The sequence below is a fragment of the Bradyrhizobium sp. U531 genome (assembly GCF_051710265.1).
Lineage (GTDB): Bacteria > Pseudomonadota > Alphaproteobacteria > Rhizobiales > Xanthobacteraceae > Bradyrhizobium.
The window spans coordinates 1-230,686 of sequence record NZ_JASVEN010000002.1; the positions used below are offsets into that span (position 1 = coordinate 1).

Below are 230,686 nucleotides of genomic sequence, written 5' to 3' on the forward strand. Positions count from 1 at the left end.
CCCCCCCCCCGTGTGGGATTGGGGGGCTCGCCGCGACGCGGCGAGACGGGTGAGGGGTCTCTCTCCGCGAACTCGATGGAGATCTCTTCGCGGAGAGAGACCCCTCACCCGGCGCTTCGCGCCACCTTCTCCCACAAGGGGAGAAGGAAGAACGCCCCCTCCACGTCGTCATTGCGAGGAGCCCTTGCGACGAAGCAATCCAGACTGCCTCCGCGGAGGGATTCTGGATTGCTTCGCTGCGCTCGCAATGACGGTGCGGGGGATGATCGAGGACTTCAACGCGCCCCGTCCCCGCGGAGGCTCCCCCTCACCCCAACCCTCTCCCCGCGAGCGGGGAGAGGGAGAAGCGAGACCTCACTTCATCGCGCACTTGTCGTGGAAGCGGTCCTGGTCGTTCTCCACGATGGTCGCGACGGTCTTCAGCGAGAGCTGGCCGTCGCCGTCCTTGACCACGTCCTGCAGATAGAAGCTCTGCACCGGGATGTGGTTCTTGCCGTATTTGAACGGGCCGCGCAGCGACTTGAAGTTGGCCTTCTCCATCTCGGCCTTCATCGCGTCCTTCTTGCTGGTGTCGCCCTTCACCGCGACGATGGCGCTGTTGATGAGCTGGGCGGCGTCATAGGCTTGTGCGCCGTAATAGGTCGGGCGGAGACCCGTGTACTTCTTGCGGTAGTCGGCGACGAAGCGCTTGTTCTGCTCGTTGGGGAGGTCGTTGACCCATTCCTGCGCGCCGGGAACGCCAAGCGCGTTGTCCTTCTGCAGCGGCAGCGACAGCTCGTCCACCGTGAACGCCGTATAGAGCGGCATGGTGCTCTTCAGGCCCGCTTGCGCATATTGGTTGAGGAACTGCACGCCGGCGGCGCCGGGATAGAACACGAAGATGGACTCGGCGCCCGAGGCGCGCGCCTTGGAGAGCTCGGCGGAGAAATCGAGCTGGCTCGGCCAGACCGTATATTCCTCGCCCTTGACCTCGCCCTTGAAGGTGCTCTTGACGCCCGCGAGCATGTCCTTGCCGGCGGCATAGTTCGGGCCGATCAGGAACACGCTCTTGACGCCCTTCTGGTTCATGTAGAGGCCCATTGCGGCGGGCGTCTGGTCGTTCTGCCAGGATGTCGAGAACACGTAAGGCGAACACAGCTCGCCCGCGAGCTGCGACGGACCGGCATTGGCCGAGATCAGGAAGGTCTGGGAATCCACCGCAGTCTTGAGCGAGGCCAGCAGCACGTTCGACCAGATGTAGCCGACGATGAAATCGACCTTGTCCGACTGCACCAGCTTCTCGGTCTTCTGCTTGCCGACATCGGGCTTCTGGCCGTCATCCTCGTAGATGACCTCGACCGGCTTGCCGTCCATCTTGCGGCCCATGTGGTCGAGCGCCAGCTCGAAGGAATTGCGCATGTCGTTGCCGATCACGGCGGTCGGGCCGCTGAAGGTCGAAACGAAACCGATCTTGATGGTGTCGCCGGCGAAAGCCGGGCTCGCCAGCACCAGCGCCGCCGCGCCCGCCAGCCAGAATGCCGTTTTCATAATCACTCCCCTCCCATTGATTGAGCCCGCAAGCGGGGTGATTGCCGCCCCGGGCCTTCTCTATTGAACGCAAAATCTGTCGAGCCGCCAATGGCTCAGCGCCTGCCCCTGCACCATATTTCGCCCCCGTCGGGGATGGCAAGAAATATAATGCTACTCCCTTCGGCCAAGGCCCTCTCGGGCCTGCGACGCTTTTTCACGCCGGATCGATACACTCCGCCTATGCCGCGATTGATCACCTCTATTGGACCGCGGCACCCGATCCGCACTTAAATGAGGACGAAGCAGCAGAGAGATTCGAGGGCGTATCATGGCCGCACATCCCCATCGCGTCGTCATCGTCGGCGCCGGCTTCGGCGGGCTGGAAACCACCCACCGGCTTGCGGGCGCCGCGGTCGAGATCACGCTGATCGACCGCCGCAATCATCATCTGTTTCAGCCGCTGCTCTACCAGGTCGCGACCGCCTCGCTCGCCACCAGCGAGATCGCCTGGCCGATCCGACATCTCATGCGCGACCGGCGCGAGGTGACGACGCTGTTCGCGACCGTGAGCGGCGTCGATGCCGAAAGGCGCTGCGTGCTGATCGACGACGGCAGCGAGGTGCCCTACGACACGCTCGTGCTCGCCACCGGCGCGCGCCACGCCTATTTCGGCCACGACGAATGGGAGGCCTGGGCGCCCGGCCTGAAGACACTGGAAGACGCGACCACCCTGCGCCGGCACATTCTGGTGGCGTTCGAGCGCGCCGAGCGCGAGACCGATCCAGCCAAGCGCGCGGCGCGGCTGACCTTCGTCATCGTCGGTGCCGGCCCGACCGGCGTCGAGCTCGCCGGCACCATCGCCGAGATGGCGCATCACACCCTGCCGGCCGACTTCCGCAACATCGACACCAACAAGGCGCGCGTGGTGCTGATCGAGGCCGGCTCGCGCGTGCTGGCAGGCTTTCCCGACGATCTCTCGGCTTACGCGCAGGCCTCGCTGGAGCGGATCGGCGTCGAGGTCGTGCTGGGGCAGGCGGTCACCGAGATCAATCGCGAGGGCGTGGTGTTCGGCGGCAAGCTGCTCGAGGCCAAGACGCGGATCTGGGCCGCCGGCGTGCGCGCCTCGCCCGCTGCGGAATGGCTGGGCGCATCCGCCGATCGCGCCGGGCGCGTGCAGGTCGAGGCTGACCTCACCATATCGGGTCATCCCGAGATCTTCGCGATCGGCGACACCACCAGCATCAACGCCTGGGACGGCAAGCCGGTGCCCGGCATCGCCCCGGCGGCCAAGCAGCAGGGCCGTCACGTCGCCGAGACCATCAAGGCGCGGCTGCGCGGCGCTGCGACCGGCCCGTTCCGCTACAAGCATTCCGGCAACCTTGCACAGATCGGCAAGCGGCTCGCGATCATCGATTTCGGCAAGGTGAAACTGCGCGGCACGATCGCTTGGTGGATCTGGGGCATCGCCCACATCTACTTCCTGATCGGCCTGCGCCACCGCCTCAGCGTCGCACTGAGCTGGCTCTGGATCTACGCACGCGATCAGCGCGCGGCGCGGCTGATCACGCAGGGGAGCAGCAAGGTGGTGTGACGATGCTCTCGTGTCCCGGACGCGGCGCGGCATGAAATGACGCGACGCAGAGCCGGGACCCAGAGGCTGTAGGCCCCGGCTCTGCGGCGCAACGCTTCGCGCTGCACCGCGTCCGGGGCACGAGACCTACTTCACCAGCTCACACCCGCCCTCGGCCAGCGGGCGGAACGCCTGCTCTGCCGGAATGGTCGAGACCAGCTTGTAATAATCGTAGGGATATTTCGACTCTTCCGGCTTCTTCACCTCGAACAGATACATCGGGTGCACGACGCGGCCGTCCTGGCGGATGACGGTGTCGCCGAACAGCTTGTCCTTGCCCTTGAACTTCTTCATCTCGGGCACGGCCTCCTTGGCGTTGTCGCTGCCGGTCGCCGCGACCGCGTCGAGGTAAGCGAGCGTCGAGGCATAGACACCGGCCTGGTTGCCGCTCGGCATCTTGCCGTTCATGCCGGGCCGTGCGGCGAAGCGCTTGGCAAAGGCGCGGGTGTCCTCGTTCATGTCCCAGTAAAACGCTTCCATGAGCTGCAGGCCCTGCGCGACCTTGATGCCCATGCCGTGGACGTCGTTGATGAAGAGCAGGAAGGCGACGAGCTTCTGGCCGTTCTGCTGGATGCCGAACTCGGCGGCCTGCTTCACCGCGTTGATGGTGTCGCCGCCGGCATTGGCGAGCCCGATCACCTGCGCCTTCGAGCTCTGCGCCTGCAGCAGGAAGGAGGCGAAATCGGAGGTGCCGAGCGGATGCTTGGACGAGCCGATCACCTTGCCGCCATGCGCCTCGATGTATTTCTGCGCCTCCGCTTCGATGCCCTTGCCGAGCGCGAAGTCGACCGTGAGGAAATACCACTCCTTGCCGCCGCGCGACACCATCGCGGCCGCCGTCGTGTTGCCGGTCGCCCAGGTATCGTTGACCCATTGGATGGTGTTGGGCGAGCAGGCCTTGCCGGTCAGATCCGAGCTTGCGGTCGACGAGGCCAGAAACGTCATGCGGCTGTCGCGCAGCAGCGTGTTGATGGAGAGGCCGACCGCCGAATTCGGCACGTCGACGATGGCATCGACGCCTTCGACGTCGAGCCATTTGCGCGCGATGGCGTTGCCGACATCGGCCTTGTTCTGATGGTCGGCGTAGACGATCTCGACCTTGATGCCCTTGCCGCCACCATTGAAGTCCTCCGCCGCCATCCGCGCGGCTTCCACCGAGCCCATGCCGTTGGTGTCCTGGAAGATTCCGGAGATGTCGTTGAGCACGCCGACGCGCACGACATTGTCCGAGATCTCGGCACTTGCCGCGCCGCCGATCAGGCTCGCGGCCAGCGCGAGCGTCCATTTCAGATGTTTCATCGTTCCCTCCCCTGTGTGATCGCTTTGAGCACCGGTCGTTGCCGGCCTGTCGAAAATCGGACGTCTTCGGATCAGACCTGCCGTGCCGGCAGCTTCACGACGAGCCCGTCGAGCTCGGGCGTCATCATGATCTGGCAGGACAGCCGGCTCGCCGGCCGCCGCTCGGCCGCGGTGCCGTCGAGCAGCGCATCCTCGTCGTCGGCCATCCCGGGCAACCGCGCGAGCCAGCTTTCGTCGACATAGACGTGGCAGGTTGCGCACATGGCGTTGCCGCCGCACTCGGCCAAAATGCCGTCGAGCCCGTGCCGGGTCGCAGCCTGCATGACGCTTTCGCCGCCTGAGGTCTCGACGCGGTCGGACTTGCCGTCGGGATGAATGAAGGTGATGGCGGGCATCGAGGCTCCTCGTCAGGCCGGGGTGATGGTCACGGGCAGGCTGTCGAGCCCGCGCAGCGTGTTGTTGAAGCGACGCTTCGGCTCGCCCGTGATCTCGATCTTCGCGATGCGCCGGGCCAGCGCGGTCAGCATCACCTCGCCCTCGAGGCGCGCGACGAGCTGGCCGACGCACATGTGGATGCCGGAGCCGAAGCCGACATGACCGGAGGTCCGGCGCGTGATGTCGTAACTGTCGGGCTGATCCCAGCGCCTGGGATCGCGGTTGGCGGCGGCGAGGAACATCAGCACCTTCTCGCCCTCGCCGATCGTGGCGCCGGACAATTCGACCTCGCGCGTGGTGGTGCGGAAGAACGTCTGCACCGGACTTTCGAAGCGCACGGCCTCCTCGAAGGCGTTGCGCGCGAGCGAGTGATCGCCGCGCAGGCGCTGCCACTGGTCGGGAAAGCGCGCCAGGCAGTAGATGGCAGCACCGATGCCGTTGACGGTGGTGTCGAGGCCGGCCGACAGCAGCGAGCGCACCAGCAGCGGCGCCTCGGCCGAAGTGATGGCGCCTTCGTCGGCTTGCGCATGAATGCAGGCGCCGAAGCCGCCGGGTGCAAGGTTGTCGCGCTGGCATTGTTCGGCGACATAGGCCTGGTGCGGCGCCGAGCGCGCGATCGCCTGCTGGCGCAGCTCGTTCGGCGGCCCGAACGCGTTGAACACCACGCTGGCATAGGGGATGAGGTGCTCGCGCCCCTCCGCCTTCAGGCCCAGCGCATCCGGAAAGATCGAGAGCGGATAGGCTTCGGCGAGATCGGTGATCGCATCAAAGCTGCGCTTGTCCAGTAGCTCCTCCACCCGCTCCTCCGCCGCCGCCGCGAAGCGGTCGCGAACCTGCTTCATCACGGTCGGCGACAGCACCTTCGACAGCACGGCGCGGGTGCGGGTGTGCGCGGGCGGATCGGCCTCCAGGATCAGGCTCGGCGGCCGCCATGGCGTTTCCTTCTTGAAGTCGGACAGGCCGACGCCGCGGCTGGAGCAGAAGGTGGCGGGATCGTTCAGGACCGCATGGACCTCGGCATAGCGCGCCACGCCGTAGACGTTCCACTTGTCGAGATAGACAACCGGCCCCGCCTCCCGCAGCCGCTCATGGGTCGGATAGGGATCGGCAAAAAAACTCATATCGAAGGGATCGACGTCGAGATGCGGGACGGACGCGGAGCCCGCCGCAGGGGTGCCGGATGCGGTCATGGAAGACCTCCCTCATTTTGATCTTGTGAAAGGGCGGCGCATGCCCTTAGGTCTGCGGGCCCGCCGCGAGTCAGAACCCCGCCATGCCGCCGTCTTCGACCAGAGCCCGCCAAAAGCCCGCGCCCCATGACGCGGGGCCGACGCTCGATCTCGACCGTTACGTTCCGGCGTTCGTCACCTTCATCGCCAACAAGCTCTCGAACAGCGCGACCGCATTCTATCAGCGGGAATTCGGCGTCAACGTCACGGAATGGCGGATCATGTCGCTGCTGGCGATCGAGCCGGGCATTCCGGCCTCGCGCATCTGCCACGTCATCGGCTTCGACAAGGGACCGGTGAGCCGGACGCTGGCGGGCCTCGAGAAGCGCGGGCTGATCTCGATCCGCACCGACCCCAATGACGGCCGCACCCATTCGATCGCGCTGACGGCGAAGGGCCGCACCACCCATGACAAGGTGATCGTTGCCGCACTCGAGCGCGAGCGACGGCTGTTGTCCTGCCTCGACAAGAACGAGCGCGAGATGCTGATCAACCTGTTGCGGCGGTTGCACGAGAATCTCGGCGCGGTGACCGACAGCAGCTATACCTGACGCACCGCACCGCGGCCGCGTCCTGTCGCCAACTCCAGGCATGCGCCGGCGCATGCCCGCGGCACGCTTCCTGCCGAGCATCGTTTCCTCCGAGATCGAACGCAGCGGTTTCCCCGCCGTCGCTTGGTCCGGAACGGTTCGCACAGATTAGTTGCTTAGGCAACAAAATAATCAGAAATATATTGCGGCAGGTTGGTTGGCGTATTGGGGGAGTGTCTCGCTTGCTTCCTTCTCCCCTTGTGGGAGAAGGTGGCGCGAAGCGCCGGATGAGGGGTTCTCTCCGCGCCTCACATTGTTAGCGTTGGTCGCGGTGATACCCCCCCACCCGTCTCGCCGCTACGCGGCGCGCCACCCTCTCCCACAAGGGGAGAGGGGAAAGACCACAGTCAGCTACAGCCTAACCCACTCCCCCGACGCATCGTCATTCAGCCGCGCCACCGCTTCCGCTCGCCGCGTCAGCACGGCGCGCTGGTTGATGTAGCCCTTATCGGTGATCTCGCCGCCATCGACCGACGGCGGTTCGGCGAGCAGCAGCGCGCGGGTGGCGTGGCCGGAGGAGTTGGGACCCTGCTGCTTCAGCTTTGCGAGGCCATGCGCAATGGCAGCCCTGACCGTGTCGTGGGCGAGGACCTCGTTCACCTCGGCCGTTTCGCCCAAGCCGGCATGGGCGCGGCAAGCCGCGATGTTGGGGATGACCAGGAAGCGCACCTCGTCGCCGCCATGGCCCGCGACGACGATGTCCTGCGCCAGCGGCGCCATCGCGGCGATCGCGGCAACGCGCAGCGTGCCGACATTGACCCAGGTGCCGGAGTTGAGCTTGAAATCCTCTGCGACGCGGCCGTCGAAGAACAGGCCGCGCTCCGGTCGCGCACTATCAGCAAGCTTGACGGCATCGCCGATCAGATAGAAGCCCTCGTCATCAAACGCCTGCTTCGTCTGCTCCGGCGCCTTCCAATAGCCCGGCGTGACGTTGGGGCCGCGCACGCGCACCTCGAGCTTGTCGCCTGACGTGACGAGCTTCAGCTCGGTGCCGGGAATCGGCACGCCGATATTGCCGGACCGCTCGGCGAGGAAATGGCAGTCGGTCGCGAGCGGCGAGGTCTCCGTCGAGCCCCAGGCCGAGACCATCGGCAGCGCACGGCCGACGGTCTCGATCGAGAGCTCTTCGAGCGCATCCCAGAGATTCTGCGGCAGCGCGGCGCCGGCATAGAAGGCGAACTTCACCTCGCTGAAGAAACGGCGGCGCAGCTCCTCGTCGCCGCGCAGCGCCGCGATCAGCATGTCGAAGCCGCGCGGCACGTTGAAATAGACCGTCGGCATCACGCTTCTGAGGTTGGCGAGCGAGGTCGCGAACAGTCCGGGCGCGGGCTTGCCGCCGTCGATATAGAGCGAGCCGCCGTTGCGCAGCACGAGATTGAAATTGTGGTTGGCGCCGAAAGTGTGGCTCCAGGGCAGCCAGTCGAGGATGACGAGATCGCCGCGGCCGGGCTGCAGGAAGGTCCAGGTCTGCGCCTTGGCCTGCTGGCTCGACGTCAGCATGCGCTGGGTGTTGATGACGGCCTTCGGCGTGCCGGTCGAGCCCGAGGTGAACAGGAACTTTGCGATCGTATCCGGCGTCACCGCGGCGAAGGCCGCCGCAACCTCGGGGCTCTCCCGCGTCGCAGCGACCGTGCTGAAGGCGAGCGCGCCGGCATCGTCCTCCTTGCCGCTGATGAGCTGCGCCCGGTGCAGCGGCGCGATGGCCGCCAGCGCGGCCGCGAACGGCGCGCTCGCGGAGACGTAGATCGCGCCGGGATCAAGCAGCGTGATCATGCTTCTGAGCTTCTCGAAATCTCTCGATATCAGCGAATAGGCCGGCGAGATCGCAGCCGAGGGCGCGCCGACATGCTGCGCGGCCAGCGCCAGCAGCGCGTGATCGACGCTGTTGTCGGAGAGGATCGCGAGCGGACGCTCCGCGCTGAGGCCCTGCGCCAGGATCCAGGACGCCGCCGCGCGCACCTGGCGCAGCGCCTGCGCATAGGTGACGGTGGTCCAGGGCAACTCGGTATTGGCGCGCTCGGCCAGGAAGATCGCATCCGGCGTCTGCCGCGCAAAATGCTCCAGCCAGTCGCCGACGCAGCGCGCGCCCTCGTGCAAACGTTCGGCCGAGCGCAGCACGATGCTGCCGTCGGTGCGATGCTCCGCGACGGTCTTTGGCGTTGCGAACAGGCCTGCGACGTCTCCGCGTGGGGCGACTGTCATCTGCTTCCTCCCTCCGCCCGGATCCGGGACCGGCCGCAGCCTCGTTGCGGGCTGCTTTGGTCATAATGTTGGGCAGGACAATTGTTGTCGTCAACAACAATCTTCCGCTCAGGGCCGGCGAGCGCTAAGGTTGCCCTGCGGGAGACACGATGTGACAGCTAGCGCAACCCAGACTGCCCCACGCAAACGCCCCGGCAACGGCGCGGCGCCTCGCGATGCCGCCGACGAGATCGGCCTCGACGCGCTGGTCGGCCACGCCGGCTATGCGGTGCGGCGCTTCCAGATCTGGATCTTCCAGGACTTCATCAAGACGCTCGGCGCGGTCGACATCCGGCCGACGCAATATTCGGTGCTGACGGTGATCGGCGCCAATCCCGGCCTGTCGCAGATGGCGGTGGCCAAACGCCTCGGCATCGAGCGCGCCCGGCTGGTGCATCTGCTCGACAGCCTCGAGCAGCGCAAATACGTCAAGCGCATCAAGTCGAAGGCCGACCGGCGCTCCCACGCGCTGCATCTCACCGCGCAGGGCGAAACGGCGCTGGCGAAATTCAAGGGCCTCGCCGCCGAGCACGAGCGGCATGTCGAGGAGAAGATCGGCAAGGAGAACCGGGCGCAGCTGCTCCGGATCCTCGCCGGCTTCACCTGATCCAACCTGCCCATGATTTGAGCAGATGCCCGTCACAGGGCGTTGCAGCGACCGACCCTCGGCCTGCCGAAATGCCACCCAAGCCACTGATTACGCGATAACATCCGGGGCATTCGTCCTGCCCGGCCATTGTACACAATGGCACATCGCTTGCTTCGCTCCGGGCGAAGACAGTTTGCCGGAGTATTGTCGCCATGAGGGCTGAAATGGGGGCTGAGCAGCCTGAAACGATCGCCGCGATTGTGGCCGCGCATCGCGCGGGGACGCTGACGCCGGCCGACACGATCGCGCGGACCTATCAGCGCATCCGCGACCGCAATGATCCCGCCATCTTCATCAGCCTGCGCGAGGAGAAGGACGCGGTCGCGGAGGCCGAGCGGCTCGCCGCGCGCGCGGATGCCGCAGGCCTGCCGCTCTATGGCGTGCCGGTCGCGGTGAAGGACAATATCGACGCGCTGGGCTTTGCGACCACCGCGGCCTGCCCGGCTTTCTCCACCACGCCGGCGCGCGATTCGACCGCGGTGGCGCGCCTGCGGGCTGCCGGCGCCATCATCATCGGCAAGACCAATCTCGACCAGTTCGCGACCGGCCTCGTCGGCGTGCGCTCGCCCTACGGCATCCCCAGGAATTCGATCCGCGACGACCTCATCCCCGGCGGCTCCAGCTCCGGCTCCGCGGTCGCCGTCGGTGCCGGCCTCGTGCCGCTGTCGCTCGGCACCGACACGGCCGGCTCGGGCCGCGTGCCGGCCATGCTCAACAACATCGTCGGGCTGAAGCCGAGCCTTGGCATGATCTCGAATGCGGGCCTGGTGCCGGCCTGCCGCACGCTCGATTGCATCTCGGTCTTCGCCTTGACGGCGGACGATGCCGCGCTCGCTCTGTCGGTGATGGCGGGGCCGGACCCGACGGACCCATTCTCGCGCGACCGGCCGCTGGGTGCGATCACGCCGCTGCCTGCCAAGCTGCGCCTCGGCGTGCCGCGCAACGGACAACTGATTTTCTTCGGCGACAAGAAAGCGGAAGCCGCTTACGCCGATGCACTGAAGCGCTGGACCGCGCTCGGTGCGACGCTGGTCGAGTTCGACCTCGAGCCGTTCTACGAGACGGCGCGGCTGCTCTATGAGGGACCGTGGGTCGCCGAGCGCTATCTCGTGATCAAGGACCTGCTCGCCTCCGCGCCCGATGCGATCCATCCTGTGACGCGCGAGATCACCGCGGCCGGCGCGCGGCTGACGGCGGCCGACACCTTCTCCGCGCTCTACCGCCTGCAGGGCCTGCGCAAGATCGCCGAGCGCACCTTTGCCGAGATCGACGCGCTGGTGCTGCCGACCGCGCCGACGGCCTACACCACCGCGCAAGTGCTCGCCAATCCGATCGAGCTCAACAGCCGGCTCGGCACCTATACCAATTTCGTCAACCTGCTCGACCTCTGCGGCCTCGCACTGCCGGCCTCGATGCGCACCGATGGCATTCCGTCAGGCATCACGCTGCTGGCGCCGGCGGGACGCGATGCGATGCTGGCCAGCATCGGCCGCGTCTTCCATGCGGATACCGGGCTGACGGTTGGCGCGCTTGGTGTGGCGCAAGCCCCGCTCGCGCAATTGCCGGCAAACAGCGGCGACGACATCCCCATCGCCGTGGTCGGCGCGCATCTGTCCGGCATGGTGCTGAACCGCGAGTTGACTGCGCTGGATGCAAAGCTGGTCGAGGCGACGAGGACCGCGCCGGACTACAAGCTCTATGCGCTGAAGACCACGCCGCCGAAGCCCGGCATGCTGCGCGTTGCGGCCGGCACGGGTGCCTCGATCGAGCTGGAGATCTGGTCGCTGTCGTCGTCGGCCTTCGGCAAGTTCGTCAATGCGATTCCGGCACCGATGGCGATCGGCACGGTGCGGCTTGTGGATGGACGCAGCGTGAAGGGATTTTTGGTCGAGCCGGAAGTGCTGGGCAATGCGCGGGATATCTCGGCGTTTGGGGGATGGCGCGCGTATATGAAGGAAGCCGCGAAAGCATAACCGGTCTTTTGTCCCGGGCGCAGCGCATCACGCAGTGTTGCGCTGCTGAACCGGGACCCACAGGCTGCTGTGCAAGATGATAGATGGGTCCCGGCCCTGCGGAGCAGCGCTACGCGCTGCACCGCGTCCGGGACACGCTTGTGCCTACACCGACACCGCGTAAATCTCGTACTCCCCGCGCACCAATTCGATATGCGCGCGCATCGCGGCAGCAGCGCCCTGCTTGTCGCCGCGCATGATGGCGACGACGACGCGGTCGTGCTCGGCCTGCGACTTTGCCAAACGGCCGAGATTGCGGAACTGGGCACGGCGGAACGGCTGCACGCGGACGCGGGTCGCGAGCGTGATCTCGGCGATGTAGCCGTTCTGCGAGCCCGCATAGATCGCGTTGTGGAAGCGTTCGTTGACCTCGTGGAAGCGATCGGGATTGCCGGTGTAGCTCAGCACCCGCAGCTCCTCGTGGATGGCTTCGAGGGCGTGGCGCTCGCTCGCTGCCATGCGCTCGGCGGCAAGGCCTGCGCACAGCGCCTCCAGCTCCGCCATCGCCTCGAACATGCTCTTGAGACGATCGACCGAAGGCTGCGCCACAACCGCACCGCGATGGGCACGCGCCTCGACGAGGCCGCTGGCCACGAGTTGACGAAGCGCCTCGCGCACCGGCGTCCGCGAGACATTGAAGCGTCGCGCGATGTCGGTCTCGTCCAGCGGCGCGCCGGGCGCCAGGGCGCCGCGAACGATCTCGTCGGCGAGTTGCAGGCGGAGCTCCTCCGCGCGCGTGATCTTCTGCACCGACGACGATGGACGGTCGACGCGCGGCACAACCGGATCGGCCGGCAGCGTGCCTTGCGGGAAATCGTCGAGCGTCATGCGATCACGCCTCTTTCGGCTCGTCGATGATGCTGACATGGGCGGCGACCACGCGCCAGCCCTCGGGAAAGCGAATCCAGGTCTGCATCTGCCGGCCGACCTTGCCGGGCGCCGTGTCGCGATAGAACAAGGTGGAGGCCACGGCGGTGTCGCGGCCATAGCTCGAGATCACCGTCTTCGCGGTGCGGCGGTTCAATCCGACCGGCGAGCGCGCGGCGCGGAAGCCGCTGATCGCCTCATAGCCGTAGAGGTTCTCGCCGATGCCGTAACGCAGCGTGCGGGGGTCTTTGCGGAACAGCTCGCCGAGCACGGCGACGTCGTTGCTGACGAGGGCCTGCTCATAACGATCGAACGCGGCTTTCACTTCCGCGATCACGTCGGGGAGATCGATCTCCATCTCAAATTCCTCTCAAAGGCCGCTTAAAGTCCCCTTGGAGCAGGCGCGGCGGCCACGCCCATTTTTTCCAGGGCGTACGCGACGCGGAGCGCAATGTCCTCGCGCCAGGGCGCCGCGATGATCTGCACGCCGATCGGCAGCGGCTCGAGCGGCACGGGAACCGCGACCACGGGCAAACCGATGAATGAGATCGGCTGGGTGTGGATGCCGATATTGGCGCGCACCGGCAGCTCGACGCCGTCGAGATTGAAATTGACCTGGCCGAGCTTCGGCGCAGTGCACGGGGTTGCGGGTGCAAGGAGCACGTCGACCGATTTGAAGATCTCGGCAAGCTGCGCGCGGTACCAGCGGCGGAATTTCTGCGCGCGGTCGACCAGCGGCGCCGGCACCATGGCGCCGGCGATCAGGCGGTCGCGCACGGCCGGATCGAAATCATTGGGGCGCTTGCGTAAGCGATCGAGATGCAGCGAGGCACCTTCGGTGGTGCTGATGACATAGGCGGCGGCGCGGGCGCGCGCGGCCTCGGGAACCTCGACCACCTTCGTCGCGCCCAGCGCCTTGGCGACGCGGCTGACGGCCTCGACGGCTTCCGGAAACACGTTCTTCTGAAAATAGCCGCCGGCGATCGCGATGCGCAAATCAGAAACCGGATTGGCGATGAGCGGCAGCGTCGGCTCCAGCCCGCGCGTCGTGCAGGCGCTGTCGTCCGCATCCTCGCCCTGCATCACGTCATAGGCGAGCGCGAGGTCGGTAGCCGAGCGCGCGAACGGGCCGAGATGGTCGAGGCTTGCGACGAACGGGAACGAGCGCGCGCGCGACAGCCTTCCATAGGTCGGCTTCAGGCCAAAGATGCCGCAGAACGACGACGGCACGCGGATCGAGCCATTGGTGTCCGAGCCCAGCGCGAGCGGCACCAGCGCGCCGCCGACGGCACTGCCCGAGCCGCCCGACGAGCCGCCGGTCATCCGCGTCGGATCATGCGGATTGCGCGAGGGGCCGTCATGGATGTTCTCGCCGGTGAAGTCGTATGCGTACTCGCCCATGTTGAGCGCGCCGACCAGCACGGCGCCGGCGGCTTCCATGCGCTCGATCAGCGTCGCATCGCGCGCTGCCGGCGCGCGATCGCGGTTGATCTTCGAGCCGGCGCGCGTCGGCAGGCCCGCAACGTCGAACAGGTTCTTCACCGCGAAGGGCACGCCGGCGAGCGGACCGACCTCCTTGCCGGCGGCGATGTCGGCATCGACGGCGCGCGCCTTGGCGCGGGCGCGCTCGGCGGTGACGTCGGTAAAGGAATTGAGGACACCGTCGTGCTGCTTGATGCGCGACAGCGCGGCTTCGGTGGCGTCGAGCGCGGACATCTTGCGGCTCGCGACCGCACTCGCGATCTCGGCGGCCGTCATCTCGGGCTTTGCGATCATGGCAGCATCACGCCGTGAAGATCGGCGCCGGCTCGGTCTCGTCCGGCAGCGCGAATTCGTCGACCAGGCGGGCGAGCCGCAGCGAGACTTCGAGGTTGGCGCGCACCGCGGGCCTCCAGGCCTCCTCCACCGGCAGCGCCAGCGCTTTCGATACGGCGTCGATATAATCGTCCAGCGGTTCGGCCATCATTCTCTCAAGCTGATCTCAATGCACTCTCAGTGGACCGGCAACGGCGGATGCGGGATCGCCGTCAGCAGCTCCTTGGTGTAGTCGTCCTGGGGATCGCTGAGAACCTGCTCGGACGAGCCCTCTTCGACGATCCGCCCCGTTCGCATCACAATGACACGATCGCACAGCAAGCGCACCACATTCAAATCATGCGAGACGAACAAATAGCTCATACCTAGCCGCGCCTTGAGGTCCTGCAGCAGGTTCAGCACCACCGCCTGCACCGACACGTCCAGCGCCGCCGTCGGCTCGTCGAGGATGACGAGCTTCGGGTGCAGAGCGATGGCGCGGGCGATGCCGACGCGGGCCTTCTGGCCGCCGGAGAGCTGGTGCGGAAAACGATCCAGCAGATTGTGCGGCAGGCCGACCATGGTGGCGAGTTCCTCGCAGCGGGCGCGCAGCGCGTCGCGCCCCCTGATGTCCCCCAATTGCATGATGGGATCGGCGATGGCGCGGGCGGCAGTGAAGCGCGGATTGAGGCTGTCGGTCGGATCCTGGAACACCATCTGGATCCGGCTGCGTTGCGGCATCCGGGCGAAGGCAGCAGGCGCGATGCCGGAGATATCCTCGCCGTCGAACCGGATCAGGCCGGAGGTCTGGTCGAGGAGACGCATCACCATCATCGACGTGGTCGATTTGCCGCAGCCGGACTCGCCGACGAGGCCAACGCTCTCGCCATGGCCGATCGAGAAACTGATGCCGTCGACGGCACGGAACACGTCCGGCTCGACGGGCGGCTTGCGGCCGAACAGCTTTCCGAGCGTGGCCGTGGCGCCCTGGCGCGGGTATTCCTTGACGAGCTTTTCGATGAGGAGAAGGGGTGTCTTCGAAGTCTCGTCACCCCCGGGCTTGACCCGGGCGTCCATCGACTGAGACGAGTCTTGCGAAGCGTGATGGATGGCCGGGTCAGGCCCGGCCATGACGGCTGAACTCTCTTCCTCAGGCAGCAAATCCCGTAAGCTCACCCCGAGCCGCGGCGTCGCGCGCATCAGCTTCTTGGTGTAGGGGTGCTGCGGGTTGGCGAAGATGTCGGCGGCCTTCGCGGTCTCGACCACCCGGCCCTTCTCCATCACCACGACGCGGTCGCAATAGGCGGCGGCGAGGCCGAGATCGTGGGTGATCAGGATGGTCGACATCGCCTTGCGCTTTGTCAGCTCGACGATCAGGTCCATCACCGCCTTCTGCGTGGTGACGTCGAGACCGGTGGTCGGCTCGTCCGCGATCAAGAGCTGTGGATTGCAGGCGAGCGCGAGCGCGATGACGACGCGCTGGCACATGCCGCCCGACAGCTCGAACGGATAGGCGTGGTAGCGCTCGCGCGGGCGGGCGATCTTGACCTGCTCCAGCGCCTCGATCGCCTTCTCGCCGTGATCGGCGACCTGAGCCTGCTGCACATGGGTGCGCAGCACGTCCTCGATCTGGTCGCCAACTTTGCGGATCGGGTTGAGCGCGGCGCGCGGGTTCTGGAAGATCATCGAGACTTCGCGGCCGCGCAGATCGCGCATCTGGTCTTCGCTCGCGGCCTTCACGTCGATGCCGGAGAACATCACCGAGCCCTCGGCGATCTTGCCGGCGCGGTCGAGGATGCGCATCACCGCGTAGGACGTCACCGACTTGCCCGACCCGGACTCGCCGACGATCGCGAGCGTCTCGCCCTTGGCGACGGAGATGCTGACGTGCTGCACCGCCTTGACGATACCGCGGCGGGTGGAGAATTCGACGGTGAGGTCCTGGACGTCGAGCAGGGGCTGGGCGGTCATGCGGGCCTCCCGTCACCTAAAAAGTGCGAAAACAACCCCATGCACAGTAGAACGGCATTGGAATCACTGGAGAATTTTCGACGAAAATTGGCCATCACGTCCTCCGCTGGGGATCGACGATGTCGCGCAGGCCGTCGCCGAGGAGATTGAAGCAGAACACGGCGATCATCAGCGCGAGGCCGGGGAACAGCGCGATCCACCATTCGCCTGACACCATGAATCCTGCGCCTTCCGCGACCATGATGCCCCATTCCGCCGTCGGCGGGCGGACGCCGAGACCGATGAACGACAGGCCCGCGGCGTTGAGGATGGCGTAGCCCATGGTCAGCGACATCTGCACGATCATGATCGGCATGATGTTCGGCAGGATGTGCACCAGCAGGATGCGGAATTCGCCATTGCCGGACAGGCGCGCGGCCTGCACGAAGCCCACATTGCGGCGGACATTGGCTTCGGCGCGCGCCACACGGGCGTAGAGCGGGAAGTTGACGATGGCGGTGGCCAGGATGATGTTCTGCACGGTGTTGCCGAGCGCGGCGACGATGCCCATCGCGAGCACGAATAGCGGAAAGGCCATGATGGTGTCGGCGATGCGGCCGACGATGCGATCGGTCCAGCCGCCGAAATAGCCGGCGGCGATGCCGGCGAGCCCGCCCATCAGGAACACCAGCACGACGGAGGCGACCGCGATGAACGCATCGAGCCGCGTTGCCACGATGACCCGGCTGAAGATGTCGCGGCCGAGCTGGTCCGTGCCGAACCAGTGCGCCGCCGACGGCGGTTTAAGCGCTGCGGCGGTATCCGAGGCGAGGGGATCGTAGGGCACGACGTAGGGGCCGAAGATCGCGGCGAGGAGAATGACGATCAGCAGGGCGAAGGAAAAGCCCGTGACCTTGTTCTCGCTGAGAACGTAGCGAGTCTGTTCGATGACGGCTGATAGTCCCGACGTCCGCGCGGGACCGACGGGTTCAACAGCAGGCGCAACGGAGCTCATGGCTCTCTCCTTTGGCGCATGATCTGATCGGAAAACCGGCCTCCACTTTTCCGGATCATGCGCTAACCCTCCAACCTGACGCGCGGATCGATCACGCCGTAGAGAATGTCGATCACGAGATTGAGCAGCACGTACATGACCGCCATGGTCAGCACGAAGCCCTGCACAGGCGCGAAGTCCGAGGAGATCAGCGCTTCGACCGCGTACGAGCCGATGCCGGGCCACGCGAACACTTTTTCGACCAGCACGTTGGCGCCGAGCAGGAAGGAGAACACCATGCTGAGCGTGGTGATGACGGGCAGCATCGCGTTGCGGAACGCATAGGTGACGATCACGGTCGACGGCGACAGGCCGCTGGCGCGTGCGGTGCGGACGAATTCGCTCGCGAGCACCGCGAGCATCGAGGCGCGCGTCATGCGCGCGATCGGCGCCAGCGAGAAGATCGCGAGCGTCGTCGCGGGCAGGATGAGCTGGCTCAGGGCCGAGCGGAACGCCTCGAAATCGCGCGCGATCAGCGTGTCGATCAGATAGAAGCCCGTCACGGTCGGCGGCGCGCTGTAGAACACGTCGAGACGGCCGAGCGGTGCGGGTGACCAGCCCAGGCGGAAATAGAAGACGTAGACCAGCACGAGGCCGGTGAAGAACACCGGCAGCGAGACGCCCGCTGTCGTCGTCACGCGACATAAATGGTCAACCCATGATCCCGGGCGCGTCGCCGCGAGCACGCCGAGCGGGATGGCGATGACGACGGAGACGATCAGGCCGAGCAGCGTCAACTCGGCGGAGGCCGGCAGGCGATTGCGGATCTCGGCCGCGACCGGCTGGCCTGTCGTCAACGAGTTGCCGAAATCGCCGTGGGCGAGATCGTTGGTGTAGCGGAAGAACTGTTCGATCAGCGGTTTGTCGAGGCCGAGCTTCTTGCGGATCTGCTCGACGGCTTCCTTGGTCGCGGCGGGACCGGCGAAGTAGGCAGCGGGATCGCCCGGCAGCGCACGCGTCAGCAGGAAGGTGACGATGACGACGCCGATCAGCGAGGGAATCGCGAACATCAGGCGCTTGCCGATCATGGTCAGCATGTGACGGCACTCCTGAGGTGAAATTGAAGTACAGCCGCGTACTCCACTGCGCCCCCTCTCCCCTTGTGGGAGAGGGTTGGGGTGAGGGGTGGCCGCAAGCGAGGGCGGAGTTCGTGGCTCCCCCTCACCCGTCTCGCCGCTCCGCGGCGAGCCACCCTCTCCCACAAGGGGAGAGGGTCAAGGAGAGTTGCGCTCACTCCACCCATAACAACTCACCCCTTCACCAGCGCGCGATAATCCAGCCGCCGGTGGAACCAGTATTGGTAGCCGCTGATGTTCTTCTGCATCGCGACGTTGACGAAGGGCTGGTACAGTGGGATGCGCGGGATGTCGGTGTAGGCGAGATCGACGAAGCCCTTCACGTCCTTGTCGTAGGTCGCTGTGTCGCCGCTCGCGGCGGCGGTGCGTGCGCCGTCGATCAGCTTGTCCATCTCCGCCGACTTGTAGCTCATGGTGTTGAAGACGGAATTGTTGCCGTGATAGCACCAGTAGAAGAAGTATTCGGGATAATCGAGCCAGCCCGAGAACACGTTGGTGAAGAGCGGCATCTCCTTCTTGTTCAGCTCGGTGCGCCAGTTGGCGCCGGGCACCTTGTTGATGGTGGTCTTGATTCCGATCTGCGCGAGGCTCTCCTGCACAAGCACGCAGAGCGGCTCGTTGACGCCGGCGAAGTTCAGGTCGAACGAGATTGTGGTCTCGAAGCCGCCGGCCATGCCGGCCTCCGCCATCAGCGCCTTCGCCTTCTCGATGTCGGTGTTGTATTTGTGCGGCTGCGGCCAGGCGACTTCGGTGGGCTTGTCCTTCGCCGCGCCGAACATCGGGTTGGCGAGGCCGAACATCACGGCGTCCATGATCTTCTGGTAGGGCAGCGCGTAGGCGACGGCCTGACGCACCTTCGGATTGTCGAAGGGCGGCTTGGTGACGTTCATGCCGATATACTGGATGCCGTTGGAGAACGGCAGCGACACCACGTTGAGCTTGCCGTTGGCCTTCATCTCCTGGAAGTCCTTGTTCGGCAGCTCGTAGGAGATGTCGGCATCACCGCGCTCCAGCAGCGCGCGGCGGTTACCGGCCTGCGGCACCATGCGCCAGATCACGCGCTTGATCTTCGGCAGCGGACCGCAGACCCAGTCGTCGTTGCGCTCCATGATGACTTCGGTGCCAGCGGTCCACTTCGTCACCTTGTAGGCGCCGGAGCCCGCGGTCTGCTGCTTGGTGAACTCGAGGCCCCAGGGATCCTTCTCGCTGGCGTTCTTCTTCACCAGCTCGGAGTTGACGATGCAGGGCACGATCACGGCGAGATCGGGGATCGTCAGCCTGTCCTTCTTCAGGAAGTCGACGCGCACGGTGTGGTCGTCGATCACGACGAACTGCTCCGGCTTGGTCAGCGAGCCCGCGCTCATCTGGAAGGTGGGGAAGCCGCCGACGCTGACGGCGCGGTCGAGCGACCACTTCACGTCCTTCGCCGTCACCGGCGTGCCGTCGTGGAATTTGGCGTTCTTGCGCAGCTTGAAGGTGACCGACATGTCGTCGATCCTAAAGTCCTCGGCAAGCTCGCCCTTGAACTTGTCGCGGTCGTAATAGGGCACACCGCCGGGGCCGCTCTTCATCTCGTGGCTGATCAGCCGGTCGTAGCAATTCCAGGACACCTCATAGCCGGGCACGTTGGTGCCGACGCCGTGGATGTCGAGATTGTTGGGGCCTCCTTCGGAGACGATCAGCAGCGTCTCGGAGCGGGCGTCGGCATAGGCGGTGGAGATCACCTGCGGCATCGCCGGAAGCGCCGCTCCGGCGGCCAACCCGGACACGGACTTGAGGAAATCGCGACGCTTCATTGAAATGCTCCAACGCAATGTTTTCGTTGGAACCGGATTCGCAAGGTTCGTGCCAAGGCTTAAGGGAAGCTTAAGGCGCGCGTAAGCGATTGATAAAGCGAGAAATACAGATGTTTTTGATCGCGGGCCACCGACGAACGAGACCAATCTGTGCATACAAAGAAGGGATAATGATTATAAATTAGGCAATAAAATTTGGAAGCCTGATTTGTCACCAAGTGCGCTGGGCGCCTCATCCCGCGGGCTGCGGCCTCAAGGGAATCAGGATTCGTGCAGCAAGCTCGTCATTGCGAGCGCAGCGAAGCAATCCAGACTTTCTCCGCGGCGGCAGCCTGGATTGCTTCGTCGCGAGGGCTCCTCGCAATGACGGCGGTGATGGAGCGCTCAGCCCGCCCAGATCAGCTCCTGCAGTTCGACCAGATCCGCCGCCTTGTCCTGCCAGCCCTCGATGCAGATGTGGGCGTTGAGGTCGCTGGCGCGGTGCAGCAGCATCAGGGCCATCAGGCGGCGCTTGAGCGCGAAGTCCGGCTTCGCGTAACCAAAACCTCCAAGCAGGCTCTTCACCCGGCCAGGCCGGCCCGCGGCCATGAAGGCGCTGGGGCCGAGCAAATCGTAATCGCGCCATCCCGCCAGGACATCGCCGAAGTCGAACAGCCCTTTGAGCGACCATTCGCCGTCGTCGCAAGCGAGCAGAAAATTCTCCGGGATGTATTCGCCGATCAGGATCACCGGCGGCGCATCCATCGGAATGAGCGTTTTCGCATCGCGCAGGAGATCGTCGAGGCCTGCGAGGAATTTTGGCGCGAGGCCGAGACGCGTGTGTCGCGCGCGGCAGCCCTGCATCTGCTTGCGCATGAACTCATCCCAGCGCGGCTCGATGGCAGCGAGCGGGCCGAGCGGGGCGCGCTGGACGCTCGCGATGGTCTCGCCGATCTGGCGCAGCACGCGCTCCTTCTGGTCTTCCGGCAATTGCGGCCAGACCTCCGAGCCGAGCGTGCCTGATAGCCGCGTGATGACCAGATAAGACCAGCCGTCGCGCGCGCCTTCCGCGACGATCTCCGGGATCGGCAGATGAAGACGGCCCGCAAGCTGTGTCAGCGAGCCGCGCTCGGAGACGAACTGAGCATGCAAGAGCGGCGGGAAGATCTTCAGGATCAGATTTTCGCCGAGACCGACCACCAGATTGGTGCCGGTCGCAAACACATGCGGCGCGCTGGTGTCGAGGCCATGGCCGCGCGCGATGTCGAGCGCGACCGGCAGCCAGCGCGGCGCATCGGAGCGGAAGGCGCGGAAGTTTTCGGCATCGGTGAGGTGAGGGAGTGTCATCGGCATTGCAAACTCAATCAGAGCAAATCCCGTCGCGGCCATCCTTCGAGACGCCCGCTTTGCGGGCTCCTCAGGATGAGGCGCTGAGTGCGCGGCAGCATGATCGACATGCACCAGCGCTGCTTAGCCTCATCCTGAGGAGCCCGCCCGAAGGCGGGCGTCTCGAAGGACGAGGCGCGCGCTCAGACCCCTACCTGTCCGGACTTGCGCGCTCGAACTGCCGCAGCAGCTTGTTGCCGCGCTCGACGGCGGAATCGAGTGCTGCCTGCGCGCTCTTCTGGCCGGCGAAGGCCTGCTCCAGCTCGTCCTCGATCGCGCCGCGGATCAGCACGAAGGAGCCGAGCCTTATGCCCTTTGAATTTTCCGTCGGCGGATGCAGCGTGATCTCCTCGAACGAGATCGCCGAGCCGGGATTGCGCTCGTAGAAACCTTGCGCGCGCGTCAGCTCGGACGCGGCGCGGGTGATCGGCAGATAGCCGGTGTTCTGGTGCCAGGCGGCCTGCACGCCGGGCTGCGACAGATAGGCGAAGAACCGTGCCACGCCTTTGTACTCCTCGCGCGGCCGGTCGCGCAGCACCCACAGCGTGGCGCCGCCGATGATCGAGTTCTGCGGCGCGTCCTTCACGTCGGGCCAGTACGGCATCATGCCGTAGCCGATCTCGAATTTCGAGTTCGCCCTGATGTCGGCGCGCGTCGCCGAGGAGCCGATGAAGATGCCGCATTCGCCTCGCTGGAAGCGCGGCTCGGCCGCCTGCCCGCGGCCGCCATAGTCGAACAGCTTGGTCTTCTGCCATTCGGCGAGCTGGGCGACGTGCTTGACGACGAGCGGATTGTTGATGGTCAATTCCGCGTCGAGGCCGCCAAAGCCATTCGTGCGCGTGGCCAGCGGCAGATTGTGGAACGCCGAAAAATTCTCGACATGGATCCAGGACGGCCATGACGTGGTGAAGCCGCACGCCGCGCCGCGATCACGCAGGCGCTTTGCAGCCGCGCCGAGCTCGGGCCAGGTCTTCGGCGGCGTCTCCGGATCGAGCCCGGCGTCGCGGAACATGGTCTTGTTGTAATAGAGGATCGGCGTCGAGGAGTTGAACGGGAACGACAGGAGATTGCCGGCCGCGTCGGTGTAATAGCCGGAGACCGCGGGCAAATAGTCCGTCAGCGAGAACGGCTCGCGCTGGTCCCGCATCAGGCTGTACACCGGATAGATCGCGCCCTTGGCCGCGGTCATGGTGGCGGTGGCGACCTCGTTGACCTGGACGATCGCGGGCTGGCTGCGCGAGCGGAAGGCGAAGATCGCAGCCGTCACGGTCTCGGTGTAATTGCCCTTGTAGGCAGGCACGATGCGGTAATCGGACTGTGAGGCGTTGAAATCGGACGCGAGCTTCTCGAGCTGCTTGCCGAGCTCGCCGGACATGGCGTGCCACCAGGCGATGTCGGTGGCGGCTTGCGCCTTCGAAACGAACGCGAGGGCCGTGAGGACGGCAACGACCGGCAAAAGGCGCAATGCTGAAATCACGATGGCTCTTCCATCTGGAGCGGCAAGCGGCGACCGCCCCTGCTTAAGGCGCGGCATATCCGGTTTCAACCGGGAATGAAGGGCAGCCGCGCCGCACAATCATCCGGGGGCCGAAGCGGGATGGCCTTCCCTCAACCATCTGCTAAAGCCCCGTTCCGACCGGAACGGGGCTTTAGTTTCTTAATTTAACGCGTTTTCTTCACGCGAACCGGTATCCACTTCGCTTGAAAACGCTTTAGATTGCATTGAACCTTTTGCTCCCGCCATAGACTCCACCACTGAGGGGTTGAGTGTGCCAGTGCTGAGCCGTGCCGAACTCTCGCGGACCGGGGTCTTCTTCGTCGCGCTTCTGCTCGCCGCAGTCTCGTTGAGCATGCGCGCGACGGGCGCGGTCGCGCGCGAGTTTCGCGCCGCCGATACCCAGACCGAGAATTACCCGACCGTCCAGGCGTTGCGCTACATGGGCGCCCTGATCGCCGAGCGCAGCGGCGGCCGCCACGAAATCAAGGTGTTCCACTCCCGCCAGCTCGGCGAGGAAAAGGAGACCATCGAGCAGACCCGGGCCGGCGCGATCGACCTCAACCGAACCAATGTCGCCCTGATCGGCAATTTCGTTCCGGCGATGAACGTGCTCGCCATGCCGTTCCTGTTCCGGTCCATCGAGCACATGCAGAAGGTGCTGGACGGGCCTGTCGGCAGCGAGATCCTGAACAGTTTCGAGCCGTACGGCTTCGTCGGGCTCGCCTTCTACGATTCCGGCGCGCGGTCGATCTACAACGGTGTCCGCCCCGTGAGGAGCATCGCCGATCTCAAGGGATTGCGGATCCGGGTGCAGCAGTCGGAGTTGATGAGCCAGATGATCCGCGCGCTCGGTGCCGAGCCGGTCGAGCTTCCTTACGGGCAGGTCCTCACCGGGCTCGCCAACCATTTGATCGACGGCGCCGAAAACAACTGGCCATCCTTCGTGACGACAGACCATTACAAGCACGCCGGCCACTACACCCTCACCGAGCACACGATGAGCCCCGAGGTGCTGGTGATCTCCTTGAAGGCCTGGCAGAGCCTGTCGGCGGACGACCAGAAGATCTTCCGCGAGGCCGCGCAGCGCTCCAGCCGGTTCATGCGCGAGAAATGGCGCGACCTCGAGGAGCAGTCGCAGCGCCAGGCGCAGGAAGCCGGCGTCACCATCGTCAGGGACATCGACCGCAAGCCGTTCGAGGATGCGATGGCCCCGATCTACGCCAGGGCCGCGCGCGATCCCGCCGCGGCCGCGCTGATCGAACGTATTCGCAAGGTGGAGTGAGCCGCGTTGGCTGCACTTGGACATCACGAGCACGCGGACAGGCCGGCCGGCCCGATCGGGCGGCTGCGCGCGCGCCTCGTCGGTGTGCTGCGGGCGGTGCCGATCCGCTGGCGCATCCTGTCGATCGCCGCGCTGAACTCCGCCGTGGTGGTGGTGCTGGTGGCGATGATCTGGAACGGCGCGCAGGTGCTGGGCTCGGCCTGGGACGACGTCCGCCAGGTCCGCGAGTCCGACCGGATCCTGGCGCTGCTCGAAAGCGAGACCGGGCGCCTGCACAATCTGATCCACCGCTACATCAACCAGCCGAGCCCGGACCTGTTCGCCGAGATCCTGCTGCTGCGCGAGGCGGTGCTGGGCACACTGACCAACCGCGCCGCCAAGGACCCGATGCTGTCGGGCTCGGTCGAGGAGCTCGAGCGCACCACCGACCGCTTCCTCAACGGCTTCGGCGAGCTACGCAGCGTGCAGGCCACCATCGCCAGGACTTATGAGGACCAGGTGCAGGGCCCGGCCCGGGACATGGCGGGCCTCTACTCCATCATCGAAGGCGCCACCGGCCATCGCGACGCGCTGATCTGGCCCTCGCTCGGAAAATCCCGCGAGGCCTTCACCGCGATGCTGGTGGCGGCCAATTCCTATTATCTGTCGCTGCAGACGGGCGCGGCCGACGACGCCCGCCGCAACACCGAGACGATCGAGAAGACCATCCCGGTCATGATCGACCTTGCCGACAACGATCTGCAGCGCATGGCGCTGCAGCGGCTCGGGGCCCGCACCGCCGCGCTGCGCGAGGGCTTTGCAAAGCTCTCCGAGCAACTCGCGAGCCGCACCGAGCTCTTGCGCAACACCATCGACGCCAGCCAGGCCGAGGCGATCGGCGCCATCGACGACCTCTCCACCAAGATGCGCCAGCGCGAGCAGAAGGCGCAGGAGACCTTCGACCGCACGCTGGCGGATATTTCCCGGCGGGTGCTCTCGATCGCGGTGATCTTCCTCGGCATCATCCTCACCGCCGGCGTGATGATCGCGCTGTCGATCCGGCTGCCGCTGCAGCAGATCATGACCGCGATGCGCGCGATCACGCTCGGCGACCTCGACCGCGAGGTGCAAGGCACCAAGGCCCGCGACGAGGTCGGAGCCATGGCGCGCGCCGTGGAGGTGTTCCGCGAGAACGCGATCGCCAAGCGCGAGACCGAGGACGAGCTGCGCGCATCGAAGGAGAAAGCCGAAAGCGCGCTGCTCGAGCTCAACGCCGCGCAGCAGAACCTGATCGACGCCGAGCGGCTGGCGGCGCTCGGCGGCCTCGTCGCCGGCGTCGCGCACGAGGTCAACAATCCCATCGGCATCAGCCTCACGGTCGCCTCCAGCTTTGCCCGGCGCACCGAGATCTTCGAGGCCCAGCTCAAGGGCGACGGCGGCCTGCGCCGCTCGCAGCTGGAGGAATTCGTGCAGTCCTCGCGCGACGCCTCGCAGCAGCTCGTCGCCAACCTTCAGCGCGCCGGCGAGCTGATCCAGTCGTTCAAGCAGGTCGCGGTCGACCGCTCCCATGCCGAGCGGCGGCAATTCTCGCTCAGCGAGGCCACCGACCAGATCATCGCCAGCCTCCGCCCGGTCCTGAAGCGCTCGCCGATCACGCTGCAGGTCGACGTGCCCGAGGGGCTGCTGCTCGACGGCTATCCCGGCTCCTATGGCCAGATCCTGACCAATCTCTTCCTCAACGCCGCCAACCACGCCTTCGCCGACGGGCGGGCCGGCACCATCACGGTTTCGGCGCGGCCGCGCGGGACCGAGGACATCGAGATCATCTTCACCGACGACGGGGCCGGCATGACCCCCGACGTGCAGCGCCAGGCCTTTGACCCTTTCTTTACCACCCGGCGCAATGAAGGCGGCACGGGCCTCGGCCTGCATATCGTCTATAACCTCGTCTCCCAGCAGCTCGGGGGCCGCATGATGCTGGAATCCAAGCTGGGACAAGGCACTACTTTTCGCATTATCATGCCCCGGGTCGCCAAGGGCGGCGCGCAGAGCACAGAAAGTGACGGGACTTCTCAATGGCCGAACAGGACGATGTCCTCCACCTGATCGACGATACCGGTACCGCGTCGGAGGATAGCAATGCCCGGAAGTGGAAAATCGCCGTCATCGACGACGATCCGGCGGTGCATGACGGCACCCGTTTCGCCCTCTCGGACTACAGCCTGAACGGCCAGGGCCTCGAGATCCTGTCGGCCTATTCCGCGGCGGAAGGCCGCAAGCTGATGGCCGAGCACGGCGACATCGCCGCCGTGCTGCTCGACGTCATCATGGAGACCGACGTCGCCGGCCTCGAGCTGGTCGAGTTCATCCGCAACGAGATCCGCAACGAGACCGTGCGCATCATCCTGCGCACCGGCCAGCCCGGCCAGGCGCCGGAGCGGCGCGTGATCGTGCAGTACGACATCAACGACTACAAGGCCAAGACCGAGCTCACCGCGGACAAGCTGTTCACCTCGCTGACCGCGGCGCTGCGCTCCTATCAACAGCTCGAGCGCATGGTGCAGACGCGCCGCGGCCTCGAGATCATCATCGACGCGGCCTCGACGCTGTACGACTTCAAGTCGATGCAGCGCCTCGCCGAGGGCGTGCTGACCCAGCTCGCCTCGCTGCTTAACGCCGATTGTGCCGGTATACTGGTTTTGCGCGACAATGGCGGCATCGACCCCGAGCTTTCGGTGCTCGCCGGCAGCGGCTGCTACAGCCGTTTCATCGGCACCACGTCGTCCAGGGCACTCGACCCCGAACTTCGAACGATGGTGGAAGCCGCCTTCCAGGGCCGCAAGAACGAATTCGCCGACCATCGCAGCGTGATTTACTTGCGCACGGGATCTGGCCGCGAGGTCGTGGTGCTGCTGCAGGCCGAGCGCGAATTGTCCGAGACCGACCGCTCGCTGGTCGAGATCTTCTCCTCAAGGCTTTCGATCGCCTTCGACAACGTCATCCTCTATCAGCAGCTCCAGGACGCCAACACCCAGTTGGAAGACCGCGTCGCCCAGCGCACCCGCGCCCTGATGCAGGCCAACCGCCGCCTCTCCGCGCAATGGCTGCGGCTGCAGCGCGCCAACGGCTTCAAGAACGAGATTTTGGGCACCGTCGCGCACGATCTGAAGAACCCGCTCGGGGTCATTCTCGGCCGCACCGAGATGCTGAAGGAGTTGATCTCCACCGGCGCTTCGGAAGCCGGCGTGGTCGCCCAGGTCGACCACATCCGCGACGCCACCAAGCGCCTGACCACGATGGTCGACCATCTGATCTCGGATGCGATGGCCGATGCCTTCGACATCACCATCCGCCGCGAGCCGGTCGACGTCGCCGCTTTGGTCAAGGAGGTTGCCGAGGCCAACCAGCCGCTCGCCGTCAACAAGCAGCAGGCGATCAGCGTCACCGCGCCACCCAACATCGTCACCATGTGCGACACCGACCGCATCCGCGAGGCGATCGACAACCTCATCAGCAACGCCATCAAATATTCCCCCATCGGCGGCAGGATCGACGTCGCCGTCAGCCACGAGGCCAGCGACACCATCATCCGCGTCAGCGACGAGGGCGCCGGCCTGTCGCCGGAGGATCTCGGCCGTCTGTTCGGCCGCTTCCAGCGGCTGTCGGCCAAGCCGACCGCCGGCGAGAGCTCGACCGGGCTCGGGCTGTCGATCGTCAAGCGCATCGTCGACATGCATGGCGGCGAGGTGACCGCCGACAGCGGCGGGCCCGGCAAGGGCTCGACCTTCACCATCACCCTCCCCGCGACCGAACTGCCGTGATCCGGAGACCATGACCCAAAGCCAGCACATCATGATCGTCGACGACGAGGCCCCGGCCAGGGAAATGGTCGGCGATTATCTCAAGATGCACGGCTTCACCGTGACGCTGTGCGACGGCGGCAAGTCGCTCCGCGCGGCGATCCAGGGCAGCATGCCCGATCTCGTCGTGCTCGACCTCAACATGCCCGAGGAAGACGGGCTGTCGATCATCCGCGACCTCAAGAGCCGCATCAACGTGCCCGTGATCATGCTGACGGCGACGGCGAGCCCGATCGACCGCGTCGTCGGCCTCGAGCTCGGCGCCGACGATTACGTGGCGAAACCCTGCGAGCTGCGCGAGCTGATGGCTCGCATCCGCTCGGTGCTGCGCAGGAGCGCGCCGGCCAGGACGGCGGCACCGGAAGCTGCAGCGGCGAAATCGGACAAGGAGCAATTGGTACGCTTCGGCACCAAATGGCTCGATCTCGAAGCCCAGGCCTTGCGCGACGACGAGGGCAACGAGCATCCGCTGACCGCGTCCGAGTTCGGGCTCTTGAAGGTGTTCGCGGCCAATCCGAAGCGCGTGCTGTCGCGCGAACGCTTGCTTGAACTCGCCAATGCGCGCGACGCCGAAGCCTTCGACCGCGCCGTGGACCTGCGCATCATGCGCATCCGCCGCAAGATCGAGCCCGATCCGGCCAAGCCGGCCGTGATCCGCACCATCCGCGGCGGCGGCTATCTGTTCTCGCCACAGGGCGAGAAGGCGTAGGGGCCCCACACTCCGCTGTCGTCCCGGGTTCGCTTCGCGCCCCGGGACGACAGCGGTGGGTGCGGCGCGACCGAACGCAATCCCCCCAAATACGTTCCCGGCGTCGCTGGCCGCGTCAAAACACCCACCCCCGTATTTTCCGTATATTGAAATTACTCGCTTTTTTGCCTCGAATGTTTCGTCGCGGCTCCTCCGACGAAACAATTTGGCGGCGCACGAAACCATTTTCCCCTTTTCGTGCAGACGTCCCGAAACGTTGGCTCATTAACACTTTGGTCCAAGGAAACGCCGCTCGGTTGCGGCGCACCGAGGAGCCAAGTCAATGCCGAACGTCATCGCCATCAACGCCCAGGCCAGCCAGAGCATCATCGCCGCTCAGGCGACTTCGGACGACATGCTCCTCGAGAGCATTGCCGACGGCAACCGGACGGCCATGCACATCCTTTATTGCCGTCACAATGTGCGCGTGTACCGCTTCATCCTGCGCATCGTGCGTGACGCCACCGCCGCCGAAGACCTCGTCAGCCAGGTGTTTCTGGATGTCTGGCGCACCGCCGGCCAGTTCCAGGGCCGCTCGCAGGTCTCGACCTGGCTGCTTTCGATCGCCCGTTTCAAGGCGCTGACCGCGATGCGCCAGCGCCGCTTCGAGGACATCGACCAGGAAGACGTGCGCCAGATTCCCGACGATTGCGATACGCCGGAGACATCGCTCGACCGCAGCGACACCAGCGCCATCCTGCGCGCCTGCGTGCAGAAGCTGTCGCCCGCGCATCGCGAGATCATCAACCTCGTCTACTACCACGAGAAGTCGGTGGAAGAGGTCGGCCAGATCATCGGCATTCCCCAGAGCACGGTGAAGACCCGGATGTTCTACGCCCGCAAGCAGCTGGCCGAATTGCTTAAGGGCGCCGGCGTCGAGCGTTTCGCCGCCTGAGGCCAAGGATTTCAAGGGGATAGAGCCCGATAGCGGCCCTTTCCCCGGACACGGAAGTGTTACCGCCCACGAAACAATTGAAACAAAGCACAACATCAGGCGGAAAAACTTCCCCCCTATAAAGCTCACATACGGTTTCGTTAAACCTCCCAAGACCTCCAGCGACCCGGACGATGCCCCCGTCCGGGTCGTTTTGTATTTGGGGGATGGTTGCCGCAGGCTCCGGCCTCTTCCGCCTGCGGGAGAGGCCGACGCGCCCCGGGCGATGCGAAGCATCGTCCCGCGTGCGGCGGGTGAGGGTTCTCACCGCGCGGGGACATCCTCCGCAATTCCTGGCAATCCCAATGCGGAGACAGCCCCCACCCCAGCCCTCCCCCGCAAGCGGGAAGGGGGCGCACCGCCCGTGCAATCGGCAGCGTCTCCCCCGTCACGAAGGCGTGACGCCGCGTAACGCGCCGCGCATCCCATCCGAACTGCTCTCGTGACCTCCACCACGAGTGCGCCATGCTCGAACTGCTGTTCGCTCTCCTCGCCGGCATCCTCACCATCGCCGCGCCCTGCACGCTGCCGATGCTGCCGATCCTGCTCGGCGCCTCGATCGGGCGCGCGGGGCATCTGCGCCCCCTCATGATCGCGCTCGGCTTCGTCGTGTCCTTCTCGGCGGTCGCGCTGCTGCTCGGCGCGCTGACGCGGCTGTTCGATTTCGACCCGAATGTGCTGCGCGAGGCGGCGTCGATCCTGCTGATCGGCTTCGGCCTGTTGATGCTGTGGCCGGCGCCGTTCGAATGGCTGTCGATCCGGCTCAATGGCTGGCTCGATCTCGGCAACGCAGGCGGCGCGCAGCGCGAGGGCGCGCTCGGCGGGCTGATCCTCGGCACCACGCTCGGCCTGGTCTGGACGCCCTGCGCCGGCCCGGTGCTCGGCTCGATCCTGACGCTGGTTGCGACCCAGAAGAACGCCGCCTGGGCCGGCACGCTGCTGATCGCCTACGCGTTCGGCGCGGCGATCCCGATGCTGGCGATCGCCTATGGCGGACAGGCCGCGACCACGCGCGTGCGCAGCCTCGCCCGCATCTCGCCGCGGCTGCAGCAGGGCTTTGGTGTCGTCGTGATCGCCTTCGCGGTCGCCGCCTATTTCCAATACGACACGCTGATCGTGGCGTGGCTCACCGGCTTCTACCCCACCGGCCAGATCGGCCTGTGAACAATCTGCAACTCGAACCGGAGGACTCGTTCATGACTTTCAAACTGCTCGCCGTCTCAGCCGCACTTGTTGGCCTCGCCGTCACCGGCGCCGTCATCCCCGGCTTCTGCGATGAGGCCACGCCCGCCGCACCGATCCAGGTCGCCGCCGCCAGTCAGCAGACGGCGCCCGACTTCGCCGGCATCAACAACTGGTTCAATTCCAAGCCGCTCAGCATGGCCGACCTCCGCGGCAAGGTCGTGCTGGTCGATTTCTGGACCTATGGCTGCGTCAACTGCGTCAACACGCTGCCGCACGTCACCGAGCTCTACGCCAAATACCGCGACAAGGGCCTGGTCGTGGTCGGCGTGCACACGCCGGAATTCCCGTTCGAGCGCTCCGCCTCCAACGTGCAGGCCGCGCTGAAGCGCCACGGCATCACCTATCCGGTGGCGCAGGACAATGATTCCAGGACCTGGAACGCCTACAGCAACCAGTATTGGCCGGCGCAATACATCATCGACCAGACCGGCAAGATCGTGTTCCAGCACGCCGGCGAGGGCCGCTATGACGAGATCGACCGCACCGTGGCCAAGCTGCTGAACGCGAGCAGCTGAGCACGACAACAATCCTGAGGTTGCTGCAGGGATCAGACACTCTTCCTGCTTGACTCCCCCGGCCCGTTCGCGGAGCTTCCGCCGCGACGGGGGAGTTCGACGCACGCAATGACCGACGTAACGACCGGAAACGAAATTCGTCTCCGCAAGAGTACATCTTCCGAAGGTCGCCTTGTTGGGGCCGGCTTTGCGACCTTCGTATTGTTTATTTCTGTCTGCAACCTCGCGACCTGGAACGGATACGGAGAGTTCGTTGCAGCGTTGGTCGGTCTGGTGATCGGCGTTGCAATGCTCTACGAAGCAGCCTTCGGCGCCGATGAGCTTTGGACCATCGCCCTAGACATGATCGTCGTCGAAAAGACGCGACCATTCGGCGAGCCTAACACCCGATTCATCCGGAGAGAGGAGATATCTGGAATTCGGATCAATCGCGACAAGGCCGACCCAACCTGCTTCCGCCTCGCTTTGCAACTGACGTCAGGTGAGCGCCTGATCTCGCCGCAGCTTCCGGAGGTCACGCACGTCCGTGAGACCACAGCGCGGATCGCCGAACAGCTAAGCTTCGTCGATATCGACCCTCCGGTGAACCCGCTTGACGCCACCAATTTGGAGATGCGGATCGGCGAACCTGTCCGAAAGGCCGCCGGCACAGAGCGGCGAATCGTCGCCCTGATCATCGCCGGCCTCTGCGCCATTCGCTATGCGTACAGATTCTGGAATGGCGCGCCTCTCACGACTGCCGAAATCATATTCGGGGCGGCCGTCGCCGTCATTACCCTCCTCTCCTTTCGATATGCGCACACGTCCGCCGGCGCATTCTGGATTGTCCGCCACGGCGAACTGCGCGTCGAACGGCTGACGCGTGACGGCAAGCCAATTGTTGATACGATCACAGGCGGCGACGTTGCCACGATTGGGCCGGAGCGTGACAGCAGGGCCGAGGAGGCGCGCTACGTCGTCAGGATCGACCTGTTGAGCGGGCAGAAGTTCCTCAGCCAGGGCATCGGGACGAAGGAAGAGACGCAGGCGGTGAGCGACGAGATTGCCGAACGGCTGGGGATCGCTCCTGAAGGGGTGCGCCGCTGAGTCCCGTGACCGGCGCGAGTCTCGCCCTTGTTGCTTGACTCCACGGACCCGTCCGTGGAGTTTCGCGCCACCACAATCAGCCGCCCGCGATGGACGATACAACGACCGCTCCCGACATCCGCCTTCGTGAAGGCTCCTCGATCGCGCAGCGGCTGGTGATGTCCGCTTTTGCGGCGGCCGTTGCGCTGTGCTTCACGCCCGGCCTTTTCACCCACGACACGCTGGAGATCGTCATCTCGGTGGTCGCGCTGCTGGTGGGAGCGGGATTCGTCGTCGGCATCATGATGGCGCCGGCGGTGGTGTGGATCATCACGGCGAACGAGATCCTGATCGGGCGGCAGAGTCCGTTCGGCAAGCTGCGGACGCGGATCGTCGCGAAGGACGACATCACGGCGCTGCAGGTTCCCGGCAGCAAGCGGGTGAAGGCCCGCTTTCAGCTCGTCTTCACGCTGACCTCCGGGGAGCGCCTGACGTCGCCGCCGATCTCGGACGTCACCCATGTTCATGACACCGTGGCGCGGATCGCCGCGCAGTTCGAGGTTCCCAATGTCGAGGAGCCCGTCAATCCGCTCGATGCCAGCAATCCCGAGATGCAGCTCGGCGAGCCGCTCGAGGCGTTTCCCGCACGGGACATCCGCATCGTCGCGCTGATCGCGATCGCGTTGTCGGCCGTGCCCTATGCCTACAAGCTCTGGCGCGGATGGCCGCCGAGCCATGTCGATATCCTGCTGCTGCCGCTCGGCGCGCTCGCGGCGTTCGCGGTCTACCGATACGCCAACCTCCTGACCGGCGCGTTCTGGGTGATCCGGCAGAGCGACATCCGGGTGGAACGGCTGTGGGGCGACGGCACTCCGCGTACGGACCATATCGAGGGGCAGGATGTGAAGACCATCACCGTGGACCGTCGCGGCCGCTCCGAGGACGAGCATTGCATCGTCACGATCAGGACGCGCGCGGGACGCAGGTTTCGCAGCCCGCGGATCGGCTCGCGGGTGGAGGCGCGCGCGGTGGGGACGGAGATCGTGCGGCGGCTGGGGATCGCGGCGGAGAGCAACAAGATCTGACTTTGCCAGTGGGGTCGGATGATTTGCCTCGGGCTCGGCCTGCGCCTCTCCCGCTTGCGGGAGAGGTCGCGCCGAAAGCGCGGGTGAGGGTTTTCTCCTCTTGGGGCGTCTCCCTGGAGGAGACACCCTCTCCCCGCCCCTCCCCCGCAAGCGGGGGAGGGAGCGCACCACCGCTGTGCGCCCAATCTAGGCTTTTTGCGCCATCCCCTGTTTGTGGCATTGCCCGCTCCCGTCAAAAAACCATAGGCATTCTCGTGACATACCAGGGCGGCGCGCCATCAACTTGCCATGAACTTGCCCCTCAGGTTTGATGGTTCCGAATGATTTGCGCTGTGGCAGCGGGGAGAGCATTCACATGACCGATTTTCGTCGCCTGACCGGGCTGTTCGTTGCGGCCTCCGTCGCAGCCTTGAGCCTCGTCCTGTCCACTCCCTTCGCCTCCGCGCAGCAGCCCGACCGCGGTGACGAGCCGGGCCTGGTCGCCGACGACGGCTACCAGCTCGAGCCGGAATGGCAGAAGCAGGTGGTCTACTTCCGCACCACCGAGGCGCCCGGCACGATCATCGTCTCGACCGCCGAGCGGCATCTGTACCTGGTGCAGCCCGGCGGGCGCGCGATCCGCTACGGCATCGGCGTTGGCCGCGACGGCTTTCAGTGGCAAGGCCTCGTGACCATCACCAACAAGAAGGAATGGCCGGACTGGACGCCGCCGCCGGAGATGATCCAGCGCCAGCCCTATCTGCCGCGCTTCATGGCCGGCGGCCCCGGCAATCCGCTCGGCGCCCGCGCCATGTATCTGGGCACCACGGTCTACCGCATCCACGGCACCAACCGTCCCGACACCATCGGCACCAAGGTGTCCTCGGGCTGCTTCCGCCTCGTCAACAACGACGTCGCCGACCTCTACGAGCGCGTCCCTGTCGGCACCAAGGTCGTGATCCGGCAGAAGCCCGAGCTGTAATTCCATCGTCGGAGCACGATCCCCGGGGATCGTGCTCCGCGCCCTCCCTCCCCATTCCCAGTCCCGATTTTTCGAGAGCACAACATGATGCGCACTTTTCGTGGCGGCCTGCTGATCGGGCTCGCTGTCGCCGTGCTGGTCGCCGTTCTGGCCATCATCTATGAATTCTACGACACCCGCACGCTGAAGCGCACGGTGCGCCGCGGCGAGGTGCTGTGCGGCGTCAACAAGGGCCTGCCGGGCTTCTCGTCCTCGGAGGACAACAAGAACTGGACCGGCTTCGACGTCGATTTCTGCCGCGCTGTGGCCGCGGCGATCTTCAACGACCCCGGCAAGGCGAAGTTCATCCCGCTCGACGCCGGCGAGCGCTTCAAGGAATTGCAGAGCCGGAAGGTGGATATCCTCTCGCGCAACTCGACCTGGAGCATGGCGCGCGAGCTCGACTACGACCTCTACTTCCCCGCGGTCGCCTATTACGACGGCGCTGGCTTCATGCTGCCGCGCGCGCGCAACAAGGAGACCTCGCTGGACCTGAACGGCAGCAAGGTCTGCGTCCAGTCCGGCACCACGACCGCGCTCAACGTCGCCGACTACTTCAAGGCCAACAACATGAAGTATGACGAGGTGAAGTTCGACAAGCTCGACGACGTCGTGAAGGCCTACGACACCGGCAAGTGCGACACATTCTCCGCCGACGTTTCGCAGCTCTACGCGCTCCGGCTGAACCTGACCAAGCCCGCCGACCACATGATCCTGCCGGACATGATCTCCAAGGAGCCGCTCGCCCCGGTCGTGCGCCAGCGCGACGACGACTGGATGATGATCGTGAAGTGGACGCTCTACGCGATGATCAACGCCGAGGAGCTCGGCGTCTCCTCGGAGAACATCGACGAGGCCCTGAAGTCGAAGAAGCCGGAAGTGATGCGGCTCGTCGGAACCGAAGGCAATTACGGCGAGCAGCTCGGCCTCACCAAGGACTGGGTCGTCCGCATCATCCGTCACGTCGGCAATTACGGCGAGATGTACGAGCGCAACATCGGCGAGAAGTCCAAGCTGAAGATCCCGCGCGGCATGAACCAGCTGTGGAACGCCGGCGGCGTGCAGTACGCGCCGCCGATGAGGTAAGGGGTCTATCGGCCGTCTTTGCGAGGAGCGCAGCGACGAAGCAATCCAGACTGCCTCGGCGGAAAGATTCTGGATTGCTTCGCTGCGCTCGCAATGACGAGGTTGAGGCCGGCGCTTTCCAAACATCTACTGTCATCGGCCGGCTTGACCGGGCGATCCAGTATTCCGAGACGTTAATCGTATACCGAGAGGCCGCGGCGTACTGGATCGCCCGCCTGCGCGGGCGATGACACCCAGCGCGACGCGACGATGCGCCTCAATATCCCCGCGCGCGGGCCAGTTGCTCGGTGTGGTAATTGGCATCGCCGAACAATTCCTCGCACACGCGCGCGCGCTTCATGAAGAAGCCGATGTCGAACTGGTCGGTCATGCCCATGCCGCCATGCATCTGCACGCCTTCCTGCACGGCGCGCGTCGCGGTGGTGCCGGCGCGGGCCTTTGCCACGGCGACGGCTGAGGCGGCCTTGGCGACATCCGTGTCGAGCGCCTGCAGCGCCTTCATGGTGGCGGCGCGGGTGATCTCGATGTCGACATAGAGCTCGGCGGCGCGATGCTGCAGCGCCTGGAATTCGCCGATCAGCTTGCCGAACTGCTTGCGGTTCTTCAGATACTCGACGGTGCGGTTGAAGACTTCCTCGCTGAGGCCGACCATCTCGGCGGCGACCGCGCCGCGGCCGATGTCGAGCACGCCTTCGAGCAGGCTTGCTGCCTGATCGACCTCTCCGAGCACGCTGTCGGCATTGACCTCGACGTTTGCGAACTCGATCCGCGCCGCATTATGCGCATCGACCATCACCGTGCGCTCGATCGCAACGCCCTTGGCTTTGGGATTGACCAGGAACAGCGTCAGGCCGTCACGCTCGCCGGCGGAGCCAGCCGTACGCGCGGCGACGATGAGGAGATCGGCGACGTGGCCATCGACCACCAGCGCCTTGGCGCCGGAGAGCTTGAAGCCATTGCCGGCACGCACGGCCTGCAGGCCGGTCTGCAGCGGGCGATGCTTTGCGCCCTCGTCGATCGCCAGCGTCGCCAGCAGCGAGCCGTTTGAGATCTTCGGCAGATATTCCGATTTCTGCGCGGCATTGCCGCCGCGGGTCAGCGCCGAGGCCGAGACCACCGAGGTCGCCAGGAACGGCGACGGCATCAAGGTGCGGCCGATCTCCTCCATCACGACACCGGCCTCCATGAAGCCGAGACCGCTGCCGCCAAACTCTTCCGGCACCAGCAGGCCGGCAAAGCCCATCTCGGCGAAGGAATGCCACAACTCCTTGGAGAAGCCGGTGGGATCCTTGCTGTCGCGCAAGGAGCGCAGATGCGACACCGGCGCCTTGTCGCTGATCAGTCCGCGCGCGCTGTCGCGGAGCATCGATTGTTCTTCGGTGAGGACGAGGGCCATGGGCGTGTTTCCGATTCGATAATCTATTTTGGTTCGTCATTCCGGGATGGCCCGTAGGGCCAGACCCGGAATCCATAACCACGATCGGGAGTATGGATTCCGGGCTCGCGCTGCGCGCGCCCCGGAATGACGGAGGGTGAGAGCGAGCGTCCTACGCCCCCGGCAGATCCAGGATGCGCTTGGCGACGATGCCGAGCATCACCTCCGTGGTGCCGCCCTCGATCGAGTTGGCCTTGGTGCGCAGCCAGGCGCGCGGGCGGGCGCCCTGCCTGGAGCGCTCGCTCTCCCATTCCAGCGCATCGACGCCGCCGGCCGACATCAGGATCTCGTAGCGGCGCTTGTTGAGCTCGGTGCCGTAATATTTCATCGCCGACGAGAACGCCGGATGCGCCTGGCCCGCCTTGGCCAGATCGACCGCGCGCTCGGCGCAGGCCGCAAGCGCGGCCTCGTCGACGTCGAAGGTCGCAATCTCTGCACGCAGCATGGAATCATCGAGCTTGCCTTGCGCGTCGGTGCCGACGGAATCGGCCGCGATCTGGCCGAGCGGACGGCCGACGCCGCGCTCGCCCATGCCCGAGATCATCGCCCGCTCGTGCTGCAGCAGATATTTCGCCACGTCCCAGCCGCGATTGACGGTGCCGACCACGTGCGATTTCGGCACGCGGACGCCGTCGAAGAAGGTTTCGCAGAACGGCGAATAGCCGGAGATGAGAAGGATCGGCTTGGTCGTCACGCCCTTCGAGGTCATGTCGAACAGGATGAAGCTGATGCCGTCGTGCTTCTTCGCGCTCGCATCGGTGCGGACGAGGCAGAAGATCCAGTCGGCGTAATTGGCGTAGGACGTCCAGATCTTCGAGCCCGTGATGACGAAATCATCACCGTCGCTCTCGGCGCGGGTCTGCAGCGAAGCAAGATCAGAGCCGGCGTTCGGCTCGGAATATCCCTGGCACCAGCGAATCTCGCCCGCCGCGATCTTCGGCAGATGCTCCTTTTTCTGCGCCTCATTGCCATACTTGAGCAAAGCCGGCCCTAGCATCCAGATGCCGAAGCTCGACAGCGGCGGGCGCGCGCCGATTTTTCCCATCTCGGCGCGCAGAACCTTGTGCTCGGCCGCGCTGAGGCCGCCGCCGCCATATTCCCTTGGCCAGTCCGGCACGGTCCAGCCCTTGTCGCGCATGCGCTCGAACCAGAGACGCTGCGGCTCGGACGAAAATTTCGTGTTGCGCCCGCCCCAGAACACGTCGGCATCCGACGTCGCGGGCTTGCGCATCTCGGGCGGGCAATTGGCTTCGAGCCAGGCGCGCGTCTCGTTGCGGAATGTTTCGAGCTCGGCGGTCTCGGTGTCGCTCATGGTCGTTTCCATCAATCAAAATCGACTTGTTGGGCGCGACTCTGGGCCATCGCACCGTGGAATTCAACCACTTCCGTGCCGTCGCGTTCGGCTATAGTCGCGCCAGTGGCGAGCTTGAAAACAAAGAGGAAACGACAATGCGCCTGAAACTTCTTTCGCCTGGCGAAATGAACGAGAGCCAGCGGCAGACCTATGACGAGTCGATTGCCGGCAAGCGCGGTAAGCCGCCGGCGCCGATGATGGCCTGGCTCAACAGCCCCGACATGGCCCGCCACGCCACGCGGCTCGGCGAGGTGCTGCGCTACGACACGATGTTTCCGGCAAAGCTTTCGGAGATCGCGATCCTGGTGACGGCGCGGCACTGGACCGCGCATTACGAATGGTATGCGCATAAGCGCCTCGCGCTCGCCGGCGGCATGGACCCAAAAATCATCGACGCGATCCGCGATCGTCGCACGCCCGACTTCGACGATCCCAAGGGCAGGATGATCTACGACCTCGCAAAATCGCTGCATGAAGGTCACGGCGTCGAGAAGGGGCTCTACGATCAGGCGGTCGCGCTGCTCGGCGAGCGTGGCGTCGTCGAGGTGATCGGGCTGTGCGGCTATTACACTATGGTGTCAATGACGCTGAACACGTTCGAGTTCGAGCTGCCCGAGGGCGAAGTGAAGGAGCTGGCCTAGTCTCGCAGCCTAAGGCGCAATTGCGCATCAGGAAACGATGGGTTTCGGGATCGGCCATGGCGTCATCGCGAAGCCCACCCTATGTGGATGTTTTCGAGGGAGCAGTCACATGTCGCAGAGTTCCGTTGATGCCGGCACCAGGATCGGCCACGTCCATCTCAAGGTCGCCGATCTCGATCGCGCGCTCGGATTCTATTGCGGCGTGCTCGGCTTCGAGCTGATGCAGAAGATGGGCTCGGGCGCGGCCTTCATCTCGGCCGGCGGCTATCATCACCACATCGGGCTCAACACCTGGGAGAGCAAAGGCGGCTCGCCGCCGCCGCCGGGCACCACCGGGCTCTATCACACCGCGATCCTCTATCCGACGCGCCCCGCCCTGGCGGACGCGCTGCACCGCGTGCTCACGGCTGGCATTACGCTCGATGGGGCGAGCGACCACGGCGTATCCGAGGCGCTTTACTTGCGCGATCCCGATGAGAACGGCGTGGAGCTGTATTGGGACAAGCCGCGGGAGCAATGGCCGTTCGGACCGGACGGCAAGCTGGCGATGTTCACCAAGCGGCTGGATGTGGAGGCGCTGCTGAAAGAGCGCGAGGGGTGAACTCCGATCTCTCCCCGTCATTGCGAGGAGCGTAGCGACGAAGCAATCCAGACTGCTTCCGCGGAGACATTCTGGATTGCTTCGCTACGCTCGCGATGACGGAATGTGTGGAGGCGGGCTCGTGCGTTTACGCAGGTCCCGTAGGGCGGATTAGCGAAGCGTAATCCACCACGCTTCAGCACATGCGGAGCCAGGTTGGCGGATTACGCCTTCGGCTAATCCGCCCTACGCGAGCTTCTCTCTTGGCTTTCCGCGCACCATGATCAGCGCGGCCGCCGCCACCTCCAGCGCGATGCAGAGATAGAACGGCAACGAATAGCCGCCGGACCAGTCGCGCAGGGCCCCGACCACGCCCGGGCCGAACGCATAGGTCACCTGGTTGATCGCGGTGTTGAGGCTGATCAGCACGCCGAACGCGGCTGAGTCGAACTCCTGCTGCACGATCAGCGACGGCAGCGTGATGAGGTTGCCGACCGAGAAGCCGAACACCGCGCAGGCCGCGATCAGCGCGTAGTCGTTGTGAACATTGATGACGACGAGCAGCGCGGTGGCCTGGCTGAGGAACGACAGCGCGGATGCCAGCCGCTGGTTGAGGCGGTCGATCACCAGCGAGAACAGCACCCGGCCGACCACCGCCATCGCGGTCAGAATCGCCACCGCGACGGCGGCGCGCTCGCGACCGATCACGGGATCGAGGAACGAGATCAGGTGCACGATGAAGCCGACCTGGGCGAACAGTACCAGCGCGAACGCAATGGTCACCGTGAGGAAGCCGACGTCGCGCAGCGCCCAGGCACGGATCTCCGTCGACGATTGCGGCCTGGCCTTCGCGGCCGCGTGCCGGCCATGGTGCGCGGGCGGGTGGCCGACCACGAGCAGGATCACCGGCAGGAGCAGCACCAGCATGGCACCGGCCGCGGCGTACATCGCATTGGCAAAGCCGATATATCCGATCAGCGTCACCAGCAGCGGCACGCCGACGATGCCGCCGAAGCTGGCACCGTTGAGCGCGAGGCTGATCGCCATGCCGCGCTTTCGGTCGAACCACAGGCTGATCGTGTTGGTGATCATGGCAAGACTGGTGCCGGCCCAGCCGAAGGCGAGCACGGCGTCGGCGAGATAAAGCTGCCAGGGCTCGCGCACCGCGCCGATCGCAACGGACGCGGCCGCCATCGCCAGTGTGCCGGCGATCAAGGAGAGGCGCGGGCCATAGGTCCGCACGGCTTCGCCGACGAACACGACGAGCAGCGCGCCGAACAGATAGAAGAACGTGGTGCCTGCGGAGATCAGCGTGGTCGGCCAGCCCCGCGCGCGCTGCAGCTCGGCGACATAGACGCTCTGGCCGTAGAAGCCGAGCCCCCAGCCGAAGGTCGCGAGCAGGAAGCAGACCGCGACGATGCGCCAGCCTTCGTAGCGGTATGAGGATTCGTCGATAGGGGCTGCCTGTTGGGGATTGTCGAGCATTTGCGCTTGTCCTTCGTTCCCCCGCGAGCGCTTCGCTTCACGCTCGTCTGTTCATGACGAGCATCATGTAACAACCCGGCTCCCGAAAATCACTTCGACCTGGATCGAAGTATCAACGTTGCTGACAGCCTCCTGCCAAGCTAGATCGCATCCGGGAACTCGCCCATCGCAGCCTCCAGCCGCGCCTTGCGGCGACGGGCCCAGGACACGAGCGAGAGCACGACGAGACCGAGGACCACCGGCGGGAACACCACGAGGTTCACCGCCGACCAGCCATAGCTGGCGAGCAATTGCCCGGAGGAGAACGAGCCCACCGCCATCATGCCGAACACCAGGAAGTCGTTGAAGGCCTGCACCTTGTTGCGCTCCTGCGGCCGGTGTGTCTCCAGCACCAGCGCGGAAGCGCCGACGAAGGAGAAATTCCAGCCCACGCCGAGCACGATCAGCGTGGCCCAGAAATGCATCGCGGTGAGGCCGGAGAGGCCGATGCCGGCGGCACCCGCTTCCAGCAGCAGGCCGGCGGCCACGACCTTCGGCGCGCCGAAGCGGGCGATCAGCGCGCCCGTGAAGAAGCTCGGCCCGTACATCGCGACGATGTGCCATTGAATGCCGAAATTGGAATCCGAGACTGACAGGCCGCACATCTTCATGGCGAGCGGCGCCGAGGTCATTACCAGATTCATCATGGGATAGGAGATGACCCCGCACAGCGCCGCGGCCATGAAGCGCGGCTGCGTCACCACGGTGAGCAGCGGCCGGCCGCCATGCAGGTCCGCCGGCGCGGGCTTCGGGATATCGACGCCGGCGACGATGCCCATCGCCACAAGCGCGACCGCGGCCTGCACCAGGAAGCTGAAGGCGAACAGATAGGGCGACCAAACGTCCATGGTCCATTGCACGAGTTGCGGACCGAGCACGCCGGCGAACACGCCGCCCGCCATCACCCAGGACACCGCCTTGGGCCGGTAAGCCGCGCTGGCGCCGTCGGCGGCGGCGAAGCGATAGGACTGCGCAACGGAGCCGTAGAGGCCGCCGAGGAAGGTCGCAAGGCAGAACAGCACGAACGAGCCGTGCAGGATCGCGAACGAGCCGAGCAAACCGGTGAGCGCGCCGAGGCCGGTGCCGATGACGAAAGCCACGCGGCGGCCGAAGCGGCGCGAGATCGCGCCGGTCGGCAGCGTGCCGGCCGCGAGCCCCAGCACGTACATCGACAGCGGCACGGTCGCGAGCGACATGTCGGGCGCAAGCGTCGCGCCGACGATCGAGCCGGTGGCGAAGATCACCGCCGAGTTGGCGCCGGTCAGCGCCTGCGCGGCGGCGAGGCGCACCACGTTGGCGCGCGCGCGGACGTCGTCGGCGATCTCATGGGTCGAAGTCACGTCAAGCATCGGCTTTTCCGCCCCGGGGATTTCAAGGGGCTCACTGGGGTTGGCTGATTCCCGGCACTATGGAGGGGTGCGGGTGGGCCGGCAACCGGCGCAAACGGGCGCAGGCCATGCCTCTGACGCAATCGGCGACATGATAGCGGGCCGCGCCCTTGACGGCTTGCGCTCGATCAAATCCTATCCGGCGCGATTCCTGGGAGTTTTTGCTCATGTCCGTCGACGACCGGCCCACGCTTCAAGCTCCCGACGACGATCCGTTTCTGTGGCTGGAGGAGATCGAGGGCAAGCAGGCGCTCGATTTCGTCGAGCGGCAGAACGAGCTGACGCTGCAGGCGTTCGGCGGCAAGGCCTGGGAGCACGACCGCGACGTGCTCGCTTCGATCTACGATCGCCCCGACAACATTCCCTATGTCAGCCGGCGCGGCAACGATCTGCACAATCTCTGGAAGGACGCCGCCAACCCGCGCGGCCTGTGGCGGCGGACCAATCTGGACGAATTTCGTAAAGCGAGTCCGGCGTGGGAGACCATGCTCGATCTCGACAAGCTCGCCGCGCGCGAAGGCGAGGACTGGCTGCTCAGCGCGATCGTCACGATGCCCGGCAGCTCGCGCGCGATGCTGAGCCTCTCGCGCGGCGGCAGCGACGCCGTGACGCTGCGCGAGTTCGACATGGCTACGAAGAGCTTCGTGGCGGATGGCTTCACGCTGCCCGAGGCAAAGGGCGGCGCCGATTGGCTCGATGCCGACACGCTGCTGCTGTCGAGCGCTCATGGCGAGGGCATGGCGACGACATCGGGCTACGCGCGGACCGTGCGACTGTGGCGGCGCGGCCAACCGGTGGAGCAGGCTTCCGTGCTGTTCGAGGCTCCCGTGAACGACATGGCGGCGTATGGCCATATCGATCGCATGACGCCGGATCGCAAGATCTGGTTCGGCCGGATGCTGGACTTCTTCAACTATAGCGTCTCGATCGGAGACCGGACCGGCCCCGTCTCGAAGCTGGACCTGCCCACTGCCATCGAGCTGCAAGCCCATGGCGACTGGCTCGCGATCAAGCCGCGTGCGGATTGGTCCGTGGAAGGACGGACACACAAGGCGGACACCGTGCTCGGCATCGCGCTTGCGGATCTGCTGGCGGGCCGCCGCGACTTCGCCGTGCTGTTCGAGCCTTCGCCGCGCCGGGCCGTCCAGGGCTTCTTCTGGAGCGCCGGCAAGCTCGTGCTGTCGATCCTCGATGAGCTCCGCCCGCGCTTCGAGATCTGCACGCCGTCCGCCACCGGCTGGAGCCGCGCGACGCTTCCCGGCCTGCCGCAAATCGGCGTCGTCGATGTCTGGCCGCTCGATCGCGATCCCAGCGAGAGCAATGGCGATCTGCTCGCCAATGTGCAGGATCCGCTCACGCCGCCCTCGCTGCTGCTGCTCGCGCGCGGCGTCGCAAGCCCGACCGTGCTGAAGCAGGCGCCGAAGACGTTCACCGCTGACGGGCTCGTAGTGACCCAGCACGAGGCGATTTCGATCGACGGCGAGCGCATTCCCTATGTCCAGACCGGCCCGGCAACAGAGACCGGCGATGCACCGGTCTATATGAGCGCCTATGGCGGCTTCGCGCTTGCGGTGAAGCCGTATTACAATTCCTCGCTCGGCAAGCTGTGGCTGGAGCGGGGCGGCACCATTGTGCAGGCAAACTTGCGCGGCGGCGGCGAGTTCGGCACGCGCTGGCACGACGCCGGACGTCTCGCCGGCAAGAAGCTGTCGCATGACGACTTCGCCGCGGTCGCGGCCGATCTCGTGCGGCGCGGCGTGACGAGCGCGAAGCGCATCGCCGCGCAAGGCGGCTCGAACGGCGGCATCCTCATCACCAACATGCTGGTGCGCTATCCCGAGCGTTTCGGCGCGCTGTTCTGCACCATCCCGCTGGTCGACATGCGCCGCTACACCAAGCTGCTCGCGGGCGCGAGCTGGATCGCGGAATATGGCGATCCCGACAAGCCCGAGGAGTGGGAATGGCTGAAGACCTACTCGGCCTATCACAATGTGAAGGCCGGCCAGTCCTATCCGCCGATCCTGATCGCCACCACGCGGCGCGACGACCGCGTCCATCCCGGCCACGCGCGCAAGATGGCGGCGAAGCTCCAGGCGATGGGCTATGAGGCCTGGTTCTACGAGCCGGCCGCCGGCGGTCACGGCTACGGCAAGGACAACCGGGAGCGCGCGGGCTTCGAGGTGCTCGGCTATCGATTCCTAAAGGAGAAGATCGGCTGGAGGGATGAAGGCTAGCGCCGTCATGGCCGGGCTTGACCCGGCCATCCACGCCTTGCCTTTCGCACGAAGAACGTGGATGCCCGGGACAAGCCCGGGCATGACGCGTCCTACCGCGAAAACACCAGCGTCAGATTGTTCGCGGGCATGTCGATGGAATCGACGAGGCGCAGGCCCACTCCCTTCGCGAGCAGCTCGACATCGCTGATGTCGCGCACGCCCCATTCCGGATTGCCCTCGCGCAAGGAGGTGTCGAACACCGCATTGCTGAGCGCGGTGTGCTTGCCGTCGCGCTTGAAGGGGCCGTAGAGGAACAGCTTGCCGTCGGGGCGCAAATAGCGGCCGGCGCCGGCGAACAGGCCCTCGGCCACGGCCCACGGCGCGATGTGGATGACATTGGCGCAGAACACGGCGGCAAGGCTCGTCGGCGCCTGCCCGCCCTTCATCTCCACGCACCAATCGGGATCGGTCAGGTCGATCCGCAGCGGGCTACGGACGTTGCCGAGGCCGGCATGCACGCGCCAGGCCTCGATGCTCCTGAGATGGCGCTGGTTGAGGTCGCTCGGCCACCAGACGAGGCCGGGCGTGTGGCGGGCGAAATGGACCACATGCTGGCCGGTTCCGCTGCCGAGCTCGACGACATTGCCGGTCAGGCCGGTGAGGTGATGTTCCAGCGCCGACCAGATCGGCGCGTGATTACGGTGAAAGGCCGGTGCATCGAGCCGCCCATCCGACTCGACTCGCCCGCCGTCCCTGCCAAATTCGACAACATATTCAGCCAAGTGACGTCCCCAGAAAACGTGAAACAGAAAACACGACTACGAGAGCCAAACGCCCCAGAATAATTTGCTAGTTCCGGCCCACCGGATGAACGAACTATCTCATCAGTTGCAATGCGGAAGATATTAACTCCATTTTGCCCCGTGCATAGTCTTGATTGTCAGGCGATGCCCTTTGTGCTTTTGAACAATTCCGCAAACGAGATCATCGACATACCGCTTGGGACGATGCCTTGACCGCCTTTCCCTGCAAGCCTGCCTTTCTGGTGGCGCTGACCCTCTCCGTCGGCGCAGCCGTGACCCCGGCGCAGGCGCAATCCGCCGTCGAGGACGGCCGAAAGCTCGCCTTCGACCGCGGCAAGGGCAATTGCCTGACCTGTCATGTCATCAAGGGCGGTGACCTGCCGGGATCGATCGGTCCGGAGCTGAAGGACCTCAAGACCAAATATCCCGATCGCAGCGAGCTCACCGCGATCATCTTCGACGAGACCAAGCGCAATCCGCAGACCATGATGCCGCCGTTCGGCAGGAACCGGATTTTGACCGAACAGGAGATCAGCGCGATCGTTGATTTCCTGCAAACCCTGTAACGGCCGGCTGCCCAGGAGACCCGAGATGACCACCACGACCGGCCCCCTTGCGACGAGGCGCCTGATCCTGCAAGGCGCAGCCTGCGTCGCCGTGCTGGGCCTTGGCAATCTGCCGTTCGCCGCCGCGCCGGCGCGCGCCGCAGCCAACGACAAATATCCGGAAGAGGCCTTCAAGCAGAAGAACGAGGCCGACGCGATCAAGGCGCTCTATGGCAAGACCGCCGAGCCCTCCGACAAGGTCAAGCTGGATGCGCCCGAGATCGCCGAGAATGGCGGCGTCGTGCCGGTCTCGGTGAGCACGACGCTCGACAAGGTCAGCTCGATTTCTTTCTTCGTCGCCGAGAACCCTTTCGCTCTCGCGGCGTCCTACAGAATCGCCGACGGCACGATCCCCGGTGTCGCGCACCGGCTGAAGATGGCCAAGACCACCAAATTGACCGCGATCGTGGAAGCCGACGGCAAGCTCTACAGCGCGACCAAGGAAGTGAAAGTCACCGTCGGCGGTTGCGGCGGCTAAGCGAGGCAATTCGACATGGCATCCAGCATTCGCGTGCGCGCAACGTCCAACGGCGACATCACCGAGGTGCAGGCGCTGATCCAACACCCGATGGATACGGGCCTCGTCAAGAATCCCGCCGGCGAGCTGATCCCGGCGCACTACATCCAGCAGCTGAAGTTCGAATGTAACGGCAAGGACGTGTTCGTCGCCGACTGGGGCACCGCGATCTCCAAGGACCCCTACGTCAAGTTCGCCTTCAAGGGCGCCAAGAAGGGCGACGACCTCAAGATCACCTGGACCGACAACAAGGGTGGATCGGACACGACCACCGCGAAGATCGCGTGATGAAGACGCGCAGCTCCATTCTGCTCGGCTCGCTCAGCGCCGCACTCGTTGCGTTCGCCCTCACCTCTCCGCGCGTCGTCGCTGCGGACAAGGTCGATCCCGTTGCCGACGCCAAGGCCTTCCAGAACTTCTTCTTCCAGAAGTTTCCCGACGTGAAGCACGAGGACTTCGTCAACGGTCCGTATTCCATGAACGCGGACATGAAGCGGCAGTGGCAGGAGAAGGAAGAATTCCCGCCTTACGAGTTCGCGCTCGACGCCGGCAAGGAGATGTTCGCGGCCCCGTTCAAGAACGGCAAGACCTATGCCGACTGCTTCCCGAACGGCGGCATCGGCGTGCGCCAGAACTATCCCTATTTCGACGAGAAGGAAGGCAAGGTCGTCACGCTGGAGCTCGCGCTCAACCGCTGCCGCGAGGCCAATGGCGAACAGCCCTACTCCTATGTCAAGGACGAGATGGCCTCGCTGACCGCCTACATGGCGTTCACCTCGCGCGGCAAGCCGATGGACATCAAGATCCCCGACGATCCGCGCGCTCTCGCGGCGTTCGAGAACGGCAAGCGCTATTTCTACACCCGTCGCGGCCAGATGAACTTCTCTTGCGCCAGCTGCCATGTGCAGAGCCCGGGCGAGCGCATCCGCGCCGAGATCCTGGCGCCGGCGCTCGGCATCCTGAACGCGATGCCGATCTACCGCTCCGAATGGAGCGGCATGGGCACGACCAGCCGCCGCTTCGTCACCTGCAACAGCCAGACCCGCGCGGTTCCGCTGGAGCCGCAGTCGGACGAGTATCGCGACGTCGAATATTTCCTCTCCTACGTCGCCAACGGCCTGCCGATTTCGGGCCCGGGAGCGCGGCCATGAAGCGGTCACTTACCCTGGCCATGCTGCTCGCGCTCGGCCTCGCGCCATCCGCGCGCGCGGCGACCGAGGCGGATTACAAGGCGGCCTATGCCACCGCGGAAGCCGCATCCAAGGAGGCTGCTGGCTTGCGCAATCAGTGGACCGTGACCGTCTCGACGCTCGCCGCGGCCAAGAAGGCGGCGGATGGCGGCGATTTCGACCGCGCCACCGCCGCAGCCAAGGAGGCCGAGGCGCTCGCCAAGGCCTCGATCTTCCAGGCGGCGTCCGAAAAAGAAGCCTGGAAGGCGATGGAAATCCGCTAGACTGGCCGCTACTGAAACAGTCTTGCGACATTGAGGGCGCGGAGAATTCTGGTATGGCGATCCGCCGCCGTGATTTCCTGAAGAGTGCGGGCCTTGCCGCCGCAACGTTGGGTCTGCCGCGGCTTGCGCGAGGCAGCGAGGGAGCCGGCATTTACGACCTCGAACGGTTCGGCAATGCGCGCATCCTGCACATCACCGACACGCATGCGCAGCTCAATCCGGTCTATTTCCGCGAGCCGAGCGTCAATATCGGCGTCGGCGAGATGGCCGGACGGCCGCCGCATCTGGTCGGGCGCGCCTTTCTCGACCGGTTCGGCATCCGCGCCGACAGCGCCGATGCCTATGCTTTCAGCTGCATCGAGTTCGAGAAGTCCGCCGGGCGCTTCGGCAAGCTCGGCGGCTTTGCCCATCTGAAGACGCTGGTCGACCGCTTGCGCAGCGACGTCGGCGAGAAGCGTTCACTGCTCCTCGACGGCGGCGATCTCTGGCAGGGCACCGGCCTTGCCAATGTCATGCAGGGCCGCGACATGGTCGAGGTCGCCAATCTGCTCGGTATCGAGGCGATGACCGGCCATTGGGAATTCACCTATGGCGAGCAGGTGCTGCGCGACAATCTCGAGCGCTTCAAGGGCGAGTTCCTGGCGCAGAACGTCTTCCTGACCGAGGAAGCCGCGTTCAACGACGCCGCCGCCTTCGACAAGGCCACCGGACGCGTCTTCAAGCCTTCCGTCATCAAGGAGATGGGCAACCATCGGGTCGCGATCATCGGTCAGGCCTTTCCTTACGTGCCGATCGCGCATCCCAAGCGCTTCACGCCGGACTGGACCTTCGGCATCCGCGAGGAGGAATTGCAGAGGCACGTCGATGCCTTGCGCGGCACCGACAAGGTCGACGCTGTCGTCCTGCTGTCGCACAACGGCATGGATGTCGACCTCAAGCTCGCCAGCCGCGTCACCGGCATCGACGTCATCCTCGGCGGCCACACCCATGACGCCGTGCCGCAGCCTATCCCAGTGAAGAATGCTGGCGGCACCACGCTCGTCACCAATGCCGGCTCCAACGGAAAATTCCTCGCCGTGCTCGATCTCGCGATCGACAAGGGCAAGGTCAGCGACGTTCATTATCATCTGCTGCCCGTCTATTCCGAGCTGCTGAAGCCCGACCCTGCCATGGCCGAGCTGATCGGCCGGCTGCGCGAGCCGCATGTGGCCGACTGGTCGGCGAAGATAGCAACGCCTGACCGCCTGCTCTATCGGCGCGGCAATTTCTCCGGACCGGTCGACGAGCTGATCTGCACGGCGCTCCGCACCGAGCTCAATGCCGAGATCGCGCTGTCACCGGGATTCCGCTGGGGCGTCACCGCACTGCCAGGCCAGGCGCTGACCATGGAGGATGTGCTCGCGGAAACGGCGATCACCTATCCCGAGACCTATGTGCAGGAGATGACGGGCGCCCAGATCAAGGACGTGCTCGAAGACGTCTGCGACAACCTCTTCAACACCGATCCCTACTACCAGCAGGGCGGCGACATGGTGCGTGCCGGCGGGCTCAGCTACGCCTGCGCGCCGGCGGCTGCGATCGGCAGCCGCATCTCCGAGCTGAAGCTCCACAACGGCAAGGCGATCAGCGCCGGCCACCGTTACAAGGTCGCGGGCTGGGCCTCGGTCAACGGCCAGCAGGGCGCACCGGTGTGGGACGTCGTCGGCAAATATCTGCGCTCGGGCCGGATGTTCCAGGAGCGCCTCGGCTCCGGCGTCACGCTGCAGGGTGTCGAGAACAATCCGGGAATCGCGGGACAGGGATGAGGCGGGCGCAGATCCTCTCCGCGCTGATGCTGACGCTGCTTGTCTGGAGCACGATGCCGCCGGCCCCGGCGCAACAGGTGCCGCTCCAGGACAAGCCGTTCGCCGAGCACAAGATCGTGCTGCAGCTCTCCGACGCCGATGCGAAGAAGCAGGCGCTGGTGCTGAGCGTCGCCAACAACCTCTTGAAAGCCTACGACCCCGACAAGATCGCGGTCGAGGTGGTGACGTTCGGTCCGGGCATCGACCTGCTGCTGTCAGGCAGCGAGCGCCGCAAGCAGGTCGAAAGCCTGATCGCGCAGGGCGTGCGCTTCGACATCTGCCTCAACACGGTGGACACGATCGAGCGGGAGACCGGCAAGCGGCCGGAGTTCATCCCCGCAGCGACGCCGGTGCAGGTGGGCGTCGGGCAGATCCTGTTTCTGGCGGAGAATGGGTACACGGTGGTGAGGCCGTAGGCTCTTAGCGCACAGCGCTCACGACACAGTCGGTGTCATTCCCCGCGAAGGCGGGGAATCCAGTACGCCGCGGCCTCTCTGTTCACCTCGACAGCTCTGGAATACTGGATCGCCCGCCCCTGTGCGCAATTGCGCACTAGGCGGACGATGACAGCTGTGGGTGGGACGACCAGCGGCCAAATCGCCCCGCGAAATAAAAATCTTCCAAATTCTTGTTCAGATGTAGTGAATTACTTCTCTTTCCTGCCCTTCCCGTAGTAGAATCCTCGAAACGAGTTCCACTGCCGGACTTCCCTGCCATGATCTTCCGCCAGCTCTTCGACAGCGTTTCGGGCACCTATAGCTACGTCCTCGCCAGCCGCCCCGGCGGCGAGGCGCTGATTCTCGATCCCGTGCTGGAGAAGGTCGATCGCTATTGCCAATTGCTGCGCGAGCTCGACCTCAAGCTGGTCAAGGCGGTCGACACGCATCTGCATGCCGATCACGTCACCGGCCTCGGCGAGCTACGCGACCGCACCCATTGCATGACCGTGATGGGCGACCAGACCAAGGCAGACGTGGTGGCGATGCGGGTCGCCGACGGCGACAAGGTGACGATCGAGGGCCTGTCGCTCGACGTGATGTACACGCCCGGCCACACCGACGATTCCTATTCCTATCTGATGGGCGACCGCGTCTTCACCGGCGACACGCTGCTGATCCGCGGCACCGGCCGCACCGATTTCCAGAACGGCTCGTCGCGCGCGCAATACGAATCGATCTTCAACCGGCTGCTGAAGCTGCCGGACGAGACGATGGTGTTCCCGGCGCACGACTACAAGGGCGACACCGTCTCCACCATCGGCGAGGAGAAGCGCTACAATCCGCGGCTGCAGGTGCGCTCGGTCGACGAATATATCGAGCTGATGGCGAACCTGAAGCTGCCCAATCCGAAGATGATGGACGTCGCGGTGCCCGCCAACATGCGCGTCGGCCTGCACCAGGAGGAGTTGGAGAAGGAGGGCCGCGCGCTCAGCGCCAATGAGGCGATCCGTGCGCTCGGCCGGCCCGACGTCCTCCTGGTCGACCTGCGCGAGGCCAACGAACGCGCCAAGCACGGCATGCTCGAAGGCGCGCTGCACACGCCCTATCCATCGGTCGAGGAAAGCCTGAAACCGGGCGGCATGCTGCGCGAGGTAGCGGCCGCGACGGGGCGCCGCGTCGTCTTCTTCTGCGCCTTCGGCGAGCGTTCGGCGATGGCGGTGGCGGCCGCCAAGGAGGCCGGCCTCTCCAACACGGCGCATATCGCCGGCGGCATCGATGCCTGGAAGAAGGCCGGCGGGCCGCTGGTGCACTGACGGCTGCGGACCATCCTCGGGGGCGGATATTGCGCTAGGTCAGGGAGCGCTCATATTTTCGGGATAGGATCGGGTGCAGCATCACCATCCGGGACCAGCCATGACCAAGCTCTGCAAACCGGGCGAACCGCCCAAAATCACTGAGAACAAGGCCGCCGGGAAGAAGCCGGCGGAAGGCACCGCGAAAGCTCCGCCGCCGCCGCTCGATGACGACGACTACGAGGACGGCGACATCGCAACGCCCAAACGCGACCGCTATGGCGTGGACGACGAGCCGTTGTGAGGTTCGCGCCTGATTTTGATCCCCGCTAGCGCCTCAAATTCCGCTGTCGTCCCTGCTTTCGCAGTTACGACAGATGGGCCGCACTACCTGCCATGCGCCTGCGTTCATGGACAAATAACCGCTCTCCCCGATAGTTTCCGCGCTCCGAGGGAGTGAAACGGAACTGCAATGGTCGACGTTCTCGCCGCACCGCAACAAGGCAAGGCGGACAGCGCGCTGCGCACGCTGACGGGAATCTCGATCGCGCATTGGGTCAGCCATTTTCATCTGCTGGTCCTGCCGATGCTGTTCCCGTTCCTCAAGGCGCAGCTCGGCGTCGGCTATATCGAGCTCGGCTTCGCGCTCACCGTGTTCGCGGTGGTGTCCGGGCTGACGCAGGCGCCGACCGGCTATCTCGTCGACCATTTTGGCGCGCGCAGGATCCTGCTGATCGGGCTTGCGCTCGGCGGTCTCGCGCTGATCCTGCTTGGCCTGCACCTCAGCTACGCCTCGCTGATCGCCTGCGCCGTGCTGCTCGGCCTTGCCAACAGCGTCTATCACCCCGCGGACTACGCGATCCTGGCCGAGCACATGGACGAGGCGCGGATGGGCCGCGCCTTCTCCATCCACACCTTCGCCGGATTTCTCGGCGGCGCGGTGGCGCCGGCGATCGTGGCGGCGCTCGTCACCGTGTCCGGCGGCGTCGGCGCGCTGATCGCATCGGGAGCGATCGGCATTCTGGTGGCACTGCTGCTGCTCGCCATGAACATTCCCGACGCCGGCGCCAGCCGGAAGAAGCCGGGCGCTGAGAACGCGCCGAAGCAGGCCGTCATCACGCCGGCGCTGATCACGCTGACGGCGCTGTTCATGCTGCTCAGCCTGTCGGTCGCCGGCATCAACAATTTCGGCGTCGTCGCGCTGATGAGCGGGTATGGAACGTCCTATTCGGCGGCCAACGTCATGCTGACCGCGTTCCTCGGCGCCAGCGCCGCGGGCGTGCTCGCCGGTGGCTTCCTCGCCGACCACACCGAACGCCACGGCTACGTCGCCGCGGCCTGTTTTGCCGTCAACGCGGCGATCGTGCTGCTGATCGCGCTGGTGACGCTGCCCGGTTGGCTCCTGACTGCCGCGATGACCGTGGCGGGCTTTCTCTCCGGCGTGATCGCGCCCTCGCGTGACATGCTGGTGCGCAATGCCGCGCCCGCGGGCGCCGCGGGACGCGCCTTCGGCATCGTCTCCACCGGCTTCAACCTCGGCGGCATCGTCTCGCCGCTGCTGTTCGGCTGGATCATGGACCAGAACGCGCCGCACTGGGTGTTCGGCGCGTCCGTCGTGTTCATGGTCGCGACAGTGGTGCTGTCGCCGTTCACGGAGCGGAAGCGGGAAGCCAAGGCTGCCACGCAACCCTGAGCGCACTTCCCCGCGGTTGACACTGCGCAGGCGCGCCCGAAGATGCGCCCAAGCAAAACAACCATTCGGGAAGCAACATCATGAGCACCCCTGATCTCGTCATCCGCGGCGGCACTGTCGCGGATGGACATGGCGGCGAGCTGTTCGAGGCCGACGTCGCCATCACCGGCGGCAGGATCAGCGAGGTCGGCAAGGTTGCCGCGAAGGGCCGCGAAGAGATCGACGCGCGCGGCAAGCTGGTGACGCCGGGCTTCGTCGACGTGCACACCCATTACGACGGCCAGGTGACCTGGAGCCAGGACATCACGCCGTCCTCGCAGAACGGCGTCACCACCGCGATCATGGGCAATTGCGGCGTCGGCTTCGCGCCGTGCAAGCCGGCCGATCACACGAGGCTGATCCAGCTCATGGAAGGCGTCGAGGACATTCCCGAGCCTGTGCTGAGCGCCGGCATTCCCTGGGCTTGGGAAAGCTTTCCGGACTACATGGAATGGCTGTCGAAGCGGGATTTCGACATCGATGTCGGCGCTCAACTGCCGCATGCGGCGCTGCGGGTCTATGTCATGGGCGAGCGCGGCGCGCGCCGCGATCCCTCGACCGCCGAGGACAATGCGGCGATGGCGAAGCTCGCGGGCGAAGCGGTGCGCTCCGGCGCGCTCGGCTTCTCGACCTCGCGCACGCTCAATCACCGCACCTCGACCGGCGATTACACGCCGACGCTGAAGGCCGGCGAGGACGAGCTCACCGCGATCGCGGGCGCGATGCACAGCCAGGGTCGCAGCGTGCTGCAATTCGTGCTCGACCTCTCCACCATCCACGAAGATCTGCCGATGATGCTGCGGGTGGCGGATGCCACCAAATGTCCGATCTCGTTCTCGATCACGCAGAACGACAAATCGCCGAATCGCTGGCGCCAAACGCTGGACGAGATCAACGCCGCGGCCAAACGCGGCCTCTCGATCACCGCGCAGATCGCGGCGCGCCCGGTCGGCCTGCTGCTCGGGCTCGAGCTGTCACGCAATCCGTTCCAGACCCATCCGAGCTACAAGGCGATCGCGCATCTGCCGCTTGGAGAGAGGCTGGCGCGGCTGCACCAGAGCGAGGTCCGCAAGGCGATCCTCAGCGAGACGGCGACCGCGACCGACGATCCGCTGTTCTTCCGGCCCAATTACGACAAGATGTTCCTGCTCGGCGACCCCCCCGATTACGAGCAGCCGCCGGAGAATGCGCTGGGACCGCAGGCGCGCCGGCAGGGCCGGCAGCCGGAGGAGCTCGCCTATGATGCGATGCTCTCGGACGACGGCAAGGGCATGCTCTACGTGCCGTTCCTCAACTATGCCGACGGCAATCTCGACGCGACGCGCGAGATGCTGATCGATCCGCAATCGGTGCCGGGCCTGTCCGACGGCGGCGCGCATTGCGGCATCATCTGCGATGCCAGCTTCCCGACCTATCTGTTGACGCACTGGACGCGCGACCGCACCCGCGGCGAGAAGCTGTCGATCCCGTTCGTGGTCGCGGCGCAGTCACGCAAGACCGCGCTGTCGGTGGGATTGACCGACCGTGGGCTGATCGCGCCGGGCTACAAGGCCGACGTCAACGTGATCGACTATGACCGGCTGCATCTGCATCCGCCGAAGGTGCATTACGACCTGCCCGTGGGCGGGCGGCGGCTGCTGCAGGATGTCGACGGTTATGACGCGACGATCGTCTCGGGCGTGGTGACGCGGCGGCAGGGCGAGGCGACAGGCCAGCGGCCGGGAAAGCTGATCCGCGGCGCGCAGGGAGTGAATTAGGCAAGGGCGCAGGTGAGAGGCGAAGGCGTATCGACAATCTAGGTGTCGTCCCCGCGAACGCGCGGGACCCATAACCACAGGAAGAAGTGTGGTGGAGGATCGCAGCTCGGTACTGCGATCTATCATAACCGAGAGATCACGCGGTATGGGTCCCTGCGCCCGTGCGCAATTGCGCACTAGGCAGGGACGACAGCGGAATTTGAGGCGAACAGCCCCTTACGTCGGCGACACCGCGCCCTTCAGCGTAGCTGGCTGCGCCGCTGCACCGCGGGTCAGCCTGGCCTTTTCCGTGTTCGGCCAGAGCAGCAGCAGGCCGAGCAGGCCGGAGCCGACCATGATCACGGCATTGATGGTGAAGCCGGTCATATAGCCGTCGATCGTGCTGCCGGCGCGCTGGATCGTCGCCCCCATCACGGCCGGCGCGATCACGCCCGCCAGCGTGTAGAGCGCGCCGTAGATCGCGAGAATGGCGCCGCGCTGCGAGGTCGGCGTGAACTCGCCGAGCATCGGCGGGCATACCACGTAGATCGCTCCGCACAGGCCCGAGCCGACCACGAGCAGCGCGATCTGCAAGCCCGCACCCTGAACATGCGGCATCGTCGACAGGATCAGCCCGCCGATCACCAGCGGCACCGAGCCGAGCACGCCGCGCGCCGTGCGGGTGTTGTAGCCGCGCGCCATCATCACCTGCGAAACCCAGCCCGTAAGGATGACGGTGGTGGCACCGAACACCCAGGGCAAGATCGAGATGAAGCCGGCCTGGCTCTGCGAGAAGCCGAGTCCCTTGACGATGAACGGCGTGAACCAGGTCAGGCCGAGCGACAGCGCCCAATAGGCGCCGAAGGTCGCCGCGACGCAGCCGATGAAGGTGCGCGAGGTGAGAAGCTGCAGGTAGGGGATCTTCTGCTCGGACGCGGCCAGGACCTGCGTATCCTCCAGCGGCCCTTCCTTGCCGAGCGCGAGCCAGGCGCAGACCCAGATCAGACCGACGACACCGAGCGCGCCGAAGGCATAATGCCAGGAATGATTGACGATGACCCAGTTCAGCGCCGGCACCGCGAGGATCACGCCGAAGGCGGAGCCCTGCGACAGGATCGCGGTCGGCAGCGTGCGCTTCTCGTCGGGGAACCATTTGTAGATCGCATGCGCGGCGACCGAGAAGGCCGGGCCTTCGCCGGCGCCCAGCACGATGCGGCAGATCAACAGCGTGGTGAAGGAGACGGCGCCGACCATCGGAAACTGCGCCAGCGCCCAGATCACCGCGAGCACCAGCAGCACCCAGCGCGTCGGCACCTTGTTGACGATGAAGCCGACCACGATGGCGGCGATCGAGAACAGGAAAAAGAACGAGGAGCCGAGCAGGCCGAACTGCTCCGGTGAGAGCTTCAGGTCCGTCATGATCGGCACGCCGGCGAGACCGACGACGATCTTGTCGGCGAAGTTCACAACCATGAAGAGAAACAGGAGAAAGGTGACGGTCCAGGCGCCCTTCGGTGTCGGCTTTGCCGAATCCCCTGACACCCCTGCCGTCCTGCCCGCCGTATCAGGCGTTCCCTGAGCGCTCATCGTTCTCCCCGCATGTCTTTTTTGGCACTTTTTTGATTTGGCCGTTTTGGAAGCTAACAACGGCTTCGACAGCAACGCAACCCGGCATTTCCGCGGCAAGTGTGCTACGCAACAATTCCGCTAATTCCGTCCGGCGCCATTCATTTGCTCAGCATCCGAAACCTGTCCAAGACCTTCTCCTCGGCCGGCGAACCGGTCCACGTGCTGCGCGGCGTCGATCTCGACCTCAAGGCCGGCGAGCGCGTTGCGCTGACCGGCGAGTCCGGCAGCGGCAAGAGCACGCTGCTGCACCTGATCGCAGGGCTGGACGCCGCCGATGGCGGCACGATCCGGCTGGAGGATACCGAAATCACCGGGCTCTCCGACGCGGGGCGCGCGGCTTTGCGGCGCGACCGGATCGGCCTGGTGTTTCAGCAGTTCAACCTGATCCCGAGCCTGTCGGTCGCCGATAATCTCGCCTTTCAGGCACGGATCGCCGGCCGTCACGATGCCGCCTGGACCAAGGAGTTGACCGAGCGGCTCGGGCTCGGCGCGCTGCTGAAGCGCTATCCCGAGCAATTGTCGGGCGGCCAGCAGCAACGCGTCGCGATCGGCCGGGCGCTGGCGACGAAGCCCTTACTGCTGCTGGCGGACGAGCCGACCGGCAATCTCGATGAATCCACCGCCGAGGACGTGCTGGCGCTGACGCGCGATCTCGTCGCGCGCACCGGCTGCGGCTTCCTGATGGTGACGCACAGCCTGCATCTGGCCGGCACGCTCGACCGTCACCTCACTTTGCATGCGGGGCGGATCGCATGAGGCGCGCGCTCTGGATCCTCGCGGTGCTGCTCAGCCATTGGCGCCGTCACAAGATGCAGTTCGCGACGCTTCTGGTCGGATTGATCGCGGCGACCGCGCTGTGGAGCGGCGTGCAGGCCATCAACCAGCAGGCCCGCAACGCCTATGACCGCGCCGCCGCGACGTTCGGTGGCACCCGCACCGCGATGCTGGTCGCGCCGAACGCAGCGACCTTCTCGCAGGATCTGTTCGTCAGGCTGCGCCGTGCCGGCTGGCCGGTGTCGCCGGCGCTGGAAGGGCGGGTCCAGGTCAACGGCCGCTCGGTGCGGCTGCTCGGCATCGAGCCGGTGACGCTGCCGGTCGATGTCGGCAACGCGCCGCGCCTCGGCGCCGCGGACCTCGGCAGCTTCGTGGCGCCGCCGGGCCAGACCTTGGTGGCGCGGGAAACGCTGAGGGACCTGCAGGAAGCGGAAGGCGCGGCACCGCCGATCAGCAGCGGCGCAACGCTGCCGCCGCTGCGCGTGCTGCCGCAGCTCGTGCCCGACGTGCTGGTGGTCGATATCGGCGTGGCGCAGCGCCTGCTGAACAAGCCGGATCAAGTGTCGCGGCTTCTGGTCGGCAAGCCCAGAAGCAAGCCCGCGCCGCTGGCGAGCGTCGTCGGCGACCAGTTGCAGCTGGTCGAGCCGAATGCGGAGACGGAGCTCGAGCGCCTCACCGACAGCTTTCATCTCAATCTCACGGCGTTCGGCCTGCTGTCGTTCTTCGTCGGCCTCTTCATCGTCAACTCCGCCATCGGGCTCGCCTTCGAGCAGCGGCTGCCGATGCTGCGCACCTTGCGGGCCTGCGGCGCCTCGGCGCGGCTGGTCAACACGGTGCTGGTGATCGAGCTCGTGGCGCTGGCGCTGGTCGCAGGCCTGATCGGGCTGGTCTGCGGCTACTTCATCGCCGCCGCCCTGCTGCCTGACGTCGCGGCGTCGCTGCGCGGGCTCTACGGCGCGCAGATTCCGGGGCAGCTCAGCTTGCGCCCTGAATGGTGGCTCGCCGGAATCGGCATCAGCATTGCGGGTGCGCTCGTCGCGGCCACGACCAGCCTGATCAAGGCGATCCGGATGCCGGTGCTGGCGACCGCGCAGCCGCGCGCCTGGCAGCAGAGGCAGCGCCGCTGGCTGATCCTGCAGAGCCTGGCCGCCTGCGCCGTGTTCGCGGTCGCGCTGCTGCTGCTCCAGTTCGGACAATCGCTGATCGCAGGATTTGGCGTGCTGGCCGCCTTGATGTTTGGCGCGGCGCTGATCCTGCCCGCTTTTCTCGAACTCCTCCTGCTCGCGGGCCAACGCATTGCGCGACAACCGCTCGAGCTGTGGTTCTGGGCGGACAGCCGGCAGCAGCTCTCAGGCTTGTCACTGGCGCTGATGGCGCTGCTGCTCGCGCTTGCCGTCAATGTCGGGGTCTCCACCATGGTGGAGACGTTCAGCCGCACCTTCATCGGCTGGCTCAACGGCCGGCTCGCCGCCGACGTCTACATCAGCGCCTCCGACAATGCGCATGGCGTCGCGATCCGGAGCTGGCTGAAGCAGCGCAGCGACGTGCAGGCGATCCTCTCGGGCGGGCGCGCCGAGACGCAGCTTCAGGGCCAGCCGGTGGAGTTGCTCGGCCTGCCCGATCACGCGCTTTATCACGAACGCTGGCCGCTGCTGGAGACCGCGCCGCGCGCCTGGACACGGCTCGTACCCGGGAATGCCGCCTTCATCAGCGAGCAGCTGAGCCGCCGCCTCAACATTCGCATCGGCGACGTCGTCGAGGTGCCGGCGCCCGGCGGGACCTGGGAGCTCGACATCGTGGGCATCTATGCGGACTACGGCAATCCCCGCGGACAGCTCACCGTGAATGTCGGGGCGCTGATCCGGCAGTTTCCGCAGACGCCGCAGACGAGAATCGGCCTGATCGTCGCCAGGGAGAACATCCCGGGCCTGATCTCCGCGTTGCAGAAACAGTTTGCGCTCGACGACCGCAGCGTCGCCGACCAGGCGACGGTGAAAGCGGAATCGATCCGCATCTTCAACCGCACCTTCGCTGTGACATCCGCGCTGAACGCGTTCACGCTCGGCGTCGCCGGGATCGCGCTCTTCACCAGCCTGCTGACGCTGGCGAATTCCCGACTGCCGCAACTCGCACCGCTCTGGGCGATCGGCATCACGCGGCCGCGCCTTGCCGCGATCGAGCTGACCAAGACGCTGTCGGTGGCGCTGTTCACGGCGCTGCTGGCGGTGCCGCTCGGCCTTGTGGTGGCGTGGTGCCTGATCGCGATCGTGAACGTGAAGGCGTTCGGCTGGCGGCTGCCGTTCCATGTGTTTCCGCTGCAACTGGTCGAACTGGTCGCGGTGGCGCTGCTGGCCTCGCTGCTTGCTGCCCTGCTGCCGGTCGTGCGGCTGGCGCGGATGCAGCCGGCCAGCCTCGTCAAGGTGTTCGCCAATGAGCGCTGACAGGATCTCGCGCCGCGGCTTCGCAGGCGGCATCGCGGCACTGGCGCTGGCCCGCCGTGCGGGCGCGCAAGGCTATGCCGGGCTGGGCGAGACCGCGGACGGCTTTGCGAAGGTGACGCCGGGCAAGACGTTCGCTTTTCCCGGAGATCACGGCCCCCATCCGGAATTTCGCATCGAGTGGTGGTATCTGACGGCCAGCCTCGTCGACGGCAGCGGTGCGGCGTGCGGCCTGCAATGGACGCTGTTCCGGCAGGCATCGCAGGCAGGCCCGCAAGGCGAAGGCTGGGCCAATCAACAGGTGTGGATGGCCCATGCCGCGGTGACGCGCGCCGACACCCACCGCTTCAATGAAGTGTTTTCACGCGGCGGCATCGGGCAGGCCGGTGTCACGGCAAGGCCCTTTGCGGCCTGGATCGACGATTGGGAGATGAAGAGTCTCGAGCGTACCGACGACCGCACCTTGGCGCCGCTAGCGCTGAAGGCGTCCAGCACCGATTTCAGCTACGCGCTGACGCTCGAAGCCGACCGTCCGGCGGTACTGCAGGGCGACCACGGCTACAGCCGCAAGTCGGAGCGCGGCCAGGCCTCCTTTTATTACAGCCAGCCGTTCTACCGCGCCCGCGGCACGCTCACCATCGACGACAAGCCGGTTAACGTTTCCGGACAGGCCTGGATGGACCGCGAATGGAGCAGCCAGCCGCTCGACACCGACCAGACCGGCTGGGACTGGCTGTCGCTGCATCTGTCGTCGGGTGACAAGCTGATGCTGTACCGGCTGCGACAGAAGGACGGCAAAGACTATCCATTCGGCAACTGGATCAGCGCCGCCGGCGAGACACAGATGATCGCGGGCGGCGACATCAAGATGATTCCGAAGGCGACGGCGGAGGTCGCCGGACGCAAGCTCCCGGTGGAATGGCAGATTGCGATCCCGTCACGGTCGTTCTCGATCCTCTGCAAGCCGCTCAATCCGAACGCCTGGATGGGGACCGGCTTCTCCTATTGGGAGGGGCCGATCACCTTTGCCGGCACGCATGACGGCGTTGGCTATCTCGAACTGACCGGCTATTGAAGCGGCGACCTCTTCAAAGGATTCCGCGATGTATCATTTCACCGCCCTCGTCACGCTGCTGGCGATCGCATTTTATCTCTTCGTCACGATCAACGTCTCGCGCGTGCGGTCGAGGACCGGCATCAAGGTGCCGGCGACATCGGGCCATCCGGATTTCGAGCGCGCCTTCCGCATCCAGGCGAACACGCTGGAATGGATGCCGATCTTTTTGCCGGCGCTGTGGCTGTTCGCGGTCTATATCGGCGATGCCGCCGCGGCCGGCCTCGGCGCGGTCTGGGTCATCGGGCGCGTGATCTACTTCGTGGGCTATTCGAAGGCGGCCGCCAAGCGCGGCCCGGGCTTCATGATCCAGGGCGTCGCAGCCATCGCACTGTGGGCGGGAGCGTTAGGGGCGGTGGTGTTGCGGCTGGTGTGAGGCGATCTGCCGCCACATATTCCGCCGTCGTCCCGGACGAGCGCAGCGAAGATCCGGGACCCATAGCCACAGGGAGAAGTTGTAGCGCGAGCAGGCAACTCCGAGTCCCCGTAACCACGTCTGCCTGTGATTATGGGTCCCGGATCTGCGCTCCGCCCTCGACAACGCTACGCGTTGCCAAGGGCTGCGCTTGTCCGGGACGACACCGGATTTGTGGCGCTCGCTGTGCCTCTTCCCGCTATTTCGTCAGCGGGCAGCCGCTGTCCTTGGCGGCGAAGAAGGCCTTGTCGCCGGGGACGGTGGCGAGCAGCTTGTAGTAATCCCAGGGCTTCTTCGACTCCGAGGGCTTCTTGACCTCGAACAGATACATGTCGTGGACCATGCGGCCGTTCTCGAGCACTTTGCCGCCCTGCGCGAAATCGTCGTCGACCGGCAGCTCCTTCAGCTTCTTGGCGACGGCATCGGGATCCTTGGTGCCGGCGGCCTTGACCGCTTTCAGATAGCTCAGCGTCGCCGAATAGGTGCCGGCCTGGATCATGTTCGGCATCCGCCCAGTGCGCTTGAGGAAGCGTTCGCCGAGATTGCGGCTCTTGTCGTTGACGTCCCAGTAATAGCCTTCCGTCAGCACCAAGCCTTGCGCCGCCTGCAGCCCGAGGCCGTTCACTTCGGCGAGCGTCATCAGGAGGCCGGCGAGCTTCTGGCCGCCGGAGACGATGCCGAACTCCGAAGCCTGCTTGATCGAGTTGGTGGTGTCGAGGCCGGCATTGGCGAGGCCGACGATCTTGGCCTTGGAGCTCTGCGCCTGCAGCAGGAAGGAGGAGAAGTCCGAGGAGTTGAGCGGCACGCGCACCGAGCCGACCACCTTGCCGCCATTGGCGGTGACGATCTCGCTGGTGTCCTTCTCCAGCGCATAGCCGAAGGCGTAGTCCGCGGTGAGGAAAAACCAGGTGTCGCCGCCGGCCTTGGTCAGCGCACCGCCGGTACCGACGCCGAGCGCGCGGGTGTCGTAGGCCCAGTGGAAGCCGTAGGGCTGGCAGGCATCGCCGGTGAGGCGCGAGGTGGCGGCGCCGACGACGATGTCGATCTTCTTCTTTTCCTTGGACAGCTCGTGGATCGCGAGCGCGACCGAGGAGGTCGTCAGCTCCGTGATCATGTCGACGTTCTCGACGTCATACCAGCGCCGCGCGATCGAGGTCGCAAGGTCGGGCTTGTTCTGATGGTCGGCGGTGACGAGCTCGACCTTCTGGCCCAGCACTTCGCCGCCAAAATCCTCGATCGCCATCTTGGCCGCCTCGACCGACCATTTGCCGCCGTAATCGGCGTAAACGCCGGACTGGTCGTTGAGGATGCCGATCTTGACGCCTTGCGCGCCGGCCGGCGCCGCCAGCACCAGGGCGGAGGTTGCGACGGCGGCCAAAAGTGCTGATTTCATCTGTTAGCTCCCAGCAGTTTTCTGTTTTGAAATCGCGCGGATATTAGGGAAGAACCCCGGCCCTGCCCATCCATTTCAAGTTGGTCGTTAGTATGGGCTTTTGCGCGCAAGCAACAGGTGTCGTCCCGGGGCGCGGCGAAGCCGCGAACCCGGGACCCATAACCACAGGGAGTGGTTTTGCGACGACTCGGAGTGACGGTTTGCCCCACACTGCTCCCTGGGGTTATGGATCCCCGCTTTCGCGGGGATGACAGCGGAGGTTTGGCGACAGACGTGGCCTCAATGATCAGGCCACCGCCTCCGGCTTCTTCCCCTCGTTTCGGCCCTCCGCCAGGTTCCGCACCACCACATAGAAGATCGGGGTGAACAGCAGGCCGAACAGCGTCACGCCGATCATTCCGAAGAACACGGCGACGCCGACCGCCTGCCGCATCTCCGAGCCGGAACCGGTCGAGATCACCAGCGGCAGCACGCCGAGGATGAAGGCGAAGGAGGTCATCAGGATCGGCCGCAGCCGCAGGCGGCAGGCTTCGATCACGGCCTCCAGCCGCGGCCTGCCCTCGTTCTCGATGTCGCGCGCGAATTCGACGATCAGGATCGCGTTCTTCGCGGCCAGTCCCACCAGCACGACGAAGCCGATCTGGGTGAGGATGTTGACGTCCTGGCCCATGAGCCGCACGCCAATGGTGGCGGCAAGCAGGCACATTGGCACGATCAGGATCACTGCGAATGGCAGGGTCCAGCTGCCATATTGCGCGGCGAGCACGAGATAGACGAACAGCACGCAGATCGGAAAGACGTAGAGGCCGGCATTGCCGCCGGTGACCTGCTGGTAGGAGAGGTCAGTCCATTCGAAGGTGAAGCCGCTCGGCAGCGTATCGTCCGCGAGCTTCTTGATGGCGTTGAGCGCCGTGGTCGAGCTGGTGCCCGGCGCCGGCTCGCCCTGGAGCTCGGAGGCCGCATAGAGATTGTAGCGCGCCACGCGATCCGGCCCTGAGACGTCCCTGAACTCGACCACGCTGCCGAGCATCACCATGTCGCCGGCGGCGTTGCGCGTCCGCAGGCGGGAAAGATCGCTCGGCTCCTTCCGGAACGGAAAGTCGGCCTGCGCGGTGACGTGATAGGTGCGGCCGAACAGGTTGAAGTCGTTGACATAGGTCGACCCGAAATAGCTCTGGATCGTCTCGTTGATGCCGGAGATCGGCACGCCGAGCTTCTGCGCCTTGGTGCGATCGATATCGACGAAGAGCTGCGGCGTGTTCGCCGTGAACGGCGAGAACACCGAGGGCGCCAGCAGCGAGGGCGATTTGCGCGCCGCGGCGACGAGCTCGTCGGTGGCCGCGGCGAGCATCTCGGGCCCGCGGCCCTGGCGGTCCTGGATGCGGATGGTGAATCCGCCGCCTGTGCCGATGCCGGGCACGGCCGGCGGCGGAATCACGATGATGAAGGCGCCCTGGATCGCGGACAATCGCTTGCGCAGATTGCCCGTGATGGCATTCGCCGTGAGGCCCTTCTTGATGCGCGCCTCGGGCTCGTCGAACACGGGGAATAGCGCTGCCGCGTTGCCGGCCTGCGTGCGCGTCGCGCCGGAGAAGCCGGCAAAGGCCGCAACCCGGACGATGCCCGGCGTGTCCAGCGCGATCCGCTCGATCTCGCGCACGATCTCGGTGGTGCGCGCCAGCGAGGACGCGCCAGGCAGTTGCACGGAGACGATGACGTAGCCGCGATCCTGCGCCGGGATGAAGCCTTGCGGCGTGGTCACGATCAGCCAGCCGGCGCTCCCGATCAGCACGAGGTAGACCAGGATCATCACCACCGAATGCCGGATGACGAAATTGGCGAGGCCGGCATAGCCGTGCGCCAGCCGGTCGAACACGCGGTTGAAGACACCGGTGAAGCCATTCCAACCACGCGCGATGAGATTCCAGCTTGCCGGCGGCCGTTTATGCTCGTGCGGAGTGAGGATCAGCGAGGCCAGCGCCGGCGACAGCGTCAGCGAGCAGAAGCAGGAGATGGCGGTCGCGACCGCGATGGTGACGGCGAATTGCTGGAAGAACTGCCCGGAGATGCCGCCGAGGAAGGCCGTCGGAACGAACACAGCGCACAGCACCAGCGCAATCGAGACCAGCGCGCCGCCGACCTCCTCCATGGTCTTGAGAGCGGCATCGCGCCGGCTCATGCCGTGCTCGAGATGCCGCTCGACATTCTCCACCACCACGATGGCGTCGTCGACGACGATGCCGACGGCAAGCACGAGGCCGAACAAAGTGAGATTGTTGATGGAGAAGCCGAGACCCGCCATCACCGCGAACGTGCCGACCAGCGACACCGGGATGGCGATGATCGGAATGATCGCGGGCCGCCATCCCTGCAGGAACACCAGCACGACGACGACCACGAGCAGCATGGCCTCGTAGATGGTCTTGATCAGCTCGTGGACGGATTGGGCGATGAACTCGGTCGGATTGTAGCCGATGTTGTAGTCGAGGCCTTTCGGAAAGCTCTCCTTCAGCCGCGTCATGGTGTCGGTGATGTTCTTGGCCGTGGCGAGCGCGTTCGATCCCGGCCGCTGCGTCACCAGCATCGCGACAGCCGATTTGCGCAACAGGAAGCTGTTGGTGGAGTACGCCAGCGCCCCGAGCTCGATGCGGGCGACATCGCGCAAGCGCACCACGCGGCCGTCGGAGCCGGCCTTGATCAGGATGTCCTCGAACTGCTTCTGGTCCTTCAGGCGGCCGGTGAAGGTGAGGTTCGGCTGGAACGCGCGGTCGGCGATCGGCGGTTCGGCGATCTGCCCGCCCGCGATTTGCACGTTCTGGGCGCGGATCGCCGCCAGCACCTCGGCCGAGGTCAGGCCGAGATTGGCGATGCGATCAGGGTCGAGCCACAGCCGCATCGAATAATCGCGCGCGCCAAAAATCTGGATGTCGCCGACGCCGTCGAGGCGCAGCAGCTGGTCGCGGACCTGGAGCAGCGCGTAGTTGGAGATGTAGAGCTGGTCGAACGTGTCGTCCGGCGACAGCATGAACACGACCATCAGGATGTCGGGCGAGTTCTTGCGCGTGGTGACGCCGTTGCGCTGGACTTCTTCAGGAAGCCGCGGCTGCGCGATCGCGACGCGGTTCTGCACCAGCACCTGGGCCTTGTCGAGATCGGTGCCGAGCTTGAAGGTGACGGTGATGGTGAGCTGGCCGTTCGAGGTCGCCTGGCTGTAGAGATACAGCATGTCCTCGACGCCGTTGATCTCCTGCTCGATCGGAGCTGCCACCGTGTCTGACACGGTCTGCGCGGAGGCGCCGGGATATTGCGTGGTGACGACGACGGTCGGCGGCACCACTTGCGGATATTCGGAGACCGGCAGCGTGGTATAGGCGAGCGCGCCGACGATCAGGAGCACGATCGACAGCACCATCGCGAGGATGGGTTGGTTGATGGAGAGGCGACCGAGATTCATGGCTTGTCACCGGGCTTGCCGCCGGCCGGGGCGGGCGCGGCCTGCGGGGCAACCTTGGCGCCGACGCGGGCGCGCTGGATGCCGTTGACGATGACGCGGTCCTCCGCCTTCAATCCGTCGCGGATCACGCGCAGGCCGTCGTCAAGCGGGCCGAGCACCACGGGGCGGGCCTCGACGGTGTCGTCGGGCTTCACCACGAACACGATCTTGCGGGACTGGTCGGTCGCGATTGCGACATCCGGAATCAGCAGCGCTTCGTAAGGCGCGCTGCCGATCAATCTGACACGCCCGAACTGGCCGGGCAGGATCGACAGGTCCGTATTCTTGATCACCGCGCGGCTGCGCAGCGTGCCGGTGGAGACGTCGAGGCGGTTGTCGAGGAAGTTGATGGTGCCTTCGTGCGACGCCTTGGTTTCGCCGGCGAGCGTCACCTGCACCGGGTTCGCCGTGTCGCGCGAGCTCGGACGGCGCCCTTCGAACCACAGCTTGCTGTATTTGATGAAGGTCGCCTCATCCATGTCGAAATAGACATAGATCGGATCCAGGGTGACGATCGAGGTCAGCAGCGTCGACGTGCCGGTATCGCTGCCCTGCACGAGATTGCCGGGACTGACGAGATGGCGGCCGACGCGGCCCGTCAGCGGCGCCGTCACATGCGTGAATTCGATGTTGAGCCGTGCCACCTTCAGCGCGCCTTCGGCCTGCATTTCTGCGGCGTGCGCGGCCTGCAGGGCCTGACGCCGTTGATCGACCACCTGCTCGGAGACGGCACTGCTCTGCACCAGGCTGAGGCCGCGATCGAGCTCGCGCTTGGCAAGCTCCACCTTCGCCCGTGCATCCGACAGCTGGCCCTCGGCCTGCGTCGCCACCGCTTCGAACGGGCGCGGGTCGATGACGTAAAGCAGGTCGCCCTGATGCACGATGGCGCCGTCCTGGAATTCGACCGAGTTGACGAAGCCGCCGACGCGCGGGCGCACCTGAACTTCCTCCGCCGCCTCGAAGCGGCCGGTGAACTCGTCCCAATCGGTGACGGTGCGTTTGACCGGCTGGGCGACCGTCACCGGCGCCGGCGGCGGAGCCGCTCCTTGCGAGGCCGGCTGCCCGCAACTTGCGAGTGCGAATGATGCGACGAGGAGGCCCGCAAAAGCGTAGTGCCGCGACTGGTGGAATTCGTGCTTTTTGACAAGTCGCCTGCTGCCATCCGGTCCAGTCATGCCAGGTCCTCGCATCGCCCTCGTCGTAAAAGCCGCGGAAAATGCAGGGTAGGCGTTTACCCGCGGGTGTTCCAAGATGGGTGGAGTTGATGAACACTTCAAGACCAAAGCGTGCGCACGGCTTCCACGCGCGCCCTGGCCGGATGGCGGGTTGACAGGGTGCGACGTGGGCGCGCGGACAACCTTCCTTCGCCTCTCCCCGCACGCGGGCAGAGAGGGAAAGAAGCCCAGCGTCTTCGCACATGACGGACGCCACCGGCTCGGCTAGATTGCCCGCATAAAACAAGGCGAATTGTCCGGGAGGACAGGCGTGCACCAGGGACGTGTCGTTTTCGGCGCGATCGAGGAGGTCGTGTTCGGCCATCCTGCGGCCGGCGCCATCGTCGCGCAGATGGATCGGCTGGGAACGCGCCGCGCCTTCCTGATGGTCTCCGGCACGCTCAACCGTCAGACCGACGAGATCGCGAAAATCCAGGATGCACTCGGCGTACGCTGCGCCGGCGTGTTCGACGCCATGCCGGCGCATACGCCGCGCGAGGCGGTGGTCGCGGCCGCGAACGCCGCGCGCGAAGCGGGAGCCGACCTGATCGTCACCGTCGGCGGCGGCTCGATCACCGACGGCGCCAAGGCGGTGCAGCTTTGTCTCGCCAATGGCATCACCGACGTCGACGGCATCGAGCGCATCCGCGTGCACAAGGGCGTCGCTCCCGAGGTGACGGCGCCGACCGTGCGGCAGGTCAGCGTGCCGACCACGATCGCCGGCGGCGAGTTCAGCGCGATCGCTGGGGTCACCGACCTCGGCACCCATGTGAAGCAGATGCTGCGGCATCCGCTACTCGTGCCGCGCGCGACCATCCTCGACCCCGGGATCACCGTGCACACGCCGGAATGGTTGTTCCTGTCGACCGGCATCCGCGCCATCGACCATTGCGTCGAGGCGATCTGCTCTCGCGAGACGCACCCCTATGCCGACGCGCAATCGGTAAAGGGCCTCGCCATGCTCGCCGACGCGCTGCCGCGGGTGAAGGCCGACCCGTCCGATCTCGATGCGCGGATGGATGCGCAGATCGGCACCTGGCTGTCGATGGGGGCGCTCGCCGCCGGCGTGCCGATGGGCGCGAGCCATGGCATTGGCTATGTGCTGGGCGCGGCCTTCGACGTGCCGCACGGTTACACGTCCTGCGTCATGCTGCCGGCGGTGATGCGCTGGAATGCGCGCGACAATGCCGAGCGCCAGATGATCGTCGCCGCCGCCATGGGTTTTCCCGGCCACGCCGCCGCCGACGTGCTCGATGCCTTCATTCGCTCGCTCGGCATGCCGCGCCGTCTCGCGGACGTGCGGGTGTCGCCCGAGCATTTCGAAGCCATCGCGGAGCAGGCCATGCGCACGAACTGGATTCCGCGCAACCCGCGCAGGATCGAGGGGCCCGCCGATTTGCGCGAAATCCTGCTTCTCGCCGCATGATCCAAGCCGGAGGATAGATGTACACAGGTCACCACGCCCGCCTGCGCCCGCTGCAACCCGCCTTCATCATGGCTTCGACCGGCGAGGCCGTCACCTATCGCGAGCTCGACGCACGCAGCAACCGCCTGGCGCATCTGTTCCGCAAGCACGGCCTGAAGCGGCTCGACCACTATTCGATCTTCATGGAGAACAATTCGCGCTATCTGGAGGCCTGCGGCGCGGGCGAGCGTTCCGGGCTATACTACACCTGCATCAACTCCTTCCTGACGCCGGGCGAGCTCGCCTATCTCCTGGTCAACAGCCAGTCGAAGATCCTGATCACGTCGGTGGCCAAGCTCGATATCGCGCGCGAGGCGATCCAGGCCTGCCCCGACATCAAGCTCTGCATCGTCGCCGACGGCCCCGGCGAAAGCGAGCGCATCGTCTCCCTTGCGGACGCGACCGCCGGTCTGCCGGCGACGCCGATCGCCGACGAATGGCTCGGCACCGCCATGCTGTATTCGTCGGGCACGACGGGACGGCCGAAGGGCATCCTGCGGCCGCTGCCGGAGGAGCCGCCGAAGCACAATCTGCCGCTGTTCAATTTCCTCACCCAACTCTGGCACTACCGCGAGGGCATGGTCTACCTCTCGCCGGCCCCGCTCTATCACTCGGCGCCGCAAGCCGCCGTCAACCTCACGATCCGCATGGGCGGCACCGTGATCATCATGGAGAGCTTCGATCCCGAGCGTTACCTCGAGCTGGTCCAGCACTGGGGCATCACGCATACCCAGCTGGTGCCGACGATGTTCTCGCGCATGCTCAAACTGCCGGAGGACGTGCGCAGGCGCTACGACCTGTCCTCGCTCGAGATCGCGATCCACGCCGCCGCACCCTGCCCCGCTCAGGTCAAGGACGACATGATCAAATGGTGGGGGCCGATCATCCACGAATATTACGGCGCGACCGAGGGCCTCGGCTTCACCGCCTGCAACAGCGAGGAATGGCTCAGCCATCGCGGCACCGTCGGCAAGGTTCTGCTCGGCGACCTCCACATTCTCGACGAGAACATGCGGGATTGCCCGATCGGCACGCCGGGCCAGGTCTGGTTCAAGACGGGATCGCCGTTCGAATATTTCAACGACCCGGAGAAGACCAAGGAGGCGCGCTCGGCCGACGGCAGCATGAGCACGGTCGGCGATGTCGGCTATGTCGACGCCGACCGCTTCCTGTACCTGACCGACCGCGCGACCTTCATGATCATCTCCGGCGGGGTGAACATCTATCCGCAGGAATGCGAGAACCTCCTGATCACCCATCCGAAGGTTGCGGACGCCGCCGTGTTCGGCGTGCCCAATCCCGATCTCGGCGAAGAGGTGAAGGCGGTGGTGCAGCCGATGCCGGGCGTGGTGCCCGACGCGGCGTTCGCCGAGGAACTGATCGCGTTCTGCGCCACGTCGCTGTCGCGGCAGAAGGTGCCGCGCTCGGTCGATTTCGAGAAGGAGTTGCCGCGGCTGCCCACGGGAAAGCTGTACAAGCGCCTGCTGCGGGATCGTTACTGGGGGAACAAGGCGTCGCGGATCGTGTGAGGGCGCGGCTCCAAACTCGCTGTCGTCCCGGGGCGCGAAGCGAACCCGGGACCCATACCGCGTGATCTATCGATGTGAATAGGTAGCAACACCGGACGACTTTTTTCGCCAAACTCCTCCCTTGGGTAATGGGTCCCGGCATTCGCCGGGACGACAGCGGAGATTGCCGATATCGTTGCGCGCAACATCTTCACAACCAGTGCAGGAGCCATCTCTTCGCACCTGCACTCTCACATTGTGAGATGTCCAGAACCCCGCGGCCTTGCGTCATCCGAAGTGTCGAGGCGGCCTGCGGCGTTACGGGTTGCCTCCCTCGACTTGCGTGCTACGTTACGACAAACAGGCCGCAAAGGCCGGTGTCCAGGGAGGATGAGCATGCGGAGCGTGTGGGCGCTCGCCGCTATGGCGGCGCTATCTGTGCTGACGGTCTCAACCACAACGCTCGCCGGCGAGCCCAAGCAGGGCGGCGTGCTGCGCATGTATCACCGCGACAGTCCCGGTAACGCCTCGATCCACGAAGGCGCCACCTATTCGCTCAACGTTCCCTTCATGCCTGTCTTCAACAACCTCGTCATCTACAAGCAGGACGAGGCCCAGAACAGGATGGACAACATCGTCCCGGAGCTCGCCGAGAGCTGGGCCTGGGTCAATGAGAACAAGACGCTGACCTTCAAGCTGCGCCAGGGCGTGAAATGGCATGACGGCAAGCCGTTCACCTCGGCGGACGTCAAATGCACCTTCGACATGCTGATGGGCAAGTCGCAGCAGAAGTTCCGGCAAAACCCGCGCAAATCCTGGTACGAGCAGGTCAACGACATCTCGACCAACGGCGATTTCGAGGTCTCGTTCAATTTGAAGCGGCCGCAGCCCTCGCTGCTGGCGCTGCTGGCATCGGGCTACACGCCTGTTTACCCCTGCCATGTCTCGCCCGGCGACATGCGCACGCATCCGATCGGCACCGGTCCGTTCAAGTTCGTTGAGTTCAAGGCCAATGAATCGATCAAGCTGACCCGCAACACGGACTATTGGCGCAAGGGGCGGCCTTATCTCGACGGCATCGAGTTCACCATCATCCCGAACCGGTCGACCGCGATCCTCGCCTTCGTGGCCGGCAAGTTCGACATGGCCTTCCCGACCGAAGTGAGCATCCCGCTGCTGAAGGACGTGAAATCGCAAGCGCCGAACGCCGTCTGCGTGGTCGAGCCGAACAACGTCGCGACCAACATCATCGTCAATTCATCCGCGCCGCCGTTCGACAATGTCGACATCCGCCGCGCCATGGCGATGGCGCTCGACCGCAAGGCCTTCATCTCCATCATGTTCGAAGGCCAAGGCGACGTCGGCGGCACCATGCTGCCGCCCCCGAACGGGCTGTGGGGGATGCCGAAGGACATGCTCGAGACCATCCCCGGCTACGGTCCGGACGTGAAGGCCAACCGTGAGGAAGCCAAGAAGCTGATGCAGAAGGCCGGCTACGGCCCCGACAAGCACCTCGCCGTCAAGGTCTCGACGCGAAACATCCCGGTCTACCGTGACCCCGCGGTGATCCTGATCGACCAGCTCAAGAGCATCTATATCGACGGCGAGCTCGACGTGGTCGAGACCGCCAACTGGTTCCCGAAGGTCGCGCGCAAGGATTACATGCTCGGCCTCAACCTCACCGGCAATGCCGTCGACGATCCCGACCAGTCATTCTACGAGAACTATTCCTGCGGCTCCGAACGGAACTACACCAATTACTGCAACAAGGAGATCGAGAAGCTGTTCGACGCACAGTCGCAGGAGACCAATGTCGAGAAGCGCAAGAAGCTGGTGTGGGACATCGACAAGAAGCTGCAGGAGGACGTGGCGCGGCCGATCATCTTCCACGCGCGGACCGGCAGTTGCTGGCAGCCCTATGTCAAGGGCGTGACCGTCATGTCGAACAGCTCCTATAATGGCTACCGCTACGAGGACGTCTGGATGGACAAGTAGCGCTCGCGGCTGACGGTTCAGGAGGCGATGCATGTTTGCCTATCTGGTGCGGCGCCTGTTCCTGATGCTCGTGACCCTGTTCGGGATCTCGGTCGTCATCTTCATGCTGCTGCGGATCGTGCCGGGCAACATCGTCGACATCCTGTTCGCGGCCGCCGGCTATGTCGATCCCGCCGACAAGGCCAACCTGGAAAAGGAACTCGGCATCGACCAACCGCTGATCGTGCAATATTGGCACTGGATCAGCGGTTTTCTGCGCGGCGATTTCGGCTACTCCTACGTTTCCGAGAAGCCGGCCCTGCAGGAGATATTGCCGCGGATTCCGATCACGGCGCGCCTTGCCGGCCTTGCGTTGCTGTTCTCGGCCTCGATCGGCATTCCGCTCGGCGTCATCAGCGCGGTGAAGCAGGGTACAAGGCTGGATTACGCCTTGCGCGTCGTCAGCCTCAGCGGCTTGTCGCTGCCCTCGTTCTGGCTGGGCCTGCTGATCCTCACGGCGGCAGTGGCGATGTTCGGCCAGATCCCGATCTTCAATCCCAATCCGCAGACCTGGCTGGAAGCATTCGCGACCTACGCCGTGCCGGCCGCCGCCGTCGGCTTCCGCAGCGCGGCGCTGACCATGCGCATCACGCGCTCCTCGATGCTCGAGGTGCTCCGACAGGATTATATCCGCACCGCGCGCGCCAAGGGCGCCTCCGATTCGGCGGTCAACTACCACCACGCGCTGAAAAACGCGATCCTGCCCGTCATCACCGTGATCGGCATCGAGGCGGCATTCCTGATCGGCGGTCTGATCGTGACCGAGACCGTGTTCAACATTCCCGGCGTCGCGCGCTTCCTGGTCGAGGCGATCCGCTGGCGCGACTATCCGATCGTGCAGAACCTCGTGATGCTGATCGCCGTCGTGGTGGTGAGCGCGAATTTCATCGTCGACATGCTCTATGCCGTGTTCGACCCGCGCATCCGGTACACGGATTAGGAGATCAGCTTGGCTGCGATCGACTTCGACGTTGAACTCCGGCGGGCCGGCGCGCATGCGACAGGCGGCTGGCGGCGCGTGCTGTTTCTGGCGCAGCGGCACGTGCTGGGGGCAGCCGGGCTCACCATCATGACGGTGTTCGTGCTCACCGCGATCTTTGCCGATTTCATCGCGCGCTATGATCCGCTGACGATCGATTCGGCGCGCGCACTCGCCCGCCCAAGCTGGGCGCACTGGATGGGAACGGATTCGTTCGGCCGCGACGTGTTCAGCCGCATCATCCACGGCGCGCGGATCTCGCTTGCCGTCGGCATCGGCTCGACCGCGCTCGGCGGCACGATCGGCGTCATCGTCGGGCTGACGTCCGGCTATCTCTCCGGCTGGGTCGATCTGGTGTTCCAGCGCGTTTCCGACGTGCTTCAGGCGCTGCCGCTGCTGGTCCTCGCTTTGATCATGACGGCGGCGCTCGGCCCGTCACTGCCGAACGTCATCATCGCCATCGCCATTCCGCTGATCCCGACCGTGTCACGCGTGATCCGCGCCAACACGCTGGCGCTGCGCGAACTGCCCTTCGTCGAGGCCGCCAAGTCGATCGGCATGAGCGAGGTGCGTATCGCGCTCCGTCACGTGCTGCCGAACACGCTGGCGCCGCTGATCGTGCTCGCGACCGCCCAGCTCGGATCGACCATCCTGACCGAGGCTTCGCTTTCGTTCCTCGGCCTCGGCATTCCTGAGCCTTATCCGTCGTGGGGCCGCATGCTCTCCGAATCCGCCGCCGAATATGTCCGCACCGCGCCCTGGCTCGTGATCTTCCCGGGCATAGCCATCAGCCTCGCCGTGTTCGGAGCCAATCTGTTCGGCGACGCCCTGCGCGACATCCTGGATCCGAGGCAGCGCGGCTGATGGCTGATAAATCCGACCTCGTGCTCGACGTGAAGAACCTGAAGACGGTGTTCTTCACCAATTCCGGCCTGTTCAAGGCCGTCGACGACATCTCCTTCACCGTCAAGCGCGGCGAGACGCTGGCGATCGTCGGCGAATCCGGCTGCGGCAAGAGCGTCACGGCGCTGTCGCTGATGCGGCTGGTGCCCGATCCGCCCGGCCGCATCGTCGGCGGCTCGATCTCGCTCGAAGGTACCGACCTGCTGGCCCTGGATGAAGCGGAGATGCGCGCGGTCAGAGGCAACCGCATCTCCATGATCTTCCAGGAGCCGATGACCTCGCTCAATCCGGTGATGCGGATCGGCGACCAGATCGTCGAGGCTGTGCGGCTACATCGGAAAATGCCGGCAAGGGAGGCTCAGAAGATCGCCGTCGAGATGCTGCACCTGGTGCGCATCCCCGAACCGGCGCGGCGCGCGCGCGAATATCCGCACCAGCTCTCCGGCGGCATGCGCCAGCGCGCGATGATCGCGATGGCGCTGGCCTGCCGGCCGGCGCTCTTGATCGCGGATGAGCCGACCACCGCGCTCGATGTCACCATCCAGGCGCAGATCCTGGCGCTGATCCTCGACCTGCAGAAGGAGCTCGGCACTGGCCTCGTGCTGATCACGCACGATCTCGGCGTCGTCGCGCAGACGGCGCAGCGCGTGATCGTGATGTATGCGGGGCGGAAGGTCGAGGAAGCCAGCGTCGAGGCGCTGTTCTCGGCACCCAAGCACCCCTATACGCGCGGGCTGATGGCGTCGATCCCCGCGGTCCCCACCCCCGGCGTCGCCGCGCCGGCGCGATTGAACGAGATTCCCGGCACCGTGCCGTCGCTGGTGCGGCTGCCAAAGGGTTGCGCCTTCGCACCGCGCTGCAAGCTCGCCATCAAGCGCTGCGAGGCCGAATATCCGCCGCTGGCGGATTGGGGCGGCGGCCATCTCGCAGCCTGCTGGCGCGCGGAAGAAATCGCGGAGGTGGCATGACGGAGGCGCTGCTCGAAGTCACCGATCTCAAGAAGCACTATCCGGTGCGTGCCGGCGTGCTGCGCCGGCAGGTCGGCATCGTGCACTCGGTCGATGGCGTCTCGTTCTCGCTTCAAGCCGGCGAGACGCTCGGGCTCGTCGGCGAGTCCGGCTGCGGAAAGTCGACCGTGGCGCGCAGCGTGCTGCGGCTGGTTGAGCCGACCTCTGGTCAGATTCGCCTCGATGGCAAGGATATCACTCACCTCTCCAAGACCGCGCTGCGGCCACACCGCCGCTCGATGCAGATCGTCTTTCAGGACCCCTTTGCCTCGCTCAATCCGCGCATGACCGCGGGCGATATCGTCGGCGAGCCGCTTGCCGTGCACGGGCTCGCAAGCGGCAGGGAACTGGAGGCGCGCGTCGCGAAGTTGTTCGAGCAGGTCGGCCTGCGTCCCGACCAGATGCGCAACTTCCCGCATCAATTCTCCGGCGGTCAACGCCAGCGCATCTGCATCGCGCGCGCCTTGGCGCTGGAGCCGCGCCTGATCGTCTGCGACGAACCGGTGTCCGCGCTCGATGTCTCTATCCAGGCGCAGGTGATCAATCTGTTGATCGACCTGCAGCGACAGCACGGCTTCTCCTATCTCTTCATCGCTCACGACCTCGCCGTGGTCGCCCATATCAGCCACCGCGTCGCCGTGATGTATCTCGGCCGCATCGTCGAGATGGCGGACAAGGACGAGCTGTTCCGCAATCCGCGCCACCCCTACACGCAGGCCTTGCTGGCCTCCGTGCCGATCGCCAACCCGCTGGCGAAGAAGCTCGCGCCGCTGGTGGACGGCGATGTGCCGAGCCCGGTCAATCCGCCGCCGGGCTGCGCGTTTCACACCCGCTGCCGGTTTGCGATGGAGCGTTGCAGGGTCGAGCGGCCGGCGCTGCTGGATGCGGGCGACGGGCATCAGGTGGCGTGTCTGCTCAATGAGGGGACGGGACGCGGACAGTAAATCCTTGCGGAGCCTCAGCAATCAAGACGAGAGTCGACGAATCGACGCGACCTGAGATATCCATCCTGTCTCTCGTCGGTGCCCCATCCATGATTCGCTTCATTTCAGCTGTGGCGATCCTTCTCGTCGGAGGCGCGTTGGCCTCCGCTGTCCGGTTCGCGCCGCAATACGCTGCATCCAGATTCTCGTCCTTTCCTGGCGGCATGGAGCGCGCAAGGCTGCGCATGGCAACCATGGCCGGCGTTCTCATGAGCGATTTTGTCTTCTCTGCAGTCCTGGCTTTGGTCGGCGTCGAGCCGTGGATTGCCGTGATCATCCCCTTTATGTCGCCGATCGGTCTTATCGCCCTGTTCGCCGGCGTGCTCATCGAGGAGCACATTTGGGAGGAGCGGATTCGGGCCGCAGCGCGATCGCCCGATGCCCTGGCCAGGCTTGCGGCCGAACAGGAGGCGAGGAAGGCGAAGCAATGGCAAACGCAGATCGAGCGGCTCAAGCTGGAGTTCACAATTGTTCCGGGCGAGGGGATTGAAAAGCGTTTCGCAGCACTCCAGCGCGAAGGCTCCGTCGCGGGATTCTCTCCTCTGATTCTTTCCCCGGCCGCCTGGTTGCTGCCCCAGATGACACGCCGGCAGTGGATCGGAGCCGCTCGCGAGACATTGAAGATGCGGCGCCCGGTCGAGAATTTCTTTGAGGACGCGTATCGCAATCTTGACCGCGAAACGAGGGACGCCTTGGACGCGCTATCGTCCGTGACTCCCGATCCCGAACTTGAATTGCCGCAGCCGGTCAAGGAGCGGACGCCGGTCGAAGAGCAGATGTGGACGGTCTTCGACCTCTCGAAGCAACCGATCGAGCCGTTCAGGGAAGTGGCGCTCTTGCGCATTCCAACCGCCAGGAGCTGGAGAATTCCGGCGTTTCTGCTTTACGGTGGATGGAACGATGCCCCCTCATCCGAGGACATGATGGCGGTCGCAGAGCATTGGCACACGCGGTATGGCGCCGACATCTGCGCCATCGGCAGCGGCACGCTCGAATTCAGGGTGAGCCGTCCGCCCACGAGCTTCGAAGACGCTTTGGGTCTTCTGCGTGAACAATTGTTGTTCTGCCAGGAGACGCTTGGGGACTATCAGTTTTCACGCGAAGCGATCCGATCTGATGTGATTGCGCTGACAACGAGCAGGCATTGGGTGTTCTGGTGGGATTGACCGGCGAGCCCTTAGCGCGGGTCAGCGCTACGGGCTACGCGAAACGTCCAGCGCTAATCTACCTTGCGATCACGTAACGCCCAGATCACCGGCCACGCCGCCAGCGCGGCGGCCAGATGCTTGAGCGTGTGGTCCGAGACCATATGTCCGGTCGCTTCGAACACGATCACGTCGCCCAACTCGAAGAGCTTGGCCAGCACGTAGAAGACGATCACGCCGCCGATCGGCACACCGATTGCGCCGGGCCGCTGCCGTGTCAACGCAAGCCCCACGGCCAACGCCATGCCGCCGAACTGCACGACCACCCATGGCGTGAGATTATCGCGTGCCACCCAGGCAGCCAGCAGGCCCGCGATCATCATCAGCACCAGCACCGCCTCGCCCGCGCGCACGCTGACGCGCTCTCCGGTCGCGATGCCCAGGAATCCCGCGAAGGCGACGGCCATGCCGAGACGATCAGCGACCAGCCGTTGCGACACGTCAGGGTCCAGATGATAGAAGCCCGAGCCCAGGCAAGTGAGGATCAAGCCCACGAAGAACCAGCTTGCCCCGACGGGCGCATCATGACGGGAGCGCAGCCGCTCCGAGCCCCAGACGCCCATGGCAAGAAAGGCGAGATTGCTCAGCACATCGCCGGCGTTGGGCACGCCGAGCCAGGCGCGGCCGTCGACGAAGTGCGGGATGTGCCAGCCGGCGGCCGGCATCGCGGGTGCCAGAATCGCTGCCAGAGCCAAGACGACGAGGGCGCAGATCAGATATTTTTCGCGGGCATGCAGCGCTCCGAATGCGATGCAGCGGGCTGTCGACGGAAGCTTGGCGACGGTCGTTTGGGCAGGGTCATCGGGGTACATCGGGACCTCGAAATTGAACATTGTTCAATATTTGTAGCCGACAAATGAACAAAGTTCAAGACGATGTGAAACTCATGCGGTCTACCTTGCTATGAGCCTGAATTCGTTTGGTGTTAGGTAATATTGGGAGATCGATCGATGAGCGACGGCCCATTTGTGAGATCACCCACACAGTCTCGATCCATTCGGTGTCAGGCTCGTCGATGCATCGCGGTCGCCGCTCACTCCAGCCGATGGATTTGATGATGTCTCTGTCCAGACCTCTGAGCGGCCTGCTCGGCCTTCTCGTCATCGCCGCCTGTTGCACCGCCGCCCGCGCGGAGACGATCGACGTCTCCGACAATCATGGTGGATCAGTCGCCGCCTACAATGCACGCTGGACCGAGCTCGCCCGCCAGGGCGTGAACGTTCGCATCGTCGGCCCCTGCCAGTCCGCCTGCACCGTTCTGCTGGGTCGTATTCCGCGCAGCCGGATCTGCGTCACGCCGGAGGCGAGTTTCGGCTTCCATCTGGCGCACCGGGCCGACGCGACAACGACGCTGCGCCGCGCCTACGCCGCGGACATCACGTCCTGGATCAATGCCCATGGCGGCCTCACCCAGGATTTCATCTGGATGCGGGCGCCCGACACCTACCGCTATTTCAAGAAGTGCGCGTAGCCGCTCACGCGGCCGGCGCAGCAACCCCGATCTCCGCCACGATCCTGCCCGTGGTGACCTGCTCGCCCTCGGCGACGTCGATCGCCGAGACCACGCCGTCGATGCCGGCCTTGTGGACGTGCTCCATCTTCATCGCTTCCAGCGTCAGCACCGGCTGACCGGCGGCAACGCGGTCGCCCGGCTTGACCAGGACCGCAACCACGCGGCCGTTCATGGCGGCGCGCACCTTGCCATCGCCGCCATTGGCAGCGGCGGCTTTCGGCGCGGCCAGGGTGAGATCGGTGATCCCGAGCGAGACGCCGCGGTGCTGCAGGTAGAGCCGGTCGCCGTCGCGCAGGAACCTTGCACTGTCCATCACGCCGTTATGGCGGAAGCGGATGGTGTCGGCGTCGAGCTGGTCGATCTCGAACCTGTCCTGACGGCCGTCGGCAGCGACCATGTAGCTGCCGTCGCGTTCGCGGGTGATTTCGAGCTCCCGCATCTCGCCGCCGATCTCGATTTTCGCCGGCAGCGGGAACGTTGCCGACAAGCTCCGGCCGGTTTGCCAGGACGGCGCGCGCGGATTGGTGACGTAGAGCAGCAGGCCCGCCAGCGCCGTGTCGAAAGCCGCATCTGCCCGCGGCGCCAGTAGCTCGTCGCGGTGCGCACCGATGAAAGCGGTCGTCGCCTCGCCCCTGGCAAAGCCGGGATGGCGCAGGCACGACATCAGGAACGACTGGTTGGTGGTGACGCCGAAAGCGGTGAGTTGCTCAAGGCCGACGATCAGCCGTCCCCTCGCTTCCTCGCGCGTGGCACCGTGGCTGATCACCTTCGCGATCATGGAATCGTAAAACGGTGGGATTTCCGAGCCCGATTGCAGCGCGTGCTCGACGCGGATGCCGCCCGGCACCTGCCAGCGCGCCATGCGGCCGGACTGCGGCATGAAATCCTGCGCGGCATCTTCCGAGCACAGCCGCACCTCGATGGCGTGGCCGGAGAATCTGATGTCCTGCTGCCTGACCGGCAGCGCTTCGCCGCGCGCGACGCGCAGCTGCAGCTCGACGAGATCGAGCCCGGTGATCGCCTCGGTCACGGGATGCTCGACCTGGAGGCGCGTGTTCATCTCCATGAAGTAGAACGCGCCGCTGGCATCGAGCAGGAACTCCAGCGTACCGGCGCCCTCGTAGCGCAGCGCCTTCACCGCCGATACCGCGACCTCGCCCATTTTCGCGCGAAGCTCGGGCGTGACCGCGGGCGACGGCGCCTCCTCGATCAGCTTCTGGTGCCGCCGCTGCACGGAGCAATCGCGCTCGCCGAGATGGATGGCGTTGCCGTGGCTGTCGCCGAACACCTGGATCTCGATGTGGCGCGGATTCTGGATGGCGCGCTCGAGGATCACGGTGGGATCGCCGAACGCGGCCTTGGCTTCCGAGCGCGCACTGCGCAGCGCATCCGGGAACGACGCAGCGTCGCTGACGAGCCGCATGCCGCGCCCGCCGCCGCCGGCAACCGCCTTGATCATCACGGGGAAGCCGATCTTCCTGGCCTCCGCCAGCATGACCTCGTCGCCCTGGTCTGCGCCTTGATAGCCGGGCACGCAGGGAACGCCGGCCTTCTTCATGATTTCCTTGGCACCGGCCTTGTTGCCCATCGCCTCGATCGCCTGCGGCGATGGACCGATGAAGACGAGGCCGGCGTCCTTGCAGGCTTGTGCGAAGTCTTCATTCTCGGCGAGGAAGCCATAGCCGGGGTGAACGGCATCGGCGCCGCTCGCTTTGGCCGCCGCGATGATCGCGGGGATGTTGAGATAGGATTGCGCCGGCAGGGCCTCGCCGATGCGCACGGCCTGGTCGGCCTGCCGCACATGGAGCGCATCGCGATCCGCATCCGAATAGACCGCGACGACGCCGAGACCGAGCTGCCGCGCGCTGCGCATCACGCGCAGCGCGATCTCGCCGCGATTGGCCACCAGAACCCTGAAGAACGGGCGATGCTGCACTGATCCGTTCCTCATGGGCGGGCCACCGAAAACTGCATGCGTTGCGGCGTCCGCGCATCGCCCTCACGGCAGATCGCGAGCACCTCCGACAAGACCGCGCGGGTGTCACGGGGGTCGATCACGCCGTCGTCGAGCACACGGGCGCTGGTCGAGAACACGTCCATCTGGCCGTCGAACACACCGATGATCTGCGCCTTCATGGCGTCCAGCTTGTCCTTCTCGATCGGCTTGCCGCGGCGCGCGGCGGCAGCTTCGGTCACGATCGCCATGGTCTCGGCCGCCTGCTCGCCGCCCATCACCGCGGTCTTGGCATTGGGCCAGGAGAAACAGAAGCGCGGATGGAAGCCGCGACCGCACATGCCGTAATTGCCGGCGCCGAACGAGGCGCCGCAATAGATCGTGATCTGCGGCACCGTCGCCGAGGTCACCGCCTGGATCATCTTGGAGCCGTGCTTGATCATGCCGGCCTCCTCGTAGGCCTTGCCGACCATGTAGCCCGTGGTGTTGTTGAGATAGAGGATCGGCGTGCGGGTCTGGCAGCAGGCCTGGATGAAGTGCGTCGCCTTGTTGGCGCCGGCGGGATCGAGCGGGCCGTTGTTGGTGATGATGCCGATTGCCTGGCCCTCGATGCGGGCGTGGCCGCAGACGGTGGCCGGGCCGTAATTCGGCGCCATCTCGGTGAAATCGGAATCATCGACGATGCGCGCGATCACTTGGCGCATGTCGACGGTGCGCTTGTGGTCCATCGGCATGATGCCGAGCAGTTCGTCCTGGTCGTAGCGCGGCGGCTTGAACTCCGGCGCCACGCGGCCCGGCCGCTCCCATTGCAGCGCGGCCATGATCTCGCGCGCGATCCGCAGCGCGTCGCGGTCGTCCTCGGCGAGATAATCGCCGAGGCCGGACACTTGCGTGTGCATCTCGGCGCCGCCGAGCTCTTCCTCGGTTGCGATCTCGCCGGTCGCGGCCTTCAGCAGCGGCGGCCCGGCGAGGAACGCGCGGGTGCGGCCGCGAACCATGACAATGTAATCGGAGAGACCGGTCTGGTAGGCACCGCCGGCCGTCGACGAGCCGTGCGTGACGGTGACGACGGGGAGCCCGGCCGCCGAGAGCCGGGCGAGATTGCGGAAGATGTTGCCGCCACGGACAAAGTCCTCGACGCGATAGCGCAAGAGATTGGCGCCGGCGCTTTCGACGAGCTGCACATAAGGCAGCTTGTTCTCCAGCGCGAGCTCCTGCACCCGCAAGGTCTTGTCGAGGCCATAGGGCTGCAGCGCACCGGCATCGATGCCGGCGTCGTTGGCGCTGACCATGCAACGGATGCCCGAGACGAAGCCGATGCCGGCGATGACGCCGCCGCCGGGCACGCTCCTGTTGGCATCGGGCACGTCGAACATGTAGCCGGCGAGCGTGGACAGCTCGATGAAGGGTGCGCCGGGATCAAGCACCAGCGCGACGCGCTCGCGCGGCAGCAGCTGGCCGCGCTTGTGGAAACGGTCCTTCGCCGCGGCCGATGCGGCCCGCGTGCGTTCTTCCAGCGCGCGCATGCGGTCGATCAGGCCGAGCATGCCGTCGCGGTTGGCGTGGTAGGCGGCGCTGCCGGGGGAGATGGTGTTTTCGATGGTAGACATTAGTTCTCCTGCTCGTCATTCCGGGGCGCGCGGAGCGCGAGCCCGGAATCCATACTCCCGATCGTGGTTATGGATTCCGGGCCTGGCCCTTCGGGCCATCCCGGAATGACGAAGTGTGTGACTACCTGTTCGTCCCAAAGATCTTCCGCGCCTCGGCGGGGCTCGCGATCTCCCGGCCGGCGCGGCGGGCGCAGGCGGCGATGGCTTCGATGAGCTGGCCGTTCGACGTCACCTTCTTGCCGTCGGCGAGATAGAAGGCGTCTTCGAGACCAGTGCGCAGATGGCCGCCAAGCTCGGCGCAGCGCTGGTGCAGCGGCCAGATCTCCTCGCGGCCGATGGCGGTGACCTGGAAATGCGCCTCGGGCCGCTTCAGCTTGATCAGGATCGGCAGAAGCTCGGGATCCGACGGCATGCCGGACGCAACACCCATGACGAAGTTGTATTCGAGCGGGCCCTTGTACATGCCGACCTGATGGTACATGCCAACGCAGCGCACGATGCCGACGTCGAAGCACTCGAATTCCGGGATGGTGCCGACCGCGTTCATGACGTCGAGATAGTCCTTCACCTTCTCGACGGCATTGTCGAACATCATCGGCGGCCAGGCCCAGGTATTGTCGGCCTTCACCTTCAGATAGTTCAGCGAGCCGGCGTTGCAGGCGGCGATCTCCGGCTTGGTCTCACGGATGCAATCGAGCGCACCGGAATAGTTCGGCCCCGATACGCCGGAGGTGTGATTGATGATGACACCGGGACAGGCCTCGCGGATCGCCTGCTGGATCTCCTTGCTGACCGCGACCTCCCAGGACGGCAGGTGTCCCTTGCCCGGCGCCTGCTGGCGCAAATGGATGTGCATGACGGATGCGCCGGCATCGAACGCAGCCTTGGCCTCGCGCGCCATCTGCTCGGGCGTAACGGGCACGTTGTGCTGCTTCGGGTCGGTGAGCACGCCGTTCAGCGCGCAGGTGATGACGGCCTTGTCGCTCATGCCAAAAATGTCTCGCACGTTGAGAATTCAACGATTGCGATCATGTGATGCAGGGCATGCGGCTTCTTGCGCGGAGAAGCTGGAAAAAACGACGAATTCGTAGGGTGGGCAAAGCGAAGCGTGCCCACCATCTGTGCCGGGTGCCGAGAGGTGGTGGGCACGGCGCAAGAGCGCCTTTGCCCACCCTACGAAGCTACGAAGCCTCCGCCATCCGCACCGTCTCGGTGCTGCGATAGATCGCAAGGTCTCGCGAGCCGACGAAGATTGCGCGCGGCTTCAAGCCATAGAAGCGGCGGATCGAGTGGCTGAAATGCGTGCTATCGGGATAGCCGATGTCCTGCGCGAGATGGGCGAGGTTGAGGTCCTGGTTGGCGAAGTGCAGCAGATGGCGCGCACGCTTCCAGGCCCGGAAGGAGCGGAACGAGATGCCGGTCTCTTCCTTGAACAGATGCAGGAAGCGCGAAGCCGAGAGGCCGGCTTCAGCCGCACAGGTATCCGCGGTCACCGGCTCGCCGGAGAAGCGTTCGATGCGCGCGACGGCGCGAGTGACGCGCGGGTCGAGCACGCGGCGCGGCAGCGCCTCGCCGAAGCACATCTCGTCGAATTCGGCGGTATTGATGTCGCCATAGCGGCGCTGGCGCAGCAGCGCATAGGCGGCGAGAATCTTGCGGGCATAGAGCGCGCGGTCCGGTCCCATCAACCGCCCGGCCAGGGCTTCCAGCACGCCATCCGGCACGCTCTCCGGCTCGAGCGTCACGCTGATCGCAGTGCGGTAATCGCTGGCGATGGAGTGCCGCTGGTTCGGCAGGGTGATGAACAGCTCGCCGGAGGCGAGGACGTCGTCGATGGTGAGATGCAGGCTGCCTTTCACCGCGACATAGACGTGGCAGCAACCGGGGGTTCGCTTTCGGGGCCGTCCGAGCAGACCGGCATAAAAGACCCGCTCCGGCGTGATCAGCATCAGATGGTCGGATTCGCGACCTTTATCTTCCATTGGGGTCCTCCTCGCGCGGCTCTCTGGCCGCTGCGGACGGGGGTCACCTTAGCGGAAATTTGGGCGCTGTCACGACGCGATAGCGCTGTCATGGACACATGCGTTGTCGTTCCGGGGCGGTCCATTGGACCGAACCCGGAACCTCGAGATTCCGGGTTCGACGCTTCGCATCGCCCCGGAATGACGGGCTCAAACTTACGCCCTCACACGCGGTGCAACATTCTGCTCGGCGCCGGCCTTCTGCTCCGCAGCAACCGCGCGCTTGAAGCCGTCGCGCTGCTGCAGGCGCGCCCAATAGGCTGCGACATTTGGCCCGAAATCCTTGGCGAGGCCGATATTCTCGGCCAGCCGCAGCGCGTAGCCGATGACAATGTCAGCGGCGGTGAAGCGGCCCGCGCACAATGTTTCGGCATTGGCCGTCGCTGCCTCGACGGCGCGCAGCCGCCCCAAGAACCATTTTGCGTAGTCGGTGGCGACCTGCGGATTACGCCGCTCCTCCGGCTCGAGCTGGGTGTATCTGAGCACCAGCGTCTGCGGAAAGGTTAACGTGGCGTCGCTGAAATACATCCAGTTCAGGAACGCGCCGTAGGCGGGATCTTCCGGCCCGACCATCAGCGGCGTCGGCCCGTGCTTAATGCCGAGATAGTGGCAGATGCCCGAGGACTCCGTCATCTTGGTCTCGCCGTCGACCATGAAGGGAATCGTGCCTAGCGGATTGAGCGCAAGGTACTCCTTGGCGAAGACCCGCGGCGGGAACGGCAGCATCTTCAGCTCATAGGGCAGCCCCATCTCCTCCAGCATCCAGAGTGGACGGAACGAGCGCGCGGCGTCGCAATGATAGAGCGTGATCATGAAGCCTTCCCCTTACTTCCCGGCAGCGTACCCATCATCTTGCACAGGACCATCAGCATGACCTCGTCGGCGCCACCGCCGATCGAGGTCAAACGGCTGTCGCGATAGGCGCGGCTGACAGGCGTCTCGTTGGTAAAGCCCATTCCGCCCCAATATTGCAAGCAGGCGTCGGTGAGCTCGCGGCCGAGCCGGCCGGCCTTCAGCTTCGCCATGGTCGCAAGCTTTGTGACGTCCTCGCCGGCGACGAGCTGCTCGGCGGCGCGATAGATCAGCGCGCGCAGCAGCTCGACCTCGGTCTGCATCTCCGCGAGCTTGAAGTGCACGATTTGGTTGTCGAGAATGCTCTGGCCAAAGGCCTTGCGGTTGCGCGTGTACTCGATGGTCTGGTCGATGATGTATTCGTGCGCCTTCAGGCAGGCCGCCGCCCCCCAGAGCCGCTCCTCCTGGAACTGGATCATCTGGTAGGTGAAGCCCTTGCCTTCTTCGCCGATCCTGTTGCGCTTGGGCACGCGGACATTGTCGAAGAAGATCTGCGCGGTGTCCGAGGAGCGCATGCCCATCTTGTCGAGTTTTCGCGCGACGGTGACGCCCTTGCTCTTCATGGGCACGCAGATCAGCGATTTGTTGCGGTGAACGGGACCGTCGCCGGTGTTGGCGAGCAGGCAGATCCAGTCGGCCTGGGTGCCGTTGGTGATCCACATCTTGCCGCCGCTGATGACGTAATCGTCGCCGTCGGAGCGCGCATTGGTCTTGATCGAAGCGACATCCGACCCGGCACCGGGTTCGGAAACGCCGATGCAGGCGACATAGTCGCCGGAGATCGAGGGCGTCAGGAATTCGCGCCGCACCTCGTCCGAGCCGAACCGCGCCAGCGCCGGCGTTGCCATGTCGGTCTGCACCCCGATCGCCATCGGCACGCCACCGCAATTGATGGCGCCGAGCTCCTCCGCCATCATCAGCGCGTAGGAGTAATCGAGGCCCGAGCCGCCGAACTCGACCGGCTTGTTCAGTCCGAGGAAGCCGAGGCTGCCCATCTTCTTGAACAGCTCGTGTGCCGGGAAGATGTCGGCCTTCTCCCATTCATCGACGTGAGGGTTGATCTCGCCTGCGATGAACTTTTGCAAGGAGCGGCGGATGTCGTCGTGGTCGGCGGTGAATAGCATTTTTTCCTCTCGTCATTCCGGGGCATCGCGAAGCGATGAGCCCGGAATCCATTCCTCTACGGTGTCTGCGGCCTGATGGATTCCGGGTTCGACGCTTCGCGTCGCCCCGGAATGACGGGGATTCACAACCCCATCTGCCTCGATGCCAGATCCTTCATGATCTCCTCGGTGCCGCCGCCGATGGCGTTGACCTTGACTTCGCGGTAGATGCGCTCGGCCTTGATGCCGCGCATGAAGCCGGCGCCACCAAAAATCTGCACGGCTTCCGAGGCGCAGAACGCCATGGTCTGGGTTGCCTGATTCTTCATCATGCAGATCTCGGCGACCGGGCTCTCGCCCTGCTCGAGGCGCCAGGCCAGCATCTCCAGCATTGCCTGCGAGGCCGCCACCTTCTGCGCCATGTCGACGATCTTGTGCCTGATGACCTGGTGCTGGGCGAGCGGTTTGCCAAAGGTCTTGCGCTCCTTGGCATAGGCGATCGCCTCGTCGAGACAGACCCGGGCGAAGGCAGTGCAGCCCGCGGCCATGCCCATGCGCTCGCTGTTGAAGTTCTGCATGATGATCTTGAAGCCCTGGCCCTCCTCGCCGATCAGGTTTTCGGCCGGCACGCGGCATTCGTCGAAATGCAGCGTCGCGGTATCGGACGCCCACCAGCCCATCTTCTTCAATTTTGTGCGCGACAAGCCCGGCGTCTCGCCTTCGATCAGGAGCAGGCTGACGCCGCCGGCGCCCTCGCCTCCAGTACGCACCGCAACGGTCAGATAATCGGCGCGCATCCCTGAGGTGATGAAGGTCTTTTCGCCGCTCACGACGTAGTGATCCCCGTCGCGCCGCGCCCGGGTGCGGAGGCTTGCGACGTCAGAACCGCCGCCGGGCTCGGTGATCGCGAGCGCGGAGATCTTCTCGCCTGCCAGCACCTGCGGCAGCACGCGCGCCTTCACCTCGGGCCGTGCGGCGCGCGCGATCGGCGGCGAGCCGATGGTGTGGCTCATCAGGCTGGCGCTGATCCCTCCGGCCCCGGCCCGCGCCAGTTCCTGGCTGGCGACGATCTTCATGAACTGATCGGCGGCGATCCCGCCATATTCCTCGGGGAATCCGAGCCCCAACAGGCCGATCTCGGCCGCCTTGCGATAGAGCGCGCGCGGGAATTCGCCGGCCTCGTCCCATTCGTGGGCGAAGGGGGCGATCTCCTTGTCGACGAAACGCCGCATCATTTCGCGAAAGGCGTCGTGCTCGGCGGTATAGAACGGGCTCTTCATCGCACTCTCGCGTCGCGGGATGGATTCGTCCCAGCCACCATGGCTGGAACATGTGCGGCTCACTTGCGCAGAGTGGCTGGCCGAGGGAACCGCTTCCCGGCCAGCGAAGCCCTAGCAACTCAACGCAAGACGATTTTCATCCCTCGCAGGCCAACTCCGGTTCAAAAAAAGACGTGTTGCACAAACTCCGGCTGGCCCCAGGGCCATGCCGGGATTGGTGCGCGAAACAGGGATGCGAGGCGGCACAAGACCGCCGAGGGAGGAATTTTGGCCGTTCGTTACTACGACTGGATCGTTCATCACGGCCGCCGCACGCCTGACAAGGTCGCGGTGATCGACCTCGCAAGCGAGCGCCGCTTCACCTATTCGCAGCTCGACGGCCGTGTCTCGCGCCTTGCCTCGTTCCTGCGCCACACACTGAACATTGCGCGCGGCGACCGCGTCGCGGTGCTGGCGCTGAACACGACCGATACGCTGGAGGTGCAATTCGCCTGCGGCCGGCTGGGCGCCATCTTCGTCCCGCTGAACACCCGCCTCACCGTTCCCGAACTCCAGTTCATCACCGGCGATTGCGCACCCAAGGTGATGATCCACGACAACGATCTCGCCGAGACGGCGCTCGCCATCGCCAGGCTCTGTGGCATCGCGACCAGCCTGCTGCTCGGCCCCGGCGGATCCTATGAAGCCGGCATCGCCGCGGCCAAGCCGCTGCAGAAGATCGAGGAGGTCACGCTCGATGACGTCTCGACCATCATGTACACGTCGGGCACGACGGGACATCCGAAGGGCGCCACCATCACACATGGCATGACCTTCTGGAATTGCGTCAATCTCGGTGGCCCCGCCTGCATCGGACCGGCCTCGGTGCTGCTCACCGTGCTGCCGCTATTCCACACCGGCGGGCTCAATTGCTACACCAATCCGGTGCTGCATGCCGGCGGCACCGTGATGATCATGCGCGCCTTCGATCCCGGCATCGCGCTCGGCCTGATCAACGATCCCGCGCAGGGCATCAACGTGTTCTTCGGCGTGCCCGCGATCTACCAGTTCATGGCGCAACACCCTTCCTTCGCCACGACCGACCTTGGCCGGCTGATCGTCGGCGGCGTCGGCGGCGCACCGATGCCGGTGCCGCTGCTCAAAGTGTGGGAGGCCCGCGGCGTCGCGCTGCAGCAGGGCTACGGCATGACGGAGACATCGCCGGCCGTCTTGGTGCTCGACCGCGAGGACGCGGCACGCAAGGCCGGCTCCGCCGGCAAGCCGGTTCTGCATACCGAGGTCCGCATCGTGCGGCCCGACGGCAGCGATGCCGATGTCGGCGAGCTCGGCGAGCTCTGGGTGAAGGGACCGAACATCACGCCCGGTTACTGGAACAGGCCGGAGGCGAACAAGACCTCCTTCACCGACGGCTGGCTGCACACCGGTGATGCCACGCGGGTCGACGAGGAGGGTTTCTACTACATCGTCGATCGCTGGAAGGACATGTACATCTCCGGCGGCGAGAACGTCTATCCGGCCGAGGTCGAGAACGTCCTGCACCAGCTCAATGCCATCGCCGAAGCTGCCGTGATCGGCGTTCCCGATGCGCAATGGGGCGAGGTCGGCCTTGCCATCGTCGCGGTCAAGCCCGGGCAGAAGCTTGCGGAAGCCGACGTATTCACGCATTGCGCCGCGAATCTGGCGCGCTTCAAATGCCCTCGCCAGGTTCGCTTCGTCGACGCGTTACCGCGCAACGCCACCGGCAAGATCCACAAGCCTACCTTGCGGAAAGAATTCTCGGTCGTGTCCGAGGTCGACAAGAAGGTCGCCAACGCCTGATCAAAGCGCCCCTCGCGGGCGCTTTTGTTTTTCGACGTGCCTGCACCACCCAGAAGAAACCCAAAAGAAAACCCCAAGGAAAAATTCAAGGAATTTTCATGAACAAGAAACTCGCACTGCTTGCCGCAGCAACGGCGATGACGCTGATTGCCACCCAGTCCGCCCAGGCGCAGAAGAAATACGACACAGGCGTCACCGACACCGAGATCAAGATCGGCAACGTCGAGGCTTATTCCGGTCCGGCCTCCGCCTACGGCATCATCGGCAAGACCGAGGAAGCCTATTTCAAGATGATCAACGACCAGGGCGGCATCAACGGCCGCAAGATCAACTGGGTCTCCTACGACGACGGCTACTCGCCGCCGAAGACGGTGGAGCAGATCCGCAAGCTGATCGAGAGCGACGAGGTCTTCCTGGTCTTCAACGCACTGGGCACGCCGACCCAGACCGCCGTTCAGAAATATCACAATTCCAAGAAGGTGCCGCAGCTGTTCCTCGCCACCGGCGCCAGCAAGTGGAACGACCCCAAGAACTTCCCCTGGACCATGGGCTTCCAGCCCAGCTACCGGGTCGAGGCCCAGATCTTCGCAAAATACATCCTGAAGGAGAAGCCGGACGCGAAGGTCGCGATCTTCTATGCCAATGACGATTTCGGCAAGGACTACCTCGCCGGCATCAAGGACGTGTTCGGCGACAAGGCATCGAAGCTGATCGTGGCCGAAGAGAGCTACGAGACCTCGGAACCGTCGATCGACGCCCATATCGTCAAGCTCAAGGGCACCGGCGCCGATGTCTTCGTCAACATCGCGACGCCGAAATTCGCAGCGCAGGCAATCAAGAAGATTGCCGAGCTGGAATGGAAGCCGATGCACCTGATGACCGACGTCTCGGTGTCGATCGGCGCGGTGATGAAGCCGGCCGGCCTCGAAGCCTCCGAGGGCGTGCTGTCAGCCGGGTATCTCAAGGATGCGTCGGATCCGCAGTGGAAGGACGACGAGGGCATGAAGAAGTTCATGACCTTCATCGACAAGTACATGCCGGGCGCCAACATCTCGGACGCCAACCTGGTCTACGCCTATGCCGCGGCCCAGACCATGGTGCAGGTGCTGAAGCAGTCGGGTGACAATCTGACCCGCGAGAACGTGATGAAGCAGGCCGCCAGCCTGAAGGACTTCGTGCCCGATACCTTGATCCCGGGCATCAAGATCAACACCTCGTCCACGGACTTCGCGCCGATCGAGCAGCTCAAGATGTGGCGCTTCAAGAAGGGCCAGTGGGAGCTGTTTGGTGATATCATCAGCGCCGAGACCGGAGGCTAGTTCTTCTCACAACTCCTGATCCGACGTCGCGGGGCCGCCCCCATGGGGGCGGCTCTGCATCATTGTGAAGCCATACGGCCTCAATCCGGTCTCACCGGACCTGTGATAGCTCGGCGTTGCCCTTGCCTGGCTCGGGCTGGATTGAGCCCCCGGTATCCTGGCTCACCTCGATGGACGCCACGGCAAGGCCCAGGCGGCGGGCATCACTAGTCCCCCTGAGCACCGCGCACGACCATGTAAGGACGGCGACACCCGAGGGCGGCAGATCGAGGGTCAGCGTATAACTGTTGGCGCCGATTGCGATTGCGGCACCATTGATGCGCACGCCGTCGAGATAGAAATGAGCCCCGATGTCGCGCAGGGATGCACGCAAGGCCGGGCTTTCGATGCGAACGATGTTGCGACCTGCGCTTCCCCCAATGCGAACGGCGGCCTGCGGCTCGCTCCAGCGGAAGACATGCCCCGCCGACGATTCGAGCGCATGGAAGCCTACCTGCCCGAGAACACCATCTCCCAGGAATCTCGCCGCGGGCCCGGCGCGGTCGCGCATGGAGCGAACGCATTCAAGCCTCTGCAGATGGATCAGCGAGGCGATGTAGCACCTCATCCATCGCGCGATCGCCTCGCTCGACCCGATCAGGGCCAGCGTGCTCAGGCCAAGACGCGCGCGTATGACCTCGAAGCGCGCGGCGAGGCGCTCCTCGAGATCACCGCAGAGAGCGCGCGCACCCCAATGCCAGAAGGCGCGCAATTTTTCGCCGGGCCTCCTCCAGCCGCGGCCGGCAAGACTGTACTGCGCGAGCGCATTCAAGGCCGCACGGGCGAGCGATCGGTCGAAGCCCGCCCATTCCGCCCATTCGGCCGGCACTTCGATCAGCTCACTGCCGGGATCGCGGCGCACCTCGCCGAGATAGCGGATCTCGCCCTCGACGAAATCCAGCGTGAACGTCTTCAGCTCGCCGATCTCGCCGACGTAATAATGGTGGAAGCGCGCCTCTTGCAGGTAACCGATGCGATGACCTCTCGCGTGATAGGCCGCAGCCAGCACCCATTCGGCGAAATGGCCGAGCTCCTCGCGCAGGCCGCCGCACTCCCAATAGACGTCACGCCGCGTCACGAAGCACTGATCGAGCACCTTACGCCAGGGATGCTGCTTCATGCCGAATTCGATGTCGGCCTGGTACATCGTGGCTTCGGCTTTCGAGAGCCGGTTGTGGCAGATCGGCACCGAATGGCAGGAGAATCCGGCCCAGTCGGGATGTGACTCGATGGCGCGGATGCACTGCTCGATCACGTCGGCCTCGGGCCAGCAATGCGACTCCGTGAAGAACAGATAGCTGCCGCGGGCCTTGGTTGCACCGAATGCGCAGAGCCCGATGTCGTGCTCGGAATCGGTGAACTCGAGGCGGGCCCCATCGCCCGCCAACGCTTTCAACTCCTCGCCTGCCCTGAAATCCGGCGGCACGACCAGGATGATCTCGTAGAGCGATTTGTCCGCGGTCTGCGACGTCCAGCCGAGCCAGGACTGCTCCCATTGCCCGCGGTGATATTCGAGCGGGATGATGACGGAAAACAGCGGAGATTTGCCGTCGTGTGGCGCGGGCGCGTCCTGCATGGTTGCCGTTATAGCCGCATGCGAGGCCGCTGCAGGACTATTTCTTGCGGACTATTGCGTCAAAAACAGCGCAAAGGGCTCTTCTACCGTGCGGCGCAGGTGCTTTCGATACAAGGCATGGTTGGTATCGTCCGCCGCAATCCGCCCCAGCGACGGTTTCGGAACGTTTCTGAGCGGCACATAGGCGATCGGCGCCGCGATCGGCGTGAGCTGCGAGCCGGGGCCCGCGCGGAGCGTCGAGATGATACCGTACATCTCGCCGGACACCGTCGGCCGCGACACCGTGATCACGCGATGCTGGCCGTGCTTGATGATGACGAGGTAGATGAAGCCGGACTGATGGGGGACGGCGACTTCGCCAGTATGCTCGTAGGCGGCATCGGTGCGGTCACCCTCGCGAAACACCAGCGACGATACCTTCGGCTCCCAGAGGATCTCGGTACGGTAGGCGAAGATGGCGTCCTTGTCGCCAAATGACGGCCGCAACGTGATGTAGACGTCCTCGATCCAGGTCACGGCGCGATGCGCATAGGAGCCGAGGCTGTCGGGAGCGACACCGTTGTCAGGCTGAGGCGCCACCACGACGGGGCTTTTACGCAAGGAGACGCCCAGCGCCTGCTCCAGCCGGACCGTCGTCGCCAGCGTGAACGGCCGCCGGCCGCCGAGCACCTTTTCCAGCGTCGACAGGCTGAGCTTGGCCTGCTCAGCCAGCGTCTGCCGGGAGATCCGGCGCCTGGCGAGCTCCTCGCGAATGGTCTCGGCTATCTCGCGGCTTTGCTCGTCCGAAAGCTGCCTGTCGGTCAGTTTGTCCTGCATCTGCATCGCTAACCCTGCTCCAGCACGGCCATTCTAGCAGGGCGGACAAACCAGCACAAAACCGCACATCACCACCCCCGCCGCGGCCAACCCGGCCGGCCACGGCGGAACATGACCGATCATTCTGCTCGCGAAACGGGCCCCCCAGGCGAATGCTCAGGGCCAGCAAACGTCCCTCGGGAGCAAGCCAAATGGACACCTACGACACAGCCGATAACGACGAGCACCCCATGTTGCGGGGGCTGATCAAACTCGGATTGTTTCTTCTCGCACAGGGCGTCGCGGTGATGCTGATGGCCTTCGTGGCCCTGCTCGTCAGCTTCGGGACGAGCTGGTCGGCAACGCCCGAGCAGGCCAGCCTGCTCCAGCCCGGCGATGCCAAGTCCGGAAGCCTGCTCCTGAAGGACGACGGCGCTTACACCGAAGCGGTCCGCCTCGGCATCGACGTCGACATCACGGTTTCCGGCCCGACGCTGCGCGCCCGGGTGACCCAGGTCTTCCGCAACCCAACCCAGGACTGGGTCGAGGCGACCTATGTGTATCCGCTCGCGACCGGCGGTGCAGTCGATACGCTGAAGATGGTGGTCGGCGACCGCGTCATCGTCGGTGACATCAAGGAGCGGCAGCAGGCGCGCGTGATCTACGAAGAAGCGCGCCGCGCCGGCCAGAAGGCCGCGCTCACCGAGCAGGAGCGGCCGAACATCTTCACCAACTCGGTCGCCAATATCGGTCCCGGCGAAACCGTGCTGGTGCAGATCGAATATCAGGAGCCCGTGCATCAATCCGGCAACGAATATTCGCTCCGCCTGCCGCTGGTGGTCGGACCGCGCTACAATCCGGCGCCGATCGTCCAGAGCGTCGACTTCCGCAAGGACGGCTCGGGCTGGGGCGCGGCGACCTCGGACCCGGTACCGGACCGCGACCGCATCTCGCCGCCGGTGCTCGACCCCGCCAAGGCTGCACCGGTCAACCCGACCAGCATCACGGTGCGCCTGAAAGCCGGCTTCGCGCTCGGCGAGGTCAAGAGCTCCCATCATAAGGTCAAGGTCGAAAGCCCGGACAACACCTCCCGCGTCGTCACGCTCGCCGACGGTGTCGTTCCCGCCGATCGCGACTTCGAGCTGACCTGGAAGCCCGCCGCCGAAAAGGCGCCGTCGATCGGACTGTTCCGCGAACATGTCGGCGATGCCGATTATCTGCTCGCCTTCATCACCCCGCCCAGCACCGAGCAGACGACACAAAAGCCGCTGCCGCGCGAGGTCGTGTTCGTGATCGACAATTCCGGGTCGATGGGCGGCACGTCCATCGTCCAGGCCAAAGCGAGCCTGCTCTATGCCCTGGGCCGTCTCCAGCCCAATGACCGGTTCAACGTGATCCGCTTCGACGACACCATGGACGTGCTGTTCTCAACCTCCGTGCCGGCCGACCCCGCGCATCTCGGCGAAGCACTCGGTTTCGTCAACGGATTGCAGGCGCGTGGCGGCACCGAGATGGTGCCGGCGATGCGCGCGGCGTTGACCGACAAGCTCGGTGACACCAGCATGGTTCGCCAGGTCGTGTTCCTGACCGACGGCGCGATCGGCAACGAACAGCAATTGTTCGAAGCGATCACGGCGATGCGCGGCCGCTCGCGCATCTTCATGGTCGGCATCGGGTCGGCGCCCAACACTTACCTGATGACCCGCGCCGCCGAGCTCGGCCGTGGCGCCTTCACCCATATCGGCTCCGTCGAGCAGGTCGAGGAGCGCATGCGCGGCTTGTTCGCCAAGCTCGAAAACCCGGCCGTGACCGGCCTCACCGCGAAATTCTCCGAGGCCAAGGCGGATGTCACGCCTGCGATCATCCCCGACGTCTATCGCGACGAGCCGCTGGTGCTGGCGGCAAAGCTCGACAAGCTGCAGGGCTCTCTCGAGATCAAGGGCCACGTCGGCGACCGTCCGTGGTCGGTGACGCTGCCGCTGCAGAACGCCGCCGAGGGCAAGGGCCTGTCGAAGCTGTGGGCCAGGCGCAAGATCGGTGACGCCGAAGTGGCGCGCGCCATGCGGGAGCTCACGCCCGAGGAGGCCGACAAGGCGATCCTGGCGCTCGGGCTCGACCATCAGATCGTCACGCGCCTGACCAGCCTCGTCGCCGTCGACAAGACGCCGAGCCGTCCCGAGGGCGCACCGCTCAAGCTGAGCGAATTGCCGATCAACCTGCCCGCCGGCTGGGACTTCGAGAAGGTGTTCGGCGAGCGGCAGCAGATCCCCTCGCAGTTGCGCGAACGCCATGCCGACGCGAGCGCCTCGCCGGCCGCGCGGCGTCCGACACCTGCAGCGCCCGATGCGATCCGTCTGCCCAAGACGGCAACCTCGGCGGAGCTGAAGATGATCGTAGGTCTGGTCATGATCGTGCTCGCCCTGATCCTGTTCGTGTTCAACCGGCGTCGGCTCTTGCTCACCGACGCCGCTTGAGAGAGGAGTGACCCCGAACTCCTCTGCTTCAGCGCGCGCGGCTGCCCGTCCCATAAACTGCCGCGCGCGTCTTTTTCTGAACCGTCCGTCGAAATTGAATTCGTCATTGCGAGCGAAGCGAAGCAATCCAGAGATTTATCCGCTGAGAGATTCTGGATTGCTTCGTCGCTTCGCTCCTCGCAATGACGGGAAGTGGCAAAATGCCCCGCCTCATCTCTCCGCTGATTGTTGCCCTGATCGGACTCATCCTGTTCGGTGACGGCGCCTACATCCATGCCAAGGCATGGCTCGCCCAAGTTCTACTGGAGCGCGCCTTCGACAGAAGCGTTGCGACGGGCGAGGCGGTCAAGCCATGGTCATGGGCCGATACCTGGCCGATCGCGCGCATCGAGGTGAAGCGGATCGGCGCCAGCGCCATCGTGCTGGAAGGGACCAGCGGCCAGGCGCTCGCCTTCGGACCGGGCCATATCCCCCAAACGGCTGACGCCGGCGAGCGCGGGGTTGCCGTATATGCGGCCCATCGTGACACGCATTTCCGTTTCTTGCGGAATGTTTCCGTCGGAGACGTCATTGAGATCACCCGCCGCGACGGCAAGCATGTCCGCTACCGGGCGGACTATTCGGCCGTCGTCCGCGCCGACGCATCGGGCATCGATCCCTCGGCGCCGGGCGTGGAGCTCGCGCTCACGACGTGCTGGCCGTTCGACGCCATCAAGCCTGGCCCGGAGCGCTATGTGCTGCACGCCACCGCCATCGAAACAGGTGAATAGCCGTTCGCAATCGGCCCGTTCTGGATCGATCAAGCCCTCTCAGGCAGGCCCCGCCATGGCTTTGAAGGGGCCTTGAACTGGCATTGCCCGCCCGAGACCTGTAAGAATGGCCCATTGATTTTGTACGTTGTGATTTTGTGAGAGACGATAGATGGACGACGAGTTCAGGCAGCGCCTCGAACAGCGATTGGAGCAGCTCGAAAATCGCGTCGCGCTCCTGGAACGGAATCTGGATCTCATCGCCGCCGGGCAACGGCGGTCCTCGCTCCGGAGCCTCTGGCGTCGCCCGCCGATGTGGACCTTCGAGCAATATCCGCCGCGCCTGCTCAACCTGACGGCGTTCCCGCCCGCACCTGCGATCGGCGGCAACGCGCCGCGGATCGCGATGGTGACGCCGAGCTACAATCAGGCGCAATATCTCGGCGCCACGATCGAGAGCATCGTCGGTCAGAACTATCCGAACCTGCATTATCACGTGCAGGACGGCGCCTCGATCGACGCCACGGTCGATCTCCTGAAAAGCCACGGCGACAGCATCAGCTGGAAGAGCGAACCCGACGGCGGACAGTCGAACGCCATCAATCTCGGCTTCGCCGGCGTCGACAGCGAGATCATGGCCTATCTCAATAGCGACGACATGCTGCTGCCGGGGACGCTCGCCTATGTCGCCAACTACTTCACGGCGCATCCGCATGTCGACATCGTCTACGGTCATCGCGTCTTCGTCGACCGCGAAGGGCTCGAGGTCGGCCGTGCCGTGCTGCCGCCCCACGACGGACACGCGCTGCAATACGCCGATTACATCCCGCAGGAGACGATGTTCTGGCGCAAGCGCGTGTGGGACAAGATCGGGCCGATCGACGAGAGCTTCCACTACGCGATGGACTGGGACTTCATCCTGCGGGCGCAGGAAGCGGGCTTCAACTTCGTGCGCCTGCCGCGATTTCTCGCCTGCTTCCGAATCCACGATGCCCAAAAGACGGCGTCGACCTACGCGATCGGCGCCAGGGAGATGGGCATCCTGCGGCGCCGCGTTCTCGGCTTCGATCCGACGCAGATGCAGATCCGCCGCGCCATCGCGCCCTATCTCGCAAGGCAGGTCGTCTTTCACTACGCGCACAAGCTGAGCCTGCTGCGGTATTGAGCCGGCAGCAATCAGTGGCTTCGTGATTCACGACCGTCATGGTCGAGCCAGACCCGCTCGAGGCCGATCCCGAGGGGCCGCGCGTCGGAGCTCAATCCGAGATCGGCGGGCGAGCGTGGATCGGATAGCGACAGGTTGATGGTCAGCATTCCGTCGGCGGCGGTCGCGGCGGGATCGAGCATCAGCCTGCGCTCGCCCGCAAACGCGTCTCGCGAAAACGTCAACTGCTGCGGCGGTCCGTTGCCGACACGGCAAACCGCCTGCAGTCGTGGATTTCCTTCCGACACGAATGCCCGGCACGCCAGCACGAGCGCGATCGGCCGTGACGGAATCGGGTCGAGCGCGAAGCGGAGCACGCAATGCCTGGCGACGGACCAGGTGCCCCATTGCTCCGGCTCGCCCCATCCCTCGATCAGCGCCGCGACGCCCGCCCCGCCTCGCCTGAAATCCAGCTCCCCTGGGCCGAGGATCGGTGCTGACGCGGTGGCCTCCTGAGCGGACGGATCGAACGGCGCCTGATCCGGAACGAATTGCGCGATGACGCGCACGGCATCTGCGATGGAGTTAAGCCCGAGCGCAGAACCATCCAGCTCATAAAGCACGCGATTCGTCCCGATGACTGAAACACCCTTGCGAGGCGGCGGCCGGTCCGCAAGACGGGCGGGAATGATGATGTCGGCGGCGTCGAACCCATGCCTGCGCGCGAGCTCGCCGATGGTCTGCACCGTTCGGTCATATAGCGGCGGGCGGGTGTTGATGTCGGTCGCGAGCGCCTGCGCCAGGGCCTTGAAATCAATGCGCAGCCCGTCGTCGTCCGCCGCCAGCAGGCGTTTGAGGCCAAGCATGTCCTTGGCGATGAAAAGCTGGAGGGCGTTGAGGTCAGGAAGCTCGGAAGCCTCGTCGATGGGTCCGAAATCACGCGCACCCCGCGATGTCTCGAGCAGGTCCGTCGTCTCGAAGAACAGCGCATGACCGGTGCTGTGCTGCGAGAAACCGGCCATGCTCAGTGGCCGTGACAGGCGGACGAAACTGTCGGTCAGCGCGGCATTGGCGATACCGGACGCCACGTCGGGCGAGAGACCGATGAAATAGCGGCCGCAGGCCGCACGCATCCGGTCGATGACGCTGCGGCGGACGAACGAATTGTAGATCATCGGCAGATTCGCGTAATGCGCCTGGAAGCCAAAGATGCGCGCGAGCTCGTCACGCGACGCAATGCGCCTTGCCGACGAGGTCAGGTCGATCTCGGCGACCAGCCGGTTGCGAAAGACCGGATGGTAGTAGCCCGGCCAGTAGTAGCTGTAGGCACTCCAGCTCAGGAGATCGATCTTCCGGCCGGACAGCATGGCCGAGGCCGTGGCGCATGCATAGGGCATCAATCCGTCGTCATCACCGAGGAAGGTGATGTACTCGCCCGAGGCGTGGCCTAGCGCCGCCTCCCAATTGTCGGTCATGGTCAGGACCGCGTCGCTGGCAAAATGCCTGAAGCGCTTGTCCTTGAGATCCGCGACCATCGCTGCGATCTCGGGATTGCCGCCGTTGTTCTGAACGATGAACTCGCAGTCCGCGTGCACGGGCTGGCACGCCATGGTCGCGAGCGCGTGACGGAGCGTGTCGGGTCGATCGAGAGTCGGTATCACGACGGATAGTAGCGGCATGGTCACCAGGAATGAACGAGCGTTGCGATCTCAAGACATCTTGCCGGGACCGTTCGCACTTTCGCCAAAAGTCTCGTGATGCTAGCGTCCTCGTCAGGTCTTGTCGTCAAGTCTCACCGTCAAAACCTGTCGTCAAGAGTTCATTCCGTCTCGCGGCATGGCGTCCGCCGCAATCCGTCCCCGAGCCGGCGTACGACAGCGCGTTGCAACAAGAAGAAAAGGCGAGGAAGCACATGGAAGCTCAAGTGCCTGCCGGATCGGCTTCTCGACGTCCATGGTCTCCGTCGCCCGATGCCGACGACATCGTCAAGGGCATCCACGCCATGCTGCACCCGCACAACATCGTGCTGGTGGGGGCGACCGACAAGCCCGGCAATTATGCCGAACGCATCTGGAATAATCTGATCAAATACGGCTACGAGGGCGGGCTCTATCCGGTCAACGCCAAGCGCGACGCCATCTGGGGCGTGCCCTGCTTCAAGGATTTTGCCAGCCTTCCTGAAAAGCCGGATCACGTCCTGGTGCTGGTGCCGGCGCGCTTTGCGGTACAGGTGATCCGCGACGCCGCCGCGGCCGGCGCGCGCTCGGCCACCATCGTCACCTCGGGCTTCAGCGAGTTGCAGGACGAGGAAAGCCAGAAGCTCGCCGCCGAATTGCAGGCGGCGGTGCGCGAGACCGGGCTTGCGGTCACCGGACCGAACTGCCTCGGCAATTTGAGCGCCGGCGAAAAGCTCTTCACCAACATCGACGACCGCATCGTCACCATGGAACAGGGCGCAGTGGCGATCGCAGGGCAATCCGGCGCGATCGTCATGGCGATCCGCCAGGCGCTGGAAGATCGCGGCGTCGGCGTCGGCTACATGGTCACGACAGGCAACGAGACCGGGCTCGAGACGCCGGACCTGATGCGCTATTTCGCGCAGGATCCGAGCATCAAGGCGATCGTGGTCTACCTGGAAGGCGTCCGCAACACCAAGGCCTTTCGCGAAGCCTGCAAGGCGGCGCGCGCCGCCAGCAAGCCCGTGATCGCTCTCAAGCTCGGTGCCTCCGAAGGTGGACGCGCCGCGGCCATGGCACACACCGGCGCGCTCGCAGGCTCGATCGAGACATTCGATGCCATCGCGACGCGCGAGGGCGTGATCCGCGTAGGTGGCCTCGACGAACTGATCGAGACCACCGAATGCTTCGTTCACGCGGCCGTGCCCAAAGGCAACCGGCTCGCCGCCGTCACGCTGTCCGGCGGCAAGCGCGGCATGCTGCTCGATGCCTTCTATGCCGAGGGCCTCAACTTCGCGCCGCTCAGCCCGCATGTCGGCTCCGAACTGGCGAAGATGCTCGGGCCGGGGTCGATCGTCGGCAACCCGCTCGACGCCGGCTTCGCCGCGGTGGTCGATCCCTCCGTCTACATGAAGTCGATCAAGCTGATGATCGACGATCCCGACATCGATATCGTCATCGTCGATGCCGAGCTGCCCAAGGCGCCGCATGAGGTGCGCGAGCGCAATTTGCGCATCGTCGACGAGATGGCGAGCAAGGGCGGCAAGCCCGTGATCTATGTCAGCGCGATGTCGATCGGCTTCACCGAGTTCACCAAATCCCTGCGCAAATCGCTGCCGCATCTTGCGGTCATGCAGGGCATGGACCGGGCGGTGACCGCGATCAAGTCGCTGCTCGACTATGCCAGGCTGCGGAAGGAAGTGCCCGACGTCGTCTCGAGCTCGAAGCCGGCCGCGCGCGCCGTGCTGGAGAAGGCACTGAAATCGGCAAGCTGTGCCGCACTCGACGAGGTCGCCTCGAAGAAGCTGCTGAAGGCCTACGGCATCCCGATCTCGAAGGAAGCCATCGCGCAGACGGCGGCCGAAGCGGCCAAGATCGCCAAGCAGATCGGCTTCCCGGTCGTCGCCAAAGTGGTCAGCGCCGAGATCCTGCACAAATCCGACATCGGCGGCGTGGTGTTGAATTTGAACAGCGCGGCCGAGGTGAAGAAGGCGTTCGCCGACATCACCGCGCGGGTTGCGAAGCTGAAGGGCAAGCCGAAGCTCGACGGCATTTTGATCGCGCAGCAGGTCAAGGCGGACCTGGAACTCGTGGTCGGCGCCTCGCTCGATGCCGAGATGGGACCGGTCGTGCTGTTCGGCACCGGCGGCATCGACATCGAGCTGATGAAGGACGTCGCACTCGCCGGCGCGCCGCTCGACGAAGCCGAGGCGCGGCTCCTGATCGGCCGCACCAAGGCCGGGATCAAGATGCGCGGCTATCGCGGCAAGCCGGCCCTGCACGAGGCCTCCGCGGTGAAAGCGCTGGTCGGCCTGTCCAATCTGATCGCGGACGCCGGCGACCGGATCGCCTCGATCGACATCAACCCGTTCCTGATCAACGCCAGGACGGGTGTCGCCGTCGACGCGCTGATAGTGCTGAACAACGCTGCGGCAAAACGGGCGGCCGGGCATTGAAGGACCGTAGGGCGGATTAGCGCCAGCGTAATCCGCCGATCGGCACCGCAGCGAAAACGGCGGGTTACGCTTCGCTAACCCGCCCTACATAGAATCGCGCCCATTCGACCACCTTCCAACCATCCCGCTTTGGCCTTAGACTCAGCCGCATGGCACGCGCGAGCAATCTTGTGATCGGAACGGCGACGCTGGCGGTGATCGCCGTGGCGTTCGGCGGCCTGCTCGGCGTGCAGAAATGGCGCACCCTCCAGAGTCGCAGCCAGTTGCGCGTGGTGTTCGAGGGCGGATCCGCCAGCGGGCTGCGCCGCGGCGGGCCGGTCAATTTCGATGGCGTGCCCGCCGGCCAGATCCAGTCGATCAAGCTGGACAATCCGCGCAAGATCGTGGCGCTGGTGATGCTCGACAACACCGCACCGATCCGCAAGGACACGGTGGCGGGCATCGAGTTCCAGGGCCTCACCGGCGTCGCCGCGATCTCGCTGATCGGTGGAGCGCCCTCCGCGCCGCCGGTACCGCTGGACGCGGACGGCATCCCGGTGCTGACCGCCGATCTCAGCGACGCAGAGTCCATCGTCGAGACGCTGCACAGCGTCGACCGCACGATCGTCAGCAACGCCCCCGCCATCAAGGAAGGGCTGCGCACGTTCGAGGATTACACCGCCGATCTCCGGAGCAAGGGCGGCGAGATCGATTCGGTGATGGCCAAGGTCGACAGTGCCTTCGCCGGCTTCGACAAGGCCGTCACGAAGATCGAGGGCGCGGTGCCGGGCTTCGTCGACGGCAAGGCCGACGAACTGTTCGACAAGATCAAGGGACTGCACGAGCTTGCCGACACCATGAAGAAGAAGACGTCAGGCTATCTCGAGGACATCCGCCGCTCGCTGCTCGACGTCAGCGAGGCCGCCAACAAGATGAGCGGGACGCCCACCCCCGCCGCCGCGCCGCGCCCACCGCGCAAGCCCGAGCAGAAGAAGAAGCAATAGCGGAGCACGCGCCTCACCAGGCGTAGCGCACGAGGCCCTTGCCGGCGTAGGAGCGTGTGACATTCGAGAACTCACCCTCGAAGGTCGCCGATGCAGACCAGCCGTTCATCCAGTTCATCTGCGCCGATGCGGTGGTCAGAGCCGAATCGCGCGCCTGAGCGGCGCCGTTCACCACGAAGGCCGATCCCGGCAGCGTCTGGAACACCGCTGCGGCCGCGCGGTCGGGATTGTAATCGTGGGCCCAGGCGAGGCGGCCGCGCAGGGTTAGAAGGCCGCCGGCCGCGGCAAACGACCGGTCCGCGCGCAGGCCGAGTTCGGTGCGGGTGCTGGTCGCGTCCTTGGCGGCATAATTGAGCGCGAAGACGTTGCTGCCGACCACGGCCGACTCGGCATAGGCGGGCAGGCTGAACAGGGTTGCCTGGAGCGCAGCATAGGGCGTGACGCCGGCCCACTGCATGGCATAGCGATAGCCGCCTTCGATGCGGCCCGAAAGCGCATTGGCATTGAACTGCGCACGCAACTGGTCGTAGCCCGCCGCCGTCACGACGCGGTTGGTCGTGACATCCTGCCAGCCATAGGCCAGCGCCGCCGTGACATAGGCCGGGCCTGCCGTATGACGCAGGAAGGCGCCGGCCTGGAACAGATCGGAGCGCCCCCAACCGAGACCGTTGACGTTGAAGCCGGTCCCGCCGCCCGCGAGCGCAAAGCCCGCCACCGTCGACGGCGAGAAACGATAGTCGAGGCCCACGGCGGTGCCATAGACGCTGCTGGTCGTGTTGTTCGAGCCGATGCCGGCATTCCCGTCGGTGGTCTGCGAGCCGCCAAAGCCGGCCGCCCACACATCCCAGCGCTGCTCGAACGTCGCAGCCGGGGCCTTGCGGTCAATCGAGGCAAACGCCTCGCGCGCGTTCTTGCCGCGCGCATTGGTGTCGCTGGCAAATGGCGTCGCGCCGGGCGCGCCGCTGCGTCCCGAGTTGAAGACATCGGTCAACAGGCCGAGGAACAGGTTCATCGCGTTGAAGGTTGTCTGCTGCGCTCCCGTCCCTGGCTCGCCGGAGGCCTGCGTCAGGCCGCTCGGGCCGAGGCCCGCGAACTCGGCCTGCAGGAAGCCGTTGGCGTTGAAGAAGTTCTGAAGCGTCGTGGCGACGTTCTTCTGATTGACGTTGAGCGCGTACTTCGCGCCATAGTCGAGCGCGAAATCGAGGAAGACGTCGTTCGATCCGATGCTGGTCGTGCCGATGAGACCGCCCGGCGCGGCGACGCCGGAGAAATTCCCGGTAGGAGTGCCGAAGAACTCCATGATAGAATAATGCTTCTTCACCGCAGCGCCCGGATACAGCGCGACGCCGACCGTGCCGTCCAGCGTGACATTGCCGTTGACGACCGCGTGGCTCGCGCTGGACCCGCTGCCGACCTGCACCACATAAACCGAGCCTGCCTGGAAGGTGAGATCGCCCAGAACCTGCATGCTCGAGCCCGGACCGCCGTCGCCCGGCGCATAGATGCCGCCGGTGGCGATCACGGTATTGCCGACGATTCCGGCGCCGAACAGCGCACCGCCCGCATTGACGGTCGTCAGGATCGATTGGGAGATATCGCCATCGACCCGCAGGATGCCGCCATTCACCGTAGTGGTGCCGGTGTAGGTGTTGGCGCCCGAGAGGATCAGCGTGCCGCTGCCGACCTTCTCCAGCGAGCCCGGTCCGGCGGGACCGCAACCGCAGGGATCGAAGTCCCCTATCACGCCGCTGACCTCGGTCGAGAGGTTGTTGCCGCCGACGACGAGGGTATTGCCGCCGCCGATATAGTAGAAGCCGCTGCCTTCGATCGAACCCGCGGTGATACGGCCGTCGCTGTTCGGGCCAATACTGACCCCGAAATCAACGATGCCTGTTCCGGTGGTGATGAAGCGGGCATTGCCGCCGGTGGAATTGTCGAAGAACTCGGTCTTGCCGCCGTCCTTGGTGATGATCGTGGCATTGCCGGCCGTCGTGAACGCGCCGAAATTGGTGAGACCATCAGCTTCGTTGATGATGGTTGCATTGCCGGCGGTCGCGGTATCGGAGCCGGCGAGCGTACCGAATATGGCCCCGCTGAAATCCTTGTTCACGATCGTTGCCGAACCCGCCGAGGTCTGCTCGAAAAATGCGATGCCGCCGCCATTCTGGTTAGTGATGGTGGCGGTGCCAGCATTGGTCCGTCCGAAGAAGCCGACCAAGCCGCCGTCATTGACGATGGTCGCCCGTCCGGCCGTTGCGGTGTCGGAGCCGCCCCCGAGCGGATCTCCGAAATACACCTGGCCGTTATTGGTGATCGCCATCGCGCTGGCCGAACTGGCGTTGAGAAACAGTGTCGTGCCGGAGAAGTCGTTCAGGAGCGAGGTGATCCCCGACGTGTCGGCATTGACGATGCTGAATAGGCCCTCATTGGTGACGGCGCCGACGATCCTTGCCGTATGGGTGGCATCACCGAGTTGCAGGGACCCGCAATTGCAGATGAAAGTGCCGCCGGTATAGGTGTTCGCGCCGAGCAGCGCCAGGGTACCGAGCCCCTGAACATTGATGCCGTCGCTGCCGACGATGCGGGACGCGATCACCGCCGAGGGATCATCGGTGCCGGTCACGTCGGCGGTGACGAAGGTGGTGCCACCCGGCGCCAGCCTGAGGTCGCCGCCCTGGATGGTGTAGATCGAGCCGTCGCCAGTGATGTCGAAGCCTATGAGGCCGGTGAGTTGCACGCCGCCCGGCGTCACGGTCACCGTGCCGCCCGACGCCGGGATCGAAGGACCGCTGCTGCCGAATTGGACGCCCGCAGACGCCGGATCATAGGCCGTGCTGGTCGAACCAAAGAAGTCGGTCCAGTTGGTCGTGGTGTTGTCCCAAACACCGCCGCCGCCATTGACGACGCCGTTCGGCGTGGTCTGTGATCCGTTGAAGACTTGAGCCCGCGCGGGGCCCGCGAGTGCGATCGCGCCCAGGACGAGGCTCGCACCGAGGGCGCCGCGAAAGGCCGCAGCACTCCGGCGCAGGCAACCCCGACCGCTCGATCGCGACCAAACCCCCAACGCTCGCTCCTCAGCCGGCGCTCCCCAGCGGCGCCGCGGGGGGAACTTAGGCGATGAGGAGGAACAGTAGAACTACGGGGCCTCGGGAATCTGCCAACGCGGCCGCGACTCGGGCCGATTCAACAGCCCATGTTGCAGCCACGCCACGGTTTTGCCGAATGCCATTCCCATCCCGCGCATACGCGGACGTGCCAGACCGTCCCCTTATATGGACGGCCGTTCACATCAGGGACTGGTCATCGACCTCGTAGCGCCAGCACGAGCTCAATAGTTGCTCGGCGACGAGCCGTTCGGGATGCCCTCGATCGGGCACTCGTCGGTCCCCGGCGTCGAACGGGTCATCGCCTCGACCATGTCGCGCGTGCCTTCGGGATCTTTGATCCAGTTCTTGTAGAAATCATAGGGACATGCCGCGACGCCGCGCGGGCTGTCGCCGGAATTGATCATGCCGGTGTAGCCGCGGTGGACCAGCTTGTAGAGATGGTTCTGCGACTGGCCGTTGCGGCGCGCGTCGCGGATCAGGTGCTTCGAGAGCTGCGCGTACTGGATGCCGTAATCCTCCTCGCCGCATTCGCCGAGCGTGCGGCCATCGAAGCCGATGATCGCGGAGTGACCGAAGTAGGAATAGACGCCGTCGAAACCGGCGGCATTGGCGACCGCGACATAGACGTTGTTGGCCCACGCCATCGCCTTGGAGATCATCACCTGCTGCTCCTTGGCCGGATACATGTAGCCCTGGCAGCGCACGATCAGCTCCGCGCCCTTCATGGCGCAGTCACGCCAGATCTCCGGAAAATTGCCATCGTCGCATATGATCAGGCTGACCTTCATGCCCTTCGGACCTTCGGAGACATAGGTGCAATTGCCGGGATACCAGCCCTCGATCGGCACCCACGGCATGATCTTGCGATACTTCTGAACGATCTCGCCCTTGTCGTTCATCAGGATCAGCGTGTTGTAGGGCGCCTTGTGCGGATGCTCCTCGTGACGCTCGCCGGTCAGCGAGAACACGCCCCAGACTTTCGCCTTGCGGCAGGCCTCGGCGAAGATGGCGGTCTCTTCGCCGGGCACCGAGCACGCCGTCTCGTACATCTCCTTGGAGTCGTACATGATGCCTTGCGTGGAATATTCCGGGAAGATCACCAGATCCATGCCGGGCAGTCCGGCCTTCATGCCCACCAGCATGTCTGCGATCTTGCGGGCGTTATCGAGTACTTCGGCCTTGGTGTGCAGGCGAGGCATCTTGTAATTGACCACCGCAACGCCGACCGTGTCGTTGCTGCTGGAAATGTCGCCGTGAAGCATGTTGAACGCTCCTGTCTTTTGCTTGTTCGAGGTCTTTGCGCTAGTGGCTGATCATCCAGGGTCGCGCCGTCGGGAAACCCTTGGCGCCGCTCCTGGTCTTGGTCACCAGCCGCGCCGGCTTCTTCTTGTCCGACGCGCCCTTGTCCTTGACCGTCTTGCCCGACGAGCAGCAGCCGCAGCCTGGACCATGCGAGGCCTTGTATTGCGCCAGCGTCTGCGGCGCGTGCGAGCTGCGCTCGTTGACAGCGTGCGCTTTGCGCTTGTCTGACGGCATGCAGAAGAAATTCGGAGCGGTCAGGATCACGCGCGGCGCCATGGTCTCGCAGCGCGGACAATTCTGCGGATCGTCGCATTCCGCCATCGGGCGCAGATCCTTGAAGGGCCCGCAATCGTCACAGAGATATTCGTAGACCGGCATTGTTGATTCCTACGCATTTGGTGACCGCGCGTGTGGAGACAGCCCTCACGCCAACCCCCTCCCCGTGAGAACGGGGAGAGGGAGCGCTGGCGTCATTTGTCCGGCGAGATCGGCATCTGGATATCGCCGGTGATGTGCTTGATGGGTCCCGCCGCCGACGGCATCACGTCGAAGTCGAAGATCTCCGTCGGCAGCCACAATGTGGCGCAGGCATTGGGCACGTCGACCACGCCGGAGATATGGCCCTGGCACGGCGCGGTGCCGAGGATCGAATAGGCCTGCGCGCCGGAATAGCCGAACTTCTTCAGATATTCGATGGCGTTGAGACAAGCCTGGCGGTAGGCGATGTGGACGTCGAGATAATGCTGCTTGCCGGCCTCGTCCACCGAGATGCCTTCGAAGATCAGATAGTCCTTGTAGTTCGGCGTGATCGGCGACGGCTTGAAGATCGGGTTCTTGATGCCGTATTTCGACATGCCGTCCTTGATCACCTCGACCTTCAGATGCAGCCAGCCGGCCATCTCGATCGCGCCGCAGAAGGTGATCTCGCCGTCGCCCTGGCTGAAGTGCAGATCTCCCATCGACAGGCCCGCGCCGGGCACATAGACCGGGAAGTAGATCTTCGAGCCGCGCGAGAGATCCTTGATGTCGCAATTGCCGCCATGCTCGCGCGGCGGCACGGTGCGCGCACCTTCGGCCCCGATCTTGGCCTTGACGTCGCCCTTGGCGCGGCCACCATGGGCCGTCGCCGCGAACGGCGGGTTGGCGAGGCCGGGCACGCGGGTCGGGTTGGTCGAGATCAGCTCGGCCTCGCGCTTGTTCCAGGTCTCCAGCATCTTCGGATCGGGCAGGCAGCCGATCAGGCCGGGATGGATCAGGCCGGCGAAGTTGACGCCGGGGATGTGGCGCGACGAGGTGTAGAGGCCCTTGATGTCCCAGATCGACTTCTGCGCCAGCGGGAAATGATCGGTTAGGAAGCCGCCGCCGTTCTGCTTGGAGAAGAAGCCGTTGAAGCCCCACAGGCTCTCCTTCATCGGGCCGACGTCGAGCAGGTCGACCACGAGGAGGTCGCCGGGCTCGGCGCCCTTGACGCCGATCGGACCGGACAGGAAGTGCACGATCGACAGGTCGATGTCGCGCACGTCGTCGGCCGAATCGTTGTTCTTGATGAAGCCGCCGGTCCAGTCATAGGTCTCGATGATGAAATCGTCGCCGGGATTGACCCAGGCCACGATCGGAATGTCGGGATGCCAGCGGTTGTGCACCATGTCATTTTCATAGGCCGACTTGGTGAGATCGACCTTGATCAGTGTCTCTGGCATCGAGATGCTCCCCTTTTACTACGGTTGGTTAGACGGACAGATATTTCGAGACCTGCGCGGCATCGACGGCGTCGCGTGGATCGTCGCGCACGATCTCGCCGTTCTCGATCACCAGCACCCGGTCGGCGATCTCGAGGGCGAAGCTCAGGACCTGCTCGGACACGACGATCGAGAGCCCCTTCTCGTCGCGGATGCGCTTCAGCGTGCGCGCCATGTCCTTGATGATCGAGGGTTGGATGCCCTCGGTCGGCTCGTCCAGCAGCAGCACCTTGGGCTTGGTCGCGAGCGCGCGGGCGATGGCAAGCTGCTGCTGCTGGCCGCCCGAGAGATTGCCGCCACGGCGGTCTTTCATCTCGAGCAACACCGGAAACAGTTCGTAGATGTCGCCGGGCACCTCGGATTCGCCGGCGACGACGAGGCCGGTCTCGATGTTCTCCTTCACCGTCATGGTGGAGAAAATCATGCGGCCCTGCGGCACGTAGGCGAGGCCCTTGGCGACGCGCTCATAGCTCCTGAGGCCGCCGAGCTCGGCGCCGTCCATGGTCACCGAGCCGCTCTTCGCCGGCAAAATGCCCATCAGCGACTTCATCAGCGTGGTCTTGCCCATGCCGTTGCGACCCATGATCGCGACGATCTCGTTGGGCGCCACCTTGACGTTGAGCCCGTGCAGTACCTCGCTCTGGCCGTAGGCGACGTGGAGGTCAGAAATTGCCAGCATCGTCACGCCTCCTTAGTGCCCGAGATAGACTTCGACGACCTTGGGATCGTTCTTCACCTTCTCCATCGTCCCCTCGGAGAGGATCTGGCCCTGGTGCAGCACGGTGACCTTGTGCGCGATGTCCTCGACGAACTTCATGTCGTGCTCGATCACCAGCACCGAACGGTTCTTGATGATGCGGTTGAGCAATTCGGCGGTCTTGACGCGCTCGGACACGCTCATGCCGGCGACGGGCTCGTCGAGCATCAGCAAGTCCGGGTCCTGGATCAGCAGCATGCCGATCTCGAGCCATTGCTTCTGGCCGTGGCTGAGCTCGTCGGCATAGGTGTTGAGCTTCTCTTTCAGGAAGATCATCTCGGCGACCTCCTCCACTCGATCCTTCACGAGCTGGTCGCGCTGAAAGGTCAGCGAGCCGAACACGGTGCGCCCGCGCGGGAACGAGATCTCGAGGTTCTCGAACACGGTGAGGTCCTCGAACACCGAAGGCGTTTGGAATTTGCGCCCGACGCCGGTCTGCACGATCTCGTTCTCCCGCATCTTCGTGAGCTCCTTGCCACGAAACTGGATCGAGCCCGAGGTCGCCCTGGTCTTGCCGCAGATCAGATCGAGCACCGTGGTCTTGCCGGCTCCGTTGGGACCGATGATGACGCGGATCTCGTTCTCCTCGACGTAGAAGGAGAGATCGTTGACCGCCTTGAACCCGTCGAACGAGACGGTCAGTCCGGAGACGGCGAGCAGGAAATCCTTGGGCTGGTGTCCAACGAGCATGACCTATCTCCTCACTCTGCCGGCGCGCCGTCGGCGACCGAATTGTCGTTCCAGTCCGGCTTCGACTTGCGCGAGGCGAACAGCCGGTCGATGCGCGGCTGGACATAGTCGGCCCACAGCCCGGACAGGCCGTTCGGGAAGGCGAGCACGACCGCAATGAACAGCGCGCCGAGGCCGAACAGCCAAAGCTGCGGGAAGGATTCCGACAGGCTGGTCTTGGCGAAGTTCACCAGAATCGCGCCCCAGATCGCGCCGAAGATCGACATGCGCCCGCCGACCGCGGTGTAGATCACCATCTCGATCGACGGCACGATGCCGACGAAGGACGGCGACATGAAACCGACATTGAGCGCGAACATGGCGCCGCCGATCGCGGCGAAGACCGCGGCCATGCAGAAGGCGAAGATCTTGAAATTGGCGACGCTGTAGCCGGAGAAGCGGACACGGTCCTCCTGCTCGCGCATCGCCACGAGGATGCGGCCGAGCTTGGTCAGGCGGATGAACTGCGCGATGCCGATGCAGGCGAACAGCAGCACCACCTCGACGAAGTACAGGATGATCTTGGCGTGGTCGGGCCGGATGTCCCAGCCCTTGAGCGTGCGCAGATCGGTCATACCGTTGATACCGCCGGTGTAGCCCTGCTGACCCACGATCAGGATGGTGAGGATGGCGGCGACGGCCTGGGTGATGATCGCGAAATAGGTGCCGCCGACCCGGCGCTTGAACATCGCGGTGCCGATGATCAGGGCGAACACGCCGGGCACCAGGATGATGGCGAGTATGGTGAAGGTGAGGCTGTGGAACGGCTGCCAGAATAGCGGCAACGACGTGATCTGATTCCAGTCCATGAAATCGGGAATGCCCGGCGTCGACTGGATCTTGGTGTTCTCGACGCTCGAGGCCTCGAGCTTAAGGAACATCGCCATGCAATAGCCGCCGAGGCCGAAGAACACGCCCTGCCCCAGGCTCAGAATGCCGCCATAGCCCCAGCACAATACGAGACCGAGCGCGACGAAGGCGTAAGTCAGGTATTTCGCGACCAGGTTGAGGCGGAACACGTCGAGCGTCAGCGGCAGGATCACGAACAGCACGGCGGCGAGAGCAATGAAGCCCATGAGTTCGGAGCGATTGAAGAAGCGTGAGTTGATGATCATGACTTGCCTGCTTCTCGTTATTTGCGAACCTTGAGGGCGAAGAGACCCTGCGGGCGCAGCATCAGGATGCCGACGACCGCGAGCAGCGTGAGCACCTTGGCCATCGAACCCGACATGAAGAATTCGAGCGTCGATTGCGTCTGCGAGATCGAGAAGGCGGAGGCAATGGTGCCGAGCAGGCTGGCGGCGCCGCCGAACACGACGACCAGGAACGTGTCGACGATGTAGAGCTGTCCCGACGTCGGCCCGGTCGAGCCGATCATCGTGAAGGCGCTCCCGGCGACGCCGGCGATGCCGCAGCCGAGGCCAAAGGTGAGGCGATCCACCTTCTCGGTGTTGATGCCGACGGCGCCGGCCATGATGCGGTTCTGCACGACCGCGCGTACCTGGCGGCCCCAGCGCGACAGGTAGAGAACGTAGGCGACGGAGATGGTGATCAGCAGGGTGAGACACATCACGAAGACGCCGTTGATCGGCACTTCGATGCTCTCGGTGACGTGCAGCGAACCGAGCATCCATTGCGGCAGTTCGACGCCGACCTCGCGCGCGCCGAACACCGAGCGGTAGGCCTGCTGCAGCATCAGGCTGAGGCCCCAGGTGGCGAGCAGCGTGTCGAGCGGGCGCTTGTAGAGATGCCGTATCAGCGCCCATTCCACCAGCATTCCGAGCGCACCGGATGCGAGGAAGGCCAGTATCATCGCGAGGAAGAAGTAGCCGGCGAACAGGCTCGGCAGATAGGCCTGGAACAGATTGGAGGTCATCCAGGTGACGTAGGCCCCGAGGATCATGAACTCGCCATGGGCCATGTTGATGACGCCCATCTGGCCGAAGATGATGGCAAGCCCGAGCGCCATCAGGACATAGACCGAGAACAGGATCAGTCCGGCAAAGCCCTGCATGACGAAGATGGAGCCGAGATCACCAAGCGAATAGTCGCCGAACATCGATGTCCTCCGTCGGGGATAAGGGTCCCGCGTCGCGATGCAGAGTCGCGACGCGGGGTCTTGCGGCGTGGACTTGCAATCCACGCCAGGGAGAGGCTGAGCTGGTTGAGATGCCGCGACTGACGCGGCCTCTTACTGATATCCCTTGGGGAACGGATCCGGCTCGACGAGATCGGCGGTCTCGTAGATCAGCTCGAACTGACCATCGAGCTTGGCGCGGCCGACGCGGGTCTTCGACCAGAGGTGATGGTTCGGATGGATGCGTACGTACCCTTCCGGCGCCCCCTTGAACTCGACGTCCGGCGAAGCCGCAGCGATCTTGTCGACGTCGAAGGAGCCGGCCTTCTCGACCGTCAACTTCCACAGCCACGGACCGAGATAGGCAGCCTGGGTGACGTCTCCGATGACGGTCTTCTCGCCCCACATCTTCTTGAACGCCGACACAAAGGCCTTGTTGTTGGCATTGTCGAGCGACTGGAAGTACTTCATGCAGGCATAGGCGCCCGCGATGTTCTCGCCGCCGATGCCGTCGATCTCGTCTTCGGTCACCGAGATCGTCAGCAGCGCCTGCTTGGAGAGGTCGATGCCTGCCGCCTTGAGCTGCTTGTAGAACGCGACGTTCGAGCCACCGACGACGTCGGTGAAGATGACGTCGGGCTTGGTCAGCTTGATCTTGTTGATGACCGAATTGAACTGGGTGTTGCCGAGCGGATAATATTCCTCACCGACGACCTTGCCCTTCAGCACGTTCTCGACGTGCTTGCGCGCGATCTTGTTCGAGGTACGCGGCCAGATGTAGTCGGAGCCGATGAAGAAGAACGATTTCGCGCCCTTCTCCTTGGCGATCCAGTTCAGGCCGGCGAGGATCTGCTGGGTCGCTTCCTGGCCGGTGTAGATGACGTTCTTGGACTGCTCGAGGCCTTCGTAGAAGGTCGGGTAGTAGAGCATGCCGTTATATTGCTCGACGACCGGCAGCACCGCCTTGCGCGAGGCGGAGGTCCAGCAGCCCATGATGGCCGCGACCTTGTCGTTGACCAGGAGTTTCTTGGCCTTTTCCGCGAAGGTCGGCCAATCGCTGGCGCCGTCCTCCTGGATGAACTTGATCTTGCGCCCGAGCACGCCGCCGGCGGCGTTAATCTGCTCGATGGCGAGCTTTTCGGCCTGGATCGAGCCGGTTTCGGAGATGGCCATGGTGCCGGTCGCCGAATGCAGGATGCCGACCGTCACTTCGGTGTCGGTGACCGCAAGACCGGTGGTGTTGACCGCCGAGGTCGCCGGGGCCTGGGCAAATGCCCCCCGCGGCAGCATCGTCATGGCCGGCACGGCGGCCATTCCCATCAATAGCTTGCGCCGAAGCGGCGACAACAGGCCCTTGTTTGCTTCGTCCGACATGAGCACCCCACTTTTGTTCGAGAACACGCGATTGGTGCGGTGAGGATGGCTCGGATCCGGGCAGCGAAAGCATACGCAAGATCGCGTATACTGCACCGCAAAATGCCGACGTAGGCTTTTGGTACGGAATTTGCGAGGGATCCGGGGTCCGTATCGGGAGTGGGGTAAAGCGTGGCAGGGCGGCAGCGAATAGACCGCGTCAGGCGCCAGTACAACCAGTGGGTCGCCAACCAGACGCTGGAGGACTACGCGCTCCGCTTCACCGCCAAGAGCGCGCGCCGCTGGTCAGCCGCCCGGGTCGCCAACACGGCGCTGGGCGCGATCTCGTTCCTGGCGATGGAGGCGATCGGCGGCACCATCACCCTGAACTATGGCGTCACCAACGCGACCGCCGCGATCCTCGTGGTCTCCCTCGTCATCTTCTGCTGTGGCGTGCCGATCGCCTATCATGCCGCCAAATGCGGCATCGACATCGATCTGCTGACCCGCGGCGCCGGGTTCGGTTATATCGGCTCGACCGTCACGTCGCTGATCTACGCGTCCTTCACCTTCATCTTCTTCGCCATCGAAGCCGTGATCCTCGCGTCGGCGCTCGAGATGTGCTTCGGGATTCCCCGGCCGATCGGCTATCTCATCAGCGCCGTCGTCATCATCCCGCTGGTGGCTTACGGCATCACGCTGATCAGCCGGTTCCAATTGTGGACGCAGCCGCTGTGGATCGTGCTCCACATCATCCCGTTCGCGGCGATCGCCTGGCACAATCCGCACTCCTTCACGGAATGGCGCAAATTTGCCGGCGAGCACGGCGATCTCAACGGCCAGTTCGATCTGCTGCTGTTCGGGGTTGCGGCCTCCGTGGTGTTTTCGCTGGTGGCGCAGATCGGCGAGCAGGTCGACTTCCTGCGGTTCCTGCCGCGTGACCGCCGCGCCTCGAGGGCCTCCTGGTGGCTGGCGCTGATGAGCGCGGGACCGGGCTGGATCGTGCTCGGCGCGCTGAAGCTCCTCGCGGGCTCGTTCCTCGCCTTCTTCGCGCTCAGCCACGGCGTGCCGCCCGAGGAGGCGGCCGAACCGGCGCACATGTATCTCGAAGCGTTTCGTTACGTGCTGTCGCAGCCCGACCTCGCGCTGGCCTTGACCGGCACCTTCGTGATCCTGTCGCAGGTGAAGATCAACGTCACCAACGCCTATGCCGGCTCGATCGCCTGGTCGAACTTCTTCTCGCGCCTGACCCACAGCCATCCCGGCCGCGTGGTCTGGCTGGTCTTCAACGTCATCGTGGCGCTGCTGCTGATGGAGATCGGCGTCTACAAGGCCCTGGAGCAGACGCTGGCGCTCTATTCCAACGTCGCGATCGCCTGGGTCGGCGCGCTGGTCGCCGATCTCGTCGTCAACAAGCCCCTGGGCCTACGCCCGCAGCAGATCGAATTCAAGCGCGCGCATCTCTACGACATCAATCCGGTCGGCGTGGGCGCGATGACGATCGCGACGATCGTCTCCATCAGCGCCTTTTACGGCCTGTTCGGACCGACCGCGAAGGCACTGTCGGCGTTCCTGGCGCTCGCAGTCGCCTTCGTCGCCGCGCCGTTGATTGCCTGGGCCACCGACGGCAAATACTACATCGCGCGCAAGCCGAAGCGGAGCTGGCAGAACCTCGAGGCAATCCAATGCTGCATCTGCGAGCACACGTTCGAGCCGGAAGACATGGCGTCCTGCCCCGCATATGCCGGGCCGATCTGCTCCCTGTGCTGCTCGCTGGACGCTCGCTGCCATGATCTCTGCAAGCCGCACGCGCGGATCCAGGTGCAGGTGTCGGAGACCCTGGGCAAGCTGATGCCGCAGCCGATCTACGCGCGGATCAACTCGCAGCTCGGACACTATGTCGGCGTATTCGCGGTCTCCGCCGGCCTCGTCGCGCTGGTGCTCGGGCTGATCTATCTGCAGACATCGGCGAGCGTGCATGGCGAGAACGCGCTCGTTTCCGAGCTGCTGTGGAAGGTGTTCTTCTCGCTCAGCATCATCATCGGCGTGGTGGCGTGGCTGTTCGTGCTGGCGCAGCAGAGCCGCCGCGCCGCCGAGGCCGAGACGCGGCGGCAGACCACGCTGCTGATCCAGGAGATCGACGCCCACAAGCGCACCGACGCCGAGCTCCAGCGCGCCAAGGAGGTCGCCGAATCCGCCAACCTCGCCAAAAGCCGCTACGTGGTTGGCCTGAGCCACGAGTTGCGCTCGCCGCTGAACGCGATCAGCGGCTACGCCCAGCTCCTGGAGCAGGATGCGACGCTGAGCACGAAACCGCGCGACCAGGTCCGCGTGGTCCGCCGCAGCGCCGACCACCTTTCAGGCCTGATCGACGGCATCCTGGACATCTCCAAGATCGAGGCGGGGCGGCTGTATCTATCGCGCGACGAGGTACGCCTCGGCGAGTTCCTCGACCAGCTGGTCGGCATGTTCCGCCTGCAGGCCGCCGCCAAGGGCATCGACTTCGTCTTCCGGCGGCCGTCGCGTTTGCCGCTCGTGGTCTATGCCGACGAGAAGCGGCTGCGCCAGGTGCTGATCAATCTGCTCTCCAACGCCATCAAGTTCACCCAGACCGGCAGTGTGCAGTTCGTCGTGCACTATCGCAGCCCCGTCGCCGAGTTCGAAGTGATCGACACCGGCCCCGGCATCCAGGGCGATGATCTCGAGCGCATTTTCGCGCCTTTCGAGCGCGGCGCGCTCGGTGTGTCGCAGCCGCAGACCGGCACCGGCCTTGGCCTGACCATCAGCAGGCTTCTCGCCGGGGTGATGGGCGGCGACATCAAGGTCACGAGCACGGTTGGCGCCGGCAGCACGTTCAAGGTGAAGATGCTGTTATCCGAGGTCACCAATCCCCAGCGCATCGCACCGGTAAAGGCGCCCATCTCGGGCTATCACGGCCCGCGCAAGACCATCCTGATCACCGACGACGATCCCGTGCATCGTGACCTCCTGCGCGAGGTGCTGACCCCGCTCGGTTTCATCCTGCTCAGCGCGCCCGATGGAGCCGGCTGCCTGGCGCTGGCGCAGCACTGCCGGCCCGACATGTTCCTGCTCGACATTTCGATGCCCACCATGGACGGCTGGGCCGTGGCCGAGGCCCTGCGCGTCAGCGGCCATCACCAGGCGCGCATCCTGATGGTGTCGGCAAGCGCGATCGAGGCCCATGGCGCGCCGCTGGCGCAACCCTTCCACGACGGCTATCTGATGAAGCCGATCGACATCCCGCGGCTGCTGGAAACGATCCGTCAGCTTCTGAAGATCGAATGGCAGTACGGCCCGGACGAGACCGCGGTGTCGTTCTGGCGCCCCGAGAGCGGGTCGAGACCGCCGGCGCGGCACATCGAGGCACTGATGGCGCTCGGTCAGATCGGCTATGTCAAAGGCATTCATTTGAAGCTGGACGAGATCGGCGGCGAGCACCCCGAGCATGCCGACTTCGTCGCGCAGATGCGGTCGCTGGTCGATCGCTTCGATCTCGACCGGTACATGGCCACATTGAAGACGTTGCATGCGCATGAACATTGAAACGAAGAAGCGCGACGTCGCGCTCGTCGTCGACGACTCCCCGGAGACGCTGCGGCTGCTCACCGACGCACTTGACGGCGCCGGCATGACGGTGATGGTGGCGCTCGACGGCGCGGCCGCGATGCGTATCGTCGACCAGATCACGCCCGACATCGTGCTGCTCGATGCCGTGATGCCCGGTATCGACGGCTTCGAGACCTGCCGCCGGCTCAAGCGCGATGCGGGCCTTGCCAATGTCCCCGTGATCTTCATGACGGGCCTTGCCGAAACCGAACACATCGTGCGCGGGCTCGAGGCCGGCGGCGTCGACTACGTGACGAAGCCGATCGTGATCGAGGAGATGTTGGCGCGCATCCGCGTCCATCTCGGCAATGCGCGGCTGACCCAGAGCGCGCGCGCCGCGCTCGACGTCTCCGGGCGCTTCCTGTTCGCGGTCAACCGCCAGGGCCATTTGCTCTGGGCGACGCCGCAGGCGCAGAAGCTGCTGTCCGACCACCAGGGTGCGCAGGCCGATGACTTCGCGCTGTCGCCGGCCCTGCTGCAATGGCTGGAGCAGGCCCGCGCCAAAGGCAGCGCGAAGTCGCAAGGCGCCTCCCTGCCCGACAATCCGCAGCTTAAGCTCTATTACATGGGCGAAACCGCGCCGAACGAGTTTCTGCTGCGGCTCTCCAGAGAATCCGGCACCACGCTTCCTCCCGAATTCTCCAGCGAGCTCGGCCTCACCACCAGGGAGGGCGAGGTGCTGGCCTGGCTCAGCAAAGGCAAGACCAACCGCGACATCGCGCAGATCCTAGGCCTCAGCCCCCGCACCGTCGACAAGCATCTGGAGCAGATCTACGCCAAGCTCGGCGTGGAGAACCGGACGGCGGCCGCGGCGATTGCCACCAATGCGACGCGGCGGAATTCGTAGGCAGGGCTCAGAACGAGTTGCCACGCCGGCCGACAAACAAACGGTGTCGTCCCGGCGAACGCCGGGACCCATACCGCGAGATCTCTCGGTCTTAGGAAGAAGAAGTACCAAACGACGAATCTTCGCCAAACTCCTTCCTGGGATTATGGGTCCCTGCGTTCGCAGGGACGACGGTGGAGTGTGTGGTGAGCGTTGCTGCACCTCACACGAACCCACCCCTGCCCACCTCACCCGTAGACAAACGCCTTGTCGTCCAAATCCGTCTTCGGAATCTCGTCCTTCTCGGTCCAGTAATCCTGGCTGTGCTGCCATTCCGGCTTGTCGCCGCGCTTGGGCAACACGTCCATGTTGCGCATCATGTAGCCGGGATTGAAGTTTTCCGGATCGATCCAGGGCAGGATCGGCATGTTGTGGTCTTCGGCGCGCAAACTCACCTCGACCTTCTTCTTGCCCTTTGCTTTCATGTGGCCGAGCAGCCGACAGACGAAATCGGCGACGAGGTCGACGCGCAGCGTCCAGCTGGCGCGGAAATAACCGAACACCCAGACCATGTTCGGCACGCCTGTGAACATCATGCCGCGATAGGTAACGGTGTCGCCGAACGCCAGCGGCTTGCCGTCGATCTCGAAGGCGATGTCGCCGAGCGCGGCAAGGTTGAAGCCGGTCGCGGTGACGATGACATCTGCTTCCAGCAGCTTACCCGATTTCAGCTGAATGCCGTTCTCGACGAAGCACTCGATCTCGTCGGTCACGACGGAGGCCTTGCCGCTGGCGATGCCCTTGAACAGGTCGGCATCCGGCACGAAGGCAATACGCTGTCGCCACGGTCGGTAAGTCGGCGTGAAGTGCGTCTCGACGTCGTAGTCGGGGCCGAGCACGGCGCTGATTTGGCCGATCAGCTCCTTCTTCACCTGCTCTGGCTTGGACAGGCAGAGCTTCGTGAAGGCATCCTGCTCGAACAGGATTTTTCGCCGCACGATCTCGTGGATCCAGGCCTCGTCGACCTGGAGCCGGCGCAACTCTTCCGCGATCTCGATGGCGTTGCGGCCGAGCCGGAAATAGGTCGGCGAGCGCTGCAGCATGGTAACATGCGCGCATTTGTCCGCGATGTTCGGCACCAGCGTCGCCGCTGTCGCGCCCGAGCCGATCACGACGACCTTCTTGTCCGTGAGATCGAGATCATCGGGCCAGGTCTGGGGATGGACGATGCGCCCCTTGAAGCGGTCCATGCCCTTCCATTCCGGCGTGTAGCCTTCCGAATGGCGGTAATAGCCCTGGCACATCCAGAGGAAGTTCGCGGTGAAGGTCTTGGGCTCGCCGGTATCGGTCGTCACCGCCTCGATGGTCCAGAGGTTCTGCTCGCTCGACCAGCTCGCGGAGTTGATCTTGTGCTTGTAGCGGATGTGCTTGGCGATACCGTTGTCGTCGATCACCTCCTTCATATAGGAGAGGATTTCCTCGGCAGTCGCGATCGGCGGTCCCACCCAGGGCTTGAAGCTGTAGCCAAAGGTGTGGAGGTCGCTGTCCGAGCGAATGCCGGGATAGCGATGCGTGCTCCAGGTGCCGCCGAACGTCTCCTGAGTCTCCAGGATGACGTAGCTCGTTCCCGGAAGCTGCTTCTCGATGTGGTAGGCACTGCCGATGCCGGAGATGCCGGCGCCGACGATCAGCACGTCGAAATGTTCGGTAGCTTGTTTGCCCGTGGCGTGACTGCGAACAGCGACATTCATTGTTGCTTCTATGCCTTGCTTGTTTTTGTGGCCGTCCTTGACCGGACGACGCGTTTCCTCCGCGACGGGCATGATCACCCGCCGCGCTTCCGCTTCAAAATGACATAGATCAAATCGCGGTCAAATCACAGCGCCGCACCCCAGCTCCGCGCGGTCTGCAAGATCCAGTCGCGATAGAGCGTGAGCGGCGTGACGCCGGTCAGGCCGCCGCAACCATCGCTCGCGTTCGGACCCGTCGCCCAGCTGATGACACCGACAAGCATGGCGCCGCCCGGCTTGTCCTCGAATACGGGGCCGCCGGAATCACCGGTACAGGCGCCAATTCCGTCGCGAACACCGTTGGTTACGGGATCGACCAGGCGGATCTGCAGCGTGCCGGGCTGGCCTGTAACGACGAGACCGGCGACGCGCGTGTCCCCGCCGCTCCTGCCGTCACCGCGCACGGTGACGCCGGTCCCGGCAATGACGAAACGGCTGCCTACCCGGATTGGAATATTCGGCGTGCCGACCGGCACTGTCGATTTTCCCTTGAGTGGAATTTCCAGTTGCAGCAGCGCCACGTCTGCGCCAGCGCGATGTACCTGCGCTTTGTAGCCCGGATGGATCGCGACAGTGCGCACGTTCAGCAATTGTGGCGCGCCGCCGCTGCGATCGACGATCTTGTAGTCCGCGCCCGGTTGCACACAGTGGGCGCCGGTCAACACGATCTTTGGCGCGATCAGGGTGCCGGTGCAGGAATTGCCGCGCGACCCGACAATGGTGACGACCGCGCGCGCAACGCCATCAGCCTGCGGCGTGCCGCCGCCGACGATGGCATGAGCGGGCGTCGTGAGCAGCGCGGCGGCGACGAGAATGGCAAGCTTCTTCATGGGAACACGCTTCGATCTTTGCGGCGACGGATGGCTTCGGACTGGCCCCTGCCGATAGCGCATGCTAGCCCTCTTGGAAAGGAATTGACGAGGGCAGGATCGTGGCGACCGAGGCGGTGATTTTTGATTTTGGCGGCGTGCTAACGAGCTCGCCGTTCGAGGCGTTTACGCGGTTCGAGACGGAACGCGGCTTGCCCGCCGACATCATCCGGCGCACCAATGCCGCCAATCATCTGGAAAACGCCTGGGCCAAGTTCGAGCGGGCCGAAGTCGATATCGAGACATTCGACAAGCTGTTCGCGGCGGAGTCACTCGCCCTCGGCGCCGAGGTGCGTGGCCGCGAGGTGCTGCCGCTGCTGCAGGGCGATCTCCGCCCCGAAATGGTCGAAGCCCTGAAGCGCATCAAGGCGCAATTCAAGACCGGCTGCATCACCAACAACCTGCCGGCCAACGCCATCGGCAGCCTCACCGGGCGCTCGCTTTACATCGCCGAAGTCATGGTGCTGTTCGACCACGTGATCGAATCCGCCAAGATTGGTCTTCGCAAGCCTGACCCGCGTATCTACCAGCTGATGATCGAGACGTTGAAGGTCGATCCGAAGAACTGCGTTTATCTCGACGATCTCGGCGTCAATTTGAAGCCCGCGCGCGAGATGGGCATGACCACGATCAAGGTCACGAGCGGCGCGCAGGCCATTGCCGAGCTGGAAGCGGCGACGGGATTGAAGCTGGGGTAGCACCTCCGTCATTGCGAGGAGCCCGCGGCAAAATTGCGAAGCAATTTTGCGCCGGCGACGAAGCAATCCAGAGTGTTTCGGCGGAGAGACCCTGGATTGCTTCGCTGCGCTCGCAATGACGATGTGGAAGCATCTCGCCGGTCAAACTGACTATTCCGCCGCAGCGGCAATCCGCTCCGGGAACGCCGCCGCCAGTGCAGCACGATCCGGCTTCAGCACGCCGCGCTCGGTGATCAGGCCGGTGACGAGGCGCGCCGGCGTGACGTCGAAGGCGTAGTTCGCGACCGGCGATCCCGCCGGCACGATCCGCACCGTCTCCAGCCTTCCATCCGCGGTGCGGCCGGTCATGTCGGTGACCTCAACGCCGCTGCGCTGCTCGATCGGAATATCGCGGATGCCGTCATCGACGGCGAAATCGATCGTCGGCGACGGCAGCGCGACGTAGAACGGCACGCCATTGTCGTGCGCGGCGAGCGCCTTCAGATAGGTGCCGATCTTGTTGCAGACATCGCCGTTGGCGGCGACGCGATCGGTGCCGACGATGGCGAGATCGACCATGCCGTGCTGCATCAGATGTCCGCCGGTGTTGTCGGGGATCACGGTGTGCGGCACGCCATGATGCCCGAGCTCCCACGCGGTGAGCGAGGCGCCTTGGTTGCGCGGGCGCGTCTCGTCGACCCAGACATGGATCTTGATGCCACGCTCATGCGCGAGATAGATCGGCGCCGTCGCCGTGCCCCAGTCGACGGTCGCGAGCCAGCCGGCGTTGCAATGGGTCAACACGTTGACCGTCTCGCCCGGCTTCTTCGCCGCGATCGCCTCGATCAGCTTGAGGCCGTTGCCGGCGATGCCGCGGTTGATCTCGACGTCCTGCTCGACGATCTCGTCGGCGCGCGCATAGGCCGCCTCGGCCCGCTCCAGCGGATCGACCGGCGCGAGCGCCAGGCGCATCTCGTCCAGCGCCCATTTCAGATTGATCGCCGTCGGTCGCGCCACGACCAGCGTGTCATAGGCGCGTTTCAGGCCGGCGTCGGACGCATCCTCGCGCATCGCGAGCGCCATGCCATAGGCCGCGGTAGCGCCGATCAGCGGCGCGCCGCGGACCAGCATGTCGCGGATCGCGACCGCCGCGTCCTCGCAAGAGGTCAGCTTCGCGACGACGAACTCATGCGGCAGCCGGCGCTGGTCGATCGCGCCGACCGACCAGCCGTCGCGCTCGCGCCAGATACTGCGAAAATGCTTGCCGTCGACCTTCATGGCGTTCTGCCTTTTCGTTGTTCGCCTTGCGCATCAACCGCGCAGGATGCGCCCAGCCACCGCGTCGAGCTTCTTCAGAAGCTCGGGATCGCGCGCCTCGGGCGCCGTGATCAGCGCGGTGTCGAGCGCGCGGTCCGAACCGATCGGGCAGAGCTCATGCTCGCGCGGAAAATCCTTGGCCAGCCGCGCCACGAGCGCCTTCGCCCTGTCGGCATTGGACGTGAGCACGCGGATGATGTCCTGCACCGTGACGGCGTCGTGATCGGGATGCCAGCAGTCGAAATCCGTCACCATCGCGACCGTGGCGTAGCAGATCTCCGCCTCGCGCGCGAGCTTCGCCTCGGGCATGTTGGTCATGCCGATCACGGAGTAGCCCGCCGTCTTGTAGGTCATGCTCTCCGCATAGGTGGAGAATTGCGGCCCCTCCATGCAGACATACGTGCCGCCACGCGCGATCGCGATGCCTTCGGCTTCGGCAGCCGCGGCGAGATGAATGCGCAGCCGCGGCGAGACCGGGTGCGCCATCGAGACATGCGCAACGCAGCCTCGCCCGAAGAACGAGCTCTCGCGCTTGTGGGTGCGGTCGACGAACTGATCAACGAGCACGAAAGTTCCGGGCGGCAGTTCCTCCCTGAAGGAGCCGCAGGCCGACAACGAGATCAGGTCGGTGACGCCGGCGCGCTTCAGCACGTCGATATTGGCGCGGTAGTTGATGTCGGAGGGCGACAGACGGTGGCCCTTGTCGTGCCGCGGCAGGAACACGATCGGCAGGCCGGCGATGGTGCCACGCCGCACGGGCGCCGACGGCTCGCCCCACGGGCTCCTGATCACCTCTTCGCGCGCACCCTCGAGACCCGGCAGGTCATAGATGCCCGAGCCGCCGATGATGCCCAATACCGCCTGCGTCATGCCTGCTCCACCCTGTCCGCCACGTGCGACATGGTTAAGCTATGCCAGTTTTGCGGCCGTTTTGAAACGGGGGTGGGGTGGTGGTGCCGGGGCTGTGAGGGGCGGAAGCGGTCGCCACACTCTCGGTGTTGTCCCTGCGAACGCAGGGACCCATAACCACAGGCCGTGGTTTGGCGAAGGCTGCTAGTTCGGTACGGCGACCGTCAAAGATCGATGGATTCCGCGGTATGGGTCCCTGCGTGCGCAGGGACGACACCGGGGAGAAAGCAGCGTCCCCGCGGTTAAGCCGCGTTCGCCAGCTGCAGCTGGGTCGCGACCATCCGCTCCAGCGTCTCGACCGACTGGAAATTCTCCGGTGTGATCTCGGACTGGGGAATGGTGAAGTCGAACTCGGCCTCGACGCCGAGCATCAGATTGACCATGTCCATCGAGGTCAGACCAGCGTCGACCAGCTTGGCCTGTGGCGTGATGTCCGCGCTGAGCGAATTCTGCTCGAGGATGCCCTTCACCAGCTTGATGACGCGATTGCGCAATTCGGTATCAAAGGCTTGCATCGGCAAATTCCTGTCTGTCAAAGGTCGGGCCGGCTTCCACCTAGGATGGGCACAGCCTGCCGGTCCCGCAATGGGCGGCATCAATACTTCGCGTTTGTTAGTAAACGATGACTCAGATTGTCTGGATTTCAGGGTTCTTCCAGAATCCTAACGCGATGCCTGAAAATCGGCGGATGCAAACAACCGGACCTTAACTGTTCGTTCGGAATTGGACTTTGTTTACCCTCTATTTCATCGACGAATTTGAATTAAATCCGTAGCCTCCTTTCCCAAGCAAAGATGACCGGAAGATCGCTTTCAGCGGCGTCGCGAATGATGCCGGCGATCTCGAACGGCAAACCGGAGGCGGACGAGTATGAACGTGCGTGACGCAGTCCTCACTGTCGACGAAACGCAGACGAGCTTCCTCGAACAGGGCCCCTCCCTGATCGAGCGTGCCGCACGGACCGCAGCTGCCGCGGCAGCCGACGCCGACGCCGTCGATCGCGACGCCCGTTTCCCGCACAAGGCTTTCGAGGTCGCCCGCGAGCAGAAGCTGCTCGGCGTGATGATCCCGGTCGAGTTCGGCGGCTTCGGCGCCTCCATCTACGACGTCACCGACATCTGCTACACGCTCGGACGCGCCTGCGCCTCGACCGCGATGATCTACGCGATGCACCAGACCAAGGTCGCCTGCGTCATCAGGCACGGTCACGGCATTCCCTGGATGGAGACCATGATGCGCCGGGTCGCCCGCGACCAGTGGCTGCTCGCCTCCTCCACCACCGAAGGCCAGAACGGCGGCAACATCCGCGCCAGCGCGGCAGCCGTCGATCACGCCGGCGACACCGTCTCGCTGGTGCGCGACGCCACCGTGATCTCCTATGGCGCCGAGGCTGACGGTCTCGTCACCATCGCCCGCCGCGCCACCGAAGCCGCCGCCTCCGACCAGGTGCTGCTGGCGCTCGCCAAGGACGATTACTCGCTGAAGCGGACGCTGGGCTGGGAAACGCTCGGCATGCGCGGCACCTGCTCGACCGGCTTCGAGCTGAAGGTCGACTGCCCCGCCGACCGCGTCTTCCCGGAATCCTATGACAAGATCCACGCCCAGACCATGACGCCGTTCGCGCATCTGTGCTGGTCGTCGGCCTGGGCCGGCATCGCCGCCGCTGCCGTGACCCGCGCGCAGGCCTTCATCCGCAAGGCGGCCCGCAGCTCCGGCGGCCAGATGCCGCCGGCCGCGGCCCATTTCACCGCCGCCAAGATGTCGCTGGCGAAACTGCGTGCGCTGTTGTCCGCCAACATCGATGCCTTTGCCCGCGCCGAGCATGATGAGCGCGCACTCGCCTCGCTCGACTTCCAGTCCTCGATCACGCTTCTGAAGGTCCAGGCCTCCGAGCTCGCGGTCGAGACCGTGATGCATGCGATGCGCACTGCCGGCCTCTCCGGCTACCGCAACGACGGCGAGTTCACCATGGGCCGGCATCTGCGCGACGTGCTGTCGTCCCCGATCATGATCAACAACGACCGCATTCTGGCCAATGCCGCGACATCGACGCTGATGAGCGGCGTGCCGTCGAGCCTTCGCGACTAAGTGCTTTGCGACTGAACCAACAAGAACAATTTTGAGAATAGCAGGACATCGCCCCATGACCATTGCCGTCCTTCCCGAATCGCCCGCGACCGCCCCGCAGATGATCGACCCGCTCGACCATCTCGCCGACAAGCTGTTTCACCGCATGGGCGCCGACGGCGTCTATGCCCGCACCGCGCTCTATGAAGGCGTCGTCGAGAAGCTCGCCACCCTGATCACCGGCCATCGCGAGGCCGGCACCGAGATGATGCGCTTCCCGCCGGTGATGAGCCGGGCGCAGCTGGAGAAATCCGGCTATCTCAAGAGCTTTCCGAACCTGCTCGGCTGCGTCTGCGGCCTGCACGGCACCGAACGCGAAATCAACGCCGCGGTGAGCCGCTTCGATGCCGGCGGCGACTGGACCAGTTCACTGTCGCCCGCCGACCTTGTGCTGTCGCCGGCCGCCTGCTATCCGGTCTATCCGATCGCCGCGAGCCGCGGCCAGCTGCCGAAGGGCGGCCTACGCTTCGACGTCGCCGCCGACTGCTTCCGCCGCGAGCCGTCGAAGCATCTCGACCGGCTGCAATCGTTCCGGATGCGCGAATATGTCTGCATCGGCACGGCCGACGACGTCTCCGATTTCCGCGACCGCTGGATGGTGCGCGCGCAGAACATCGCGACCGATCTCGGCCTCACCTTCCGTGTCGACTATGCCAGCGATCCGTTCTTCGGCCGCGTCGGCCAGATGAAGGCGGTGAGCCAGAAGCAGCAGCAGCTCAAGTTCGAGCTTCTCATTCCGCTGCGCTCCGAAGAGCAGCCGACCGCGTGCATGAGCTTCAACTATCACCGCGAGCATTTCGGCACGACCTGGGGCATCCAGGACATCAATGGCGAGCCGGCGCACACGGGCTGCGTCGCCTTCGGCATGGACCGCCTCGCCGTCGCCATGTTCCATACCCATGGCACCGACCTTTCCGCCTGGCCCGCCAAGGTCCGGGACATCCTGGGCCTGCAGCCGCAGGTCACGGCGGATGCACATGTCGAAGGCTGGCGCTAACGAGACGAGGCCTGTCATTTCCACGGGTAAGACGAGCGTGATCCACACCAAGGTCCGATGCCGCGAAATCACCGAGTCCGACGCGGAAGCGATCGCGGACTTGCTGACGCGCGGCTTCGTCGGCCGCTCGCGCAACTATTGGATCCAGGGCCTACGCCGACAGGCGTTCCGGTCCGTCCCGGAGGGCTATCCGCGCTTCGGCTACATGCTCGAGAACGAAGGCACGCCGGTCGGCGTGCTGCTGCTGATCTACACCGCCCGCAAGAATGGCGAGGAGACCGCCATTCAGTGCAATCTGTCGAGCTGGTATGTCGATCCAGCCTACCGCAACTACGCTCCGCTGCTGACCAAGATCGCGCAGCGGCACAAGGACGTGACCTACTTCAACATCAGTCCGGCACCCTGGACCTGGCCGATCATCGAGACCCAGGGCTTTCGTGCCTATTGCCGCGGCATCTTCTTCTCGGTGCCCGCGCTGTCGCGGGTGCCGCGCTGGAGCGAGATCGAGGTCATCTCGCCCCACGCCAAGACCATCGAGGGGCTTTCGGAATCCGAGACCGAGCTGCTGATACGACATGCGCGGTACAACTGCCTCAGCCTGGTCTGCCGCACGCCGAAGGGCGCATTTCCCTTCATCCTGCAACCGGTGCGCATCCGCCGCGGCTTCATCGCCCCCCCGGCCATGAAGCTGATCTATTGCCGCAACGCTGCGGAATACGCGGACTGCGCGGGCCGCATCGGCCGGCTGCTGCTGCGACTCGGCAAGATCGCGGTGGCGATCGACACCAATGGGCCCATTCCCGGCCTTCTCGGTATTTATACCGAACGCCGCGGCCGCAAATATTTCAAGGGACCGCACCGTCCGCAGCTCGGCGATCTCACGGATACGGAACTGGTGCTGTACGGGCCGTAGGGCAGAGCTTACCCCTGTAGCCCGCATGAGCGCAGCGACATGCGGGAGCGGCGACCCCGGATATCGCTACGCTCATCCGGGCTACGGGCTATCGCCTTGATGGCCGGCCGTTTGCGACCTCGCTCCCCATCGCCGGTCACCCTCCGTAAACTACTGCGCTTAAGGGAATTTTCCCGCCTCTTCGTTACCCTCGGCGGCTGAATTAGGTTGCGTTAAGTCTATTGCTCGCCGAGATCCCGCCGATCCCATGATGTCGACCCGCGACAACGAGCTTGGTGCACGCCGCGAGCAGGGCCCGGAAGCCCTGGTCGCGCTGAGCCAGCTTGCGCTCGACCACATGGAGCAGGGCGTCTGCGTCTACGATGCCGACAACAGGATCGTGCTGGTTAACCAACGCTATCTGTCGCTGTTCGGCATGTCGGCCGATGTCGTGCGGGTCGGCACCAGCTACCGCGAGGTGCTCGCGCACAGCGCCGGGCGTGGCAATTTTCCGGAAAGCGAGCTCGACGCGCTCTATTCGGCGCGGATCGCGCAGATATCAGGGGGAAAGCCGTTCCGCACCGAGCAGCACCTCGCCACCGGCCTCGTCATGTCGCTCGAGCTGAAGCCGCTTCCCGGCGGCGGCTGGATGACGATCTGCGACGATGTCACCCGCCTCGCCCGGCTCGAAGCGGAATTGCGCGTGCAGACCGAGCGCAGCCATCACGCGCTCTCCAACATGTCGCACGGCCTCATCATGTACGACGCCCACAGCCGCGTCGTCGTCTGCAACGATCGTTTCCTGAATCTCTACAACCTCGATTCCGAGATCGTGAAACCGGGGGCCCCGCATCGCACGGTGCTCGACCATTGGGTGGAGCGCGGCAATTTGCCGGGCATGCCGGCCGACGAATTCCATGATGCCAGACTGGAGGACGTGCGCACCAGACGGGCGAAATCCCTGCTGGTGATGCGTTACGACGGCCGCATGGTGCAGACCGTCTCCCGCTTCCTGCCCGACGGCGGCTGGGTGACCGTGCACGAGGACGTCACGGAGCGGCTGCAATACGAGGAAACGCTGAGGCAGCAGAACTTCATCCTCGATGCCGCGCTGGAGAACATGGCGCATGGGCTCGCCTTCTACGACAGCGACATGCGCCTGCGCGTCTGCAACACCACTTACCGCACGATCTACCGGCTGTCGCAAGAGGAGACCCGGCCCGGCACGCATCTCGCCGATCTGATCGAGCGATCGATGGTGAACGGCGCGTTCGCTTCGCAGTACAGTCCGCAGCAGATCCTCGAAGCCGCCCGCGCGCGGATCGCGAGCCGCGATTGCTCGCCGATGCGGCGGAGCATGTCGAACAACACCGTGATCTCGGTGCGATACTGCGCATTGCCCGAGGGTGGCTTCGTCGCCACCTACGAGGACATTACCGAGCGGGAGCACGCGATCGAGGAGCTCAGCGAGCAGTATCGCCGCTTCGACGCCGCGCTGAACAACATGAGCCAGGGCCTGTGCATGCTCGATTCGAGCTTGCGCGTGATCGTCTGCAACCGCCGCTACATCGAGATGTACGGCCTGTCGCCGGATATCGTAAAGCCCGGCGTCTCGATGCGCGAGATCATGGAGCACAGCTGCGAGCTCGGCATCCACCCGAACACGACCGGCGCCAGGCTCTATGCCGACTATGTCGAACGGCTGCGCGAGGGCGAACACACGCTGCATCGGCACCTGAACGACGGCCGCATCATCAAGCTCAATCACAAGCGCATGGAGCAAGGCGGCTGGGTCGTCACTTACGAGGACGTCACCGAGCGTCACAAGGCCCAGGCCCGCGTGGCCCACATGGCGCGGCACGATTCGCTGACCGACCTGCCCAATCGCACGCTGTTCCGTGAGAAGATGAGCGAGGGCCTCAACCAGGTCGCGATCGCCGGCGGCGCGATGGCGGTGCTGTGCTTCGACCTCGACAATTTCAAGACGGTCAACGACCGCCTCGGCCACGCCGCGGGCGACCGCCTGCTGCGTTGGGTCGCAGCGCGGCTGAAAGAAAATGTCGGCGAGCACGACACCGTCGCGCGCCTCGGCGGCGATGAATTCGCCGTCCTGCAGCGCGGACCGCAGCCGCAATCGGCGGAGAAGCTCGCTCGCCGCCTGATCGAGATCATCGGCCATCCGCCGCCCCTGGAGAGCCAGTCGATCCATGTCGGCGCGTCCGTCGGCATCGCCATCGCGCCCGACCACGGGCTCGATGCCGACGAACTGATGAAATGCGCCGACCTCGCGCTGTACCAGGCCAAGGCCAAGGGCCGCGGCGCCTACCAGCTGTTCGAGCCCGAGATGGAAGAGGAGGCGCGCTCGAGGCACGCGCTGGAGCAGGATCTGCGCGGCGCGCTGGAAGCACGCGAATTCCACCTGGTGTTCCAGCCGCAGGTGCGGCTCGATTCATCCGAGCTCACCGGCTTCGAGGCGCTGCTGCGCTGGAAGCATCCCTCGCGCGGCTTCGTTTCGCCGGCCGAGTTCATTCCGATCGCGGAAGAGAACGGCTTGATCGTACCGATCGGCGAATGGGTCTTGCGCAGCGCATGTGCGACGGCCGCGACCTGGCCCGGTGTCGCCGTGGCGGTGAACCTGTCGCCGGTGCAGTTCCGTTCGCGCGGCCTGGTGGCGATGGTCACGAGCGCCCTTGCCGAAGCCGGCCTGCCGCCGCAACGGCTCGAGCTCGAGGTCACCGAGACCGCGCTGCTCGACGACAGCGAGGCGACGATCGAAATCCTGCACCAGCTCCGCTCCCTGGGAGTCCGCGTCAGCCTCGACGATTTCGGCGTCGGCTATTCCTCGCTGAGCTATTTGCGCAAGTTTCCGTTCGACCGCATCAAGATCGATCGCTCCTTCGTCGGCACGCTCGGCGAAAGCCCGGAGAGCGTTGCGATCGTCCGCACCATCGCGAGCCTCGGTTCCGTGCTCGGCGTCGAGACGACGGCCGAGGGCGTCGAGACCGAGGAGCAGCTCGACTTCGTCCGCGAATGCGGCTGCACGGCCGTGCAGGGCTATTATTTCGGCAAGCCCTGCCCCGCGGCCGAGGTCGGCCGCACCATCGAGACGCTGAGCATGGTCCGGCGCGTGGCCTGACGGCTTCGGCTCCCGCAAAATTCCGCCTCTCGGCACACGACAAAACGACCAATTGTCGCATCCCGCGGTTCTGCCGGGATTGCCGCGCCGGTCGCCGCTCACGGAGCGCGCAACGCGCTTTTCTTCTCCCTCGATTTCGGGAACAATCCTCTCACAAGAACGAAGAACGGCGGCCGCAAAGAGGCCCAGAGGGAGGAATTCCGATGTCGCGACATGGGCTGAAGACGATCGCATTTGCGGCGATGGCCGTCACGGGCGCGCTGCTCTCGACGACTGCCGGTGCGCAGGACTATCCCAGCAAGCCGATCACGCTGATCGTGCCGTGGCCGGCCGGCGGATCGACCGACATCTCGATGCGCGCCATCGCCGACAGCGCCTCGAAGCTGCTGGGGCAGCCGATCGTGATCGACAACAAGGCCGGCGGCGGCGGCACGGTGGGACCGGCGACCATGGCGGCCGCCGCGAAGCCGGACGGCTACACCATCTCGCAGATTCCGATCACGGTGTTCCGCCTGCCCCTGATGCAGGAGGTCTCGTGGGATCCGGCCAAGGACTTCACCTACATCGTCCATCTCACCGGCTACACTTTCGGCGTGACCACGAGCGCGGAGTCGCAGTTCAAGACCTGGAAGGACGTGGTGGACTTCGCCAAGGCGAACCCGGGCAAGGTGACCTATGCCACGCCGGGTGCCGGCACTTCGCTGCATATCGGCATGGAGCAGATCGCCGGGATGTCCGGCATCAAGCTGACCCAAGTGCCTTTCAAAGGTGGCGCCGAGACCAATGCTGCCGTGCTGGGACAGCACACCATGCTTCAGGCAGATTCGACGGGATGGCGACCGTTGGTCGACGCCGGCAAGCTCCGCCTGTTGATGGTGTGGACCGGCTCGCGCTCGCCGAATTATCCCGATGTGCCGACGCTGAAGGAGCTCGGCTATCCCATGGTCTACGATTCCCCGTTCGGCATCGCCGGCCCGAAGGGCCTCGATCCCAAGATCGTCGCCAAGCTGCACGATGCCTTCAAGAAGGCCGTCGACGACCCCGCCGTCGTGGCTACGCTCGCCAAATACGACATGGTGCCGAACTACAAGAACACCGAGGACTACAAGAAGTTCGTCGTCGAGGTCACGGAGTCCGAGCGCAAGGTGATCGAGACGCTCGGGCTCGCGAAGAAGTAGAGTTTTCTGCCACACATGCTGACGTCATCCTGAGGTGCGAGCCGCGCTTGCGGCTCGCCTCGAAGGATGGATCGGGGCACCGCCGCCCTTCGAGGGCCGCTGAAGAAGCGGCCACCTCAGGGGGTGACGGTGGTCGAGGGGTGTCTCACATGACCAGCCAAACCAACGTCAAACTCCGCCTCAACAATTCCGAACTCTGGGGCGGGCTGATAGGGCTTGCGCTCGGTGCCTTCGTGATCTGGTCGGGCATGAAGCTCAAGCTCGGCACCATCAACGATCCCGGCTCCGGCTACGTGCTGTTCTACACGGGCATCCTGATGTGCGTCTTCGCGGGCGCTATCATCGTCGCGGCGGTCACCGATGGCGGCCCGACGCTGGCCTCGCGCTGGGAGAACGTGCGCTGGAGCAAGCCGCTGCTGCTGATCGCCTGTCTCGTGGCGTTCTCCGTCGCGCTGGAGCCGCTCGGCTTCCTGCTGTCGTCGATTCCCCTGATGCTGCTGCTCCTGCGGCTGATCGATCCCGTGCGCTGGACGCTGGCGATTCCGATCGCCGTGCTGGTGCCCTCGGGCATGTGGTGGGTGCTCAAGCGGCTGCTGTTGATCCAGCTGCCCTCGGGCCTGTTCGGGATCGGTTGAGCCATGGATACGCTTCTCAACGTCGCGCACGGCTTCGGCGTCGCACTGCTGCCGGTCAACCTGCTCTATTGCTTCATCGGCGTCTTCATCGGCACGCTGGTCGGCGTGCTCCCGGGCATCGGGCCGATCTCGGCGATGTCGCTGCTGCTGCCGGTGACGCTGTCGGGCACGCCGGAATCCGGCATCATCATGATGGCCGGCATCTATTACGGCTCGATGTATGGGGGATCGACCACCTCGATCCTGGTCAATATCCCCGGCGAAGCGGCGTCCGTCGTCACCTGCATCGACGGCCACCAGATGGCGAAGCAGGGCCGCGCGGGCCCCGCGCTCGGCATCTCCGCCTTCGGCTCCTTCATTGCCGGCACGTTCGCGCTGATCGCCCTGATGCTGGTCGCGCCGAAGCTTGCCAGCGTCGCCATCGCATTCGGCCCGGCCGAGTATTTCAGCCTGATGGTGCTTGGCCTCGTGGTCCTCACCTTCCTGACGCAGGGCTCGATGCCGAAGGCGCTGCTGATGGCTTGCATCGGCGTCGTGCTCGGACTGATCGGGCTCGACAGCATCACCGCGCAGCCGCGCCTGACCTTCGGCCGCATGGAGCTGATCGACGGTATCGGGCTCGTGCCCGTCGTGATGGGCCTGTTCGGCGTGGCGGAGGTGCTGCTCAACACCGAGCAGGCGATCAAGCGCGACATCATCAACACCAGGATCACCCATCTGCTGCCGACCAGGGAGGACTGGAAGGCGAGCGCAGGTCCGGTCGGTCGCGGTACCCTCCTCGGCTTCTTCCTCGGTATCCTGCCGGGCGGCGGCGCGGTGGTGGCGTCCTTTGCTTCCTACGCCCTGGAGAAGCGGCTGTCGAAGACGCCCGAACGCTTCGGCCATGGCGCGATCGAAGGCGTCGCGGGGCCGGAATCGGCGAACAACGCCGCGGCGGGCGGCGCCTTCATTCCGCTGATGACGCTCGGCATCCCGCCGAATGTGGTGATGGCGCTGCTGCTCGGCGCCTTCGTCATTCACGGCCTGCAACCGGGACCGTTGCTGATCACGCAGAACCCCAGCCTGTTCTGGGGCATCGTCGCCAGCATGTATATCGGCAACGTCATGCTGCTGATCCTGAACCTGCCGATGATCGGGATGTGGGTGCAGCTGCTCAAGCTGCCCTACAATATCCTGTTCCCGCTGATCATCCTGTTCACGATCCTCGGCGTCTACTGCTCCAGCAACAACGTATTCGACGTCTATGTGATGATCGCGTTCGGCATCATCGGCTATTTCATGCGCAAGCTCGGCTACGAGCCGGCACCGCTGGTGCTGGCCTTCGTGCTGGGACCGATGATGGAGAACAATTTGCGCAAGTCGCTGATCCTGTCGCAGGGCGATCTCTGGACCTTCGTGCAGCGACCGATCTCGGCGGTGTGCCTCGCGTTTGCCCTGGTGCTGCTGATCGCGCCGATGCTGCCGGCGCTGCGCAGGAAGCGAGAGTTGGTGGCGCTGGACGAGGGAGCGTGAACTTGTAGGGTGGGCAAAGACGCAAAGCGCCGTGCCCACGATCTGCTTGAATTCGAGAGAGGTCGTGGGCACGCTTCGCTTTGCCCACCCTACGATACCTCAGCTCGCCGCAGGCAGCGCATTCTCCGGCGGAGCACCCCACGGGCGCTCGGCCGATGCAAGCCCGATCAGGCGGCCCTGGATGTAGTCGCAGCCCCATTCGCGGAGCATGCCGGCGGCTTCCTCGTCCTGCACCCATTCGGCCACCGTCTTGATGTCAAGGCGGCGGGCGAGGTCGATCAGGGTCTGCACGAAGGCGCGGTCGTCGGCTGAACGGGTGATGTTCTGCACGAAGGCGCCGTCGATCTTCACGATATCCACGCCGAGCTTGCGCAGGTTGCGGAACGAGGTGTAGCCGGCGCCGAAATCGTCGATGGCGATGCGGCTGCCGAAATGCTTGAGACGGCTGACGAAAGCACGGACGTCGTCGATGTCCTGGATCGCGACCGTCTCGGTGATCTCGACGATCAGCCGCTCGGCGACGCCGGGATGAGCCTGCATCAGCGATTCGATTCCCGCCCACCAGTCCGGGTCCATAGTCGTATCGGGCGAGATGTTGAGGCTGAGACAGATGTCCGGCGCAGCCGCAAGCTCGGCAACCACGAGCTCGAGCACGCGATGGTCGACCAGGCGAATGAGGCCGAGACGTTCGGCGACCGGAACGATGTCGGGCGCGAGCAGCACCTGGCCGTCGCCCTGGTCCATCCGCACCAGGCACTCATGGAAAGCGCGCTCGCGCGAGGCGGCGGACACCACCGGCTCATAGGCAAGCTTGATGCGGCGCTCATTCAGCGCGGTGACGATCTCGTCGGTGACGCGGATGTTGACGCGGCGCTGCGCATCGCGCGCGGCATCCGGGCGCCAGGCCGCGAACGAGCCGGCGCGGCGGCGCTTGGCGGCGTCCAGCGTCTCATGGGCGCGGTTGACGGCTTCGTCGGTGTTGCGGGCGTAGCGCGGCAGGCTGACTGCGCCGATCGAGGCCGTAACAGAGACCGGTCCGGATTTGGTCGGCACCACCTCGTCGCGGATGCCGGTAAGAAAGCGCTCGGCGGCGACGTTCATGTCGTCGACGGTGCAGTTCTTCAGGATCAGGCCGAACTTGTTGCCGGAAAAGCGTCCGAGCACGTCGCCGCCGCGCAGGCGCGCGCGGATGCGCTTGGCGATGTCGAGGATCACGGCGTCGGCGACATCGAATCCGAAGGCGTCGTTGACGCGAGCGAGATGGTCGATGCCGACCAGCATGAAGGCCGCCGTCGAGCGGAAACGGGTGGTCTCCTCGATCGCCTCGGCCAGCGCCGCGATCAGGTGAGAGCGGTTGAGCTCGCCGGTCAGCGGATCGAGCCGGGCGAGCTTGGTCAGCTCCTCGTCGCGGGCATGGCGCTCATTGTTGATGCGAACCGAGCCGATCGCGCGCGTGGGGCGGCCGTCGGGACCGGCGAACCAGCGGCCGGTCTCCTCGATCCAGATCACGGGATCGCCGGCGCTCATGCGGACGCCGTACTCGACGCGGTAGGGCGTACCGTCGGCGCCATGCACGGCATAGGTCTGCGCCAGCGCGGCGGTGCGCAGCGATGGCGAGGGCTCGATCAGCTTGGCGAATTCGGCGCCGGTCGCCAGCCGCTCGGCGGGGATGCCCGGGAAGACGCTGGCGGCCTGGTCGCCCCAGACAATGGCGTCGCTGGCGATGTCCCAGGCGAACACGGCCTGACCGAGCGCGGCCAGAATGTCGGAGGCTTGCGGCAATGCAGGGGTCAAAATCGCCTCGTTTCGGGACAGCGTGGGAGTCCTGAGTCGGCACAGGATACGGCCAGATTCGCCCTCGACCCTAGGCAAAGTTCATAAACAATTTGGAAACCACGTTCCCGAGACGCGTGGGAACGATTAGGCTCGGTCGGCATAGGCCTTGCGAGACCATCACATGCACCGGCGCCAATGTCCCAAAACGCGCCAGTTCGAGCAGATGAACGGTGTTGCGATGGTAAATGCAGATGAATTGGAAGAAACGGAGCGGCAAGCCGGCACGGCCCTCGTGCCGCTGGTGCCGACCTTGCGCTTGGTCAGCAAGGCGCCGCTGCCGCGTCCCGATTCCAGCTTCGTCACGCAGTTGATCGCCAATGCCGAGCACATGCCGCAGACGAGCCGGCTGCGCCGCGCCTCGTCCGAGGATGCGCTGATGGCCTATGGCAAGCGCCCGCTGCAAAGCGTCAGCGCGCGGACGCGGCAGGTCGCCTGAAAGCTGATCAGCGCGGCGGAGTCTCGGACGACGGCGGCGTGCCGTTGCCCGGCTGAAGCTGCGGCGAGGGAATTTCCGGCGAGGCCGGGCTCTGCACCGGCTTCGGCGCAGGATGATCCATCAGGACCGATTCCGCGACGGATTGCGCCGAGGTTGCGGGAGGCTCGACCGGCGTCGGCTGCGGCGCAACCACCGGCTCGAACTTGCGTTCGACGACCTCGTCCTCCGCCGGAGCTTCCGCCTGGCGCTTGGCCTTGCGCGGCGCCGGCACCGTCGTCTCGGCGACATAGGTGACGCGACGGCGCGTGCGCTGGGCAATGCCGCCGAGGAAATCGGCCATCGCGAGCAGCACCAGCAGAAAATAGGTGGAGTTGCCGAATTTGGGCCACATCACGAATTCGGCCGCGGCGGCGCCGAACACGATCAGCGACAGCAGATGATCCATCAGGAATTTCGAGCCGGGCCGCGCGCCCTTGACCACTTCGAGCAGCAGCAGCACGACGCCGAGGGCCAGCATCACGTCGGCAAGCGTGACCGGCCAGGCCTCGCCTGACATCATCGGCACCTTGAACAGCACGTCCGTGAAGGACACGCTGGGCATCAGGAAGGCGATGATGTTGTAGACCGCGAGCGGAATCAAAAGCAGCGGGAAACCGACCATCGGCGAAATGCCTTCTCGATCAAGATATCCATACAGGACAATGCGGCGGCGAAGCATTGGCTCCGCCGCCGTCACTGTCATATCTCACAGGGTGGCCGAATTCAGGCAGGCGAAATCACCCTGCCCGAAGAAAGGTCCTGGGCTCAGGACTCTTTCTTCTTCAGGACCTGACGGCCCTTATACATGCCGGTCTTGAGGTCGAGATGATGCGGACGACGGAGCTCGCCGGAGTCCTTGTCTTCCACATAGGTCGGCTTCTTGATGGCGTCTGCCGAGCGGCGCATGCCACGACGCGACGGCGAGGTTTTTCTTCTCGGAACGGCCATTTCAGTATCCTCTAGGGATTGGTGTTCATCAGGGCATCGTCCGGGGGACGGCTCAGCACCCCAACGGGGCGAGCGAAATGCCGATCAAGGCCGGGCTTATAGAGGAAGGCCGGCCGTAAAGCTAGGGTTCTGGACCGGAAAATGCGCCCGGAACGGGCTCAAAATCAGCGATTTTCCCGCCAGCAGGTCGCAAGCGAGCTCGCCTGCCCCCGCGCCATATAGGTGGCCGCCAGCCGCCGGACACCCGGGCCGGGGGTTTTGGCGCTGCGTTTGACCGGATTCGGCAGGATCGAGGCCAGAAGGGCCGCCTCCCGGGGTGAAAGGTCCTCGGCCGACTTGCCGAACGCATGGGCGCTGCCGGCCTCGACGCCAAACTGGCCCTGCGGACCGAACTCGGCGATGTTGAGGTAAATCTCCAGGATCCGCGGCTTGGGCAGCACCAGGTCGATCCAGAGCGCCAGCGGGAATTCGAGCGCCTTGCGGACGAAATCCCGGCCCTGCCATAGGAACAGGTTTTTCGCGACCTGCTGGGTGATGGTGGAGGCACCCCGGAAGGCGGTGCCGTCCTCCCTGGCGTCGTCGATCGCTTCGCGCAGCGCACCCCAATCGATGCCGTGATGCTTGCAGAAATGGGCATCCTCGGCCGCCACCACCGAGCGTGGCAGATAGGGCGACATGTCAGCCAGATCGATCCATTCCCGCTGCATCGGCGTGCCGCGAAGCGAGCGCCATAGCATCAGCGTCGAAACCGGATGGCCGGTGCGGTAGAACGGCGCGATCACATAGGGCGCGAGAATGACGACCGCGAGCGCGACGAGCAGGATTTTGACGATGCGCAAATCGACCTTTCCGGCATGGAACGAGAAGCGGCCACGGATACCACCATTAAGTCTGTGATAATTCGGGCCTTTTCCAGCACTTTTTAGGCCTTCCAAACGATTGACTGGGGCGGGCTCATAAAGGATTGTCCCGCCGAATTTTAGTTCTGGAGCCCTTCTTGATGACCGGCACGTCCCCGTCCGATTTCGCCAAACGTCTGGACAAGACCGCTGATGACACCGAAGCCCTGCTCGGGCGCCTGCTGTCGGACGACATCCTGCACGATGAGATCGCCCGGCCCAAGCGACTGATGGACGCAATGCGCTATTCGAGCCTGAATGGCGGCAAGCGTTTGCGGCCGTTCCTTGTGGTGGAGAGCGCCGCCGTGTTCAGCGTGCCCCGCGAAGCGGCCCTGCTCGTCGGCGCTGCGCTCGAATGCATCCACTGCTATTCGCTGATCCACGACGATCTGCCGGCGATGGACAATTCCGATTTGCGCCGCGGCCGCCCCACCCTGCACAAGCAGACCGATGACGCGACCGCGATCCTCGCCGGCGACGGGCTGCTGACGCTCGCCTTCGACATCGTCACCCGCGACGAGATCCACCGCGACGCCAATGTGCGCCTGCTGCTGACGCGCGCGCTGGCGCGCTGCGCCGGCATCGGCGGCATGGTCGGCGGCCAGATTCTCGACCTCGCCGGCGAAGGCCGCTTCGGCGGCAACGAGCCGATCGATGTCGCCCGCATTCAGCAGATGAAGACCGGCGCGCTGCTGCGCTACGGCTGCATCGCCGGCGCGATCCTCGGCCAGGCCTCGCAGAAAGAATATCAGGCCCTCGACGATTACGGCCGCGCGCTCGGTGAAGCCTTCCAGATCGCGGACGATTTGCTCGACGTCGAAGGCGATGCCGCCGCGCTCGGCAAGCCGGCCGGCGCCGATGCCGTCCTCGGCAAGACCACCTTCGTTACCCAGCTCGGCATCGAAGGCGCCAAGCAACGCGTGCGCGACCTGCTCGCGCGTGCCGACAGCGCCGTCTCGATCTTCGGCGATCGCGCCGCCGTGCTGCAGGCCGCCGCGCGCTTCGTCGCCGAGCGGAAGAGCTGACGCGAGGTACTTCACCTCGCCCCGCTTGCGGGGAGAGGTCGATATTCAAGCGCAGCTTGAATATCGGGTGAGGGGGACTCTCCGCGCGTCCAACTCTCACCGTCGTCGCGGAGGCTACCCCACCCCTCTCCCCGCAGGCGGGGCGAGGGAGCAGACTGCCGCCGCTGCAAGAAGTGAGAGAGCCGTCACCGTCATGGCCAACAGCAAAGAAGACCCCGCCCTCGCCCGCTTCCGCCAGATGTCGCGGCCGGTGCGGCTGATCTATGCACGGCCGCGGACCTTCATTGCGATTGCGGCCGGCATCCTGGTCAGCCTGCTGCTGCCGGGCTCGTACAGGCTGGTGACGCGACTGCTGTTCGGCTGGGATGCCCTGATCGCGGTCTATCTCGTGCTGGTCTATGCGATGATGCTGTGCAACGACCACCAGCACATCCGCCGCGCAGCGGCGATGCAGGACGATGGCCGCTTCGTGATCCTGCTGGTGACGGCGACCGGCGCCTTCGCCAGCATCGCGGCGATCGTCTCCGAACTCGGCACGCCACATCGCGGGGTCCAGGAGCTGACCATCGCGATCTCCACGATCGCGCTGTCATGGGCCGCGGTTCACACGACCTTCGCGCTGCATTACGCGCATGACTATTATCGCGGCACCAAGCCGGGCGGCCTGCAATTCCCGAGCGGCGACAAGGAAGACCACGCCGACTATTGGGATTTCGTCTACTTCTCGTTCGTGATCGGCATGACCGCGCAGGTCTCCGATGTCGGCATCACCGGCAAGACCATCCGCCGCACCGCCACCGCGCACGGCATCGTGTCCTTCATCTACAACACGGCCCTGCTGGCGCTGACGGTCAACATCGCCGCGAGCGCGATCTCAAGCTGATCTGTCGTCCCTGCGCCCCGTGCGCAATGGCGCACGAGGCAGTGACGACACACGCCCTCAATGACAGATCTCGGCGTTGGCGTCGTTGGCGGGGCCGCCACCGCCGCGATATTCGAGGTGGCAGCCACGGCTGACCTGACGGCAGCCGGTGCTGTTGCAGAAGACCTGTCCTCCACCACCGGCGCGGCTGGCGCCGGCAGCGATGCCGGCCGCGGCACCATAGCCACCCGCTGCGCCCGCACCAGCAGCAGCGCCGCCCCCGCCGGCCTGACGACGCTGCCGGGTGGGACGTTCTTCGTCGTCGTTACGCTTCACCGTTGCAGGCTTGGCCGGCTTGGCCGCGCGCTGCTTCACGCAATCATTGTCGTCATCCAGCGCATAGCCTTCACCGCAGACGATCTTGGTGCATTTGTCGCCGTCAACCTTGAAGCCGTGCTCGCAGACCAGCGGGCAGACGCGCGCCGGCTTGGCCTTGACCGCATCCAGCGCATCGGAGCTCGCAACCTTCACGTCGAGCTTGGTGCCGGCATAGCGGTTGAACTGCGAGAGCGACCGCTGCGAGGACGTATTCCAGTTGCCGTCGGCAGAGCCGGAGAAGCAGCCGACGCGGCCAAGCTCGGTCTGCACCGAGCGGCTGAGATCCGCCGGGGCGGCCGCCGGTGTCAGCGAGGCGACGTTGGTGCCAGCAGGGCTCGCCGTGCTGGCCGGCGCGGCGCTCGGTGCCGCCGCGGCAAGATTGACACGCTGCTGCTCGGCGGCAGCCGCCTGCTGCTGCGCCTGCTCCTTGGCCTTCTGCGCGGCAAGCTGCGCCTGCTCGGCGGCCTTCGCATCGGCCGCGGCTTTGGCCTGCGCGTCCTTCTGCGCGCCGAGCGCGGCGAGACGATCACGCTCGGCCTCGGCCTGCTTCGCCTTCTCGGTCGCCGCGGCATGAGCCTGCTCGGCCTTGAGCTTGTCGATCTGCAGCTTGGCGAGGTTGGCATAGAAGCCGTCGGGGTGCTGGGCGAGGAAAGCTTCCCACGCCGGCTTGTTGCCGACCTGCAGCGCGAGCTCGTAGTCGCGGCGCATGTCGACCTGCGGGTTCGCCACGGGCGCTACAGGCCCAGCAGCCGCCACCTTGACCGGAACCAGCGGCACGTCTTCGCCACCGAGCGAGCCGTAGACGAACGGCTCCTGCTTGTTACCGGTCGATTTGAGCACCTCGTCGCGCACGAAGCCGAAGGCGCGGCGGACATCGAGGCCCGGCGTCGTCAGATATTTCGACAGCGCGACCGTAAAGGGACTGTTGGCACCGTCGCCGTCCTGGGCCGTGAAGCCTGCCTTCGCCGAATAGGCGATCAGCGTGTTGGGGCTGGTCGGCTCGACCTGGGCAAGGCCCCGGCCGATGCCGCGCGAGGCGACCGTGCGCTTCATCCTCTTGCCGAACGGATTGTCACGGCAGGCATCCAGGATGACGAGACGGAGCTGCTTGGCGGGTTCGACGGCAACCAGGATGCGGTCGAGCGAGAGCGCCTCGTCGTAAACGTCGGTGTCGCGCTCGAGCTTGGCGTCGACCGGGATCAGGTAGTTCGAGCCCTCGACCTCGAGGCCATGACCGGCATAGTAGACCACTGCGATGTCGGCCGTGCGGGTCGCGTCGGCAAACTCGCGCAGCACGCGCCGTGTATCCAGGGCCGTGAGGTCGTGCCGGTAATCGACGACGTCGAAACCGGCCTCTTTCAGCGTCTTCGCCATCACCGCACCGTCGTTGACGGGGTTGGTGAGCGACGGCGCGTGCTGATAGGCCGAGTTGGCAAGCACCAGCGCGACGCGGTTGCCCGCGAAGGCGGAACCTGTGCCGAACAGCAGCGTGGCGGCGAGGAGAAGCTGGCAGACTCTGATCAATTTGCGCATGACACGACTTCCGAAGTTCGGGACGTACGAGCCCCTTTGGGACCGCTTTAGCAGGATCTGGCCCCGGCGCTTGTGATGGAGGTCACGAAGGCCGCAACGACAGCAACCCGAGAGGCCCCCTTTGTTTGTCGCGCCAGCGCGGCTGCGGTTCGCTGCCAGGCCGGCATCGGCCGAATTGCCTCAGCCATCACCGATATGCCCCCGATATTGCGGCAGATCGTCCGTAATTTCATGCCAGGGCGCCTTCGAGGCCACGAAAATATGGGCGCTCGGCCGGATCGCGGGAGCATCGACCAGGGTTCCCATCGCGACATGGACCCATTGTCCGTCGCGCACCCTGGAATAAAGCAGCGAGCCGCATCGGCCACAATGGACGTCATGGGTGGTGTCATCGCCGACGATGAGCCGCCGGTCGTCCCCCCTGACGATGCGGAGCCGGCCCTGCTCAATGCCGGCGAACGGCTTGAAGGCCGAGCCGGTGGTGCGGCGGCAGTTCGAGCAGTGGCAATTCATCGCATAGGAGAACGCATCCGCCACCTCGAAGCGTACGCCGCGGCAATAGCATTCGCCGATCAGGATACGAGCATTCGAATTTTCTGATCCGGTCATCGCAAGGCCTGCACGCAGATGGCTGACACACCCATAGCGCTTTTTGATGTGTACGACTAAGTTTGCCGCAAGCCATCAACCAAAAGGATGACTCCATGAGCCAGAATCGGTCGAGCGTCGAAGCCGTCGTGCAATCCTATTTCGACGGCCTCTACGAGGGCGACGCCGAGAAGCTCGGCGCCATCTTCCATCCCTCCGCAGACTTGCGCTGGGTCGAGAAGGGCGAATTGCAGGTCCTGACCGTGCCCGACTGGCTCGACCGCGTGCGCAAGCGCCCCTCCGGGAAGGCCGAAGGCAAGCCGCGCGAGGACTTCATCGTCACCATCGACCGCTCGGACGACAAGACCGCCTTCATCAAGGTCCGATGCCAGCTGCCGCCGCGTTTCTTCACTGATTATCTCGTGGCGATGAAGCTCGCCGACGGCTGGCAGATCGTGTCGAAATCCTATCGGTACGATCTGAGGGACTAAGGGAGGCACGCTCCCCCAACCTTCATCAGTCCGAGCCCAACTCTCGCCACACGTCATTGCGAGGAGCTCTCGCGACGAAGCAATCCAGAATCCCACCGCGGATAGATTCTGGATTGCTTCGCTGCGCTCGCAATGACGGAGCGGATAAAGCGCACACGACGTTTCCCTCTCCGCTGACCCGAAAGTCCCCCATGCCGCTCGACCGCCGCTCCCTGCTCGCCTCGCTCTGCTGGATGGCCGCATCTCCCGCATTTGCCGCCGATGCGCCGCCGGAACTGGAATCCTACGAGCGCGAGAGCGGCGGGCGGATCGGGGTCTATGCGGAGAACCTTGCCAACGGCAAGAAGCTCGCCTGGCGGGCCGACGAGCGCTTCGTGATGTGCTCGACCTTCAAGGCATCGCTCGCGGCCTGCGTGCTGGCGCGGGTCGATCGTGGCGAGGAGCAGCTCGCGGCCACGATCCCCTACGGCCAGACCGATTTGCTGGAATATGCACCGGTCGCCAAGCAGAATCTCGCGGCCGGCGCGATGTCGGTCACCGAGATGTGCAAGGCGATCGTCGAGCTCAGCGACAACACCTGCGCCAATCTGCTGCTGGCACGGATCGGCGGCCCGGCTGCCCTCACCGCGTTCTGGCGATCGCTCGGCGACACCATTTCGCGACTCGACCACAACGAGCCCGAACTCAACCGCTCGCCGCCCGGCAATCCCGAGGACACCACGACGCCGGCGGCGATGGCGGGCAATCTGCGGCGCCTGGTGGTGGGCGAAGCGCTGTCGCCGGCCTCTCGCACCCTGCTCACCGAGTGGATGGTGAACTGCAAGACCGGCGCGAACCGGCTGCGCGGCGGCCTGCCCGCAAGCTGGACCATCGGCGACAAGACCGGCAACAACGGCAAGGATGCTTCGGGCGATATCGCCGTCGTCTGGCCCAAACCCGCGACGCCGATCCTGGTCACGACCTATACCCAGGGCGGCTCGCCAAACGCGGCGCAGATCGAAGCCGCCTTTGCTCGCATCGGGCGCATGGTGGCCGAGCGGCTGGCGTAAGCCGCGCGCATTGACGTCGCAGTCGCTTCCGGGTCAAGACAGGCCGCCATGGAAGCGAAATTTCAGACTTTTCTCATCCTGCTCGCCGTGCTGGCGGGCGTGGCGTTGGCCGCGCGCCGCTTCAACATCGCACCCGCCATCCTGCTGATGCTGGCCGGCGTCGGCCTCGCTTTCGTGCCGGGCATGCCGGCGGTGGAACTGCCGCCGGAGCTGGTGCTGCTGATGGTGCTGCCGCCGCTGATCTACTCGGCCAGCGTCGCCATGAGCTGGCGCGAATTCAGGAACAATTTGCGCCCCATCGTCCTGCTCGCGGTCGGCGCCGTGATCTTCACCACCGCGATGGTGGCGGCCGCCACGCATTACATGATCGGCCTGCCCTGGACCATCGGCTTCCTGCTGGGAGCCATCGTCGCGCCGCCCGACGTGGTGGCGCCGCTGGCGATCGCGCGCCGGCTCAACATGCCGCGGCGGCTCCTCGTCATCCTCGAGGGTGAAGGGCTCGCCAATGACGCGACGGCGCTGATCCTCTACCGCTTCGCGCTGGCCGCGATCATGGTCGGGCATTTCTCGCTGCCGCTTGCGGCCGGCGAATTTCTCCTCATCGTCGCCAGCGAGATCGCCTTCGGCATCGGCGTCGGCTGGCTCTCGCTTCGCTTCCGCAAATGGTCCGGAGACCCGCAGGTCGAGCTGACGCTGTCGCTGATCACGCCCTATGTTTCTTATTGGCTGCCCGAGCATCTCGGCGGCTCCGGCGTGATCGCGACCGTCGCTTGCGGGCTTTATGTGAGCTGGAACGGCCCGCTGCTGATCTCCTCGGCAACGCGCCTGCAGGGCATCTTCTTCTGGGACCTCGTGATCTACCTGATCGAGGGCGTGCTGTTCCTGCTCACCGGCTTCCAGATGCGCGCGCTCTACGAGAAATCGAAGGCATTCCCGCTCGACGACATCCTGATTGCGACCGCCGTGGTGCTGGTAATCGTCGTGCTGGCGCGCTTTATCTGGCTCTATCCCGCGACCTATCTGCCGCGAATCCTCAGCAAATCGCTGCGCCGGCGCGATCCGTCGCCGCCCTGGCAATGGCCGTTCGTGCTCGCGTTCACCGGCGTGCGCGGCGCGGTATCGTTGGCGGCCGCGCTCGCGCTGCCGTTCACGCTGCCTGATGGCGACGCCTTTCCGTATCGCGACCTGATCCTGTTCGTGGCCTTCGGCGTCATCTTCGTCACGCTGATCGGCGTCGGTCTCACGCTGCCGCCGGTCGTGCGCTGGCTCGGTGTCGCACAGGCCGGCCGCAACGAGCATGTCGCCGAGCACGAGGCCGAGATCGCGGCCCGGCGCCAGGCGCTCGATGCCGCGCTGAAATCGCTCGACGCGCTGACCGAGGAGAAGGACGTCTCCGACGAGGTGATGCGGTTGTTGCGCGCGCGTCACGAGATCCGCGTCAACCAGCTGCCGGAGTCGCTCGACCCCACCCACCACGACGTCTCCGCCGCAGGCACCGCGCTGACCCGCGACCTGATCGCCGCCGAACGCAAATTCATCCACAACCTCCTGCGCGACGGCCAGATCACCGACGAGACGAGGCGGCGTATCGAGCGCGATCTGGATCTGGAGGAGGCGAGCCTGGCGAACCGCGAGTATCGGGACGTGCCGCTGTAGCTTCCTCGTCATTGCAAGGAGCCCGCGACAAATTGCGAGGTAATTTTGCGCTTGCGACGAAGCAATCCAGACTGCCGCCGCTGAAAGATCCTGGATTGCTTCGCTACGCTCGCAATGACGAGGGCCGAAGCGCCTACCGCCGAGCGCAAAACTCCCTCATCGCAGCTGCAACGGCACCCGCGACCACCTCGTGCCGCTCCGGCGAGTTCATCACCATTTCCTCGTCGCGATTGATGATGGAGCCGGCTTCGAGCAGCACCGCCGCGCTGCTCGTCCGCGAGAGGACGACGAGCCCGTCATAGCGATAGACGCCGACATCCTTGTCGAGCAACTGGCGCCGGTAGCGGCCCATCAGCGGCAAGGTGTATTGGCTGGCATAGTGCAGGCCCTGCTCCTTCAACTGCCTGCCGATCATCCGCGCCAGCGTCAGGCTGGTGGCGAAATGCGCGTTCTGTTGCGAGACGAACAGCGAATGGCCGGAAAAGCGGTCGCTGAAATAGCTGTTCGCGCCGTCGAATTCCCAGGTCTCCAGCAATTTGTCCGGCACGGAATCATGGTGGATCGACAGAAGGAGATCGGCCCGGCCGGCGTTCGCGGCACTCACCCGCTTGAACAGGCTCGGCCGCGCCTTGCCGTCCGTGACGAGCAGGCGGGTTGCGGCAAAGCCTTCGGATTTGAGCTTCGCGGTAATGCGCTTTGCGAGCACGAAATTGAAGCCAAACTCCGGATCGTTGCGCGCGCTGAGGGCGCCGTAGGAATCGGGGGTGTGCCCGACATCGACGACGATCCTGAATTTCGGCATCTCGCATTTGGCCGGTGATTGCGGCGACTTCGGCCTCGCCTTCGCAAGCTTTCGCGCAGCGGCGGCTTCGCTGCGGCCGGCAGGCGCCAGCGACGACAGCGGGAGCGAGGCAACCAGTCCGACGATAATGCTGCGCGAATACCCCACGCGTTACTCCGCTGCTGCTATCAGCAATTCGCCCAAACCCGTTCCGGGGCAGGACTCGGTCAGGGGTCTGTTTTCCTTTGCGCGAGACATGGGAAACCCTCCCGATTTGTTTTTGGGAAGATTGGCGCCGGAGCGGGAATACGTCAACGCGAGGGCTGCACAGAATCTGCAGTAGGGTGGGCAAAGGCGCTCTCGCGCCGTGCCCACCAATCTCTCCGTATTGCATGCAGATGGTGGGCACGCTGCGCTTTGCCCACCCTACGGCCCGCGTCCGGGGCACGAGCGGCCTAAACCGGCCGCTCCCCCTTCACCGTCACCCGCGTGCCGGACCGCGCGTGCGGCCAGTAATCCCACATCGCGCGGTGCTGGGTGCAGCGATTGTCCCAGAACGCGATGGCATTCTCGGTCCAGCGGAAGCGGCATTGGAATAGGGGGTTCTCGGCGTGCTGGTAGAGGTACGCGAGCATCGCGTCGCTCTCGTCGCGCGGGATGCCGTTGATGTGGCGGGTGAAGCCTCGGTTGACGTAGAGCGCCTTCTTGCCGGTGACGGGATGGGTCCGCACCACGGGATGCTCGGCGCTCGGATAGGACGGACGGTCGGCGACGCCGTAATTGGCATAGAGGCCGCGATAGATGGGCTCGCCGTCATGCAGCGCAGTCAGGCCGTCGAGATAGGCCTTCATGCGGTCCGACAGCGCTTCATAGGCCGCATACATGTTCGCGAACAGCGTGTCGCCTCCGCGCGGCGGGCACTGCTTGATGTAGAGGATCGAGCCCATCGGCGGCTCGAGATCGCAGGACACGTCGGAATGCCAGCCCTCGCCGTTCGCGCGCGGCGAGTTCTTGTCGGCGTAGATCTTCATCAAGGCCGGATCTTCGTCTTCATGCGGCGCGGCCGGATGGAAATGCAGCTCGCCGAATTTTCGGCCGAAGGCGAGATGCTGCTTCGGCGTGATGCTCTGGTCGCGAAAGAAGATGACGAGGTTTTCGGCGAGCGCGCGGTGGATCTCGTCCATCTGCCGGTTGGAGCGGGCGTCGCCCTCGACCAGCGCGCCGATGTCGATGCCGGAGATTTCCGCGCCGATGATGGGGGTGAGTTTTTCGACCGCGATGGTCTCGTAGGGCGCGCCGTCCTCGGCCGTGTGGCGATAGCGCGGGCCCTGCTTGCCGGCGAGTGAGCTCATGGCGTGTCTCCCGATCATTGTTGATTGGAGACATCGTAGCAATGTAGGGCGGGTTAGCGAAGCGTAACCCGCCACTTCGCGCCCGCAAAAAAAATAAGGCGGATTGCGCTTGCGCTAATCCGCCTTACGAATTCAACGATGTGATGGCCGCAAGATTACTCCGCTGCCGTCACCGGCACCTTGGCGCCCTGGCCGTAGCGCTGGTCGATATAGTCGATCACCAGCGCCTTGAAGTCGGCGGAGATGGTCGGGCCGCGCAGCGTGCGGAACTTCTTGCCGTCGACGAACACGGGCGCAGCCGGCGCTTCGCCGGTGCCCGGCAGCGAGATGCCGATATTGGCGTGCTTGGATTCGCCGGGGCCGTTGACGATGCAGCCCATGACGGCGACGTTGAGCTCCTCCACGCCGGGGTACTTGGTCTTCCAGGCCGGCATCTCGTCGCGGATGAAATCCTGGATCGAGCGGGCCAGCTCCTGGAACGTGGTCGAGGTGGTGCGGCCGCAGCCGGGGCATGCCGCAACCAGCGGCACGAAGGTGCGGAAGCCCATGGTCTGCAGCAGCTCCTGGCCGACCTGCACCTCACGGGTACGGTCGCCGCCGGGCTCCGGCGTCAGCGAGATGCGGATGGTGTCGCCGATGCCCTGCTGCAGCAGGATGCCGAGCGCGGCCGAGGAGGCCACGATGCCCTTCGAGCCCATGCCGGCTTCGGTGAGGCCGAGATGGATCGCGTAATCGGAACGGCTGGCGAGATCCTGGTAGACCGCGATCAGGTCCTGCACCGCCGAGACTTTCGCGGAGAGGATGATGCGATCCTTGGGCATGCCGAGCTCTTCGGCACGCGCGGCCGACAGCAGCGCCGACTGCACCATGGCTTCGCGCGTCACCGCGCGCACGTCGCGCGGATTGGCGGAGGCGGCGTTCTCGTCCATCAGCTTGGTGAGCAGCTCCTGGTCGAGCGAGCCCCAATTGGCGCCGATGCGCACCGGCTTGTCGTTCTTGTTGGCGATCTCGATGATGTCGGCGAACTGGGTGTCGCGCTTGTCCTTGAAGCCGACATTGCCGGGATTGATGCGGTACTTGGCGAGCGCCTCGGCGCAGGCCGGATAGGCCGCGAGCAGCTTGTGACCGATATAGTGAAAGTCGCCGATCAGCGGCGTGGTGATACCGCGCTTGGCGAGGCCGTCGCGAATGTGCGGCACGGCCGCCGCGGCTTCCTCGCGGTCCACGGTGATGCGGACCATTTCGGAGCCGGCGCGCGCGAGCGCTGCGACCTGGGCAATGGTACCATCGATGTCTGCCGTGTCGGTGTTGGTCATCGACTGCACGACGATCGGCGCGCCGCCGCCGACGGCGACGTCGCCGACCTTGACCTGGGTGGTACGATGACGCGGTGCAGGCCCCGCGATGTCGGAATCAATGGTGGTTTCGGGCTTGTTCATGGGGTCCAAATATCAGGTTTTGGTGACGTTCAGCAATGCATCAGCTGGCGCCGCGGCCGTTTGGCTCGGACGGTTAACCAGAAAAAGCCCAGCAATTACAAGGACGGCAGCCGCCCCAAAGGCCAGGCTCAGGGTGTCGTGCATGATGAAATAGCTACCCACCACGCCAAACAAAGGGGTGATGAAGGTAAAAGCCGACAATTTGCTGGCCGAATAGGTCTTCACCAGAGCGAACCAAAGCGTGAACGTGGTTCCAACCACCCAGATCGCCTGGAAGGCCATCAGGCCGAGCGAGAGCGGCGCCGGCGTATGCGTGATGGTCTCGCCGAACAAAAAGGCCGCCAGCCCCAGGATCGGGATCGAGGTGGCGACCTGATAACCCAGCGCCTTCTCGGGCGCGGCGAACCGCAGCCGCGTGCCCTTGGCAACCAGCGTGGTCGCCGCCCACAGTGCGGCACCGCCGACGATCATGAGGTCGCCGAGCAGAACATGCGCATCGACATTGGGCTGCGGCACGCCGATCGCGAGTGCGACGCCAGCAAAGCTGATGGCAAGGCCCAGCCATTGCGAGGCGCCGAGCCGCTCGCCAAGCACCTGGTAGGAGCCGAGCGCGACGAAGAACGGCGCGGTGTAGAGAAACACGACCGCGCGCGAGGCCGAGGTGAGGCGCAGCCCCTGAAAGATCAGCACGAATTCAATGCCGAACATCAGCCCGGCGATCAGGCCCGGCTTCCATGTGCGATCGTTCTCGAAGAATTTGACGCCGCGAAGCGTGCCGATGATGAACAGGACCGGCAGCGCGCCCGCCGAGCGGATCGTGGCCTGGAGCATCGGCGGGATGTCCGGCAGCACCAGCTTCACCGCGATCTGGTTGAACCCCCAGGTCAGGCACAGCATGAGCATCAGGGCGATGGCGCCGGCACTGAGAGGACGTGCGGCGGATAGGTTGGGTTGGGTTGCGGACATGTCTTCCCGAAAAACCGGCTTGGCGCCGTTGTTGTTGCTTTATGCAGCTTTCTGGCAATGGGTGCAGACGCCCGTGATCTCCACCACGGACAATTTAGGCGCAAAGCCCGAGCTGCGCGCTGCGGCGTTGAGATCTCCGGCAAAGGATGCCGACGGGATCTCGCCGACCAAGCCGCAGCGCTCGCAGATCAGGAACGCCACCGCCGAGGTCGCATCGTGGTCGTGCGCGGCACAGGCGAGATAGGCGTTGCGGCTTTCGATGCGATGCACGAGGCCGTTGGCCATCAAGAAATCGAGAGCGCGATAGACCGTGATCGGCGCCGGCCGGGACATGGATTTGGCGAGCTCGTCGATCACCTCATAGGCGCCGAGCGGGCGGTGGCTCGAAAGCAACGCACCCAAAACCTGGCGGCGAATCGGCGTGAATTTCTGTGCTCGCTGCACGCAGACCTCCTCGGCATGCGCCAGCGCATCCGCGGTGCAGCGGCCGTGATCATGGTCGGGCGCGGGAAAAGCCGGCTTGGCGAGGGTCATGCGGTCACCAGTCTAGCAGTTGGGCAGGGGAACCCAAAGCGCGACCCGGCGAACGGCTGCCAGCCATGCTCATCCCGCGGGACAGCGTCCCGTTAATCCGCCGTGAAGTAATCGTAAGCTTGCTTATTATATCCAAGCTTATTGGAGACGAAGCTTATGACCCGTGGGTCGGTCGACCAGAATTTCCTGTTTACGCTGGGCGAGCTCTACCGCCTGCTCCGCGTCTATGCCGACAAGGAGGCCTCGCGGTTCGGCATCACCCGGGCCCAATGGGCGGTGCTGGCCAAGGTCGAGCGCAGCGAGGGCATGAAGCAGTCGGAACTCGCCGAGCTGCTCGAGATGCAGCCGATCACGCTGACCCGCCTGATCGACAAATTGTGTGAGAGCGACTGGATCGAGCGCCGCAACGACGCCTCGGACCGCCGCGTCAAGCGCCTGCACCTGAAGAAGGCCGGCCGGCAGTTGCTCGGCCGGATGAGCGGGCTGAAGTCCGAGCTCACCGCCAACGCGCTGGAGGGCATCACGCCGGCGGACGCCCATCGTCTTCTCACCCAGCTCGAAACCATCAAGGAAAACGTCCGCTCCGCGATCCAGACTTCCGGTGCGGAACAAGCGCGCAAGGAGCAGCGCTATGGCTGATCAAGTCCTCAAATTCCAGCCCGAGCAGAAGGCGGACAGCGGCAAGCCGACCAAGAAGGCAGGCACCGATCCGCGCCGTCGCTTTATCGCGGGCCTGCGCCGCTATCGCCGCTTCCTGCTCCTGGTCGTGCTACCCCTGACCGCCGCGGTCACCGGCCTCACCTTCTATTTGCACGGCGGCCGCTATGTCGGCACCGACGACGCCTATGTTGGCGCGCAGAAGGTGCTGGTGACGCCCGACATCTCCGGCAAGATCCTGAAGGTGGTCGTGAAGGAAGGCCAGTCCGTCAAGAAGGGTGACGAGCTGTTCGAGATCGACGCCGTCCCGTTCCGCCTCGCAGTGGAGGAGACCAAGGCGCAGCTCGCGCAGGCGCGCACGACCTATGACAACCTCGTCGCCAACATCAAGATCTATGGCGACATGCTGGCCCTCGCCCAGCAGGGCATCGATCTGAAGCAGCGCGACGTCGAGCGCAAGCAGGCGCTGGTGAAGAACAATTACGGCTCGCAGCTCGATCTCGACAACGCCTCGAATGCACTGGTCACCGCCGGTGCGCAGGCGCAGTACATCAAGCAGCAGCTCTCCAACGCCAGGACGCAGCTTCTGGGCAATCCCGAGCTGCCGCTGGAGCAATTCCCGGCCTACGCGCAGGCGAAGGCCAAGCTGGACGACGCCCAGCGCAACCTCGACCACACCGTGCTGCGCGCGCCGATGGATGGCGTGGCGACGCAGGTCGAGCAGATCCAGCTCGGCCGCTATGTCGCCGCCGGCACGCCGGTGTTCTCCATCATCGATGTCGCCCATCCCTGGGTCGACGCCAATCCGAAGGAGAGCGACCTCACCCACGTCACCGAGGGGCAGGCCGTCACGCTCGAGGTCGACGCGTTCCCGAACCATATCTTCAAGGGCAAGATCGGCTCACTCTCGCCCGGCACCGGCGCGCAATTCGCGATCCTGCCGCCGCAGAACGCCACCGGCAATTTCGTCAAGGTGGTGCAGCGCGTGCCGATCCGCATCTATTTCGACGAGACCGACAAATACGTGCGCAAGCTGAAGGCCGGCATGAGCGTCTATGCCACCATCGACACCGGCCATCAGCGCTCGCTCGCCGGCCTGCTCGGCCTGTCGGCGACCGCGAGCCAAGATAAAGACTGACGAGGACTGATCGGATGTCCGGTCCCAACGCCCATCTGATGGTCCCCGGCCTGCGCCGGAACATGGTGACGATCTGCGCCATGACGGCGACCATCATGCAGGCGCTGGACACCACCATCGCCAACGTCGCCCTGCCCTACATGCAAGGCACGCTGTCGGCCTCGCAGGACCAGATCAACTGGGTGCTGACCTCCTACATCGTCGCGGCCGCCATCATGACGGCGCCGGTAGGCTGGATCGCCAACCGCTTCGGCCGCAAGCGCATCTTCATCATCTGCTCGGCCGGTTTCACCATGGCCTCGGTGCTGTGCGGCCTCGCGCAGGACATCAACCAGATGGTGCTGTTCCGCCTGCTGCAGGGCGTGTTCGGCGCGGCGCTGGTGCCGCTGTCGCAATCGGTCATGCTCGACTATTACACGCTCCAGGAACGCGCCAAGGCGATGTCGATCTGGGGCATGGGCGTGATGATGGGCCCGATCATGGGTCCGTCGCTGGGCGCGTGGCTGACCGAGACGTATTCCTGGCACTGGGTGTTCTTCGTCAATTTGCCGTTCGGTGCGATCACCGTGCTCGGGCTGATCGTGTTCATGGACGAGACCGACAGGAATCTCAGCCTCAGATTCGATTTCTTCGGTTTCGCGGCGCTCGCGGTTGCGATCGGCTCGCTGCAGCTCGCGCTCGACCGCGGCGAGCAATTGGGCTGGCTGGAATCCAACGAGATCCTCGCGGAGTTCATCGTCTCGGCCGTCGCCTTCTACTTCTTCCTCGCGCACTCCTTCACGACCTCGACGCCGTTCATCCGCTTCGCGCTGTTCCGGGACCGCAACTTCGTCACCGGCTGCATGTTCATGGTCGTGATGGGGCTCGTGCTGTTCTCGACCATGGCGCTGGCCTCGCCCTATATGCAGAACGTGATCGGCTACCCCATCATCACCGCCGGCCTCCTGCTGGCGAGCCGCGGCTTCGGCACCTTCTTCGCCATGATGCTGGTCGGCCGCATGATGCGCTATTTCGAGGCACGCACGCTGATCATCTCCGGCCTGACCCTGACCGCGGGCTCGCTGTTCCAAATGACGGGGTGGACAGATCTGACCCAGGTGCCGGAGATCGTGACCGTCAGCGTCATCCAGGGCTTCGGCTTCGGCCTCGTCTTCGTGCCGCTTTCGACCGTGGCGTTCCTGACGCTGTCGAACGAGCTGCGAACCGACGGCACCGCGATGCTGACCCTGATGCGCAACGTCGCGAGTTCGGTCGGCATCTCCGTCGTCATCGCGCAGCTGACGCAGGGAACGCGGCGGACTTACGCAATCCTGTCCGAGAACATCAACCCGTTCAACCATGCCCTGCAGATGCCGGACGTCAGGGGCCTGATCAACCTGTCCACCGACGCCGGCCGCGCCATGGCCGACAGGATGGTCAGCGTGCAGGCGCAGATCATCGCCTTCGCGCACGACTACCAGCTGGTGATGATCTTCATCCTCTGCACCATCCCGCTCGCTTTGCTGATCGGCTCGACCAAGGCCACGCTGCGCAAGCAGGCGGCCGGGCCGGAACATGCGGTGATGGAGTAGGCGCGCGCGATCCACACACTCCGCTGTCGTCCCTGCGAACGCAGGGACCCATAACCACAGGAAGTGGTTTGGCGAAGACTCGGAGTTGGCAGCTTACGCTACGACTGCATCCTGTGGTTATGGGTCCCCGCGTTCGCGGGGACGACACCGAGAATCTGACGACAACTATCCCAGCAGTTCCTCGCAGCCGAGATCGTCCACGGCTGCAAAAATCCGTTCCAGATTATTCCACCAGATCACCGGCGGGATGTTGATGCTCCACTGCCAGACCGGCCGCGTGATCTGCCAGAGCACGGCCCAGCGGTAGTCGCGATCGAGCGCGCCGCGAGTATACCCGGTGACGCCGCTCTCGATCAGCGCGTGGTGGTAGAGGTTGAGCATCGCGCGCTCGAGCGCCTGCCGGCGCTCCGGATACCAGTGCATCGCCATCATGTAGGCGAGGTCGTGGGTGGGAACGTTGATGCTCCACAGGTCGAAATCGAAGATGCGCACGGTGTCGGCAACGCCGGCGCGCGGCAGCAGGAAGTTCCAGACATGAGCATCGCCATGGGTGATGCTCATGTGACGGCGTGACTGGTAACGCTGCGACAGCTGCTCCGACCGATCGATCAGGCGGCGATAAAGAATACGCCGCTCCTCGCTGAGGCGGTCACCGAGAGAATCGGCAAAGCGGTCGTAATGGCCCGCGAAAGTCTCCATGCGCTCCGCACTGTCCTCGGGACCTGCCCAGGCGCCGACGGTGTCGCCGAGGGCCGGATGGTCCCACCAGGCCGCATGCCAGCGTGCGAGCGTGGTGACGATGGCGATCATGTGCTCGCGCGACGGCGGCAGCGGCCAGGCCGCCGCGATCTCGTGGCTGTCGGTGAGGTCCTCGAGCAGGAGGTGCCAAGTGAGGCTGCCCTCGTCGAAATGTCCGTCGAAGCAGCTTGGCACCAGCCCCGGCGGCATGCCCGGCGTCAGTCGCGTGTAATATTCGACCTCGCGCCGGCCGCCATTGGCAAGCTTCTCGGCGAAGTCGGAATTCGCGGTCTTCAGGATCAGCGATTGCGGGGCGCCGGCGGATTCGCCGACATAGCGCAGGCCGAGCCGGATGATGTGTGACACGACAGTGTCGCGCTGGTGCAGCACCTTCACTTCGCGGACCGCGCCGGCGTCGAGCACGCCGCCCCTGCGCAGCGCAGCCGTCAGTCGAGCCGGTTCAACGACCGCCGGCAATTGTGGAGGTGTCATGACCACGATGCCCCTGTCCCGCGCCATATTGCACGATCACAATTGCGGGCACCAGCGGCAGGGCCTCGCGCCCGGCGTCAGGCGGCCGCGGTGGATTCGCGCACGGTCCTCACCACGACCGACCGCAACTGTTCGAGATTGGCCGCCATGCCGGCGATCGCCTGCCTGACCTCCCCAGCGCGCTCGTTCACGGACGTGGCGTCGCGGCTGACATTGCCGATCTTGGTGGAAACCTCCTTCGCCGCGGAAGCCGATTCGGAAATCGACCGCGCGATCTCGCGCGTCGCAGCGTCCTGCTCTTCCATCGCGGCGGCAACCGACGTCGCGACACCGTCGATCTCGACGATGTGCCCACCCATCGTCTCGACGGCATCGACCGCGGCCTGCGTCGAGGCCTGGATCTCGGCAATCAGCCGCGTGATCTCCTCGGTGGATTTGGCGGTCTGGTCCGACAGGGATTTCACCTCGGCCGCGACCACGGCGAAACCACGGCCGGCCTCGCCGGCGCGCGCCGCCTCGATCGTTGCGTTCAGCGCCAGCAAATTGGTCTGGCCGGCGATGCCGCCGATGAGGTCGGAGACCTCGGCGATCTTCTTCACGGATCCGGCCAGCGACTGGATGGTCGAGCGCGCCTGCTCGCGGCCGGCGACCGCCGCTTTGGTCACGGTGCTGGTTCGGACCACCTGGCTTGCGATCTCGCGGATCGAGGCGCTCAGCTCTTCGGCCGCGGCCGAGACGGTCTGCGAGCTGCCGAGGGCCTGGGTCGAGGCCGCAGCGACCGCCTGCGACTGCGCGGAGAGCGACCTTGCGATCTCGGACAGGCTGGACGCCGCCCGCTCAACGCCTTGCGTCGCCGCGCCGGCGGTGTCGACGGAACGGCCGGTCTCGCGCTCGACGGTCTCGGCCATCTGATGCAGGGCGGAGCGCTTGGCGAGGGCCGCCGCCTGCTCCTGCCGCAATTGCTCCTCGCGCAGGCGGGCATTCTCGACGGCCGCCTGCTTGAACACCACGAGCGCGCCCGCCATCGAGCCGACCTCGTCCTTGCGGTCCGCAAAAGGAATGTCGGCGGCGAGATCGCCGGTCGCAAGCTTCTGCATCGTGCCCGTCATGCGCACGATCGGGCGCACCACGCCGAGCGCAACGCCGAGCAGGCCCAAGGCTACGAAGGCCAGGACCGCGGCGGAGACGCCGAGGAGGATATAGAGCATCGAGCTGTCGCGATCGGCCGCCAGCTTCTCCATGGCGGCATTCTGCTTGTTGGCGTTCTCGACGATGCTGTCGATCACGGCGCGATGCGCGGTGTAGGCGTCCTTGAGCTGCGCATAGGCGCGCTCGGACGCGGCCGCGTCCTTGGCCTTGAGGGCCGGCAAGAGCTGGTCGGACGCCTTCCAGAACTTCTGCACCTCGGCGTCGGACTTCGACACCAGGGCGGTCTTCAGGTCGGGCGCGAGGCTGGAGGTGACCCAGAACGCCTTGCGCTCGTCGTAGTCCTTGCGGAGCTGGACCAGGCGTTCGCCGTGGGCCGCCAGCTGGTCCGGCTCGCGCATTGCCAGGGTCGCCTCGAGATAGGCCTCGATGACGTATTCCGGCGGCGGCAGGATGTCCGCGATGAGGTCGTTGCCCAGCTTGATGTCGGAATAGAGCGGCCCGCCGACCTTGAGCTCCTTCAAGGTGTAGAGGCTGGTCGAAACCACGGCGGCAAAACCGATGGCGAGAACGATGCCGAACGCGACGATCGCAGAGGACAACGACAGGCGAAATTTCATGAAATAATCCAGTGCGGCGTCCGAAACTGCGGGCACCCTAGACGAATACGGTAAATACTGAATTGCTTCGCGGCGAAATTGTACCGCGCGAACTCCGCATAATTACGGGAGTCGGGCGCCGTGCTGTCGGTATTTGAGTCAGCGAGGCTGACGCACGCTCTGGAAAATCGTTTCGGCCGGAGACGACGCAGCCTCGGCTTCGGTGCGCCGGATGAGACAAGCGTGCCGGGGACAAGGCCTTCCCCGGCACGCTTTGCTTCACATGTCGAAGAACACCGTCTCGTTGTCGCCCTGCAGCCGCAGGTCGAGCCGGTAGACCGGCTTGCCGGCCTCGCGCACCGCGGTCAGCGTGGCGCGGCGATCGGCGGGGACCAGCACCAGCACGGGATCGGCGGCGTTACCGGTCTCGTCGCTGAAATAGATGCGGGTGTAGAGATGCCGCAGCATGCCGCGGCCGAACACCGCAAGAAGGATGTGCGGCGCCTGCGGCTTGCCGTCGGGATCCGGCACGGTGCCCGGCTTGATGGTCTCGAAAGCGTAATTGCCGTCCTTGTCGGTGCCGCAACGGGCAAAGCCGCGGAAGCTCGCATTCGGCAGCGCGCGCTTGTCCTGCGGGTCGGCAAACCGGCCCTGCGCGTCCGCCTGCCAGATCTCCAGCATGCAGTCAGGCACGACAACGCCGTCGCCGTCGAACACGCGGCCTTCGATGCGGATGCGGTCGCCGGTGACGTCGGGCGTCAACGTCGAGTGGGTGAACGCGTCGTTCCAGGCGTAGTCGCCGGTTGGCGTCAGGCCGTATTTGAAGAACGGGCCGACGGTCTGCGATGGCGTGATCCCATTGTCCTGCACTAGTGATTCTCCATGGGGGTGGCGTTCTTGCCGCGCAGCACGATGTCAAACCGGTAGCACAGCGCCCATTCGGGCTGGGTGTTCTCGAGGTCGAACGAGGAGACCATCCGCGCCCGCGCCTTCTCGTCCGGCACCGAGTTGAAGATCGGGTCGAACGGGAATAGCGGGTCGGCAGGGAAATACATCTGGGTCACGAGGCGCGTGACGAAGGAATGGCCGAACACCGACAGATGGATATGAGCGGGTCGCCAGGCGTTGTGATGATTGCCCCAGGGATAGGCGCCCGGCTTGATGGTGACGAAGCGGTAATAGCCGTCGGCATCGCTGACGGTGCGGCCGGCGCCCGTAAAGTTCGGGTCGAGCGGCGCCGGATGCTGGTCGCGGACATGGACGTAGCGGCCGCAGGAATTGGCCTGCCAGATCTCGACCAGTGAGCTCGGCACGCCCCGGCCGTCCTCGTCGCGCACATGGCCGTGGACGATGATGCGCTCGCCGATCGGCTCGCCGGTGTGCTGGGTGGTGAGGTCGTTGTCGCCCTTGCGCACGGTCTCGTGGCCGTAGACCGGACCGGTCAGCTCCGACAGCGTATGCCGCATCGGGATCAAGGGCTTGTTCGGCGCGCGCTTGATCGAGCTCTTGTATTCGGGCGACAGCGGCAGCGGATGCGCCTTGTTGCTGTCGGTGGGATAGATGAATGTCATGGGCGAACTCCTCCCCGGCCTTTTTCGGTCCGGCCGGACAACTTCCGCCAATCATTATATGACATAACTAATTTGGGGAAGCCGGTTTGGCTGCATGCCGCGCCCGGCAGGCCCGCTCTATTTGATCGGCGGCCGCGGCAGCACGGCCTCCCCGGCTTCGAGCCGGTAGGTGTGGTCGAGGGAATACCAGGGCGCGGCGACGTCGCGCGCGGTCGGATGCGGCGTGTCGTGGCGCTGGAACTTGCCGATCAGCGCCTGCGTCACCCCGAACTGCACGTCGCTGTCGATATGCGGGTCGGTGGGGTCGTAGACCTGCGAGATCAGCACCTTGAACCCCGGCTTGAAGATCAGGGCGTGCAGATGCGCCGGGCGGTAGGGATGCCGGCTTTGCGCCTCGAGCAGGCGGCCGACGACGCCATTGGTCGGAATGGGATAGCCGACCATCATCACCGAACGAAAGAAGAAGCGCCCCTCCCCGTCGGTGGTGAACTTGCCGCGCAGGTTCATGTCGGCCTGCTCGGGGTCCTGGTTCTCGTAGAGGCCGACCGGCGAGGCGTGCCAGACATCGACCTCCGCGCCCGCAACGGGCTGGCCGTCCTTGTCGACGACACGGGCGCTCACGAACAGCGGCGCGCCCGGCGTCTCGGACCGGACGATCGATCCGCCATTCTCGACCCGCGGCGAGTTCACCCGCCAGAACGGGCCCAGCAGCGACTGATCGGTTTCCGTGTTGCCCTGGTCGCCGTTGTTGAGCAGGCACACCAGCGGCGAGACGCCGAGCGAGCCCGCCATCAGCACGACCTCATTATGGGTGTCGGTGGTCAGCTTGCCGAGCTCGGCGATGACGGCGGTGGCGTCGCGAAACTCTTTCTCGGTCAGCCGGACATCGCGCACGAAGCCATGCAGGTGCTTGACCAGGGACACCATGATCTGGCGCAGCCGCGGATCGGACGTCCGCTCCATCACCGCCAGCGCCGCTGTTGTGACGTCCTGCTCGCGCTCGATGATCATGCCGCCACTCTCTCCCTGTCATTCCGGGGCAGCCCGACAGGGCTGACCCCGGAATCTCGAGATCCCGGATGCCGCCCTATCGGGCGGCTCCGGGATGACGAGACGCTGCGCGTCTCGTCAGTTCACCTTCTCGATCGCAACCGCGACGCCCTGGCCGACGCCGACGCACATGGTCGCGAGCGCGAGCTTGCCGCCGCGCTTCTCCATGCCGTGCACGGCGGTGAGCGCGAGGCGCGCGCCGCTCATGCCGAGCGGATGGCCGAGCGCGATGGCGCCGCCATGCGGATTGACGTAATCGGCGTCGTCGGCGACGCCGAGCTGGCGCATGCAGGCGATGCCCTGCGAGGCAAAGGCCTCGTTGAGCTCGATCAGGTCGAAATCGCTGATCTTCTTGCCGAGACGCTCCATCAGCTTGCGGGTCGCCGGCACCGGGCCAATGCCCATGATGCGCGGCGGCACACCGGCCGAAGCGAGGCCGAGGATGCGGGCGCGCGGCGTCAGGCCGTGCTTCTTCACGGCGGCTTCCGAGGCGAGGATCATCGCGGCCGCGCCGTCATTGACGCCCGAGGCGTTGCCGGCGGTGACCGTGCCGGGATTGCGCACGATCGGCCTCAGCTTGGCGAGACCTTCCAGCGTGGTCTCGGGACGCGGATGCTCGTCCTTGTCGACCGTGATCGGACCGGCCTTGCCGCCGGGAATGGTGATCGCCGTGATTTCTTCCGCGAAATAACCGGCGGCGATCGCCTTGCCGGCACGCTGCTGCGAGCGGATCGCGAAGGCGTCCTGGTCGGCGCGCGAGACCTGGAATTCCTCGGCGACGTTCTCACCGGTCTCCGGCATCGCATCGACGCCGTACTGCGCCTTGAGCAGCGGATTGATGAAGCGCCAGCCGATCGTGGTGTCGAAGATCTCGGCCGAACGCGAGAAGGCTTCCTGCGCTTTGCCCATCACGAAAGGCGCGCGCGTCATGGACTCGACGCCGCCGGCGATCGCAAGCTCGATCTCGCCCGAGCGGATGGCGCGGCCGGCCGCACCGACCGCATCGAGGCCGGAGGCGCAAAGGCGATTGAGGGTCTGGCCGGGAACCGAGTCGGGGAGACCAGCGAGCAGCAGCGCCATGCGCGCGACGTTGCGGTTGTCCTCGCCGGCCTGGTTAGCACAGCCGAAGAAGACTTCGTCCACCTGCGCCCAATCGAGATTGGGGTGCTTGGCCATCAGCGCCTTGATCGGGGCTGCCGCGAGATCGTCGGCGCGCACCTTGGCGAGGGAGCCGCCGAAACGGCCGATCGGGGTCCGCACGGCATCGCAAATAAAGACGTCACGCATCGTTGTTCTCCCTGAATGCCGCGGTTCGGCCAGAATTCTTCCAAGATTCTTGAATGTCGGCGGAGTTTTAGGAGGGCGCCCGCGGCAGGTCAATTGACGGTTTCGCGGGTGGCGTATTCGAAACTCCCTGTCATTCCGGGGCGCGCCATTTGGCGCGAACCCGGAATCCATCTATCCGCGTGACGTGCGGCCCGATGGATTCCGGGTCTGCGCCTATCGGCGCATCCCGGAATGACGACCGAGAATGTGGCAGCAGCTCGCGCCCCTATTGCGGACAACGTGGAAAACCTCCCCGTCCCGGCCAAACCGATAGGAGCACAGGGCGAAATTTTGTAGGTTGCGCCGCCTTGGAGCACGGTCAGGACCGCGCTCCAAGATTGTTGTTTTGACGCGTTTTCCTGGCGCGAACCGGTACCCACTCACTCGAAAACGCTCTGATGACCATGCAACAGCCGATCCCCGTTCCGCCCCCCGACGAAACGCCCACGCCACAGGCGGACGCCGTCGCGCGGGTCACGCCGATGATGGAACAGTACCTGGAGATCAAGGCGGCGCATCAGGGCCTCCTGCTGTTCTACCGGATGGGCGACTTCTACGAGCTGTTCTTCGAGGACGCCGAGATCGCCTCCAGGACGCTCGGCATCGTCTTGACCAAGCGCGGCAAGCATCAGGGCGCCGACATTCCGATGTGCGGCGTGCCGGTGGAGCGCTCCGAGGATTATCTGCATCGGCTGATCTCGGCCGGCCACCGCGTCGCGGTGTGCGAACAGACCGAAGATCCGGCGGCGGCGAAGGCGCGCGGCAACAAGAGCGTCGTGCGCCGCGGCGTGGTGCGGCTGGTCACGCCGGGCACGCTGACCGAGGACAATCTGCTCGATGCCCGCGCCAACAACTATTTACTGGCGATCGCGCGCGCCCGCGCCTCCGGCGGCGGCGACCGCTTCGGCCTTGCCTGGATCGACATCTCGACCGCCGAATTCACCGTAATGGAATGCTCCGGCGGTGAGCTCGCCGCGACGCTGGCGCGCATCAACCCGAACGAGGCGATCGTCACCGACGCGCTCTATAACGACAGCGAGCTCGGCCAGACCCTGCGCGAGTTGCCGGCGGTGACGCCGCTGACCCGGGACGTCTTCGACGGCGCCACCGCCGAGAAGCGCCTGTGCGACTATTTTGCGGTCGCGACCATGGACGGGCTGGCGCAGCTCACGCGTCTCGAAGCCACCGCCGCGGCCGCCGCCGTCACCTATGTCGACCGCACCCAGGTCGGCAAGCACCCGCCGCTGTCGCCGCCTGCGCGCGAGGCCTCGGGCGCGACCATGGCGATCGATCCAGCGACGCGCGCCAACCTCGAATTGACCCGGACGCTCGCGGGCGAACGCCGCGGCTCGCTGCTCGACGCGATCGACTGCACCGTGACGTCGGCCGGCTCGCGCCTGCTGGCGCAGCGGCTGGCGGCGCCGTTGACGGACGCACCTGCCATCGCGCGGCGGCTCGATGCCGTCAGCACCTTCGTTGCCGATTCCGCGGCGCGCGAAGACATCCGCAGCATCCTGCGCGGCGCGCCCGACATGTCGCGGGCGCTGGCCCGCCTCTCGGTCGGCCGCGGCGGTCCGCGCGACCTTGCGGGGCTCCGCGACGGCATCATTGCCGCCGACCAGGTACTGGCGCGCCTTGGCGAGCTCGACCAGCCGCCGCAGGAGATCGCCGCGGTGATGGCCGCGCTGCAACGACCCTCGCGCGATCTGGCGGCCGAATTCGCCAGCGCGCTCGACGAGCAGCTGCCGCTGATCAAGCGCGACGGCGGCTTCGTTCGCCAGGGCTATGAGCCCGCCCTCGACGAGGCACGCAATCTGCGCGACGCCTCCCGCCTCGTGGTGGCGTCGATGCAGGCGCGTTACGCCGACCAGACCGGCGTCAAGGGCCTCAAGATCCGGCACAACAACGTGCTCGGTTATTTCGTCGAGGTCACCGCGCAGCACGGCGACAAGCTGATGTCGGCGCCGCTGAATGCGACCTTCATCCATCGCCAGACGTTGGCGGGCCAGGTGCGCTTCACGACTGCCGAGCTCGGCGAGATCGAGGCCAAGATCGCCAATGCCGGCGACCGCGCGCTCGGCCTCGAGCTCGAGATCTTCGAGCGGCTGTCGGCGAAGGCCCTGGTGATCAGCGACGATCTGCGCGCCGCCGCCCACGCCTTCGCGCTGCTCGACGTCGCGACCTCGCTGGCCAAGCTCGCGATCGACGACAATTACGTGCGGCCCGACGTGGACGAGTCCCTCGGCTTCGCCATCGAGGCCGGCCGTCATCCCGTGGTCGAGCAGGCCCTTAAGCGCAATGGCGAGCCGTTCATCGCCAATGCCTGCGATCTCTCGCCGGCACCTGGCCAGAAGTCCGGCCAGCTCTGGCTGCTGACCGGTCCGAACATGGCCGGTAAATCGACCTTCCTGCGTCAGAACGCGCTGATTGCCTTGCTGGCTCAAATCGGCAGCTTCGTGCCGGCGACGCGGGCGCGGATCGGCATCGTCGACCGCCTGTTCTCGCGCGTCGGCGCCGCCGACGACCTCGCCCGCGGCCGCTCCACCTTCATGGTGGAGATGGTCGAGACCGCGGCGATCCTGAACCAGGCTGGCGAGCGCGCGCTCGTCATCCTCGACGAGATCGGCCGCGGCACCGCGACCTTCGACGGCCTCTCGATCGCCTGGGCCGCGATCGAGCACCTGCACGAAAGCAACCGCTGCAGGACGCTGTTCGCGACGCATTATCACGAGCTGACCGCGCTCTCGGCCAAACTGCCGCGCATGTTCAACGCCACGGTCCGGGTGAAGGAATGGCAGGGCAACGTCGTGTTCCTGCACGAGGTGCTGCCGGGTTCGGCCGACCGCTCCTACGGCATCCAGGTCGCAAAACTCGCCGGCCTGCCGCCCGCGGTGATCAATCGCGCGAAGTCCGTGCTCTCCAAGCTGGAAGCACAGGACCGCGGCCAGACCGCCCGCGCGCTGGTGGACGATTTGCCGCTATTCGCAGTGCCTTCCCGCGCCGCCGCCGAAGCCGCCCCGCCGAGCGAAGCGGAACTCCTGATGGACGCCGTGAAGGCGCTGCACCCGGACGAGATGTCGCCGCGCGAAGCGCTCGATACGCTCTATGCGCTGAAAGCCAAGCTGCCGAAGCAGTGATGGTGCCGTAGCCCGGATGAGCGAAGCGACATCCGGGACGACTGGTCCCGCATATCGCTGCGCTCATGCGGGGCTAGATGCGCCTACGCCCTTGCCGCGATCGCCGCCGCTTCCGCGGCCGCGCGCTGCATGCTGGTCGACATCTCGTTCGTGACCGTGCTCTGCTCCTCGACGGCGGCGGCGGTCGAGGTCACGTATTCGCTGACATTGTTGATCGCCTGCTTGATCGAGCCGAGCGCGCTGACGACGTCGCCGGAGATGCCGTTGAGGCTGCCGATCTCCTGGCCGATCTTGTCGGTCGCCTGCTTGGCCTGGTTGGCGAGGCTCTTCACTTCGGACGCGACCACGGCAAAGCCGCGGCCGGCCTCGCCGGCGCGGGCGGATTCGATCGTCGCGTTCAGCGCCAGCAGGTTGATCTGGCCGGTGATGCTGTTGATCATCTCGACGATGCCGGTCATCGACTGCGCCGCCTCGGTGAGGCGCTGCGCCTGCGCGTCGGCGGAGGAGACCTGCTCCACCGCGCTCATCGCGGTCTCGCGGGACTTCGTCATCGCTTCGGAGATTTCCCGCACCGAGGCGTTCAGCTCCTCGGAGCCTGCCGCGACCGATTCCATCATGCCGCGAACGCGCTCGTTGCCCATGCGAACCAGCACCTGCCGCGTGGTGTCGGTGGCATATTTGACGACCTTGAACGGCCTGCCGTTGAGATCGAGGATCGGATTGTAGGAGGCCTGGATGTAGACCTCCTTGCCGCCCTTGCCGATACGCTTGTATTCGGCCGCCTGGTACTGACCGCGGTTGAGTGCGGCCCAGAACTCGCGATAGGCGGCGCCGTCGCGCTCGCCGGGCTCGACGAACATGCTGTGATGCTTGCCCTGGATCTCGGCCAGCGAATAGCCGAGCGTGGCAAGGAAGTTGGCATTGGCCGTGATGATCGAGCCGTCCATGTTGAACTCGATCACGGCCTGGGCCTTGTCGATCGCCGCGATCTGGCCGGCGAGATCGGCATTCTTCAGCTTCTGGGCGGTGATGTCGGTCGCGAACTTGACGACGCCGTAAGGCTTGCCGGTCTCGTCGAGCAGCGGGTTATAGGAGGCGAGGATCCACACCTCTTTGCCGCCCTTGCCGATGCGCTTGAACTCTCCGGCCTGGTAGTCGCCGCGGTTCAGCGCGGCCCAGAATTCGCGATAGGCCGAGCCGTCACGGTCGGCCGGGGCCACGAACAGGCTGTGATGCTTGCCCGTAATCTCGGCCAGCGAATAGCCGAGCGTCTTGCAGAAATTCTCGTTGGCGGAGACGACGGTGCCGTCGAGCTTGAATTCGATGACGGCCTGGGCGCGGCTGATGGCGGCGATCTTGGAGGCTTCCGTCATGCTGCGAATCTTCTTCGCGGTGATGTCGGTGGCGATCTTCACCACCTTGACGGGCTTGCCGGCATCGTCGAGCACGGGATTGTAGGACGCCTCGATCCAGACCTCGCGGCCGCCCTTGGCGATCCGCTTGAATTCGGCCGCCTGGAACTCGCCGCGATTGAGGTCCGCCCAGAACGCGCGATACGCGGCGCTCTCGCGCTGATCGGCCGGCACGAACATCGCGTGCTTCTTTCCCTTGATCTCGTCGAGGGAATAGCCGAGTGCCTCGAGGAAGTTCGGGTTGGCCGTCAGGATCGTGCCGTCCATCCCGAACTCGATCATGGCCTGCGAGCGGCCGATGGCGGCGAGTTGGGCGTCCGCGTCGTTGCGGGACTTGCGACCGAACATCAAACAATCTCCATCTCAGATTTATGGCTCAGGAGAACACATCCGTCGGGATGCATCCCTGCGGCGACACAGCTGTATTCAAGCAACAGACCCCATGGGTCCGCCCAATCAGATGCAGGCCGGACAAAATGGGCACCGACGGGTACGCATTATTGTTCCTACGGTAAAAGCTCGAATAAAGTTCTAATAGACGTGTCGGAAATCGGCGCGGACGGGAATGTCTGCCGTTATGTCTAGCGCGCAATCGCATTGTCGCGCGGCTTGAAATGACGCATCTCATTCAATGGCTTGCGAAGATGCTGCAGCGCCCAGAAATGTGAGATCAACATTCAGCAGACGACTTTTCGCGACGCGGTGTCGCGCAGGTCCGTAGTTGCACGGCTATTTCCGCGCGTTGCGCGCCGCGCGCCGGCCGAGTCCCCACAGCGTCAAGTTCCATGCGATGCCCGTGCAGAGCGCGAGACACAGGCCGACGGCGAGGCCGAACGACACGACTGCAACGTGTAGTACGGCGATTGCCATGCCGAATCCGAGTAGCCCCCAGGCGGAGTTGGCGAGCACGGCGGCGGTCGGCGGCCCGCCGATGCGCGGATGCAGGATCACCATGATGCTGGAGAACACCACGGGATAGAGCGCGATGATGCCGCTGATGCGGGGACCGACCCAGCCCGAGGTCGAGACCACGATGGCAACGAGGGTCGCGACCAGTGCGGCGCGCATCGGCACGTCGTACCAGCGGCGCGTCACCAGCGGCATCTTCACGTGGCGATAGCCGGCCAGGAGCGGAATGCAGATGCTGAAGGCGATCAGGTTCGCGGCGAGGCCAGCGGTCAGCGACCAGTCGAACTGACGAATGATCGAAGCGAGCACGATCCAGACCGCGACCGCGCTGCCGCAGCTCGCGGCGAGGCTGTGCCGCTGCGCCAGCACGACATAAGTGAGGCACATGAAGATCGTCGCCGCATTGACCGGCAGGCTCGCCAACGTCCCCTGCGCGATGAAGGCGGCGTCGTGGTCGAGCGCGAGGAAGACGTAGGAAGGACCGGCCGAGATCGGCAGGGTCGCGACCAGCGCACCGATCACCGGACCCGACCGCTCGGTGATGATCGACGCCGTCACGACGAACGTCGCCGCGATCGCCATGCGCAAGACAAGGAAGAAAACGAAATAGAGGTCGAGGGACATTCTATCTGTCATTCCGGGGCGCGCGAAGCGCGAGCTCCGGTGCGCAATTGCGCACCTGAGAATCCATAACCACAGGCCGGGTTGGTTTAAGAGCTGGAGCAACAACCGTCTGAAATCACGACGGCCTGTGGTTATGGGTCCCGGGCTCGCGCCAAGCTGCACGCCCCGGGACGACACCGATTGTGGCGTAGCGACCTCGCCTCACATCCGCTGCATCGACACCGAGACCTTCGGTCCGTTCTTGATGGTCTGGTAGACCACGCAATAGCGCTCGGTGAGCTTCAGCAGGAGGTCGAGCTTGTCCTGCGGCGCTGGCGTGTCGACCTCGAAGCGCAGACGAATCTCGGCGAAGCCGACCGGGGTTTCCTTGTCGACGCCGAGCGTGCCACGAAAATCGAGATCGCCTTCGGCATAGACGTTGCCGGTCTTGAGCGGCACCTCGATCGCGGTCGCGACCGATTTCAGCGTGACGCCGGCACAGGCGACCAACGCTTCGAGCAGCATGTCGCCGGAGCAGAGCTCGAGGCCGGAACCGCCGGTCGCCGGGTGCAAACCCGCCATCGCGATGGCGCGGCCGGTTTCGATTTTGCAGGCGATGCCTTCGCTGTCAGTCGAGCCCTTGGCCTTCAGCGTGATCATCGCGGTCTTGGGATCGGTCTTGTAGCGTTCCTTGATCGGGGCCTGCATCTGGCGCAGTTCTGCGGCGTCCATCTTGTTCTCTCCCGGAAAAATTGCTCTCCGATGTACCGGCTCGGAGAGACATTGTCACCACCACATGGCCTGACCGGGACCCTGGGTTGCGTCACGGTCGGGTACGCTGCGGTCGAGGGAACGGTCGAGTGACGTCAGCACACTTCGCTTGAAATTCTCGAACAGCGGCGAATTGCGGTCGCGCGGCCGTCCCAGATTGATCTCGATCTGGTCGAACAGCCGGCCCGGCCGCGGCCGCATCACCAGCACGCGATCGGCCAGCACCACGGCCTCGTCCACGTCATGTGTGACGAGGATCAAGGTCGGTCGCGTGTCCGCCCAGAGATCGAGCAGATGATCCTGCAGATCGCGACGCGTGAAGGCATCGAGCGCGGAGAACGGCTCGTCGAGCAGCAACACCTCGGGCTGGGGCACCAGCGCGCGGGCGATCGCGACGCGCTGCGCCTGTCCGCCCGAGAGCTCGCGCGGCCAGGCCTGCGCCTTGTCGGCGAGCCCGACGCGGTCGAGCGCACGCGCCACCTTGTCGCGGCGCTCGGCGGCGGGCAGATCGGCGAGGCCAAAGCCGATATTGTCGGCGACGCTGAGCCAGGGCAGCAGCCGGGGTTCCTGGAAGATGATGCCGATCTTGGCATGGGGCGAGGCGATCGCCTCGTTGTCGAGCGTCACCGTGCCGGAGCTGGCGCGGTCGAGGCCGGCGATGGCGCGCAGTAATGTGGACTTGCCGCAGCCGGAACCACCAATGATGGCGATGATCTCGCCCTGTTTGATCTCGGCGGAGAAGCGCGCCAGCGCCGCGACGCCATTGGGATAGGTCTTGCTGACCCGATCGAGCGCCAGCATCGCCTCAAGCTCCCTTCGTGCGGCCGAAGGCGTCCTGCCAGCGCAGGAACGGCGCGGATGCGACCTCGATCAGCCAGTCGGTGAGCTTGCCGAGGATGGCGAAGATCACGATGGCGGCGAGGATCTGCGCGGGCTTGCCGAGCTGCTGGCCGTCGAGCAGGAGATAGCCGAGGCCCTCGGAGGCGCCGATCAGCTCGGCGGCCACGACGAACATCCAGCCGAGACCGAGCCCGACGCGCAAGGACACGACATAGGCCGGCAGCACGGCGGGCAAGAGGATGCGGCGGATCATCGCAAAGCCCGAGAGGCGGAAGGTGCGGCCGACCTCGACGATCTTGCGGTCGACGACGAGGATCGCGCCCATCACGCCGAGATAGACCGGAAAGAACACGCCGACCGCGATCAGCGCGATCTTCGAGGTCTCGAAAATGCCGAGCCAGAGGATGAACAGCGGCACCCAGGCCAGCGACGGGATCGCGCGCAAGGCTTGTACGGTGGGATCGAGAAGCCGCCGCGCCAGCGACCAATAGCCGGAGATGGCGCCAAGCAAGGTGCCTGCGACGACACCGAAGGCAAAGCCGAGCGAGACGCGCCATAGCGTCGCTGCGATGTGACGGATCAACTCGCCGGATCGCGCAAGCTCGGCAATGGTGGCAAACACGCGCGAGGGCGGCGGCACCAGGCGGCCGTTGGACCATCCGAGCCACACAACGAGTTCCCAGCCGAGCGCGAGCGTCAACGGCAACAGCAATCCCAGCATCGGCCGCGCATAGCGCGCGGCGCGCGAGGGCGCGGCGGCGCTTTCGGCCGGTTCCGAAGTCTGTTGCAGGACTGGCGCGTCGGAGATCATGGCGGGTAGGAAGCGCGTCTGGCGCGGGAATGCAACACTACTATTGCCGCCTCGCCCTCTTCCTTCTCCCCTTGTGGGAGAAGGTGGCGCGAAGCGCCGGATGAGGGGTTTCTCTCCGCTCGCAACACTGATCGTGAGGATAGATACCCCTCACCCGGCTTCGCTTTGCGAAGCCACCCTCCCCCACAAGGGGGGAGGGTAAGAAGATCAATTCGTCGGCAGCGGGACCTGATCGTCGATCAGCGCGTCCAGCGTCGCCTTCACGTCGACCTTGGCGTCGACGACGCCGGCCTGCTGCAGGGCAAGGCCCGCGGCGAGGATCGACTCGCGCTGGGGCGCGCCGATGCGGCTGTGGGTGAGCTCGGTGCGCTCCTTGAGCTGCTTGTCGACGACGGCCTCGGGCAGCTTGGTCACGGCGATGAAGGTCTTCTTCAGCTCGTCGTAATTGGCTAGCGAATATTTTCGCGCCTCCTCGTACACCGCGAGCACGCGGCGGGCGACGTCGGGATGCTCCTTCAGGAACTGCTCGCGCACATTGAGGATGCCCCAGGTGTTGGCGTCGGCCTTGCGGTAGAACAGCTTGGCGCCCTCCTCGACCTCGGCCTGCGCCATCATGGGGTCGAGACCGGCCCAGGCATCGACGTCGCCGCGGATCAGGGCGGTCTTGCCGTCGGCGTGCTGCAGCAGCACCGGCGTGATGTCCTTTTCGGTGAGGCCGGCGCCGAGCAGCGCACGCACCAGGAAGATGTGCGGATCGGTGCCGCGCGTCACCGCGACGCGCTTGCCCTTCAGATCAGCCACACTCGCGATCTTGGAGTCTTTGCCCGTCACCAGCGCGGTCCATTCGGGACGCGAATAGACATAGATCGACTTGATAGGGTTGCCGTTGATCTTCGCCACCAGCGCCGCCGAGCCCGCGGTCGAGCCGAAATCGATCGAGCCGGCATTGAGGAATTCGAGCGCCTTGTTGGAGCCGGCCGACTGCACCCAGGTCACCGTGATGCCGTCCTTGGCGAACTCTTTCTCCAGGAGCCCCTTCTGCTTCAGGACCATCGAGACCGGATTGTAGGTCGCCCAATCGATGCGGATTTCCTTGAGCGGATCCGCCGCCTTCGCCGCGGGGGTCACTGCGAGAGCCACGGCCCCCGCCAACAGAATGCGTCGTGTAATCTTCGTCATGCCCAGCCTCCTCCAAAACTTCATTGTTTTTCAATGAGTTATGTCTAGAGGTCAACGAGAAAATCCGTCCCCCGAAAGCGCCCGGCCTGAGAACAGATTTGCCCGAAGCCGCGGCTTTCCAGCATGGAACGACTATTGCCTGAGAATGGCGGGTGACAGCGCCTGTCACCTCTTATATCCGGTGAGACATGGACAGCGTCGCGACTGAGCACAAAGCCGAGGTGGACGATCGTTTCGACACTGCGCGGATCACCGCCGCGGTCGATGCACTTGCCGAAAAGCATGAGGGACGCGAGGACACGTTCCGCACGGCCATGGCGCAATTGCTGAAGGCCGAGCTGATCGCGGCGCGCGCCGCGGCACAGGAGATCCTCTTGAAGGACCGCCACGGCCGCCACTGCGCCGAGCGGCTGTGTCACGTCCAGGACGAGATCATCCGCATCCTGTATTCGGCGGCGACGCGCCATCTCTACCGTTCGCCGATCCCGAGCGGCGCCGAGCGCATGGCGGTGGTCGCAACCGGCGGCTACGGACGCGGCCTGATGGCGCCGGAATCCGACATCGATCTGTTGTTCATCCTGCCGTACAAGCAGACCGCCTGGGGCGAGCAGGTGGCCGAAGCCATCCTCTATTGCCTTTGGGACATGGGGCTGAAGGTCGGCCACGCCACGCGCTCGGTCGACGAGTCGATCCGGCAGGCGCGCGGCGACATGACCATCCGCACCGCGATCCTGGAAACACGCTTCCTGACCGGCGACAAGCCGCTCTATGACGAACTGCTCGAGCGCTTCGACAAGGACGTGGTGCAGGGCACCGCCTCGGAATTCGTCACCGCCAAGCTCGCCGAGCGCGAGGAGCGGCATCGCCGCGGCGGCCAGTCGCGCTATCTGGTCGAGCCCAACGTCAAGGACGGCAAGGGCGCGCTTCGCGACCTGCACACGCTGTTCTGGATCGCCAAATACGTCTATCGCGTGCGCGACACCAGCGAGCTGGTCGAACGCGGCGTGTTCGACGCGCAGGAATATCGCAGCTTCCGCCGCTGCGCCGACTTCCTCTGGTCGGTGCGCTGCAATCTGCATTTCTACTCCGGCCGCGCCGAAGAGCGTCTCTCCTTCGACCTCCAGCGCGAGATCGCGGTGCGGCTCGGCTACACCTCGCATCCCGGCATGCAGGACGTCGAGCGCTTCATGAAGCACTACTTCCTGGTCGCCAAGGAGGTCGGCAACCTCACCGCCATCCTGTGCGCCAAGCTCGAGGACCAGCAGGCCAAGCCCGCGCCGGTGCTGAGCCGGATGATGGCGCGGCTGCGCCCCACCGCGGCGAAGCGGCGCGTCCCCGACAGCGACGACTTCATCGTCGACAACAACCGCATCAACGTCGCCGCGCCCGACGTCTTCAAGCACGATCCGGTCAACCTGATCCGCATCTTCCGCCTCGCGCAGAAGAACAATCTCGCCTTCCATCCGGATGCGATGCGCGACGTGACGCGCTCGCTCGGCCTGATCAACGCGCAGATGCGCGAAAATCCCGAGGCCAACCGGCTGTTCATGGAGATCCTGACCTCCGACAACGCCGAGATCGTGCTGCGGCGGATGAACGAGACCGGCGTGCTCGGCCATTTCATCCGCGCCTTCGGCAAGATCGTCTCGATGATGCAGTTCAACATGTATCATCACTACACCGTCGACGAGCACCTGATCCGCTGCGTCGGCTTCCTTCAGGACATCGAGCGCGGCGGCATCGAGGAGTTCGCGCTCGCCAGCGATCTGATGCGCAAGTCGCGGCCCGAGCACCGCGCGGTGATCTACATCACGACGCTGCTGCACGACATCGCCAAGGGCCGGCCCGAGGACCACTCGATCGCCGGCGCCAAGGTGGCGCGCCGGCTGTGCCCGCGTCTCGGCTTCAGCGCGGCCGACACCGAGCTGGTGGCCTGGCTGATCGAAGAGCACCTGACGATGTCCACGGTGGCGCAGTCGCGCGACCTGTCCGACCGCAAGACCATCGAGAATTTCGCGGCCGTGGTGCAGTCGGTCGAGCAGATGAAGCTCCTGACGATCCTCACCACCGCCGACATTCGCGGCGTCGGCCCGGGGGTGTGGAACGGCTGGAAGGCGCAGCTCTTGCGCTCGCTCTATTACGAGACCGAGCCGGTGTTGACGGGCGGCTTCTCGGAGGTCGATCGGGGAAAACGCCTCGTGTCCGCCCACGCCGAATTCCGCATGGCCTTCGCCGAATGGCCGGCGGAGGAGCTCGATGCCTATATCGCCCGGCACTATCCGGCCTATTGGCTCAAGGTCGAGCTGCCCCGAAAGATCCGCCACGCGCGCTTCGTCCGCTCCAGCGAGCAGGCCGGCCACAAGCTCGCGATCAATGTCGGCTTCGACGAGGTGCGCGGTGTCACCGAGCTGACGATCTTCGCCGCCGACCATCCCTGGCTGCTCTCGATCATCGCCGGCGCCTGCGCCTCCGCCGGCGCCAACATCGTTGACGCCCAGATCTACACCACGACCGACGGCCGCGCGCTCGACACTATCTCGATCTCCCGGGAATACGACCGCGACGAGGACGAGGGACGGCGCGCCACCCGGATCGGCGAGATGATCGAGGACGTGCTGGAAGGCAAGCTGCGCCTGCCCGAAGTGGTCGCGCGGCGTACCGTGCGCAGCAAGGCAAAGCCTTTCGTGATCGAGCCGGAAGTGACCATCAACAACCAATGGTCCGACCGCTACACGGTGATCGAGGTCTCCGGCCTCGATCGGCCCGGCCTGCTCTACGAGCTGACCACGGCGATCTCGAAGCTCAACCTCAACATCGCGTCAGCCCATGTCGCGACCTTCGGCGAGCGCGCCCGCGACGTGTTCTACGTCACCGATCTCCTGGGCGCGCAAATCAACGCCCCAACCCGCCAAGCCGCGATCAAGAGCGCGCTGACCCATGTCATGGCCGGCGACAAGGCGGTTGCTGCACCGGCGGCGTGATTTTCGTCATCTCGCGCTCGCGGCTCATCATCGCGCCAGCTTGCGTTCGGGGTGTCGCAATGCGCTCACGAGGGCGGACAGCGCGGCTGGTTGATGCTGCCGACTGGGATAATACATGAAGAAGCCGGGAATGGGCGGCGTCCAATCCTCCAGCACCCGAACAAGGCGGCCTTTCGCGATATCTCCGGCGACCTGTTCTTCGTAAGCGAGTCCGAGGCCAACGCCAGCAAGCGCCGCCTGAATCACCAGATGAGTATCGTCGATGATAAGCGGGCCGTTCACGTTGATCGTAACCGACTTTCGGCCTTGCTCAAACTCCCAGCGGTATGGACCGCCAGCAAGACGCAGGGTGATGCACCTGTGATCGCCAAGATCCTTGGGCCTTTCGGGGATGCCTCGTGAAGCGAAATAGCGTGGCGACCCAACGACCGCTAATCGTAGCGCGGGCGTGACACGAACCGCGATCATGTCCTTCTGAATGTATTCGCCAAGCTGAATGCCGGCATCGAACTCGCCCGCAACGAGGTCCACGGGGCCAGTGACGGTGACAACGTCCAGAACGATATCAGGGTAAGCGTCAGCGAAAGCTTTGAGCCGCGGCAGCAACACCATCACTGCAGCTGATCGCGACATGACAATCCGGAGGCGACCTTCGGGTCGGTGCCGCATGCTTCGGGCCTTGTCGAGGGCATGACGGATTTGCTCAAGCGCCGGAGACAGGTCTTCCAGCAGAGCTACCCCCGCAGCAGTTGGTGCAACGCTCTTGGTTGTTCGAGCGAGCAGCTTTAGCTCAAGCCGTTGCTCGAGCTTCTTGATTGTATGGCTCAAGGCAGACTGGGATACACCCAGCTTTATCGCAGCGCGCGTAAAGCTTCGCTCACGAGCAACAACTGCAAACGTGGCGAGCTCGTTCATTTCGTTGGTCATGATTATGAATATCGCTCATGAGGTCATGCCGTTCAAGTTGTCTAGCGTCATAAGTCTGCTCGCCGTAGGTTTTGCGCGAGTACGGTGACGACCGGCAGCATTCTCTGCACGTGGGGCAGCATGAATGAAGCAGGTGCAACAGCTTTGAGGATGACGATGGATACGAACGTTCCGGCCTTGCGGTCCCTTGCGCAGACCTATTTCGATGCTGCCTATGAAATGGATGCCGATAAATTCGCGTCGATATTTCACCCCTCGAGTTCCGTGACCAAGATCGCCGAGGACGGCAATGTGGCTGTGACGTCGATTGCCTCATGGCTGACGGTCGTCCGCAACACGAAGGCTCCGAAGGAACAGGGTTTCGAGCGACATGATCAGATCCTGTCGATCGACGTCGAAAGAGAGCTCGCGCTTCTGAAGGTAAAATTGCAGATTCCGCCGCGCACCTTCACGGACCTCTTGTCATGCCTGAAGGTGAACGGGACCTGGAAGATCGTGCAGAAAGTGATGACGTCGAAAGTCTGACGGGCAACAACCCTCAGACGTCCACCCCCTCGTGCCGCAGCAGCCACCGCTTGCGCTCGAGCCCGCCGCCGTACTTCACCAGCGAGCCATCCGCGCCGATCAGGCGGTGACACGGCAGCACGACGCTGATCGGGTTGGAGCCGTTGGCGTGGCCGACGGCGCGAATGGCTTTGGGCATCTCGATCCTCGCGGCGAGCGCGCCATAGCTCATCGTGGTGCCCGCGGGGATGTGCGCGAGGGCGTGCCAGACCTTCTGCTGGAACGGCGTGCCGGCGATGCGCCATGCGATGCTCGAGAGCTGGCCGAGATCGCCCTCGAAGTAGGCCGACAGCGCCGTCCGCATCGATTCAGGCGCAGGCCGGTCGCTGAGATCGACCGCGCCGTAGTGCAGACGCAGCAGCTCGCGCATGCGATGCTCGTAGTCTTCCCAGTCCAGGGCGCGCAGCGCGCCTTCGGCATCGGTGACGAGCAAGGCGATCCCGATCGGCGTCGTCAGGCGATCGAGGCCGAAGCTTGCAGACGGTTTGGTCGATCGCCCGGGCATGGTGGCACCATTGCTTCGAAACATGCCATCGCGTTTGCCACGCCGGCCGTGCTAACGTCCACCCGAAAGCTGACGCTTTTGGGGGAGCTCACCTTGATCCTGATCGCCAATATCCTGGTGGCGCTGGTCGCCGCGCTGCATGCTTACTTTCTAATCCTGGAGATGTTTCTCTGGGACAAGCCGCTCGGCTTGAAGACATTCCGCAACACGCCGGAGAAGGCCGAGATCACGAAAGTGCTGGCCGCCAATCAGGGTCTCTACAACGGCTTCCTCGCCGCCGGCCTGATCTGGGGTCTCGTCCATGGCAATCCGGCCTTCGCATTCCAGATCAAGGCGTTCTTCTTGCTCTGCGTGATCGTAGCCGGCGCGTATGGCGCCGCGACCGTCAGCACGCGGATCCTGATCGTGCAGGCCCTCCCCGCGGCGATCGCGCTTGTCGCATTGTTCCTGGCCTGAGCGGCTGACCTCAGGCCTCGACGCCTGAGACGCTACAGCGCAGCGCTGCGATCCTTGCGCACCGCCGAACCTTCCTCCACAATCTTCGGCAGCGATGGCGACCGTTGCAATCAACGGGAAAAGACCGTCCGCCGGAAATTCCGTCAGGAGGAACATCCCAAATGAAGACTCGCAGAGCCTATCTAGCTGCCACGGCGGCGCTCGCCTTCGTGTTCTCCGCCAGCCAAGCCCCCTTCAACCAAGCTCTCGCACAGAAGAAATACGACACCGGTGCGAGCGACACCGAGATCAAGATCGGCCAGACCGTGCCGTTCTCCGGCCCCTATTCCGTCTACGCCAATATCGGCAAGACGCAGGCCGCCTACTTCAAGATGATCAATGATCAGGGCGGCATCAACGGCCGTAAGATCAATCTCATCCAATATGACGACGCCTACTCGCCGCCGAAGACGGTCGAGCAGGTGCGCAAGCTCGTCGAAGGCGACGAGGTGCTGTTCACCTTCCAGATCATCGGCACCGCCGCCAACGCGGCCGTGCAGAAATATCTCAACGGCAAGAAGATCCCGCAGCTGCTCGCCTCGACCGGCGCTGCGCGCTTCAACGATCCGCAGAACTATCCCTGGACCATCGCCTACAATCCCAACTACGTGTCCGAGGGACGCATCTACGCCAAATACATTCTCAAGGAGCATCCGAACGCCAAGATCGGCGTGCTCTACCAGAACGACGACATGGGCCGCGATTATCTCGCGGGCCTCAAGAGCGGCCTCGGCGACAAGGCTGCCGGCATGATCGTCGGCGAGGTCTCCTACGAGGTCACCGATCCCACGGTGGATTCCCAGGTGGTGAAGCTGAAGTCGATGGGCGCCGATCTCTTCTACGATGCCTCGACACCGAAGTTCGCAGCGCAAGCCATCAAGAAGGTCGCCGAGCTCGGCTGGAACCCCGTGCACATCCTCGACATCAATGCGAGCCCGATCTCGGCGACGCTGAAGCCGGCCGGCCTCGACATCTCCAAGGGCATCATCTCGACCCAGTACGGCAAGGAGCCGAGCGATCCCCAGTGGAAGGACGATCCGGGCGTGAAGGCCTTCTTCGCCTTCATGGACAAGTATTTCCCCGAAGGCGACAAGCTCAACACCGTCAACACCTATGCCTATTCGGTTGCCGAGCTGCTGACGCAGGTGCTGAAGCAATGCGGCGACGACCTGTCGCGTGAGAACGTGATGAAGCAGGTCGCCAACATCAAGGACTTCACCCCGAGCTTCGCGCTGCCCGGAATCAAGATCAACACCGGTCCGAACGACTACCGCGTCAACAAGCAGATGCAGTTGATGAAGTTCAACGGCGAACGCTGGGAGCTGTTCGGACCGATCATCGAGGACACCGGCCCGTCAGGCTAGTTCCAGGGCGGATCCGCAAGGTGGGTGAGACGGCGTCTGCGCGAAGCGCAGGCGCCGGCGTAACCCACCACTTCTGTCACCGCGGAGACCAAAGAGTGGGTTACGCCCTGCGGACCGCGCTTCGCGCAGCCCGCGGCGCTAACCACCCTACGAACTGCGTGCATCCCCCACCTTGCGTTGCAACAATCGTTCCTCCACACTCGCCCTCAGCGATGGCATCGGACGCGCGAGCGCGCGCCGGGAGATCATCGGCAATAACAACTGAGGGAATTGCGAATGAGGAATGGAAAGCTGCATCTGGCCACGGCGCTTGCTCTGGCGCTGTCGATTTCAGCGGCCAATGCCCAGAAGAAATATGATCCGGGCGCCAGCGACACCGAGATCAAGATCGGACAGACCATGCCGTTCTCGGGACCGGCGTCGGCCTATTCGTCGATCGGCAAGACGCAGGCCGCCTATTTCAAGATGATCAACGACCAAGGCGGGGTCAACGGCCGCAAGATCAACCTGATCCAGTATGACGACGCCTATTCGCCGCCGAAAGCCGTGGAGCAGATCCGCAAGCTGGTCGAGAGCGACGAGGTGCTGCTGACCTTCCAGATCATCGGCACGCCCGTGAACGCGGCCGTGCAGAAATATCTCAACGCCAAGAAGGTCCCGCAGCTGTTCGCGGCGACCGGTGCCTCCAGGTTCACCGACCCCAAGAACTTTCCGTGGACCATGGGCTTCAACCCCAACTATTTCGTCGAGGGCCGCATCTACGGCCAGTACATCCTGAAGGAGCATCCGAACGCTAAGATCGGCGTGCTCTTCCAGAACGACGACCTCGGCAAGGACTATCTGAACGGCATCAAGGCCGGCCTCGGCGACAAGGCCGCCAAGATGATCGTGACGGAGGCCTCCTACGAGGTGTCCGATCCCACCGTCGACTCCCAGATCCTCAAGATCAAGGATGCCGGCGCCGACCTGTTCTTCAGCGCGAGCACGCCGAAGCAGGCCGCGCAGGCGATCAAGAAGATCGCCGAGATGGGCTGGCATCCGGTGCAGATCGTCGACATCAACGCCACCTCAGTCGGCGCCGTGCTGAAGCCGGCCGGCCTCGATGCCGCCAAGGGCCTGATCAGCGTCAACTACGGCAAAGAGCCGCTCGATCCGACCTGGAAGGACGATGCCGGCCTGAAGAAGTATTTCGACTTCATGGCGAAGTACTATCCCGACGGCGACAAGGACTCGAACTTCAACACCTACGGCTACAGCACGGCACAGCTTTTGGTTCATGTGCTGAAGCAGTGCGGCGACGACCTGACCCGCGAGAACGTCATGAAGCAGGCAGCTTCGGTGAAGGACTTCGCCACCGACACCGCTCTGCCCGGCATCAAGGTCAACACCTCGCCGACCGACTACCGCGTCAACAAGCAGCTTCAGATGATGAAGTTCAACGGCGAACGCTGGGAGCTGTTCGGCCCGATCCTGGAGGATTCGGGTCCGGCGGGTTAGTTCTCTCATTGTCATTCCGGGGCGATGCGACAGCATCGAACCCGGAATGACTTGAAGGTAAGACGTGGATGGCCGGGTCAAGCCCGGCCATGACGGCGGAGAGAGATTCGTCCAACGACATTCACGTCGGTATCTCCCCAAAATTCTTGCCCACCGGCAGCACGGCATGCCGGATCAGGCGCGAATCCTCCACCGCCGCCTGTCGGTGCTTCACGGCCTCGCGATAGACGGGATCGCGGATCATCTCGACGAACGCCGCGACGCTCGGATACTCCGCGATGAAGCAATGGTCCCAGCGCTCCTCCTGCGGACCTATCAGCATCAGCTCGAACTTGCCCTGCCAGACGATGCGGCCGCCGAGGCGCTCGAACACCGGGCCGCTCTCGCGGCCATAGGCCGCGTAGGCTTCCGCGCCGCTCGCCTTGCGGCCGTCCGGATAGGCCGCGTCCTTGCGCAGCCGCACCAGGTTGAGCATGTGGATCGGGCCGGGACGGTCGTTCTCCCGGAACTGCGCAAAGATCTCCTTGGTCGGATCGATATGGCCCATGCGTGCTCCCTCTTTTTGTGGCGGCGATCCTAGCTCCGACGCAAAAAGGGGGGAACTGCGGGTTGCGAATGCCCCACCTCCTAATCACGCGTTAACGCCGGGGTAACCGGGCCTTAAACAGCGACCGCTAGCGTCTCGGCGGGGCGGGCTGACCGGGCGTTTGCGTATGGCGTGGGGAAAGAAAAAGGGTGGGCGGAAGGAGCCGTTGTTCGGCTTGCCTGCTGCACTCGCCGATCTGCGCCTGACCGCCGCCGACCGCATCCCCAACGCGGTCGAGGACAAGCCGAAGAAATCGACGAAATCGACCAAATCATCCGCCAAGCGCAAGAGCGACGATGCCGGCGACGAGCCGCCGCGTGAGCGCAAGGCGCCGGCCGGCCGCAGCGGCGCCAAGCGGCGCGCGAAATCCGGCGGGTTCGGCCTCGGCCGCCTGGTCTATTGGGGCGCGGTGCTGAGCCTGTGGGGCGTGATCGCTGTCATCGGCGTCGTGATCTATGTCGGCGCCCATCTGCCGCCGATCCAGTCGCTGGAAATTCCCAAGCGCCCGCCGACGATCCAGATCGTGGGCATCGACGGCAGCGTGCTGGCGCAGCGCGGCGAAATGGCCGGCGCCAATATCGCGCTGAAGGATTTGCCGCCGTATTTGCCGAAGGCGTTCATCGCCATCGAGGACCGCCGCTTCTATTCGCATTTCGGCATCGACCCCGTCGGCATCCTGCGCGCCCTCGTCACCAACGTCATGCATCGTGGCGTGTCGCAGGGCGGCTCGACGCTGTCGCAGCAGCTCGCGAAAAACCTGTTCCTGACCCAGGAGCGCACCATGCAGCGCAAGCTGCAGGAGGCGGAGCTGGCGATCTGGCTCGAGCGCAAGCATTCCAAGGACGAGATCCTGGAGCTCTATCTCAACCGCGTCTATTTCGGCTCCGGCGCCTACGGCGTCGAAGCCGCCGCGCAGAAATATTTCGGCAAGTCGGCGAAGAATGTCACCATCGCCGAGGCCGCGATGCTCGCCGGCCTCGTCAAATCGCCCTCGCGCCTTGCGCCGAACCGCAACCCCGAAGGCGCCGAAGCGCGCGCGCAGATCGTGCTCGCGGCGATGGCGGATGCAAAATTCATCACCGATGCGCAGGCGCAGGCCTCGATCGGCCATCCCTCCTACAATGTGAAGCCGGTCGGCGCCGGCACGATCAATTACGTCGCGGACTGGATCGGCGAGGTGCTGGACGACCTGGTCGGCCAGATCGACGAGAGCATCAAGGTCGAGACCACGATCGATCCCAAGCTGCAGGGCGTGGCGGAAGCCGCCATCATCGACGAGCTCGCCGCCAAGAGCGTGAAATTCAATGTCAGCCAGGGCGCGCTGGTCGCGATGACGCCCGATGGCGCGGTGCGCGCCATGGTCGGCGGGCGGAACTATTCCGAGAGCCAGTACAATCGCGCGGTCACAGCCAGGCGCCAGCCGGGCTCCTCGTTCAAGCCGTTCGTGTATCTCACGGCGCTGGAGCAGGGCCTGACGCCGGACACGATGCGCCAGGACGCGCCGATCGAAGTCAAGGGCTGGAAGCCGGAGAATTACACCCACGAATATTTTGGTGCGGTGACGCTGACGCAAGCCCTGGCGATGTCGCTCAACACCGTCGCCATCCGCCTCGGCCTCGAGGTCGGACCGAAGAACGTGGTGCGTACCGCGCACCGGCTCGGCATCTCCTCCAAGCTCGAGCCCAATGCCTCGATCGCGCTCGGCACGTCGGAAGTCTCGGTGGTCGAGCTGGTCGGCGCCTATGCGCCCTTCGCCAATGGCGGCTTCGCGGTGGCGCCGCATGTGGTGACGCGGATCAGGACTCTCAGCGGCAAGCTGCTCTACATGCGCCAGACGGACGAGCACACCCAAATCATCGACCCCCGCATGGTCGGGATGATGAACACGATGATGCGGGAGACGCTGATATCGGGCACCGCCAAGAAGGCGGAGATCCCGGGCTGGCCGGCGGCCGGCAAGACCGGTACCAGCCAGGATTACCGCGACGCCTGGTTCATCGGCTACACCGCCAACCTCGTCACTGGCGTGTGGCTCGGCAATGACGACAACTCGCCGACCAAGAAGGCGACCGGCGGCGGCCTGCCGGTGGAAGTCTGGTCGCGCTTCATGAAGACCGCGCACGAGGGCGTGCCGGTGGCAAACCTGCCGAGCTCGCCAGGCGGCTGGGGCCTGTCGAACCTTGCGCAGGCAGCCTCGCAGGTGTCGCCGCCGACGGCACCCGCGCCCGCACCGGCTGCGGTGAACAATGGCGGTTATCGTCCGCCACCGCCGACGCGCGCCAATGTGCGGCCGGAGCCTGCCGCGGGACTCGATGGCTGGCTGATGGACCGGCTGTTTGGCGGCAACCGCTAGGTTCTGCTTGAGGTCGAAGATGGCCTCAGAACAAAAACTGCGAAAACAACCCCATGCACAGTAGCCGGGCATAACGAAATCAACGGCTTGCGCAGGCAGTCCAGACGCCTGAAGCACGCGGCCGCGCATCAGCTCCGCCGCTGCGGCAAGTCCTGCCTATCGCGGCAAGATCAACCGAGGTGAGCCGCTCCCTGACAGCAAAAACACCAGTCTCTTCAAGCGCACGCCACCGGCCCGGAATTTGCTCTCATAAGTTGAGCAAGTGGGAAGGAGCGTTCGGTGATGTCAGGTGTGTCCGGCGCGGCGTTGCCCTATCTGCGGCCCGCATCGGCGTCCGCTTCACATGCGGCATCGGGTCTTCAACCGGTGGCACCGGATGACACCGACGCTGCCGCCAGCAGCTTTCGGATTGACGTCTCGCAGGTGAAGCTATTGTCGGGCGCCAAGCCGATCTCGGTGGCGGATAATCCTGTCCTGCATGACCTCATGGCCACGAACTGGCTGATGACTCACGGCGCGAACGCGGCGCAATCGACCGTCTCGGACGATGCGCCGGAGAATACATACGCAGAGGTCAAGGTTGACGGTCAGGTGGTCGCCACGCTCTACAACGGCGGATCCTCGACAATGACCAATGCGGCGGCGGCAAAGATCGGCAAGCTCGAGGATCCCCCGGGTTTGGGCGGACCGGACCTCGCGCAATGGCGGGCCGACCAATACGCCGCGCGGCTTGGCGGCACCGTCGAGAAGGCGCCCACCGCCCTCACGCAATCGCAGTGGACGCCGCGCGAAAGCAGCTCCACGACCTACAGCCGCGAGCAGCTCGACGCGGCGTTCCAGGCGATGCTGGCCGAGGGTCAGAAAGCAAGTGCGCAGCAGCACGCGTCCTATCTGGCGTCACGCACGCAGGCGGGGACGAGTGCGAATTTCAGTGCGTGAGCAGAGCTTGATGCCGCCACAGCCTCCGCTGTCATTCCCCGCGCAGGCGGGGAATCCAGTACGCCGCAGCGTCTCGGTTCAATAACAGCCGTCTCGGAATACTGGATCGCCCGGTCAAGCCGGGCGATGACACCTTTCAAGACATCAGCAGTGCGGCTTGATCCTCAGCCCGCGCTAATCCTCGACGCCGTACCGGTGCAGATCGTTGCCGTAGGTGTCGAGCCACTTCTTGGCACGCTCCATCGAGGGACACACCTTGCCGCAGACGCGCCAGAACCGTGCCGAGTGGTTCATCTCGACGAGATGCGCCACTTCATGCGCGGCGAGGTAGTCGAGCACGAAGGGCGGCGCGAGGATCAGGCGCCAGGAGAACGACAGCGAGCCGGCCGAGGTGCAGGAGCCCCAGCGGCTGGACTGATCGCGGATCGAGAGGCGCTTGACCTTGACCCCAAGCTCGGCGGCGTAAGTTTCCGCCGAACGCTGCAGATCGCGGCGCGCCTCGCGCTTGAGGAAGTCGCTGACGCGACGATCGACATGATCGAGCCCGCCGGCGACGCAGAGGATGCGTTCACCGCTATCGCGCACTTCCGTCCACACCGTGCCGCGCGTGCCGGCGCGATGAACGATGCGATGCGGCGTGCCGCGCAGCGGTATCACCGTGCCCGGCTGGAACGGCGCAGCCTTCGGCAGGCGACCGAGACGCGCGGCGATCCACGCACCGTGTCGCTGCGCGAAGTCTTTCGCTTCGGCCAAGGTGCCGCGCGGCGGCATGGTGAGGATGGCTTCGCGATCACTCGGATGGATTCTGAGTGTGTAGCGACGCGCGCGGCGATGCCGGCGCAGTCGGATGGCAAAATATTGCGATCCGTGGGTGATCAGGAGGGTCTTCGGCTCGTGGGGCCGCCGATAGAGGAGAGCGCGAGTGGCCATGTCTGTCAGTCCGGGGGGCAGGAGGGCGCCCGGATTCTGCCATAACCGCCGCCATGGGAAGCGCTCGGCGCAAAAACAAATCATTTGCCCAATATACAGCGGTCGGACGTCCGGGAGACCCTACAGACTGGCGTTGGAACCGGGTTTTTTCGCCCTCTCTGAATGCATGCGGCGCCCCCAAGAGGTGAGTACCGACTCACTCCTATAGGGCTACCTAATTACCGCGAATCTGGCGGGAACTTGGGCCCGCCGGGGCTTCCGGACGGACCTGATTTTTCGACGGGAAAGCCGAAAACGAAGCTTATTCGGCCGCGCGCGCCTGCAATGAGCTCGGATTCGCTGCGGAGACCATGAAGTCATGAATCCGCGGCACGATTTCCGACTTGAAGCGCGAGCCGTTGAACACGCCGTAATGTCCAACGCCCTTCTGGACGTAATGAACGCGGCGATGATCGGGGATCGAGCTGCACAATGTGTGCGTTGCTTCGGTCTGACCGAGACCGGAGATGTCGTCGTTCTCGCCTTCCACCGTCATCAGCGCAACGCGCGTGACCTTGGAGGGATCGACGCGTGTTCCGCGATGGGTCATCTCGCCCTTCGGCAGCGAGTGCTTCACGAACACGGTGTCGACGGTCTGGAGGTAATACTCGGCGGACAGGTCCATCACCGCGAGGTATTCGTCGTAGAACTCGCGATGCTTGTCGACGAGGTCACCGTCGCCCTTCACCAGATTGGCGAAGAGCTGCTTGTGGGCGTCCATGTGCCGATCGAGGTTCATGCTGATGAACCCGTTGAGCTGCAGGAAGCCCGGATAGACGTCGCGCATCATGCCCGGATGCGGAAACGGCACCTTGGTGATGACGTGGTTGCGGAACCAGTCGATGCCGCGCTCCTGCGCGAGGTTGTTCACCCCGGTCGGATTGCGACGGGTGTCGATGGGGCCGCCCATCAGCGTCATCGAGGTCGGCACGAAGGGATCGCGCCGCGCTTCCATGATCGAAACCGCTGCGACGACGGGCACGGAGGGCTGGCACACCGCCATGACATGGGTGTTGCCGCCGAGCACGTGCAGCATCTCGATGACGTAATCGATGTAATCGTCGAGATCGAAGCGGCCGTCGCTGAGCGGCACCATGCGGGCGTCGGCCCAATCGGTGATGTAGACCTCATGAGCGGGCAGGAAGGCCTCGACCGTGCCACGCAGCAGCGTCGCGTAATGGCCGGACATCGGCGCCACGATCAGCACGCGCGGCTGCGGGCTGCGCAGCGGGCGAGCGAACTTGCGATCGAAATAGAGCAGCCGGCAGAACGGCTTTTCCCAGACCGAGCGAACCTCGACGGGGACGCGGATGCCGTTGACCTCGGTATCGTCCAAGCCCCATTCCGGCTTGCCGTAGCGGCGCGTGGTGCGCTCGAACAATTCGCAGGCCGCGGCGACCGACTTGCCGACCTCGGTGCGCGTCCAGGGATTGAGCGGATTTTGAAACAGCAGCTTGGTTGCGTCGGTGACGGCCCGTGCCGGATTGAGAGCGGCGTGCGCCATCTCGTACATCCAGTACATCGGCGTCGTCAGTACCGGACTGCCTTCAGCCGCCAGGGGCGGCGCGCCGCCAAACTCACCAATGGGCATCGCTATATTCCTCTTCGCATCGCAGCATACTGCCGAATGCGTAATATTGCGTCAATGCATGGTTCCGTACATCTACGTGGCCGAAACCGCCAAACCTGTCCAAATCCACGAGAAAGTGACGCTACTCGCCTCCGGACAGCAGCGAGCCGTGCCGCTTGGCGCTGCGCAGAAGGGCAAGGAATGCCCCAAAAGATGCAACCAGAAGCACCGCATTGATGGCCAGCGCATCCAGCATCAGGTCGCTGCGGAAGGTGTTCTCGATCAGCAGCGCGCGCATGCCCTCGAACACGTAAGTCGGCGGCAGCGTCCAGGCGGCGTATTGCAGCCAACCCGGCAGCACGCTGACGGGATAATAGATGCAGGCAAGCGGCATGATCGCAAACATCAGGGTCCAGACGATGCTCTCGGCGCCGAGGCCGTTTCGCAGCACCAGGCCCGAGACGAAGATGCCGACGGACCAACTCGTGAAGATCAGATTGCAGAAGAAGGCGATCAGCGGCAGGCCGAGCGCGTAGACGTTGAAGTGAAACAGGAACAGCGCCAGCAGCGTCATCGGGATGACGCCGATCGCGAGCCGGATCAGGCTCATCACCATCAATGACAGCAGAAACTCGATCGGCTTGAGCGGGCTCATCATGAGGTTGCCGAGATTGCGCGCCCACATCTCCTCCAGAAACGAGATGGAGAAGCCGAGCTGGCCGCGAAACAGGATGTCCCAGAGGATGACGGCGCCGATCAGCGTGCCGCCGGCGCGCGCGAAGAAGCTGGCATTCTCGGCGATGTAGTACTGGATGAAGCCCCAGGTGATGACCTGAAGCGCGGGCCAATACAGCAGTTCGAGCAGCCGCGGCCATGACGACAGCAGCAGGTACCAATAGCGCAGGATCATCGCGCCGATGCGATGGACGGAAATGCCGGTGTGGAGGGAGGTGTCGGTCATGGCTGCACTTAGCCCGGATGGTGACTGTCATCCCGGGACGCGACATAGTCGCGGGCCCGGGATCCATAACCACAGGATTGAATTTGACGAAGACTCGGGGTTACCCGTCTCGCCTCACAGTTGTCGCCTGTGGTTATGGATTCCGGGCTCGCGCTCCGCGCGCCCCGGAATGACGGGACTCTATTCAGGGTTCTACAATTCCCCCTCACCTCACCGCCTCCTTCGCGCCATTCACCCGGCCGCGCGCGACGTCCAGGAAAACCTCCTCCAGCGTGGTGCGGTTGTAGCGGGCCATGATCGCCTTGGGCGTGTCGTCGTCCTCGATGCGGCCGCGCTTCATGATGATGACGCGGTCGCAGAGCCGCTCGACTTCGAGCATGTTGTGCGAAGCCAGAAGGATGGTGGCGTTGCGATCCCTGCGGTAGCGCTCCAGATGCGCCCGCACCCAGTCGGCCGTGTCGGGGTCGAGCGAGGCGGTCGGCTCGTCCAGCAGCAACAATTCGGGCTGGTTGATCAGCGCCTTGGCCAGTGCGACGCGGGTCTTCTGGCCGGCGGACAGCTTGCCGTTGGCGCGGTCGATGAATTCGGTGAGGTCGAGATCATCCGCGAGCACGGCGATCCGTTCCGACAAATTCTTCACCGCATAGAGCTTGCCGAACACGGTGAGGTTTTGCCGCACCGTGAGCCGCATCGGCATGTCGACATAGGGGCTCTCGAAATTCATCCGCCCCAGCACGGAAGCGCTCTGCTCGGGCATGCGATGGCCGAGGACCTCGACGCGGCCGGAGGTCGGCAGCACCAGGCCCATGATCATCGCGATCGTCGTGGTCTTGCCGGCGCCGTTGCCGCCCAGAAGCCCGGTGATGCTGCCGCGCGGCAGGACAAAGGAGATATCGTCGACGGCGCGGGTCTGCTTGTAGACCTTGACGAGGTGATCGACCGCGATCGCCGCGGGCAAGCTGCGCTCCGCGACAGTCGGCCGACTTGAAGCCTCGTCATTCTCGGTCATGCTGGTCGTTCTTCTGCTATTGCGGCAGGGAGCGCAAGGCTTGTAATCCGGTGGTTCCGCGAGCCCAGCGTTTGTGAGCTTAGAAGGCACCGCCCCATTGGCCGAGATGACCGAAATTGCTGCTTCCGACTTCCGCCCCGCGCAGCGGCATATCCGCCTGGATACGATCCTGCGGCTGCGCTGGCTTGCGGTGCTGGGCCAGCTCGCGGCGATCTTCATCGTGGCGCAGGGGCTGGAATTCAACGTCGAGATCGTCCCCTGCGTCAGCATCATCGCCTTGTCGGCGGCCCTGAACCTGGCGCTCCAGACCGCGGCCAATCCGATGCACCGGCTGGAGCCGATGCAGGCGGCCGGCCTGCTCGCGCTGAACATCGTGGAACTGGCCGGCCTGCTGTATTTCACCGGGGGCTTGCAGAACCCGTTCTCGTTCCTGTTTCTTGCGCCGGTGCTGATCTCAGCGACCGCGCTGCCGGCGCGCTTCACCTTCGGCCTCGGCGTGCTCGCCGTGGCCTGCGCCTCGGTGCTGTTCTTCTTCCATCTGCCGCTACCGTGGGATTCCGACGATCCCTTGGTGCTGCCGCCGATCTATCTCGTCGGCGTCTGGCTCTCCATTGTGCTCGCGATCGGCGTCACCAGTCTCTACTCGTTCCAGGTCACCGAGGAGGCGCGCAAGCTCGCGGACGCGCTGGCCGCGACCGAGCTGGTGCTGACGCGCGAGCAGCATCTGACCCAGCTCGACGGCCTTGCCGCGGCCGCCGCCCATGAGCTCGGCACACCGCTCGCCACGATCTTCCTGATCTCGCGCGAGCTGGAAAAGACGGTGAAGGACGCCAGTTTTGCCGCCGACCTGAAGACGCTGCGCGAGCAGACCCAGCGTTGCCGCGACATCCTGAGCAAGATCACCCAGCTCTCCACCGACGCGCCGTTCGACCGCATGAAGCTGTCGGAGCTGATCGAGGAGGTGGTGGCCCCGCACCGCGATTTCGGCGTCGAGATCAAGGTGCGGATCGCGGTGGCCGTGGTGTCCGAGCCGGTGGGGTCGCGCAATCCGGCGATCCTCTACGGCGTCGGCAACATCGTCGAGAACGCGGTCGATTTCGCCCATACCACCGTCGAGGTGAACGCATGGTGGAACAAGGACACGATCGAGCTCGTGATCTCCGACGACGGGCTCGGCATTCCCCCCGACATCCTGAACCGGATCGGCGAGCCCTATTTGTCGCGGCGGCGCACCCAGGATGAGGGCGGGGGCGAACGACGCGGCCTCGGCCTCGGCGTGTTCATCGCGCGCACCTTGCTGGAGCGCACCGGCGCCAAGGTATCGTTTACCAACCGGACCTTTCCGGAACACGGTGCCGTGGTCCAGATCACGTGGCTGAGAGAGCGTTTTGAGGCTATCGAGAGCCTCGAAGAAACAATAGGATAGGCCGCGACCTTGCGTCGCACAACGGGCCCGATCGACCATTGGCGGCCTTGGCACCGCCCGATTGCGAGGCCATATGTAGATGAGCAGGAGAGAGGAAAAACCTTGAACGCCATCGCCGAACTGAACGAACAGACCGACCGCTCGCTTCTCATCGTGGAAGACGACAAGCCGTTTCTGGAGCGGCTGTCGCGCGCCATGGAGACGCGTGGCTTCGCGGTGACGTCATGCGACACCGTCTCGGACGGTCTTGCGCAGATCGGCAAGGCTGCGCCTGCATTCGCGGTCGTCGACCTGCGGCTCGGCGACGGCAACGGCCTCGACGTCGTCTCTGCACTGAAGAAGAAGCGCCCCGACGCGCGCGCGATCGTGCTGACCGGCTATGGCAACATCGCCACCGCCGTCACCGCGGTGAAGATGGGCGCGATCGATTATCTGTCGAAGCCCGCGGATGCCGACGACGTCGTCGCCGCACTGCTCTCGACCAGCGCGGAAAAGTCCGAGCTGCCGGCGAACCCGATGTCGGCCGACCGCGTCCGCTGGGAGCACATCCAGCGCATTTACGAAATGTGCAACCGCAACGTCTCGGAGACGGCAAGGCGGCTCAACATGCACCGGCGTACCCTGCAGCGCATTTTGGCGAAGCGCGCGCCGCGGTAAATTTTCGTACCCGTCAATCTATCACCGTCACCCTGAGGTGGCCGCCTCTTCGGCGGCCCTCGAAGGGCGACGGCCGGGCTACATCTGGGCCTTACATCCTTCGAGGCTCGCTACGCGAGCACCTCAGGATGACGGAGCGACAGGTCGCGTGGGAAAGCGGTCTCGTAGGATGGGTAGAGCGCAGCGAAACCCATCTTCTGCGTTGCGCGCACCAAAGGTGATGGGTTTCGCTGCGCTCTACCCATCCTACACAATCATTCCCAAAACTCCGCATGCCCTTGCGGATCGACTAGGCGGTTGATGCGCAGCGCCGCTGCCATGCCGAACCGCACCGTCATCTGCTTGCGGGTGGCGGCGGCGAGCTTGTGCTCGGGCGCCTCGCATTGCATGTGCGCGCCATAGGCATCGGCGACGATCAGGCCGGTCTCCGCAGGAAAGATCTCGCACGGCAGGTCCTGCGTGAAGGCGAAGAACAGTCGGTCGCAATGGGCGCGGTACTCGTGCCATTTCTGGTCGGCGCGCAGATCCTCCACCGACGATTTGATCTCGACGATCCAGATCTCGCCGCGCTCGTTCAGCGCGACCAGATCCGCGCGCCGGCCCGAGGGCAGCGGCAATTCGCTGATGCAGGAGAAGCCGAGCGAGCGCAGCAGCCGAGAGGTGCCGCGCGCGATCGCGAGTGCCGTCTCGGATTGACGGCGGTCAGGCGGCGGAACGAGCGCGATGTTGCGGGCGGGGCTATCCATGGAGGGAGGATAGCCGATTCCGTCAGGAGCGACACTCTCTCCATTCGTCATTCCGGGGCGCGCGCAGCGCGAGCCGGGAATCCATAACCACAGGAAGAGGTTGTAGAGCGAAGCGGCAATTCCGGATCTTCGCAAAACTGCTTCCTGTGGCTATGGGTCCCGGGCTCGCGCTTTGCGCGCCCCGGGACGACAGCGAGAACGCGGAACCTCGCCTCCCTCACGCACTTATCACGCAGCCGCCATACCCGGGCGGAACCCTCGAGGCGGCCACGCATGATCGACGATCTCTGGTACAAGAATGGCGTGATCTATTGCCTGTCCGTCGGCAGCTACATGGACGCCAACGGCGACGGTATCGGCGACTTCAAGGGCCTGCTGCGCCGGCTCGACTATCTCCACGGTCTCGGCATCACCACGATCTGGCTGATGCCGTTCCAGACATCTCCGGGCCGCGACGACGGCTACGACATCGCCGATTATTACAGCGTCGATCCCCGCTACGGCACGCTCGGCGATTTCGTCGAATTCACCCATGGCTGCAAGCAGCGCGGGATCCGGATCATCATCGACCTCGTCGTCAACCACACCTCCGACCAGCATCCATGGTTCAAGGAAGCGCGGCGCGACAAGAGCTCGCCGTATCGCGATTGGTATGTGTGGTCCGACAAGAAGCCGGCCGGCGCCAACAAGGGCATGGTGTTTCCCGGCGTGCAGAAATCGACCTGGACGCGCGACAAGGAGGCCGGCGCCTATTACTTCCATCGCTTCTACGATTTCCAGCCCGATCTCAACACGTCGAACCCGCACGTGCAGGCGGAAATTCTCAAGATCATGGGCTTCTGGATTCAGCTCGGCGTCTCCGGCTTCCGGATGGACGCCGTGCCCTTCGTGATCGCGACCAAGGGCGCCAAGGTGAAGAAGCCGGTCGAGCAATACGACATGCTGCGCGCGTTCCGCGAATTCCTGCAATGGCGGCAGGGCGACGCCATCATCCTCGCCGAAGCCAATGTGCTGCCGGAAACCGACATGGAGTATTTCGGCAAGGATGCCGACCGCATGCACATGATGTTCAACTTCCACGTCAACCAGCATCTGTTCTATGCGCTGGCCTCCGCCGATTCGCGCCCGCTGGCAAAAGCGCTGAAGGCGACCAAGCCGCGGCCGGCCTCGGCGCAATGGGGGCTGTTCCTGCGCAATCACGACGAGCTCGATCTCGGACGGCTGACCAAGCCGCAGCGCGATGCCGTGTTCAAATCGTTCGGCCCCGACAAGGACATGCAGCTCTACGACCGCGGCATCCGCCGGCGGCTGGCGCCGATGCTGGGCGGCGACCGCAGGCGGCTGGAGCTCGCCTACAGCCTGCTATGCACGCTGCCGGGGACGCCCGTGATCCGCTACGGCGACGAGATCGCGATGGGCGACGACCTCTCGCTGCCCGAACGCAATTGCGCGCGCACGCCGATGCAATGGTCGACCGAGCCGCATGGCGGCTTCACCAAGAGCGACAAGCCCGCCTGCCCTGTGATCGACAAGGGCCCGTACGGCTATCCGCACCTCAATGTCGCCAAGCAGCGGCGCGATCCCAACTCGATGCTGAACTGGACCGAACGCATCGTCCGCATGCGGAAAGAGGTGCCGGAGATCGGCTGGGGCGATTTCGCCATCATTGCGACGCGCGATCCCGCCGTGTTCATCATGCGCTACGACTGGCGCAACAATTCGGTGCTGTTCGTGCACAATCTCGACGAGACGCCGCGGGAGACGGCGTTCTCGGTCGGGCTGCCGGGCGAAGCCGGCGCGCATCTGATCAATCTGCTCGCCGAGGACCACAGCCACGCCGACAAGCGCGGCCAGCACCGCGTGGTGCTGGAGCCCTACGGCTATCGCTGGTACCGCGTCGGCGGGCTGGATTATTTGTTGAAGCGGGGTGATATCGACGGGGATACGAAGGGGAATAGGCATCCGGGGTGAGATTGAGGCTCCGCCGCTTCAGCAATCGTCATTGCGAGCGCAGCGAAGCAATCCAGACTGCCGCCTGGGAAGGATCCTGGATTGCTTCGTCGCGAGGGCTCCTCGCAATGACGCGGAAAGAGCGTCGGCCATTTCGTGACACCTAGGGCGGCGGCGCCACGATCACCCCCTCATTGCCGCGCAGATCGAGCACGCCTTCGATCTCCTCTCCCTCGCGATCCTGGAACGTCGACAGCAAAATCGTGCTGCCGAACCTTATCGCGCTCGTCGTCACCGCGATCGGCTCGGGGCCGAGATTGAGCGCGACGATCACCGCCTTGCCCTCTGCCTCGCGGCGATAGATCAGGAGATCGCCTTGCGCCGCGATCGGGTGATAATCGCCTGCGATCAGCTGTGGGCAGCTCTTTCGCAAATTGATCAGGCGCTTGTAGAGATTGAGGATCGAGCGCGCATCGGCTTCGAGATTGACGACGTTGTCGCGCACATAGTGCTCCGGCAGCGGCAGCCACGGCCGCGCCCTGGAGAAGCCGGCGAATGCGGATCCATCCCATTGCATCGGCGTGCGGCAGCCGTCGCGGCCGACGCCGATACCGGGCACGTTCTTCTCGAAGGGATCGCGGACATCCTCCGGCGCGATGGCGACCTGATGCATCCCGATCTCGTCGCCGTAATAGAGCGTCGGCGTGCCGCGCAACGTCAGCAGCAGCATGGCGGCGACGCGCGCCTGCTCGGGCCCGACGCGGCTCGCCACGCGCGGCCGGTCGTGATTGCCGAGCACCCAATTCGGCCACGCGCCGCGCGGCAGCGCCTTCTCGTAATCCTCGACGATCTTCTCGATCGAGCGCGCGCTCCAGAACGTCGAGAGCAGCGCGAAGTTGAACGGCATCTGCGCGCCGGTGAGGTCGTTGCCGTAATAGGCCATGAGACGATGCAGCGGCAGATAGATCTCGCCGATCAGCACGCGCGCGGAGTAGGCGTCGGTGACGCGCCGCATCTCGGCGATGACGTCGTGCACCTCGGCCTGGTCAGTGGAATATTGCGTCAGAATCTTCTCGTTCGGCGGCCGGCCCTCGACATAATGCGGGTTCGGCGGATTGTCGCGGAATTCGGCGTCCTTGATCAGGTGCCAGATCACGTCGACGCGAAAGCCGTCGACGCCTTTCTCCAGCCAGAACCGCATCACGTCGTAGATGGCGTTGCGGACATCCGGGTTGCGCCAGTTCAGGTCCGGCTGCTGGGCGAGAAAGGCGTGATAGTAATATTGTCCCGTGGTCTCATCGAGCTGCCAGGCGCTGCCGCCGAACTCGGACAACCAGTTGTTCGGCGCGCCGCCGTCGGGCGCCGGATCGCGCCAGATGTACCAGTCGCGTTTGGGATTGTCGCGCGAAGCGCGGCTCTCGACGAACCAGGGATGCTGGTCGGAGGTGTGGTTCGGCACGAGATCGAGGATCAGCTTCAGGCCGCTGTCATGGACGGCCGCGATCAGCGCGTCGAAATCGTCCATCGTGCCGAACAGCGGCTCGATGCCGGTGTAGTCGGAGATGTCGTAACCGAAATCGGCCATGGGCGAGGGAAAGATCGGCGACAGCCAGATCGCGTCGACGCCGAGCGATTTGACGTAAGGCAGCCGCCGCAAAATGCCCGCGAGGTCGCCGACGCCGTCACCGTCCGAATCCTGAAACGAGCGCGGGTAGATCTGATAGAAAATGCCGTCGCGCCACCAGTTACTGCTTTGAGCCAAGATCGTCCCCCGAATGCGCTTCGCGCGGACAGCAACGCGGAAGCGCGACAAGGGTTCACGCAAAAGTTCCGCCGGGAGGCCGGGGCGACGGCCGAACGTAAAACTGGATATGGCGGCCGTGGCGGTGAAAGCGGCGCGGGAGCCTGTATCGTGCGGGTTTCGCCGCAATTTAGCGCCAGTCCGGCCGTTGTTCCGGCTTCAGGCCACCGCGATGCCAGTGGAACCTCGGTTCCGAGGGACGAAACCACTGGAGGGACCCATGAGGTCACGCATCACACTGTGCTCGCTCGCCTTCGCACTCGCCGGCCTGCCGCTCGCGGCAGGACTGTCTCCCGCTTACGCCAGGCCGGCCGTCGAGGTCGCCTTCGTGCTCGATACCACGGGCTCGATGGCGCGGCTGATCGAGGGCGCCAAGCGCAAGATCTGGTCGATCGCCACCACGATCGTCGATTCCAATCCGGACGCCGACATCCGCATGGGTCTCGTCGCCTATCGCGACATCGGCGACGATTACGTGACGTCGAAGATCGAGCTGACCCGCGACATCCAGGATCTCTATGCCAACCTCCTGGAGCTGAAGGCCCGCGGCGGCGGCGACTGGCCGGAAAGCGTCAACGAGGCGCTCGACGTTGCCGTCAACAAGCTGCAATGGACGCAAGGAAGCGACGTCAGGCACATCGTCTTCCTGGTCGGCGACGCGCCGCCGCACATGGACTATGCGCAGGACACGAAATATCCGACCACGCTGGCGGTCGCGAGGCAGAAAGACATCATCGTCAATGCCGTGCTCGCCGGCGATGCCCGCGACACCGAGCGGGTCTGGCGTGACATCGCCCAGACCAGCCAAGGCCGCTTCATTCCGATCCCGCAGGACGGCGGGCAGGTCGTGGTGATCGAAACGCCTTTCGACCAGGACATCATCATCCTGCAGCAGCAGCTCAACGAAACCGTGATCCCCTATGGCCCGCGCGAGCGTCAGCGGCACACCGAGATGAAGATGCGCCAGACCGCCAGCATCGCGGCGGCCGCGCCTTCGAGCGCTTCCGACATGGCGAGCTACATCAACAAGCGATCAGCCGCGACCGCCGAAGCCGTCACCGGCGGCGGCGATCTCGTCGCCGATGCGGCCAAGGGCACGACCAGCGTCGCCGCGGTCAAGGATTCCGACCTGCCCGACAATTTGCGCGCCATGAAACCCGAGCAGCGCGAGGCCGAAGTTGCCAAGCAGGTCGGGCAGCGCAAGAGCTTGAACGAGAAGCTCACCGCACTGGTCGTCAAGCGCGACAAATACATCGCCGAGCGGGCGGCGAAATCGCCCAAGACCTCGTCCTTCGACGGCGTCGTCCAGGAGACGTTGAAAGCGCAGCTCAAGCGGTAAGCGCGGCGCCCCGGGGAACGGTCGTTCCCCGGGGTCCCCTCCCGCGCCCTCGCCCGAATCTTTTGCTTGGCGGCATGGCAAAAATCGGCATTGTGGCGCCATGACCGAGCAAAATGACGCCCAAGACTCTTCGCAATCCAAGGCAGGAGCGATCATCGTCCCCGTGACGCTGTTCGAGCAGAACTGCACCATCATCTGGAGCGAGCCTTCCAAGAAGGCCGTGGTGATCGATCCCGGCGGGGACGTGCCGAAGATCCTCGACGCAATCAAGCAGACCGGCGTCACCGTCGAGAAGATCTGGCTGACACACGGCCACATCGACCATGTCGGCGGCGCCGCCGATCTGCGCGATGCGCTCAAAGTGCCGATCGAGGGGCCGCACGAAGCCGACAAGTTCCTGCTCGACAACGTGGTCGAGAGCGGCGCACGCTTCGGCATGACCGGCGTGCGTAATTTCGCGCCCGACCGCTGGCTCAACGAGGGCGACACCGTCTCGATCGGCGACCTCGAATTCGACATCTATCACTGCCCCGGCCACTCCCCTGGCAGCGTCGTGTTCTTCAACAAGGAGTTGCGGTTCGCCCATGTCGGCGACGTCTTGTTCGCGGGCTCGGTCGGACGCACCGATCTGCCCGGCGGCAGTCACGCGACGCTGATCAACTCGATCCTGACGAAGCTGTTGCCGCTCGGCGACGACGTCGGCTTCATTTGCGGCCACGGCGCCGGCTCGAGCATCGGCCAGGAGCGGATGACCAATCCGTTCATTACGGGCGAGATGTAGCTTTCATTCCGCGGCGTCCACGAGCGCCGCGGACTCGCTCAAATTGCGTTCGCCCCACTCACGTATCGCCGCGACCACGGGTACAAAACTCTTTCCCTTCCGCGTCAGGCGATACTCGACCTTCGGCGGCACCTCGCCGAAATCCTTGCGGTCGATCAGGCCGCTCACCGTCAGTGCCTTCAGCTCACGGCTAAGGACGCGCGGCGTGATCTCCGCGCTTCCGCTCGCACCGCGGAGCAGGCCGCTCCGGATCTCACCGTAACGGCGCGGACCGCCCCTCAAGTCCCAGACGATGCGCAGCTTGTACTTACCGCTGATCATCTTCTGAAAGGCCGCAACCGGACAGCTGCGCGCCGGCATCGCCTTTACCATGTCGTCTCCTCCATGCGCATCGAACTGGCAAGGATAGGAGCGACGTCGAAAAAGTCCATACTATCAATTTTGTCCATACTTGCAGGATCGCTCGCAAGCCGCAGATGATGACGCACATGACGAACAGGGAGCGTCACATGAAGCACTTCATGATCCGATACGAATTCAAGAATGGCACGACGGACGCCTGGCATCAGGAGGTCGGCCGCTTCATCAAGGCGATCGACAGCGATCCCGAGCTGAAAGGGCGGATCGGCTATCGCGTCCTGAAGAATCGCGATGACGGCCACTACTTCCATCTTGCCAGCGTCGCCGACGAGGACGCGCAGAAGGCACTGCAGTCGCGCGACTTCTTCAAGCACTATTCGGCGATGACGCGGCAAGTCTCCGGCGGCGAGGTGACGGCAACGCCGATCGAGTGGATCGACGCGACGGCGTAGCGGCAATCTCGCCGTCGTCCCTGCGAACGCAGGGACGACAGCGGGGCTACTTCATCAACCCCGCCGCGGTCAGCGCGCGGGTGATGATCTGGCCCAGATCGAAGCTGCGAGCCTCTTGCTTCGACTCGGAGGGCTGTTCGGCGACCGCCGCGCGGATCGAACGGGCGAGATGCGGCGCGGGCGAGAGCCCTGGCTTGGCCGCCGGCTTCGTCGGGGGCCCGGCTTCCGCCTTTGCGGCGTCCGCAATCCAGTCGGTGAGGCCGAAGAATTTCGCGATGTGGTAGGACGAGGAGATGCCGGCCTCGATCAGGAAGGCGCCTTCGACGCCGTAGCGCTGATCGTTGTCGGCAAGCCCGAGCGGCGTGCCGTGAGCCATGTCGGTGATGGCGTAGGATTCGACCAGCGTAGCGCCGTCCTTGCCCCACCAGGCCTGGCGCGGATAGCCATCGACGATGGTCTCAGCCATCGGCGCATCCGGCAGATCGTGCAGATCGAGCCACTGCTTGACGATCTCGTTGGCGTTGCCGGGATTGACGGTGCGGTCGGCGCTGCCGTGCCAGACCGAGATCTTCGGCCAGGGACCGCGATGGTCCGAGGCGTTGCGGACGAGATCGCCGAGCTCGCGCGCCGGACGCACGGGAGAATGAAACATGCCGTCGAGCGCCTCGCGCAAATTCGAGGCGATACCGTAGGGCAGTCCCGCGATGACAGCGCCGGCGGCGAAGACTTCCGGATAGGTCGCGAGCATCACCGACGTCATGCCGCCGCCGGCGGACAAGCCGGTGATGAAGATGCGCCTGGGATCGATGCGATGCGCCCCGACCATGTGCGCGATCATCTCGCGGATCGACTGCGCCTCGCCGCCGCCGCGCGCCGTGTCTTCGGGACTGAACCAGTTGAAGCAGGTGTTGCCGTTGTTGATGCGCTGCTGCTCGGGCATCAGCAGCGCGAAGCCATAATGCTCGGCCAGCGTCGACCAACCCGCGCCGAGATCGTAAGCCGCCGCCGTCTGGCCGCAGCCATGCAGCACGACGACGAGCGCACGCGGCTTCTGCAATTGCGCCGGCACGAATGCGAACATGCGCAAGGCACCGGGGTTGCCGCCGAAGCCGGTGACCTCCTGCAACGGACTGGGCGCATCCGCGCTACGGCCGAACTCGGCAAAGCGCAGACCGTCCAGCCTTGGCAGGCGTCTCAGCAGATCGACATTTTTGGCTAACGACACGGCAAATTCCTGGTGGGCGACGTTCAACGTCCAGCCAAACCAGATAGTTGCTGCGCTGCAAAATAAAAAGACCGTGCGCTGTCAATCAGATGAAAATCGCCGGAAATCCCCGGGGAATCCTCACGTATTAACCGCAATGCCTCAACTTCATGCAGTCGCGCGACGCAGCCACGACAGAAATGCGGCGCAGATCATGATTAATGTCACAAACAGCACGAGCGAGATCAGAAATCCTGCGCGCGCTGATTGCAGCGCTTCGACCGCGAAGTACACCGCGCCGATTGCGGCCACTCCGGCCGCATTTCCGATCTGGGCCGTGGTGCCGTAGATGCCGGAGGCCGAGCCCGCCGCGACGGGCTTTACGGTCGAGAGCACCGCGCCCGAAAGAGGCGCCATCACCAATCCCTGGCCGTAGCCGAAGATGATCATGGTGAGCGCGAGCAGCAGCGGCGACGGCGCATCCACGTAACCCACGACGAGCGCGAGCGCGGCGAGGCCTGCGATCTGCACGGCGCAGCCTTCGATCAACACTTTGGTGCCGCGATGCCGCGCCCGCACGCCGCTGTGACGCGACGCCACGACGAAGGCGAGCGCAAGCGGGAGGAAAGCCATGCCGGCCGCGAGCGGCGGGATATCGAGGCCGCGCTGCATGAACAGCGTCATGACGAGATAGAACGAGAGATTGGCGAGAAAGAAGAACAAGGCTGCGCCGAGCCCCCGCAGGAAAGCAGCGTCGGACAGCAGCGTGGGGTCGATCAGCGGCATGCCCGTGCGCGCAATGGCTTGCTCCAGCTTCAAGAAAGCGGCCAGGATGATGCCGCCGAGCGCCATCACCGCCCACAACCAGGGCGTCCAGCCGAGGTCGTGACCGAACAGTAGCGGGCCAATCAGGCACAGCAGCCCCGCGAACAGGACCACGCTGCCTTTGATATCGAGCCTTGTCCCAGAGCGGCGCGGCACCGACGGCATGGTGCGCCAGGCGGCGAAGGCAATGACAAGCCCGCTGGGCACATTGACGAAGAACACCGAACGCCAGCCGGTGCCGGCAAGATTAGCCGCGGTCAGAAGGCCGCCGAGCAGGAAGCCTGCGGCGCCAGCCAGCCCCAGCACGATGCCATAGATGGCGAAGGCGCGGCTGCGCTGGCCGTCCGTGAACAGCAGGTGCAGCGTCGCCAGCACTTGAGGCACCATCAGCGCCGCGGTCGCGCCCTGCGCCAGCCGGGCGATGATCAGCTCCAGGCCGGATTGCGCGAGGCCGCACCACAGCGACGTCAGGGTGAAGCCAAGCACGCCGGCGAGGAACACGTTCCTGGTGCCGTGAATGTCGCCGAGACGGCCGCCGGTGACGACCAGCGTGGCATAGGCGATCAGGTAGATCGCGATCACGGATTCGATCTGCGCCGGCGTCGCCCGCAGATCGACCGCAATGGTGGGAATGGCGACGTTCACGATGAAGGCATCGACGCCGAACATGAACTGTGCGGCCACCACGATCGCCAGCACCCACCAGCGGCGGGTCGAATCGATTGGCTGTGTGACGATTTGATGCATCGGTAGAGGCCTCGGGAGGTTCGCCGATGATTGCAGACGGCATGCCGCGCCGCGATTACCTCGCAGGTAGGATCGACGCTCTCTCAGTACGTCATTGCGAGCGCAGCGAAGCAATCCAGAGTCTCTCCGCGGATGCATTTCTGGATTGCTTCGCTGCGCTCGCAATGACGCTGAGGGGTCCGAAAACCTTAACCACCTCCGTCACCGCGGAGAGCCCCTCACCCGACCCTCCACCCGCAAGCGGAAGCGGAGAAGAGGCAGCTTCATCGCATGCCTGCATTCCGCAACACGGGACATGGCGCGATTGCGTTTGCTGCCTCCGGCACGTAGCTTCACCCTCTCAACAAACAGAAAATCAAAGCCGGAGAGAACGCCATGGCGCGCCTGAAGTTCGGAGCCTTTCTTGCCCCGCATCACCCGATCGGGGAGCATCCGATGCTCCAGTTCCGGCGCGATCTCGACCTGGTCGAGCAGCTCGACGCGCTCGGTTATGACGAGTTCTGGTGCGGCGAGCATCATTCCTCAGGCTGGGAGATGATCGCGTCGCCCGAGATGTTCCTGGCCGCGGCCGGTGAGCGCACCAAGCGGATCAAGCTCGGCACCGGCGTGGTGTCGCTGCCCTATCACCATCCCTACAACGTCGCCCAGCGCATGGTGCAGCTCGACCACATGACCGGTGGCCGCGCCATCTTCGGCTCCGGCCCCGGCGCGCTCGCCTCCGACGCGCATACGCTCGGCATCGACCCGATGACGCAGCGCGACCGCCAGGACGAGGCGATCGGCGTGATCCGCCGCCTGTTCAACGGCGAGCGCGTCACCGCGAAGAGCGACTGGTTCACCATGAACGATGCCGCATTGCAGATCCTGCCGTTGCAGGAGGAGATGCCGTTCGTGGTGGCCTCGCAGATCTCGCCCTCGGGCATGACGCTCGCCGGCAAATATGGCTGCGGCATCATCTCGCTGGGCTCGATGACGACGCAGGGGCTGATGTCGCTGCAGCAGCAATGGCAGTTCGCCGAGGATGCCGCGAAGAAGCACGGCACCAAGGTCGACCGCGCCAACTGGCGCGTGCTGCTGACCTTCCACATCGCCGAGACCCGCGAGCAGGCCCGCAAGGAAGCCGGTGCCGGGCTGATGCGCTGGCACAACGAATATAATGTCGGCACGCTGCAGCGGCCGGGGCTGACCGCGTTCTCATCGCCGGACGAGGCGGTGGACAAGACCGCCTTCGTCGAGGGCGCCGCATCCACCATCGGCACGCCCGACGATCTCGTCAAAACCATCAAGAACGTGATGCAGGTGTCCGGCGGCGTCGGCGCCATCATCGGCTTCGTGCACGACTGGGCCAACCCGGAAGCCACGCGCCGGAGCTGGGACATGGTCGCGCGCTACGTCGTGCCCGAGATCAACGGCTATATCGACGGCCTGCGCCGGTCGCAAAAATTCGTGATCGAGAACCGCGCGATCTTCGAGCGCGCGGGACAGGCCGTGATGGCCAAGATCATGGAGAACGAGAAGGCCGCCGAGGCGCTGAAGGTGACGGGCCCCGGCCGCGTCGCCATTCCCGCCGTCAACGCGCCGGACCTGCAGAAGGAGGCGGCGAAGCGGTAGGACGCGCTCAGTTCGTCGTCCCGGGGCGCGCCTAGCGCGAACCCGGGACCCATAGCCACAGGACGTGGTTTTACGAAGACTCGGAGTTACCAGCCCCGCGCCATAACTTCTTCCTGGGGGTTATGGGTCCCGGCGTTCGCCGGGACGACAGCGGTGGGTGTGACGACTTTGTGCGTTACACGACCGCAGCTCATCGCGACCAGATCGTGCTATGTTCGTGGGGCCTGCCAATCGGAGCAATCGTCATGTCGATGCAGAATGTGGCCGCAACGGCGCCCGACTACACCGCGCCCAAACGCAACGCCCTGACGCACATTCCCGGTGACGAAGGCTGGCCGATCGTCGGCAAGACCTTCCAGGTGCTGGCCGATCCCAAAGGCCATATCGAGGCGAACGGCGCCAAATATGGCCCGGTCTACCGCACCCATGTATTCGGCGAGACCAATGTCGTGCTGCTCGGGCCCGAGGCCAACGAGCTCGTGATGTTCGACCAGCAGAAGCTGTTTTCCTCGACTCATGGCTGGAACAAGGTGCTCGGCCTGCTGTTCCCGCGCGGACTGATGCTGCTCGACTTCGACGAGCACCGGCTGCATCGCAAGGCGCTGTCGGTCGCGTTCAAGTCCGGGCCGATGAAATCCTACCTGGCCGACCTCGATCGCGGCATCTCGGCGCGGGTCGCGCAGTGGAGGGCCAAGCCCGGCGAGATGCAGCTTTATCCGGCGATGAAGCAGCTCACGCTCGATCTCGCGGCGGCCTCGTTCCTCGGCGCCGACATCGGGCCGGAGGTCGACGAGATCAACCGCGCTTTCGTCGACATGGTCGCGGCCGCCGTCGCGCCGATCCGCCGTCCCCTGCCCGGCACGCAGATGGCGGCCGGCGTCAGGGGCCGCAAGCGCATCGTCGCCTATTTCCGCGAGCAGATCCCGCTCCGCCGCGGCAATCACGGCGGCGACGATCTGTTCTCGCAGCTCTGCCGCGCCACCCATGAGGACGGCGCGCTCTTGTCCGAGCAGGACATCATCGACCACATGAGCTTCCTGATGATGGCGGCGCACGACACGCTGACCTCGTCGCTGACCTCCTTCGTCGGCGAGCTCGCCGCCAATCCGGACTGGCAGGATCGCTTGCGCGCCGAAGTTCTCGCGCTCGGGCTGGCGCCGGGCGCGCCCAGCAGTTTCGACGATCTCGAGAAGATGCCGCTGTCGGAGATGGCGTTCAAGGAAGCGCTGCGGATCAAGCCGCCGGTGCCCTCGATGCCGCGCCGCGCGATGCGCGATTTCACCTTCAAGGGCTTCACGATTCCCGCCGGCACCGCGGTCGGCGTCAATCCGCTCTACACCCATCACATGAAGGACATCTGGCCGGAGCCGGACCGCTTCGATCCCCTGCGCTTCACCGAGGAGGCACAGCGGAGCCGACACCGCTTCGCCTGGGTCCCGTTCGGCGGCGGCGCGCATATGTGCCTCGGCCTGCACTTCGCCTACATGCAGGCGAAATGCTTCGCGCGGCACTTCCTGCAGAACCTCGAAGTGTCGCTGGAGCCCGGCTACAAGCCGGACTGGCAGATGTGGCCGATCCCGAAGCCCAGGGACGGGCTGAAGGTGCGGGTGAAGGCGGTGTGAGCGACGGCCTCCGTGTCCCGGACGCGCGAAGCGCGAGCCGGGACCCAGAATGTCGCGGCACGTTGTGCGTGAAAGAGATGGGCCCCGGCTCTGCGGAGCGGCACTTCGCGCCGCACCGCGTCCGGGGCACGAGACCCCGCCGGGATCGCAGGTCTCCCAGGGTGGGCAAAGGCGCGGAGCGCCGTGCCCACGAATTCTTGCCAATCACGCGCAAATCGTGGGCACGCTTCGCTTTGCCCACCCTACGGCACCTCCGCTACCCTCCCTGATCGAACGCCTTGCGCAAGGCTACGTAGCCCTGCTGTTGCTGGCTCCAATTGCGGCCGCCGGTCATGGCGCCGTCGACGACGAGGTCGTGGCCGTTGATGAAGCTGGATTCGTCGCTGGCCAGGAACAATGCGGCCTGGGCAATGTCGTCGGGCAGGCCGGCGCGCGGGATTGGCTGCGCGGTCTTGTAGACCTCGCGCATCACCGCCGGCGTCTTCTCCGCGGCGTCGGTCGACAGCCCCAACGCCTTGCCGAAAATGCCGGTCGCGATCGCGCCGGGCGAGATCGCGTTCACCCGCACATTGGTTTCACCGAGCTCCATCGCCACGCATTTGGTCAGATGGATCACCGCCGCCTTGGCCGCGCTATAGACCATCGAGGACGAAAAGCCGGCGAGGCGTCCGGCGATGCTGCCATTGTTGATGATGCTGCCGCTGCCCTGCTGCTTCATGACGGGCGCGGCGTGCTTCATGCCGAGCATGACGCTGCGCACCAGCGTCGCCATCGCCGCGTCGAAGCGCTCGACCTCGAGGCCCTCGATGCCGCCGGTCTGCGCCGGGCCACCGGCATTGTTGAACAGACAGTCGATCCGGCCGAACTTGTCCACGGAGAGCGCGATCAGAGCCTCCATCTGCGCTTCGACCGTCACGTCGGTCTGCCGGAAGATGCAATTGGCCCCGAGCCGCGATGCCAGCGCCTCGCCTTCCGGTATGCGCCGGCCCGCGATCACAATTTTGGCACCTTCGGCAACGAAGACTTCCGCAGTGCGCAATCCGATCCCGCTCGTCGCTCCCGTAATCACCGCAACCTTGCCGTCCAACCTGCCCATGGGATGTTCCTGTTTTCGAACGATTTGATGCCAAATGGCGAACATCGACTGCTGTCATCGCAGCGATGGTCACTATTCCTGCCCGCCTCCCGCAAGGCAAGCTATGCTCGTGCGGACGGGATGCGTAACATCTTCACGGGCCGATTGAATTTCGAACGCTTATCGCAACTGAGCTGCGCATGGGGAAGCTGATCGACGAATTCCGCAAGGGCTGGCAGGGCACGGCGCCGCCATCGCTCGGCCTCAGCATTGCCTTTGCGGTGGCCTGCCTGCTGGTTGCGACGCTGGCGCGCTGGGCGCTGGCCCATGTGCGGCCGGACGTCTACTTCACGCCGTATTTTCCGGCCGTGTTCTTTGCCGCCGCGTTCGGCGGCTTCCGCATCGGCATCATCACGGCGCTGGTCGGCGGCGTGCTCGGCGTCGTCGTGAATTTCAGCGATGCCATGGCCGACCACGCCCGGTTTGCGCTGCTTGCGCTCTATTGGGCGGTCTCCGCGCTCACCATCTGGGGCGTCGAGCACTACCGCACCATGCTGGCGGAGCAGCGCCGGATCTCCAAGCGCCTGATCGAGGAGGAAGAATATCGCACGCTGCTGGTCGACGAGCTCCAGCACCGGCTGAAGAACAAGCTGTCGACCGTGCATGCCGTGCTGCATCAGGTGCTGCATGACCAGCCGCAGGTCTGGGCCCGGATCGATCCGCGGCTGCGCTCGCTGGCCGCGACGGACGATCTGATCTCGCGGATCGATAAGGCCGGCTGCGACATCCGCGACCTCCTGATCTCGGAGCTTGGCCCCTACGGCCATGTCCGCTTCACCCTCAATGGAGATCGGCTGTTCCTGCCGCCGAAGCTCGCGGTGACGCTGTCATTGATGTTTCACGAGCTCGCCACCAATGCGGGCAAGTACGGCGCGTTTTCTTCACCGCGCGGCCTGCTGCAGGTGTCCTGGACCATCAGCGACGATCGCCTGACCATCACCTGGGACGAAAATGAGGGACCGAGCGTGGGCACGGTGTCCGAACCCGGCTTCGGCACCAAGCTGCTGAAATCGGCCCTGTCGGCCTTCGATGGCCGAACCGAGATCTCCTATTTGAAGACCGGGCTGCATTGCATCATGCAGTGTCGAATCCCGCAAAGCGAATAGCATCGCGCGCCAAGCGAAAGCGCAACCCGCGCGATCGCCGCCGTTTCGCGTCCGCCGTTGACGCTCTGTTAATGACGATCGTCGGCGTACCTCGCATCGTCGCGAGTTTCCCCCAAAACACCCCCGTATTTCTCCGGAGCCCTTAACCAAACTTAAGAGGGAACCACGCAAGATTGTGCTCATTGCAAAAGCGCGCTGAAACAACAAGATTCATGACTTCTATGAACGACAACAAATATTCCGGCGCGAGCGAAGCCGAACTCGGATTCCTCAAGGAAATCGTTAGAATGCTGCCCGCCGGTCTGACCGTGCAGGATGCGCATGGCGAGCTTCTGCTGGTTAACGACGCCGCCGCCGCGCAGCTCGGCATGGACGGCAGCCGCCCCTCACCCGATCTTTCGCCGCGCCGCGAAGCCTGCCGCCAGGCTCTCAGCGCCGGCCGGCCCGTCGTCACCGAGGAGGCGCTTCACGGCGGCGGCGCCCGCCAGGTGCTGCTCACCACGCATCGTCCCGTCCGCCTCGCCGGACGCGAGCTCCTGATCTCGGCGTCCTCCGACATCACCGAGCAGAAGAATTTCGAAGACCAGCTGTTTCGCTCGGCCTATTTCGACGAGCTGACCGGCTTGCCCTCCAGGCGCGTGATCGAACATCGCGCCGGCAGTCTGCTTTCGGAGAGAAGCGGCGGCGATCGTTTCGCGCTGGCCTTTCTCGACGTCGACAATTTCAAGCACATCAACGACTATTACGGCCACGCAGTCGGCGACGCGCTGCTGGTCGAACTGTCGAAGCGGCTTGGACGCGACCTGCGCGATTCGGACATGCTATCGCGCATCTCGGGCGACGAATTCCTGCTGCTGCTCTGCCCGATCCAGAGCCACGAGGAAGTCGCCGAATTCATGCAGTCGACGCTGGAGCGGCTGACCGCCCCGTTCTTCATCGACAATTCGGAGCTGTTCGCCTCCACTTCGGTCGGCATCAGCCTCTATCCCGATCACGGCCGCAGCTTCGAGACGCTGCGCCAGAACGCCGACATCGCGATGTATCGCGTCAAGAACGACGGCAAGGGATCGGCCGCCTTCTTCGACTCCAGCATGGAGCGCGAGGCGCTGGCGCGGATGAAGATCGAGCAGTCGCTGCGGCTCGCCATCCTGGAGAAGCGCTTCTGCTGCGCCTTCCAGTCCAAAGTCGACATCCGCACCCAGGCGGTGAAGGGCATCGAGGCCTTGGTGCGCCTGCGCGACGACGAAGGCGTGATCCAGGCGCCCGGCTCGTTCATCAACCTCGCGAGCGAGCTCGGCCTGATCGACGAGCTCACGCACCTCGTGCTCGCCGAGATCGTCAAGTCGATCGACCTGATCAACGAGACCTTCGGCGCCGAAGCGACCATCAGCATCAACGTCGCCGCCAAGCAGGCCGGCAATCCCGAATTCATGCGCAGCTTCGCGCGGGCGCTGGAAGAGACCGGCTTTCCCCAGCGCTTCATGATCGAGGTGACGGAAGACGCCTTCGTCGCCAAGAATCACTTCCAGGCCGAGATCCTGCCGATGTTCCGCAAGCTCGGCGTCGGCATCTCGATCGACGATTTCGGCACCGGCTATTCCTCGCTGTCGGCGCTCGCTGACATCACCGCTGACGAGATCAAGATCGACCGCTCCTTCATCACCGACATCCATAAGCGCCCGCGCAACCAGGGCATCCTGCGCGCGATCGAATCCTTAAGCGAGGCGCTCGGCATGACCGTGATCGCCGAAGGCATCGAGACCTACGAGGAGCTGACCTATCTGCAGGCCGCGACCAAGATCCGCTACGCCCAGGGCTATTACTTCTCGCGGCCGATCTTCCTGGAGGAGCTGAAGCTGGCAACGCCCGCGTCCAGCGAGTCGCGCGCCAGCGTCGCCAGCCGCCCGCACCAGCAGAACCGCCAGGGCTATTCGCGGGCGAGCGGATATCGGCGGTAGGGCTGCGCGGAGCGCTGTCGTCCCGGGGCGCGAAGCGAACCCGGGACCCATAACCACAGGGCGTAGTTATGAAGTGACCTGCCAACTCCGAATCTTCGCCAAACTATGCCCTGTAGTTATGGGTCGCTTGTCCGGGACGACGACCGAGTGTGGGGCGCGGCCCAATTCCCCCTTTGAAATTGCTGACCTTTTGGTAATACACAGACGGACTTCCGCCGGGATATGTCATGTCCGCCTCCTCCTCGATCAGCGACCCCGCCTATCTCCGTGCGCGCGCGATGGAGACGCTGTTCGAGCGGCTGGAAAAGCTCTGCGAAGGCGCGATCGCGATCGACCGCGGCGGGCGCGTCGTCTACGTCAACGAAAAATATCTCGCCGCGCTCGGCCTTACGCGCATCAGCGAGGCGATGGGCCGGCCGATCGAGGAGGTCATCCCGAATAGCCTGATGCGCAAGGTGGCCGAGACCGGCGAGCCGATCCTGCTCGACATCATGGAGCTCGGCGGCGAGCAGCTCGTCGTCACGCGCATGCCGATCGAGGACGAGAACGGGACGGTGATCGGCGCCATCGGCTTCGTGCTCTATGATCACCTCGAAAGCCTGAAGCCGCTGCTTGCGCGCGTCGCCCAGCTCGAGAGCGATCTGCGGCTGGCGCGGCGGCAATTGTCCAACGCCCGCGCGGCACGCTTCACCTTCGCCGACTTCGTCGGCACCACGCCCGCCATCGCGCGGGCCAAGGAGCTGGCGGGCCGCGCCGCGCGGCAGAGCGTCACCGTGCTGCTCACCGGCGAGACCGGAACGGGCAAGGAGATGCTGGCGCAGGCGATCCACAACGCCTCCTCGCGCGCGGACAAGCCGTTCGTCAGCGTCAACGTCGCCGCGATCCCGGAAACGCTGATCGAATCGGAGTTCTTCGGCACCGCGCCGGGCGCCTATACCGGCGCCGACCGCAGGGGGCGCGAGGGCAAATTCCGCATCGCCGACGGCGGCACGCTGTTCCTCGACGAGATCGGCGAGATGCCGCTGCAATTGCAGTCCAAGCTGCTGCGCGTGTTGCAGGAGCGCGAAATCGAGCCGCTCGGCTCGGACAAGATCTCCAAGGTCGACGTGCGCGTGGTCGCCGCGACCAACGTGGATCTGCGCAAGCGAGTCAGCGACGGCGCGTTCCGGCCCGATCTCTATTACCGGCTGAACGTGCTCTCGATCGAGCTGCCTCCCTTGCGCGACTGCCTCGACGATCTCCCCGAGATCAGCGCCCGGCTGCTCGACGACATCAGCGCTTCCGGCGACTACATCAAGGCCAAGATCACCCCGAGCGCGCTCGCCGCACTCGCGCGCTACGACTGGCCCGGCAACGTTCGCGAGCTCCGCAACATCCTGGAGCGGGCGCTGATCCTCAGCGATTCCGGGCGGCTCACCGGCGAGGATGTCGCGCGCATCCTTCCCGTCGGCACCGAGGCCAGGCCCGCTTCATCCGCCCGCCCGGCCGGCCTCGTCGTGCCCTATGCCGAGGCCGAGGCGGAGTTCGAGAAGCACACGCTCGAACAGGCGCTCGCCGCCAGCAACGGCCAGATCACCGAGGCCGCCAAGATGCTGCGGATCTCGCGCGCGACCTTCTACAAGAAGCTCGCCAAGTTCGGCCTCGCCGCGGGACCGGCCTCCGTCTGAGTTTCGAGACACGCAGGTGTCCGGAGTCTCGGATTCCGGACACGCCGCCGCGCCGCGCGTTCCGCCCGTGACGACGGAAATTGCCGTGTTTTCAGCCAATTTGCGCAAACCTCCCGCATCTGGCGCGGACCTTGCTCTTCGCTTTGCACAATGACGCATGCTGCACATGCGCATTCTCAGAACCAGGGAGGACGCAGGATGAGTGAAGCGATCTCGGTCCATCAGCTTCAGGCGAGACAGCCCTCGCACGTCACGGTCGCCACCGCGAGCCTGATCGGCACGGCCATCGAGTGGTACGACTTCTTCCTCTACGGCACCGCCGCGGCGCTGATCTTCAACAAGCTGTTCTTTCCGACCTTCGACCCCATGATGGGAACGCTGCTGGCGTTCGCGACCTACGCGCTCGGCTTCATCGCGCGCCCGCTCGGCGGCATCGTGTTCGGGCATTACGGCGACAAGATCGGCCGCAAGACCATGCTGTACCTGACGCTCTTGATCATGGGCGTGGCGACGGCGGCGATCGGCTTCCTGCCGACCTACGAGACCGCCGGCATCTGGGCCGCGGTCCTGCTCGTCGCCTGCCGCCTGGTCCAAGGCTTCGGCCTCGGCGGCGAATGGGGCGGCGCGGTGCTGATGGCGGTCGAGCACGCGCCCGCGGACAAGAAGGGATTCTACGGCAGCTGGCCGCAGCTCGGCGCACCGCTCGGCCTCGTGCTCGGCACGCTGGTCTTTTCCGTGGTTTCGGCGATGCTGACCGACGCGCAGCTCTATGCCTGGGGCTGGCGCATCCCGTTCCTGTTCTCGATGGCGCTGGTGCTGGTCGGCCTGTGGATCCGCTTCACCATCGCGGAATCGCCGGAGTTTCAGAAGGTCAAGGACACCAAGCAGGAAGTGAAGATGCCGATCCTCGAGGCGATCCGCATGTATCCGAAGAACATCCTGCTCGCGATGGGCGCGCGCTTCGCCGAGAACGGTTTCTTCTACATCTACGCGACGTTCGTGCTCGCCTACGCCACGCAATCGCTCGGCATGAACAAGCAGGACATGCTCAATGGCGTCTTGATCGGCGCGGCGATCGAGACGTTCACCATTCCCGCCTTCGGCGCGCTCTCCGACCGGCTCGGACGGCGGCCGATCTATATCTTCGGGGCGGTGTTCTCGGCGTTGATGTCGTTCCCGCTGTTCATGCTGCTGTCGACCAGGAACCCGCAATATGCCTGGATCGCGATCGTGCTCGGCCTCGCCATCGGTCACGCCGCGATGTATGGGCCGCAGGCGAGCTTCCTGTCGGAGCTGTTCGGCACCAAGGTGCGCTATAGCGGTGTCTCGCTCGGTTACAACCTCGCCTCGATCTTCGCCGGCGCGCTGTCGCCGCTGATCGCGACGGGATTGATGACGGCTTACGCGCCGGCGACCTGGCCGATCTCGCTCTACATGATCGCACTGGCGATCATCACCATTGTCTCGGTCTATTTCGCCACCGAAACACGCAAGATAGTTCAGGGCTGAAGGGCCTGATCATGTCGCCTGTCGCGAGGAGCGAGCTGTTCCAGCCGCGCGCCTCGCGATAGGATCAAGCAACAACGGCATACGATCGAGGGGATCGGGAGGACCGCCGTGAGCCATCATCCAGCGCTGCCCTATTTACGCAATTCCGAGAAGGGCAAGGTCGTCACGGCGGCCGAGGCGGTCATGCTGATCCGCGACGGCGACACCGTGGCGACCGGCGGCTTCGTCGGCATCGGCTTCGCCGAGGAGATCGCGATCGCACTGGAGGAGCTCTATCTCTCTCACGAGGGCGATGCGCCCTACACGCAGGGCAAGCCGCGCAATCTGACGCTGGTCTATGCGGCGGGCCAGGGCGACGGCAAGCAGCGCGGCCTCAACCATTTTGCGCATGAGGGGCTGGTCCGCCGCGTCATCGGCGGCCATTGGGGGCTTGCTCCGAAATTGCAGCAGCTCGCGATCGCAGGCCAGATCGAGGCCTACAATTTGCCGCAGGGCGTCATCACGCACCTGTTCCGCGACATCGCCGCGCACCGGCCCGGCCACATCACCCGCGTCGGCATGGGCACCTTCGTCGACCCCCGGCACGGCGGCGGCAAGCTGAACGCGCGCACCACCGAGGATCTGGTGGAGCTGATCACGATCGGCGGCGAAGAGTGCCTGATCTACAAGACGTATCCAATTCATGTCGGAATCATCCGCGCCACCACGGGCGATCCCGACGGCAACCTCACCATGGAGAAGGAGGCGCTGACGCTCGAAGCGCTCGCCATCGCCATGGCGGCGCATAATTCCGGCGGCATCGTCATCGCCCAGGTCGAGCGCGTGGCCGAGGCCGGCAGCCTCAATCCGCGCCAGGTCAAGATTCCCGGCATCCTCGTCGACTGCGTCGTGGTGGCCAGGCCGGAGAATCACTGGCAGACCTTCGGCACCCAATACAATCCGGCTTTCTCCAGCGAGATCCGCGTCCGCGCCGCGTCGCTGCCGGTGATGCCGGTCAGCGAACGCAAGATCATCGCGCGGCGCGCCGCGCTCGAGCTCAAGGCCAACAGCGTCGTCAATCTCGGCATCGGCATGCCCGAAGGGATCGCTTCGGTCGCGAACGAAGAGCGGATCATCGATCTCATCACGCTGACGGCAGAGCCCGGCGTGATCGGCGGCATTCCCGCAAGCGGCATCGATTTCGGCGCGGCGATCAACACGCAGGCGGTGATCGACCAGCCCTATCAGTTCGACTTCTACGACGGCGGCGGCCTGGATGCCGCCTTCCTCGGTCTCGCCCAGGTCGATCGCGCCGGCAATCTCAATGTCAGCAAGTTCGGGCCGAAGCTCGCGGGCGCCGGCGGCTTCATCAACATCAGCCAGAACGCCAAGGAGGTCATCTTCGTCGGCACCTTCGGCGCGGGCAAGCAGCGCGTCGCGGTGAACGACGGCAAGCTCGTCATTCTCGACGAGGCCAAGTCGCGCAAATTCGTGGACAGCGTCGAGCACGTCACCTTCAGCGGCCCGTTCGCCGCCGCGCGCAAGCAGCGCGCGCTGTACATCACCGAGCGCTGCGTGTTCGAGCTGCGGCCCGATGGACTCGAGCTCACCGAGATCGCGCCCGGCATCGACGTCGAGCGCGACATTTTGCGGCTGATGGATTTCAAGCCGCTGGTCCCTCGCGATCCCGCGATCATGGACCAACGCATCTTCCACGAAGGCCTGATGGAGTTGCGCGAGCGCCTGCTCACCATCCCTCTCGACCAGCGCTTCACGCTGGACGAGCAGCAGAACCTGTTCTTCGTCAATCTGGAGCGCTATCCGCTGCGCAGCAAGGCGGAGATCGACACCATTGCCGGGATCGTCGAGGCCAGGCTCGCGCCGCTGGGCCGCCGTGTCTACGCCATCGTCAATTATGACAATTTTTCCATTCTGCCCGAGCTGATGGACGAATATTCGGCCATGGTGCGCAGCCTGGTCGATCGCTTCTACTCCGGCGTGTCGCGCTACACCACGTCGGGCTTCCTGCGCATCAAGCTCGGCGAAGCCCTGGAGAAGCGCGGCGTCGCGCCGCATATTTTCGAAAGCGCCGACGAGGCGCAATCGGACCGGCGTCAGGCCGAGGGATCTGGCGACGCGCGGCTCGCCCAAAAATGATGCAGGGGAAACGCCGACACGCTCGACCGGAAGGTTCAATTGCAATGTTCGTAGTGTTGTGCAAATCGCTGTTGCCGAGAAACTTTGAATCAGGAGGGACCATCGTGCGTCGATCATTCATCATAACAACAACCCTACTCGCACTCGCCGCGGGTACCTCCGCGCAAGCCGACGATCTCAAGGTCGCGCTGATCTACGGCAAGACCGGCCCGCTCGAGGCCTACGCCAAGCAGACCGAGGCCGGCCTGAAATTGGGTTTTGAATACGCCACCAAGGGCACCATGACGCTCGACGGTCGGAAGATCGTCATCATCACCAAGGACGACCAGGGCAAGCCGGACCTCGCCAAGGCCGCGCTCGCCGAAGCCTATCAGGACGATAAGGCCGACATCGCGATCGGCACGACCTCGTCGGCCGCGGCGCTCGCCATTCTCCAGGTCGCCGAGGAGAACAAGAAGATCCTGATCGTCGAGCCCGCCGTCGCGGACCAGATTACCGGCGAGAAGTGGAATCGCTACATCTTCCGCACCGCGCGCAACTCCTCGCAGGACGCGATCTCGAACGCGGTCGCGATCGGCAAGCAGGGCGTCACCGTCGCGACGCTGGCGCAGGACTACGCTTTCGGCCGCGACGGCGTCGCCGCCTTCAAGGAGGCACTGGCCAAGACCGGCGCGACACTGGCTGCGGAAGAATATGCGCCGACCAACACCACCGACTTCACCGCGGTCGGTCAGCGCCTATTCGACGCGTTGAAGGACAAGCCGGGCCGCAAGGTGATCTGGGTGATCTGGGCCGGCGCCGGCAATCCGCTGGCCAAGCTGCAGGACATGGACCCGAAGCGCTACGGCATCGAGCTCTCCACCGGCGGCAACATCCTGCCCGCACTCGCCGCCTATAAGGGCCTGCCCGGCATGGAAGGCGCGACCTATTACTTCTACGAGATCCCGAAGAACCCGGTGAACGACTGGCTCGTCGCCGAGCACCAGAAGCGCTTCAACGCGCCGCCGGACTTCTTCACCGCGGGCGGCTTTGCCGCCGCGATGTCCGTCGTCGCCGCCGTCACCAAGGCGAAGTCGACCGACAGCGAGAAGCTGATCAGCGCGATGGAGGGCCTGGAGTTCGACACGCCGAAGGGCAAGATGGTGTTCCGGAAAGAGGACCATCAGGCGCTGCAGAGCATGTACGCTTTCAAGGTCAAGGTCGATCCGAACGTCGCCTGGGCCGTGCTCGAGCCGGTGCGCGAGCTGAAGATCGAGGACATGGACGTTCCGATCAAGAACAAGCGCTGACCGTTCTTCACCTCCCCCGCGTGCGGGGGAGGCTGGGTGGGGGCTTTCTCCTCTTGGGGATTGTCCCATTGCTAAAGCACCCTCTCCCCACCCCTCCCCCGCAAGCGGGGGAGGGAGCCTACCGCGAGTGCGGACACACCTTCATTTTGTCATTTGCCAGACCTTTCATGCCCCTCACCCTCGAAACCCGTGACCTCACCATCCGCTTCGGCGGCCATGTCGCGGTCAACAACGTCTCCTGCACGTTCCGTCCGGGCGAGCTCACGGCGATCGTCGGGCCGAACGGCGCCGGCAAGACCACCTATTTCAACCTGATCTCCGGCCAGCTGCGCGCCTCCGGCGGCAGCATCCTGTTCGACGGCACAGACATCACCCAGCAATCCGCGCCGATGCGGACCCGTGCTGGGCTCGGACGCGCGTTCCAGCTGACCAACCTGTTTCCGAACCTCACCGTGGAAGAGAACGTGCGCCTTGCGGTGCAGGCGGCGAACGGCACCCATTACGACATGCTGCGGCCCTGGATGGTGCGCCGCGACCTGATCGCGCGCGCCGACGCGATCCTCGATCAGGTCGCACTCGGCAGCCGCCGCGGCGTCGCCGCCACAGCGCTGTCGCATGGCGACCAGCGCAAGCTCGAGGTCGCGCTGATGATCGCGCTGGAACCGAAGGTCTTCATGTTCGACGAGCCGACCGCCGGCATGAGCATCGACGAAGTGCCCGTCGTGCTTAATCTGATCGCGCAGCTCAAGCAGGACACGAGCAAGATCATCCTCCTGGTCGAGCACAAGATGGACGTGGTGCGCTCGCTCGCCGACCGCATCATCGTGCTGCATAACGGCCAGCTCGTCGCCGATGGTCCGCCGGCCGAGGTGATCGCCTCGCCGATCGTGCAGGAAGCCTATCTCGGCATCGCCCCCAAGAATTCTACAGAGCCTACCGCAGCGAGCGTCGCATGACCGATTTGCTCAAGCTCTCCGGCGTGCACACCCATATCGGCCGCTACCACATCCTCCAGGGCATCGATCTCGCCGTCCCGCAGGGGCAGGTCACGATGCTGCTCGGCCGCAACGGCGCCGGCAAGACCACGACGCTGCGCACCATCATGGGCTTGTGGCATGCCTCGTCAGGCGAGATCAGCCTCGCAGGTCAGCGCATCGAGGGCCGCGCCACGCCCGACATCGCCCGCCTCGGGGTCGGCTACGTGCCGGAGAGCATGGCGGTGTTCTCAGATCTCACGGTGAAGGAGAACCTCGTACTGGCGGCGCGCGACGCTGCGATGGACGACAAGCAGCTGGAATGGATCTTTGGCTTCTTCCCGGCGCTGCGCCGGTTCTGGCTGTCGCGCGCGGGAAGCCTTTCGGGTGGACAAAAGCAGATGCTGTCGATCGCGCGCGCCATCATCGAGCCACGCAAGCTCTTGCTGATCGACGAGCCGACCAAGGGCCTCGCGCCCGCCATCGTGATGGCGCTGATCGAGTGCCTGAAGGAGATCAAGCGCAAGGGCGCGACGATCCTCCTGGTGGAACAGAATTTCTTCGCCGCCCGCGAGCTCGGTGACAACGTGCTGGTCATGGACAACGGCACGGTCGTCCATCGCGGCGAGATGGCGGCGCTCGCCGCCGACGTGCCGCTGCAGGAGCGGCTGCTCGGCTTGAGCCTGGAGGCGCATCAGTGACTGACCTTGCCGCAACCGATCCGCTGCCGAAGCCGAAGCGCGACATCGCGCCGATCCTGCTGCCCATCGCGCTCGCGCTGCTGACGATCCCGCTGATCGGATCGACCTCCTCCTGGCTGACGCTGACCGCGGCGAGCCTTGCCATGGGCATGATGATCTTCATCATGGCCTCCGGCCTGACGCTGGTGTTCGGCCTGATGGACGTACTCAATTTCGGCCATGGCGCCTTCATCGCCGTCGGCGCCTATGTCGCGACCCTGGTGCTGGCGCCGTTCGCGGCCTCGATTCAGGCCGACTCGCTGTGGATGAACCTCGCCGTGCTGGCGCCCGCCGCGCTGCTCTCGATGGCGGTGTCGGGCGCCCTTGGCCTCGTCGTCGAGCGCGTCTTGATCCTGCCGGTCTACGGCCAGCATCTGAAGCAGATCCTGATGACGACCGGCGGCCTGATCGTCGCCGAGCAGACGATGTACGCGCTGTGGGGACCGCAGATCATCCCCATGCCGCTGCCGACCTCGCTCCGCGGCTCCTTCATCCTCGGCGACGTCGCGATCGCGAAATACCGTGTGCTGGCGATGCTGATCGGGCTGGCCGTGTTCATCGCGATCCAGCTCGTGCTCAACCGCACCAAGCTCGGGCTCCTGATCCGCGCCGGCGTCGAGAACCGCGAGATGGTCGAGGCGCTGGGCTATCGCATCCGCCGCCTGTTCCTCGGCGTGTTCATGACGGGATCGGCGCTGGCCGGCCTCGGCGGCGTGATGTGGGCGCTCTATCGCGAGCAGGTGCATGCCTCGATGAGCGACGACCTCACCGTCTTGATCTTCATCGTCGTCATCATCGGCGGCCTCGGCTCGATCGGCGGCTGCTTCATCGGCGCGATCCTGGTAGCCATGGTCGCCAATTACGGCGGCTTCCTGGTGCCGAAACTCGCCCTCGTCTCCAACATCCTGCTGATGGTCGCCATTCTGATGTGGCGGCCGCGCGGCCTCTATGCGGTGACCAGCCGATGATGATCCTTTCCGGCGACCCGCCGCGCAGCCGCGTCCTCACGCTCGTTCTCGTTGTCATCATCCTCGCGCTGGCGACGACGCCCTTCCTGTTCCCGGGCGCCAAGGCGCTCAACGTGGCGGCCAAGATCTGCGTCTTCGCCGCGCTGGTCGCGTCCTACGATCTTCTGCTCGGCTACACCGGCTCGGTGTCGTTCGCGCACACCATGTTCTATGGCATCGGCAGCTACGCGATCGCGATCGCGCTGTACGGGATGGGTCCGAACTGGGCCGCGGTCGCAACCGGCATCGTGGTCGGACTGCCGCTCGCAGCTCTGCTGGCGCTCGCCATCGGCCTGTTCTCGCTGCGGGTGGCGGCGATCTTCTTCGCCATGATCACGCTCGCGGTCGCCTCCGCCTTCCAGGTCCTGGCCTCGCAACTGTCCTGGCTGACCGGCGGTGAGGACGGCCGCAGCTTCCAGCTGCCGGAGTTGCTCCGCCCCGGCACGGTGCTGATCTCGAAAAACCTGTTCGGCTTCGAGGTCAACGGCCGCATCCTGACCTTCTACCTGGTGTTCGCGATCTCGGCCGTGATGATCCTTGCGCTGCTGCGCGTCGTGAACTCGCCGTTCGGGCGCGTGCTGCAGGCAATCCGCGAGAACCGCTTTCGCGCCGAGGCGCTCGGCTTCCGCACGGTGTTCCATCTCACCTATGCCAACTGCCTCGCCGCCCTGGTTGCGGCCGGCGCCGGCATCCTCAACGCGCTGTGGCTGCGCTATGCCGGTCCGGACACCTCGCTCAGCTTCTCGATCATGCTGGACATCCTGCTGATGGTCGTGATCGGCGGCATGGGCACGATCTATGGCGCGATCATCGGCGCCACCATCTTCATCCTCGCGCAGAACTATCTGCAGTCGTTGATGGGCGTCGCGTCGAAGGCGGCCTCCGAGGCCGGACTGCCGTTGCTGCCGGGACTGCTGCATCCCGACCGCTGGCTGCTGTGGCTCGGGCTGCTGTTCATCGCCAGCGTGTACTTCTTTCCGACCGGCGTGGTGGGACGGCTGCGGAACCCCGCCGGCGACAAGGGCGGCGGCGGCTCGCATTAACGCCGGATTCATGATGCGCCGCGGCGTTGCGAGCGTGCGCCGCACAACCGCGGCGCGATTCCCGTTCCACTCTATCCGGACCCGATTGCGCAACTCGATTAATGCTTAAGTAACTGGCTTTCCTAAGGGTTAGGCCATTTGTGCGGTGTATTCGTGTTCCTCCAGGGAGGGGGAATGCGCCAGGTTTTTTCCACGGTGGCAGCCGGAATGTCTCGAGCCGCAAGCAACGGCTGGGAGGCTTTGACGCGACGTGGTCCCGTCCTGTGGCTGACCCTGTGTGGCGTGTTTCTGGTCGCCGGCATCTTCGGCGTGACGGCCATGGCCGTCGGCGAGTTTCGCGAACGCACGCTGGCTAATCGCGAGCGCGAGCTCGAGAACACCGTGCAGCTGATCGCGCGGCACTTCGATCAGCAATTCGAGGATTCCGACGTCGTCGCCGCCGATCTGATCGGGCAGATGAACCTGGTGGAGATCACCTCGCCGACGATGTTCCGCGAGCGCATGTCCGGGCCGGCTGCGCACCAGATGCTGCGCAGCAAGATCAGCTCCGTGTCCTATCTCGGCGATATCGCGATCTACGATGCCGATGGTGACTTGATCAACTGGTCGCGCGGCCAGCCGCTGCCCAAGATCAACGTTTCGTCCAGGGACTATTTCCAGACCTTCAAGACAAATCCGCGCTCCGAAGCGGTCCTGCTGGAATCCGTCCGCAGCTTCATCATCAACAAATGGACCACGATCGTCGCGCGCCGCCTGAACGGCGCAAACGGCACCTTCCTCGGCGCGATGGTCCGCCGGATCGATCCGGACAGCTATCAGAACTATTTCGCATCGGTCGCGCTGGCGGAGGGCACCGCCATTTCGCTGTTCGATCGCGAAGGCAAGATGCTGGCGCGCTATCCGCACCGCGAAGACCTGATCGGGCGGAGCTACAAGGACGCGCCGCTGATGCAGAAGGTGCTCAGCGAGGGCGGCCTGCGCACGCTTCGCGTCAAGAGCCCGGTCGACGGCGGGGAGCGCCTCGGCTCGGCGGCGTCCCTGACGCACTTCCCGCTGGTCATCGTCGCCACCAACACCACGGCGGCGGCCTTGGCCGACTGGCGCCAGCAGACCGGCTTCATGGTGACGACCGCCGCGCTTTCGGCGGCCGTGATCGCTCTGATCCTCTATCTGATCATCCGCCAGATCAGCCGGCAGAACCGCGAGGCGCAGGAACGGCTGGAGGCGGAGCGGCTGCGGCTCGACACCGCCCTGAACAACATGTCGCAAGGGTTGATCCTGTACGACGCCGCCGGATACATCGTCACCTGCAATCGCCGCTACGCCGACATGTTCGGCCTCTCCCATGACGTCATCAAGCCCGGCTGCCACATCCGCCAGGCGATGAACCATCGCAAGGAGTGCGGCGCGTTCGACGGCGACGTCGAGGCGTTCTGCACCGACGTCATGAGGGTCGTTGCCGAAGGCAAAGTCTCGACCCGAACGCATCAGCTGGCCAACGGCCGTGCCTTCCAGGTCATCAACACCCCGCTCGCTCAGGGCGGCTGGGTCGCGACGATCGAAGACATTACCGAGCGCCGCAATCTCGAGCGGGAGCGCGACCGCAATCACACCTTCCTGCGCGAGATCATCGACCATATCCCGTCGCAGATCACCGTGAAGGACGCTCGCACGCGGCAATACCTCCTGCTCAACGGCGTCGCCGAGCAGCTGTTCGGCCAGTCGCGTCAGGAAGTCATGGGTAAGACCGCCTTCGACATCTTCCCCGAGGCACACGCCGCCCACATCACCGAGGACGACAGCAACGCACTGCAATCGGCCAAGGGATTGTTCAAGGACGAGCACGCCTGGCACATGCCGGGCATGGGGATGCGCTACATCACCTCGACGCGGATCGGCATTCGCGACGATGCCGGCGAGCCGCGCTACCTCATTCACGTCATCGACGACGTCACCGAGCGGCGCCGGGCCGACGAGAAGATCGCGCATATGGCGCATTACGATGCGCTGACCGACCTGCCGAACCGCACGCTGTTCCGCGAGCAGATCGAGCGCGAGCTGGCGAAGGTCGCCGGCGGGGACCAGTTCGCGCTGCTCTACATCGACGTCGACGAATTCAAGGGCATCAACGATTCGCTCGGCCATCACGTCGGCGACGAGCTGCTGAAGATGATCGCAAGCCGTCTCCGCGGCTGCCTCAAGCAGGGCGACCTGATCGCACGCCTGGGCGGCGACGAATTCGCGGTGATCCAGACCGGAATCCAATCCTCTGCCGAGGTCCTGTCCTTCGTGACCCGGATCTACCAAGCGATCCGGCAGCCTTATCATTGTCTCGGCCATCAGCTTTCCACCGATGCGAGCATCGGCATCGCGCTTGCGCCGCAGGACGGCATCGACCTCGACCAGCTCGTCAAGAACGCCGATCTCGCGATGTACGGTGCCAAGGCCGAAGGACGCCGCACCCACCGCTTCTTCGAGCCGGAGATGGATGCGAGCGCGCGGGCGCGCCTGAGCATGGAACAGGATTTGCGGCAGGCGGTGGTGAACGGCGGCTTCGAGATTCACTATCAGCCGCTGGTCGACCTGCACACCAACGAGGTCACGGGTTGCGAGGCGCTGCTGCGCTGGCGCCACCCCGAACGCGGCATGGTCTCGCCGGCAGAGTTCATTCCGGTTGCCGAGGATACCGGCCTGATCACCGAGCTCGGCGACTGGGTGCTGCGCACGGCCTGCAACGAAGCCGCGACCTGGCCGACGCATATCCGCGTCGCGGTCAACGTGTCGCCGGTGCAGCTCAAATGCGACACGCTGGCGCTGCGGATCGCGGGCGCGCTCGCCGCTTCCGGGTTGGACCCGCGACGGCTCGAGCTCGAAATCACCGAGGCCGTGCTGATCCGCGACGACGAAGCGGCGCTCTCGATCCTGCACCAGCTCCGCTCGATCGGCGTGCGCATCGCGCTCGACGATTTCGGCACCGGCTATTCCTCGCTCAGCTATCTCAAGCGCTTCCCGTTCGACAAGATCAAGATCGATCGCTGCTTCGTCGCCGACATCGCGGAGACCAGTGGCGCGCCCGTAATCGTGCAGGCGGTGGTGAACATCGCGGCCGCCAGCAGCATGACCACGGTCGCCGAGGGCGTCGAGACCGAGGCGCAGCGCGAGATGCTGCGCGCGCTCGGCTGCACGCAGATGCAGGGCTATCTGTTCAGCCCGCCGAAGCCGGCCGCCGAGGTGCGAAAACTGTTCGGCACGGGCGACGGCTCGCCCGCAATCGTGCCGGTGGCGGCGGTGGCCTGATGGCAAAGCCAGCAAAGCCGTCGGGGGAAATCTCGAGCAAGGCTTCAAGCAGAAAGCCGGCAAAGGCGTCGACTGGGACCGTCGACGTCGCGGATTCCTATGCCGTGCGGCTGATGCAGCATCTGGTGGTGCCGACCTTCGTGATCGACCCTAAGCGTCGCGTCGTGATCTGGAATAGGGCCTGCGAGCGGCTGACCGGCCTTGCCGCCTCCGAGGTGATCGGCACCAGCAAGCACTGGCAGGCCTTCTACGAGACCAGGCGCCCCTGCCTTGCCGACCTGGTCGCGCTCGACCGGCCGGAGCGGCTTCCGGAATTCTATTCGGAATATGCCGCGCGCGGCCATAACGGGCTCGGCTTCAGTGCCGAGAACTGGTGCACGATGCCCAAGCTCGGCAACCAGCTCTATCTCGCCATCGACGCCGGCCCGATCCACGACGAGGCCGGCCATCTGATCGCCGTGGTGGAGACGCTGCGCGACCTCACCGATCAGAAGCGTGCCGAGATGGCGCTCAAGGAGCTCGCCACCAAGGACGGGCTGACCGGCCTGTCGAACCGCCGCTCGTTCGACCAGATGCTGATGAGCGAATGGGCCCGCGCCCACCGCACCCAGAAGCCGCTGGCGCTGCTGTTCGTCGACGTCGACCATTTCAAGCTATTCAACGACCACCACGGCCATCAGATCGGCGACGAATGCCTGCGCGCGGTCGCCTCCGTCGTCAGCCGGCACGCCGTGCGCCCGCTCGATCTCGCCAGCCGCTACGGCGGCGAGGAGTTTGCGCTGATCCTGCCTGACCTCGATTGTGACAGCGCCTGCGTTGTCGCCGAGGAGATTCGCAATGCCGTCATGGCTTTGCGGATAGCCCATGGCGCCGCGGGCGCCGGCGACCACGTCACCCTCAGCGTCGGCGTCGCCAGTCACATTCCCGGCACGGTGGACGGCAGCCCCGACCGGCTGCTGGGCGCGGCCGACGAGGCGCTCTACGTTGCCAAGCGGCTCGGCCGCAACCAGGTCATCTGCGCCGAACGCGTGCTGGCCGAATTCGCCGCCCTCGGCCGGCAGGCCGCACAGGTTCCTGCCCGTTTCCGGCGCAGGACGGCCTGAAGCCCATTGCGGCGAGAAGCGGTTGCTCCCCCCTCGCCAATCGGCTAAATGAACCTGCAACTGCACCCGTAGCTCAGCTGGATAGAGCGTTGCCCTCCGAAGGCAAAGGTCACACGTTCGAATCGTGTCGGGTGCGCCAGTTCGCCCATGTCGTTCCGAATACATGGGTTACGCCTTCCGGCCGCATAGGTGCTATCGGGCCGCCTGGAGACGACCAAATCGGGCGAGCACCCCGATTCGGAAGCACTGACACCGGATCCATCTTGCTCAGCGCGAACCGCGAGAGCATCGGGCCAACTACAGACGCTGCGCAATAACCGCGTCAGCCATCAGCTTCTGCAAGCCAAGCCTGTGAAACGGAACAATGCACGACAAGTAGTATTGCCCGAATTTATTGTGAGTCATGCAAAGAGTAGATACCACGGCGCTTGGCCCAATGCCGTCGTGCACCTTCATGACCGAGAGCCTAAAATCCATATGCTTGTTGTCCCGGCCGGCAACGAGCTCGTCCGAGCCCAGAAAAAAGATGGGCCACGGACCGATCTTTTCGCCGACGGAGTAGTGGCCTCTCCTTTCCACCTTCATTATTTCCGACGTGGTCGGCACCTCCAGACCGGCTAAAGCTGCGGCCCTGTTGCGCGCGATCAGCATCAGATTCATCCAGCCGGGCCGCTCCGCAAAAATTGCAAAGAAGATTTCAATGACAGTCAGGTCCGGGCGGCTCAGAGGTGCGCGGTAAGCGTCACCAAAATCGGCGCGTTCGATCAAGTCGTTGCCCAATACGCTGCGGCGGGGCACATCGCATTCGACAACGTTCATGACTGCTCGCCGGGCAGCGGTCGTGTCGTGCGTGTCAGGATTCGACCTTCGCCCATCTGCACGATGTTCCCCATCAAAGGCATCACTCCCCCAAGTAATTTGCAAGGCCCGTCAAATCCGCGGGGATGCGCCACGGGCTGCTAATGGCCGACGACAGCAGTCGCGACCACCAAATCACGCTTGAATCTTCATCGCTCTTGCCGCCTGTTCTAAACTCGCCGGCACAATCACGCGATGAAACGGTGCTATCGTCTTAAGATAGATACGCCCCAGTCGGTTATGGCAATGCACCACGGTACCCACGACCAGCTCGCGCCCATTTGCTGCATCGGCTCGAAGTTGGATGGCGAGGCGGAAGTCGAGATGGCAGTCATCCTCGCCCAGGACCAACTCCGTCGCGCTCTTTGACCGCACCGGGAAAAAGCCGATAACCGGCCCACGCGCCGCTGCGGCAAGTCCGACGGCGCGCGACGATTTGACGCCAACTGTCGCCATCACCACATCGCGGACACAAGTGAGCGCACGAATCCACCACGCTTGTCGCTCGAATGCGGCGCGTGCCAGCACCTCCACATCATCGCTAGCTCCCGCCGGCAGTCGAATTGCAAAGGCGTCCAAAAGGTCCGCGTCCGCGTAATGTTGCGCAAGCACGCTGTTGCTAGGCATAGGCACGGCGCGCGCTTTGGTCATGCGAATAGATCCCGGATGTTGGGGAGGACGTGGCAATCGTGCGAGTAGATCAAGATGTCTCTCCTGGCCGACTTGGTCGTGACGCTGCTGGCTCCTTGCTTCGATCTCAATCGTTCAAGCTATTCACGGGATGCTCCACTGGTTTCGGACGCCAACACGACCAACGCGCCGACCGCACTGTCATGGCAGCGGCGAGGACAGCAATGTGCGCAGTTGCACCAACATCGTGACCACGTTGGCGCCGTGCCACATCTCGACCACCTTGCCGTCGGCCAGGCGATCGATTGCGAGGCCCGTGTAGCTTACCGTGCGGCCGCTGGGCGCGACGCCGGCGAACGTCCCCTGGTGCGTACCGCGGAAGGTCAACCGCGTCGCGACCATGTCGCCCTCGGCCACCTGATCTTCGATCACCAGCGTATGGTCGGGGAACGCATCGTGGATCGCGGCCATGCGCTCAAGCGTCTGCTTGAGTTGAGTGGTGCCGTTGAACGTTACGCCGGCGGCGAAGTAACGGTCGAACGAGGCTAGCTTGCCGCGGTGGACCACCTCATCGAGATAGTTGCGCACCACGGACTTGTTGGCTTCGAGGGTCATACCGGAGACTCCTTGTGGCAGGCCTGGCATCGGCCTGGCGCGGTGATCGACTCTCCATACCGATGGGTATGGATGATGCCGCCAGCTCTTGCTTGAGTCAATACCCTACGGTATGGTGTGAGGATGGATGATCGCCACAGCAGGCAGAGTTGGCTCGAAGCAGGGCTTAGCCAGCTCGCTGCGCGCGGCGCCGACGGCTTGAGCATCGTGGCCGTGGCACGCGAGTTGGGCGTCACCAAGGGAAGCTTCTACTGGCACTTTCGCGATCTCAAAGACTATCGGGGCGCGCTCCTGCAGCAGTGGGAGGCGCAATATACGCAGCTGGCGATCGAGCGTATGGAGGCCGACGGTGGCAGTGCGCTCGACAAGCTACGCCGCATGCTGTCGTTGCCGGCTGCCGGCGCCGAACGGTTGGGCTTGGCGTTGCGCAGCTGGGCACTCAGCGACAAGGAGGTCGCGCGCACGCTCAAGCGCGTCGACGCACGACGCACCGCATACCTGGCCGGCCTGTATACGCAGCTCGGGCTCGACGCTGCGCGCGCGCGGACATTGGCGCAGTTCACTTACCACGCACTGAACGGCCGCTTCCTGCTCGGCGACATGGTTCCCGCGGCGGCGCAGCTGGATCTGCTGTTGACGCTGCTCACCGCTCCGAACGACGAAGCCGTGGCTGAGACCGCTGTTTGAACGGACCGAGACGGAACGCCTCAATTCATCCGCCAGATCGCTGCATTGAGCACGCCGGCGAATGCGACCCAGGCTGCGTAGGGTACGAACAAGGCCGCGGCCAGTTTATCGCGGGACACCTCGAGACTGATATAGGTCACGATCGCGACGAACAGGCAGGCGAGAATGACGAGCGCCGCGCCGATCTGGTGCATCGTGAACATCACCGGCGACCAGGCGAAATTGAGCGCGAGTTGCGGAAACCAGACCAGCATCGCCTTGCCCCTGGGCTCGCGACGAAAGGTCCGCCAGCCCGCGATTGCGATCATGACGTAGAGGATGGTCCAGGCCACCGGAAACGCCCAGTTGGGCGGCACGAAATCTGGCTTGGCGAGGCCGGCATACCACGCGCCGGGAAGATTGGTCGCGCCGATCAGCCAGCCGAGACCGACCACGCCCACCACGAAGAGCAACAGCTGAAACATCCCTCACCTCGCGCATCTCACCGCGCGATTGTATCATCTTTCCATGAGCGAATCCGACACGATGACCGGCGAGGCCTCGCTGGTGCGCAAGATCATCCATATCGACATGGATGCCTTCTATGCGTCGGTGGAACAGCGCGACAATCCGGAGCTGCGCGGAAAGCCGGTCGCGGTCGGGGGGTCGGCGGAACGCGGCGTCGTCGCGGCCGCGAGCTACGAGGCGCGCAAGTTCGGTGTTCGCTCCGCCATGCCGTCGGTGACGGCGAAGCGGCAATGCCCCGGCCTGATCTTCGTCAAGGCGCGCTTCGAGGTCTACAAGGCGATCTCCCGGCAGATCCGCGACATCTTTGCCGAGCACACGCCGGTCATCGAGCCGTTGTCGCTGGACGAAGCCTATCTCGACGTCACGGAGAACCTGCAAGGCATCCCGCTGGCGCGGGACATCGCGCTGCGCATCCGCGAGAAGATCAAGGCCGAGACCGGCCTCAACGCCTCGGCGGGCGTCTCCTACAACAAATTTCTGGCAAAGCTTGCCTCCGATCATCGCAAGCCGAACGGTCAGTATGTGATTGCTCCCGGAATGGGCGCGGCCTTCGTCGAAGCGCTGCCCGTCTCCAGGTTCCACGGCATCGGGCCGGCGACGGCGGCGAAGATGAACGCGCTCGGCCTGTTCACCGGGCTCGACATCCGCAATCAGACGCTGGACTTCATGAATGCGAATTTCGGCAAGTCGGGCGCCTATTACTATTGGATCTCGCGGGGCGTCGATGAGCGGCCGGTCCGGGCCGACCGGATCCGCAAGTCGATCGGCGCGGAGACCACGTTCTCGACCGACCTTGCCGAATATTGCACGCTGGCCGCCGAGCTCAGGCCGCTGGTCGACAAGGTCTGGCGCCATTGCGAGACAACCGGCAATCGCGGCCGCACCGTCACCCTGAAAATCAAGTTCGCCGACTTCGAGATCATCACGCGGAGCAGGTCTGCCGCGGCAGCGGTCGCGACAAGCGACGATCTGGAGCGGCTGGCCTGCGGCCTGCTCGAGGCCGAGATGCCGCTGCCCAAGCGCGTCAGGCTGCTCGGGGTCTCGCTGTCGGCCCTTCAGGCCGCCGACGATGCGGAGCCCCAGCTGACGCTGGGCATTTGAACGAGGCGCGCTCCTTCCGGATCGTGCGCGACCGACGGTGGCGGGTTCTTCAGCCCGCCACCGATGAAAGTCAATTCGCTCGGGCCGCTCAATGCCGCACGTGCTCGAACACCACGATGACGCCGGTCGGCTCCGGCTCGTGCGCCATCAGACGCGTCAGCTCGGGATCCCCCCAATCGGCAAGGCTGACGACTTCGCCGCTCTCGCGATCGGCCGCCAACGAGGCCGTGGGCTCGAGCACCTTGAGGCCCATCTCGTCGACGAAGAAAGTGTGCTCGCCGAACATGCTGTTGAGTTGTGGCATGGCGGGATGTTCGTCGGGCAACACCTGAGCGCCGAGTTGATTGACGGTCTGCTTCACCTGGTCGGATGTGAGCTTCATGAGCTGCTCCGTTCTGTCTTCGGTTTCATTGGCCGAGGCGGAAGCGCGCGTTCCCTGCGCCTTTGTCCGCCTGGCTCAACTCCGAACAGGTGCTGCGCGCGAATGTTCCGATGAAATGTATTTCGTGATCGCGCGTTCCATCCGCCGCGCTCGCGGCACGAGATCGCCACAGGATGCACATGATCTAATAGCCGGGTGCTAGCCGACGGCTTCGATGATCCGGATATCGCGGTCCGCCCCGTCGCCGAGCAGGTCGTGCGCCGCCTTGTAAGCCGGGCTCTCATACGCCGCCTTGGCGCTCGCGACGCTGTCGAATTCGATGAGCACGACGCGCTCCATCTGGCCGAGCTCGAAGACGGCCGCCGGCATGCCGCGCGCGATCACGCGGCCACCCGCCGCTTCGATGGCCTGGCGCGACAGGTTGGCATAGGCCGCCATCGCTTCGGGGTTCTTGATCGCGCGATAGGTCGCAACCCAATAGGCCTTTGCCATTGCTCTTCTCCTGGTTGTTGTCAGTGTTGTTCGCTGCGATTCTCGCCGACCGACAGAGCGCAGATGCGTGACAGGTAGGTGTAGGGCAGACCGGTCTCCTCGGCCCAGGCGTTGAACTGCGCTTGCACCTTGGCGAGATCACCCTTCGACTTGACCTCCTCGGCGATATCGAGACCGGCGTCGCGCAGGCACACCACCACGTCCCTGGACGTCACGAAACCGTCCCAGCCGAGGAAACGCAGCAGCATCTGTCCGGTGTTGCCGCCGAGCCGGCTGCCGCGCTTGCTCAGGAGATCGAGCAGGCCGATCTCGTTGGACGAGGGCCATTTCGCCAGAAACTTGCCGAAGCTGCCGTGCTCTTTCGCGATCTCCTGCACGAAAGCGGCATTGTCGCGCACCGACATGATCTTGGCGCCGTTGCGCACGATCCGCACGTCGCGCAACAGGCCCTCCCAATAATCCTCGGGCTGGAAGCTGAGCTTGGCCGGCTGGAAATGCAGGAAAGCTTCTTCGAAGCCATCCCATTTCGAATCGATCACGCTCCAGGCAAAGCCGGCGCAGAACACGCGCTTCGTCATCTCGGCGAGGATGCGATCGTCCCCGAGCTTCGCCAGCCCCTTCAGGTCGGGCTTGGCCGGCATCAGCTTTTCCAGGGCCTTGGGGCCGCCCTTGCGCTTCTCGGCACGGGCACGAATGGACTTGAAGGTGGGCATGCGGACACTGGCGGTTGAGGGCAGGCCACGACACCAGAATTCGCTCTCCTGGTCCAGCACCGCGAAGGTGAATCCGTCATGCCGGCGAGCCAGGCGCAGACGTCTGAGTGACGGCCAGGGCGTCGTCCCCGACAACCAGCGTTCAGATGAATAGCGGTTGATTTCGCCCCCACGTTGCTATTGGATGTCGCCGCCAGCGGAGCGGCATCGGTCGCCGCCTCACTGGGCCTCGGTTATTTGCGCAATCCCGGTTGCCTCCGCTCGCATCGTTAATTGACTGAACGGAACGACGAGCGGCGTCGCGGCCCCAATAACGCTTCGTCCTTGCAATGTCCTTCGTCTCCGTGGCGTTCCTCGCGCTCGTCGCAGCGACCTTCCTGCTCTACCACGCGACTTCAGGCTTCGGCTCCAGAATTTCATCATACTGGCGGCGAGCTACGTATTTTACGGCTGGTGGGACTGGCGTTTTCTGCCATTGCTGATCGGAATTTCGATCGTCAATTATGGTGCGGCGATCCTGATCGCCGCGAGCCCTCGCGAACACACCCGAAAGATCCTCGTTTCCTTGGCGGTCGCGGCGGCGATCGTCGTCCTCGTGATCTTCAAGTATTTCAGTTTCTTTGTCGGTTCGTTTGCGGCGATTGCCCAACGCGCGGGTCTCAACCCGAATTTGCAGACATTGCACATCATTCTGCCGCTGGGGATTTCCTTCATCACTTTCCAGGGCATTGCCTATGTGGTGGACGTCTATCGCGGCAAACACGCCGCAGAAAGAGACGTCATCAAGTTCCTCGCCTTCAAGGCGTTCTTCCCGCAACTCGTGGCGGGGCCGATCGAGAGAGCCGGCAATCTGCTGGATCAATTTTCCAAGCCGCGGCAATTCACTGCCGATCACGCCGAGCGCGCTCTTTGGCTCCTGATCTACGGCTATGCCATGAAGATCGTGGTGGCCGATAGTCTGGCGATGATCGTCGACACGCTCTTCATTCCGGATCAGCCCTTTGGCTGGTCGGTCGTGCTCGGCACGATCGCCTTTGGCATTCAGATCTACGCCGATTTCAATGGATACAGCCTGATCGCAAAAGGCGTCGCGCTGCTCTTCGGCTTCGAGCTGACATGGAACTTCCGTTACCCTTATTGGGCGGTCTCGATCAGCGAGTTCTGGCGGCGCTGGCACATCAGTCTCAGCACGTGGCTCCGGGATTATCTGTATATCTCGCTCGGTGGCAACCGTCGCGGCGATGCCGTCACGAACCGGAATTTGATGCTGACCATGACCCTGGGGGGCCTCTGGCACGGCGCGTCCTGGACCTTCGTGTTCTGGGGGCTGCTTCATGGCGCCGTTCTCGCGCTGTGGCGCAAGGTGCCCGGCGGAGACGAGCCGCCTTCAGCGCTCGCTCGCGGCGTCGGCTGGGCCGTCACGATGCTGGTCGTCTTTGTCGGCTGGTTCCTCTTTCGCGCCGCCAACTGGACGTTACTGGTCGGCATGCTGAAAGCACTCACAAACTGGGAGTGGGCACCGGTACACAGCGCGGTCGCACTTGCAATTCTGTCGCTGGCCGGCCCGCTAATGCTCCTGGAGTGGCAATTGCAGTTGCGCGGCGATTATTTCCTGATCCACCGACCTGCGTGGATGAGATATCCGGTGTTTGCGGCTATGGCGGCTCTGACAATCGCGGCGTCCGGGCACGTCAACGCGACCTTCATCTACTTTCAGTTCTAGGCCATGCTGAAACGAGCGATCGAAGCGATAGAAAGATGGCCGCTAGGCAATGCGGTATGGACCGTGGCGCGCAAATTCGTTCCGGTCGCGTTGCTGACTGCGTCCATCCTCGGTGGCGCGCATTTCATCTACCAGCAGAGCAAACACCAGTGGTCACGCGGGGTCGAGACCTACATCGTCCTCGAA

192 protein-coding genes and 1 tRNA gene (1 of these 193 cut by a window edge) are annotated in these 230,686 nt (G+C 64.9%); 101 read left to right on the forward strand and 92 right to left on the reverse strand.

The window, feature by feature from the left end:
- Positions 1-354: 354 nt before the first annotated feature.
- On the reverse strand, positions 355-1,527 hold the full coding sequence (locus tag QRQ56_RS12035) for an ABC transporter substrate-binding protein (RefSeq protein ID WP_438740179.1): 1,173 nt from the start codon (positions 1,525-1,527) through the stop codon (positions 355-357).
- Positions 1,528-1,837: 310 nt separating this feature from the next.
- Here QRQ56_RS12035 and QRQ56_RS12040 point away from each other — a divergent pair, with 310 nt between their 5' ends.
- The gene (locus tag QRQ56_RS12040; RefSeq protein ID WP_438740180.1) at positions 1,838-3,100 is read left to right on the forward strand and encodes an NAD(P)/FAD-dependent oxidoreductase; all 1,263 of its coding nucleotides are present in this window, start codon (positions 1,838-1,840) and stop codon (positions 3,098-3,100) included.
- Positions 3,101-3,226: 126 nt separating this feature from the next.
- On the opposite strand, the gene QRQ56_RS12045 is transcribed toward QRQ56_RS12040, so the two are convergent.
- The 3 genes from QRQ56_RS12045 to QRQ56_RS12055 all read right to left on the reverse strand — a co-directional run bounded on the left by QRQ56_RS12045 (position 3,227) and on the right by QRQ56_RS12055 (position 6,063).
- Positions 3,227-4,438 carry an ABC transporter substrate-binding protein gene (locus tag QRQ56_RS12045; protein WP_438740182.1) on the reverse strand — a complete coding sequence of 404 codons (1,212 nt, stop codon included), beginning with the start codon at positions 4,436-4,438 and terminating at the stop codon, positions 3,227-3,229.
- A gap of 71 nt (positions 4,439-4,509) precedes the next feature.
- The gene (locus QRQ56_RS12050) at positions 4,510-4,833 is read right to left on the reverse strand and encodes a 2Fe-2S iron-sulfur cluster-binding protein (RefSeq protein WP_438740183.1); all 324 of its coding nucleotides are present in this window, start codon (positions 4,831-4,833) and stop codon (positions 4,510-4,512) included.
- 12 nt (positions 4,834-4,845) lie between these two features.
- Positions 4,846-6,063: a cytochrome P450 gene (locus tag QRQ56_RS12055; protein ID WP_438740185.1), complete on the reverse strand. Its 1,218-nt coding sequence runs from the start codon at positions 6,061-6,063 to the stop codon at positions 4,846-4,848.
- Between the two features lie 83 nt (positions 6,064-6,146).
- On the opposite strand from QRQ56_RS12055, the gene QRQ56_RS12060 reads away from it, so the two are divergent.
- The gene (locus QRQ56_RS12060; protein ID WP_438740187.1) at positions 6,147-6,653 is read left to right on the forward strand and encodes a MarR family winged helix-turn-helix transcriptional regulator; all 507 of its coding nucleotides are present in this window, start codon (positions 6,147-6,149) and stop codon (positions 6,651-6,653) included.
- 390 nt (positions 6,654-7,043) lie between these two features.
- Here the strand turns inward: QRQ56_RS12060 and QRQ56_RS12065 are convergent, their stop codons facing one another.
- The gene (locus tag QRQ56_RS12065; RefSeq protein ID WP_438740188.1) at positions 7,044-8,894 is read right to left on the reverse strand and encodes a feruloyl-CoA synthase; all 1,851 of its coding nucleotides are present in this window, start codon (positions 8,892-8,894) and stop codon (positions 7,044-7,046) included.
- Positions 8,895-9,045: 151 nt separating this feature from the next.
- Here QRQ56_RS12065 and QRQ56_RS12070 point away from each other — a divergent pair, with 151 nt between their 5' ends.
- Together QRQ56_RS12070 and atzF are read left to right on the forward strand one after the other, a co-directional pair.
- On the forward strand, positions 9,046-9,540 hold the full coding sequence (locus QRQ56_RS12070) for a MarR family winged helix-turn-helix transcriptional regulator (RefSeq protein WP_438740190.1): 495 nt from the start codon (positions 9,046-9,048) through the stop codon (positions 9,538-9,540).
- Between the two features lie 206 nt (positions 9,541-9,746).
- Positions 9,747-11,555: an allophanate hydrolase gene (atzF, locus tag QRQ56_RS12075; RefSeq protein ID WP_438740192.1), complete on the forward strand. Its 1,809-nt coding sequence runs from the start codon at positions 9,747-9,749 to the stop codon at positions 11,553-11,555.
- A gap of 144 nt (positions 11,556-11,699) precedes the next feature.
- Here the strand turns inward: atzF and QRQ56_RS12080 are convergent, their stop codons facing one another.
- The 10 genes from QRQ56_RS12080 to ugpB form a co-directional block, all read right to left on the reverse strand.
- Positions 11,700-12,422, reverse strand: a complete 723-nt coding sequence (locus QRQ56_RS12080) for a GntR family transcriptional regulator (protein ID WP_438740194.1) — start codon at positions 12,420-12,422, stop codon at positions 11,700-11,702.
- A 4-nt stretch (positions 12,423-12,426) separates the two neighbouring features.
- Entirely contained in the window at positions 12,427-12,819 is a 393-nt protein-coding gene (hpxZ, locus tag QRQ56_RS12085) for an oxalurate catabolism protein HpxZ (RefSeq protein WP_438740196.1), read from the reverse strand.
- Positions 12,820-12,842: 23 nt separating this feature from the next.
- Positions 12,843-14,237 (reverse strand): AtzE family amidohydrolase, encoded by a 1,395-nt coding sequence (locus QRQ56_RS12090; RefSeq protein ID WP_438740197.1) that lies wholly within the window; start codon positions 14,235-14,237, stop codon positions 12,843-12,845.
- Between the two features lie 7 nt (positions 14,238-14,244).
- Positions 14,245-14,424, reverse strand: a complete 180-nt coding sequence (locus tag QRQ56_RS12095) for a DUF4089 domain-containing protein (protein WP_018316853.1) — start codon at positions 14,422-14,424, stop codon at positions 14,245-14,247.
- A gap of 29 nt (positions 14,425-14,453) precedes the next feature.
- Complete coding sequence (locus QRQ56_RS12100) at positions 14,454-16,226, reverse strand: dipeptide ABC transporter ATP-binding protein (protein ID WP_438740199.1); 1,773 nt, start codon at positions 16,224-16,226, stop codon at positions 14,454-14,456.
- A gap of 94 nt (positions 16,227-16,320) precedes the next feature.
- The gene (locus QRQ56_RS12105; protein WP_438740200.1) at positions 16,321-17,220 is read right to left on the reverse strand and encodes an ABC transporter permease; all 900 of its coding nucleotides are present in this window, start codon (positions 17,218-17,220) and stop codon (positions 16,321-16,323) included.
- A 62-nt stretch (positions 17,221-17,282) separates the two neighbouring features.
- Positions 17,283-18,296, reverse strand: coding sequence for an ABC transporter permease (locus tag QRQ56_RS12110; protein WP_145657084.1), 1,014 nt, complete (start codon positions 18,294-18,296; stop codon positions 17,283-17,285).
- 212 nt (positions 18,297-18,508) lie between these two features.
- The gene (locus QRQ56_RS12115; RefSeq protein WP_438740202.1) at positions 18,509-20,131 is read right to left on the reverse strand and encodes an ABC transporter substrate-binding protein; all 1,623 of its coding nucleotides are present in this window, start codon (positions 20,129-20,131) and stop codon (positions 18,509-18,511) included.
- A gap of 384 nt (positions 20,132-20,515) precedes the next feature.
- On the reverse strand, positions 20,516-21,463 hold the full coding sequence (locus QRQ56_RS12120; RefSeq protein WP_438740204.1) for an aminoglycoside phosphotransferase family protein: 948 nt from the start codon (positions 21,461-21,463) through the stop codon (positions 20,516-20,518).
- A gap of 184 nt (positions 21,464-21,647) precedes the next feature.
- Positions 21,648-23,030, reverse strand: a complete 1,383-nt coding sequence (ugpB, locus tag QRQ56_RS12125; protein WP_438740206.1) for a sn-glycerol-3-phosphate ABC transporter substrate-binding protein UgpB — start codon at positions 23,028-23,030, stop codon at positions 21,648-21,650.
- Between the two features lie 235 nt (positions 23,031-23,265).
- On the opposite strand from ugpB, the gene QRQ56_RS12130 reads away from it, so the two are divergent.
- From QRQ56_RS12130 to QRQ56_RS12180, 11 genes are all read left to right on the forward strand, one after another.
- Positions 23,266-24,276 carry a TRAP transporter substrate-binding protein gene (locus QRQ56_RS12130; protein WP_438740208.1) on the forward strand — a complete coding sequence of 337 codons (1,011 nt, stop codon included), beginning with the start codon at positions 23,266-23,268 and terminating at the stop codon, positions 24,274-24,276.
- A 6-nt stretch (positions 24,277-24,282) separates the two neighbouring features.
- Complete coding sequence (locus QRQ56_RS12135; RefSeq protein ID WP_438740210.1) at positions 24,283-26,361, forward strand: ATP-binding protein; 2,079 nt, start codon at positions 24,283-24,285, stop codon at positions 26,359-26,361.
- The gene (locus QRQ56_RS12140; RefSeq protein WP_438740212.1) at positions 26,331-28,076 is read left to right on the forward strand and encodes an ATP-binding response regulator; all 1,746 of its coding nucleotides are present in this window, start codon (positions 26,331-26,333) and stop codon (positions 28,074-28,076) included. The genes QRQ56_RS12135 and QRQ56_RS12140 overlap by 31 nt, the downstream gene beginning before the upstream one ends.
- Positions 28,077-28,086: 10 nt before the next feature.
- Positions 28,087-28,824, forward strand: a complete 738-nt coding sequence (locus QRQ56_RS12145; protein ID WP_438740213.1) for a response regulator — start codon at positions 28,087-28,089, stop codon at positions 28,822-28,824.
- Between the two features lie 322 nt (positions 28,825-29,146).
- On the forward strand, positions 29,147-29,758 hold the full coding sequence (locus QRQ56_RS12150; protein WP_438740214.1) for a sigma-70 family RNA polymerase sigma factor: 612 nt from the start codon (positions 29,147-29,149) through the stop codon (positions 29,756-29,758).
- Between the two features lie 504 nt (positions 29,759-30,262).
- On the forward strand, positions 30,263-30,961 hold the full coding sequence (locus tag QRQ56_RS12155; RefSeq protein ID WP_438740216.1) for a cytochrome c biogenesis CcdA family protein: 699 nt from the start codon (positions 30,263-30,265) through the stop codon (positions 30,959-30,961).
- 32 nt (positions 30,962-30,993) lie between these two features.
- A complete protein-coding gene (locus QRQ56_RS12160; protein WP_438740217.1) occupies positions 30,994-31,557 on the forward strand; it encodes a redoxin domain-containing protein in 564 nt (187 codons plus the stop codon).
- 108 nt (positions 31,558-31,665) lie between these two features.
- Entirely contained in the window at positions 31,666-32,643 is a 978-nt protein-coding gene (locus QRQ56_RS12165; protein ID WP_438740218.1) for a hypothetical protein, read from the forward strand.
- Between the two features lie 89 nt (positions 32,644-32,732).
- Positions 32,733-33,707: a hypothetical protein gene (locus QRQ56_RS12170; RefSeq protein ID WP_438740220.1), complete on the forward strand. Its 975-nt coding sequence runs from the start codon at positions 32,733-32,735 to the stop codon at positions 33,705-33,707.
- A gap of 355 nt (positions 33,708-34,062) precedes the next feature.
- Positions 34,063-34,668 (forward strand): L,D-transpeptidase family protein, encoded by a 606-nt coding sequence (locus QRQ56_RS12175; RefSeq protein ID WP_438740221.1) that lies wholly within the window; start codon positions 34,063-34,065, stop codon positions 34,666-34,668.
- Between the two features lie 87 nt (positions 34,669-34,755).
- Positions 34,756-35,793, forward strand: coding sequence for an amino acid ABC transporter substrate-binding protein (locus QRQ56_RS12180; protein WP_438741447.1), 1,038 nt, complete (start codon positions 34,756-34,758; stop codon positions 35,791-35,793).
- Positions 35,794-36,049: 256 nt separating this feature from the next.
- On the opposite strand, the gene QRQ56_RS12185 is transcribed toward QRQ56_RS12180, so the two are convergent.
- A complete protein-coding gene (locus QRQ56_RS12185; protein WP_438740222.1) occupies positions 36,050-37,189 on the reverse strand; it encodes an acyl-CoA dehydrogenase family protein in 1,140 nt (379 codons plus the stop codon).
- 151 nt (positions 37,190-37,340) lie between these two features.
- Positions 37,341-38,540: an acyl-CoA dehydrogenase family protein gene (locus QRQ56_RS12190; protein ID WP_438740224.1), complete on the reverse strand. Its 1,200-nt coding sequence runs from the start codon at positions 38,538-38,540 to the stop codon at positions 37,341-37,343.
- Positions 38,541-38,677: 137 nt separating this feature from the next.
- Between QRQ56_RS12190 and QRQ56_RS12195 the strand changes: the two genes are divergently transcribed.
- Positions 38,678-39,223, forward strand: a complete 546-nt coding sequence (locus QRQ56_RS12195) for a carboxymuconolactone decarboxylase family protein (protein WP_438740226.1) — start codon at positions 38,678-38,680, stop codon at positions 39,221-39,223.
- 109 nt (positions 39,224-39,332) lie between these two features.
- A complete protein-coding gene (locus QRQ56_RS12200) occupies positions 39,333-39,824 on the forward strand; it encodes a VOC family protein (protein WP_438740228.1) in 492 nt (163 codons plus the stop codon).
- 225 nt (positions 39,825-40,049) lie between these two features.
- On the opposite strand, the gene QRQ56_RS12205 is transcribed toward QRQ56_RS12200, so the two are convergent.
- Together QRQ56_RS12205 and QRQ56_RS12210 are read right to left on the reverse strand one after the other, a co-directional pair.
- Positions 40,050-41,288 (reverse strand): MFS transporter, encoded by a 1,239-nt coding sequence (locus tag QRQ56_RS12205; protein WP_438740230.1) that lies wholly within the window; start codon positions 41,286-41,288, stop codon positions 40,050-40,052.
- Between the two features lie 140 nt (positions 41,289-41,428).
- Complete coding sequence (locus QRQ56_RS12210) at positions 41,429-42,676, reverse strand: MFS transporter (RefSeq protein WP_438740232.1); 1,248 nt, start codon at positions 42,674-42,676, stop codon at positions 41,429-41,431.
- A 206-nt stretch (positions 42,677-42,882) separates the two neighbouring features.
- On the opposite strand from QRQ56_RS12210, the gene QRQ56_RS12215 reads away from it, so the two are divergent.
- Entirely contained in the window at positions 42,883-44,949 is a 2,067-nt protein-coding gene (locus QRQ56_RS12215) for a prolyl oligopeptidase family serine peptidase (RefSeq protein WP_438740234.1), read from the forward strand.
- 92 nt (positions 44,950-45,041) lie between these two features.
- Here the strand turns inward: QRQ56_RS12215 and QRQ56_RS12220 are convergent, their stop codons facing one another.
- Entirely contained in the window at positions 45,042-45,713 is a 672-nt protein-coding gene (locus QRQ56_RS12220; RefSeq protein ID WP_438740235.1) for a DUF938 domain-containing protein, read from the reverse strand.
- A 260-nt stretch (positions 45,714-45,973) separates the two neighbouring features.
- Between QRQ56_RS12220 and soxX the strand changes: the two genes are divergently transcribed.
- The 11 genes from soxX (at position 45,974) to QRQ56_RS12275 (ending at position 55,374) form a co-directional block, all read left to right on the forward strand.
- Positions 45,974-46,300, forward strand: a complete 327-nt coding sequence (gene soxX, locus QRQ56_RS12225) for a sulfur oxidation c-type cytochrome SoxX (RefSeq protein ID WP_438741449.1) — start codon at positions 45,974-45,976, stop codon at positions 46,298-46,300.
- Between the two features lie 25 nt (positions 46,301-46,325).
- Positions 46,326-46,817 (forward strand): thiosulfate oxidation carrier protein SoxY, encoded by a 492-nt coding sequence (gene soxY, locus QRQ56_RS12230; RefSeq protein WP_438740237.1) that lies wholly within the window; start codon positions 46,326-46,328, stop codon positions 46,815-46,817.
- Positions 46,818-46,832: 15 nt separating this feature from the next.
- Positions 46,833-47,144, forward strand: coding sequence for a thiosulfate oxidation carrier complex protein SoxZ (soxZ, locus tag QRQ56_RS12235; protein WP_438740238.1), 312 nt, complete (start codon positions 46,833-46,835; stop codon positions 47,142-47,144).
- Complete coding sequence (gene soxA / locus QRQ56_RS12240; protein WP_438740240.1) at positions 47,144-48,007, forward strand: sulfur oxidation c-type cytochrome SoxA; 864 nt, start codon at positions 47,144-47,146, stop codon at positions 48,005-48,007. The genes soxZ and soxA overlap by 1 nt, the downstream gene beginning before the upstream one ends.
- Positions 48,004-48,309: a hypothetical protein gene (locus QRQ56_RS12245; RefSeq protein WP_438740241.1), complete on the forward strand. Its 306-nt coding sequence runs from the start codon at positions 48,004-48,006 to the stop codon at positions 48,307-48,309. The genes soxA and QRQ56_RS12245 overlap by 4 nt, the downstream gene beginning before the upstream one ends.
- Before the next feature lie 53 nt (positions 48,310-48,362).
- Positions 48,363-50,114, forward strand: coding sequence for a thiosulfohydrolase SoxB (gene soxB / locus QRQ56_RS12250; RefSeq protein ID WP_438740243.1), 1,752 nt, complete (start codon positions 48,363-48,365; stop codon positions 50,112-50,114).
- Entirely contained in the window at positions 50,111-50,569 is a 459-nt protein-coding gene (locus QRQ56_RS12255; RefSeq protein WP_438740244.1) for a DsrE family protein, read from the forward strand. Before soxB ends, QRQ56_RS12255 begins: the two co-directional genes overlap by 4 nt.
- Before the next feature lie 299 nt (positions 50,570-50,868).
- Positions 50,869-51,906, forward strand: coding sequence for an MBL fold metallo-hydrolase (locus tag QRQ56_RS12260; protein ID WP_438740246.1), 1,038 nt, complete (start codon positions 50,869-50,871; stop codon positions 51,904-51,906).
- A 100-nt stretch (positions 51,907-52,006) separates the two neighbouring features.
- On the forward strand, positions 52,007-52,189 hold the full coding sequence (locus QRQ56_RS12265) for a hypothetical protein (RefSeq protein WP_438740247.1): 183 nt from the start codon (positions 52,007-52,009) through the stop codon (positions 52,187-52,189).
- A 168-nt stretch (positions 52,190-52,357) separates the two neighbouring features.
- A complete protein-coding gene (locus QRQ56_RS12270; RefSeq protein ID WP_438740249.1) occupies positions 52,358-53,578 on the forward strand; it encodes an MFS transporter in 1,221 nt (406 codons plus the stop codon).
- A gap of 80 nt (positions 53,579-53,658) precedes the next feature.
- Entirely contained in the window at positions 53,659-55,374 is a 1,716-nt protein-coding gene (locus QRQ56_RS12275) for an N-acyl-D-amino-acid deacylase family protein (protein ID WP_438740251.1), read from the forward strand.
- 216 nt (positions 55,375-55,590) lie between these two features.
- Here QRQ56_RS12275 and QRQ56_RS12280 read toward each other — a convergent pair whose 3' ends face one another.
- Positions 55,591-56,940 (reverse strand): MFS transporter, encoded by a 1,350-nt coding sequence (locus QRQ56_RS12280; protein ID WP_438740253.1) that lies wholly within the window; start codon positions 56,938-56,940, stop codon positions 55,591-55,593.
- A 144-nt stretch (positions 56,941-57,084) separates the two neighbouring features.
- Between QRQ56_RS12280 and QRQ56_RS12285 the strand changes: the two genes are divergently transcribed.
- The 4 genes from QRQ56_RS12285 to QRQ56_RS12300 are packed head-to-tail and all read left to right on the forward strand — an operon-like array spanning position 57,085 to position 61,684.
- Positions 57,085-57,738: an ABC transporter ATP-binding protein gene (locus QRQ56_RS12285; RefSeq protein ID WP_438740255.1), complete on the forward strand. Its 654-nt coding sequence runs from the start codon at positions 57,085-57,087 to the stop codon at positions 57,736-57,738.
- Positions 57,735-60,197, forward strand: a complete 2,463-nt coding sequence (locus QRQ56_RS12290; protein ID WP_438740257.1) for an FtsX-like permease family protein — start codon at positions 57,735-57,737, stop codon at positions 60,195-60,197. The genes QRQ56_RS12285 and QRQ56_RS12290 overlap by 4 nt, the downstream gene beginning before the upstream one ends.
- Positions 60,187-61,269 carry a lipocalin-like domain-containing protein gene (locus QRQ56_RS12295; protein ID WP_438740259.1) on the forward strand — a complete coding sequence of 361 codons (1,083 nt, stop codon included), beginning with the start codon at positions 60,187-60,189 and terminating at the stop codon, positions 61,267-61,269. The genes QRQ56_RS12290 and QRQ56_RS12295 overlap by 11 nt, the downstream gene beginning before the upstream one ends.
- 28 nt (positions 61,270-61,297) lie before the next feature.
- Positions 61,298-61,684, forward strand: a complete 387-nt coding sequence (locus tag QRQ56_RS12300; RefSeq protein ID WP_438740260.1) for an MAPEG family protein — start codon at positions 61,298-61,300, stop codon at positions 61,682-61,684.
- A gap of 238 nt (positions 61,685-61,922) precedes the next feature.
- On the opposite strand, the gene QRQ56_RS12305 is transcribed toward QRQ56_RS12300, so the two are convergent.
- The 3 genes from QRQ56_RS12305 to QRQ56_RS12315 all read right to left on the reverse strand — a co-directional run bounded on the left by QRQ56_RS12305 (position 61,923) and on the right by QRQ56_RS12315 (position 67,784).
- Positions 61,923-63,116, reverse strand: a complete 1,194-nt coding sequence (locus tag QRQ56_RS12305; RefSeq protein ID WP_438740261.1) for an ABC transporter substrate-binding protein — start codon at positions 63,114-63,116, stop codon at positions 61,923-61,925.
- 286 nt (positions 63,117-63,402) lie between these two features.
- Positions 63,403-66,570: an efflux RND transporter permease subunit gene (locus QRQ56_RS12310; protein WP_438740262.1), complete on the reverse strand. Its 3,168-nt coding sequence runs from the start codon at positions 66,568-66,570 to the stop codon at positions 63,403-63,405.
- Positions 66,567-67,784, reverse strand: a complete 1,218-nt coding sequence (locus QRQ56_RS12315; protein WP_438740263.1) for an efflux RND transporter periplasmic adaptor subunit — start codon at positions 67,782-67,784, stop codon at positions 66,567-66,569. Before QRQ56_RS12315 ends, QRQ56_RS12310 begins: the two co-directional genes overlap by 4 nt.
- A gap of 310 nt (positions 67,785-68,094) precedes the next feature.
- Here QRQ56_RS12315 and QRQ56_RS12320 point away from each other — a divergent pair, with 310 nt between their 5' ends.
- From QRQ56_RS12320 to QRQ56_RS12355, 8 genes are all read left to right on the forward strand, one after another.
- Positions 68,095-69,249: an iron-containing alcohol dehydrogenase gene (locus QRQ56_RS12320; protein ID WP_438740265.1), complete on the forward strand. Its 1,155-nt coding sequence runs from the start codon at positions 68,095-68,097 to the stop codon at positions 69,247-69,249.
- Between the two features lie 17 nt (positions 69,250-69,266).
- A complete protein-coding gene (locus QRQ56_RS12325; RefSeq protein ID WP_438740267.1) occupies positions 69,267-70,817 on the forward strand; it encodes an AMP-binding protein in 1,551 nt (516 codons plus the stop codon).
- A 375-nt stretch (positions 70,818-71,192) separates the two neighbouring features.
- Positions 71,193-72,791, forward strand: a complete 1,599-nt coding sequence (locus QRQ56_RS12330; protein ID WP_438740268.1) for an ABC transporter substrate-binding protein — start codon at positions 71,193-71,195, stop codon at positions 72,789-72,791.
- Between the two features lie 31 nt (positions 72,792-72,822).
- Positions 72,823-73,770 (forward strand): ABC transporter permease, encoded by a 948-nt coding sequence (locus QRQ56_RS12335; RefSeq protein WP_438740269.1) that lies wholly within the window; start codon positions 72,823-72,825, stop codon positions 73,768-73,770.
- A 9-nt stretch (positions 73,771-73,779) separates the two neighbouring features.
- Complete coding sequence (locus QRQ56_RS12340; protein WP_438740271.1) at positions 73,780-74,673, forward strand: ABC transporter permease; 894 nt, start codon at positions 73,780-73,782, stop codon at positions 74,671-74,673.
- Positions 74,673-75,680: an ABC transporter ATP-binding protein gene (locus QRQ56_RS12345; RefSeq protein WP_438740273.1), complete on the forward strand. Its 1,008-nt coding sequence runs from the start codon at positions 74,673-74,675 to the stop codon at positions 75,678-75,680. Before QRQ56_RS12340 ends, QRQ56_RS12345 begins: the two co-directional genes overlap by 1 nt.
- Positions 75,677-76,663, forward strand: coding sequence for an ABC transporter ATP-binding protein (locus tag QRQ56_RS12350; RefSeq protein WP_438740275.1), 987 nt, complete (start codon positions 75,677-75,679; stop codon positions 76,661-76,663). Before QRQ56_RS12345 ends, QRQ56_RS12350 begins: the two co-directional genes overlap by 4 nt.
- A gap of 89 nt (positions 76,664-76,752) precedes the next feature.
- The gene (locus tag QRQ56_RS12355) at positions 76,753-77,868 is read left to right on the forward strand and encodes a DUF4253 domain-containing protein (RefSeq protein WP_438740276.1); all 1,116 of its coding nucleotides are present in this window, start codon (positions 76,753-76,755) and stop codon (positions 77,866-77,868) included.
- A 53-nt stretch (positions 77,869-77,921) separates the two neighbouring features.
- Here the strand turns inward: QRQ56_RS12355 and QRQ56_RS12360 are convergent, their stop codons facing one another.
- Positions 77,922-78,719 (reverse strand): hypothetical protein, encoded by a 798-nt coding sequence (locus QRQ56_RS12360; protein ID WP_438740278.1) that lies wholly within the window; start codon positions 78,717-78,719, stop codon positions 77,922-77,924.
- 242 nt (positions 78,720-78,961) lie between these two features.
- Between QRQ56_RS12360 and QRQ56_RS12365 the strand changes: the two genes are divergently transcribed.
- The gene (locus QRQ56_RS12365) at positions 78,962-79,378 is read left to right on the forward strand and encodes a hypothetical protein (protein WP_438740279.1); all 417 of its coding nucleotides are present in this window, start codon (positions 78,962-78,964) and stop codon (positions 79,376-79,378) included.
- A gap of 4 nt (positions 79,379-79,382) precedes the next feature.
- On the opposite strand, the gene QRQ56_RS12370 is transcribed toward QRQ56_RS12365, so the two are convergent.
- The 7 genes from QRQ56_RS12370 to QRQ56_RS12400 all read right to left on the reverse strand — a co-directional run bounded on the left by QRQ56_RS12370 (position 79,383) and on the right by QRQ56_RS12400 (position 88,240).
- A complete protein-coding gene (locus tag QRQ56_RS12370) occupies positions 79,383-81,371 on the reverse strand; it encodes an acetyl/propionyl/methylcrotonyl-CoA carboxylase subunit alpha (protein WP_438740281.1) in 1,989 nt (662 codons plus the stop codon).
- Positions 81,368-82,984 carry an acyl-CoA carboxylase subunit beta gene (locus tag QRQ56_RS12375; RefSeq protein WP_438740282.1) on the reverse strand — a complete coding sequence of 539 codons (1,617 nt, stop codon included), beginning with the start codon at positions 82,982-82,984 and terminating at the stop codon, positions 81,368-81,370. Before QRQ56_RS12375 ends, QRQ56_RS12370 begins: the two co-directional genes overlap by 4 nt.
- A 121-nt stretch (positions 82,985-83,105) precedes the next feature.
- The gene (locus QRQ56_RS12380) at positions 83,106-83,972 is read right to left on the reverse strand and encodes a 3-keto-5-aminohexanoate cleavage protein (protein ID WP_438740283.1); all 867 of its coding nucleotides are present in this window, start codon (positions 83,970-83,972) and stop codon (positions 83,106-83,108) included.
- Between the two features lie 193 nt (positions 83,973-84,165).
- A complete protein-coding gene (locus QRQ56_RS12385) occupies positions 84,166-84,966 on the reverse strand; it encodes a helix-turn-helix domain-containing protein (RefSeq protein WP_438740284.1) in 801 nt (266 codons plus the stop codon).
- Positions 84,967-85,161: 195 nt separating this feature from the next.
- A complete protein-coding gene (locus tag QRQ56_RS12390) occupies positions 85,162-85,818 on the reverse strand; it encodes a glutathione S-transferase family protein (RefSeq protein ID WP_438740286.1) in 657 nt (218 codons plus the stop codon).
- Positions 85,815-86,981, reverse strand: coding sequence for an acyl-CoA dehydrogenase family protein (locus QRQ56_RS12395; RefSeq protein WP_438740288.1), 1,167 nt, complete (start codon positions 86,979-86,981; stop codon positions 85,815-85,817). The genes QRQ56_RS12390 and QRQ56_RS12395 overlap by 4 nt, the downstream gene beginning before the upstream one ends.
- 122 nt (positions 86,982-87,103) lie before the next feature.
- Positions 87,104-88,240: an acyl-CoA dehydrogenase family protein gene (locus QRQ56_RS12400; RefSeq protein WP_438740289.1), complete on the reverse strand. Its 1,137-nt coding sequence runs from the start codon at positions 88,238-88,240 to the stop codon at positions 87,104-87,106.
- A gap of 267 nt (positions 88,241-88,507) precedes the next feature.
- Between QRQ56_RS12400 and QRQ56_RS12405 the strand changes: the two genes are divergently transcribed.
- Positions 88,508-90,058 (forward strand): acyl-CoA synthetase, encoded by a 1,551-nt coding sequence (locus tag QRQ56_RS12405; protein WP_438740291.1) that lies wholly within the window; start codon positions 88,508-88,510, stop codon positions 90,056-90,058.
- 98 nt (positions 90,059-90,156) lie between these two features.
- Positions 90,157-91,377 carry an ABC transporter substrate-binding protein gene (locus tag QRQ56_RS12410; RefSeq protein WP_438740293.1) on the forward strand — a complete coding sequence of 407 codons (1,221 nt, stop codon included), beginning with the start codon at positions 90,157-90,159 and terminating at the stop codon, positions 91,375-91,377.
- A 91-nt stretch (positions 91,378-91,468) separates the two neighbouring features.
- On the opposite strand, the gene QRQ56_RS12415 is transcribed toward QRQ56_RS12410, so the two are convergent.
- The gene (locus tag QRQ56_RS12415) at positions 91,469-92,992 is read right to left on the reverse strand and encodes a glycosyltransferase family 2 protein (protein WP_438740294.1); all 1,524 of its coding nucleotides are present in this window, start codon (positions 92,990-92,992) and stop codon (positions 91,469-91,471) included.
- A gap of 51 nt (positions 92,993-93,043) precedes the next feature.
- Positions 93,044-93,814, reverse strand: a complete 771-nt coding sequence (locus tag QRQ56_RS12420; protein ID WP_438740295.1) for a helix-turn-helix domain-containing protein — start codon at positions 93,812-93,814, stop codon at positions 93,044-93,046.
- A 185-nt stretch (positions 93,815-93,999) separates the two neighbouring features.
- Between QRQ56_RS12420 and QRQ56_RS12425 the strand changes: the two genes are divergently transcribed.
- The 3 genes from QRQ56_RS12425 to QRQ56_RS12435 all read left to right on the forward strand — a co-directional run bounded on the left by QRQ56_RS12425 (position 94,000) and on the right by QRQ56_RS12435 (position 98,175).
- Complete coding sequence (locus QRQ56_RS12425) at positions 94,000-96,261, forward strand: marine proteobacterial sortase target protein (RefSeq protein WP_438740297.1); 2,262 nt, start codon at positions 94,000-94,002, stop codon at positions 96,259-96,261.
- A 200-nt stretch (positions 96,262-96,461) separates the two neighbouring features.
- Positions 96,462-97,031, forward strand: a complete 570-nt coding sequence (locus tag QRQ56_RS12430; protein ID WP_438740298.1) for a class GN sortase — start codon at positions 96,462-96,464, stop codon at positions 97,029-97,031.
- 151 nt (positions 97,032-97,182) lie between these two features.
- The gene (locus QRQ56_RS12435; RefSeq protein WP_438740300.1) at positions 97,183-98,175 is read left to right on the forward strand and encodes a glycosyltransferase; all 993 of its coding nucleotides are present in this window, start codon (positions 97,183-97,185) and stop codon (positions 98,173-98,175) included.
- A gap of 11 nt (positions 98,176-98,186) precedes the next feature.
- Here QRQ56_RS12435 and QRQ56_RS12440 read toward each other — a convergent pair whose 3' ends face one another.
- On the reverse strand, positions 98,187-99,833 hold the full coding sequence (locus QRQ56_RS12440) for a glycosyltransferase family 2 protein (protein WP_438740302.1): 1,647 nt from the start codon (positions 99,831-99,833) through the stop codon (positions 98,187-98,189).
- A 233-nt stretch (positions 99,834-100,066) separates the two neighbouring features.
- Here QRQ56_RS12440 and QRQ56_RS12445 point away from each other — a divergent pair, with 233 nt between their 5' ends.
- Both QRQ56_RS12445 and QRQ56_RS12450 read left to right on the forward strand, forming a co-directional pair.
- Positions 100,067-102,286, forward strand: coding sequence for an acetate--CoA ligase family protein (locus QRQ56_RS12445; RefSeq protein WP_438740304.1), 2,220 nt, complete (start codon positions 100,067-100,069; stop codon positions 102,284-102,286).
- Between the two features lie 149 nt (positions 102,287-102,435).
- Entirely contained in the window at positions 102,436-103,269 is an 834-nt protein-coding gene (locus tag QRQ56_RS12450) for an MlaD family protein (protein WP_438740306.1), read from the forward strand.
- Positions 103,270-103,282: 13 nt separating this feature from the next.
- On the opposite strand, the gene QRQ56_RS12455 is transcribed toward QRQ56_RS12450, so the two are convergent.
- The 9 genes from QRQ56_RS12455 to urtA all read right to left on the reverse strand — a co-directional run bounded on the left by QRQ56_RS12455 (position 103,283) and on the right by urtA (position 114,354).
- Complete coding sequence (locus QRQ56_RS12455) at positions 103,283-106,333, reverse strand: autotransporter outer membrane beta-barrel domain-containing protein (RefSeq protein WP_438740308.1); 3,051 nt, start codon at positions 106,331-106,333, stop codon at positions 103,283-103,285.
- 264 nt (positions 106,334-106,597) lie between these two features.
- The gene (locus QRQ56_RS12460; RefSeq protein ID WP_438740310.1) at positions 106,598-107,638 is read right to left on the reverse strand and encodes an aliphatic amidase; all 1,041 of its coding nucleotides are present in this window, start codon (positions 107,636-107,638) and stop codon (positions 106,598-106,600) included.
- A gap of 40 nt (positions 107,639-107,678) precedes the next feature.
- The gene (locus tag QRQ56_RS12465) at positions 107,679-108,056 is read right to left on the reverse strand and encodes an FmdB family zinc ribbon protein (protein WP_438740312.1); all 378 of its coding nucleotides are present in this window, start codon (positions 108,054-108,056) and stop codon (positions 107,679-107,681) included.
- 92 nt (positions 108,057-108,148) lie between these two features.
- Entirely contained in the window at positions 108,149-109,378 is a 1,230-nt protein-coding gene (gene fmdA / locus QRQ56_RS12470) for a formamidase (RefSeq protein WP_438740313.1), read from the reverse strand.
- A gap of 28 nt (positions 109,379-109,406) precedes the next feature.
- Positions 109,407-110,096, reverse strand: a complete 690-nt coding sequence (gene urtE / locus QRQ56_RS12475) for an urea ABC transporter ATP-binding subunit UrtE (protein ID WP_438740314.1) — start codon at positions 110,094-110,096, stop codon at positions 109,407-109,409.
- A gap of 12 nt (positions 110,097-110,108) precedes the next feature.
- Positions 110,109-110,864 (reverse strand): urea ABC transporter ATP-binding protein UrtD, encoded by a 756-nt coding sequence (gene urtD, locus QRQ56_RS12480; protein WP_438740316.1) that lies wholly within the window; start codon positions 110,862-110,864, stop codon positions 110,109-110,111.
- Positions 110,865-110,875: 11 nt separating this feature from the next.
- A complete protein-coding gene (gene urtC, locus QRQ56_RS12485; protein WP_438740318.1) occupies positions 110,876-112,018 on the reverse strand; it encodes an urea ABC transporter permease subunit UrtC in 1,143 nt (380 codons plus the stop codon).
- Positions 112,019-112,035: 17 nt separating this feature from the next.
- Positions 112,036-112,962 carry an urea ABC transporter permease subunit UrtB gene (urtB, locus tag QRQ56_RS12490; RefSeq protein ID WP_438740319.1) on the reverse strand — a complete coding sequence of 309 codons (927 nt, stop codon included), beginning with the start codon at positions 112,960-112,962 and terminating at the stop codon, positions 112,036-112,038.
- Positions 112,963-113,094: 132 nt separating this feature from the next.
- On the reverse strand, positions 113,095-114,354 hold the full coding sequence (urtA, locus tag QRQ56_RS12495) for an urea ABC transporter substrate-binding protein (protein WP_438740321.1): 1,260 nt from the start codon (positions 114,352-114,354) through the stop codon (positions 113,095-113,097).
- Positions 114,355-114,525: 171 nt separating this feature from the next.
- Here urtA and QRQ56_RS12500 point away from each other — a divergent pair, with 171 nt between their 5' ends.
- Both QRQ56_RS12500 and QRQ56_RS12505 read left to right on the forward strand, forming a co-directional pair.
- The gene (locus QRQ56_RS12500; RefSeq protein WP_438740323.1) at positions 114,526-117,897 is read left to right on the forward strand and encodes a hybrid sensor histidine kinase/response regulator; all 3,372 of its coding nucleotides are present in this window, start codon (positions 114,526-114,528) and stop codon (positions 117,895-117,897) included.
- Positions 117,881-118,807 (forward strand): response regulator, encoded by a 927-nt coding sequence (locus tag QRQ56_RS12505; protein ID WP_438740324.1) that lies wholly within the window; start codon positions 117,881-117,883, stop codon positions 118,805-118,807. Before QRQ56_RS12500 ends, QRQ56_RS12505 begins: the two co-directional genes overlap by 17 nt.
- Positions 118,808-119,034: 227 nt before the next feature.
- Here QRQ56_RS12505 and QRQ56_RS12510 read toward each other — a convergent pair whose 3' ends face one another.
- Positions 119,035-120,537, reverse strand: coding sequence for a flavin-containing monooxygenase (locus QRQ56_RS12510; protein WP_438740326.1), 1,503 nt, complete (start codon positions 120,535-120,537; stop codon positions 119,035-119,037).
- Positions 120,538-120,662: 125 nt separating this feature from the next.
- Positions 120,663-121,406 (reverse strand): S1 family peptidase, encoded by a 744-nt coding sequence (locus tag QRQ56_RS12515; RefSeq protein ID WP_438740328.1) that lies wholly within the window; start codon positions 121,404-121,406, stop codon positions 120,663-120,665.
- 101 nt (positions 121,407-121,507) lie between these two features.
- On the opposite strand from QRQ56_RS12515, the gene QRQ56_RS12520 reads away from it, so the two are divergent.
- Positions 121,508-122,143: an HAD-IA family hydrolase gene (locus tag QRQ56_RS12520; RefSeq protein ID WP_438740330.1), complete on the forward strand. Its 636-nt coding sequence runs from the start codon at positions 121,508-121,510 to the stop codon at positions 122,141-122,143.
- A gap of 150 nt (positions 122,144-122,293) precedes the next feature.
- On the opposite strand, the gene mtnA is transcribed toward QRQ56_RS12520, so the two are convergent.
- The 3 genes from mtnA to QRQ56_RS12535 form a co-directional block, all read right to left on the reverse strand.
- On the reverse strand, positions 122,294-123,400 hold the full coding sequence (gene mtnA, locus QRQ56_RS12525; RefSeq protein WP_438740331.1) for an S-methyl-5-thioribose-1-phosphate isomerase: 1,107 nt from the start codon (positions 123,398-123,400) through the stop codon (positions 122,294-122,296).
- 33 nt (positions 123,401-123,433) lie between these two features.
- Positions 123,434-124,309 carry an S-methyl-5'-thioadenosine phosphorylase gene (locus tag QRQ56_RS12530; protein ID WP_438740332.1) on the reverse strand — a complete coding sequence of 292 codons (876 nt, stop codon included), beginning with the start codon at positions 124,307-124,309 and terminating at the stop codon, positions 123,434-123,436.
- Between the two features lie 281 nt (positions 124,310-124,590).
- On the reverse strand, positions 124,591-124,863 hold the full coding sequence (locus QRQ56_RS12535) for a phosphopantetheine-binding protein (RefSeq protein WP_438740334.1): 273 nt from the start codon (positions 124,861-124,863) through the stop codon (positions 124,591-124,593).
- A 355-nt stretch (positions 124,864-125,218) separates the two neighbouring features.
- On the opposite strand from QRQ56_RS12535, the gene QRQ56_RS12540 reads away from it, so the two are divergent.
- From QRQ56_RS12540 to QRQ56_RS12570, 7 genes are all read left to right on the forward strand, one after another.
- Positions 125,219-126,436, forward strand: a complete 1,218-nt coding sequence (locus QRQ56_RS12540; protein ID WP_438740336.1) for an acyl-CoA dehydrogenase family protein — start codon at positions 125,219-125,221, stop codon at positions 126,434-126,436.
- A gap of 55 nt (positions 126,437-126,491) precedes the next feature.
- Complete coding sequence (locus QRQ56_RS12545; RefSeq protein WP_438740338.1) at positions 126,492-127,472, forward strand: amino acid--[acyl-carrier-protein] ligase; 981 nt, start codon at positions 126,492-126,494, stop codon at positions 127,470-127,472.
- 37 nt (positions 127,473-127,509) lie between these two features.
- A complete protein-coding gene (locus QRQ56_RS12550) occupies positions 127,510-128,385 on the forward strand; it encodes an acyl-CoA acyltransferase (protein WP_438741452.1) in 876 nt (291 codons plus the stop codon).
- 247 nt (positions 128,386-128,632) lie between these two features.
- On the forward strand, positions 128,633-131,500 hold the full coding sequence (locus QRQ56_RS12555) for a PAS-domain containing protein (protein WP_438740340.1): 2,868 nt from the start codon (positions 128,633-128,635) through the stop codon (positions 131,498-131,500).
- A gap of 203 nt (positions 131,501-131,703) precedes the next feature.
- Positions 131,704-132,678: a tripartite tricarboxylate transporter substrate binding protein gene (locus tag QRQ56_RS12560; protein WP_438740341.1), complete on the forward strand. Its 975-nt coding sequence runs from the start codon at positions 131,704-131,706 to the stop codon at positions 132,676-132,678.
- A 149-nt stretch (positions 132,679-132,827) separates the two neighbouring features.
- On the forward strand, positions 132,828-133,313 hold the full coding sequence (locus QRQ56_RS12565) for a tripartite tricarboxylate transporter TctB family protein (protein WP_438740343.1): 486 nt from the start codon (positions 132,828-132,830) through the stop codon (positions 133,311-133,313).
- 3 nt (positions 133,314-133,316) lie between these two features.
- Positions 133,317-134,825, forward strand: a complete 1,509-nt coding sequence (locus QRQ56_RS12570) for a tripartite tricarboxylate transporter permease (protein ID WP_438740345.1) — start codon at positions 133,317-133,319, stop codon at positions 134,823-134,825.
- 99 nt (positions 134,826-134,924) lie between these two features.
- Here the strand turns inward: QRQ56_RS12570 and QRQ56_RS12575 are convergent, their stop codons facing one another.
- A complete protein-coding gene (locus QRQ56_RS12575; RefSeq protein WP_438740346.1) occupies positions 134,925-136,619 on the reverse strand; it encodes an EAL domain-containing protein in 1,695 nt (564 codons plus the stop codon).
- Between the two features lie 220 nt (positions 136,620-136,839).
- Here QRQ56_RS12575 and QRQ56_RS12580 point away from each other — a divergent pair, with 220 nt between their 5' ends.
- Entirely contained in the window at positions 136,840-137,097 is a 258-nt protein-coding gene (locus QRQ56_RS12580; protein ID WP_438741454.1) for a hypothetical protein, read from the forward strand.
- A gap of 7 nt (positions 137,098-137,104) precedes the next feature.
- On the opposite strand, the gene QRQ56_RS12585 is transcribed toward QRQ56_RS12580, so the two are convergent.
- The 3 genes from QRQ56_RS12585 to mtgA form a co-directional block, all read right to left on the reverse strand.
- Entirely contained in the window at positions 137,105-137,758 is a 654-nt protein-coding gene (locus QRQ56_RS12585) for a hypothetical protein (RefSeq protein WP_438740348.1), read from the reverse strand.
- A 143-nt stretch (positions 137,759-137,901) separates the two neighbouring features.
- A complete protein-coding gene (gene rpmF, locus QRQ56_RS12590; protein WP_007598106.1) occupies positions 137,902-138,084 on the reverse strand; it encodes a 50S ribosomal protein L32 in 183 nt (60 codons plus the stop codon).
- A gap of 164 nt (positions 138,085-138,248) precedes the next feature.
- Positions 138,249-138,923 (reverse strand): monofunctional biosynthetic peptidoglycan transglycosylase, encoded by a 675-nt coding sequence (gene mtgA / locus QRQ56_RS12595; protein ID WP_438740349.1) that lies wholly within the window; start codon positions 138,921-138,923, stop codon positions 138,249-138,251.
- 161 nt (positions 138,924-139,084) lie between these two features.
- Here mtgA and QRQ56_RS12600 point away from each other — a divergent pair, with 161 nt between their 5' ends.
- Positions 139,085-140,008 carry a polyprenyl synthetase family protein gene (locus tag QRQ56_RS12600; RefSeq protein ID WP_438741456.1) on the forward strand — a complete coding sequence of 308 codons (924 nt, stop codon included), beginning with the start codon at positions 139,085-139,087 and terminating at the stop codon, positions 140,006-140,008.
- 193 nt (positions 140,009-140,201) lie between these two features.
- On the forward strand, positions 140,202-140,891 hold the full coding sequence (locus QRQ56_RS12605) for a DUF1345 domain-containing protein (RefSeq protein ID WP_438740351.1): 690 nt from the start codon (positions 140,202-140,204) through the stop codon (positions 140,889-140,891).
- Between the two features lie 57 nt (positions 140,892-140,948).
- Here the strand turns inward: QRQ56_RS12605 and QRQ56_RS12610 are convergent, their stop codons facing one another.
- Together QRQ56_RS12610 and QRQ56_RS12615 are read right to left on the reverse strand one after the other, a co-directional pair.
- Positions 140,949-142,781 (reverse strand): caspase family protein, encoded by a 1,833-nt coding sequence (locus tag QRQ56_RS12610; RefSeq protein WP_438740352.1) that lies wholly within the window; start codon positions 142,779-142,781, stop codon positions 140,949-140,951.
- Between the two features lie 180 nt (positions 142,782-142,961).
- Positions 142,962-143,390, reverse strand: coding sequence for a GFA family protein (locus QRQ56_RS12615; RefSeq protein ID WP_438740354.1), 429 nt, complete (start codon positions 143,388-143,390; stop codon positions 142,962-142,964).
- A gap of 95 nt (positions 143,391-143,485) precedes the next feature.
- Between QRQ56_RS12615 and QRQ56_RS12620 the strand changes: the two genes are divergently transcribed.
- From QRQ56_RS12620 to QRQ56_RS12630, 3 genes are all read left to right on the forward strand, one after another.
- The gene (locus QRQ56_RS12620; protein WP_063686144.1) at positions 143,486-143,860 is read left to right on the forward strand and encodes a nuclear transport factor 2 family protein; all 375 of its coding nucleotides are present in this window, start codon (positions 143,486-143,488) and stop codon (positions 143,858-143,860) included.
- Positions 143,861-144,051: 191 nt separating this feature from the next.
- A complete protein-coding gene (gene bla / locus QRQ56_RS12625) occupies positions 144,052-144,909 on the forward strand; it encodes a class A beta-lactamase (RefSeq protein WP_438740356.1) in 858 nt (285 codons plus the stop codon).
- Between the two features lie 48 nt (positions 144,910-144,957).
- Positions 144,958-146,565: a Na+/H+ antiporter gene (locus tag QRQ56_RS12630; protein WP_438740358.1), complete on the forward strand. Its 1,608-nt coding sequence runs from the start codon at positions 144,958-144,960 to the stop codon at positions 146,563-146,565.
- A 133-nt stretch (positions 146,566-146,698) separates the two neighbouring features.
- Here the strand turns inward: QRQ56_RS12630 and QRQ56_RS12635 are convergent, their stop codons facing one another.
- From QRQ56_RS12635 to QRQ56_RS12655, 5 genes are all read right to left on the reverse strand, one after another.
- Positions 146,699-147,514 (reverse strand): N-acetylmuramoyl-L-alanine amidase, encoded by an 816-nt coding sequence (locus tag QRQ56_RS12635; protein WP_438740360.1) that lies wholly within the window; start codon positions 147,512-147,514, stop codon positions 146,699-146,701.
- 287 nt (positions 147,515-147,801) lie between these two features.
- The gene (locus tag QRQ56_RS12640; RefSeq protein WP_438740362.1) at positions 147,802-148,698 is read right to left on the reverse strand and encodes a TauD/TfdA dioxygenase family protein; all 897 of its coding nucleotides are present in this window, start codon (positions 148,696-148,698) and stop codon (positions 147,802-147,804) included.
- A gap of 155 nt (positions 148,699-148,853) precedes the next feature.
- On the reverse strand, positions 148,854-150,137 hold the full coding sequence (gene ispG / locus QRQ56_RS12645) for a flavodoxin-dependent (E)-4-hydroxy-3-methylbut-2-enyl-diphosphate synthase (RefSeq protein ID WP_438740363.1): 1,284 nt from the start codon (positions 150,135-150,137) through the stop codon (positions 148,854-148,856).
- Positions 150,138-150,149: 12 nt separating this feature from the next.
- Positions 150,150-151,103: a DMT family transporter gene (locus QRQ56_RS12650; protein ID WP_438740365.1), complete on the reverse strand. Its 954-nt coding sequence runs from the start codon at positions 151,101-151,103 to the stop codon at positions 150,150-150,152.
- Between the two features lie 39 nt (positions 151,104-151,142).
- The gene (locus tag QRQ56_RS12655; protein ID WP_438740366.1) at positions 151,143-151,637 is read right to left on the reverse strand and encodes a Fur family transcriptional regulator; all 495 of its coding nucleotides are present in this window, start codon (positions 151,635-151,637) and stop codon (positions 151,143-151,145) included.
- A gap of 156 nt (positions 151,638-151,793) precedes the next feature.
- Between QRQ56_RS12655 and QRQ56_RS12660 the strand changes: the two genes are divergently transcribed.
- From QRQ56_RS12660 to QRQ56_RS12670, 3 genes are read left to right on the forward strand one after another with little or no spacing between them, the layout of a single operon-like run.
- Positions 151,794-152,276 carry a MarR family winged helix-turn-helix transcriptional regulator gene (locus tag QRQ56_RS12660; protein ID WP_438740367.1) on the forward strand — a complete coding sequence of 161 codons (483 nt, stop codon included), beginning with the start codon at positions 151,794-151,796 and terminating at the stop codon, positions 152,274-152,276.
- Entirely contained in the window at positions 152,269-153,432 is a 1,164-nt protein-coding gene (locus tag QRQ56_RS12665) for an HlyD family secretion protein (RefSeq protein WP_438740369.1), read from the forward strand. The genes QRQ56_RS12660 and QRQ56_RS12665 overlap by 8 nt, the downstream gene beginning before the upstream one ends.
- Positions 153,433-153,446: 14 nt before the next feature.
- A complete protein-coding gene (locus QRQ56_RS12670) occupies positions 153,447-155,003 on the forward strand; it encodes an MDR family MFS transporter (RefSeq protein WP_438740371.1) in 1,557 nt (518 codons plus the stop codon).
- 165 nt (positions 155,004-155,168) lie between these two features.
- Here QRQ56_RS12670 and QRQ56_RS12675 read toward each other — a convergent pair whose 3' ends face one another.
- The 6 genes from QRQ56_RS12675 to pcaF all read right to left on the reverse strand — a co-directional run bounded on the left by QRQ56_RS12675 (position 155,169) and on the right by pcaF (position 161,886).
- Positions 155,169-156,260, reverse strand: a complete 1,092-nt coding sequence (locus QRQ56_RS12675) for a phosphotransferase (protein WP_438740373.1) — start codon at positions 156,258-156,260, stop codon at positions 155,169-155,171.
- A gap of 50 nt (positions 156,261-156,310) precedes the next feature.
- The gene (locus tag QRQ56_RS12680; protein WP_438740375.1) at positions 156,311-157,999 is read right to left on the reverse strand and encodes a methyl-accepting chemotaxis protein; all 1,689 of its coding nucleotides are present in this window, start codon (positions 157,997-157,999) and stop codon (positions 156,311-156,313) included.
- Positions 158,000-158,257: 258 nt separating this feature from the next.
- The gene (gene pcaG / locus QRQ56_RS12685) at positions 158,258-158,848 is read right to left on the reverse strand and encodes a protocatechuate 3,4-dioxygenase subunit alpha (RefSeq protein ID WP_438740377.1); all 591 of its coding nucleotides are present in this window, start codon (positions 158,846-158,848) and stop codon (positions 158,258-158,260) included.
- Positions 158,848-159,549, reverse strand: a complete 702-nt coding sequence (gene pcaH, locus QRQ56_RS12690) for a protocatechuate 3,4-dioxygenase subunit beta (protein ID WP_438740378.1) — start codon at positions 159,547-159,549, stop codon at positions 158,848-158,850. The genes pcaG and pcaH overlap by 1 nt, the downstream gene beginning before the upstream one ends.
- Before the next feature lie 117 nt (positions 159,550-159,666).
- Positions 159,667-160,560 carry a dioxygenase gene (locus QRQ56_RS12695; protein WP_438740379.1) on the reverse strand — a complete coding sequence of 298 codons (894 nt, stop codon included), beginning with the start codon at positions 160,558-160,560 and terminating at the stop codon, positions 159,667-159,669.
- Between the two features lie 117 nt (positions 160,561-160,677).
- Positions 160,678-161,886 (reverse strand): 3-oxoadipyl-CoA thiolase, encoded by a 1,209-nt coding sequence (pcaF, locus tag QRQ56_RS12700; protein WP_438740381.1) that lies wholly within the window; start codon positions 161,884-161,886, stop codon positions 160,678-160,680.
- A 437-nt stretch (positions 161,887-162,323) separates the two neighbouring features.
- Between pcaF and mutS the strand changes: the two genes are divergently transcribed.
- Positions 162,324-165,062, forward strand: coding sequence for a DNA mismatch repair protein MutS (gene mutS / locus QRQ56_RS12705; RefSeq protein WP_438740382.1), 2,739 nt, complete (start codon positions 162,324-162,326; stop codon positions 165,060-165,062).
- Positions 165,063-165,145: 83 nt separating this feature from the next.
- Here mutS and QRQ56_RS12710 read toward each other — a convergent pair whose 3' ends face one another.
- The 6 genes from QRQ56_RS12710 to QRQ56_RS12735 form a co-directional block, all read right to left on the reverse strand.
- Complete coding sequence (locus QRQ56_RS12710; RefSeq protein ID WP_438740384.1) at positions 165,146-166,822, reverse strand: methyl-accepting chemotaxis protein; 1,677 nt, start codon at positions 166,820-166,822, stop codon at positions 165,146-165,148.
- Between the two features lie 381 nt (positions 166,823-167,203).
- Complete coding sequence (locus tag QRQ56_RS12715; protein ID WP_438740385.1) at positions 167,204-168,007, reverse strand: hypothetical protein; 804 nt, start codon at positions 168,005-168,007, stop codon at positions 167,204-167,206.
- 201 nt (positions 168,008-168,208) lie between these two features.
- The gene (locus QRQ56_RS12720; protein ID WP_438740387.1) at positions 168,209-168,718 is read right to left on the reverse strand and encodes an OsmC family protein; all 510 of its coding nucleotides are present in this window, start codon (positions 168,716-168,718) and stop codon (positions 168,209-168,211) included.
- 54 nt (positions 168,719-168,772) lie between these two features.
- Positions 168,773-169,558, reverse strand: coding sequence for an ABC transporter ATP-binding protein (locus QRQ56_RS12725; RefSeq protein WP_438740388.1), 786 nt, complete (start codon positions 169,556-169,558; stop codon positions 168,773-168,775).
- Positions 169,559-169,562: 4 nt separating this feature from the next.
- Positions 169,563-170,408, reverse strand: a complete 846-nt coding sequence (locus tag QRQ56_RS12730) for an ABC transporter permease (RefSeq protein WP_438740390.1) — start codon at positions 170,406-170,408, stop codon at positions 169,563-169,565.
- Between the two features lie 207 nt (positions 170,409-170,615).
- Positions 170,616-171,587 (reverse strand): aliphatic sulfonate ABC transporter substrate-binding protein, encoded by a 972-nt coding sequence (locus QRQ56_RS12735; protein ID WP_438740392.1) that lies wholly within the window; start codon positions 171,585-171,587, stop codon positions 170,616-170,618.
- Positions 171,588-171,775: 188 nt separating this feature from the next.
- Here QRQ56_RS12735 and QRQ56_RS12740 point away from each other — a divergent pair, with 188 nt between their 5' ends.
- Entirely contained in the window at positions 171,776-174,568 is a 2,793-nt protein-coding gene (locus tag QRQ56_RS12740; RefSeq protein ID WP_438740394.1) for a [protein-PII] uridylyltransferase, read from the forward strand.
- Between the two features lie 27 nt (positions 174,569-174,595).
- Here the strand turns inward: QRQ56_RS12740 and QRQ56_RS12745 are convergent, their stop codons facing one another.
- Positions 174,596-175,495, reverse strand: a complete 900-nt coding sequence (locus QRQ56_RS12745) for a LysR family transcriptional regulator (RefSeq protein WP_438740396.1) — start codon at positions 175,493-175,495, stop codon at positions 174,596-174,598.
- Between the two features lie 84 nt (positions 175,496-175,579).
- Between QRQ56_RS12745 and QRQ56_RS12750 the strand changes: the two genes are divergently transcribed.
- Entirely contained in the window at positions 175,580-176,020 is a 441-nt protein-coding gene (locus QRQ56_RS12750; RefSeq protein WP_438740398.1) for a nuclear transport factor 2 family protein, read from the forward strand.
- 13 nt (positions 176,021-176,033) lie between these two features.
- Here QRQ56_RS12750 and QRQ56_RS12755 read toward each other — a convergent pair whose 3' ends face one another.
- Positions 176,034-176,564, reverse strand: a complete 531-nt coding sequence (locus QRQ56_RS12755; RefSeq protein ID WP_438740399.1) for a methylated-DNA--[protein]-cysteine S-methyltransferase — start codon at positions 176,562-176,564, stop codon at positions 176,034-176,036.
- 99 nt (positions 176,565-176,663) lie between these two features.
- Between QRQ56_RS12755 and QRQ56_RS12760 the strand changes: the two genes are divergently transcribed.
- The 3 genes from QRQ56_RS12760 (at position 176,664) to QRQ56_RS12770 (ending at position 179,920) form a co-directional block, all read left to right on the forward strand.
- Positions 176,664-177,020, forward strand: coding sequence for a DUF1304 domain-containing protein (locus tag QRQ56_RS12760; RefSeq protein WP_438741458.1), 357 nt, complete (start codon positions 176,664-176,666; stop codon positions 177,018-177,020).
- A gap of 161 nt (positions 177,021-177,181) precedes the next feature.
- Complete coding sequence (locus tag QRQ56_RS12765) at positions 177,182-178,423, forward strand: ABC transporter substrate-binding protein (protein WP_438740401.1); 1,242 nt, start codon at positions 177,182-177,184, stop codon at positions 178,421-178,423.
- A gap of 276 nt (positions 178,424-178,699) precedes the next feature.
- Positions 178,700-179,920 carry an ABC transporter substrate-binding protein gene (locus QRQ56_RS12770; RefSeq protein WP_438740403.1) on the forward strand — a complete coding sequence of 407 codons (1,221 nt, stop codon included), beginning with the start codon at positions 178,700-178,702 and terminating at the stop codon, positions 179,918-179,920.
- 121 nt (positions 179,921-180,041) lie between these two features.
- Here QRQ56_RS12770 and QRQ56_RS12775 read toward each other — a convergent pair whose 3' ends face one another.
- Positions 180,042-180,467, reverse strand: coding sequence for a DUF1330 domain-containing protein (locus tag QRQ56_RS12775; RefSeq protein WP_438740405.1), 426 nt, complete (start codon positions 180,465-180,467; stop codon positions 180,042-180,044).
- Between the two features lie 166 nt (positions 180,468-180,633).
- Here QRQ56_RS12775 and QRQ56_RS12780 point away from each other — a divergent pair, with 166 nt between their 5' ends.
- Positions 180,634-182,859, forward strand: a complete 2,226-nt coding sequence (locus tag QRQ56_RS12780) for a transglycosylase domain-containing protein (protein ID WP_438740407.1) — start codon at positions 180,634-180,636, stop codon at positions 182,857-182,859.
- Positions 182,860-183,141: 282 nt separating this feature from the next.
- The gene (locus tag QRQ56_RS12785) at positions 183,142-183,798 is read left to right on the forward strand and encodes a hypothetical protein (protein WP_438740409.1); all 657 of its coding nucleotides are present in this window, start codon (positions 183,142-183,144) and stop codon (positions 183,796-183,798) included.
- A 174-nt stretch (positions 183,799-183,972) separates the two neighbouring features.
- Here QRQ56_RS12785 and QRQ56_RS12790 read toward each other — a convergent pair whose 3' ends face one another.
- The 4 genes from QRQ56_RS12790 to QRQ56_RS12805 all read right to left on the reverse strand — a co-directional run bounded on the left by QRQ56_RS12790 (position 183,973) and on the right by QRQ56_RS12805 (position 188,307).
- Entirely contained in the window at positions 183,973-184,812 is an 840-nt protein-coding gene (locus tag QRQ56_RS12790) for a M48 family metallopeptidase (RefSeq protein ID WP_438740411.1), read from the reverse strand.
- Between the two features lie 217 nt (positions 184,813-185,029).
- The gene (locus QRQ56_RS12795) at positions 185,030-186,358 is read right to left on the reverse strand and encodes a polyhydroxyalkanoate depolymerase (RefSeq protein ID WP_438740412.1); all 1,329 of its coding nucleotides are present in this window, start codon (positions 186,356-186,358) and stop codon (positions 185,030-185,032) included.
- Between the two features lie 121 nt (positions 186,359-186,479).
- The gene (locus QRQ56_RS12800) at positions 186,480-187,298 is read right to left on the reverse strand and encodes an ABC transporter permease (protein ID WP_438740414.1); all 819 of its coding nucleotides are present in this window, start codon (positions 187,296-187,298) and stop codon (positions 186,480-186,482) included.
- A gap of 205 nt (positions 187,299-187,503) precedes the next feature.
- Entirely contained in the window at positions 187,504-188,307 is an 804-nt protein-coding gene (locus QRQ56_RS12805) for an ABC transporter ATP-binding protein (protein ID WP_438740416.1), read from the reverse strand.
- A gap of 106 nt (positions 188,308-188,413) precedes the next feature.
- Here QRQ56_RS12805 and QRQ56_RS12810 point away from each other — a divergent pair, with 106 nt between their 5' ends.
- Positions 188,414-189,733: an ActS/PrrB/RegB family redox-sensitive histidine kinase gene (locus tag QRQ56_RS12810; RefSeq protein ID WP_438740418.1), complete on the forward strand. Its 1,320-nt coding sequence runs from the start codon at positions 188,414-188,416 to the stop codon at positions 189,731-189,733.
- Between the two features lie 102 nt (positions 189,734-189,835).
- Entirely contained in the window at positions 189,836-190,390 is a 555-nt protein-coding gene (locus tag QRQ56_RS12815) for an ActR/PrrA/RegA family redox response regulator transcription factor (RefSeq protein ID WP_097661536.1), read from the forward strand.
- Positions 190,391-190,644: 254 nt separating this feature from the next.
- Here the strand turns inward: QRQ56_RS12815 and QRQ56_RS12820 are convergent, their stop codons facing one another.
- Entirely contained in the window at positions 190,645-191,136 is a 492-nt protein-coding gene (locus QRQ56_RS12820; protein WP_097661535.1) for an MmcB family DNA repair protein, read from the reverse strand.
- Positions 191,137-191,409: 273 nt separating this feature from the next.
- Between QRQ56_RS12820 and QRQ56_RS12825 the strand changes: the two genes are divergently transcribed.
- Complete coding sequence (locus QRQ56_RS12825; protein ID WP_438740420.1) at positions 191,410-193,107, forward strand: alpha-amylase family protein; 1,698 nt, start codon at positions 191,410-191,412, stop codon at positions 193,105-193,107.
- Positions 193,108-193,249: 142 nt separating this feature from the next.
- Here QRQ56_RS12825 and QRQ56_RS12830 read toward each other — a convergent pair whose 3' ends face one another.
- Positions 193,250-194,848, reverse strand: coding sequence for an alpha-amylase family glycosyl hydrolase (locus QRQ56_RS12830; RefSeq protein ID WP_438740421.1), 1,599 nt, complete (start codon positions 194,846-194,848; stop codon positions 193,250-193,252).
- Between the two features lie 259 nt (positions 194,849-195,107).
- Between QRQ56_RS12830 and QRQ56_RS12835 the strand changes: the two genes are divergently transcribed.
- Positions 195,108-196,226: a vWA domain-containing protein gene (locus QRQ56_RS12835; protein ID WP_438740423.1), complete on the forward strand. Its 1,119-nt coding sequence runs from the start codon at positions 195,108-195,110 to the stop codon at positions 196,224-196,226.
- A 100-nt stretch (positions 196,227-196,326) separates the two neighbouring features.
- Positions 196,327-197,007 (forward strand): MBL fold metallo-hydrolase, encoded by a 681-nt coding sequence (locus QRQ56_RS12840; RefSeq protein ID WP_438740424.1) that lies wholly within the window; start codon positions 196,327-196,329, stop codon positions 197,005-197,007.
- A gap of 3 nt (positions 197,008-197,010) precedes the next feature.
- Here QRQ56_RS12840 and QRQ56_RS12845 read toward each other — a convergent pair whose 3' ends face one another.
- The gene (locus QRQ56_RS12845) at positions 197,011-197,379 is read right to left on the reverse strand and encodes a winged helix-turn-helix transcriptional regulator (protein ID WP_438740426.1); all 369 of its coding nucleotides are present in this window, start codon (positions 197,377-197,379) and stop codon (positions 197,011-197,013) included.
- 137 nt (positions 197,380-197,516) lie between these two features.
- On the opposite strand from QRQ56_RS12845, the gene QRQ56_RS12850 reads away from it, so the two are divergent.
- Positions 197,517-197,819, forward strand: a complete 303-nt coding sequence (locus tag QRQ56_RS12850; protein WP_438740428.1) for a hypothetical protein — start codon at positions 197,517-197,519, stop codon at positions 197,817-197,819.
- 46 nt (positions 197,820-197,865) lie between these two features.
- Here the strand turns inward: QRQ56_RS12850 and QRQ56_RS12855 are convergent, their stop codons facing one another.
- Positions 197,866-199,044, reverse strand: a complete 1,179-nt coding sequence (locus tag QRQ56_RS12855; protein WP_438740430.1) for an extracellular catalytic domain type 1 short-chain-length polyhydroxyalkanoate depolymerase — start codon at positions 199,042-199,044, stop codon at positions 197,866-197,868.
- Between the two features lie 147 nt (positions 199,045-199,191).
- Complete coding sequence (locus QRQ56_RS12860) at positions 199,192-200,595, reverse strand: MFS transporter (RefSeq protein ID WP_438740431.1); 1,404 nt, start codon at positions 200,593-200,595, stop codon at positions 199,192-199,194.
- 375 nt (positions 200,596-200,970) lie between these two features.
- Between QRQ56_RS12860 and QRQ56_RS12865 the strand changes: the two genes are divergently transcribed.
- Both QRQ56_RS12865 and QRQ56_RS12870 read left to right on the forward strand, forming a co-directional pair.
- A complete protein-coding gene (locus QRQ56_RS12865) occupies positions 200,971-202,206 on the forward strand; it encodes an LLM class flavin-dependent oxidoreductase (protein ID WP_094894507.1) in 1,236 nt (411 codons plus the stop codon).
- 245 nt (positions 202,207-202,451) lie between these two features.
- Positions 202,452-203,828, forward strand: a complete 1,377-nt coding sequence (locus QRQ56_RS12870; RefSeq protein WP_438740433.1) for a cytochrome P450 — start codon at positions 202,452-202,454, stop codon at positions 203,826-203,828.
- Between the two features lie 256 nt (positions 203,829-204,084).
- On the opposite strand, the gene QRQ56_RS12875 is transcribed toward QRQ56_RS12870, so the two are convergent.
- The gene (locus tag QRQ56_RS12875; protein ID WP_438740435.1) at positions 204,085-204,924 is read right to left on the reverse strand and encodes an SDR family NAD(P)-dependent oxidoreductase; all 840 of its coding nucleotides are present in this window, start codon (positions 204,922-204,924) and stop codon (positions 204,085-204,087) included.
- A 179-nt stretch (positions 204,925-205,103) separates the two neighbouring features.
- Here QRQ56_RS12875 and QRQ56_RS12880 point away from each other — a divergent pair, with 179 nt between their 5' ends.
- From QRQ56_RS12880 to QRQ56_RS12940, 13 genes are all read left to right on the forward strand, one after another.
- The gene (locus QRQ56_RS12880) at positions 205,104-206,069 is read left to right on the forward strand and encodes a sensor histidine kinase (RefSeq protein ID WP_438740437.1); all 966 of its coding nucleotides are present in this window, start codon (positions 205,104-205,106) and stop codon (positions 206,067-206,069) included.
- A gap of 221 nt (positions 206,070-206,290) precedes the next feature.
- Positions 206,291-208,027, forward strand: coding sequence for a putative bifunctional diguanylate cyclase/phosphodiesterase (locus QRQ56_RS12885; protein ID WP_438741460.1), 1,737 nt, complete (start codon positions 206,291-206,293; stop codon positions 208,025-208,027).
- A gap of 227 nt (positions 208,028-208,254) precedes the next feature.
- Entirely contained in the window at positions 208,255-209,694 is a 1,440-nt protein-coding gene (locus QRQ56_RS12890) for a sigma-54 interaction domain-containing protein (protein ID WP_438740439.1), read from the forward strand.
- 198 nt (positions 209,695-209,892) lie between these two features.
- The gene (locus QRQ56_RS12895) at positions 209,893-211,203 is read left to right on the forward strand and encodes an MFS transporter (protein ID WP_438740441.1); all 1,311 of its coding nucleotides are present in this window, start codon (positions 209,893-209,895) and stop codon (positions 211,201-211,203) included.
- Between the two features lie 108 nt (positions 211,204-211,311).
- Positions 211,312-213,339, forward strand: coding sequence for an acyl CoA:acetate/3-ketoacid CoA transferase (locus tag QRQ56_RS12900; protein WP_438740442.1), 2,028 nt, complete (start codon positions 211,312-211,314; stop codon positions 213,337-213,339).
- A 104-nt stretch (positions 213,340-213,443) separates the two neighbouring features.
- A complete protein-coding gene (locus tag QRQ56_RS12905; protein WP_438740444.1) occupies positions 213,444-214,628 on the forward strand; it encodes a substrate-binding domain-containing protein in 1,185 nt (394 codons plus the stop codon).
- 167 nt (positions 214,629-214,795) lie between these two features.
- On the forward strand, positions 214,796-215,584 hold the full coding sequence (locus QRQ56_RS12910) for an ABC transporter ATP-binding protein (protein ID WP_438740446.1): 789 nt from the start codon (positions 214,796-214,798) through the stop codon (positions 215,582-215,584).
- Positions 215,581-216,303 carry an ABC transporter ATP-binding protein gene (locus QRQ56_RS12915; protein ID WP_438740447.1) on the forward strand — a complete coding sequence of 241 codons (723 nt, stop codon included), beginning with the start codon at positions 215,581-215,583 and terminating at the stop codon, positions 216,301-216,303. Before QRQ56_RS12910 ends, QRQ56_RS12915 begins: the two co-directional genes overlap by 4 nt.
- The gene (locus QRQ56_RS12920; protein ID WP_438740449.1) at positions 216,300-217,310 is read left to right on the forward strand and encodes a branched-chain amino acid ABC transporter permease; all 1,011 of its coding nucleotides are present in this window, start codon (positions 216,300-216,302) and stop codon (positions 217,308-217,310) included. Before QRQ56_RS12915 ends, QRQ56_RS12920 begins: the two co-directional genes overlap by 4 nt.
- The gene (locus QRQ56_RS12925; protein WP_438740450.1) at positions 217,307-218,392 is read left to right on the forward strand and encodes a branched-chain amino acid ABC transporter permease; all 1,086 of its coding nucleotides are present in this window, start codon (positions 217,307-217,309) and stop codon (positions 218,390-218,392) included. The genes QRQ56_RS12920 and QRQ56_RS12925 overlap by 4 nt, the downstream gene beginning before the upstream one ends.
- 174 nt (positions 218,393-218,566) lie before the next feature.
- Complete coding sequence (locus QRQ56_RS12930) at positions 218,567-221,689, forward strand: EAL domain-containing protein (protein ID WP_438740452.1); 3,123 nt, start codon at positions 218,567-218,569, stop codon at positions 221,687-221,689.
- A complete protein-coding gene (locus QRQ56_RS12935; protein WP_438740454.1) occupies positions 221,689-222,792 on the forward strand; it encodes a sensor domain-containing diguanylate cyclase in 1,104 nt (367 codons plus the stop codon). The genes QRQ56_RS12930 and QRQ56_RS12935 overlap by 1 nt, the downstream gene beginning before the upstream one ends.
- Before the next feature lie 62 nt (positions 222,793-222,854).
- Positions 222,855-222,931: transfer RNA gene (locus QRQ56_RS12940), tRNA-Arg, on the forward strand.
- Between the two features lie 158 nt (positions 222,932-223,089).
- Here QRQ56_RS12940 and QRQ56_RS12945 read toward each other — a convergent pair.
- From QRQ56_RS12945 to QRQ56_RS12955, 3 genes are all read right to left on the reverse strand, one after another.
- The gene (locus QRQ56_RS12945) at positions 223,090-223,611 is read right to left on the reverse strand and encodes a DUF2867 domain-containing protein (RefSeq protein ID WP_438740456.1); all 522 of its coding nucleotides are present in this window, start codon (positions 223,609-223,611) and stop codon (positions 223,090-223,092) included.
- Positions 223,612-223,785: 174 nt separating this feature from the next.
- On the reverse strand, positions 223,786-224,301 hold the full coding sequence (locus tag QRQ56_RS12950) for a DUF2867 domain-containing protein (protein WP_438740458.1): 516 nt from the start codon (positions 224,299-224,301) through the stop codon (positions 223,786-223,788).
- Between the two features lie 180 nt (positions 224,302-224,481).
- Complete coding sequence (locus tag QRQ56_RS12955) at positions 224,482-224,895, reverse strand: ester cyclase (protein ID WP_438740460.1); 414 nt, start codon at positions 224,893-224,895, stop codon at positions 224,482-224,484.
- Between the two features lie 123 nt (positions 224,896-225,018).
- On the opposite strand from QRQ56_RS12955, the gene QRQ56_RS12960 reads away from it, so the two are divergent.
- Complete coding sequence (locus tag QRQ56_RS12960) at positions 225,019-225,582, forward strand: TetR/AcrR family transcriptional regulator (protein WP_438740462.1); 564 nt, start codon at positions 225,019-225,021, stop codon at positions 225,580-225,582.
- 20 nt (positions 225,583-225,602) lie between these two features.
- Here the strand turns inward: QRQ56_RS12960 and QRQ56_RS12965 are convergent, their stop codons facing one another.
- On the reverse strand, positions 225,603-226,046 hold the full coding sequence (locus QRQ56_RS12965) for a TspO/MBR family protein (RefSeq protein ID WP_438740464.1): 444 nt from the start codon (positions 226,044-226,046) through the stop codon (positions 225,603-225,605).
- A 43-nt stretch (positions 226,047-226,089) separates the two neighbouring features.
- Between QRQ56_RS12965 and dinB the strand changes: the two genes are divergently transcribed.
- Positions 226,090-227,190, forward strand: a complete 1,101-nt coding sequence (gene dinB, locus QRQ56_RS12970; RefSeq protein WP_438740466.1) for a DNA polymerase IV — start codon at positions 226,090-226,092, stop codon at positions 227,188-227,190.
- Between the two features lie 88 nt (positions 227,191-227,278).
- On the opposite strand, the gene QRQ56_RS12975 is transcribed toward dinB, so the two are convergent.
- The 3 genes from QRQ56_RS12975 to QRQ56_RS12985 all read right to left on the reverse strand — a co-directional run bounded on the left by QRQ56_RS12975 (position 227,279) and on the right by QRQ56_RS12985 (position 228,777).
- Positions 227,279-227,572, reverse strand: coding sequence for a hypothetical protein (locus tag QRQ56_RS12975; protein WP_438740468.1), 294 nt, complete (start codon positions 227,570-227,572; stop codon positions 227,279-227,281).
- A gap of 198 nt (positions 227,573-227,770) precedes the next feature.
- Positions 227,771-228,064 (reverse strand): DUF1330 domain-containing protein, encoded by a 294-nt coding sequence (locus QRQ56_RS12980; protein WP_438740470.1) that lies wholly within the window; start codon positions 228,062-228,064, stop codon positions 227,771-227,773.
- Between the two features lie 20 nt (positions 228,065-228,084).
- Positions 228,085-228,777 (reverse strand): DNA-3-methyladenine glycosylase I, encoded by a 693-nt coding sequence (locus tag QRQ56_RS12985; RefSeq protein WP_438740471.1) that lies wholly within the window; start codon positions 228,775-228,777, stop codon positions 228,085-228,087.
- A 475-nt stretch (positions 228,778-229,252) separates the two neighbouring features.
- Here QRQ56_RS12985 and QRQ56_RS12990 point away from each other — a divergent pair, with 475 nt between their 5' ends.
- Positions 229,253-230,500 carry an MBOAT family O-acyltransferase gene (locus QRQ56_RS12990; RefSeq protein WP_438740473.1) on the forward strand — a complete coding sequence of 416 codons (1,248 nt, stop codon included), beginning with the start codon at positions 229,253-229,255 and terminating at the stop codon, positions 230,498-230,500.
- A 3-nt stretch (positions 230,501-230,503) separates the two neighbouring features.
- Positions 230,504-230,686 carry the 5' portion of a hypothetical protein gene (locus tag QRQ56_RS12995; RefSeq protein WP_438740475.1) on the forward strand. Its footprint extends 885 nt past the window's final position, so only the first 183 of its 1,068 coding nucleotides appear in the window; it begins with the start codon at positions 230,504-230,506; the stop codon falls past the right edge of the window.

What these genes read in the sequence shown, in the direction of transcription:
- QRQ56_RS12035 (WP_438740179.1), bottom strand. Translation starts at nt 1,527, where the DNA reads ATGAAAACGGCATTCTGGCTGGCGGGCGCGGCGGCGCTGGTGCTGGCG.
- QRQ56_RS12040 (WP_438740180.1), top strand. Translation starts at nt 1,838, where the DNA reads ATGGCCGCACATCCCCATCGCGTCGTCATCGTCGGCGCCGGCTTCGGC.
- QRQ56_RS12045 (WP_438740182.1), bottom strand. Translation starts at nt 4,438, where the DNA reads ATGAAACATCTGAAATGGACGCTCGCGCTGGCCGCGAGCCTGATCGGC.
- QRQ56_RS12050 (WP_438740183.1), bottom strand. Translation starts at nt 4,833, where the DNA reads ATGCCCGCCATCACCTTCATTCATCCCGACGGCAAGTCCGACCGCGTC.
- QRQ56_RS12055 (WP_438740185.1), bottom strand. Translation starts at nt 6,063, where the DNA reads ATGACCGCATCCGGCACCCCTGCGGCGGGCTCCGCGTCCGTCCCGCAT.
- QRQ56_RS12060 (WP_438740187.1), top strand. Translation starts at nt 6,147, where the DNA reads ATGCCGCCGTCTTCGACCAGAGCCCGCCAAAAGCCCGCGCCCCATGAC.
- QRQ56_RS12065 (WP_438740188.1), bottom strand. Translation starts at nt 8,894, where the DNA reads ATGACAGTCGCCCCACGCGGAGACGTCGCAGGCCTGTTCGCAACGCCA.
- atzF (WP_438740192.1), top strand. Translation starts at nt 9,747, where the DNA reads ATGGGGGCTGAGCAGCCTGAAACGATCGCCGCGATTGTGGCCGCGCAT.
- QRQ56_RS12080 (WP_438740194.1), bottom strand. Translation starts at nt 12,422, where the DNA reads ATGACGCTCGACGATTTCCCGCAAGGCACGCTGCCGGCCGATCCGGTT.
- hpxZ (WP_438740196.1), bottom strand. Translation starts at nt 12,819, where the DNA reads ATGGAGATCGATCTCCCCGACGTGATCGCGGAAGTGAAAGCCGCGTTC.
- QRQ56_RS12090 (WP_438740197.1), bottom strand. Translation starts at nt 14,237, where the DNA reads ATGATCGCAAAGCCCGAGATGACGGCCGCCGAGATCGCGAGTGCGGTC.
- QRQ56_RS12095 (WP_018316853.1), bottom strand. Translation starts at nt 14,424, where the DNA reads ATGGCCGAACCGCTGGACGATTATATCGACGCCGTATCGAAAGCGCTG.
- QRQ56_RS12100 (WP_438740199.1), bottom strand. Translation starts at nt 16,226, where the DNA reads ATGACCGCCCAGCCCCTGCTCGACGTCCAGGACCTCACCGTCGAATTC.
- QRQ56_RS12105 (WP_438740200.1), bottom strand. Translation starts at nt 17,220, where the DNA reads ATGAGCTCCGTTGCGCCTGCTGTTGAACCCGTCGGTCCCGCGCGGACG.
- QRQ56_RS12110 (WP_145657084.1), bottom strand. Translation starts at nt 18,296, where the DNA reads ATGCTGACCATGATCGGCAAGCGCCTGATGTTCGCGATTCCCTCGCTG.
- QRQ56_RS12115 (WP_438740202.1), bottom strand. Translation starts at nt 20,131, where the DNA reads ATGAAGCGTCGCGATTTCCTCAAGTCCGTGTCCGGGTTGGCCGCCGGA.
- QRQ56_RS12120 (WP_438740204.1), bottom strand. Translation starts at nt 21,463, where the DNA reads ATGCCGATGACACTCCCTCACCTCACCGATGCCGAAAACTTCCGCGCC.
- ugpB (WP_438740206.1), bottom strand. Translation starts at nt 23,030, where the DNA reads ATGCCGCGCCTTAAGCAGGGGCGGTCGCCGCTTGCCGCTCCAGATGGA.
- QRQ56_RS12140 (WP_438740212.1), top strand. Translation starts at nt 26,331, where the DNA reads ATGGCCGAACAGGACGATGTCCTCCACCTGATCGACGATACCGGTACC.
- QRQ56_RS12145 (WP_438740213.1), top strand. Translation starts at nt 28,087, where the DNA reads ATGACCCAAAGCCAGCACATCATGATCGTCGACGACGAGGCCCCGGCC.
- QRQ56_RS12150 (WP_438740214.1), top strand. Translation starts at nt 29,147, where the DNA reads ATGCCGAACGTCATCGCCATCAACGCCCAGGCCAGCCAGAGCATCATC.
- QRQ56_RS12155 (WP_438740216.1), top strand. Translation starts at nt 30,263, where the DNA reads ATGCTCGAACTGCTGTTCGCTCTCCTCGCCGGCATCCTCACCATCGCC.
- QRQ56_RS12160 (WP_438740217.1), top strand. Translation starts at nt 30,994, where the DNA reads ATGACTTTCAAACTGCTCGCCGTCTCAGCCGCACTTGTTGGCCTCGCC.
- QRQ56_RS12165 (WP_438740218.1), top strand. Translation starts at nt 31,666, where the DNA reads ATGACCGACGTAACGACCGGAAACGAAATTCGTCTCCGCAAGAGTACA.
- QRQ56_RS12170 (WP_438740220.1), top strand. Translation starts at nt 32,733, where the DNA reads ATGGACGATACAACGACCGCTCCCGACATCCGCCTTCGTGAAGGCTCC.
- QRQ56_RS12175 (WP_438740221.1), top strand. Translation starts at nt 34,063, where the DNA reads ATGACCGATTTTCGTCGCCTGACCGGGCTGTTCGTTGCGGCCTCCGTC.
- QRQ56_RS12180 (WP_438741447.1), top strand. Translation starts at nt 34,756, where the DNA reads ATGCGCACTTTTCGTGGCGGCCTGCTGATCGGGCTCGCTGTCGCCGTG.
- QRQ56_RS12185 (WP_438740222.1), bottom strand. Translation starts at nt 37,189, where the DNA reads ATGGCCCTCGTCCTCACCGAAGAACAATCGATGCTCCGCGACAGCGCG.
- QRQ56_RS12190 (WP_438740224.1), bottom strand. Translation starts at nt 38,540, where the DNA reads ATGAGCGACACCGAGACCGCCGAGCTCGAAACATTCCGCAACGAGACG.
- QRQ56_RS12195 (WP_438740226.1), top strand. Translation starts at nt 38,678, where the DNA reads ATGCGCCTGAAACTTCTTTCGCCTGGCGAAATGAACGAGAGCCAGCGG.
- QRQ56_RS12200 (WP_438740228.1), top strand. Translation starts at nt 39,333, where the DNA reads ATGTCGCAGAGTTCCGTTGATGCCGGCACCAGGATCGGCCACGTCCAT.
- QRQ56_RS12205 (WP_438740230.1), bottom strand. Translation starts at nt 41,288, where the DNA reads ATGCTCGACAATCCCCAACAGGCAGCCCCTATCGACGAATCCTCATAC.
- QRQ56_RS12210 (WP_438740232.1), bottom strand. Translation starts at nt 42,676, where the DNA reads ATGCTTGACGTGACTTCGACCCATGAGATCGCCGACGACGTCCGCGCG.
- QRQ56_RS12215 (WP_438740234.1), top strand. Translation starts at nt 42,883, where the DNA reads ATGTCCGTCGACGACCGGCCCACGCTTCAAGCTCCCGACGACGATCCG.
- soxY (WP_438740237.1), top strand. Translation starts at nt 46,326, where the DNA reads ATGACCACCACGACCGGCCCCCTTGCGACGAGGCGCCTGATCCTGCAA.
- soxZ (WP_438740238.1), top strand. Translation starts at nt 46,833, where the DNA reads ATGGCATCCAGCATTCGCGTGCGCGCAACGTCCAACGGCGACATCACC.
- soxA (WP_438740240.1), top strand. Translation starts at nt 47,144, where the DNA reads ATGAAGACGCGCAGCTCCATTCTGCTCGGCTCGCTCAGCGCCGCACTC.
- QRQ56_RS12245 (WP_438740241.1), top strand. Translation starts at nt 48,004, where the DNA reads ATGAAGCGGTCACTTACCCTGGCCATGCTGCTCGCGCTCGGCCTCGCG.
- soxB (WP_438740243.1), top strand. Translation starts at nt 48,363, where the DNA reads ATGGCGATCCGCCGCCGTGATTTCCTGAAGAGTGCGGGCCTTGCCGCC.
- QRQ56_RS12255 (WP_438740244.1), top strand. Translation starts at nt 50,111, where the DNA reads ATGAGGCGGGCGCAGATCCTCTCCGCGCTGATGCTGACGCTGCTTGTC.
- QRQ56_RS12260 (WP_438740246.1), top strand. Translation starts at nt 50,869, where the DNA reads ATGATCTTCCGCCAGCTCTTCGACAGCGTTTCGGGCACCTATAGCTAC.
- QRQ56_RS12265 (WP_438740247.1), top strand. Translation starts at nt 52,007, where the DNA reads ATGACCAAGCTCTGCAAACCGGGCGAACCGCCCAAAATCACTGAGAAC.
- QRQ56_RS12270 (WP_438740249.1), top strand. Translation starts at nt 52,358, where the DNA reads ATGGTCGACGTTCTCGCCGCACCGCAACAAGGCAAGGCGGACAGCGCG.
- QRQ56_RS12275 (WP_438740251.1), top strand. Translation starts at nt 53,659, where the DNA reads ATGAGCACCCCTGATCTCGTCATCCGCGGCGGCACTGTCGCGGATGGA.
- QRQ56_RS12280 (WP_438740253.1), bottom strand. Translation starts at nt 56,940, where the DNA reads ATGAGCGCTCAGGGAACGCCTGATACGGCGGGCAGGACGGCAGGGGTG.
- QRQ56_RS12290 (WP_438740257.1), top strand. Translation starts at nt 57,735, where the DNA reads ATGAGGCGCGCGCTCTGGATCCTCGCGGTGCTGCTCAGCCATTGGCGC.
- QRQ56_RS12295 (WP_438740259.1), top strand. Translation starts at nt 60,187, where the DNA reads ATGAGCGCTGACAGGATCTCGCGCCGCGGCTTCGCAGGCGGCATCGCG.
- QRQ56_RS12300 (WP_438740260.1), top strand. Translation starts at nt 61,298, where the DNA reads ATGTATCATTTCACCGCCCTCGTCACGCTGCTGGCGATCGCATTTTAT.
- QRQ56_RS12305 (WP_438740261.1), bottom strand. Translation starts at nt 63,116, where the DNA reads ATGAAATCAGCACTTTTGGCCGCCGTCGCAACCTCCGCCCTGGTGCTG.
- QRQ56_RS12310 (WP_438740262.1), bottom strand. Translation starts at nt 66,570, where the DNA reads ATGAATCTCGGTCGCCTCTCCATCAACCAACCCATCCTCGCGATGGTG.
- QRQ56_RS12315 (WP_438740263.1), bottom strand. Translation starts at nt 67,784, where the DNA reads ATGACTGGACCGGATGGCAGCAGGCGACTTGTCAAAAAGCACGAATTC.
- QRQ56_RS12325 (WP_438740267.1), top strand. Translation starts at nt 69,267, where the DNA reads ATGTACACAGGTCACCACGCCCGCCTGCGCCCGCTGCAACCCGCCTTC.
- QRQ56_RS12330 (WP_438740268.1), top strand. Translation starts at nt 71,193, where the DNA reads ATGCGGAGCGTGTGGGCGCTCGCCGCTATGGCGGCGCTATCTGTGCTG.
- QRQ56_RS12335 (WP_438740269.1), top strand. Translation starts at nt 72,823, where the DNA reads ATGTTTGCCTATCTGGTGCGGCGCCTGTTCCTGATGCTCGTGACCCTG.
- QRQ56_RS12345 (WP_438740273.1), top strand. Translation starts at nt 74,673, where the DNA reads ATGGCTGATAAATCCGACCTCGTGCTCGACGTGAAGAACCTGAAGACG.
- QRQ56_RS12350 (WP_438740275.1), top strand. Translation starts at nt 75,677, where the DNA reads ATGACGGAGGCGCTGCTCGAAGTCACCGATCTCAAGAAGCACTATCCG.
- QRQ56_RS12355 (WP_438740276.1), top strand. Translation starts at nt 76,753, where the DNA reads ATGATTCGCTTCATTTCAGCTGTGGCGATCCTTCTCGTCGGAGGCGCG.
- QRQ56_RS12360 (WP_438740278.1), bottom strand. Translation starts at nt 78,719, where the DNA reads ATGTACCCCGATGACCCTGCCCAAACGACCGTCGCCAAGCTTCCGTCG.
- QRQ56_RS12365 (WP_438740279.1), top strand. Translation starts at nt 78,962, where the DNA reads ATGATGTCTCTGTCCAGACCTCTGAGCGGCCTGCTCGGCCTTCTCGTC.
- QRQ56_RS12370 (WP_438740281.1), bottom strand. Translation starts at nt 81,371, where the DNA reads ATGAGGAACGGATCAGTGCAGCATCGCCCGTTCTTCAGGGTTCTGGTG.
- QRQ56_RS12375 (WP_438740282.1), bottom strand. Translation starts at nt 82,984, where the DNA reads ATGTCTACCATCGAAAACACCATCTCCCCCGGCAGCGCCGCCTACCAC.
- QRQ56_RS12380 (WP_438740283.1), bottom strand. Translation starts at nt 83,972, where the DNA reads ATGAGCGACAAGGCCGTCATCACCTGCGCGCTGAACGGCGTGCTCACC.
- QRQ56_RS12385 (WP_438740284.1), bottom strand. Translation starts at nt 84,966, where the DNA reads ATGGAAGATAAAGGTCGCGAATCCGACCATCTGATGCTGATCACGCCG.
- QRQ56_RS12390 (WP_438740286.1), bottom strand. Translation starts at nt 85,818, where the DNA reads ATGATCACGCTCTATCATTGCGACGCCGCGCGCTCGTTCCGTCCACTC.
- QRQ56_RS12395 (WP_438740288.1), bottom strand. Translation starts at nt 86,981, where the DNA reads ATGCTATTCACCGCCGACCACGACGACATCCGCCGCTCCTTGCAAAAG.
- QRQ56_RS12400 (WP_438740289.1), bottom strand. Translation starts at nt 88,240, where the DNA reads ATGAAGAGCCCGTTCTATACCGCCGAGCACGACGCCTTTCGCGAAATG.
- QRQ56_RS12410 (WP_438740293.1), top strand. Translation starts at nt 90,157, where the DNA reads ATGAACAAGAAACTCGCACTGCTTGCCGCAGCAACGGCGATGACGCTG.
- QRQ56_RS12415 (WP_438740294.1), bottom strand. Translation starts at nt 92,992, where the DNA reads ATGCAGGACGCGCCCGCGCCACACGACGGCAAATCTCCGCTGTTTTCC.
- QRQ56_RS12420 (WP_438740295.1), bottom strand. Translation starts at nt 93,814, where the DNA reads ATGCAGATGCAGGACAAACTGACCGACAGGCAGCTTTCGGACGAGCAA.
- QRQ56_RS12425 (WP_438740297.1), top strand. Translation starts at nt 94,000, where the DNA reads ATGGACACCTACGACACAGCCGATAACGACGAGCACCCCATGTTGCGG.
- QRQ56_RS12430 (WP_438740298.1), top strand. Translation starts at nt 96,462, where the DNA reads ATGCCCCGCCTCATCTCTCCGCTGATTGTTGCCCTGATCGGACTCATC.
- QRQ56_RS12435 (WP_438740300.1), top strand. Translation starts at nt 97,183, where the DNA reads ATGGACGACGAGTTCAGGCAGCGCCTCGAACAGCGATTGGAGCAGCTC.
- QRQ56_RS12440 (WP_438740302.1), bottom strand. Translation starts at nt 99,833, where the DNA reads ATGCCGCTACTATCCGTCGTGATACCGACTCTCGATCGACCCGACACG.
- QRQ56_RS12445 (WP_438740304.1), top strand. Translation starts at nt 100,067, where the DNA reads ATGGAAGCTCAAGTGCCTGCCGGATCGGCTTCTCGACGTCCATGGTCT.
- QRQ56_RS12450 (WP_438740306.1), top strand. Translation starts at nt 102,436, where the DNA reads ATGGCACGCGCGAGCAATCTTGTGATCGGAACGGCGACGCTGGCGGTG.
- QRQ56_RS12460 (WP_438740310.1), bottom strand. Translation starts at nt 107,638, where the DNA reads ATGCTTCACGGCGACATTTCCAGCAGCAACGACACGGTCGGCGTTGCG.
- QRQ56_RS12465 (WP_438740312.1), bottom strand. Translation starts at nt 108,056, where the DNA reads ATGCCGGTCTACGAATATCTCTGTGACGATTGCGGGCCCTTCAAGGAT.
- fmdA (WP_438740313.1), bottom strand. Translation starts at nt 109,378, where the DNA reads ATGCCAGAGACACTGATCAAGGTCGATCTCACCAAGTCGGCCTATGAA.
- urtE (WP_438740314.1), bottom strand. Translation starts at nt 110,096, where the DNA reads ATGCTGGCAATTTCTGACCTCCACGTCGCCTACGGCCAGAGCGAGGTA.
- urtD (WP_438740316.1), bottom strand. Translation starts at nt 110,864, where the DNA reads ATGCTCGTTGGACACCAGCCCAAGGATTTCCTGCTCGCCGTCTCCGGA.
- urtC (WP_438740318.1), bottom strand. Translation starts at nt 112,018, where the DNA reads ATGATCATCAACTCACGCTTCTTCAATCGCTCCGAACTCATGGGCTTC.
- urtB (WP_438740319.1), bottom strand. Translation starts at nt 112,962, where the DNA reads ATGTTCGGCGACTATTCGCTTGGTGATCTCGGCTCCATCTTCGTCATG.
- urtA (WP_438740321.1), bottom strand. Translation starts at nt 114,354, where the DNA reads ATGTCGGACGAAGCAAACAAGGGCCTGTTGTCGCCGCTTCGGCGCAAG.
- QRQ56_RS12505 (WP_438740324.1), top strand. Translation starts at nt 117,881, where the DNA reads ATGCGCATGAACATTGAAACGAAGAAGCGCGACGTCGCGCTCGTCGTC.
- QRQ56_RS12510 (WP_438740326.1), bottom strand. Translation starts at nt 120,537, where the DNA reads ATGAATGTCGCTGTTCGCAGTCACGCCACGGGCAAACAAGCTACCGAA.
- QRQ56_RS12515 (WP_438740328.1), bottom strand. Translation starts at nt 121,406, where the DNA reads ATGAAGAAGCTTGCCATTCTCGTCGCCGCCGCGCTGCTCACGACGCCC.
- mtnA (WP_438740331.1), bottom strand. Translation starts at nt 123,400, where the DNA reads ATGAAGGTCGACGGCAAGCATTTTCGCAGTATCTGGCGCGAGCGCGAC.
- QRQ56_RS12530 (WP_438740332.1), bottom strand. Translation starts at nt 124,309, where the DNA reads ATGACGCAGGCGGTATTGGGCATCATCGGCGGCTCGGGCATCTATGAC.
- QRQ56_RS12535 (WP_438740334.1), bottom strand. Translation starts at nt 124,863, where the DNA reads ATGCAAGCCTTTGATACCGAATTGCGCAATCGCGTCATCAAGCTGGTG.
- QRQ56_RS12540 (WP_438740336.1), top strand. Translation starts at nt 125,219, where the DNA reads ATGAACGTGCGTGACGCAGTCCTCACTGTCGACGAAACGCAGACGAGC.
- QRQ56_RS12545 (WP_438740338.1), top strand. Translation starts at nt 126,492, where the DNA reads ATGACCATTGCCGTCCTTCCCGAATCGCCCGCGACCGCCCCGCAGATG.
- QRQ56_RS12555 (WP_438740340.1), top strand. Translation starts at nt 128,633, where the DNA reads ATGATGTCGACCCGCGACAACGAGCTTGGTGCACGCCGCGAGCAGGGC.
- QRQ56_RS12560 (WP_438740341.1), top strand. Translation starts at nt 131,704, where the DNA reads ATGTCGCGACATGGGCTGAAGACGATCGCATTTGCGGCGATGGCCGTC.
- QRQ56_RS12565 (WP_438740343.1), top strand. Translation starts at nt 132,828, where the DNA reads ATGACCAGCCAAACCAACGTCAAACTCCGCCTCAACAATTCCGAACTC.
- QRQ56_RS12570 (WP_438740345.1), top strand. Translation starts at nt 133,317, where the DNA reads ATGGATACGCTTCTCAACGTCGCGCACGGCTTCGGCGTCGCACTGCTG.
- QRQ56_RS12580 (WP_438741454.1), top strand. Translation starts at nt 136,840, where the DNA reads ATGGTAAATGCAGATGAATTGGAAGAAACGGAGCGGCAAGCCGGCACG.
- QRQ56_RS12585 (WP_438740348.1), bottom strand. Translation starts at nt 137,758, where the DNA reads ATGGTCGGTTTCCCGCTGCTTTTGATTCCGCTCGCGGTCTACAACATC.
- rpmF (WP_007598106.1), bottom strand. Translation starts at nt 138,084, where the DNA reads ATGGCCGTTCCGAGAAGAAAAACCTCGCCGTCGCGTCGTGGCATGCGC.
- QRQ56_RS12600 (WP_438741456.1), top strand. Translation starts at nt 139,085, where the DNA reads ATGACCGGCACGTCCCCGTCCGATTTCGCCAAACGTCTGGACAAGACC.
- QRQ56_RS12605 (WP_438740351.1), top strand. Translation starts at nt 140,202, where the DNA reads ATGGCCAACAGCAAAGAAGACCCCGCCCTCGCCCGCTTCCGCCAGATG.
- QRQ56_RS12610 (WP_438740352.1), bottom strand. Translation starts at nt 142,781, where the DNA reads ATGCGCAAATTGATCAGAGTCTGCCAGCTTCTCCTCGCCGCCACGCTG.
- QRQ56_RS12615 (WP_438740354.1), bottom strand. Translation starts at nt 143,390, where the DNA reads ATGACCGGATCAGAAAATTCGAATGCTCGTATCCTGATCGGCGAATGC.
- QRQ56_RS12620 (WP_063686144.1), top strand. Translation starts at nt 143,486, where the DNA reads ATGAGCCAGAATCGGTCGAGCGTCGAAGCCGTCGTGCAATCCTATTTC.
- bla (WP_438740356.1), top strand. Translation starts at nt 144,052, where the DNA reads ATGCCGCTCGACCGCCGCTCCCTGCTCGCCTCGCTCTGCTGGATGGCC.
- QRQ56_RS12630 (WP_438740358.1), top strand. Translation starts at nt 144,958, where the DNA reads ATGGAAGCGAAATTTCAGACTTTTCTCATCCTGCTCGCCGTGCTGGCG.
- QRQ56_RS12640 (WP_438740362.1), bottom strand. Translation starts at nt 148,698, where the DNA reads ATGAGCTCACTCGCCGGCAAGCAGGGCCCGCGCTATCGCCACACGGCC.
- ispG (WP_438740363.1), bottom strand. Translation starts at nt 150,137, where the DNA reads ATGAACAAGCCCGAAACCACCATTGATTCCGACATCGCGGGGCCTGCA.
- QRQ56_RS12650 (WP_438740365.1), bottom strand. Translation starts at nt 151,103, where the DNA reads ATGTCCGCAACCCAACCCAACCTATCCGCCGCACGTCCTCTCAGTGCC.
- QRQ56_RS12655 (WP_438740366.1), bottom strand. Translation starts at nt 151,637, where the DNA reads ATGACCCTCGCCAAGCCGGCTTTTCCCGCGCCCGACCATGATCACGGC.
- QRQ56_RS12660 (WP_438740367.1), top strand. Translation starts at nt 151,794, where the DNA reads ATGACCCGTGGGTCGGTCGACCAGAATTTCCTGTTTACGCTGGGCGAG.
- QRQ56_RS12665 (WP_438740369.1), top strand. Translation starts at nt 152,269, where the DNA reads ATGGCTGATCAAGTCCTCAAATTCCAGCCCGAGCAGAAGGCGGACAGC.
- QRQ56_RS12670 (WP_438740371.1), top strand. Translation starts at nt 153,447, where the DNA reads ATGTCCGGTCCCAACGCCCATCTGATGGTCCCCGGCCTGCGCCGGAAC.
- QRQ56_RS12675 (WP_438740373.1), bottom strand. Translation starts at nt 156,260, where the DNA reads ATGGCGCGGGACAGGGGCATCGTGGTCATGACACCTCCACAATTGCCG.
- QRQ56_RS12680 (WP_438740375.1), bottom strand. Translation starts at nt 157,999, where the DNA reads ATGAAATTTCGCCTGTCGTTGTCCTCTGCGATCGTCGCGTTCGGCATC.
- pcaH (WP_438740378.1), bottom strand. Translation starts at nt 159,549, where the DNA reads ATGACATTCATCTATCCCACCGACAGCAACAAGGCGCATCCGCTGCCG.
- QRQ56_RS12695 (WP_438740379.1), bottom strand. Translation starts at nt 160,560, where the DNA reads ATGATCATCGAGCGCGAGCAGGACGTCACAACAGCGGCGCTGGCGGTG.
- pcaF (WP_438740381.1), bottom strand. Translation starts at nt 161,886, where the DNA reads ATGCGTGACGTCTTTATTTGCGATGCCGTGCGGACCCCGATCGGCCGT.
- mutS (WP_438740382.1), top strand. Translation starts at nt 162,324, where the DNA reads ATGACCATGCAACAGCCGATCCCCGTTCCGCCCCCCGACGAAACGCCC.
- QRQ56_RS12710 (WP_438740384.1), bottom strand. Translation starts at nt 166,822, where the DNA reads ATGTTCGGTCGCAAGTCCCGCAACGACGCGGACGCCCAACTCGCCGCC.
- QRQ56_RS12715 (WP_438740385.1), bottom strand. Translation starts at nt 168,007, where the DNA reads ATGTCCCTCGACCTCTATTTCGTTTTCTTCCTTGTCTTGCGCATGGCG.
- QRQ56_RS12720 (WP_438740387.1), bottom strand. Translation starts at nt 168,718, where the DNA reads ATGGACGCCGCAGAACTGCGCCAGATGCAGGCCCCGATCAAGGAACGC.
- QRQ56_RS12725 (WP_438740388.1), bottom strand. Translation starts at nt 169,558, where the DNA reads ATGCTGGCGCTCGATCGGGTCAGCAAGACCTATCCCAATGGCGTCGCG.
- QRQ56_RS12730 (WP_438740390.1), bottom strand. Translation starts at nt 170,408, where the DNA reads ATGATCTCCGACGCGCCAGTCCTGCAACAGACTTCGGAACCGGCCGAA.
- QRQ56_RS12735 (WP_438740392.1), bottom strand. Translation starts at nt 171,587, where the DNA reads ATGACGAAGATTACACGACGCATTCTGTTGGCGGGGGCCGTGGCTCTC.
- QRQ56_RS12740 (WP_438740394.1), top strand. Translation starts at nt 171,776, where the DNA reads ATGGACAGCGTCGCGACTGAGCACAAAGCCGAGGTGGACGATCGTTTC.
- QRQ56_RS12745 (WP_438740396.1), bottom strand. Translation starts at nt 175,495, where the DNA reads ATGACCAACGAAATGAACGAGCTCGCCACGTTTGCAGTTGTTGCTCGT.
- QRQ56_RS12755 (WP_438740399.1), bottom strand. Translation starts at nt 176,564, where the DNA reads ATGCCCGGGCGATCGACCAAACCGTCTGCAAGCTTCGGCCTCGATCGC.
- QRQ56_RS12765 (WP_438740401.1), top strand. Translation starts at nt 177,182, where the DNA reads ATGAAGACTCGCAGAGCCTATCTAGCTGCCACGGCGGCGCTCGCCTTC.
- QRQ56_RS12770 (WP_438740403.1), top strand. Translation starts at nt 178,700, where the DNA reads ATGAGGAATGGAAAGCTGCATCTGGCCACGGCGCTTGCTCTGGCGCTG.
- QRQ56_RS12775 (WP_438740405.1), bottom strand. Translation starts at nt 180,467, where the DNA reads ATGGGCCATATCGATCCGACCAAGGAGATCTTTGCGCAGTTCCGGGAG.
- QRQ56_RS12780 (WP_438740407.1), top strand. Translation starts at nt 180,634, where the DNA reads ATGGCGTGGGGAAAGAAAAAGGGTGGGCGGAAGGAGCCGTTGTTCGGC.
- QRQ56_RS12785 (WP_438740409.1), top strand. Translation starts at nt 183,142, where the DNA reads ATGTCAGGTGTGTCCGGCGCGGCGTTGCCCTATCTGCGGCCCGCATCG.
- QRQ56_RS12790 (WP_438740411.1), bottom strand. Translation starts at nt 184,812, where the DNA reads ATGATTTGTTTTTGCGCCGAGCGCTTCCCATGGCGGCGGTTATGGCAG.
- QRQ56_RS12795 (WP_438740412.1), bottom strand. Translation starts at nt 186,358, where the DNA reads ATGCCCATTGGTGAGTTTGGCGGCGCGCCGCCCCTGGCGGCTGAAGGC.
- QRQ56_RS12800 (WP_438740414.1), bottom strand. Translation starts at nt 187,298, where the DNA reads ATGACCGACACCTCCCTCCACACCGGCATTTCCGTCCATCGCATCGGC.
- QRQ56_RS12805 (WP_438740416.1), bottom strand. Translation starts at nt 188,307, where the DNA reads ATGACCGAGAATGACGAGGCTTCAAGTCGGCCGACTGTCGCGGAGCGC.
- QRQ56_RS12810 (WP_438740418.1), top strand. Translation starts at nt 188,414, where the DNA reads ATGACCGAAATTGCTGCTTCCGACTTCCGCCCCGCGCAGCGGCATATC.
- QRQ56_RS12820 (WP_097661535.1), bottom strand. Translation starts at nt 191,136, where the DNA reads ATGGATAGCCCCGCCCGCAACATCGCGCTCGTTCCGCCGCCTGACCGC.
- QRQ56_RS12825 (WP_438740420.1), top strand. Translation starts at nt 191,410, where the DNA reads ATGATCGACGATCTCTGGTACAAGAATGGCGTGATCTATTGCCTGTCC.
- QRQ56_RS12835 (WP_438740423.1), top strand. Translation starts at nt 195,108, where the DNA reads ATGAGGTCACGCATCACACTGTGCTCGCTCGCCTTCGCACTCGCCGGC.
- QRQ56_RS12840 (WP_438740424.1), top strand. Translation starts at nt 196,327, where the DNA reads ATGACCGAGCAAAATGACGCCCAAGACTCTTCGCAATCCAAGGCAGGA.
- QRQ56_RS12845 (WP_438740426.1), bottom strand. Translation starts at nt 197,379, where the DNA reads ATGGTAAAGGCGATGCCGGCGCGCAGCTGTCCGGTTGCGGCCTTTCAG.
- QRQ56_RS12850 (WP_438740428.1), top strand. Translation starts at nt 197,517, where the DNA reads ATGAAGCACTTCATGATCCGATACGAATTCAAGAATGGCACGACGGAC.
- QRQ56_RS12860 (WP_438740431.1), bottom strand. Translation starts at nt 200,595, where the DNA reads ATGCATCAAATCGTCACACAGCCAATCGATTCGACCCGCCGCTGGTGG.
- QRQ56_RS12865 (WP_094894507.1), top strand. Translation starts at nt 200,971, where the DNA reads ATGGCGCGCCTGAAGTTCGGAGCCTTTCTTGCCCCGCATCACCCGATC.
- QRQ56_RS12870 (WP_438740433.1), top strand. Translation starts at nt 202,452, where the DNA reads ATGTCGATGCAGAATGTGGCCGCAACGGCGCCCGACTACACCGCGCCC.
- QRQ56_RS12875 (WP_438740435.1), bottom strand. Translation starts at nt 204,924, where the DNA reads ATGGGCAGGTTGGACGGCAAGGTTGCGGTGATTACGGGAGCGACGAGC.
- QRQ56_RS12880 (WP_438740437.1), top strand. Translation starts at nt 205,104, where the DNA reads ATGGGGAAGCTGATCGACGAATTCCGCAAGGGCTGGCAGGGCACGGCG.
- QRQ56_RS12885 (WP_438741460.1), top strand. Translation starts at nt 206,291, where the DNA reads ATGAACGACAACAAATATTCCGGCGCGAGCGAAGCCGAACTCGGATTC.
- QRQ56_RS12890 (WP_438740439.1), top strand. Translation starts at nt 208,255, where the DNA reads ATGTCCGCCTCCTCCTCGATCAGCGACCCCGCCTATCTCCGTGCGCGC.
- QRQ56_RS12895 (WP_438740441.1), top strand. Translation starts at nt 209,893, where the DNA reads ATGAGTGAAGCGATCTCGGTCCATCAGCTTCAGGCGAGACAGCCCTCG.
- QRQ56_RS12910 (WP_438740446.1), top strand. Translation starts at nt 214,796, where the DNA reads ATGCCCCTCACCCTCGAAACCCGTGACCTCACCATCCGCTTCGGCGGC.
- QRQ56_RS12915 (WP_438740447.1), top strand. Translation starts at nt 215,581, where the DNA reads ATGACCGATTTGCTCAAGCTCTCCGGCGTGCACACCCATATCGGCCGC.
- QRQ56_RS12925 (WP_438740450.1), top strand. Translation starts at nt 217,307, where the DNA reads ATGATGATCCTTTCCGGCGACCCGCCGCGCAGCCGCGTCCTCACGCTC.
- QRQ56_RS12930 (WP_438740452.1), top strand. Translation starts at nt 218,567, where the DNA reads ATGCGCCAGGTTTTTTCCACGGTGGCAGCCGGAATGTCTCGAGCCGCA.
- QRQ56_RS12935 (WP_438740454.1), top strand. Translation starts at nt 221,689, where the DNA reads ATGGCAAAGCCAGCAAAGCCGTCGGGGGAAATCTCGAGCAAGGCTTCA.
- QRQ56_RS12945 (WP_438740456.1), bottom strand. Translation starts at nt 223,611, where the DNA reads ATGAACGTTGTCGAATGCGATGTGCCCCGCCGCAGCGTATTGGGCAAC.
- QRQ56_RS12950 (WP_438740458.1), bottom strand. Translation starts at nt 224,301, where the DNA reads ATGACCAAAGCGCGCGCCGTGCCTATGCCTAGCAACAGCGTGCTTGCG.
- QRQ56_RS12955 (WP_438740460.1), bottom strand. Translation starts at nt 224,895, where the DNA reads ATGACCCTCGAAGCCAACAAGTCCGTGGTGCGCAACTATCTCGATGAG.
- QRQ56_RS12960 (WP_438740462.1), top strand. Translation starts at nt 225,019, where the DNA reads ATGGATGATCGCCACAGCAGGCAGAGTTGGCTCGAAGCAGGGCTTAGC.
- QRQ56_RS12965 (WP_438740464.1), bottom strand. Translation starts at nt 226,046, where the DNA reads ATGTTTCAGCTGTTGCTCTTCGTGGTGGGCGTGGTCGGTCTCGGCTGG.
- dinB (WP_438740466.1), top strand. Translation starts at nt 226,090, where the DNA reads ATGAGCGAATCCGACACGATGACCGGCGAGGCCTCGCTGGTGCGCAAG.
- QRQ56_RS12975 (WP_438740468.1), bottom strand. Translation starts at nt 227,572, where the DNA reads ATGAAGCTCACATCCGACCAGGTGAAGCAGACCGTCAATCAACTCGGC.
- QRQ56_RS12980 (WP_438740470.1), bottom strand. Translation starts at nt 228,064, where the DNA reads ATGGCAAAGGCCTATTGGGTTGCGACCTATCGCGCGATCAAGAACCCC.
- QRQ56_RS12985 (WP_438740471.1), bottom strand. Translation starts at nt 228,777, where the DNA reads ATGCCCACCTTCAAGTCCATTCGTGCCCGTGCCGAGAAGCGCAAGGGC.